The organism is Rhodococcus sp. NPDC078407 (assembly GCF_044542515.1).
In the GTDB taxonomy this organism is placed as follows: Bacteria; Actinomycetota; Actinomycetes; order Mycobacteriales; family Mycobacteriaceae; genus Rhodococcoides.
The window spans coordinates 57,672-287,059 of sequence record NZ_JBITUQ010000002.1 but is presented as its reverse complement, the minus strand read 5'-3'; the positions used below and the strand labels follow the sequence as shown (position 1 = coordinate 287,059).

217 protein-coding genes and 6 pseudogenes (2 of these 223 cut by a window edge) are annotated in these 229,388 nt (G+C 63.0%); 103 read left to right on the top strand and 120 right to left on the bottom strand.

Features of this window, described 5'->3' with window-relative positions; translation table 11 throughout:
• Positions 1–682, bottom strand: the 5' portion of a protein-coding gene (gene ald / locus ACIGGF_RS03785; protein ID WP_397520102.1) for an alanine dehydrogenase. It extends 401 nt beyond the left edge of the window; the window shows 682 of its 1,083 coding nt (coding positions 1–682); it begins with the start codon at positions 680–682; its stop codon lies beyond the left edge, outside the window.
• Between the two features lie 117 nt (positions 683–799).
• On the opposite strand from ald, the gene ACIGGF_RS03780 reads away from it, so the two are divergent.
• The gene (locus ACIGGF_RS03780; RefSeq protein ID WP_397520159.1) at positions 800–1,321 is read left to right on the top strand and encodes an Lrp/AsnC family transcriptional regulator; all 522 of its coding nucleotides are present in this window, start codon (positions 800–802) and stop codon (positions 1,319–1,321) included.
• Between the two features lie 6 nt (positions 1,322–1,327).
• On the opposite strand, the gene ACIGGF_RS03775 is transcribed toward ACIGGF_RS03780, so the two are convergent.
• Together ACIGGF_RS03775 and ACIGGF_RS03770 are read right to left on the bottom strand one after the other, a co-directional pair.
• The gene (locus ACIGGF_RS03775; RefSeq protein ID WP_397520101.1) at positions 1,328–3,544 is read right to left on the bottom strand and encodes an Hsp70 family protein; all 2,217 of its coding nucleotides are present in this window, start codon (positions 3,542–3,544) and stop codon (positions 1,328–1,330) included.
• A gap of 147 nt (positions 3,545–3,691) precedes the next feature.
• Positions 3,692–5,203, bottom strand: a complete 1,512-nt coding sequence (locus ACIGGF_RS03770) for a hypothetical protein (protein ID WP_397520100.1) — start codon at positions 5,201–5,203, stop codon at positions 3,692–3,694.
• Positions 5,204–5,454: 251 nt separating this feature from the next.
• Here ACIGGF_RS03770 and ACIGGF_RS03765 point away from each other — a divergent pair, with 251 nt between their 5' ends.
• From ACIGGF_RS03765 to ACIGGF_RS03710, 12 genes are all read left to right on the top strand, one after another.
• Positions 5,455–5,712, top strand: a complete 258-nt coding sequence (locus ACIGGF_RS03765; protein WP_032376192.1) for an acyl carrier protein — start codon at positions 5,455–5,457, stop codon at positions 5,710–5,712.
• A gap of 4 nt (positions 5,713–5,716) precedes the next feature.
• Positions 5,717–6,871: an acyl-CoA dehydrogenase family protein gene (locus ACIGGF_RS03760; RefSeq protein ID WP_397520099.1), complete on the top strand. Its 1,155-nt coding sequence runs from the start codon at positions 5,717–5,719 to the stop codon at positions 6,869–6,871.
• Positions 6,871–7,818 carry an amino acid--[acyl-carrier-protein] ligase gene (locus tag ACIGGF_RS03755; RefSeq protein WP_397520098.1) on the top strand — a complete coding sequence of 316 codons (948 nt, stop codon included), beginning with the start codon at positions 6,871–6,873 and terminating at the stop codon, positions 7,816–7,818. Before ACIGGF_RS03760 ends, ACIGGF_RS03755 begins: the two co-directional genes overlap by 1 nt.
• A 42-nt stretch (positions 7,819–7,860) precedes the next feature.
• Positions 7,861–9,633, top strand: coding sequence for an alpha/beta fold hydrolase (locus tag ACIGGF_RS03750; protein WP_397520097.1), 1,773 nt, complete (start codon positions 7,861–7,863; stop codon positions 9,631–9,633).
• A gap of 95 nt (positions 9,634–9,728) precedes the next feature.
• Positions 9,729–11,336: a lipopolysaccharide biosynthesis protein gene (locus tag ACIGGF_RS03745; RefSeq protein WP_397520096.1), complete on the top strand. Its 1,608-nt coding sequence runs from the start codon at positions 9,729–9,731 to the stop codon at positions 11,334–11,336.
• Positions 11,333–12,613, top strand: a complete 1,281-nt coding sequence (locus ACIGGF_RS03740) for a hypothetical protein (protein WP_397520095.1) — start codon at positions 11,333–11,335, stop codon at positions 12,611–12,613. Before ACIGGF_RS03745 ends, ACIGGF_RS03740 begins: the two co-directional genes overlap by 4 nt.
• Positions 12,610–13,299, top strand: coding sequence for a DUF998 domain-containing protein (locus ACIGGF_RS03735; RefSeq protein ID WP_397520094.1), 690 nt, complete (start codon positions 12,610–12,612; stop codon positions 13,297–13,299). Before ACIGGF_RS03740 ends, ACIGGF_RS03735 begins: the two co-directional genes overlap by 4 nt.
• A complete protein-coding gene (locus tag ACIGGF_RS03730) occupies positions 13,296–14,276 on the top strand; it encodes a glycoside hydrolase family 16 protein (protein ID WP_397520093.1) in 981 nt (326 codons plus the stop codon). Before ACIGGF_RS03735 ends, ACIGGF_RS03730 begins: the two co-directional genes overlap by 4 nt.
• Before the next feature lie 46 nt (positions 14,277–14,322).
• Entirely contained in the window at positions 14,323–15,609 is a 1,287-nt protein-coding gene (locus tag ACIGGF_RS03725) for a glycosyltransferase family 2 protein (protein ID WP_397520092.1), read from the top strand.
• On the top strand, positions 15,590–17,842 hold the full coding sequence (locus ACIGGF_RS03720; protein WP_397520091.1) for a hypothetical protein: 2,253 nt from the start codon (positions 15,590–15,592) through the stop codon (positions 17,840–17,842). Before ACIGGF_RS03725 ends, ACIGGF_RS03720 begins: the two co-directional genes overlap by 20 nt.
• A 214-nt stretch (positions 17,843–18,056) precedes the next feature.
• The gene (locus ACIGGF_RS03715) at positions 18,057–18,914 is read left to right on the top strand and encodes a glycosyltransferase family 2 protein (RefSeq protein WP_397520090.1); all 858 of its coding nucleotides are present in this window, start codon (positions 18,057–18,059) and stop codon (positions 18,912–18,914) included.
• On the top strand, positions 18,911–19,876 hold the full coding sequence (locus ACIGGF_RS03710) for a glycosyltransferase family 2 protein (protein WP_397520089.1): 966 nt from the start codon (positions 18,911–18,913) through the stop codon (positions 19,874–19,876). The genes ACIGGF_RS03715 and ACIGGF_RS03710 overlap by 4 nt, the downstream gene beginning before the upstream one ends.
• Before the next feature lie 60 nt (positions 19,877–19,936).
• Here the strand turns inward: ACIGGF_RS03710 and ACIGGF_RS03705 are convergent, their stop codons facing one another.
• From ACIGGF_RS03705 to ACIGGF_RS03695, 3 genes are read right to left on the bottom strand one after another with little or no spacing between them, the layout of a single operon-like run.
• Complete coding sequence (locus ACIGGF_RS03705; protein ID WP_397520158.1) at positions 19,937–21,250, bottom strand: lipase family protein; 1,314 nt, start codon at positions 21,248–21,250, stop codon at positions 19,937–19,939.
• A complete protein-coding gene (locus ACIGGF_RS03700; protein ID WP_397520088.1) occupies positions 21,251–23,734 on the bottom strand; it encodes a glycosyl hydrolase 2 galactose-binding domain-containing protein in 2,484 nt (827 codons plus the stop codon).
• The gene (locus ACIGGF_RS03695) at positions 23,731–24,735 is read right to left on the bottom strand and encodes a DUF1839 family protein (protein ID WP_397520087.1); all 1,005 of its coding nucleotides are present in this window, start codon (positions 24,733–24,735) and stop codon (positions 23,731–23,733) included. The genes ACIGGF_RS03700 and ACIGGF_RS03695 overlap by 4 nt, the downstream gene beginning before the upstream one ends.
• A 357-nt stretch (positions 24,736–25,092) precedes the next feature.
• On the opposite strand from ACIGGF_RS03695, the gene ACIGGF_RS03690 reads away from it, so the two are divergent.
• The gene (locus ACIGGF_RS03690; RefSeq protein WP_397520086.1) at positions 25,093–26,031 is read left to right on the top strand and encodes an endonuclease/exonuclease/phosphatase family protein; all 939 of its coding nucleotides are present in this window, start codon (positions 25,093–25,095) and stop codon (positions 26,029–26,031) included.
• A 16-nt stretch (positions 26,032–26,047) separates the two neighbouring features.
• Here the strand turns inward: ACIGGF_RS03690 and ACIGGF_RS03685 are convergent, their stop codons facing one another.
• Positions 26,048–27,433 carry an Hsp70 family protein gene (locus ACIGGF_RS03685; protein ID WP_397520085.1) on the bottom strand — a complete coding sequence of 462 codons (1,386 nt, stop codon included), beginning with the start codon at positions 27,431–27,433 and terminating at the stop codon, positions 26,048–26,050.
• Positions 27,434–27,634: 201 nt separating this feature from the next.
• Here ACIGGF_RS03685 and ACIGGF_RS03680 point away from each other — a divergent pair, with 201 nt between their 5' ends.
• Positions 27,635–28,144, top strand: coding sequence for a low molecular weight phosphatase family protein (locus tag ACIGGF_RS03680; RefSeq protein WP_397520084.1), 510 nt, complete (start codon positions 27,635–27,637; stop codon positions 28,142–28,144).
• Positions 28,145–28,234: 90 nt separating this feature from the next.
• Positions 28,235–28,642, top strand: coding sequence for a hypothetical protein (locus ACIGGF_RS03675; RefSeq protein ID WP_397520083.1), 408 nt, complete (start codon positions 28,235–28,237; stop codon positions 28,640–28,642).
• 4 nt (positions 28,643–28,646) lie between these two features.
• Here the strand turns inward: ACIGGF_RS03675 and ACIGGF_RS03670 are convergent, their stop codons facing one another.
• Genes ACIGGF_RS03670 through ACIGGF_RS03660 form a run of 3 tightly spaced genes read right to left on the bottom strand, consistent with a single transcriptional unit; the run spans position 28,647 to position 31,277 of the window.
• Entirely contained in the window at positions 28,647–30,434 is a 1,788-nt protein-coding gene (locus ACIGGF_RS03670; RefSeq protein WP_397520082.1) for an ABC transporter ATP-binding protein, read from the bottom strand.
• 21 nt (positions 30,435–30,455) lie between these two features.
• Complete coding sequence (locus ACIGGF_RS03665; protein ID WP_397520081.1) at positions 30,456–30,920, bottom strand: ATP-binding protein; 465 nt, start codon at positions 30,918–30,920, stop codon at positions 30,456–30,458.
• 21 nt (positions 30,921–30,941) lie between these two features.
• A complete protein-coding gene (locus tag ACIGGF_RS03660) occupies positions 30,942–31,277 on the bottom strand; it encodes an STAS domain-containing protein (RefSeq protein ID WP_397520157.1) in 336 nt (111 codons plus the stop codon).
• A gap of 221 nt (positions 31,278–31,498) precedes the next feature.
• Between ACIGGF_RS03660 and ACIGGF_RS03655 the strand changes: the two genes are divergently transcribed.
• Both ACIGGF_RS03655 and ACIGGF_RS03650 read left to right on the top strand, forming a co-directional pair.
• Positions 31,499–31,891 carry a fluoride efflux transporter FluC gene (locus ACIGGF_RS03655; RefSeq protein WP_397520080.1) on the top strand — a complete coding sequence of 131 codons (393 nt, stop codon included), beginning with the start codon at positions 31,499–31,501 and terminating at the stop codon, positions 31,889–31,891.
• Positions 31,888–32,253, top strand: coding sequence for a hypothetical protein (locus tag ACIGGF_RS03650; protein WP_397520079.1), 366 nt, complete (start codon positions 31,888–31,890; stop codon positions 32,251–32,253). The genes ACIGGF_RS03655 and ACIGGF_RS03650 overlap by 4 nt, the downstream gene beginning before the upstream one ends.
• A gap of 10 nt (positions 32,254–32,263) precedes the next feature.
• Here the strand turns inward: ACIGGF_RS03650 and ACIGGF_RS03645 are convergent, their stop codons facing one another.
• The 7 genes from ACIGGF_RS03645 to ACIGGF_RS03615 form a co-directional block, all read right to left on the bottom strand.
• Positions 32,264–32,839: a YdcF family protein gene (locus ACIGGF_RS03645; protein ID WP_397520078.1), complete on the bottom strand. Its 576-nt coding sequence runs from the start codon at positions 32,837–32,839 to the stop codon at positions 32,264–32,266.
• Between the two features lie 50 nt (positions 32,840–32,889).
• The gene (locus ACIGGF_RS03640) at positions 32,890–33,096 is read right to left on the bottom strand and encodes a hypothetical protein (RefSeq protein WP_037194008.1); all 207 of its coding nucleotides are present in this window, start codon (positions 33,094–33,096) and stop codon (positions 32,890–32,892) included.
• 79 nt (positions 33,097–33,175) lie between these two features.
• Positions 33,176–34,012, bottom strand: a complete 837-nt coding sequence (locus ACIGGF_RS03635) for a MerR family transcriptional regulator (protein WP_397520077.1) — start codon at positions 34,010–34,012, stop codon at positions 33,176–33,178.
• A 17-nt stretch (positions 34,013–34,029) separates the two neighbouring features.
• Positions 34,030–35,553 carry a flavin-containing monooxygenase gene (locus ACIGGF_RS03630; protein WP_397520076.1) on the bottom strand — a complete coding sequence of 508 codons (1,524 nt, stop codon included), beginning with the start codon at positions 35,551–35,553 and terminating at the stop codon, positions 34,030–34,032.
• Entirely contained in the window at positions 35,550–36,470 is a 921-nt protein-coding gene (locus tag ACIGGF_RS03625; protein ID WP_397520075.1) for a ferritin-like domain-containing protein, read from the bottom strand. The genes ACIGGF_RS03630 and ACIGGF_RS03625 overlap by 4 nt, the downstream gene beginning before the upstream one ends.
• Before the next feature lies 1 nt (position 36,471).
• Entirely contained in the window at positions 36,472–37,350 is an 879-nt protein-coding gene (locus ACIGGF_RS03620) for an SDR family NAD(P)-dependent oxidoreductase (protein ID WP_397520074.1), read from the bottom strand.
• Complete coding sequence (locus tag ACIGGF_RS03615) at positions 37,347–38,354, bottom strand: alpha/beta hydrolase (protein WP_397520073.1); 1,008 nt, start codon at positions 38,352–38,354, stop codon at positions 37,347–37,349. The genes ACIGGF_RS03620 and ACIGGF_RS03615 overlap by 4 nt, the downstream gene beginning before the upstream one ends.
• A gap of 106 nt (positions 38,355–38,460) precedes the next feature.
• Here ACIGGF_RS03615 and ACIGGF_RS03610 point away from each other — a divergent pair, with 106 nt between their 5' ends.
• Complete coding sequence (locus ACIGGF_RS03610) at positions 38,461–39,543, top strand: 2Fe-2S iron-sulfur cluster-binding protein (RefSeq protein ID WP_397520072.1); 1,083 nt, start codon at positions 38,461–38,463, stop codon at positions 39,541–39,543.
• A gap of 16 nt (positions 39,544–39,559) precedes the next feature.
• Here ACIGGF_RS03610 and ACIGGF_RS03605 read toward each other — a convergent pair whose 3' ends face one another.
• The 8 genes from ACIGGF_RS03605 to ACIGGF_RS03570 all read right to left on the bottom strand — a co-directional run bounded on the left by ACIGGF_RS03605 (position 39,560) and on the right by ACIGGF_RS03570 (position 49,522).
• On the bottom strand, positions 39,560–40,237 hold the full coding sequence (locus ACIGGF_RS03605; RefSeq protein ID WP_397520071.1) for a TetR/AcrR family transcriptional regulator: 678 nt from the start codon (positions 40,235–40,237) through the stop codon (positions 39,560–39,562).
• On the bottom strand, positions 40,234–41,055 hold the full coding sequence (locus ACIGGF_RS03600) for an alpha/beta fold hydrolase (RefSeq protein ID WP_397520070.1): 822 nt from the start codon (positions 41,053–41,055) through the stop codon (positions 40,234–40,236). The genes ACIGGF_RS03605 and ACIGGF_RS03600 overlap by 4 nt, the downstream gene beginning before the upstream one ends.
• 21 nt (positions 41,056–41,076) lie before the next feature.
• Complete coding sequence (locus tag ACIGGF_RS03595; RefSeq protein ID WP_397520069.1) at positions 41,077–42,615, bottom strand: flavin-containing monooxygenase; 1,539 nt, start codon at positions 42,613–42,615, stop codon at positions 41,077–41,079.
• Between the two features lie 183 nt (positions 42,616–42,798).
• Positions 42,799–44,778 carry an SDR family oxidoreductase gene (locus tag ACIGGF_RS03590; protein ID WP_397520068.1) on the bottom strand — a complete coding sequence of 660 codons (1,980 nt, stop codon included), beginning with the start codon at positions 44,776–44,778 and terminating at the stop codon, positions 42,799–42,801.
• 2 nt (positions 44,779–44,780) lie between these two features.
• The gene (locus ACIGGF_RS03585) at positions 44,781–46,568 is read right to left on the bottom strand and encodes an amidohydrolase family protein (protein WP_397520067.1); all 1,788 of its coding nucleotides are present in this window, start codon (positions 46,566–46,568) and stop codon (positions 44,781–44,783) included.
• A 43-nt stretch (positions 46,569–46,611) separates the two neighbouring features.
• A complete protein-coding gene (locus ACIGGF_RS03580; protein WP_397520066.1) occupies positions 46,612–47,718 on the bottom strand; it encodes a PDR/VanB family oxidoreductase in 1,107 nt (368 codons plus the stop codon).
• The gene (locus ACIGGF_RS03575; protein WP_397520065.1) at positions 47,715–48,593 is read right to left on the bottom strand and encodes a metal-dependent hydrolase; all 879 of its coding nucleotides are present in this window, start codon (positions 48,591–48,593) and stop codon (positions 47,715–47,717) included. Before ACIGGF_RS03575 ends, ACIGGF_RS03580 begins: the two co-directional genes overlap by 4 nt.
• A gap of 2 nt (positions 48,594–48,595) precedes the next feature.
• Positions 48,596–49,522, bottom strand: coding sequence for an alpha/beta fold hydrolase (locus tag ACIGGF_RS03570; protein WP_397520064.1), 927 nt, complete (start codon positions 49,520–49,522; stop codon positions 48,596–48,598).
• 137 nt (positions 49,523–49,659) lie between these two features.
• Here ACIGGF_RS03570 and ACIGGF_RS03565 point away from each other — a divergent pair, with 137 nt between their 5' ends.
• The gene (locus tag ACIGGF_RS03565) at positions 49,660–50,334 is read left to right on the top strand and encodes a TetR/AcrR family transcriptional regulator (protein ID WP_397520063.1); all 675 of its coding nucleotides are present in this window, start codon (positions 49,660–49,662) and stop codon (positions 50,332–50,334) included.
• A gap of 83 nt (positions 50,335–50,417) precedes the next feature.
• Here ACIGGF_RS03565 and ACIGGF_RS03560 read toward each other — a convergent pair whose 3' ends face one another.
• The 4 genes from ACIGGF_RS03560 to ACIGGF_RS03545 form a co-directional block, all read right to left on the bottom strand.
• The gene (locus ACIGGF_RS03560; protein ID WP_397520062.1) at positions 50,418–51,404 is read right to left on the bottom strand and encodes a diguanylate cyclase domain-containing protein; all 987 of its coding nucleotides are present in this window, start codon (positions 51,402–51,404) and stop codon (positions 50,418–50,420) included.
• A gap of 294 nt (positions 51,405–51,698) precedes the next feature.
• Complete coding sequence (locus ACIGGF_RS03555) at positions 51,699–52,466, bottom strand: SDR family NAD(P)-dependent oxidoreductase (RefSeq protein WP_397520061.1); 768 nt, start codon at positions 52,464–52,466, stop codon at positions 51,699–51,701.
• A gap of 36 nt (positions 52,467–52,502) precedes the next feature.
• Positions 52,503–54,263 (bottom strand): hypothetical protein, encoded by a 1,761-nt coding sequence (locus tag ACIGGF_RS03550; RefSeq protein WP_397520060.1) that lies wholly within the window; start codon positions 54,261–54,263, stop codon positions 52,503–52,505.
• Positions 54,264–54,443: 180 nt separating this feature from the next.
• Positions 54,444–55,592 carry a PucR family transcriptional regulator gene (locus ACIGGF_RS03545; protein ID WP_397520059.1) on the bottom strand — a complete coding sequence of 383 codons (1,149 nt, stop codon included), beginning with the start codon at positions 55,590–55,592 and terminating at the stop codon, positions 54,444–54,446.
• 180 nt (positions 55,593–55,772) lie between these two features.
• On the opposite strand from ACIGGF_RS03545, the gene ACIGGF_RS03540 reads away from it, so the two are divergent.
• The 3 genes from ACIGGF_RS03540 to ACIGGF_RS03530 are packed head-to-tail and all read left to right on the top strand — an operon-like array spanning position 55,773 to position 59,537.
• Positions 55,773–57,347 (top strand): AMP-binding protein, encoded by a 1,575-nt coding sequence (locus ACIGGF_RS03540; RefSeq protein ID WP_397520156.1) that lies wholly within the window; start codon positions 55,773–55,775, stop codon positions 57,345–57,347.
• Positions 57,348–57,370: 23 nt separating this feature from the next.
• Positions 57,371–59,197: a hypothetical protein gene (locus ACIGGF_RS03535; protein ID WP_397520058.1), complete on the top strand. Its 1,827-nt coding sequence runs from the start codon at positions 57,371–57,373 to the stop codon at positions 59,195–59,197.
• 31 nt (positions 59,198–59,228) lie between these two features.
• Positions 59,229–59,537 carry a hypothetical protein gene (locus ACIGGF_RS03530; protein WP_397520057.1) on the top strand — a complete coding sequence of 103 codons (309 nt, stop codon included), beginning with the start codon at positions 59,229–59,231 and terminating at the stop codon, positions 59,535–59,537.
• Between the two features lie 107 nt (positions 59,538–59,644).
• On the opposite strand, the gene ACIGGF_RS03525 is transcribed toward ACIGGF_RS03530, so the two are convergent.
• The gene (locus ACIGGF_RS03525) at positions 59,645–60,844 is read right to left on the bottom strand and encodes a lipid-transfer protein (protein WP_397520155.1); all 1,200 of its coding nucleotides are present in this window, start codon (positions 60,842–60,844) and stop codon (positions 59,645–59,647) included.
• On the opposite strand from ACIGGF_RS03525, the gene ACIGGF_RS03520 reads away from it, so the two are divergent.
• Both ACIGGF_RS03520 and ACIGGF_RS03515 read left to right on the top strand, forming a co-directional pair.
• Positions 60,819–61,016 carry a hypothetical protein gene (locus tag ACIGGF_RS03520; protein ID WP_397520161.1) on the top strand — a complete coding sequence of 66 codons (198 nt, stop codon included), beginning with the start codon at positions 60,819–60,821 and terminating at the stop codon, positions 61,014–61,016. The genes ACIGGF_RS03525 and ACIGGF_RS03520 overlap by 26 nt on opposite strands.
• 125 nt (positions 61,017–61,141) lie before the next feature.
• A complete protein-coding gene (locus tag ACIGGF_RS03515; protein ID WP_397520056.1) occupies positions 61,142–61,732 on the top strand; it encodes a CsbD family protein in 591 nt (196 codons plus the stop codon).
• A 51-nt stretch (positions 61,733–61,783) separates the two neighbouring features.
• Here the strand turns inward: ACIGGF_RS03515 and ACIGGF_RS03510 are convergent, their stop codons facing one another.
• The 3 genes from ACIGGF_RS03510 to ACIGGF_RS03500 form a co-directional block, all read right to left on the bottom strand.
• Complete coding sequence (locus tag ACIGGF_RS03510) at positions 61,784–62,080, bottom strand: hypothetical protein (RefSeq protein WP_397520055.1); 297 nt, start codon at positions 62,078–62,080, stop codon at positions 61,784–61,786.
• Positions 62,081–62,184: 104 nt separating this feature from the next.
• Positions 62,185–63,246 carry an alpha/beta hydrolase gene (locus ACIGGF_RS03505; RefSeq protein WP_397520054.1) on the bottom strand — a complete coding sequence of 354 codons (1,062 nt, stop codon included), beginning with the start codon at positions 63,244–63,246 and terminating at the stop codon, positions 62,185–62,187.
• A gap of 90 nt (positions 63,247–63,336) precedes the next feature.
• Positions 63,337–64,614, bottom strand: a complete 1,278-nt coding sequence (locus ACIGGF_RS03500; RefSeq protein ID WP_397520053.1) for a hypothetical protein — start codon at positions 64,612–64,614, stop codon at positions 63,337–63,339.
• 80 nt (positions 64,615–64,694) lie between these two features.
• Between ACIGGF_RS03500 and ACIGGF_RS03495 the strand changes: the two genes are divergently transcribed.
• Positions 64,695–65,090, top strand: a complete 396-nt coding sequence (locus ACIGGF_RS03495) for a hypothetical protein (protein WP_397520052.1) — start codon at positions 64,695–64,697, stop codon at positions 65,088–65,090.
• Positions 65,091–65,197: 107 nt separating this feature from the next.
• On the opposite strand, the gene ACIGGF_RS03490 is transcribed toward ACIGGF_RS03495, so the two are convergent.
• Positions 65,198–66,505, bottom strand: coding sequence for an NAD(P)/FAD-dependent oxidoreductase (locus tag ACIGGF_RS03490; protein WP_397520051.1), 1,308 nt, complete (start codon positions 66,503–66,505; stop codon positions 65,198–65,200).
• A 23-nt stretch (positions 66,506–66,528) separates the two neighbouring features.
• On the opposite strand from ACIGGF_RS03490, the pseudogene ACIGGF_RS03485 reads away from it, so the two are divergent.
• Positions 66,529–67,452 (top strand): annotated as a pseudogene (locus ACIGGF_RS03485) (universal stress protein); the annotation flags it as partial.
• Between the two features lie 138 nt (positions 67,453–67,590).
• Here ACIGGF_RS03485 and ACIGGF_RS03480 read toward each other — a convergent pair.
• Together ACIGGF_RS03480 and ACIGGF_RS03475 are read right to left on the bottom strand one after the other, a co-directional pair.
• Positions 67,591–69,297 carry a GAF domain-containing protein gene (locus ACIGGF_RS03480; RefSeq protein WP_397520050.1) on the bottom strand — a complete coding sequence of 569 codons (1,707 nt, stop codon included), beginning with the start codon at positions 69,295–69,297 and terminating at the stop codon, positions 67,591–67,593.
• A complete protein-coding gene (locus ACIGGF_RS03475; RefSeq protein ID WP_397520154.1) occupies positions 69,290–69,961 on the bottom strand; it encodes a response regulator in 672 nt (223 codons plus the stop codon). The genes ACIGGF_RS03480 and ACIGGF_RS03475 overlap by 8 nt, the downstream gene beginning before the upstream one ends.
• A 276-nt stretch (positions 69,962–70,237) precedes the next feature.
• Between ACIGGF_RS03475 and ACIGGF_RS03470 the strand changes: the two genes are divergently transcribed.
• Complete coding sequence (locus ACIGGF_RS03470) at positions 70,238–70,546, top strand: WhiB family transcriptional regulator (RefSeq protein WP_032405493.1); 309 nt, start codon at positions 70,238–70,240, stop codon at positions 70,544–70,546.
• A 119-nt stretch (positions 70,547–70,665) separates the two neighbouring features.
• Complete coding sequence (locus ACIGGF_RS03465; protein ID WP_397520049.1) at positions 70,666–70,887, top strand: ANTAR domain-containing protein; 222 nt, start codon at positions 70,666–70,668, stop codon at positions 70,885–70,887.
• A 144-nt stretch (positions 70,888–71,031) separates the two neighbouring features.
• On the opposite strand, the gene ACIGGF_RS03460 is transcribed toward ACIGGF_RS03465, so the two are convergent.
• Positions 71,032–72,246, bottom strand: a complete 1,215-nt coding sequence (locus tag ACIGGF_RS03460) for an EAL domain-containing protein (RefSeq protein WP_397520048.1) — start codon at positions 72,244–72,246, stop codon at positions 71,032–71,034.
• 448 nt (positions 72,247–72,694) lie between these two features.
• Here ACIGGF_RS03460 and praA point away from each other — a divergent pair, with 448 nt between their 5' ends.
• The gene (gene praA, locus ACIGGF_RS03455; RefSeq protein WP_397520047.1) at positions 72,695–73,204 is read left to right on the top strand and encodes an alkane oxidation protein activator PraA; all 510 of its coding nucleotides are present in this window, start codon (positions 72,695–72,697) and stop codon (positions 73,202–73,204) included.
• 46 nt (positions 73,205–73,250) lie between these two features.
• On the top strand, positions 73,251–73,970 hold the full coding sequence (locus ACIGGF_RS03450) for a hypothetical protein (protein WP_397520046.1): 720 nt from the start codon (positions 73,251–73,253) through the stop codon (positions 73,968–73,970).
• 61 nt (positions 73,971–74,031) lie between these two features.
• On the opposite strand, the gene ACIGGF_RS03445 is transcribed toward ACIGGF_RS03450, so the two are convergent.
• From ACIGGF_RS03445 to ACIGGF_RS03430, 4 genes are all read right to left on the bottom strand, one after another.
• A complete protein-coding gene (locus ACIGGF_RS03445; protein ID WP_397520045.1) occupies positions 74,032–75,141 on the bottom strand; it encodes a GGDEF domain-containing protein in 1,110 nt (369 codons plus the stop codon).
• A 98-nt stretch (positions 75,142–75,239) separates the two neighbouring features.
• Entirely contained in the window at positions 75,240–75,458 is a 219-nt protein-coding gene (locus tag ACIGGF_RS03440) for a hypothetical protein (protein WP_397520044.1), read from the bottom strand.
• Between the two features lie 386 nt (positions 75,459–75,844).
• A complete protein-coding gene (locus tag ACIGGF_RS03435; RefSeq protein ID WP_397520043.1) occupies positions 75,845–76,708 on the bottom strand; it encodes a DUF559 domain-containing protein in 864 nt (287 codons plus the stop codon).
• 173 nt (positions 76,709–76,881) lie between these two features.
• Positions 76,882–77,541, bottom strand: coding sequence for an SGNH/GDSL hydrolase family protein (locus tag ACIGGF_RS03430; RefSeq protein WP_397520042.1), 660 nt, complete (start codon positions 77,539–77,541; stop codon positions 76,882–76,884).
• A gap of 140 nt (positions 77,542–77,681) precedes the next feature.
• On the opposite strand from ACIGGF_RS03430, the gene ACIGGF_RS03425 reads away from it, so the two are divergent.
• From ACIGGF_RS03425 to ACIGGF_RS03400, 6 genes are all read left to right on the top strand, one after another.
• Entirely contained in the window at positions 77,682–78,905 is a 1,224-nt protein-coding gene (locus ACIGGF_RS03425; RefSeq protein WP_397520041.1) for an alkane 1-monooxygenase, read from the top strand.
• Positions 78,905–79,069: a rubredoxin gene (locus ACIGGF_RS03420; RefSeq protein ID WP_057478976.1), complete on the top strand. Its 165-nt coding sequence runs from the start codon at positions 78,905–78,907 to the stop codon at positions 79,067–79,069. The genes ACIGGF_RS03425 and ACIGGF_RS03420 overlap by 1 nt, the downstream gene beginning before the upstream one ends.
• Positions 79,066–79,239 carry a rubredoxin gene (locus ACIGGF_RS03415; protein ID WP_008710332.1) on the top strand — a complete coding sequence of 58 codons (174 nt, stop codon included), beginning with the start codon at positions 79,066–79,068 and terminating at the stop codon, positions 79,237–79,239. Before ACIGGF_RS03420 ends, ACIGGF_RS03415 begins: the two co-directional genes overlap by 4 nt.
• Positions 79,236–80,450: an NAD(P)/FAD-dependent oxidoreductase gene (locus ACIGGF_RS03410; protein WP_397520040.1), complete on the top strand. Its 1,215-nt coding sequence runs from the start codon at positions 79,236–79,238 to the stop codon at positions 80,448–80,450. Before ACIGGF_RS03415 ends, ACIGGF_RS03410 begins: the two co-directional genes overlap by 4 nt.
• A gap of 10 nt (positions 80,451–80,460) precedes the next feature.
• Positions 80,461–81,081 carry a TetR family transcriptional regulator gene (locus ACIGGF_RS03405; protein WP_397520039.1) on the top strand — a complete coding sequence of 207 codons (621 nt, stop codon included), beginning with the start codon at positions 80,461–80,463 and terminating at the stop codon, positions 81,079–81,081.
• Between the two features lie 317 nt (positions 81,082–81,398).
• The gene (locus ACIGGF_RS03400) at positions 81,399–82,862 is read left to right on the top strand and encodes a PLP-dependent aminotransferase family protein (RefSeq protein WP_397520038.1); all 1,464 of its coding nucleotides are present in this window, start codon (positions 81,399–81,401) and stop codon (positions 82,860–82,862) included.
• A 78-nt stretch (positions 82,863–82,940) separates the two neighbouring features.
• Here ACIGGF_RS03400 and ACIGGF_RS03395 read toward each other — a convergent pair whose 3' ends face one another.
• Together ACIGGF_RS03395 and ACIGGF_RS03390 are read right to left on the bottom strand one after the other, a co-directional pair.
• A complete protein-coding gene (locus ACIGGF_RS03395) occupies positions 82,941–84,044 on the bottom strand; it encodes a Fic family protein (protein ID WP_397520037.1) in 1,104 nt (367 codons plus the stop codon).
• Between the two features lie 268 nt (positions 84,045–84,312).
• Entirely contained in the window at positions 84,313–84,780 is a 468-nt protein-coding gene (locus ACIGGF_RS03390) for an SRPBCC family protein (protein WP_397520036.1), read from the bottom strand.
• Positions 84,781–84,879: 99 nt separating this feature from the next.
• On the opposite strand from ACIGGF_RS03390, the gene ACIGGF_RS03385 reads away from it, so the two are divergent.
• Positions 84,880–85,488, top strand: a complete 609-nt coding sequence (locus tag ACIGGF_RS03385) for a ClpP family protease (protein WP_397520035.1) — start codon at positions 84,880–84,882, stop codon at positions 85,486–85,488.
• Positions 85,485–86,111 carry a ClpP family protease gene (locus ACIGGF_RS03380; protein ID WP_397520034.1) on the top strand — a complete coding sequence of 209 codons (627 nt, stop codon included), beginning with the start codon at positions 85,485–85,487 and terminating at the stop codon, positions 86,109–86,111. Before ACIGGF_RS03385 ends, ACIGGF_RS03380 begins: the two co-directional genes overlap by 4 nt.
• Here the strand turns inward: ACIGGF_RS03380 and ACIGGF_RS03375 are convergent.
• Together ACIGGF_RS03375 and ACIGGF_RS03370 are read right to left on the bottom strand one after the other, a co-directional pair.
• On the bottom strand, positions 86,069–86,371 hold the full coding sequence (locus tag ACIGGF_RS03375) for a helix-turn-helix transcriptional regulator (RefSeq protein ID WP_032376144.1): 303 nt from the start codon (positions 86,369–86,371) through the stop codon (positions 86,069–86,071). The two genes, ACIGGF_RS03380 and ACIGGF_RS03375, sit on opposite strands and share 43 nt — an antisense overlap.
• A 45-nt stretch (positions 86,372–86,416) precedes the next feature.
• Positions 86,417–86,854, bottom strand: coding sequence for a protein-tyrosine phosphatase family protein (locus ACIGGF_RS03370; RefSeq protein WP_397520033.1), 438 nt, complete (start codon positions 86,852–86,854; stop codon positions 86,417–86,419).
• Between the two features lie 369 nt (positions 86,855–87,223).
• Between ACIGGF_RS03370 and ACIGGF_RS03365 the strand changes: the two genes are divergently transcribed.
• The 4 genes from ACIGGF_RS03365 to ACIGGF_RS03350 all read left to right on the top strand — a co-directional run bounded on the left by ACIGGF_RS03365 (position 87,224) and on the right by ACIGGF_RS03350 (position 89,832).
• Complete coding sequence (locus ACIGGF_RS03365; RefSeq protein WP_397520032.1) at positions 87,224–87,361, top strand: hypothetical protein; 138 nt, start codon at positions 87,224–87,226, stop codon at positions 87,359–87,361.
• Positions 87,362–87,443: 82 nt separating this feature from the next.
• Entirely contained in the window at positions 87,444–88,409 is a 966-nt protein-coding gene (locus ACIGGF_RS03360; protein ID WP_397520031.1) for an ABC transporter ATP-binding protein, read from the top strand.
• On the top strand, positions 88,406–89,203 hold the full coding sequence (locus ACIGGF_RS03355; RefSeq protein ID WP_397520030.1) for a hypothetical protein: 798 nt from the start codon (positions 88,406–88,408) through the stop codon (positions 89,201–89,203). The genes ACIGGF_RS03360 and ACIGGF_RS03355 overlap by 4 nt, the downstream gene beginning before the upstream one ends.
• A 44-nt stretch (positions 89,204–89,247) precedes the next feature.
• A complete protein-coding gene (locus ACIGGF_RS03350; RefSeq protein ID WP_397520029.1) occupies positions 89,248–89,832 on the top strand; it encodes a TetR/AcrR family transcriptional regulator in 585 nt (194 codons plus the stop codon).
• Positions 89,833–89,852: 20 nt separating this feature from the next.
• Here ACIGGF_RS03350 and ACIGGF_RS03345 read toward each other — a convergent pair whose 3' ends face one another.
• Together ACIGGF_RS03345 and ACIGGF_RS03340 are read right to left on the bottom strand one after the other, a co-directional pair.
• Positions 89,853–90,419 (bottom strand): class I SAM-dependent methyltransferase, encoded by a 567-nt coding sequence (locus ACIGGF_RS03345; protein ID WP_397520153.1) that lies wholly within the window; start codon positions 90,417–90,419, stop codon positions 89,853–89,855.
• Positions 90,420–90,577: 158 nt separating this feature from the next.
• Positions 90,578–90,994 (bottom strand): SRPBCC family protein, encoded by a 417-nt coding sequence (locus ACIGGF_RS03340; RefSeq protein ID WP_397520028.1) that lies wholly within the window; start codon positions 90,992–90,994, stop codon positions 90,578–90,580.
• A gap of 113 nt (positions 90,995–91,107) precedes the next feature.
• On the opposite strand from ACIGGF_RS03340, the gene ACIGGF_RS03335 reads away from it, so the two are divergent.
• Together ACIGGF_RS03335 and ACIGGF_RS03330 are read left to right on the top strand one after the other, a co-directional pair.
• On the top strand, positions 91,108–91,779 hold the full coding sequence (locus ACIGGF_RS03335) for a TetR/AcrR family transcriptional regulator (RefSeq protein WP_397520027.1): 672 nt from the start codon (positions 91,108–91,110) through the stop codon (positions 91,777–91,779).
• Positions 91,776–92,708 carry a TIGR01777 family oxidoreductase gene (locus ACIGGF_RS03330; RefSeq protein WP_397520026.1) on the top strand — a complete coding sequence of 311 codons (933 nt, stop codon included), beginning with the start codon at positions 91,776–91,778 and terminating at the stop codon, positions 92,706–92,708. Before ACIGGF_RS03335 ends, ACIGGF_RS03330 begins: the two co-directional genes overlap by 4 nt.
• A gap of 19 nt (positions 92,709–92,727) precedes the next feature.
• Here the strand turns inward: ACIGGF_RS03330 and ACIGGF_RS03325 are convergent, their stop codons facing one another.
• The 3 genes from ACIGGF_RS03325 to ACIGGF_RS03315 are packed head-to-tail and all read right to left on the bottom strand — an operon-like array spanning position 92,728 to position 96,172.
• Positions 92,728–93,483: an SDR family NAD(P)-dependent oxidoreductase gene (locus ACIGGF_RS03325; RefSeq protein ID WP_397520025.1), complete on the bottom strand. Its 756-nt coding sequence runs from the start codon at positions 93,481–93,483 to the stop codon at positions 92,728–92,730.
• Positions 93,480–95,036: a long-chain fatty acid--CoA ligase gene (locus ACIGGF_RS03320; protein WP_397520024.1), complete on the bottom strand. Its 1,557-nt coding sequence runs from the start codon at positions 95,034–95,036 to the stop codon at positions 93,480–93,482. The genes ACIGGF_RS03325 and ACIGGF_RS03320 overlap by 4 nt, the downstream gene beginning before the upstream one ends.
• A gap of 11 nt (positions 95,037–95,047) precedes the next feature.
• Entirely contained in the window at positions 95,048–96,172 is a 1,125-nt protein-coding gene (locus ACIGGF_RS03315) for a DUF5938 domain-containing protein (RefSeq protein WP_397520023.1), read from the bottom strand.
• Between the two features lie 239 nt (positions 96,173–96,411).
• On the opposite strand from ACIGGF_RS03315, the gene ACIGGF_RS03310 reads away from it, so the two are divergent.
• Complete coding sequence (locus tag ACIGGF_RS03310; protein ID WP_397520022.1) at positions 96,412–97,068, top strand: TetR/AcrR family transcriptional regulator; 657 nt, start codon at positions 96,412–96,414, stop codon at positions 97,066–97,068.
• 237 nt (positions 97,069–97,305) lie between these two features.
• Here ACIGGF_RS03310 and ACIGGF_RS03305 read toward each other — a convergent pair.
• Positions 97,306–97,623 (bottom strand): annotated as a pseudogene (locus ACIGGF_RS03305) (divalent metal cation transporter); the annotation flags it as partial.
• Here ACIGGF_RS03305 and ACIGGF_RS03300 point away from each other — a divergent pair.
• A pseudogene (locus tag ACIGGF_RS03300) lies at positions 97,608–97,751 on the top strand (dihydrodipicolinate synthase family protein); the annotation flags it as partial. The pseudogenes ACIGGF_RS03305 and ACIGGF_RS03300 sit on opposite strands and share 16 nt — an antisense overlap.
• A gap of 101 nt (positions 97,752–97,852) precedes the next feature.
• Here ACIGGF_RS03300 and ACIGGF_RS03295 read toward each other — a convergent pair.
• A pseudogene (locus tag ACIGGF_RS03295) lies at positions 97,853–98,161 on the bottom strand (dihydrodipicolinate synthase family protein); the annotation flags it as partial.
• 231 nt (positions 98,162–98,392) lie between these two features.
• Between ACIGGF_RS03295 and ACIGGF_RS03290 the strand changes: the two are divergent.
• The 6 genes from ACIGGF_RS03290 to ACIGGF_RS03265 all read left to right on the top strand — a co-directional run bounded on the left by ACIGGF_RS03290 (position 98,393) and on the right by ACIGGF_RS03265 (position 103,604).
• Positions 98,393–99,424, top strand: a complete 1,032-nt coding sequence (locus ACIGGF_RS03290; RefSeq protein ID WP_397520021.1) for a LacI family DNA-binding transcriptional regulator — start codon at positions 98,393–98,395, stop codon at positions 99,422–99,424.
• A 187-nt stretch (positions 99,425–99,611) separates the two neighbouring features.
• Positions 99,612–100,943, top strand: a complete 1,332-nt coding sequence (locus tag ACIGGF_RS03285; protein WP_397520020.1) for a glycosyltransferase 87 family protein — start codon at positions 99,612–99,614, stop codon at positions 100,941–100,943.
• A gap of 78 nt (positions 100,944–101,021) precedes the next feature.
• Positions 101,022–101,399, top strand: coding sequence for a PLD nuclease N-terminal domain-containing protein (locus ACIGGF_RS03280; protein ID WP_397520019.1), 378 nt, complete (start codon positions 101,022–101,024; stop codon positions 101,397–101,399).
• Between the two features lie 12 nt (positions 101,400–101,411).
• Positions 101,412–101,753 (top strand): hypothetical protein, encoded by a 342-nt coding sequence (locus ACIGGF_RS03275; RefSeq protein WP_397520018.1) that lies wholly within the window; start codon positions 101,412–101,414, stop codon positions 101,751–101,753.
• Positions 101,750–102,607, top strand: a complete 858-nt coding sequence (locus ACIGGF_RS03270; RefSeq protein ID WP_397520017.1) for a hypothetical protein — start codon at positions 101,750–101,752, stop codon at positions 102,605–102,607. Before ACIGGF_RS03275 ends, ACIGGF_RS03270 begins: the two co-directional genes overlap by 4 nt.
• Before the next feature lie 115 nt (positions 102,608–102,722).
• Positions 102,723–103,604: a type IV toxin-antitoxin system AbiEi family antitoxin domain-containing protein gene (locus tag ACIGGF_RS03265; RefSeq protein ID WP_397520016.1), complete on the top strand. Its 882-nt coding sequence runs from the start codon at positions 102,723–102,725 to the stop codon at positions 103,602–103,604.
• A 26-nt stretch (positions 103,605–103,630) separates the two neighbouring features.
• Here ACIGGF_RS03265 and ACIGGF_RS03260 read toward each other — a convergent pair whose 3' ends face one another.
• Positions 103,631–103,831 carry a hypothetical protein gene (locus tag ACIGGF_RS03260; protein ID WP_397520015.1) on the bottom strand — a complete coding sequence of 67 codons (201 nt, stop codon included), beginning with the start codon at positions 103,829–103,831 and terminating at the stop codon, positions 103,631–103,633.
• A 78-nt stretch (positions 103,832–103,909) separates the two neighbouring features.
• Between ACIGGF_RS03260 and ACIGGF_RS03255 the strand changes: the two genes are divergently transcribed.
• Positions 103,910–104,161, top strand: a complete 252-nt coding sequence (locus tag ACIGGF_RS03255) for a hypothetical protein (RefSeq protein ID WP_397520014.1) — start codon at positions 103,910–103,912, stop codon at positions 104,159–104,161.
• Here the strand turns inward: ACIGGF_RS03255 and ACIGGF_RS03250 are convergent.
• Together ACIGGF_RS03250 and ACIGGF_RS03245 are read right to left on the bottom strand one after the other, a co-directional pair.
• Positions 104,158–104,538 carry a hypothetical protein gene (locus tag ACIGGF_RS03250; protein WP_397520013.1) on the bottom strand — a complete coding sequence of 127 codons (381 nt, stop codon included), beginning with the start codon at positions 104,536–104,538 and terminating at the stop codon, positions 104,158–104,160. The two genes, ACIGGF_RS03255 and ACIGGF_RS03250, sit on opposite strands and share 4 nt — an antisense overlap.
• Positions 104,539–104,810: 272 nt before the next feature.
• Positions 104,811–106,037: a PAS domain S-box protein gene (locus ACIGGF_RS03245; RefSeq protein ID WP_397520012.1), complete on the bottom strand. Its 1,227-nt coding sequence runs from the start codon at positions 106,035–106,037 to the stop codon at positions 104,811–104,813.
• A gap of 126 nt (positions 106,038–106,163) precedes the next feature.
• Between ACIGGF_RS03245 and ACIGGF_RS03240 the strand changes: the two genes are divergently transcribed.
• From ACIGGF_RS03240 to ACIGGF_RS03220, 5 genes are all read left to right on the top strand, one after another.
• Entirely contained in the window at positions 106,164–107,369 is a 1,206-nt protein-coding gene (locus ACIGGF_RS03240) for an MFS transporter (protein ID WP_397520011.1), read from the top strand.
• Between the two features lie 14 nt (positions 107,370–107,383).
• Entirely contained in the window at positions 107,384–107,740 is a 357-nt protein-coding gene (locus tag ACIGGF_RS03235; RefSeq protein WP_397520010.1) for an ArsR/SmtB family transcription factor, read from the top strand.
• Between the two features lie 14 nt (positions 107,741–107,754).
• Positions 107,755–108,294 carry a copper resistance protein CopC gene (locus ACIGGF_RS03230; protein WP_397520009.1) on the top strand — a complete coding sequence of 180 codons (540 nt, stop codon included), beginning with the start codon at positions 107,755–107,757 and terminating at the stop codon, positions 108,292–108,294.
• A 34-nt stretch (positions 108,295–108,328) separates the two neighbouring features.
• On the top strand, positions 108,329–109,069 hold the full coding sequence (locus tag ACIGGF_RS03225) for a TetR/AcrR family transcriptional regulator (RefSeq protein ID WP_397520008.1): 741 nt from the start codon (positions 108,329–108,331) through the stop codon (positions 109,067–109,069).
• A gap of 93 nt (positions 109,070–109,162) precedes the next feature.
• Positions 109,163–110,383, top strand: coding sequence for a Fic family protein (locus ACIGGF_RS03220; protein WP_397520007.1), 1,221 nt, complete (start codon positions 109,163–109,165; stop codon positions 110,381–110,383).
• Here ACIGGF_RS03220 and ACIGGF_RS03215 read toward each other — a convergent pair.
• The 3 genes from ACIGGF_RS03215 to ACIGGF_RS03205 all read right to left on the bottom strand — a co-directional run bounded on the left by ACIGGF_RS03215 (position 110,356) and on the right by ACIGGF_RS03205 (position 112,450).
• On the bottom strand, positions 110,356–111,324 hold the full coding sequence (locus ACIGGF_RS03215) for a diiron oxygenase (protein ID WP_397520006.1): 969 nt from the start codon (positions 111,322–111,324) through the stop codon (positions 110,356–110,358). The genes ACIGGF_RS03220 and ACIGGF_RS03215 overlap by 28 nt on opposite strands.
• A 225-nt stretch (positions 111,325–111,549) precedes the next feature.
• The gene (locus ACIGGF_RS03210; RefSeq protein WP_397520005.1) at positions 111,550–111,867 is read right to left on the bottom strand and encodes a hypothetical protein; all 318 of its coding nucleotides are present in this window, start codon (positions 111,865–111,867) and stop codon (positions 111,550–111,552) included.
• A gap of 151 nt (positions 111,868–112,018) precedes the next feature.
• Positions 112,019–112,450: a hypothetical protein gene (locus ACIGGF_RS03205; protein WP_397520004.1), complete on the bottom strand. Its 432-nt coding sequence runs from the start codon at positions 112,448–112,450 to the stop codon at positions 112,019–112,021.
• A gap of 183 nt (positions 112,451–112,633) precedes the next feature.
• Here ACIGGF_RS03205 and ACIGGF_RS03200 point away from each other — a divergent pair, with 183 nt between their 5' ends.
• Positions 112,634–113,482 (top strand): GGDEF domain-containing protein, encoded by an 849-nt coding sequence (locus ACIGGF_RS03200; protein WP_397520003.1) that lies wholly within the window; start codon positions 112,634–112,636, stop codon positions 113,480–113,482.
• A gap of 9 nt (positions 113,483–113,491) precedes the next feature.
• Here ACIGGF_RS03200 and ACIGGF_RS03195 read toward each other — a convergent pair whose 3' ends face one another.
• Positions 113,492–114,508 (bottom strand): ABC transporter substrate-binding protein, encoded by a 1,017-nt coding sequence (locus tag ACIGGF_RS03195; RefSeq protein WP_397520002.1) that lies wholly within the window; start codon positions 114,506–114,508, stop codon positions 113,492–113,494.
• A 177-nt stretch (positions 114,509–114,685) separates the two neighbouring features.
• On the opposite strand from ACIGGF_RS03195, the gene ACIGGF_RS03190 reads away from it, so the two are divergent.
• Genes ACIGGF_RS03190 through ACIGGF_RS03175 form a run of 4 tightly spaced genes read left to right on the top strand, consistent with a single transcriptional unit; the run spans position 114,686 to position 117,122 of the window.
• Positions 114,686–115,654 carry an intradiol ring-cleavage dioxygenase gene (locus ACIGGF_RS03190; protein ID WP_397520001.1) on the top strand — a complete coding sequence of 323 codons (969 nt, stop codon included), beginning with the start codon at positions 114,686–114,688 and terminating at the stop codon, positions 115,652–115,654.
• Between the two features lie 33 nt (positions 115,655–115,687).
• Positions 115,688–115,882, top strand: a complete 195-nt coding sequence (locus tag ACIGGF_RS03185; protein WP_397520000.1) for a twin-arginine translocase TatA/TatE family subunit — start codon at positions 115,688–115,690, stop codon at positions 115,880–115,882.
• Positions 115,879–116,655: a twin-arginine translocase subunit TatC gene (gene tatC, locus ACIGGF_RS03180; protein WP_397519999.1), complete on the top strand. Its 777-nt coding sequence runs from the start codon at positions 115,879–115,881 to the stop codon at positions 116,653–116,655. The genes ACIGGF_RS03185 and tatC overlap by 4 nt, the downstream gene beginning before the upstream one ends.
• The gene (locus ACIGGF_RS03175; protein ID WP_397519998.1) at positions 116,643–117,122 is read left to right on the top strand and encodes a twin-arginine translocase TatA/TatE family subunit; all 480 of its coding nucleotides are present in this window, start codon (positions 116,643–116,645) and stop codon (positions 117,120–117,122) included. The genes tatC and ACIGGF_RS03175 overlap by 13 nt, the downstream gene beginning before the upstream one ends.
• Here the strand turns inward: ACIGGF_RS03175 and ACIGGF_RS03170 are convergent.
• From ACIGGF_RS03170 to ACIGGF_RS03155, 4 genes are all read right to left on the bottom strand, one after another.
• Positions 117,064–117,621 carry an LppA family lipoprotein gene (locus ACIGGF_RS03170; RefSeq protein WP_397519997.1) on the bottom strand — a complete coding sequence of 186 codons (558 nt, stop codon included), beginning with the start codon at positions 117,619–117,621 and terminating at the stop codon, positions 117,064–117,066. The genes ACIGGF_RS03175 and ACIGGF_RS03170 overlap by 59 nt on opposite strands.
• Positions 117,618–119,318: an alpha/beta hydrolase gene (locus ACIGGF_RS03165; RefSeq protein WP_397519996.1), complete on the bottom strand. Its 1,701-nt coding sequence runs from the start codon at positions 119,316–119,318 to the stop codon at positions 117,618–117,620. The genes ACIGGF_RS03170 and ACIGGF_RS03165 overlap by 4 nt, the downstream gene beginning before the upstream one ends.
• 70 nt (positions 119,319–119,388) lie before the next feature.
• Positions 119,389–119,679 carry a WXG100 family type VII secretion target gene (locus ACIGGF_RS03160; RefSeq protein ID WP_397519995.1) on the bottom strand — a complete coding sequence of 97 codons (291 nt, stop codon included), beginning with the start codon at positions 119,677–119,679 and terminating at the stop codon, positions 119,389–119,391.
• Between the two features lie 343 nt (positions 119,680–120,022).
• Positions 120,023–120,544, bottom strand: a complete 522-nt coding sequence (locus ACIGGF_RS03155) for a hypothetical protein (RefSeq protein WP_397519994.1) — start codon at positions 120,542–120,544, stop codon at positions 120,023–120,025.
• Between the two features lie 44 nt (positions 120,545–120,588).
• Here ACIGGF_RS03155 and ACIGGF_RS03150 point away from each other — a divergent pair, with 44 nt between their 5' ends.
• From ACIGGF_RS03150 to ACIGGF_RS03140, 3 genes are all read left to right on the top strand, one after another.
• Positions 120,589–120,810, top strand: coding sequence for a hypothetical protein (locus ACIGGF_RS03150; RefSeq protein ID WP_397519993.1), 222 nt, complete (start codon positions 120,589–120,591; stop codon positions 120,808–120,810).
• 203 nt (positions 120,811–121,013) lie between these two features.
• Positions 121,014–121,919 carry a LuxR C-terminal-related transcriptional regulator gene (locus ACIGGF_RS03145; protein WP_397519992.1) on the top strand — a complete coding sequence of 302 codons (906 nt, stop codon included), beginning with the start codon at positions 121,014–121,016 and terminating at the stop codon, positions 121,917–121,919.
• Positions 121,920–122,599: 680 nt separating this feature from the next.
• Positions 122,600–123,271 carry a hypothetical protein gene (locus ACIGGF_RS03140; protein ID WP_397519991.1) on the top strand — a complete coding sequence of 224 codons (672 nt, stop codon included), beginning with the start codon at positions 122,600–122,602 and terminating at the stop codon, positions 123,269–123,271.
• Positions 123,272–123,277: 6 nt separating this feature from the next.
• Here ACIGGF_RS03140 and ACIGGF_RS03135 read toward each other — a convergent pair whose 3' ends face one another.
• From ACIGGF_RS03135 to ACIGGF_RS03125, 3 genes are all read right to left on the bottom strand, one after another.
• Complete coding sequence (locus tag ACIGGF_RS03135) at positions 123,278–123,823, bottom strand: YveK family protein (RefSeq protein ID WP_397519990.1); 546 nt, start codon at positions 123,821–123,823, stop codon at positions 123,278–123,280.
• 38 nt (positions 123,824–123,861) lie between these two features.
• A complete protein-coding gene (locus tag ACIGGF_RS03130) occupies positions 123,862–124,533 on the bottom strand; it encodes a hypothetical protein (RefSeq protein WP_397519989.1) in 672 nt (223 codons plus the stop codon).
• Between the two features lie 72 nt (positions 124,534–124,605).
• Positions 124,606–124,782 (bottom strand): hypothetical protein, encoded by a 177-nt coding sequence (locus tag ACIGGF_RS03125; RefSeq protein WP_397519988.1) that lies wholly within the window; start codon positions 124,780–124,782, stop codon positions 124,606–124,608.
• Positions 124,783–124,905: 123 nt separating this feature from the next.
• On the opposite strand from ACIGGF_RS03125, the gene ACIGGF_RS03120 reads away from it, so the two are divergent.
• On the top strand, positions 124,906–125,067 hold the full coding sequence (locus ACIGGF_RS03120) for a hypothetical protein (protein ID WP_397519987.1): 162 nt from the start codon (positions 124,906–124,908) through the stop codon (positions 125,065–125,067).
• Positions 125,068–125,127: 60 nt separating this feature from the next.
• Here ACIGGF_RS03120 and ACIGGF_RS03115 read toward each other — a convergent pair whose 3' ends face one another.
• The 4 genes from ACIGGF_RS03115 to ACIGGF_RS03100 all read right to left on the bottom strand — a co-directional run bounded on the left by ACIGGF_RS03115 (position 125,128) and on the right by ACIGGF_RS03100 (position 136,766).
• Positions 125,128–125,316: a hypothetical protein gene (locus tag ACIGGF_RS03115; RefSeq protein WP_397519986.1), complete on the bottom strand. Its 189-nt coding sequence runs from the start codon at positions 125,314–125,316 to the stop codon at positions 125,128–125,130.
• A gap of 13 nt (positions 125,317–125,329) precedes the next feature.
• Entirely contained in the window at positions 125,330–125,884 is a 555-nt protein-coding gene (locus ACIGGF_RS03110; RefSeq protein ID WP_397519985.1) for a hypothetical protein, read from the bottom strand.
• Positions 125,885–126,030: 146 nt separating this feature from the next.
• A complete protein-coding gene (locus ACIGGF_RS03105; RefSeq protein ID WP_397519984.1) occupies positions 126,031–126,909 on the bottom strand; it encodes a cyclopropane mycolic acid synthase family methyltransferase in 879 nt (292 codons plus the stop codon).
• Positions 126,909–136,766 (bottom strand): amino acid adenylation domain-containing protein, encoded by a 9,858-nt coding sequence (locus tag ACIGGF_RS03100; protein ID WP_397519983.1) that lies wholly within the window; start codon positions 136,764–136,766, stop codon positions 126,909–126,911. The genes ACIGGF_RS03105 and ACIGGF_RS03100 overlap by 1 nt, the downstream gene beginning before the upstream one ends.
• Before the next feature lie 204 nt (positions 136,767–136,970).
• Here ACIGGF_RS03100 and ACIGGF_RS03095 point away from each other — a divergent pair, with 204 nt between their 5' ends.
• Complete coding sequence (locus tag ACIGGF_RS03095; protein WP_397519982.1) at positions 136,971–138,746, top strand: DUF4012 domain-containing protein; 1,776 nt, start codon at positions 136,971–136,973, stop codon at positions 138,744–138,746.
• A 417-nt stretch (positions 138,747–139,163) separates the two neighbouring features.
• Here the strand turns inward: ACIGGF_RS03095 and ACIGGF_RS03090 are convergent, their stop codons facing one another.
• The 6 genes from ACIGGF_RS03090 to ACIGGF_RS03065 form a co-directional block, all read right to left on the bottom strand.
• Complete coding sequence (locus ACIGGF_RS03090) at positions 139,164–140,783, bottom strand: polysaccharide biosynthesis tyrosine autokinase (RefSeq protein WP_397519981.1); 1,620 nt, start codon at positions 140,781–140,783, stop codon at positions 139,164–139,166.
• Positions 140,784–141,150: 367 nt separating this feature from the next.
• Complete coding sequence (locus ACIGGF_RS03085) at positions 141,151–141,855, bottom strand: SGNH/GDSL hydrolase family protein (RefSeq protein ID WP_397519980.1); 705 nt, start codon at positions 141,853–141,855, stop codon at positions 141,151–141,153.
• Complete coding sequence (locus tag ACIGGF_RS03080) at positions 141,842–142,945, bottom strand: glycosyltransferase (protein ID WP_397519979.1); 1,104 nt, start codon at positions 142,943–142,945, stop codon at positions 141,842–141,844. The genes ACIGGF_RS03085 and ACIGGF_RS03080 overlap by 14 nt, the downstream gene beginning before the upstream one ends.
• A 3-nt stretch (positions 142,946–142,948) precedes the next feature.
• Positions 142,949–143,488 (bottom strand): DapH/DapD/GlmU-related protein, encoded by a 540-nt coding sequence (locus tag ACIGGF_RS03075; protein WP_397520152.1) that lies wholly within the window; start codon positions 143,486–143,488, stop codon positions 142,949–142,951.
• Positions 143,479–143,625, bottom strand: coding sequence for a hypothetical protein (locus ACIGGF_RS03070; RefSeq protein WP_397520151.1), 147 nt, complete (start codon positions 143,623–143,625; stop codon positions 143,479–143,481). Before ACIGGF_RS03070 ends, ACIGGF_RS03075 begins: the two co-directional genes overlap by 10 nt.
• Positions 143,626–143,653: 28 nt before the next feature.
• The gene (locus ACIGGF_RS03065; protein ID WP_397519978.1) at positions 143,654–143,932 is read right to left on the bottom strand and encodes a hypothetical protein; all 279 of its coding nucleotides are present in this window, start codon (positions 143,930–143,932) and stop codon (positions 143,654–143,656) included.
• Positions 143,933–144,222: 290 nt separating this feature from the next.
• Between ACIGGF_RS03065 and ACIGGF_RS03060 the strand changes: the two genes are divergently transcribed.
• On the top strand, positions 144,223–145,026 hold the full coding sequence (locus ACIGGF_RS03060) for a hypothetical protein (protein WP_397519977.1): 804 nt from the start codon (positions 144,223–144,225) through the stop codon (positions 145,024–145,026).
• Here the strand turns inward: ACIGGF_RS03060 and ACIGGF_RS03055 are convergent.
• From ACIGGF_RS03055 to ACIGGF_RS03025, 7 genes are all read right to left on the bottom strand, one after another.
• Positions 144,978–146,174, bottom strand: a complete 1,197-nt coding sequence (locus tag ACIGGF_RS03055; protein WP_397519976.1) for a glycosyltransferase family 4 protein — start codon at positions 146,172–146,174, stop codon at positions 144,978–144,980. The two genes, ACIGGF_RS03060 and ACIGGF_RS03055, sit on opposite strands and share 49 nt — an antisense overlap.
• Before the next feature lie 70 nt (positions 146,175–146,244).
• Complete coding sequence (locus tag ACIGGF_RS03050; protein WP_397519975.1) at positions 146,245–146,763, bottom strand: acyltransferase; 519 nt, start codon at positions 146,761–146,763, stop codon at positions 146,245–146,247.
• The gene (locus tag ACIGGF_RS03045; RefSeq protein WP_397519974.1) at positions 146,760–148,148 is read right to left on the bottom strand and encodes a lipopolysaccharide biosynthesis protein; all 1,389 of its coding nucleotides are present in this window, start codon (positions 148,146–148,148) and stop codon (positions 146,760–146,762) included. Before ACIGGF_RS03045 ends, ACIGGF_RS03050 begins: the two co-directional genes overlap by 4 nt.
• Positions 148,149–148,180: 32 nt before the next feature.
• A complete protein-coding gene (locus ACIGGF_RS03040) occupies positions 148,181–148,984 on the bottom strand; it encodes a glycosyltransferase (RefSeq protein WP_397519973.1) in 804 nt (267 codons plus the stop codon).
• Positions 148,974–149,882, bottom strand: coding sequence for a glycosyltransferase family 2 protein (locus tag ACIGGF_RS03035; protein WP_397519972.1), 909 nt, complete (start codon positions 149,880–149,882; stop codon positions 148,974–148,976). The genes ACIGGF_RS03040 and ACIGGF_RS03035 overlap by 11 nt, the downstream gene beginning before the upstream one ends.
• Positions 149,879–151,123: a hypothetical protein gene (locus tag ACIGGF_RS03030; RefSeq protein WP_397519971.1), complete on the bottom strand. Its 1,245-nt coding sequence runs from the start codon at positions 151,121–151,123 to the stop codon at positions 149,879–149,881. The genes ACIGGF_RS03035 and ACIGGF_RS03030 overlap by 4 nt, the downstream gene beginning before the upstream one ends.
• Before the next feature lie 431 nt (positions 151,124–151,554).
• Positions 151,555–152,100, bottom strand: a complete 546-nt coding sequence (locus tag ACIGGF_RS03025) for an acyltransferase (RefSeq protein WP_397519970.1) — start codon at positions 152,098–152,100, stop codon at positions 151,555–151,557.
• Positions 152,101–152,346: 246 nt separating this feature from the next.
• Between ACIGGF_RS03025 and ACIGGF_RS03020 the strand changes: the two genes are divergently transcribed.
• On the top strand, positions 152,347–154,494 hold the full coding sequence (locus ACIGGF_RS03020) for an acyltransferase family protein (RefSeq protein ID WP_397519969.1): 2,148 nt from the start codon (positions 152,347–152,349) through the stop codon (positions 154,492–154,494).
• A gap of 34 nt (positions 154,495–154,528) precedes the next feature.
• Here ACIGGF_RS03020 and ACIGGF_RS03015 read toward each other — a convergent pair whose 3' ends face one another.
• From ACIGGF_RS03015 to rfbA, 4 genes are all read right to left on the bottom strand, one after another.
• Positions 154,529–155,506: a GDP-L-fucose synthase family protein gene (locus ACIGGF_RS03015; RefSeq protein ID WP_397519968.1), complete on the bottom strand. Its 978-nt coding sequence runs from the start codon at positions 155,504–155,506 to the stop codon at positions 154,529–154,531.
• Positions 155,503–156,525 carry a GDP-mannose 4,6-dehydratase gene (gmd, locus tag ACIGGF_RS03010; protein WP_397519967.1) on the bottom strand — a complete coding sequence of 341 codons (1,023 nt, stop codon included), beginning with the start codon at positions 156,523–156,525 and terminating at the stop codon, positions 155,503–155,505. Before gmd ends, ACIGGF_RS03015 begins: the two co-directional genes overlap by 4 nt.
• Positions 156,526–156,720: 195 nt before the next feature.
• Positions 156,721–157,320 (bottom strand): dTDP-4-dehydrorhamnose 3,5-epimerase family protein, encoded by a 600-nt coding sequence (locus ACIGGF_RS03005; protein WP_397519966.1) that lies wholly within the window; start codon positions 157,318–157,320, stop codon positions 156,721–156,723.
• The gene (rfbA, locus tag ACIGGF_RS03000; RefSeq protein ID WP_397519965.1) at positions 157,317–158,189 is read right to left on the bottom strand and encodes a glucose-1-phosphate thymidylyltransferase RfbA; all 873 of its coding nucleotides are present in this window, start codon (positions 158,187–158,189) and stop codon (positions 157,317–157,319) included. The genes ACIGGF_RS03005 and rfbA overlap by 4 nt, the downstream gene beginning before the upstream one ends.
• A 773-nt stretch (positions 158,190–158,962) precedes the next feature.
• Here rfbA and ACIGGF_RS02995 point away from each other — a divergent pair.
• A complete protein-coding gene (locus ACIGGF_RS02995; protein ID WP_397519964.1) occupies positions 158,963–159,646 on the top strand; it encodes an SGNH/GDSL hydrolase family protein in 684 nt (227 codons plus the stop codon).
• A 224-nt stretch (positions 159,647–159,870) separates the two neighbouring features.
• Here the strand turns inward: ACIGGF_RS02995 and ACIGGF_RS02990 are convergent, their stop codons facing one another.
• The 18 genes from ACIGGF_RS02990 to ACIGGF_RS02905 all read right to left on the bottom strand — a co-directional run bounded on the left by ACIGGF_RS02990 (position 159,871) and on the right by ACIGGF_RS02905 (position 181,570).
• Positions 159,871–161,307: an oligosaccharide flippase family protein gene (locus ACIGGF_RS02990; RefSeq protein WP_397519963.1), complete on the bottom strand. Its 1,437-nt coding sequence runs from the start codon at positions 161,305–161,307 to the stop codon at positions 159,871–159,873.
• A 2-nt stretch (positions 161,308–161,309) separates the two neighbouring features.
• Positions 161,310–162,491 carry a glycosyltransferase gene (locus ACIGGF_RS02985; protein ID WP_397519962.1) on the bottom strand — a complete coding sequence of 394 codons (1,182 nt, stop codon included), beginning with the start codon at positions 162,489–162,491 and terminating at the stop codon, positions 161,310–161,312.
• The gene (locus ACIGGF_RS02980) at positions 162,442–163,275 is read right to left on the bottom strand and encodes a glycosyltransferase family 4 protein (RefSeq protein ID WP_397519961.1); all 834 of its coding nucleotides are present in this window, start codon (positions 163,273–163,275) and stop codon (positions 162,442–162,444) included. Before ACIGGF_RS02980 ends, ACIGGF_RS02985 begins: the two co-directional genes overlap by 50 nt.
• 296 nt (positions 163,276–163,571) lie before the next feature.
• Positions 163,572–164,270: an acyltransferase gene (locus tag ACIGGF_RS02975; RefSeq protein WP_397519960.1), complete on the bottom strand. Its 699-nt coding sequence runs from the start codon at positions 164,268–164,270 to the stop codon at positions 163,572–163,574.
• Complete coding sequence (locus ACIGGF_RS02970) at positions 164,267–164,839, bottom strand: glycosyltransferase (RefSeq protein WP_397519959.1); 573 nt, start codon at positions 164,837–164,839, stop codon at positions 164,267–164,269. The genes ACIGGF_RS02975 and ACIGGF_RS02970 overlap by 4 nt, the downstream gene beginning before the upstream one ends.
• A gap of 439 nt (positions 164,840–165,278) precedes the next feature.
• Positions 165,279–166,742, bottom strand: a complete 1,464-nt coding sequence (locus ACIGGF_RS02965; protein ID WP_397519958.1) for a hypothetical protein — start codon at positions 166,740–166,742, stop codon at positions 165,279–165,281.
• Positions 166,739–167,887, bottom strand: coding sequence for a glycosyltransferase (locus tag ACIGGF_RS02960; protein ID WP_397519957.1), 1,149 nt, complete (start codon positions 167,885–167,887; stop codon positions 166,739–166,741). Before ACIGGF_RS02960 ends, ACIGGF_RS02965 begins: the two co-directional genes overlap by 4 nt.
• A gap of 58 nt (positions 167,888–167,945) precedes the next feature.
• Positions 167,946–169,397, bottom strand: a complete 1,452-nt coding sequence (locus tag ACIGGF_RS02955) for a sugar transferase (protein ID WP_397520150.1) — start codon at positions 169,395–169,397, stop codon at positions 167,946–167,948.
• 552 nt (positions 169,398–169,949) lie between these two features.
• Positions 169,950–171,269, bottom strand: a complete 1,320-nt coding sequence (locus ACIGGF_RS02950; RefSeq protein WP_397519956.1) for a UDP-glucose dehydrogenase family protein — start codon at positions 171,267–171,269, stop codon at positions 169,950–169,952.
• 188 nt (positions 171,270–171,457) lie between these two features.
• The gene (locus ACIGGF_RS02945; RefSeq protein WP_397519955.1) at positions 171,458–171,721 is read right to left on the bottom strand and encodes a hypothetical protein; all 264 of its coding nucleotides are present in this window, start codon (positions 171,719–171,721) and stop codon (positions 171,458–171,460) included.
• 86 nt (positions 171,722–171,807) lie between these two features.
• Positions 171,808–173,253 carry a sugar transferase gene (locus ACIGGF_RS02940; protein ID WP_397520149.1) on the bottom strand — a complete coding sequence of 482 codons (1,446 nt, stop codon included), beginning with the start codon at positions 173,251–173,253 and terminating at the stop codon, positions 171,808–171,810.
• Positions 173,254–173,593: 340 nt separating this feature from the next.
• Positions 173,594–174,445, bottom strand: a complete 852-nt coding sequence (locus ACIGGF_RS02935; RefSeq protein WP_397519954.1) for a sialate O-acetylesterase — start codon at positions 174,443–174,445, stop codon at positions 173,594–173,596.
• Positions 174,446–174,455: 10 nt separating this feature from the next.
• Positions 174,456–175,676, bottom strand: coding sequence for a lipase family protein (locus ACIGGF_RS02930; protein WP_397519953.1), 1,221 nt, complete (start codon positions 175,674–175,676; stop codon positions 174,456–174,458).
• Between the two features lie 4 nt (positions 175,677–175,680).
• On the bottom strand, positions 175,681–176,952 hold the full coding sequence (locus ACIGGF_RS02925) for an acyltransferase family protein (protein WP_397519952.1): 1,272 nt from the start codon (positions 176,950–176,952) through the stop codon (positions 175,681–175,683).
• A gap of 16 nt (positions 176,953–176,968) precedes the next feature.
• Complete coding sequence (locus ACIGGF_RS02920; protein ID WP_397519951.1) at positions 176,969–178,207, bottom strand: lipase family protein; 1,239 nt, start codon at positions 178,205–178,207, stop codon at positions 176,969–176,971.
• The gene (locus ACIGGF_RS02915; RefSeq protein WP_397519950.1) at positions 178,204–178,881 is read right to left on the bottom strand and encodes a YveK family protein; all 678 of its coding nucleotides are present in this window, start codon (positions 178,879–178,881) and stop codon (positions 178,204–178,206) included. Before ACIGGF_RS02915 ends, ACIGGF_RS02920 begins: the two co-directional genes overlap by 4 nt.
• Entirely contained in the window at positions 178,878–180,122 is a 1,245-nt protein-coding gene (locus ACIGGF_RS02910) for a lipase family protein (protein ID WP_397519949.1), read from the bottom strand. Before ACIGGF_RS02910 ends, ACIGGF_RS02915 begins: the two co-directional genes overlap by 4 nt.
• A 5-nt stretch (positions 180,123–180,127) precedes the next feature.
• Positions 180,128–181,570, bottom strand: a complete 1,443-nt coding sequence (locus ACIGGF_RS02905) for a polysaccharide biosynthesis tyrosine autokinase (RefSeq protein WP_397519948.1) — start codon at positions 181,568–181,570, stop codon at positions 180,128–180,130.
• Between the two features lie 110 nt (positions 181,571–181,680).
• On the opposite strand from ACIGGF_RS02905, the gene ACIGGF_RS02900 reads away from it, so the two are divergent.
• From ACIGGF_RS02900 to ACIGGF_RS02850, 11 genes are all read left to right on the top strand, one after another.
• Complete coding sequence (locus tag ACIGGF_RS02900) at positions 181,681–183,102, top strand: O-antigen ligase domain-containing protein (protein ID WP_397519947.1); 1,422 nt, start codon at positions 181,681–181,683, stop codon at positions 183,100–183,102.
• Between the two features lie 142 nt (positions 183,103–183,244).
• Positions 183,245–184,699 carry a cellulase family glycosylhydrolase gene (locus ACIGGF_RS02895; protein WP_397519946.1) on the top strand — a complete coding sequence of 485 codons (1,455 nt, stop codon included), beginning with the start codon at positions 183,245–183,247 and terminating at the stop codon, positions 184,697–184,699.
• Positions 184,700–185,128: 429 nt separating this feature from the next.
• Positions 185,129–186,265 carry a glycosyltransferase gene (locus ACIGGF_RS02890; RefSeq protein WP_397519945.1) on the top strand — a complete coding sequence of 379 codons (1,137 nt, stop codon included), beginning with the start codon at positions 185,129–185,131 and terminating at the stop codon, positions 186,263–186,265.
• A complete protein-coding gene (locus ACIGGF_RS02885) occupies positions 186,262–187,260 on the top strand; it encodes a GDP-mannose 4,6-dehydratase (RefSeq protein ID WP_397519944.1) in 999 nt (332 codons plus the stop codon). Before ACIGGF_RS02890 ends, ACIGGF_RS02885 begins: the two co-directional genes overlap by 4 nt.
• Positions 187,257–188,231 (top strand): GDP-mannose 4,6-dehydratase, encoded by a 975-nt coding sequence (locus ACIGGF_RS02880; protein WP_397519943.1) that lies wholly within the window; start codon positions 187,257–187,259, stop codon positions 188,229–188,231. Before ACIGGF_RS02885 ends, ACIGGF_RS02880 begins: the two co-directional genes overlap by 4 nt.
• Complete coding sequence (locus ACIGGF_RS02875; protein ID WP_397519942.1) at positions 188,228–188,833, top strand: acyltransferase; 606 nt, start codon at positions 188,228–188,230, stop codon at positions 188,831–188,833. The genes ACIGGF_RS02880 and ACIGGF_RS02875 overlap by 4 nt, the downstream gene beginning before the upstream one ends.
• On the top strand, positions 188,833–189,900 hold the full coding sequence (locus ACIGGF_RS02870) for a glycosyltransferase (protein ID WP_397519941.1): 1,068 nt from the start codon (positions 188,833–188,835) through the stop codon (positions 189,898–189,900). The genes ACIGGF_RS02875 and ACIGGF_RS02870 overlap by 1 nt, the downstream gene beginning before the upstream one ends.
• The gene (locus tag ACIGGF_RS02865) at positions 189,897–191,042 is read left to right on the top strand and encodes a polysaccharide biosynthesis C-terminal domain-containing protein (protein WP_397519940.1); all 1,146 of its coding nucleotides are present in this window, start codon (positions 189,897–189,899) and stop codon (positions 191,040–191,042) included. The genes ACIGGF_RS02870 and ACIGGF_RS02865 overlap by 4 nt, the downstream gene beginning before the upstream one ends.
• Positions 191,039–192,154, top strand: coding sequence for a glycosyltransferase (locus ACIGGF_RS02860; protein WP_397519939.1), 1,116 nt, complete (start codon positions 191,039–191,041; stop codon positions 192,152–192,154). Before ACIGGF_RS02865 ends, ACIGGF_RS02860 begins: the two co-directional genes overlap by 4 nt.
• Before the next feature lie 5 nt (positions 192,155–192,159).
• The gene (locus tag ACIGGF_RS02855; RefSeq protein WP_397519938.1) at positions 192,160–193,185 is read left to right on the top strand and encodes a hypothetical protein; all 1,026 of its coding nucleotides are present in this window, start codon (positions 192,160–192,162) and stop codon (positions 193,183–193,185) included.
• 450 nt (positions 193,186–193,635) lie between these two features.
• Positions 193,636–193,908, top strand: a complete 273-nt coding sequence (locus ACIGGF_RS02850) for a hypothetical protein (RefSeq protein WP_397519937.1) — start codon at positions 193,636–193,638, stop codon at positions 193,906–193,908.
• On the opposite strand, the gene ACIGGF_RS02845 is transcribed toward ACIGGF_RS02850, so the two are convergent.
• Positions 193,905–194,312 carry a hypothetical protein gene (locus tag ACIGGF_RS02845; protein ID WP_397519936.1) on the bottom strand — a complete coding sequence of 136 codons (408 nt, stop codon included), beginning with the start codon at positions 194,310–194,312 and terminating at the stop codon, positions 193,905–193,907. The genes ACIGGF_RS02850 and ACIGGF_RS02845 overlap by 4 nt on opposite strands.
• Positions 194,313–194,557: 245 nt before the next feature.
• Between ACIGGF_RS02845 and ACIGGF_RS02840 the strand changes: the two genes are divergently transcribed.
• Genes ACIGGF_RS02840 through ACIGGF_RS02830 form a run of 3 tightly spaced genes read left to right on the top strand, consistent with a single transcriptional unit; the run spans position 194,558 to position 197,109 of the window.
• Positions 194,558–195,349 (top strand): ANTAR domain-containing response regulator, encoded by a 792-nt coding sequence (locus ACIGGF_RS02840; RefSeq protein WP_397519935.1) that lies wholly within the window; start codon positions 194,558–194,560, stop codon positions 195,347–195,349.
• Positions 195,350–195,385: 36 nt separating this feature from the next.
• Entirely contained in the window at positions 195,386–196,099 is a 714-nt protein-coding gene (locus ACIGGF_RS02835) for a GAF and ANTAR domain-containing protein (protein ID WP_397519934.1), read from the top strand.
• A gap of 44 nt (positions 196,100–196,143) precedes the next feature.
• The gene (locus tag ACIGGF_RS02830; RefSeq protein WP_397519933.1) at positions 196,144–197,109 is read left to right on the top strand and encodes a bile acid:sodium symporter family protein; all 966 of its coding nucleotides are present in this window, start codon (positions 196,144–196,146) and stop codon (positions 197,107–197,109) included.
• A gap of 81 nt (positions 197,110–197,190) precedes the next feature.
• Here ACIGGF_RS02830 and ACIGGF_RS02825 read toward each other — a convergent pair whose 3' ends face one another.
• Positions 197,191–198,261 carry an NAD-dependent epimerase/dehydratase family protein gene (locus ACIGGF_RS02825; protein ID WP_397519932.1) on the bottom strand — a complete coding sequence of 357 codons (1,071 nt, stop codon included), beginning with the start codon at positions 198,259–198,261 and terminating at the stop codon, positions 197,191–197,193.
• Positions 198,262–198,266: 5 nt separating this feature from the next.
• Positions 198,267–200,660 (bottom strand): phosphoketolase, encoded by a 2,394-nt coding sequence (locus tag ACIGGF_RS02820; RefSeq protein ID WP_397519931.1) that lies wholly within the window; start codon positions 200,658–200,660, stop codon positions 198,267–198,269.
• A 77-nt stretch (positions 200,661–200,737) separates the two neighbouring features.
• Between ACIGGF_RS02820 and ACIGGF_RS02815 the strand changes: the two genes are divergently transcribed.
• Positions 200,738–201,790, top strand: a complete 1,053-nt coding sequence (locus ACIGGF_RS02815; RefSeq protein ID WP_397519930.1) for a YihY/virulence factor BrkB family protein — start codon at positions 200,738–200,740, stop codon at positions 201,788–201,790.
• 177 nt (positions 201,791–201,967) lie between these two features.
• Here the strand turns inward: ACIGGF_RS02815 and ACIGGF_RS02810 are convergent, their stop codons facing one another.
• Positions 201,968–202,300, bottom strand: coding sequence for a DUF3140 domain-containing protein (locus ACIGGF_RS02810; RefSeq protein WP_397519929.1), 333 nt, complete (start codon positions 202,298–202,300; stop codon positions 201,968–201,970).
• A 212-nt stretch (positions 202,301–202,512) separates the two neighbouring features.
• Here ACIGGF_RS02810 and ACIGGF_RS02805 point away from each other — a divergent pair, with 212 nt between their 5' ends.
• Together ACIGGF_RS02805 and ACIGGF_RS02800 are read left to right on the top strand one after the other, a co-directional pair.
• Positions 202,513–202,905, top strand: a complete 393-nt coding sequence (locus ACIGGF_RS02805) for a DUF6153 family protein (RefSeq protein ID WP_397519928.1) — start codon at positions 202,513–202,515, stop codon at positions 202,903–202,905.
• 85 nt (positions 202,906–202,990) lie between these two features.
• On the top strand, positions 202,991–203,617 hold the full coding sequence (locus ACIGGF_RS02800) for a DUF305 domain-containing protein (RefSeq protein WP_397519927.1): 627 nt from the start codon (positions 202,991–202,993) through the stop codon (positions 203,615–203,617).
• 91 nt (positions 203,618–203,708) lie between these two features.
• On the opposite strand, the gene ACIGGF_RS02795 is transcribed toward ACIGGF_RS02800, so the two are convergent.
• The 3 genes from ACIGGF_RS02795 to ACIGGF_RS02785 form a co-directional block, all read right to left on the bottom strand.
• Positions 203,709–205,001 (bottom strand): lipase family protein, encoded by a 1,293-nt coding sequence (locus ACIGGF_RS02795; RefSeq protein WP_397519926.1) that lies wholly within the window; start codon positions 204,999–205,001, stop codon positions 203,709–203,711.
• Positions 205,002–205,020: 19 nt separating this feature from the next.
• Positions 205,021–206,607 (bottom strand): GMC oxidoreductase, encoded by a 1,587-nt coding sequence (locus ACIGGF_RS02790; RefSeq protein ID WP_397519925.1) that lies wholly within the window; start codon positions 206,605–206,607, stop codon positions 205,021–205,023.
• Positions 206,608–206,701: 94 nt separating this feature from the next.
• Positions 206,702–207,250 carry a TetR/AcrR family transcriptional regulator gene (locus ACIGGF_RS02785; protein WP_397519924.1) on the bottom strand — a complete coding sequence of 183 codons (549 nt, stop codon included), beginning with the start codon at positions 207,248–207,250 and terminating at the stop codon, positions 206,702–206,704.
• A gap of 468 nt (positions 207,251–207,718) precedes the next feature.
• On the opposite strand from ACIGGF_RS02785, the gene ACIGGF_RS02780 reads away from it, so the two are divergent.
• The 4 genes and pseudogenes from ACIGGF_RS02780 to ACIGGF_RS02765 form a co-directional block, all read left to right on the top strand.
• A complete protein-coding gene (locus ACIGGF_RS02780; protein ID WP_397520148.1) occupies positions 207,719–209,785 on the top strand; it encodes an MMPL family transporter in 2,067 nt (688 codons plus the stop codon).
• Positions 209,786–209,853: 68 nt separating this feature from the next.
• Positions 209,854–210,273, top strand: a complete 420-nt coding sequence (locus ACIGGF_RS02775) for a DUF302 domain-containing protein (RefSeq protein WP_397519923.1) — start codon at positions 209,854–209,856, stop codon at positions 210,271–210,273.
• A gap of 164 nt (positions 210,274–210,437) precedes the next feature.
• Entirely contained in the window at positions 210,438–210,908 is a 471-nt protein-coding gene (locus tag ACIGGF_RS02770) for a DUF2243 domain-containing protein (RefSeq protein ID WP_397519922.1), read from the top strand.
• 3 nt (positions 210,909–210,911) lie between these two features.
• A pseudogene (locus ACIGGF_RS02765) lies at positions 210,912–211,616 on the top strand (cytochrome c oxidase assembly protein); the annotation flags it as partial.
• A gap of 216 nt (positions 211,617–211,832) precedes the next feature.
• On the opposite strand, the gene ACIGGF_RS02760 reads toward ACIGGF_RS02765, so the two are convergent.
• A complete protein-coding gene (locus ACIGGF_RS02760) occupies positions 211,833–213,158 on the bottom strand; it encodes an MCE family protein (RefSeq protein ID WP_397519921.1) in 1,326 nt (441 codons plus the stop codon).
• 132 nt (positions 213,159–213,290) lie between these two features.
• On the opposite strand from ACIGGF_RS02760, the gene ACIGGF_RS02755 reads away from it, so the two are divergent.
• Positions 213,291–214,916, top strand: a complete 1,626-nt coding sequence (locus ACIGGF_RS02755; RefSeq protein WP_397519920.1) for an FAD-dependent monooxygenase — start codon at positions 213,291–213,293, stop codon at positions 214,914–214,916.
• A 43-nt stretch (positions 214,917–214,959) separates the two neighbouring features.
• On the opposite strand, the gene ACIGGF_RS02750 is transcribed toward ACIGGF_RS02755, so the two are convergent.
• From ACIGGF_RS02750 to ACIGGF_RS02730, 5 genes are read right to left on the bottom strand one after another with little or no spacing between them, the layout of a single operon-like run.
• Positions 214,960–215,718, bottom strand: a complete 759-nt coding sequence (locus tag ACIGGF_RS02750) for a lysophospholipid acyltransferase family protein (protein WP_397519919.1) — start codon at positions 215,716–215,718, stop codon at positions 214,960–214,962.
• Positions 215,719–215,723: 5 nt separating this feature from the next.
• A complete protein-coding gene (locus ACIGGF_RS02745) occupies positions 215,724–216,116 on the bottom strand; it encodes a hypothetical protein (protein ID WP_397519918.1) in 393 nt (130 codons plus the stop codon).
• Positions 216,117–216,124: 8 nt separating this feature from the next.
• Entirely contained in the window at positions 216,125–217,261 is a 1,137-nt protein-coding gene (locus ACIGGF_RS02740) for an NAD(P)/FAD-dependent oxidoreductase (RefSeq protein ID WP_397519917.1), read from the bottom strand.
• Positions 217,258–217,455 carry a ferredoxin gene (locus tag ACIGGF_RS02735; RefSeq protein ID WP_397519916.1) on the bottom strand — a complete coding sequence of 66 codons (198 nt, stop codon included), beginning with the start codon at positions 217,453–217,455 and terminating at the stop codon, positions 217,258–217,260. Before ACIGGF_RS02735 ends, ACIGGF_RS02740 begins: the two co-directional genes overlap by 4 nt.
• Positions 217,452–218,654, bottom strand: a complete 1,203-nt coding sequence (locus tag ACIGGF_RS02730) for a cytochrome P450 (RefSeq protein WP_397519915.1) — start codon at positions 218,652–218,654, stop codon at positions 217,452–217,454. Before ACIGGF_RS02730 ends, ACIGGF_RS02735 begins: the two co-directional genes overlap by 4 nt.
• A 162-nt stretch (positions 218,655–218,816) precedes the next feature.
• Between ACIGGF_RS02730 and ACIGGF_RS02725 the strand changes: the two genes are divergently transcribed.
• From ACIGGF_RS02725 to ACIGGF_RS02715, 3 genes are read left to right on the top strand one after another with little or no spacing between them, the layout of a single operon-like run.
• Positions 218,817–219,482: a TetR/AcrR family transcriptional regulator gene (locus ACIGGF_RS02725; protein WP_397519914.1), complete on the top strand. Its 666-nt coding sequence runs from the start codon at positions 218,817–218,819 to the stop codon at positions 219,480–219,482.
• A 46-nt stretch (positions 219,483–219,528) separates the two neighbouring features.
• Complete coding sequence (locus ACIGGF_RS02720; RefSeq protein ID WP_397519913.1) at positions 219,529–220,011, top strand: DUF2975 domain-containing protein; 483 nt, start codon at positions 219,529–219,531, stop codon at positions 220,009–220,011.
• Complete coding sequence (locus ACIGGF_RS02715) at positions 220,011–220,217, top strand: helix-turn-helix transcriptional regulator (RefSeq protein ID WP_283311439.1); 207 nt, start codon at positions 220,011–220,013, stop codon at positions 220,215–220,217. Before ACIGGF_RS02720 ends, ACIGGF_RS02715 begins: the two co-directional genes overlap by 1 nt.
• A 12-nt stretch (positions 220,218–220,229) precedes the next feature.
• Here ACIGGF_RS02715 and ACIGGF_RS02710 read toward each other — a convergent pair whose 3' ends face one another.
• Positions 220,230–222,572 (bottom strand): transketolase-like TK C-terminal-containing protein, encoded by a 2,343-nt coding sequence (locus tag ACIGGF_RS02710; RefSeq protein WP_397519912.1) that lies wholly within the window; start codon positions 222,570–222,572, stop codon positions 220,230–220,232.
• A gap of 239 nt (positions 222,573–222,811) precedes the next feature.
• Complete coding sequence (locus ACIGGF_RS02705) at positions 222,812–223,441, bottom strand: TetR/AcrR family transcriptional regulator (RefSeq protein WP_397519911.1); 630 nt, start codon at positions 223,439–223,441, stop codon at positions 222,812–222,814.
• A 120-nt stretch (positions 223,442–223,561) separates the two neighbouring features.
• Between ACIGGF_RS02705 and ACIGGF_RS02700 the strand changes: the two genes are divergently transcribed.
• The 6 genes and pseudogenes from ACIGGF_RS02700 to ACIGGF_RS02675 all read left to right on the top strand — a co-directional run.
• On the top strand, positions 223,562–224,542 hold the full coding sequence (locus ACIGGF_RS02700; RefSeq protein ID WP_397519910.1) for an SDR family oxidoreductase: 981 nt from the start codon (positions 223,562–223,564) through the stop codon (positions 224,540–224,542).
• Positions 224,539–225,324 carry an SDR family NAD(P)-dependent oxidoreductase gene (locus tag ACIGGF_RS02695; protein ID WP_397519909.1) on the top strand — a complete coding sequence of 262 codons (786 nt, stop codon included), beginning with the start codon at positions 224,539–224,541 and terminating at the stop codon, positions 225,322–225,324. Before ACIGGF_RS02700 ends, ACIGGF_RS02695 begins: the two co-directional genes overlap by 4 nt.
• A gap of 12 nt (positions 225,325–225,336) precedes the next feature.
• Entirely contained in the window at positions 225,337–226,056 is a 720-nt protein-coding gene (locus ACIGGF_RS02690; RefSeq protein WP_397519908.1) for a TetR family transcriptional regulator, read from the top strand.
• Positions 226,057–226,181: 125 nt separating this feature from the next.
• Positions 226,182–226,817 (top strand): VOC family protein, encoded by a 636-nt coding sequence (locus ACIGGF_RS02685; protein WP_397519907.1) that lies wholly within the window; start codon positions 226,182–226,184, stop codon positions 226,815–226,817.
• 16 nt (positions 226,818–226,833) lie between these two features.
• The gene (locus ACIGGF_RS02680; protein ID WP_397519906.1) at positions 226,834–227,760 is read left to right on the top strand and encodes a fumarylacetoacetate hydrolase family protein; all 927 of its coding nucleotides are present in this window, start codon (positions 226,834–226,836) and stop codon (positions 227,758–227,760) included.
• Positions 227,757–229,388, top strand: a pseudogene (locus tag ACIGGF_RS02675) (FAD-dependent monooxygenase) (its annotated part continues 54 nt past the right edge of the window); the annotation flags it as partial. The gene ACIGGF_RS02680 and the pseudogene ACIGGF_RS02675, both read left to right, overlap by 4 nt.

Genomic DNA, 229,388 nt, shown 5'->3' with positions numbered 1-229,388 from the left:
CTTGTTCGAGCTCGTACGCATTCGACACCAGCGTCTTGACGGCACCGCGGTACTGATCGTCGATGGCACGCAGCGCCTTCACATCCAGATCGAGAACGGTGACGTCGGCATGCATACCGAAAGCGATTGCAGTAGCGTTCTTTCCCGATACTCCGGCGCCGATGACGACAACGTTGGCGGGTCGCACTCCGGGCACTCCGCCCATGAGAACTCCGCGCCCTCCTTCGCTCGACATCAGATGGTAGGCACCGGCCTGCGGCGCGAGGCGTCCGGCAACTTCACTCATGGGTGCGAGCAACGGCAGGGAACCGTCTGCCGCAGTGACTGTTTCGTAGGCGATGGCCGTGGTGCCCGATTCCAGCAGCGCATCCGTGCAGGCCTTCGACGCCGCGAGATGCAGGTAGGTGAACAGCACCTGCCCCTTGCGTAGTCGTGCATATTCCTCGGCGATAGGTTCTTTGACTTTGAGCAGCAGCTCGGCTGTGTCCCACACCTCGGCCGCGTCGGTGAGGATCTGCGCACCGGCGGCCTTGTAGTCGGTGTCGGTGAACGACGATCCGGCCCCTGCTTCGGTTTCGATGACCACTTCGTGTCCTCGCGAGACCAATTCGTGCACGCCCGCCGGGGTGATGGCCACCCGGTATTCGTGGTTCTTGATCTCGCGTGGAATTCCGATCTTCATGGCGGCCTCCTCGGTAGTGGGTGAGGTGAAGCGGGGCTCCATCCCGTAGGCCAACTATGAATTATCTACGAATTACCTGCAACGGGAGTGAATATAATTCTATAAACTATCGATATGATGAGTAATAGTTCGTTCGAGACGGGCGACATACGGCCTCAGCCGAACGATGTTCGGTCCACCCCCCTGGACCGAATCGACCACATTCTGCTCGATCAGCTGCGCCGCGACGCCCGAACACCCAACAACGCACTCGCTGCGGCGGCCGGGGTCGCTCCGTCCACCGCGCTGGCCCGGGTTCGTGCCCTCGTCAAACGCGGAGTCATCCGCGGTTTCCATGCCGAGATCGACCCGGAGGCCCTCGGCCAAGGTATCCAGGCCATGATCTCGGTCCGGCTCAGAGCAGATGCTCGACGACGGATCAGCGAATTCGGATCGAAGATCGCCTCACGCGCCGAGACGCTGAACATCTACTTCATTGCCGGTGCCGACGATTTCCTCGTGCACGTGGCGACGGTCGACACCGCAGCGCTCCGCGATTTCGTCGTCGAGAACCTCAGTGCCGATCCTGCCGTCGCCGCAACGGAGACAATTCTGATCTTCGAGCACATCCGGCCGCGAAACGTTCACGGCGACAATTGATTCGACTCAGGGAGCGGGCGGAGCGGGCGGCGGGAAACCAGGCAGCGTGAAATCCGGGAAGCCCGGGATCAGCGGCGGCGGCTGCTGCTCCGTCGTCGGCGGAACGGTGTCGACCGGCGGCGGTGGAGCTGGTGCGGGCTCGACCGTAGTGGTCGTCGGCTCCGGCGTCCACGGCTCCTGGTAGACCTCGGTCTCCGGCGGCACAGTGGTCGGTTCGACAACGGGCGGTTCGCTTATGGGCTCCGGCGCAGGCGGCGGCAACACCGGAGCGGGAATCTCCGACGTGGGCGCACCTGTCGTCGCGGCTGGAGCCTGTGTCTGACTCCGGCTGACCGAAGTGTCGACCACCTGCGGCGTGTTCTGCTGGGTGAGCATGAACCCGGAGACACCGATCACTGCGGCCAGGCCGAGCGCCAGCACACCACCGGTGCGAAGCCGTCGCCGAGCACGGGTTCGATCGTCCTCGCCGTCGTCGTCGTCGTAGTCGGCGTCGAGCCAGTAGATGTTCTTCAGCTGGAACGGAACAGGTTTGCCGCTATCGTCATCCGCAACCTCGGTGGCCGACCACTCGTCAGGAACCGACGTGACAGCAGATTCCGGCGCAATGCTGTGCGCTACAACAGGTTCGGCTACCTCGTAGCTGTCGACTGCCCCTTCGCCGAGCTTCTCACCGAGATTCGTGCTCAACGCGGCGACGCCCCCGTCGACCCGCGCCTCCTGCACATGGTCGTCGAGAACATCATCGGCTACCGCCGTCGATTCCGGCTCGACAGCAACGGAAGGGGAAGAATCGACAACGGAATCGGTGAACTTCGAAGACTCGAAACCACCGGCCGTAGTGGCGCTGTCCATCGGCGACTCGTCGTGCGTGGCGTCCACCGGGGACTCGACCGACGTGGTGTCCACCGGAGACTCGACCGACGTGGTGTCCACCTCGGCCGACTCGGGCGCGGATTCCACCGGAGCCGACGCGACCCACGGACGCGCGGGAACGGGGCGCGTTCCGGTCGGCACGACAACAGGCACCGGCGCGGCGTGCTGAGATTCGGTGCGAGCCGGAACCGGCCGGACGGGAGCTGCCCGCACAGCAGGTTGCGGGGGCACAGGAGGCTGCGAGGGCACAGCAGGCTGCGGAGCCTGACCGGGTTGCGACGGTCGAGCGGGTCGCGGAGGCCGAGGATGAGCCACCCGCGACTGCAGCGAACGCGGCGGCGCGGGCCGATGCTGTGGCGCAGGAGTCGAATCCACTCGCGCCGCGGAGTCGACACCGACCGGAGGTGTCGGCTGCGATGCCGTGTGTCGTCTCGCGTCGGGAGACTGCCGCGGCGCGGTACGAGTGCGCGAGTGCGGCCGAGCGGCCAGAGCTGCTCCACGCGCAGCGACGGTCTCGGGCTCGGTCGGCACTATCGACGGCAGTTCCAGCAACGGTCCGACGCGCTTCTGCACGATCGGCATGCGGGCACCTCCGCCGATCAGCACGACAGCGTCGATGGGCACGTTTGCGCCGATCAACACTTCACGCGCGAATTCGACGGCCTCGTCGAGCAGATCGGTGATCAGCAGCTCGAAATTCTCACGCGAGAGCAGAATCATTCCGCTGGCGTCGGGAAGACACACTGCGTCCTGCGTGGACAGGCGTTCCTTGGCGATTCGGCAGCGCTTCTCGAACAGAGCGATGTCGGGATCGGTCGACTTCTTACCGAGTCGCTCGAGCTGGTTGTTGCGTACGTAGGCGTCGAGCAGGTCGCCGCTGTACGCGCCCGACCGCTGCGAGGCGGTGACGGTCCGCTGGACCAGGTCGACGACGCTGACCGTCAATCCGGAGCTGCCGAGGTCGAACAGTGCCACCGACCTGCAGTCTCTGGCTTCACCGGTTGCTGCGAGGTACTCGATGACAGCTTCCACCTCGGGCACCAGGTGGTAATTCTGCAGATGCGCACCGGCGAGCGCTGCGTGCAGCGCATCCGCCTGCCGAGGGTCGCGGTATGCGACGCCGGTGGAAAGTTCGGGCTCGGTTTCGACGACCGCACCGATCGATTCGGCGGCCAGATGCGGGAGATCTCCGCCCACGCTGTCGATGAGTTCGTTACGGAAGAACAGTGGTCGCTCGATGTCCGTGACCAGGCCGGAGGCGTCGGCGGCGGGGGCCAAGAACTGCTCCGCTCGGGGCTGCGCCGTGCGCACAGCCCGGGTCCCCATGGACACCCCAAGCAGCACAGTCACGGTTGTCGGCCTCACTTCGTTCGGCAATTGCGGGGGACGCGGAACACCTCGTCCAAAGCGTCAGACTACCGCCTAAACCGAAACCGTGGGGCGTGCGCCCCGGAGGAGTAGCGAGACGGGTCTTGCTCCCCGTTCCCGCCGTTCGGTCTATTCGGGTAGTCCCGAATCGGCATTCGGTAGGTAGAGCTCGCCGTCGTACGTGTAGGTGCGCTCGTACAGATCCGCGTCGGACAAACGAACAGGCCCCAGAACCGGTAGGTCGCCCGGCCCCGGAGCGGTCTCCTCCGCCGACGCGGCGGCGTCGGCCAGCGCGGCAGCGAATTCGGCATCGAACGGAATCTGCTCGTCGATCAGCGGAGTGGGCGGCGGCGTATTGCCCCGCGTGAGTACCAGACCTGCGACCGCGACCATCACCAGCGCCACCGCCCCCAGCACGGACGCATCCCGCACGGACCATCTCGTCGCGCGCCGTGCCGGCTGGGTGACGACGCCGGGTTCTCGGACTGCAGGCTTACGAATCGCAGGTTCGAGAGCTGCCGGCTCGACACGCAGGGGCTCGGCAACGGGGGATTCGCCTGCCGCCTCGACCGCCGCATCGTCGACGACGTCGGTGGCGAACACGGTCGAGGTGATTGCCAGTTCTTCGGTGGCGAGCTGATCGACGGTCAGGCCGTCGACCATCCAGGTGTCGATCGAGTCCAAATCCGTGTTCTCGGGCGCATCGACAAGTGCCGACACGTCGTCGGGCACCGTGATGCTTCCCACATCGGTGTCACGAACATCGGTGTCACGAACGTCGGTGCCATCTACGTCCTCGGTAAGAACATCAGCGTCTCGAACATCGGCGTCCGCAAGAGAGGCGACGGCTCCCGAGGGCCGTTCGTCGAGTGCTGCGCCCTTCGCGATGGCCATCGCCGGAGCGTCGGGCACATGGACCGGAACGTCCCACTTGTTCTCGATGATGGTGCGCACGGCGGGGATGCCTGCGCCGCCGCCGATGAGCAACACCGCGTCGGGAGCCTGCTTGGACGCCCAGTCCAGCGCGTCGGACACGAGTGGGGTGATCTCGCGCTCGAATTCCTTGCGGCTGAGCAACATCGGGCCCTTGTTGGGTGCTCGGACACCCGCCGACGAGCTGACCAATTCCTTGAGTTCGCGGAAGAACGATTGATATTCCTCGTCGCCCTGGGGGTCGACCGGCGGCGGCAGAATGCCCTTGGCCATCACGAGGCCGCGGACCACCTCGTCGAAGCGATCCCCGCTGATGTCGACGGTGCGTGCGGTCCACTCCACGAAGTTGCCGACGACGTCCAGCGCGGTGGCCGACAGGCCTTTCTTACCGAGGTCCACCACCAGCACGTAGTCCTTGTCGGCCAGTTCCGGAACGGTGCGCGCGTAGGCCATCAGGGCCTGCGATTCGTCGACCATGCGCGCCTTCGGAACTGTCCGGTCGCCCAGCGTGTCCAGGAGCGCCGTGACGGCCGCGGTGTCCCAGCCGGCGAGCACGATGTCCTCGAACGGTCCGTGGTCGACGAGCTTGCCGGGCAGCAGGTCGTGTGCGCCCGCTGCGTCGATGGAGTCCTCGATACGGCGGCCGTCCGCGATGTACGCGATGCGCACGGCACCGGTACCGACGGACACCCCGCAGACTCCACTCATCGAACAGACAGTCCTTTACACATTTCGATTCGGCACCCGCACCGGCGCACTGACGAGCCCCCGCTCCACTCGAAGTGTACGGCGGTCCGGAAGACCGATACGGGCATCGAACTAACGTTACTAAACAATCTAGGATATTGTTTGGGAGGGTCTGGGGAGACTTCGGGTCGAAAAGGCGCTTTGCCTGCAGACCTCGAGTCGACGACGAGGCCGTCCGGTCTCGTGAACAACGCGATCGGTGGAGGTTTTCGATGCAGACGCTCAATGCTCAGGACGTGGTTCGCGTGCGAACAGTTCTCGAGAAGTTCGGAAAGCTGCCCGTGCCCGTGGAGGGCATCGACGAAGCCGCCGATCTGTACGACAGCGGTCTCACCTCGCACGCCAGCGTCAACGTGATGATCGCTCTCGAGGACGAATTCGACGTCGAATTTCCCGACACCATGCTGCAGAAGTCGACGTTCGGCAGCATCAATGCCATCGCCGCGGCCATCGCTCAGCTGACGGACTGAGGCCATGACCACCGTCTACGAGAACTCGGTCGACCAAACGATGACCGACGTGCTGGCCGTTCTGCGGACCTATGCCGACGAGGTCGATCGCGATGCCCGCTTTCCTACCGAATCGGTGGATGCGCTGCGCGACGCCGGACTTCTCGGCGTCGGAATCCCGCGTGAGTTCGGCGGCGGCGGGGCAACCCTGACCGACATCGCCCGCATCTCGCGCGCCCTCGGCTCCGAGTGCGCCTCGACGGCGATGATCTTCGTGATGCACCAGTCGCAGGTGCTCAGCATCGTTCGCCACGGCAAGTCCGACGCCATAGCAGACCTGCAGCGACGCATCGTGACCGATCGCATACTGGTGGCCTCCGCCACTACCGAGATCAACATCGGCGGCGACGTCCGCTCGAGCAGTTGCGCGGTGGAGTACGACGGCGAGCGGATCACCCTGAGCAAGAACGCGCCCGTCATCTCGTACGGCGAGTACGCACAGATCGTGCTGGCGACGGCGCGACGCAGCGTCGACAGCCCGCCCAGCGACCAGGTCCTCGTGGTGTGCGAAAAGCCCGACGTGACCCTGGAGAAGGTCGGTACCTGGGACACCCTCGGGTTCCGCGGCACCTGCAGTCCTGGCTTCATGCTGGCCGCGCGCACGACGACGTCGAACATTCTGGGCGACAACTACGGTGACATCTCTGCGCAGACCATGCTTCCCGTGGCGCACGTGCTGTGGGGATCGGCGTGGCTCGGTATCGCCGACGCCGCCGTGGCCAAGGCGCGCAGGTCCGTGCAGAAGGCCGCGCGCAAGACCCCGGGAACGCCGCCGCCGAGTGCATTGCGGCTGGCGGAGTTGATGGTGGTCCACGAGCAGTTGGTGGACACGGTGTTCGGTGCGGCCGCGAAGTTCGAGGCCGTCGCGGATAGCCCGGCCGAGCTCGGTGCCATCGGCTTCGCGCTCAAGATCAACAACGTCAAGGTCACCGCGTCGACGCTCGTCATCGACATCGTCGGCAAGGCTCTACAGATCTGCGGCATCTCCGGTTACCGACAGGGCGGCGAGCTCAGCATCGGCCGTCACCTTCGGGATGCACACGGGTCCGCAATCATGGTGAGCAACGAGCGCATCCTCGGCCACAACTCACAGCTCTCCCTCGTCTACAAGGGAAAATGATGACCACAACACATTCCGCACCGGACACGGACGTGAGCGAGCTCGATCTCGCCCGTGAGACTTTTCGGAACGAACTGGTGAACGCAGGACTGTTGGTACCCAGCTCCATCCCCGGATTGTACGGGCGCAGTGGTGAATTCGAGGACATCATCGAATTCGTCGATTCGCGCGTCGTCGCGGCCGGAACGGCCGAGCACGGCTACCAGGCCAAGAGGTTCCGCTTCGCTCCGGTCTTTCCACGGGAAGCCTTCGAGCGCACCGATTACATCGCGTCGTTCCCCAACCTCACCGGCGCCATCAACACCTTCGAGGGCGACAACAAGGATCACGCCGCTTTGTTGGCCGAGCGATCCGACGGCAAGGACTGGGATCACTTTCTGCAGTCCGCCGGAACCATGTTGGTCTCGGCGGCCTGCCACCCGTCGTACTCGATGCTCACCGGGACGCTGCCCGCCGAGGGTGCCCTGATGGACATCTACGGTTTCTGCTTCCGGCACGAGCCCGCCGTGGATCCGGCTCGGATGCAAGCGTTTCGGATGCACGAGTTCGTCCGAGTAGGTACCCCCGACGAGGCGATCGAGCACCGTGAACGCTGGGTGCCGCGCGGCTTGCAGGTGCTGGCCGATCTGGGGCTCGAAGCCGAGGCCGTCATCGCCAACGATCCGTTCTTCGGCCGCGCCGGACGCATGCTCGCAGCCAACCAGCGCAACGAGAATCTCAAGACCGAACTGGTCGTCAAGCTCTACGGAGATCTGGACGACGGCACCGCGGTCGTCTCGTGCAACTGCCACCGCGACCATTTCGGCCACACCTTCGACATCTCGACTGTCGACGGCGAACCGGCTCACAGTGCGTGCGTCGGATTCGGTATGGAACGAATCGCGCTGGCAATGCTCCGAACCCATGGACTCGATCGCTCTGCGTGGCCGGCTGCATTGCGGCCCTGATCGATTCCGTGTCACCCCGCGTACGTAGAAGGACAATCTGAAGTGAACAGTTCCCGCACCGCTCCTCGGCGCATCGGCTCCGTTCCCGCCGAGTCCTCTCCGCGTACCACCGGTGGCAAGTATCCGACGTGGTTCGGCCCGTCCGACGCGCCGTTTTTCGGCACCGTTCACGTCCCGTCCGACGGCCGAGCGCGCGGAGGCGTCGTGCTGTGCCCGCCGCTCGGCAAGGAGCAGGTCGACTCCTACCGAGGAATGACTTTGCTGGCGCAGAAGCTCAGTGCGCAGGGCCTTCTGGTGTTGCGCTTCGACTACAGCGGCACCGGCGATTCCTGGGGAGATCAGGATCGACCCGACGCGATCTCGCACTGGCAACGCAGCATCGTCGAGGCCGTCGAGTTCGTCCGCGGCTGCGGAGTGAGCGAGGTAGCGCTGGTCGGCCTCCGCGTCGGTGCACTCCTGGCCTGTTCTGTCGCAGCCGAATGCGGGCCACTCACCGCGGTGACGCTGTGGGATCCGGTCGTCAAGGGCCGGTCGTACCTGCACGAGCAGCGCGCGCTGTACTCGGTGAGCGTCACCACCGACTCCGACGCCGATCCGCGGGTGTCGATCATCGGTGCTGTGCTGCATCCCGATTCGGCCGCAGGTTTCGCCGCACTCGACGCCACGAAGACCAGAACCGACGCACCGGTGTTGATCGCCACCCGCGCCGAGCGAGGCGACTCGAAGCCGATACGCAAGCTGGTCGACGCATTGTCGGCCGACGAGCACACCCTGTCCGGTCACGACGACTTTCTCGAGCCGAGCGACTTCGAGGTCATCATTCCGGCCGCCGATATCGCCTCTCTCGCCACCTGGACAGCGGCGAAGTTTCCCACTGAACCCACTTCTGACGTCCGGGTGCAGCATCGGTCTCTGGCCACGGTCGACGACATCCACGAGAACATCGAATTCCTCGGTAAGCAACAGCTTTTCGCGATCCGTTCCTCCTCGGATCGGTGCCTGCCCGGCGGGCCGACCGTGGTGTTCTACCCCACCGCCAACGAGCACCGCGTGGGCCCGGTGCGCATGTGGGTCGACCTGGCTCGGCTCCTGCCCCGTTTCGGAATTTCCACGGTGCGCTTCGATCGACGCGGTACCGGCGAGAGCGGAACCGTGTCCGACGGGGAGTTGACCCGCCTGTACAGCGACGAAGGAAACGAAGACGCACTCACCGCCGTCCAACAGTCGGGCACCTCACCCGAGAACGTGCTGGTGGCCGGAATGTGCTCGGGCTCATGGTATTCCAGCTTCGCTGCTCGTGAACTGGGCGTGCGCGCGGCCGTACTGCTGAACACCCTCGATTGGACCACCCGCAGGCTCGAGTTCGTCAAACGCTCCTCCATGCACACCGAGGAGACGGGACTGCGGGCGCGCGCACTCGATCGCCTGCACCACTGGGGTGTGCGGACGAAGAATGCGCTGCAGCCGCGGATTCCCTATGCCCTGTGGATCTGGCTGGGGCGACGCGGACTCATTCAGGTTCCCGAGATCTCGCTGCGCCTGCTCAGCGATCGGGAAGTGCAGACCCGAGTGCTGCTCTCCCCCACGGACACCACCTGGTTCGAGACCAATCGAGGGCCGGAAGGTATGCGTCGGTTGCAGAATCGGACGGCCGCACCCTCTGTCACGTCGTTCGAGTCCGGGGATCACTCGCTCTACGGCCGTGATCTGCGCGAGAACGTCAGAGCGGAACTGATCGCGGCCACCTCCGCCGCGTTCGATGTCGAGATCACCGCACCGTCGCCGCCGGTTCCAGTGGGGCGGGTTCGTCTGTGAAACACCGCGCTCCGAAAATCGCCCCACCCAGACACGAACAGCTCGAACAACTTCGGTGGTATCCGGTCGAACCCGCTCGGTTCGACATGGGATTGATGAACAACCCGACGATGCCGGTTCCGGCATCGCCACGGCACAATCCCGTGCGCTCGGTCGATATTGCTGCCGACGTCGTCGAACAGGCGACACCCGAGTCGGGACCGGGATCCAAGGCGTCCGATCGCAACCTCGCGCTCAATTCGATGGCCCTGATGCTCTCGACGGCCATCACCGGGGCGCTCGGTCTACTGTTCTGGGCTGCGGCCGGTCGGCTCTATCCCGTAGCCGAGGTGGGTAGCGCGTCGGCCGTCATCACCTCCGCGGTGATGCTCTCGACACTGTCCAACCTGAGCCTCGGCTCCATGTACGAACGGTTCCTTCCTCTTTCGGGACGACTGGCGAAGTCGTTCATCGTGCGCGGATACCTCACCGTCACCGCGTTCGCCTTCGTGCTCGGCTGCGGCTTCCTGCTGGTCGCTCCGGTGGACGAGATGTTCACCAACACCGCTGAAATCGTCTCGTTCCCGTTCTTCGTCGCAGTACTCGCAGTGTTCGCCCTGCAGGATCAGACGTCGTCCGGTCTCGGTGTCGCGCGCTGGGCGGCCGGCAAGAACGTCTTCCACGCCGTCGTCAAGTTCGTGTTGTTGTTGGCTCTGTTCGCGACCGCGCGCAGTACCTCGATCATCGCGGCCTGGGCGATCCCCGCCATCGTGGCGTCGGTCTTCGTCCTGCGCGCCATCATGAAGAACGTGCGCACCGAGCAGCGGTACGCAGGCAAACCGGACCTGCCACCCAGGCGCGAGATGTGGGCCTACTTCGGCTCGGCCTACGGCATCACCGCCCTGGGCTCACTCGCGCCGCTGTTGGTGCCGATGATCGTCGTCGCCACCCTCGGTGCCGAGCAGAACGCGTACTTCTCCCTCACCTGGTCGATCGTGAGCGCCCTCTACATTCTGATCAGCGTCTTGATCGGCCCGTACGTCGCCGAGGTCGCCGCGCATCCCGAGCAGTTCCACCGCTTGACCAAGCGGTTCATGACTCTCGTGTGCATCGTTGCGGTCGGCGGGTCGATCTTCCTGGCCTTCATTGCACCGTTCGGCCTCGGTCTGGTCGGTCAGGGCTACCGCGACCAGGGCACCATCATCGTGCAGTTGGCCGCACTCACCATTCCGCTCTCGGTGGTCGGTTCCCTCTACGACGGTTTGGCGCGGGTGCGTCGCCGCATGCGTCTGGCCGTGATCGTGCAGGTCGTGGCCACGTCGATCATCATCGGCGGATCGATCGGCCTGTCGTCGTCGATGGGAATCTCGGCCGTCGGCTGGGCCTACCTCGCTGCCGAGGCTTTCGGTGCGCTCGTGCTGATCGTGCCGCTGATCAGGTGGATTCGCGAATTGTCGGCAGGGGGTGACGGCCGGCCCGGTGACGACGGCGGACCGTTCGACAGTCCCGGCCCCCACGGACCGACCGACGATCACGACACCGGCCGGACGCAATCGCGCGATCGGAACCCTCGGCACCGCGACACCGGGCATCGCGACGCTCGCCACAGCGACACCGGGCATCGTGACGCTCGCTACAGCGATCCACAGGACGATCCCCGGCAACACGACGACCCCTCACCGCGCCGAATTCCGGTTCACGCCCAACACAGGACGGCACCATGACCACCATGTATCGCGCCAGTTCGTTGGACATGCTTCGGTCCGACTCACGGATCGTGACCGTCCTGGGGCCGGCAGACTTCGGCGATCTCGAGCGGGTACGCACGCGTGTGCTCGCACTGGCATCCATCGGTCCGTCGACGCGTCTGGGCCTGCACGCCGACCAGTTTTCGGCAGGATGGCGCTATGAGCCCGAACGGGTCCTCGAGCACATCACGGAAGGACCGGCCGTCGGCCACGAGCAACTATCCGCCGAGCTCACCACCTTCCTACACACGTCCGTGCCCGGAATCAGCGTCCGGATTCGCCTGGCCGGTCGCTATCTGTTTCTCGACCTCAACCACGGACTCGGCGACGCGCTGTTGCCGGTCGACCTGTTCGCGTATCTGGCCGATGCCGCCCCCGACGCACCGCTGCCGGCGTGGGCCGGTAGCGCCATCGATGGCCATCCCCTACGGAAAGCCCTGCTGCACTGGGTGGTCCGCAATCCCCGGAAAGTTCTCGACACGGTCCACGGCCGCGTTCGTCCCGGCGTGAAACCGGAATCCTCAGCAGCACGCGAAGTACCCGACACCGCATCGCCGATCGAAGTTCGGCCCTGGTCCCCGTCGCCGGCGGTGGCCACGGTCGCAACGCCGCTCGGTACCACCGATGCCATTCGCCGTTGGCGAGAATCTCATCTGCCCGGCGCAAGCGTCAGTGCGGTGATGTGCGCAGCTGTGGCGTCAGCATTTTCGCGCACGTCGTTTTCGCTCGATCGCTCCGCAGCGTTCCTGTTCGACTGCCGTCGCTACCTTCCGCCGTCGACCGCCGTGCTCGGTAACTTCGCTGCCGGAATCTCCTTCTCCGACATCGATCCCACCTCGGCGCAGGAGGTGCACGACGCGCTGTCCAATGCCATTGCCAACGGCCGCCCGATCGCCTCCGCGACGATCAGCACCATCAAATACAAGCGCGAACGCAAAGCCGTATCGGGTGTGCACGACGACCGCGTGCCGGTGCAGCCGAAGGTCGAGCTCATGTATTCCGATGTCGGTAGGGTCAGGCAGCTGGAGAACGTTTCCTGGTGTGCCGAACCTGCCGACCGCGCCTTCTTCGTGATCGCCGATCCTGGCCGACCGGAGTCGGTGATGATCACGATGGAGACCATAGGTTCGGTCGTGTTCGTCTCGGCGTCGTTCCACGACAACGTTTTCGACAGTCGGTCCGTGCAATCCGCACTCGATGTCGTCGCGTCCGATCCCCTCGCATTGCTCGCCCCTCAGGAGACCACCGCATGACCACCGACGCAAAGCCCCTCACGAAAACCGAAGCGAAGCGCCCCACGAACAAGCGTTCGGGCTTCGTCGCTCATGTCGCTCGGTGGGCCGGTCTGTCGGTGGTGCAGTTCGTTCTCGTCGAGTACATCGTCTCGGCTACGTGGCGCGGGCTCTACAGCTACCGGAACAACTACATCAGCGAACTCGGAATTCCCTTCTGCGGTCCCACCGGCAACTGGCCGTGCAGCAACCTGTACGTGTTGCTCAACGCCTCGATGGTGCTGTTCGGTGTGGCGATCGCAGCGGTGGGCGGATCCTGGTATCTCGTTCGCCGGATCGACGGCCGAGCCGCCTCGTTCTTCCTCGTCGCCGGTGCGGGTGCCATCACTGCAGGCGTGGTCAACCAGGGCGTGAACTACCCGATCCACTCGTTCGGTGCCACCGTCTTCTTCGTCTTCGGAAACTTCGGCCTCGTCGTCGCCGGTGGGCACCGGAGTCTGCGGCGCAGCATCCGCACCGTCGTCACCGCGCTCGGTGCCGTGGGTCTGGCCGGCTACTTCGCCTACATGGGCGGCCACGAATTCGGGCTCGGCATCGGCACCATGGAGCGCATTGCCACCTACTCCCTGGTGGTGGGCGTAGTGGTGCTCTCGGTCTCGCAGTTCAACGCGACTCGGGTACCGAAGACCCTCGACGAGTCCGCGTGAGTCGTCACTCCGCATCCGGCGGGGAGTCCGGCACGGGGACCGTCGAGGTCTCGCGGCTCCCCGGATCCGGCCTGCTCGTCGAGAGTCCGCGACGCCGCTGGCCGTCGGTGCTGGCCTTCCTCGTCGTCCTGGGATTGGTGGCCGCGGGCACCGTGTACGGATTGCAACATCACTCGAGCGAGTCCGATACCCCGTCCACGGCCGAGGGCACCCTCGACGCCGCGTCCACGACGTCGGCGGCCGATACGGCCGCGGCCAAACCCGGATTCACCGTCTACGACGACTTCTCGGGAACGGCGGGCGACGCGTTGGCGGACGACCGATGGAGCCACGACGTCGGGCGGACCGGCTGGGGCAACAACGAGAAGCAGGACTACACCGATTCCACCGAGAACTCCTCACTCGACGGCCAGGGGAACATGGTCATCAATGCCATGCGCAACGGGGACGGCTACACCTCGGCTCGGGTGACGACCAAGAACAAGTTCGACATCACGTACGGCCGCATCGAAGCGCGAATCGAGATGCCGGCCGGAGCGGGACTGCATCCGGCGTTCTGGATGCTCGGTACCGATCTCGACTCCGTCGGCTGGCCCCTCTCGGGCGAAATCGACATCATGGAGACGCTCAACCAGGCAGATCAGTACCACACCGGAATCCATGCCCCCCAACCGGATTCGCTGACCAGCCAGAAGGTTGACGCAGGCGGAGCTCCGCCGACGCCCCTGTCGGAGGGCTTCCACACGTACTGGGTCGAACGCTCACCGGGCCGCGTGACCACCGGCATCGACAACACCACCTTGGCCACCGTCACTCCGGCCGACCTCGTCGGCGGCGACGACTACTGGGTGTTCGACAAGCCGTTCTTCCTGCTGTTCAACGTCGCCGTTGCCGGCGATTGGCCTGGTCCCACGGACAATTCGACGCCGTTCCCGGCGACCATGGCTGTCGACTGGGTGCGGTATCGCGCCGACTGAGACCTGCTGTAGCTCCCCCTCCGTGTCACCCGAAAGGATCCATCCCGTGTTACCTCCCGCGCTCCCCAGACTCCAGTCTCCCGAATGGGACGGTGCCGTGTGGATCGGTGACATCGACCTCGAGCAGGACCTGCCGACGTCCCTCACGCTCGACGATTCCGACGGTTACCGCCGTGCCCGGTTGCTGATCCGACGCGGACTCGACCCGCTCGGCTTCGTCGAACTGGATGTGGTCGACGGTGCAGTTGCTGCCGCAGACGTGCGCACGGCGGCGATGTCCCTCGCGCAGGTTCCGATGCCCGATGCTCTACCCGAGGCCGAACCGATCCGGCCGCCGATCACGGTGGTCATCTGCACCCGAGATCGGGTCGATCATCTGAAGGGCGCTCTCGCATCGGTATCCGCCCTCGAGTATTCGGACTTCGAGGTGGTGGTCGTCGACAACGCCTCGCCGACCGACGCGACACAGAAGTACGTCGAAAGTTTGGGAGACAGGCGCATTCGTGTGGTGTCCGAACCGACGGCAGGCCTGTCGAGGGCAAGGAACACGGGTTTGCGTGCCGCGCGGCACGCCATCGTCGCGTTCACCGATGACGATGTTGCGGTGGATCCCAAGTGGTTGCAGAGCATTGCGCGTGGTTTCGCCCGGACCGATCGGGTGACGTGTGTGTCCGGGATCGTGCCGAGCGGGGAGATCCGAACTCAGGCGCAGGCGTATTTCGATCGCCGAGTCGGGTGGGCGAGTTCGGTGACGCCACGGGTGTACGACCTGAGCAATCCCCCGGCAGACGTACCGCTGTTTCCGTTCCAGGTCGGGATGTACGGAACCGGCGCCAATTTCGCAGTGGACCGCGGCCGGATGTTCGATCTGGGAGGATTCGACGAGTCATTGGGTGTCGGCTCCCCCACCAACGGCGGGGAGGACCTCGACATGTTCTTCCGGGTACTGATGGCGGGTGACAAGCTGGTGTACGAGCCCGCGGCCATCGTGTGGCACCGTCACCGCGCCGACTCCGACGCACTGGCAGTGCAGGCCCGCGGTTACGGTCTCGGCCTGGGCGCGTGGCTGTACACCGTCGCCACGAACCGCAGGTCGGCCACGCTCGCGGCCTCGGTGGCCGTCCGACGACTCGGTAGTGCACTTCGGTTGTCGGCCAAGATGAGCAAGGTCGCGTCGCCCCCGGACGATCTCGCTGCCGATCTCCCCGACGGCATCGGCCGAATGGAATTGCTGTCCATCGCCAAGGGCCCCGCGGCCATCCGGCGCAGCAGGCGCGAGGGTCGCGAACGCACTCCGTTGGCGGGGGTGAGCCGTGAGCCGCTCTTCGACTGATTCCAGCCACCGGTCCCTCGGGGACCTGCGGCACAAGCTCTTCGTACCGTCCGAGTGGACCCTCGAGTGGCCCGTCGGCTCGTCGGACTCCGGTGCCGGCACTCGCCGCCGCGCCGGCAGTCGGCTGCGCTACGCCGACATCGCCGTACTCGCTGCCGCATCCGGCCTGATCTCGATGATCGCGCTACCCACGCTCGTTCGCGTGGTACTGCTGGCGGTCCTGCTGTTCTTCGGGCCCGGTGCCGCGATTCTGTCGTGGGTTCGCATCCCCCGTACCGCCGTTCCTGCTGCTCTGCCGATCCTGAGCATCTCGGTGGTGACGCTGATGGCATCGACGGCCATGTGGGGATACCGCTGGTCACCCCGGATGTGGACGTTGTGGCTGTGTCTCGCCCTGATCGGGTCGTCGGTGCTCTGGTACCGAAAGCACGGTCGTCCCGACCTGCCCGAGTGGATCGCACGGACGCGTTCCGCCGTCTCGCCGCCGTCTCGCGCCGCCGCCATCGCGTCGACCAGGTTCGTTCTCACCGATCGAGACACGCTGCGCCGCAACGTTGCCGGCCTGATTCTCGCTCTTGCGTTCTTTCTGTGGCTGCCGCTGCTGCCCGGTCTCGAACGAGCGACGTACTCGCAGTTCGGGTTGCTGACCGCCGGCACCGGTCCCGGCCTGGTGCTGTGCATGGTCTTGATCATGGCGGCATTCCTGATCGCACTGCGGCGGCATCAACTGCGCACCATGCTGGTCGCCGTCGGCCTGGCCATCGTCGTACAGCGATTCACCGTCACGCTGGTCACGTCCGCGCCGATCTACGACTGGACGTACAAGCACGTCGCGGTCACCGAATACGTCCTGGACATGAACCGACTCACTCCGAGTGGCGTCGACATCTACAGCGAGTGGCCCAGCTTCTTCCTCGTCTCGGCCTGGTTCCAGCACGTCACCGGATGGGACACCCTGTCGCTGGCGCACGTGTTCGCGCCGATGAGCCACGTGGTGCTCGGCGCGGCCATCTACGGCCTGGCCCGGGTCATGAAGTTCACCAAACGTGCCGCGATCACCGCCGTGATGCTGGCCGAGGTGATCAACTGGGTGGGTCAGGACTACTACTCCCCGCAGGCGTGGGCGATTCTGCTCGCCGTGGGCTTCCTGGCGTTGCTGATGTCCTCACCGCTGACCCGGTCCGCTGCCTTCCTGTCGATCGTTCCGTTCGCGGCCCTGGTACCCACCCATCAGCTGACCCCCTACTGGTTGATGGCCGTCACCGGCGTACTGCTGGTGACTCGACGGGCCAAACCGTGGTGGCTGATGATTCCGCTCGGCGTCATCCTGTTGGGATATCTGTACCCGCGTCTGCCGATCGTGGCACCGTACGGCCTCTTTCAAGGGTTCGACCCGGTTCAGAATGCGTCGAGCAACGTCCAGGCAGAGGGCGTGCTGGGCAAACAGGTCACATCCCTGGTCTGCCGCGCGCTGTCCGGTGGAGTGTTCGGCCTGGCTTTCGTCTCGGCGATCTACGCCTGGCGCACCAAGAAGACGTTCTGGGCACCGATGGTGATGGCATTCGGTTCGATCATGCTGCTCGCCGGGCAGAGCTACGGCGGAGAAGCGATCTTCCGGGTGTACCTCTACGCGATCCCCGGGTGCGTCCTGTTGATCACGCCGATGTTCCTGGCGTTGTTCGACCGACAGCCGTCCCAGAAGCGTCCGTCGCGGGTTCGCAGGGTCGCCGCCCGTACCTCGGTCGCGGTCGCCGTCGCCGGCGCTGTCGGCTCGGCCGTCCTCGGTCTGCAGGCATATTTCGGACTGTGGCCGATCGTGCTCGAGAATCGCGATCAGATCGACGACGCGAGAGCGGTGGCCGCGCAGGCACCGCCCGGTACCGCGGTGACGATGCTGTACGGCTCGGGCTACCCGGCTCGATCGACGTCGGACTACGGCCGTTTGACCGAGTCCAACGACTACTGGGACGTTCCGCTCTACGCCCTGGGGCCCGAGTACATGCAGGGATTCCCGACGCCCGACAAGCTCGGCCAGATCGACTACAACGCGTCGATCAAGGACTCCCCGACATACATGGTGGTGACTCGGCAGTCACTGGAGGCCATGCATTACTACGGGTTCGTTCCCGACGACGATGTGAACCGTTTTCGGCAGTGGCTGAGGACCAACCCGGCGTGGTCGGTCCGGTACGACGACACAGACACCATCGTCTACCAGTACGGATCTTCCTAGCCGAGGCCGAAACTATGACGAGCGTCTCCAAACAATCTCTCAGTTGGTTTGTTTACGGCTTGACAAACTCGTAGCTTCTTTTAAGCTTGCTTACAGTCAAAGGAAACAGGTTCTTACGCTTCATAACAAGCGGCGAGAACACTGTCTGTGGATGCGGCGGGGGTCGATTCACGGAGTTCGGAGACATCTGCCCATCGCACTCGACCCATGTGGAATGGATATGTTGAATCGTCAGAATCCCCGCGTCAGTGTCGTCATCCCGACGCTCAACGAGGCCGCGAACCTTCGCCATGTCCTCCCCCTGCTCTCTCACGACTACGAACTCGTACTCGTCGACGGTGGTTCGGTGGACGGCACCATAGACGCAGCCCGCGAGATCCGCGGCGACATCCGCATCATCAAGCAGACGCGTAAGGGCAAGGGCAATGCGCTTGCCTGCGGCTTCGAAGCAGCCACCGGCGACATCATCGTCATGTTCGACGCCGACGGTTCGGCCGACGCCGCCGAAATTCCGCGGTTCGTCGATGCCCTGATCGCCGGTGCCGACTTCGCCAAGGGCAGCCGGTTCTGCGAGGGCGGCGGCAGCCACGACATCACCCCGCTCCGCCGTGCCGGAAACGGTGGCCTGCACCTCGTCGCCAACACGTTGTTCGGAACTCGCTTCTCCGATCTTTGCTACGGCTACAACGCCTTCTGGCGCGATCTGGTGCCCGTTCTGGATCTGCCCGTCGTCGATCAGCCGGGTGCCGAGGGCATGATGCTCTGGGGCGACGGCTTCGAGATCGAGACCATCATCAATTGCCGCTTCGCCGAGGCCTCCGTCCGTATCGAAGAGGTGCCGAGCGTCGAGCTGGCCCGTATCTACGGTCAGAGCAACCTGCGTACCTTCTCCGACGGCTTCCGAGTGCTGCGCACCCTGATGACCGAGCGCATGCGAGCACGCAGGATCAAGCGCAAGTCCATCGTTCGGCCGTTGCGCGAGTCCGTCGACGCTCGTACCGATATGGACCTCGAGTTCGAGGCCCTGGAGTCGTACAACGAGGTCCTCGAGCTCCGCGAGCGGACGGCGTGAGTCTGCCGACTTCCTCGGTCGTCATCTGCGCTTACACCCTGGCTCGTTGGTCCGAACTTCGGACCGCCGTGCGCGCCGTTCTCGATCAGGTCGTGCCGGCCGACGAGCTGATCGTCGTCATCGATCACAACGCACAGCTGGCCGAGCGGGCGCGCGAGGAGTTCTTGCCGCTGCACGACTCCGTGAACGTGGTGGAGAACAACCACCCGCGCGGCTTGTCCGGAGCGCGTAATACCTCGTTGGATCTCGCGACCGGTGACGTCGTCGTCTTCTTGGACGACGACGCGTCGCCGCGCACCACAGAATGGCTCGGAGCCATCCTGTCCCATTACTCGGACGATGCCGTGTACGCCGTTGGGGGCTCTGCATACCCGGTATGGCCGGACAAACGTCCGGCCTTCTTACCGGCCGAGGTAGTGGGTGAACCCGGCGAACTCGATTGGGTCGTCGGGTGCACCTACCGCGGGCAGCCGACGGAAACCGCCCAGGTCCGCAATCTCATGGGCGCGAACATGTCGTTCCGCCGCGAACCGGTCGTCGCACTCGGCGGATTCGTCTCCGGCATCGGCCGTATCGGCCGAGTTCCGCTCGGTTGCGAGGAAACCGAACTCTGCATCCGACTGCGTCAGACGCATCCCCATGCACAGATCGTGTTCGATCCTTCGATCGTCGTCGATCACACGGTCAGCGCCGACCGCACTCGTCCGCGCTATCTCATCACGCGCAGCTACGCCGAGGGCGTCTCGAAGGCAGCGATCGCCCGCTTGATCGGGGCCGAGGACGCGTTGTCCTCGGAGCGTGCGTACACCGCCAAGATCCTGCCTCGCGCCGTCGGTCGGGAAACCAGTGCGGCCGCCCGCGGCAACCCGGTCCGCGCCTGGGGCGCGATGGCCGTCGTGGCAAGCGTCGGCGCGGCCGGAATCGGTTATGCCCGAGGCAAACTCAGTCGAGTCTCGACGTAGTAGGAGTCTGCTGGGCCGACACGCCCAGCAGTCCCAAGAGCTCAGCGCAGTCCCACGAGCTCAGCGCAGTCCCACGAACGCCCGTCCGGTGGACACCGCCATTCCCAGCAGGCCGCGCAACCCTGCCGGCGATCCCGCCAGCGACCACACGGTTCTCGTCGAGGACCCGTCGATCGGTGTACCTGCGACCCGATCCGAGAGCCATGCCAGCGTCAGGGGTGCCGCGATCGGATGCAACGACAGGTGTTCGCTCAGGCGGTCACGGATGTACGTGACATTCGCCCCCGCGGCACGATATCGCCGTACCTGACCGTCCACGTCGCCCACGTCGATCATCGGATCGTGCACAGCCTGCACCACCAGAATGGGGAAAGCGGGTGCCGATTTGCCGGGCTGAATGTCCTCGAAGATCTGCACCATCTCGGGTGTCGCCAGTAGGTCTGCCAATGGGATGTCGAGATGTCGCTCGAGGTCGTGCATCAACATGGACATCACCGCGAACACCGTCGTCTTGCGGTGGAGGGAGTTCAGGGTCTCGAGCCCGCGAGCAGCGACGTGTTCGCGCACGACACTGTCGAAGACCGGGTAGGTGCGTCGTAGGCCCTCCACCACCATCGCCGGCAGTGCCGTGAAGATCGTGCCGTTGAGGCGGGAGAAGGCCGACCCCGGATCGCCGACGGGAGAGCCGAGCGCTGCACCGACGATGTCGAGCTCGGGTGCGTAATCGCCCGCGACCTCCGCGGCCCACGAGGTCGCCAAGCCGCCGCCGGAGTACCCCCACAACGCGACCGGGGTCGTAGGAGTGAGGTCCAGAGGCTCGAAAGACTGCGCCGCGCGGACGCCGTCGAGCACGCAGTATCCGGGTTCGACGGGCGCTCCCCACTGCCCGTCCATGCCCTCGTGATCAGGAAGGGACACAACCCAACCCTGACGCAGGGCGTACAGGATGATCATGAACTCGAACTGCGGAACGGAACCGACGGCTCGTGCACCCGAGCGGAGGGCGTACGACGGGAAACACCGATCCGAGACGGCGTCGATTGCACACTGATAGGACAGCAGGGCGGTTCGCCGACGGTCTCCGATAGGTAGGACCACCGTCGTCACCGCAACACGCGCCGCACCGTCGAGGCTGGTGGTCCGGTACAGCAACTGCCAGGCCGACACCTTCTGCCGGATGACGCCGAACAACGCGAGATCGACGTCGCGGGAGCGCAACACGGTCCCCGGCTCCACGTCCTCCAGATCGGCCGGGGCGCGATAGAACGGATCGTTGCTCGGAATGGTGATGGGCGATTCCGAATCCGCTTCACCGACCACGGCAGTCGGGGCGCTCGTGTGTTCGGTACGGTTCGCAGTCGTCACGGTGTCAATCTATAGGTCGACTGCAGCCGTGGAGCGCGAACTCTGCTGCGCGGCCTTCGGGGCAACCGACGCGCGATCCACGGAGTTCAGCGCGCGTACGTGACCGCGCGGTACGCCTGCGCCGCGACCGACGAGAGTCACCGTGCGGGCTTCGTTCGGTGCCAGGTGGAACCAGGAGTCCGAGGGCTCGAAATTGTCGATGTCCACGCAGACGTACTGCGCAGCCCACTCGGATCGCATCGTCAACTCCCAGGTGCCGGAGGGCGTCTCGGCCACCTCGGCGGACAGTCCCACCGTGTTCTGACGAACCTGCGGGCCGACGAGCACCGTGGTTCGCGTCACCTCGACGCCGCTGCCGTCCAGAAAGAACGCGGTGACGGCGGAGTAGGTACGACGCCCGAAGCGGTAGGCATGGTTGACGTCGGTGAACCTACCGACGATGGAGTCCACCGACAGAGCCACCGAGGAGTTCGCGCCCACCATCACCGACTGCTCGAATTCCTCACTGCCCCGCGAGGCGTGCAACACCACTCGGACTGTTCCCTCACACGCCGGACCGTCGTTGACGAGTTCGACGGAGTAGCCGTCGAGTCCGTTGTCGGACAGCAGTAGCGCCGTCGGTACGCTTGCCCGCGCCAACGCGTAGAAGGGTGCTTTCGGCACACCCTCGGTATCGACGATGCCCCAGCCGGCACCGGGGACCGTATCCCTCAAGGTGAGAACCAGGGCTCCGGCGCACCCGGAGGACGCCCGACGCCAGTGGCCGAACGCTTCGGTGAACGCTTCGACCGTCGCGGCGCGGCCGTAATCGAGGTACAGCTCGGCGTCGTCCCGGCGAACCAGATGCGGGTCGACACCGAAGATGGTGCGCACGTAGTGATCTCGAACGTCCTCGAAGTCCCAGGACGAGCCGCGATCGCGCGGAACCGCAGCCTTCCATTGCGGGTGGTGGCCGGCCACCGTCGCGGATCCGAAGAACTTCTCCACCGACGCTCGTTCCGGAGGAACGGCAAAGGCCAGGCACTCGGCCGCGAAACGTACACCTGCAGTGCGAATATCGGACAACGGCCGAAGATATCCGCCGACACCGAAATAGTGGGCGATGCCGTCGCCCACGTGAGTGTGTAGTTCGCCCTCCACACCGGACGGGCTCGATGTCACGTAGGCCACCGAAGGCAGGCGATCGGCCAGAAAGTCGGGAACAACGCTGTCCAACATCGTCATTCGCTGATCCTCGGCGGCCAGGCCCAACATCGTCGGTTGCTGCTGCGTCTCGCTTCCACCACTGACGACCATCAGGGCAGGATTCCCCGATAAGGTGTCGGCGAACGCGTCCAGCTCACGCGCGACCAAGGCTGTGTATGCCTCGTCGGTCGGCGGGTCGACGGTGCCGAACATGACGTCCTGCCACACCATGATGCCCAATTCTGCGCAGAGCGACCAGAATTCGGGTTGTTCGTACACCAGGGTGCCGACCACCCGAACCATGTTCATGCCCGCCGACCGGACTTGATGGAGCGCAGTACGAAGCTCCTCTTCCGAGGACCACAAGCGCACCGGGTCGAGCGGCGTCCAGGTTCCACCACGGCAGAACACGTTCTCTCCGTTGACCACCAATTGCGCGCCGCCCGCCGTACGGTCCAGCTCCACCGTGCGAAACCCCACGACCCCCAGGGGATGAACGACGCCGTCGACCTCGAGCGAAACCCGGTACGTTCGCGGTCGGCCGTGCGTGTGCGGCCACCAGAGTTCGACGTCCGGCAGGGTCAGCACGCGGTCGATGTGTGCCGTCGTACCGAGCTCGAAGACAGTCCGAATCGACGAGACAGGGTGATCCGAAGAGACGGTGTCCTCGATCAGTATTCGCGCATCGCGCGCAATATCGAGTTCGGCCCGCAGAACCACGATTCCGTCGGTTCCCGAGAGGGCGGTCGACAGCTGCCCACGCCGAACCACCGGAATCGGCGTCATCGACACCGGACGCCACGGCCCGACGGGAATGGGCAACGGACCGTACACGGGTGCCCGGCCGAGCATCGTCGTGCGCTCGTGCCGGAGTCCCTGCTCGGCGATCAACGACGATCGCCATCGCCCTCGCGGTCGTCGGGTCTTCAGCCGAGCGGCCAGCGATTCGACGTGCAGGGCGATGCGGACCGTCGGCCCGCACTCGGTCAGATCGATCGATTCGGGAACGAACATCGACGTCACCGTCCGGCGGTGATTGCCGTCGATCCAGATGTGGGCACGAGTGGCGATGCCGCCGAACGTCAAACGCACTTGCCGATGGTCGTGGGCGACGACGTCTGCGACGAACCACCAGTCGTGGTCGTCCGGTTTCACCGTAGAAGGGGACGTGCCGATGGCCGATGCCACCGTGCCGGGCACCTCTGCGTCGGTCCAGTCGAGGTCGGCGGGCAGATCACCCGGGTCGAGCACGGAACCGGCGTCGGTTCGGGCCAGCTGCCACCGAACGCCGTCGAGCAGATCGATCACGCGCCCACGGCACCTGCAACGAGATCCATCGCTGCCGCCCAGTTCTGAGCCATGTCCATCAGCGGCTCGTCGAGCATCACATCGCGGCCACGTGCGGCCCGTGCCATGCGGAATTGCACGGCTTTGGCACCGGAGGCGGCGTCGCGGAAGTGTGACGCGGCACCGGAAGCACCCGTCACGCCACGGCCCTCGAGGTACTCGACGTAGTTCGCCGCGAGTTCAGCGGTGGCTCCGAACTGGCGAAGCAATCCGAACGACCACAGGTGGAACGCGTCGGGGCCGGCGGCTTGCACGAGAGGAATGTCGGCCACGATGCGACGGGCCAGTGCATCGACCGGATTTCCCGGTGCCCGCCGGGCCAGGTGTGCGCGAGCTACGTCGAGGTCTCGATCACCGAATCCGGCGTCCAGTACCGCAGAATCCACCCGGATCTGCTCGACGTAGGGAAGCAGCACCTCGGCATGCGGTTCGGGGGCGAGGTTGAATATTCCGTCGAAGTCGGCTCCGGTGAGTTCGAAGTAGCCGCGGTTGTGGAAGTACCCCATCACCTTCTCCTCGCGATTGACGAGGTTCGGCACGATGGTGGTTTTGGTGTGCTGGTTTCGGTAGCTGGTGCCGGCGGTATCGGGCAGCCAGAAGCCGTCGACCTCGACGGTGAGATGGATACCGTCGTCCAGGCCCTCCACGACATGCTCGAGCACCGGCCGCCAGACGTTCATCTCGCCAACGCTGATGCCGTAGAGGGTGCGCAGATCTTCGGGCATGATCTTGACGAAGTCCCACTGACGCCCGTCGCATCCGGCACTGAGCACGAAGGCCAGAGCGGGAGTGGGGTCCGCACCGAGCGAATGCAGCACTTCGATCCACAGATCGACGTAACAGTTGGTTTCGGTCCAGATGCGGTCGTGGTTGTGTATCGGGTGCGGCCGGTAACTGATGGGTTCGAGTTCGAGAACCCGTAAACCGGTTCCGAGCCTGTCCAGCACTGCGTCGTTCGACATAAAGCCTCTCCTACCGGATCTAATGTCGGACGGTCCCCGAGCCGCATTTGTCCGTATTGCCTGTATCCAGGCCCCTAATCCTAACGACTGGACTTGTTCTTCGCACAGGATCGGACGGTAGGATTGTTTTCGCCCGGCGAACTACTTCCTGGGCCACCATCTCGACAGAAGCGGTATCGGACCCCGAAACCGTGGGCAGTCACACAGCGAACAGTCGGTTCCGCGCCGGTAATGACGATGCGCAGCTTGTTCGTGACGGCACTTGCATATCGGCTCTGAGCTGGGCACATGCCGAGTGTAGACAACACCCGACACATCCATGCCCAACTCGGGCACGCAATAGGAGGTAGTACCGCGATGCGCCGTTTTGCATCGAGCGCAGCGCAGGTCCTCGGCTGGTCCCTCGTCGCAATCACCCTCGGAATGCTGATCGTTCGGCAAGTAGGAGTGACGGAGATCACTTTTGTCGCGCTGGTGGTGGGGGCGCCGTATCTGGGAGTCGCCGCGCTCGCCGCAGTGATCTTGTTCGCTGCCGCCCGCGCGCGCATCGGATCTGCAATCGCCGTGCTCCTCACCGTCGCCGTCATCGGAGTGCAGGTGCCAATGTTCCTGGCCGACGGCCCGGACAACGCCGGTCCCGAGCTGTCGGTGTTGACCGTCAACGTCGCGCACGGGGACGCCGACGCGGCAGCGATCGTCGACGCGGTACGGGACAACGACGTCGATGTACTCGCCGTTCAGGAACTGACGCCGGAGGAAGAGACCGATCTGCAGGAGGCGGGTATCGACGACCTTCTACCGTTCTCGTTCACCGCTGCACTGCCGGTGGCCGACGGCACGGGCCTGTGGAGCCGTACCCCACTGACCGAGGGCACCCGTCTGGGCGATTTCGGCTTCGTTCCGGTTCAGGCTCGAACCACCGTCGACGGGCAGGATCTGACCCTCGTCTCGTTCCATGCGATGTCGCCCGCGACGCCCCGGCACACGGCCGAATGGGATGCCGACCTCGCCAGGATGCGGTCGATCATGGAGACCTACCCGGGCACCGCGATCGTTGCCGGCGACTTCAACGCCACCAATGATCATCGGCAGTTCCGCACGTTGGCGTCGTCCCCGTTCTCCGACGCGGCGGACGGTGCGGGCGCGGGCCTGTTTCGCACGTTCCCTTCCGAACGCCCACTGGCGCGTCTGGATCACGTGGTGACGAGTGAGAACGTTCGGGCCCGGTCGGTCACACCGCTGGCGATCCCGGAGAGCGATCACCTGGCGGTTCTCGCCGAGTTGCAGCTGCCCTGAGCCTGGCGAACGCGGGCTAGAAGCGCGGCAGCTGGAACACCGGCGGCGGAGGCAACTGGATCTGCGGTAGCTGAATCTGCGGAAGGCCTGGAATCAGCGGCGGCGGCGCGGGCGCTGGGGCAGGTGGCGGCACGTATTCGGGCTCGGAGTAGGTGCGCGCCGGAGCCTGCGCGGCCTCGGTCGTCGGCGGGACAGTGGTGGTCGGCGGGGCGCTGGTGGGCGGAACCGTCGATCTCGGCGTGGTGGGCACCGCCGTGATCGGCACAGTCGTTTCCGCCGGAGCGCTCGTGGGCTGGGTCGAACCGCCGCCGTACCCGAGAGACAAGCTGAGCGCGGCGACAGCAACGAGACCGCCGGCGACGAGCACCGCGCCGCGGACCTTTCGGGTGGAATCGGCCGGCTTGTCGGCCGCGGGTTCCGGGGTCAACCAATCCGGAGCTCCGGACAACGATGCAGGCCCCGACAGGGATGCAGGCCCGGAAGGCGACGCGGGTCCGGAGGACGACTGCCGGACGCCCGGCGGCGGTGGCTGACGCGGGGCGTCGGCCACCGGCGTCGCCAGCAGTGCCGCGCCGCGGGCAGCGACCGATTCGGGATCGGCCGGAGTGATGATCGGAAGGCCGATCCACGCACCGAGAATCGACTCCACCAGCGGAATGCGTGCTCCGCCGCCGATGAGTACGAGTGCGTCGACGTGTTTGGGTGAGCGCCCGATGACGTCGCGCACCAACCGCGCCGAGTACTCGATCGGAACGGTCACCAGCGACTCGAACGCCTCGCGCGAGATGAGAATGACGCCGCCGTCGCCCGGTAGGCACACTGCGCCACTGGTGGACAGCTGCTCTTTGGCCACGCGGCACCGAGCCGTGAACTGGCTCAGTTCCTGATTGTCGGCGATATCGACGCCTTGCTTGGCGAGCTGGTTGTCCGAGATGAGTCGATCGAAGTCGTCACCACTGATGTCGATGGTGCGCTCGGCGAGCAGTACCTGGCCGGTACCGCGGTCTATGACACTGATCGTCAATCCCGAGCTGCCGAGGTCGTACAGCCCGATCGTGCCGAAGTGCCCCAGCTCGCCCGACGCCTCGAGGTACTGCAGCGCCGCGCGCGCCTCGGGGACCAGTCGGTAGTTGTACAGCCGCTGGCTGGCCATGGCCTGCTGGATCTCGCCGAACTGTTGTTGATCGCGGTATGCGACTCCGGTCGCCTGCACCGATCCGGCGTCGCTCGACTGAGAGAGAACGACACCGATCGACTCGGCAGCCAATTCCTCGGCCCGATCCCAGTAGGCGTCGACCGTGTCGTGGTGAAAGCCCAGACGACCCGAATTCTGCGGGCGTGCGTCGGGCCGGGCCATGCGCACCGCACTGGCCCCCACCGACACACCGAGAACTTCGGTCATTACCCGCCTTTTGTCGATTTCCCCGTGAACACACGCCGAGACTCGATGTCACGAACAAGTCTCGATCCCCACCAAAGGCACACTGTAGCGCGTCCTTCGGCTACGCCCCAGTGAACGCGATGACAATCCCGTGACCGGCCGCTTCGTGGCCTCCCGTTCGCGCACCGACTCATCGGTGGACCGCACCACTACAGTTGCCGCATGCGCGTTCTTTTCGTCTGCACCGGGAACATCTGCCGCTCTCCGACGGCCGAGCGACTCGCTGCCGCGTTCGCCCACGAGGGCGGGTTCGACCTGACCGCGAGCAGCGCCGGAACGCAGGGATTGACCGGTCACGCCATGGACCCGACGGCCGCGATGGTGCTGAGTCAGCTCGGCGGCGACCCCGACGGTTTCGTGGCCCGACGCCTCACGCCGGCGATCGCTGCCGACGCAGATCTGGTGCTGACGATGACGGCGGCCCATCGCGACGCCGTTCTGGCCCTCGCACCGCGGCAGATGCGTCGTACGTTCACCCTTCTCGAAGCATCCGGTCTCATAGCCGCGTCGGGCGCGAGCACGATTGCCTCTCTCGCCGATGCCCGCGCGGTACATCGGGTGGACACTCTCGACATCGGCGACCCGTACCGCCGTGAACCGTCGGAGTACGAGCAGGCCGGGGAACTGATCGCGGAGGCGTTGCCCACCGTGGTGAGGTTGTCACCGCACTGAACGTCCAGGTCTCGCCCGCTCGCGCGCTGAGGTAACGTTCTCGCATCATTGCCGACCATCCGGGTTCGGCCACGGCGTTAGGGTCTGTGCATGCGCGACAAGGTCATCGCGTTGGCAGCAGTGGCGAGCGCAGGAGTGGCCGTCGCCGTCGGCTTGACCATCGGCGCTCTGGGCGGGGCCTTCGACGACACGAGCGCGACGGTGAGGCCGCCCGCACTGCGATCGGACAATCTGAGCTCTGCCGCGACGTCGCCGAGTTCGACCATCGTCATCGTGCCGCCGTCCCCCACATGGCAGGTTGCCGTACCCACCACCCCGCGTCCCACGACAACCACTGCTGATCGTGATTCGGAGACGACGACGACGCGAAACTCGCGCCGCACCACCAGCGCCGAACCCACGACCAGCACGTCCGACGACGAATCGGCCGCCGACGAATCCGACGAGGACGAATCGGAAGAGGAGACCACTACGTCGGAAGACGATCCCGGGCGCTAGAGACTCAGCTCGGTGTCGGTAACGCGGTGGCGTCACCGATTCGCAAGGCAGCCACCAGTTCTCGGTACAGGGAATCTGTGTTCATCAGTTCCGCGTGCGTGCCCCGTGCACGGACCACTCCGTCTTCCATCACGAGAATCGTGTCGGCATCGAGCACGGTGGACAGCCGGTGCGCGATGGTGACAACGGCAGCTTCGGACGCGATGGCTCGAATCACCTCGTGAATTGCCGCCTCGGTACGGCCGTCGACCTGGGCCGTCGCCTCGTCGAGCAGAAGAATTTCGGGTCGACGAACGATGGCCCGCGCCAATGCAATTCGTTGACGCTGACCACCGGAGACGGTGGAGCCGATCAGATCGGTGTCCAATCCGTCGTCCAGAGCTCGAACGACGGAATCCAGATGCACCGACCCGAGGGCAGCCCAGATGTCGGCCTCGCTGGCCTCGGGGTGGCTGAACAGCAGGTTCTCTCGGATCGAACCCGGAATGACCGGCGTCTCCTGTTCCACGTAGGACAACCGAGACCGCACCTCGTCGATGGTCAGGTGGTCGTACGAGGTTCCGCCGAGCCGAATCTCACCGCTCTCGGGCGTCAGGAAGCGCAGGATCAACGAGAACACGCTCGTCTTGCCCGCACCGGACGGCCCGACGATCGCCGTGTGTCCCCGCGCCGGCACCTCGAGGTCGATCCCGTGTACGGCGGGCTCTCGACCCGGCGCGTATCGCGCTGTGACGCTTCTGAATTCGAGCGCAGGCGCAACAGCGTCGGCCGTGGTCGAGCGCACCGAGCCCTCCGCGCCCACCTCGGTGACCAGATCGTCGATCTGGCGGATACGGGCAGCCGCCGCCATCCCGGCCTGCAGCGCAGTGATGTTGGTGGCAAGGCTCTGCACCGGGCCGAGCACTTGAAATGCGTACAGCAGAAACGCGATCAGACTCGATACTGCGAGCGCTCCGGTGCTCACTCGGTATCCGCCGAGGCCGAGTATGCCGATGATGGCCAATTGAACACCGCCGCCGGCGAAGGTCCATGCCAGTGCCGAGATCTTCACCGCTCGCACACTGTGTCGAGCGGACGTGCGTGCCTCGAAGATCACCCGCTCCGATTCGCGGGTCTCGGCCCTACTCGACTTCACGGTCCGAATGGCTCGCAGAGTGCCGTCCAGAATCCCGCCCAACCGACCCACTGCCTCTTGAGACTGCCGCTGCGCCACGGCAATCGGTGGCATCAATCGCGCGAAGAGCAGCGCGATCGCGATGATGGCCGTCGCGATGGCACCGAGCAGCACCAGGTCCAGAACCGCCATCAGAATCAGTGCGCCCACCAGACCCACCGCACTGTTCACTATGCCCACCAACGCATTCGACGCGGCCTCACGCAAGAGAACGGTGTCGGAGGTGACCCTGGTGACCAGCTCGCCGGTGGGCCGCGTGCCGAGACTGCCGACGGTGGCTCCGAAATACTTACGGACGATCGATTTGCGCGCGTCCAGAACGATACGTTCGGCCAGCACACCCAGGACGATCCACTGCAGATACAGCACCGCGGAACCCACGATGAGCAAGCCCACCAACAACAGGACAGGGGGAATCAGGGACGAATCGGTGCCCAGGCCGTCCAGAACTCCTTTGGCAACCATCGGAGTCGCCAGCGCGGCACCCGTTCCGATGAGTCCGAGGCCCATTCCGAGCAGGAGAGTCCGCCTGTGCGGTCGAACGAATTGCCACAGCACCCGAAGATTGGGGAGCGTTATCTTCTTCTTCTCCGCGGTAGCGAGCTGTACATCGACCATGCCACCAGTGTGCCGCAGTGATCAGGCGCTACGTGCTTGCTCCCAGATCATGTGGACCGTCGTACCGTTCTGATCCGAGGTGACGGCGGCAGTGTCGGCCAAGGCGCGCATCAGTGGCACGCCCCGTCCGCGATTGGGATCGGAGTTGTGCGACGCCCAGTCCCCGCGATCGACCACCTTCACGTCGATCCGTCCGTCTGCGACACACAGCACTCGAATGTCGAGAGTCCCGCGATCGGTGTGGTCTCGGTACGCGTGCTCGACACTGTTCGCGATCGCTTCGTACGTCGCCAACACCACGTCGTAAGCCCGATCCGGATCGACGCCCACGCTGTCCAACCACTCACCGAGCTCACGACGAATCTCCGACGCTCGATCGGCGTCGGCAGGCTCACCGGTGAACAGCAGTTCTTCCATTCGCGTGCCTGCCGTCGAGATCGAACTGTCGGTACGTGAGTCGTCACCTCCGGAGAGTGTCGCCATCATGAGTCCCGTCTACCCAAATCTTCAGGATCTACCCGCATGGAGTGCAACGAATGCTTCGTCCACGGTTGCATAGATACCGAACACCTCGTCCAGCCCGACCAAGCTGAGCGGACGACCGGTGGCCGGACCCTCCGCGACCACCGCAAACCCGGCCTTGCCGCCGAGCTGCTGATGCGTGGACGCCAACAGGGACATACCGGCGGACGCAAGGAATTTCACATTGCTCAGATCGATCACAATCGCTGTCGGCGACTTCTCGAGTACGAGAGCAACCGACTCGGACAGATCGGGAGCGGTCACCAGATCCAGTTCACCGGATACGGCCAGAACCACATCCTGATCACGCCATTCCACGATCACATCGAAGTGCTGGGGCCCGAGGCCACCAATGTCGTCCGCAGTCACACGACGACTTTACTACGGCCCAATCTGCCGACCCGCAGCGCCGAAGTCCACCGAATGTGACATCGACGGTCGAAAAGGCCACCAGATGTCACATCGACTCCCGATCGAGCCCGACCGGTGCGCCGGCTTTGCTCGCTCGGCCGACTTGCTCGACTCGCATTAGGCTCACTTCGGTGATCGAGGTACTGCAGGGGGCGGACCGTCGTCGATCGTTCGGCGAGTACGCGGCGGTCACGGTCGGCGGCGCGGTCGGCGCGGCGATGCGGTACGAGATCTGGACGTGGCGTTCCACACCCAGGTGGCTGTTGATGAGCACGTTCGGTGTCAATGTCTTCGGTTGCCTCGTCGTCGGGGCCGCTCTGGGCTATTTGTGGGGACGAGCGGCGCCGGTGGCCCGCGCCGGAGTGTTCGGGCTGGCCTGCGGATTCACGACGTTCAGCTTGTTCGCGCTCCAGGCGGTGACGCACCGCGGTGCCTGGAACTCGGTGGTCTATCTCGTGGCGACGTCCGTACTCGCGCTGATCGCCATGGCCGTCGGCGCAGCGATCACACGCCCACGCCGATGACGCCCATCCTTCTCGTGGCCGTCGGGGGCGGATCGGCAGCGCTGCTCCAGTTCACGTTCTCGTATGCCATCGCATCTCGACGTCGGTTGTCGGCGCTGAACCTGACGGCATGTGCTGCGCTGGGGTTGGTGTTCGCGATCGATCCCCCGGCGGCTCTCCGGTCTGTGGTGGGCGTCGGTTTCCTGGCGTCTGTGGTTCCGATGGCGTCGGTGGTAGCGGTTGCGCTCCGACTCACCGGACGTCACCGGTACCGGCGCGCGGCAACGTTTTTCGTCGCGAACGTCGTCGGAGGTATCGCTGCCGCGATGTTCGGATTCTTGGCCTGGAAGTCGGGAGTGACGCTCTACTACAAGATCGCCTGACGAGCCCGGGTCAGTCGCTCGCCGATTGCGTGCACGGTCCCTGCACTCCGGCTTTGACGAATCCTGCGATTTGGTACAGGTAGGTGAATTCCCACTCGACGAGCGAGAAGTCGTAGGCACGTGGTGTCGGACGCATCGTCACGGTGCCGTCGAAGCATTGATCGAAGATGTATCGGGCGCGAGGGAGGTGGTAGCGCCAGGTCACGACGATGACGTGGTTCCACCCACGCTCACGGGCGAGATCCTGAGTGAACATCGCTTCACCGCGGGTGGTGGACGGCGACGGCGGGATGCACAGCACCTCGATGTTCGACGTGGATGCCGCGCAGTACTTCTTCATGGTGGGGTCTGCGGATCCGTATGGATCGGAGAGCACCACCGTCTGGGCCAGTCCCTGCTGCGCGAGCGAGATGCCGTACGCCTCGCGGCCGTCGTGCTCGCCGCCCAGCACAATTATCGCGTCGGCGGTCGTCAACGAATCGACGCGGGCCTTGGTGAACGCGACGTAACCGCCGATGCCTACCAGCGACACCAGTAGAACCGGGATCGCGAAGGGGAGGAAGAGCAACAGGCGTCCGCGGAGCACCCCACCAGGTTAGGGAAGGTGCCCCGCGAGCGCGCGGTCAGAGACTCGGATCACTCACTCGGCTGCGGGACGTTCACGTTGCAATCGGTGACCTCGGGGTTGACGCCGAAGTAGTTGAGCGGTCCCGCAACGACGGTCAGGGCGATGGTGCCCGCGCCGGCGCAGTTCTCGGGTGCGCTCTCGAAGTCTCCGCGTTGATACGACGCGAATGCGCCGATGATCAGCCAGACCAGAACGATCAACGTGACGAATCTCATGGTGCCCCCTTAGGCGGTCAGCCGCCGTTCGGCTGTTGAGAACTACGTATGTCCGTTTGTCGCAGTACTCAAACCGGCTTCATTCGTTCTGGCGAGCCAGTGTCTGCGATAGATAGTCGTCGAGCGCCTGTTCCTGGACGCGATCGAGGGCGCGTGCCAGTTCTGCCTGCGCCGACTTCATCGCCAGGCTGCGCATCTTCTCGAACATCTCGCTCGTCTCGGCAATCTCACCGGACTTGGGCAGCCAACCCGGACCGTGTTTCGCGGCCAGGTGGTCGGTGACACTGCCCACCATCGATTCGGCGATGTCGTTCATCTTCGACGCGGTCCGCTCGTGCTGGTCGAGCAGTTCTTCGAGCGTGAAGCCGTACTGACTCAGATCGACGAACACCTCGAGCAGAGTCGGGTCGAGGATCGTGCACTGGTCTCCGTCGATGGTGATCAGCTTCGCCTCGGTCAGGCGCGCAACGATGTGGTCGTTGTCCTCGCCGAGAAATTGAGCGATCAGATCGAGGGGAATGACCGTGGTCTCGACCGACGACCACTTCCGGGTCACGATCTCTTGGAGACCCAAAATTTCCCCGAGGTCCTTGCCCTGCTCCCAGCCCGAGAGGAAATCGGCGATGTGCGCCGAGGTGAACCCGCGTTGGAGCAATGAGTCGATCACCTTCAATCGCGTCAGGTGATCGTCGTCGTAGATACCGACTCGACCGCGCAGAGTGGGCGGCGGAAGAAGTCCGCGTTCCTGGTACGCCCGCACGTTGCGAGTGGTCGTCTTGGCCTCTCGGGCCAGGTCGTCGATTCGATACTCCACCGAGCTCCCTACCTCCGCCGCGCGTCGACCCACAGGATATACGTCGACAACGCGGCGGAGGGCAGACCCGAACCCGAACGTGATCTCGGGTAGAAATCCCATGTTCGGTTCTCTCTTTTTCAGGAGTGGGCGACGGCCCGTGCGGGTTCCCGGGGCAGGTCGGCACGGTCCGGAACCAGGGTGAAATCGCCCCTTTCGACGGTTCTGAGCTGGTTGACGTACTGCGTGGCGAACCCGGGGAACATGGTTGCGTTGAAGCCGTCCTCGGTGAGGTACCAACTGCTGCACCCCGAATTCCAGGTCGTCTTGGCCAGCTTTCGCTGCATCTCCTGGTTGTACGCATCCTGAACGTCCTGGCGCACCTCGGCGCTGTGCAGGTTGCCGTCGACAACCATGGAGATCGCCCCGACGATGTAGTCGATCTGAGCCTCCATGTACACCAGGGCAGAGCTGTGGCCGGGCCCGGAGTTCGGGCCGAAGGTGAAGTACATGTTCGGGTAGCCCGATACGGCAATGCTCTTGTACGCCTTGGCTCCTGCGCTCCACTCGTCGGCCAGCACGCGGCCGTCACGCCCGGTGATCGGGATGGGCGTCCCGGTGTTGGAGACGTCGAATCCGGTGGCGAACACGATGGCGTCGAACTGATGCTCGACGCCTTCCACGGTGCGAATGCCCTTGGGAGAGAGCGTTGCGATCGGCCAGGTCACCAACGTGCAGTTCGGTTTCTGCAGCGCAGGGTAGTAGTCGCTGGTCATCAGCAGTCGCTTGCACCCGGCCCGGAAGCGAGGTGTCAGTTGCCGCCGCAGCCACGGATCACGAACCTGACGACGCAGATGTGCGCGTCCCACCAGTTCGACGATCCGCGTCAACGGGGTCTTCCAGACCACACCGAGTGCGACGGACTCGTGGCCCCAGAACCACAGCGACCGCGCCACTGTTTGCGTCTGCGGGTATCGCGCGTATCGACGCTTGGTGCCGGCCTGGGTCTTTCGATTCATTCTGGGCAATGTCCAACCGGGGGTGCGTTGGAACACCTTGACCGAGTCGGCGATCTTCACCAGCTCGGGCACGATCTGCACCGCGCTCGCCCCGGTTCCGACCACGGCGACCTTCTTGCCGGCGAAGTCGTAGTCGTGATCCCATCGGGCACTGTGAATCTTGTGCCCCTCGTAGGTGTCGATGCCCCGAATGTTCGGCAGGCTGGCATTGGCGAGCGGCCCCGACGCCATCACCACTGTGCGCGCACGAACATCGGTGCGCCCGTCGATGCTCAGGTGCCAATGCCCGGCCGCCTCGTTCCAGATTATGTCGACCACGTTGTGTCCGAATCGAATACGCGACTCGATGTCGAATTCGTTCACCATCGTGTGAATGTAGTCGAGAATCTCACCGCTACCGGAGTAGGTGTGCGACCAGTTCGGATTGGGCGCGAAGCTGTAGGAATACAACCTGGACGGGATGTCGCAGGCTGCGCCCGGATACGTGTTGTCACGCCAGGTTCCCCCGACTGCGCTACCGCGTTCGAGTATGACGAAATTCTCGATTCCACTGTTACGCAGTCGAATAGCGGTACCGATTCCAGCAAAGCCGGCACCGACGATCACCGCGTCGAGTACTGCTTCGCGTACATCGAACTCGCTCATGCGACGGGCTCGTAGGTCAGTTCCTTGGACCAGGTCGGCTCGGAATTGAGTGTCTTGCTCGGGTACCGGCGGGTGAGCTTCACCAAGCCGTCTGCGAGGTGGTGGTACGGGTGCTTGCGATTGATCACGATACTGCCGTGCCACTGCACTATTCGATACATCGGCACCCGCAGCGCTTCCGGGCTTCGCTCGCCGACACTCTTGAACCGCTTCATCGCGGTATACAGTCGCTCCTCGTCGACGCCCATCTCGACGATGTTGTCGCGCATCTTGTTCAGCAACGGAATGTACCGCAAAGTTCCGACGATCAGTGCCGGATTCATCCACGCCCCGACGGTGTCGACCAGGATCTTGCGCATACGCGAATGACCGAGTAGCTCGATCACAGCGAAATCGACTGCCAGATGCCGTGATTCGTCGGAGTTGATCTTCTTGAACACGGCCTGACACACCGGGTCGTCGATCTCGTCCATGATGAACTTGACCAAGGCGCCGTCCAACGCGACCTCGAGCATCGGAATGACGGTACCCAGCACCGCCAGCGACAGACCGTCCGAGTGCTTGTCCAGCCAGTCGATGACGAGCTTGACGTTGATGTTGGGTTCGGGCATCTCGTCGCCGTCGAGCATGCCCCATCGACGCATGAGAGCAAGCTCGGCGTTGGCGTGTTTCTGCTCCTCGGCGTGGAAGTAGCGATAGATCTCCGCCAGGGTCTCGTTCGGAGCCTTGAGCGCCATGGCTGCGAAACCTCGAGCGCCGACGTTCTCGATCCACATGAGATCGGACATGAAGGGCTTGAGCTTGGCGTGCAGTTCCGGGCTGATGGTCTCCGCTCCGGGGCCGTCCCAATCGATGTCCGCCAATGCCCATTGACGGTCCTTGATCTTGGTCAGCATGTCTTCGAAATCCATTGCCATGTCAGGCTCCTGTGGTGGTAGAGGTACGGGATTCGTTGTGCGCCGGCTCCTGCTCGGCGGGCATCACACGGTTCAGCACACCGAGGAAGCGCACATATACAGCGGGCAGCAGTCGCTTGAATCGCCAGACGGCCTTGGCGTCGAACTGGGGCACGACGTAAAGCCGGCCCTTGTCGAAGGCATCGAGTGTCCGGGCCGCGATCTTGTCGGGTGATCGTCCGGTCCAGCGCATCGCGAACTCGGCCAGCCGTGACGAACTCGCGGTGATCCGGCCGTCCACGGCCACGTTGGTCTTGACGAAGGTGGGGCACAGCACCGAAACTCGAACACCGGTACCCGACAGTTCCGCCGCCATCGTCTCCGACAAGCTCATCACCGCGGCCTTGCCGACGTTGTACGGACCCATCAGCGGCGCGGCGGCAAAGCCTGCGGCGGATGCGACGTTGATGATTCCGCCCTCACCGGCTGCCCGAAGAGCAGGCGTGAACGCCTCGCAGCCGTGGATCACGCCCCAGAGGTTGATGCCCAGCGCCCAGTTCCAGTCGTCGAAACCGATGTCTCCGACGGGCTTTCCGCCGATACCGACGCCTGCGTTGTTGATGAGCACCGTGGTCGGTCCGTCGAACTCGATGCCGGCGCGCAACGCCAACTCCTCGACGTTCTCACGTATCGACACATCGCACTCGACGGCGTATCCGGTGGCCCCGAGAGCGTTCACCATCGCGACCGTCTCCTGTGCCCTCGGTAGCGAGATATCGGCGCACATGACGACTCCTCCGCGGCGAGCCAGTTCGAGCGCGAACGCCCGGCCGATGCCGCTGCCTGCGCCGGTCACTACCGCTCTCGACCCGTACGAGGGTTTTCCGGTCCTGCTTCTCATCGACTTACCTTTTTCTTCGAATAATGTTGTCGGCGTTCGTTGTCGAGCGCATGGGTGATGAAATCCGCGGCACGCTCCAGCGCGGGGGCGGCCTCGGGAATCAGACGCGGCAGAGCCTGGAACACGTGCATCTGATCGGGCCAGATCTCGAGCTCGCTTCGTCCGCCTGCCGTCTCGATCATGGTGTGCAGATGCCGAGCGTCGCCTCGCAACATCTCTGCTCCACCCACCTGGATCAGGGTGGATGGAAAGTTGCGCACGAGTGCGAGATCGAGTCGTAGTCGCGGGAGGTCCGCGTCCTGGCCGTCGGTGTACAGCGCCACGAGTCGGCGCGCCGCATTCGACGAGATCATCGGGTCCTTGCGTGTGCGCTCCATCCGCGCCGAGAGCTCGAAGTCGAGGTCGATCAGCGGCGAGAACAGCACCATCGCTCCCGGTTGCGGTGTCCCGGTTCGGTCGTTCTCGATGATCAGGTCGGCAGCCAGGTGACCACCTGCCGAGTCCCCGGCGATGACGATGTTCGCTGCGTCGTAGCCCTGCCCGAGCAGCCAGCGATAGGCGGCTTCGAGGTCGTCGGCTGCGGCGGGGAACGGATGTTCGGGAGCAAGCCGGTAGTCGACAGTGAACACCGGCAGGCCGGCCGCAGCGGACAATCGCGCGGTCAGACCACGATGCGTACGCGCCGAGCAGATGACGTAGGCACTGCCGTGGATGTACAGGATGACGCGCGGCCCCGGGTTCAGGCCGGGTGCACGCACCCACTCGCCGCGAACCGAGCCGTCGGCCACGAGGTCCACTGTCGTGCCTTTCGGAACGGGACCGAACAGGTTCATGGAGGTGGCGACGAGGCGTCGGGAGAACTCGATGCCGCTGCGGGACGTGGGAAGCAGGTTCGTCATCGGGCGCAGAGTCAACCGAGTCATCAACGCGGCCAGCCGAGTTCGCCGAGACGCGGCAGTGAAAGCACCGCGAGGCAGGTAGTCGTCGCTAGTGGTCGAAGTCACCTGGTCACCTTCACCCCCTATTCGCCATTTGTCAATGGCCTATTAATTAGTGGCGAAGTGTGCAACAGTGACGACCGGTACAGCCGAAGCAAAGGAGCGAGCACACGTGACGACGTTCGAAGGTGCCGCGGCAGCATACCTCGAAAAGCCCATGACCTGCGCAGAAGACAGGATCGTCGAGTTGACTATCGCCGAGGTGATCCACGAGACCGAAGACGCGATCTCACTCGGTTTCGAGGTCCCCGAGAATTTCCACTACGCGCCGGGGCAATTCCTCACACTGGAGATTCCCTGCACCGACGGCGACTCGGTGGCCCGCTGCTACTCCTTCTCCAGCTCGCCCGTACGCGACCCGTTACCCACCGTGACCGTCAAGCGAATCCCGGACGGTGTGGCATCACACTGGTTGCACGACAACGCTGTTCGCGGTATGCGACTCGACGCGCTGAAACCGTCGGGCATGTTCGGGCCGGAACGGTGGGACGCCCCATTCGTTCTGCTGGCCGCCGGCAGCGGCATCACCCCGATGATGTCGATCATCAAGACCGCTCTACTGCGGCACGAGAACCGGATCACCCTGGTCTATGCCAACCAGAACCGCGGCTCGGTGATCTTCGCAGAACAATTGACCGAACTGCAGTCTCGCTTCCCCGAGAGACTCGACATCCACCACTGGTACACCTCGGAATCGGGATTGCCGACCGCCGCCGGGCTGGCGTCGATGGGCGCGGAAATTCCGGCAGAGTACGAGGCCTTCCTCTGTGGACCGCCGCAGTACATGAACGTCGCCGAGGAGTGGCTCGCCCGCACCGGCACGGCGGCGCGCAGAACACATCGCGAAGTATTCTCGTCCTTCGAGTCGAATCCATTCCGGGCCGGCAGTACGACGACGGCCGCGGAAACGGCTGCGAGCTTCGTCACCGCTGAGGTCGAAATCGACGGCATCGACACCGAGTTCACCTGGAATGCAGACACCAAGCTGCTGGACCGACTGCTCGAGTTGGGTCTCGACCCGCCGTACGTGTGTCGCGCAGGAACCTGCGGCGGTTGCGCGTTCAGCCTCACCGAGGGCACCGTGACCATGCTCGCCAACGAGACGCTCGACGAACACGAACTGCAGCACGGCGTCCGATTGGCCTGCCAGTCCGTGCCCGATTCGACGACGGTACGTGCGGTGTTCGATCGCTGATGCCGGAGGTGAGCGCTCAGCCCTCGGGCATCAACGAGTGCGGCTTTGAGGCGAACTCTGCAGCGGATCCACCAGCGCGCGCTATGCCCGAGATTCCGCCCCACACCATCATGCTCAGGTAGTCGATGAGCTCGTCGGGCGTCATCCTTCGATCGAAGATCCACCAGTGCGACGCCAATCGAACCGCACCGATCATGGCGAACGCGATGGGCATCGTACCGGCGGTCGAGAACTGACGCTCTCGGAATCTGTCGGCGATGACGGTGCCCAGCAGATCGGCGATCAGTTCCTCGGCTGCGGTGGTGATGTCCTGATTGCCGCCGACGCCGTTGTTGGAATGAACGTAGATGTAGATGTCCGGATCGGCGGCGACCGTCGTGACATAAGCCGAGATGACCGCGCGGGTGAGGTGGTATTCGTCGAGGTCGTCGGAGATCGCGTCCTGGATCCCGGGTACCAATGCCGTCTCGACGTATCGAGCCATCGCCGCGTCGGCCAGCCCCTTCTTGTCCGCGAAGTGTTTGTACAGAACGGTTTTCGAGACTCCGTTCGCCGCGGCGATGTCGTCCATACCGATGTCGTGCCCGTGCCGACGGATCGCCGCGAGCGTGCAATCGAGTAGTTCACGCCGACGGGTGATCCTGTGATCGTGCCAGCGGTGACTTCGCCCGTCGACCTTCTCCGACGTGCTCATGCCGTCTGGGCGACGTGTCGTGATCCCTTCAGCAGAATCGACGCCACCAGTTCCGGATCGTCCGACATCGGCACATGCCCGAGCCCGGGGTACGTCGTCACCTCCGCCTGCGGGAACGTTCGACGCACCAACGGTGCCTGATACACCGGCAACACCAGATCCCGGCGTCCCCAGGCGACAGTGACGGGAACAGTCTTGTCGACCGGAACGCTGAAGCGCGGCACAGCATTACCGGCCGCGTCGATCGCCCGGTTGGTGGTGATGCTGAGCGCGTCGATGGTGGCCGTCTCTGCGGGAACCCGCCACGGTTTGGCGTAGAACACGCCGTCGGCGATCGTGCGTCCGACGACCGAACGCATGATTCTGGGTGCGATGGGACTGATGACCCGGGACAACGCGCGCAGCAGACGGAACACGAGCAGCGCGCGGGTCTGATCCCAGTGTCCACGGAAGAAGCCCGCCGGTGACAGCGCGGTGGCCGAGGCGACCGACCCGCGAGCGGCGAGTTCGAGTGCGAAGTACCCACCCAGCGAATTTCCGGCCACGTGTGGCTTCTCCCCGTCGACGGCGACGTGCTCGAGAAAACGCTCGAGTTCGGCCACGATCCACGGACCGAGGTCGAACGCTTCGGTGGGCAGTTCCGGTGACGCACCGTGGCCGGGCAGGTCGACCGTCACCACTCGCCGATGTCGCGCCAATGTTTCGATGACGCTGTCCCAGGCATGTTGCCGGTGCACGATGCCGTGGATCAGCACCAGGGTCGGCCCCTCACCGCGAATGGTGTGCGCCAGGGAAGGGCCGTCGATCTCGAAAGTCATTGGGATCCAATCTTTTCTCGTCTACCCGGTTCGAGCGTCTACCGCGGGTTCGGAGTCGGTAGCCCATGCGGGCACCGTCCGCCCGAACGTCATCGATTCCGTGAGGTCGTCGAACCGCGCATCGATTCTGTCGAGAATATAGTTCTGGCGCACCGACCACGGGCGCTCGGTCCCCGATTTGGGGAGCTCGTTCAAGGACCGCGTGACGTAACCGGAGGCGAGATCGACGACCGGACGAGACTCCACCGGCTTGCCTGCCCGATCCGGAATCGCGTGGGTGAAGCCCTGAGCTCGCATGAACTGCAACAGTTTTGCCACAGCCTGGGCCGTCATGTCCGCCTTGAGCGTCCAGGACGCATTCGTGTATCCGATGCACCACGCGACGTTGGGTACGTCCTCGAGCATGTGGCCCTTGTAGACGAACTTGTCGTGCACCTCGAGCCGCTCGCCGTCCAGGGACAACTCGATGCCGCCGAACGCCTGCAGCTTCAAGCCCGTTGCGGTCACGATGATGTCGGCCGGGAGCTCGTCACCCGATTCCAACCGGATACCGCTTGGGGTCATCTCGGCGATTCGGTCGGTCACCACGGTTGCTCGGCCGGAGCGAATTGCCTTGAAGAGATCGCCGTCCGGCACGACACACAGCCGCTGGTCCCACGGGGCATACGTCGGCTTGAAGTGCTTGTCGACGTCGTAGCCACGCGGGAGCTGCGCCTTCGTCATTGCTCGGAACACCCTGCGCGCCGTCTTCGGCGCACGACGGCACAGCTGATACGAGCCGACCATCAACAGCGCATTGCGCCATCGCAGCGCGCTGTGTGCGAGCGTATCGGGCAGTATGCGCTGAGTGAGCGTGGTGAACGGGTCCGTCATCGGCAGCGACGCGATGTAGGTGGGTGAACGCTGCAGCATGGTGACCGACGCGGCCTCCGCGGCGAGTGACGGCACCAGCGTGATTGCCGTTGCGCCACTGCCGATCACGACGACGTTCTTGCCCGAATGGTCGAGATCCTCCGGCCATTGCTGCGGATGGACCACTCGACCGGTGAACTTCTCCAGTCCGGGAAAGTCGGGGGTGTACCCGGTCGAGTAATCGAAGTAACCGGTGCACAGGAACACGAATCGACTGCGGTACGTGGTGGGTACGCCGTTCGTCAGTGCGTCGACCGTCCACAGATCCGTCGAGGAATCCCAGTTCGCCGCGGTGACCATGGTCGAGAAGCGTGTGTGTTCGTCGATGCCGGCCGCGTACGCCGTATCGACGATGTAGTTGCGGATGTCCTCGCCATGCGCAAGCAGGGTGTCCCCCTGCCACGGCGTGTGCGGAAACGAGAACGTGAAGATGTCACTGTCCGAGCGAATTCCCGGGTACCTGAACAAATCCCACGTACCGCCTGCTCGCTCGCGGCCCTCCAGAATCGCGTAGCTCAGCTCCGGTGCCATCTGCTGCAGGCGATATGCCGCGCCGATGCCCGATATTCCGGCACCGATGATCAGAACGTCCTTGAAGTCGTCCGCCGAACCGTCGACTTCGGGCCATCGACCTTGTTTTGTCGCCACTCCACGCCTCGCTGTTTCGCCGAGCACTTTCGCGATTCCACCGATCGAGCAGGCGACCGCGACCTACATCAAGCAATGTGCCATTGACGAATGGTTATGTCAATGCCGGCCGCTGTCTTGTCCAACGGGACGTGCGTGCACACCGACCTGGCACCCGCCGTTGTGCTGTTGTCGCCATCGCAATCACCATTGGGCACCGGGGACGAGCGCAGCGAGACGACGAAGCGGCTTGCGCACCGGCCGGTCGCGTCGAGTCCTCGCGGGTGCAGTCTCGGCGTGGAGTATCTCGGCGTTGCCGGGTGCAGTACCTCTGGCGGCGGGCGAGTCGCCCATTGCCTGATGCATGGCGCTGGCGATGCGCAGCTTGAGGCGGGGTGTGAATGTGTGCCCCCATTCCCCGATCGTGCCGAGCGGAACGTCGATTCTCCGCGGCCGCTTGACCAGAGCGCGAACCACCATGGCTGCCGCAGTCTCCGGGCTGGTGATGGGCCCGGCGTGATAGCCGTCGGACGGAGAGATCATCGGCGTGTCGACCAGCGGTAGATGAATTGTGGTGAACGTGATCCCGTCGTGCAACAACTCGGCCGCTGCCACCTCGCTGAATCCGTCGAGTGCCGACTTGCTCGCCACGTAGGCAGCGAATCTGGGAACGTGATTCTGTACCGCTGCGCTGGAGATGTTGACCACGTGCCCGAACCTGCGCGCACGCATCTGAGGAAGCAGCCCCATGGTCATTCTGACAGCACCGAAGTAGTTCACCGACATCGTCCGCTCGAAATCGTGGAAGCGATCCGTCGATCTGGAAAGAGAACGACGAATTGATCGGCCGGCATTGTTGACCAGCATGTCGACGTGATCGTGCTCGGCGAGAATACGAGTGATGGTGGCGTCCACTGCCGCTGAGTCCGTGACGTCGCACACGTAGCCGGCGGCGTGCCCACCGCGGCTGCCGATATCGTTCACGGTCGCCATCAGCTGTTCTTCGTTTCGTGCCAACAGCAGGGCAAGCGCACCGGCGTCGGCCACCCTGATTGCGGTCGCGCGACCGATACCGGACGACGCTCCGGTGATCACGATGTGGCGGCCCGCCAGCGGTCCGGCGGCAGACGGACGGCGGGCGCGAGTGGGATCGAGATGGTCGCACCAATACGACCACAGAGCACTTGCATAATCGGCCAGCGGCGGGTACTCGACGCCACTCCCTCCGAGGGCCGACGACGTTATCTCCGAGGAGAACTCGGAAGGAATGGCGAAGTGCTCGAGTACGACACTCGGTATCTCCAGACGACGGAGGGCAGCGGCCCGCAGCAGCCTCAATTGTCGTTGCCGTGGCTTGTGCAACGCGATACGTCCCACGGACCCGGGTAGCGACGCGACCGGGTGTGGAGCTCCCGCTGCTGCGGCCAATGCCCTGTACACCTCACGGACGGGCTGAGGCGTGGGGTTGACGAGGTGGAACACCTGCTCCGCGCCGGTGTCGGTCAGTATCAGATGTACCAGCGCCCGGGTCACCACATCGACCGGAACGAGGTTGGTCGCGCCGATGGCAGGGACTGCCACCGGCATGCCTGCGGGGAGCGCGGAGAGTGATTTCAACGCGCCGAACAAGTAGTACGGACCGTCGATCTTGTCCATCTCACCGGTTCTCGAATCGCCGATCACTACCGCCGGCCGATAGACCTTCCACTCGAGGCCGTCCATGCCGCGCACGAGTTTCTCCGCCTCGAACTTGGTGCGGTGGTATGCGGTGGGAAAGCCCTGGTCCACATCGAAGTCGTGCTCGGTGAATCTGCCTCGGAAGTCACCTGCGACGGCGATGGACGAGACGTGGTGCATGACGGCTCCGCTGCGCAACGCGAGACTCGCCACCTCGCGAGTCCCTTGCACGTTCGTCACCGCTTGCTCCTCCCCTGCGGTGAGGTCGTAGACCGCGCCGAGGTGTACGACGTGATCGAGGCGGTCCGGCAGTACGCCGTCGCCGAGGCCCAGATTCGGTTCGGTGAGATCACCGACAATGGGAAACACTCGGTGGTGGGACGGGACGCGATGCAACGATCCTTCGCGCACCAGCACGTATACCGATGCAGCCGGGTCACGGTCGAGGAGCTCTCGAACTACGCGTCTGCCGAGAAACCCGGTTCCGCCGGTAACGAAAAAATCCACGCTCACAGTGCAGCACTCCTGATCGGTTGTTCGGACGAGTCGGATTCTCTGGAACATGCACCGGCCCTGAGGAATCGACCGGTTCTGCGAAAATTCTCGCCTGCTGTGTCGAATCGTCCGCGGCGAAACACGACTTGTCCGGCGACAACAGTGGCATCGACGGCGTCGTCGTTGCGGTTGACCATTCGAGAAATCCCACCGAATTGCTCCATCTGCGCTTCGTAGACGCCGTCGACGCTCGCGTTCAGTCCTGATGGGTCGATGATCACCAAGTCCGCGCGGTCGCCCAGGCGGAGATGACCGGCGTTGATTCCATACCACTGTGCGAGCTCACCGGTCAGCCGGTGCACAGCGTGTTCGACCGTCATGAAACCGGTGTCGTGGACCCTCTTGAGCAGTCGAATGGGAAAGTTGTAGAACGCCATGTTGCGTAGGTGCGCTCCGGCATCCCCGAAACCCATCTGGACCCCCGAGCTACGGGCGAGCTTGTCCGCAAATTTGGGTCGGTCGTTGGCGATCGTCGTTCGCCACCGGAGCTTCTTGCCGTGCACCACGACCAGATCGAGGTAGGTGTCGACCGGGTGCAACCCACGTTCGTCGGCGAGTTGGCCGAATGTCTTTCCGACGATGGAGGTATCAGGACTGGCCACGATCACTGCGTCGTGAAAATTCCGGTGCCAGATGCGAGGGCTGAGCTTGTCGTCGTAGTTCTTGCGGAACCAGCGGCGGTACTTCTCGTCCTGGAGCAGTTCGTTACGTTCGACTTCGTCCTGCAGATGCAATGCGGCTGCGCCGGCACCGAACTCCTCGAACACCACGAGGTCGATACCGTCGGCGTAGACGGTGAACGGGACCGGCAGATGCTGCCAGCGAAAGTCGGTCTTGGCAAACTTGTTCAACAGTGGAGCTGCGGCCAACATGAAGTAGACGATCGGTGGGTACGCCTTGGAATCTGCGGCCGAGAGCAACGATGTCTTCAGCTTCGGCCGACCACCGAAACCGGAGCTCTCGGCGAAGAACCGAGCAATGTTGGGACGAAAGTCGATGGTCGGAGCGCTCTGCAGGATGCGTCCACGATCGCGCAGGATCCGGTTGAGAAAGCGCATCTCGCGCCACCGGGAGTACGTCGAAGGCAGTGACCGCGAACGGAATTCCGTGCCGTCGATCTTGTCGAGCTTGTTGGTCATCGAGGACAGGCCCAGGAATCCGGCATCGAGACTCTCCGTCAGCATCTCACCCATGGCATCGAGTTCGATCGACGAGGGGCGATAGCTGTTCGAGGTGGCCTTGGCCATTCCCAGGACCGTGGTACGGATATCGGAATGGCCGATGAACGCCGCGACGTTCGGACCGAGCGGCAGTGATTCGAGGACCGATACGTAGGTGGATGGGCTGGTCCAGCTCCGGCCATCGTCGAGAATGTCGAGCATGGACTGGCGCGGGATGGCCTCGACGCGACTGAACAGGTCGGCACATTCCTCCGGGCTGGAGAAGACGGTCGAAAGTGAGCAGTTGCCGATCACAACGGTCGTCACCCCGTGCCGAACGGACTCGGGCAACAATGGGTTGACGAGGACTTCGGCGTCGTAATGGGTGTGTATGTCGACGAATCCGGGCATCACCCACTTTCCGCGGGCATCGAGAATTTCGGTGTCACGACCCACAGGCAGTGTGTCGGCGGATACTTCGGCGATGTGTCCGTTGCGAATGCCGAGGTTGCGCATTCGTCCTTCGGCTCCGGTGCCGTCGAACCACAGCCCGTTCTCTACGACGAGATCGAAGTCGTGCATCGTTGGTGCTCCTTCTTGCTTCGGGTTGTGGTCCTGAAAGGGGTCAGAGGTCGAGTACGAGCCGTTCACCCTGCGAGCGCGATACACAGATCAGCATGTGGTCAGCCCGCTCGACGTCGGTCAGCGCGGCGTCGCGATGATCCGGCGTGCCGCTGAGCACTCCGACGATGCAGGTACGACAGAATCCCTGTCTGCAGGAGTACGTGGTGTCCGGCAATACCGACGTGATCGCTTCGAGCGCAGAGACATCGGCGGGCACATCGAGTACCTGCCCCGACCGAGCGAGTTCGACGGTGAACGGCGTGCCATCGACAATCGGTGGTGCCGAGAATCGTTCGTAGTGGAATTCGGCGTCACCGAGTGTGTCGGCACCGATTTTCAAGGTGCGAATCATGGGCGCTGGTCCGCACGCATATATTGCCGGAGCCGGGCCGATTCCCGTCAGGAGATCGTCGGTGGTCGGTAGTCCGTCGACGTCATCGGTGCGGATGGTGACCTTGTTGCCGAAGGCGAGTACGTCCGGAACGAAGGGCAACGAGTCGGTGCTGCGACCGGTGTAGACCATGGACCAGCTGATACCGAGGCTGTCGGCGAGGCGAAGCATCGGCAGGATGGGGGTGATGCCGATACCGCCCGCCACGAAATGCAGGTGCCGAGCCGGTGATCCGTAGCCGGGCACGGCGAAAGCGAATGCGTTTCGGGGTTCCGACACGACCAGCTCGGTTCCCAGGTGCACGGCGTCATGTATCTCGATCGAGCCGCCGCCGCCATCGGGGATGCGCCGCACCGCGATTCGGTAGCGGTCGGTGTCGGCGGGGTCTCCGCACAGCGAGTACTGACGCCTGATTCCCGAGGGGAGCGTGAGATCGATGTGTGCGCCGGGTCGCCACGGCGGAAGTATGCCGCCGGACGGTCGGGTGAAGGTCAGAGCGACGACATTGTCGTCGTGTGCTTCGACGCTGCGCCCGCTGACGACGACGGCGAGGGATCTTTCTACTCGCTGTCCTGTCGGCGTCGATCTGCGCAGTACTCGAACAGCGGCCATGTGACCGTTCATCAGTGCGGATACGAGACCGAGAAACAGATCGGGGCGTGGACGTCCGTAGAGATCGGACGGCATGGCAACGGGGGCGGGCAGGGCGCGTCTCATCGCGCAGCCGCGCGTGCGGCCGGAGACCACGCCAGGTAGGCCACCGCCTGCGCGGTATTGCCTTCGTGTTCCGGCGAATAGGAAGGTTTGAGGTATCGTGCCACCCCCCATGTGAGGTGGGCGAGCGAGGGTAATGCATCGCGGCGCATCGCTGCCATCCAGGCGATGAATATTCGCACGTATCCCCTGTCCTTCAACGACGGGTCCTGTCGCACGATGTATTTCGTGCCTCGGAGCATCAGTACCAAGAACCCGACGAACGCGATGATCATGGCGATGTTGCGGCGGAAGTAACCGACACCGAAGTATTGGGCGACATCGTGTGCGACATTCCGGTGTTCGACTTCCTCGGCTCCGTGCCACCGGTACAGATCGATCATGGTGGGGTCGCCGCCAAGGTTGTCCCACTGCGAATTCAGTGCGTAGTCACCGAGAAACGCCGTGAGGTGTTCGATGGCCCCGATCATCGCGATACGTTCGACGAGTTGCTGGCGTTGGCCTTGCGGCGAACTGCTGGGGCGCGGACCGAGTACCCGGCGCATCAGGAACTCGGCCTGTGCAGCAAACGGGCGAGGGTCTATTCCGTGCGTGTCGAGAAAATCGTAGAGCACCACATTGTGCGTCTCTGCGTGCATCGTTTCCTGTCCGATGAAGCCGCGAACGTCTTCTCGCAGCCGCTCGTCCTCGATCAGGGGTAAGGCTTCGGCGTATGTGTCACAGAACCACCGCTCCCCCTCTGGGAGCAGAAGATTGAGGGCGCTGACGGTATGAGAGGCCACGGGCTCGCCCGGAAGCCAGTGCAGCGGTGTGTCTGTCCAGTCGAATTCGACATTGCGTGCGGTGAGCGAGACGACACCTGGGTCGAGGGGGTTCATGGCTACTCCTTCGGCGAGTGCTTGTCGATGAACGCTGTTGCGGCCGAGGCCACCAGCGCAGGATCTTTGAAAGGGAGCCAGTGCCCGGACCTGACCCGTTGAATCTCGACGTCGGCGGTCCACCGATCGATGTCCGAGAACGACGCCGGACGCACGGCCGGGTCACGCGTGGGCACGAGCAGCTGGATCGGCACCGACGTGAAGCGGTCGTGCGGAAACAGAACGGTGCGGAAGATGTTGGCTCGGTAGATCCGTAGGCCGGAGACCATGTCGTCGGTCAACGTTTCGGACAGATGTATGTCTTCACGGTCGACCCGTTCGACGATGCGCAGGAACAACGACCACAGATACCGCGTTCCGAACACTCGGAAAAATGTTCGCGACACGATTCCCGACATGAAGAAGAGCGTGTACATTCCTGACAGAACTTGAGTGAGCCACTGCCACAACGCTTTCGGGTTTCGCTTGGTGAGCCGCGAGTTCATCCATCGACCCATGTGATGGAGACTCGGTCCGGAGATCGAAGTGAACGACGCGATGCTCCGATGGGCTCCCGGCCTGCACACGGCATCCCATACCTGCACCGATCCCCAGTCGTGCGCGAGAACATGAACGGGCTGATCGGCTCCGACGCTGTCGACGACAGCGAGGAAGTCGTCCGCCAGTTGCTCGATCCGCATCTCGGCGACAGTTCCCTGCGAGGTGGACCGTCCGTGACCGCGGGTATCGTAGGTCACCACCCGAAAGGACTTCGCCAGATCCGGTACGACCCCGTCCCAGAGGTGGTGCGTGTCCGGCCAGCCGTGCACGAGAATGACCACCTGGCCGCATGAGTTTCCCTGCTCGGTTACCGATAGCTGCGCACCGGCTGTGTCGACGGTCCACTCACCCTGCTGCCACGACTGGCCGTACGAGACTGGAATCGACACGACACTCCTCACGTCTTGGACCCTCGGTACGCTTTTCGTTACCGACGGTTACAGTAAGACTGTTGCGCAGTTCGGGCGCAAATGTCAAGCCTCGCCGGTCGACATCGAAAGCGTCGGAGCGACTTACAATTGCCGCCGTGCCCGATTCGCGAAAGCCTCCGTCAAGTCGACAGGTCCGTGCCCGTGACGAATTCATCGACGCGGCGATACGGGTCATCGATGCCGATGGCCCTAACCCGAGCATGAACTCCATCGCCCACGAGGCAGGCTCGACCAAACCGCGCCTGTATCGCCAATTTTCGGACAAGTCCGACCTGCTGGCCGCCCTCGGCAAGCGCATGTCCGACGAGGTCTACGAGCGCGCAGTGTCGGACTTCAATTTCCTTCTGGACGCGCCGTCGTCGTCACTGCGCCAAGCGATTCACGGCTATGCCGAAGTCGTCGCCACACATCCCAATGTTTTTCGCATCCTGGCTCAGTCACGGTCGATCACGGACGACAATGCGTCCGCAGCCTTCGACATCGGGCGAGACGTCGCCCGCCGCTTCGCTGACGTGGCCACCTCGGTGTTGAATTCGATCGGACTCGATGACCAGGGCGTCGAATTCACCAGTCGTGCCGCCGTGGGAGCAATAGTCGCCACTACCGATATGTGGCTGGAAGAGGAACCGGGCGTCACCGACATCGAACAATTCGTCGGTCAACTCACCGACTTGATCGGCGGACTCCTCCAGGCATTCTTGTTACGCAACGGAGTCGAGATCGATGCCGAAGAACCCGCTTTCATGATTCTGGCGAGGCTGAAGAAGTAGCCGTCGTTTTCGTTCGGCCACCACCTCCGCGTGCACCTACGGTGACGATCGCGAGGTTGGTCGAGCAGGCACCCGAGTCCGAATCAGCCCTCGAGCAACCTGCCCCCGGTCACGAGCTGATCCTCGGAGTCTCGACCTTCCGACGTAGCCACGCACGAAGCGTCGAGAGCACTGTCCATCGAAAGGCCCCTTGTCGCGTACATCTGCTCGTCCGCACGCTTCACCAGGTCGGCGACGGTCTCTCCCGGCCGGTGGATCGCGACCCCGACACTGACCGACACCGTCAACCGCTCCGATCTCCAGCGGACCGGGACCCTGCACACCGTGGTCTGAAGCTGGGCAGCGAACTTGTCCGGGTCACGGCGTTCGGGGACTGCCAGAACGAACTCGTCGCCGGCAAATCTGCCGACGATTGCATCTCTCGTGATCCGGCTCGCGAGACGAGTCGCCACCGCTTCGAGAAGTGCATCCCCGGCGTGATGGCCGTGTGCGTCGTTCACCGTCTTCAAGTCGTCGACGTCGACGAACGCGAGCGTCACCGACATCTCGCTCGAAATCCATCCCTCGAGCACGTCTTGGAATGGCCCGCGACGATAGAGCCCGGTCAAATCGTCCCGTTCGGCGAGACTTCGCCACTTGTGCGCGTCGTGGACAACCGGGTTGATCAAGTCGATACACACGACAACCACCCGACGACCCCTGAGCACACCACACCCCATGTGCATCCAACAGGAGGCGACCGTACCGTCCCGGCGACGTAATTGACGCAGGGCGCGGACAGGTTGCGTTCGACCGGCAGCATCGACCGGTGCCGACAAGATGACCCTCGCCAAATCTTGGGCGGACTTTCGTTCGGTATCAGGGATGAAGTCCACCACCGAGCGCCCCGGCAAATCCTCGATGTCGTATCCGAGCAGATCGCAGCAGTCGAAGTTGGCAGAAATTATCACCGAATCCACACTGTGTACGACTGTCGCAATCGGAAATTGCGCGACTATATTGGCAATTTCCGCGAGTTCCTCCATCTCGAACCCAGGAACAGAAGATTTTCGCGTTGCTTCGCCACGCATGTCGTGGAGGGTGCTGTTTCGGTCCATCCCAGAAAACTCGATTCTGTTCATTGTCCCGTCCGGCCCCGAGGACGACGCTACTGTGTTGAATTCCGACATTGCGAGTCGGACGTTTCCGAGCAATTCAACAGCACTACCTTGCCGTCTTCTATCTGCACATCACTGAATTTTCGGCTGGCCTGTTGTGCAATCTACCAATTTATCTGACTGCAGCCTGTGAGCTCTCAGCGGTCGGCGAGACGGCCGACGCGCGGGCTCCAGTCGCTTTGCCCACGTTCGTGCCGTGCGGGTGCGCTATCGCGGAGCCATCCGCACAGCGCCGTCCATTCGCGTGGTCTCACCGTTGATGTAGTCGTGTTCGACCAACATCTGAACCAATTGCGCAAATTCGTCCGGCCGCCCCAGACGCGCCGGGAACGGCACACTGGAGGCGAGCGCAGCGCGGTATCCCGCGTCCATTGCGGCGAGCATCGGAGTGTCCACAGTCCCTGGAGCGATGGTGTTGACTCGAATTCCGTACTGCGCCAGGTCTCGTGCGGCGGTGATCGTCATCGCGTGAATTCCGCCCTTGGAGGCTGAGTAGGCCGCCTGACCCACTTGACCCTCGAACGCTGCAACCGAGGCGGTGTTGACTATCAGTCCGCGTTGCCCGTTCTCGTCGACCGGGTCGAGCAGTCGCATCCGGTCGGCTGTCAATCGCATGACGTTGAACGTACCGAGCAGATTCACCGTCATGACGGTGCGGAAGATTTCCAGGTCGTGTGGACCGTTCTTGGAGACTATCCGACCGGCCCATCCCACTCCTGCGCAGTTCACGACCACCCGCAGTGGCGGAGCAGAATCGCCGACCGAGTCCAGGGCCGCCAGCACATCCGCTTCACTGGTGACGTCTGCCGCCACCAACGTGACACCGTCGGGGGCGGTGGTACCTGCGCGTTCGATCGAGTGCGGTACGTCGAGTCCGAGGACGCTCGCACCTTGTTCGACCAGCCTGCGGGCCACCGCCGCACCCAGTCCCGAGGCCGCACCCGTCACCACTGCTGACGTTCCTGACATGTCCATATCTTTTTCTCTATTCCCGTTGCAGTGCAGATTGTTTCAGCGCGATTCGATCTGGCGAGAGATGAACTCCGCCAGATAGTGGCCGCTGTAGTCACGCTTACCGTCGTTCTGAATTTCAGCGGCCCCGATGGTGTCCGCGTGCGCGTATCCGGGCAGAAGCCGCTCGACCGCAAGCGACGGGGCAGGAAAGAACGTGCCTGCAGACTTACGGACGGGGCTGTCACCGGCGAACACGACCAGGTTCGGCTTGGTACGGCTCATCCCGGCGGTGGCCAGATGCGACAACTCGCCCATCCGTGAGCCACCGTACGCAGCACCGAGATCCTTGAGGAGCTCGAGCGGAAAGTACGTTTCCCAGTAGCCGTTCGGGCTACCGGTCGAGAGCACCTCGGCCAGCTTCGTGATGTCAGTGACCTCGTGGTCGGGCGTCGTGTAAGGCACGTCCCGAACGTCGCGATAACCCCGCCAGGTATAGAGCGCAGTGGGGTCGGTCGGGGCTATCCGGGTCTGCTTTCCGGCTGCCAGTTCGAGGAACGACCCCAGTATCGGTACTTGCGTGGCCGACCCGGGTACCGGGAAGGTCTTCTCCTCCACCGGGCCGCCGTCGAGGGCACCCAGGCCCATCTGGAACAGCGCGAAGTTGACGGAATTGTTGTCCAGGAGCACACCGAGCAACGCTTCGTTCGTGAATCGATAGTCGCGAATTCCAGCGCGATCGACCAGATCGGCAGCGAACTCCCCAGCGCTCCGGGCAAACAGGAAATTCAGTGACAGCTCCAAACCTGAGTCCTGCGGAATATGTTGCAGTAGTTTGCTTTCCCCACCTGGATCGAGGTGCGCTGCAAGGCCGGCCAGTCTGAGCAAAAGGAAAGTCTTGGTGCCCAGCACCGGGACTTCGCCGAATGTGCGCGGTATGACACCCGTACTGAGACCTGCGTCGAGTACGCCATCGGCTGCGCCGATGACGATGTTCGTCAGCCCGGCGAGAGCAGGAGTATTCTGCAGCGCGGCCGGATCGGAACTGATCATCGAATCCTGCGCGGCGAACGACTGGCACTGGTTGTACCCGGCGTCGGTCGTGGTGTTCGGATTGCCGTCGAAGTCCCAGTCGGAGAACAGCCCGGTCATGAGTCCGCCGAGCGAGATTCCGGTGCAGATCGCTTTCGTCTGTCGAACTTTTTGATCGGGTAGCTCGTGCAGCATCACCTCGTACTGGTCACGCATTACCCGCGGTAGGCCCATGGCATCGAGCACACGCAGATTGTCACCGGTTCGGAGTCCGGGGAACGTGTTGCCGCCTATCGCTTTGTCTCCGAAGTAGTAGTCGACGGCGTCGAGGTAATTACCGGTGCGGAGAGCCTCGTCGAAGCCGACGGTTTCGTCCAGACACGCCGCGCGACGGGCGAGCGACCAGAACTCGATGCGCCTGCCCTGGTCGAGCGCGGACAGCACGGTGTTGCGGGCCACGGGTTCCGAGTGCACCGCCCCTGCTCCGAGTCCTTGCTGCTGGACCACGACGGCGTCGGCGTCCGAGGACTTCTCGGCCCCGTCCGCCGGACGGTATCTCCAGTAGCCGACGCGGTCACAGGCGGCGGGATAAGCAACGCCCGGTGCCGAGAGCGGTAGCGCCAACGACACGTACGACACCTCGACTCCGCCGCTCGAGCGAATGAACGTTTCCTGCCGATCTGATGCCGTCGTGACCGGAGCCGGATCGGCCTGTGCGATCGGAGCGCTGCCCAGCGAGACAGCGACGGCCACCACGAAGGTCGTCGCGGCGCGAGTGAAGTGAGACATCGTTCCCCTGAATGCTGATGAGTGAGTCGGGAACGCGATGCACATCTGGCAGGCTGGGCGATCCGATTGCGGATGTCCCGACGCGCCCCGATGAGATCAGTGCAACACGAGCCGATAGGCGGGTCCAGTGGCAAACCGCCTGCGGCGTGCGCGACACCATTGTGCAGTTCGGCAACGGACTCAGGACAGGTCGCGTGCAATCAAAGCCGCGTGCAGTGATGCTGCCTGGGCGAAGATCAACGGATTGAGTCCGGTCAACGCATGGACCTTCCCCAAGCGGTAGGTCACCGAGTTCCGGTGAACATGCATTCGACGTGCGGTCGCCAGCTGATTGCAGTTCTCTTCCAAGAAGGTGCGCAGCGTGTGCTCGAAGATCGGATCCGCAGCCGATAGCCCCCCGACGAGTTCGGCCACGGCAGGAAGATCGGGACCCGATGCTGCTCCGAGGTACTCAATGGTCATCCCAGCGAGATCGGCGACGAAATCGGGACGATCCAAGTTGTACGCGGTCGCCGCCAATCCGCTTGCGATTCTGTAAGCAGCAGGCACCCCACCTGCAGCCGCCGCAAAAGCGATTCCGGCCCAACAGCGAACTCCCGATGCCGACTGGGCGTCTTCGAGCTTCTGCCGCAACCCGGCTACCGCCTGCTCCCTGCTGCGGCCCGACCAGTGCACCACCACCCAACCCTGCAACTCCAGCCGCAGATGTACATCGACGATGGACTCGATCCGCGACTTCAGTGCCGAAACGGCTGAGCCCTGGTCGGTCGAGCCGGACAAGTGAAAGACCGCGATGACGAAACTGGGCTGATCGATGTCCAACGGACCGGACGCTCGACCGGTTTCGAGTAATGCATCCACCGCGGCTCTGGCTCTGTCCCGTGCCTCCGATCGCGGGTCGGCAGACCGGTGCGCGGCCTCGGTCGCGATGAGGGTGACTATGTTGAAGATGTACTCGGTGACCTTCGGCATCAGCTCCAGCGCACTGTCGAGCTCCGACGGATCGGTGTCGGATACGAATCGCCGCCACAGGTCGGCCGACACTTTCTGATAGGACCCGATCACCTCGGGCAATCCGGCACCGTTGGCGAGCCGCGCCATCGCAAGTTCGGTGATCGGTCGCAGTTCGTGTGCTGTCGGCATCTTGCCGGTCTCGACGAACGCCAGCAATGCTCGAACATTGAGTTCGATGCCGTCGAAGAAATCGTGTTTCACCAGTTCACCGGGCACGTGACGGTAAGAAGGCCCGCCCTCGTTCGCGTACCACCCGACGACGTCTGCAAGACGTTCGGTGATCGCGGCCTGCCCCGGAAGCGAACTGTTGTCCATGTGCGACACAGTCCCATCTGTTGCTCAATTGCACAACAGTACGTAGCCAAAGCCGTCGGATCGCCACTGTCCGAACTGCTCCGCCTGCGATCTGATCAGTGGCACTGCTATTCGCCCTGCTCGTGATCGTGCGTGGGCCACCGAAGGGGACCGAACATCGTGACCAGAGCCCAAGCCGCCATGGCGTCCGGAGTACTCCGCACACGGCAGATCTCCGTGATGCAACGCGCCGGCATCATCGACCTGAAAAGGCCACTGCGCGTGCGCCAGAAGTCCACAGCTGTGCGTAGGTTCGGACCTATCGCCAGTGGAATCACCACCGGCGCGCAGTGGTACGGCGATCGAGTGGCTCTCGTCGATGACTCGGGGCCGATGACGTACCGCGAGGTCGATCGCGCGAGCAACATCCTCGCCCACCTGTGGGCCGATCGCGGCCTGGGTGAACAGTCGACCATTGCCGTACTGTGCCGTGATCACCGTGGCCTCGTGCTGTCGATGGTCGCCGCAGCCAAGCTCGGGTCCCGGCTCGTGCTGATGAACACCGGATTCAGTGCGCGCCAATTCGCCGATGTTGCCGTGCGCGAGAAAGTCACTGCGGTAGCGAGTGATTCCGAGTTTTTCGTCGTTCTCGCGGAGCTACCCGCCCATGTTTCTCGATTGGGCGATCCCGCGGACACCGCCGCTGCCGGCAGTGTCGATACCCCTGTCCCGGCACCTTCTCGTCAGGGTGCATTCGTTCTTCTGACCGGCGGAACGACAGGTACTCCCAAGGGTGCTCCTCGGTCGGTCGATTCGGCATTCGCGTCGGCCCAGTTTCTCGACCGAGTGCCCTTGGAGAACGGGCAGACAGTCCTACTGTGCGCGCCACTGTTTCATGGAACTGCACTCTCCCAATTCATCATCGGACTCAACCTGGGATGCACGATCGTCCTACACGGCCGGTTCGATGCATCTCGTGCCTTGGAGCAGATCGAATCTCACCGCTGCGATGCCGTCGTCCTGGTTCCGACAATGCTCCATCGTATGTTGAGCAGCCCGGACGTCGCCGTGCGCGATACGACCAGTGTGCGCATAATCTTCACTGCAGGAGCAGCCCTCGCTCCGAGCCTGGGCAACCGAGCGATCGAACGATTCGGTCCGGTCATCTACAACTACTACGGCTGTACCGAAACCGGAACAGCCACCATAGCCACCCCCGCGGACTGGCTGGCGGGTCCGGGAACCGTCGGCCGGCCACCACTGGGGATCGTGGTGAAGCTAGTCGATGTCGAGGGGAACATCGTCACCGAACCCAACCGCGAGGGAACGATCCACGTCGGAAACTCCATCTCCTTCCACGGCTACTCGTCCGGCGGCAACAAAACCATCGCACACGGTCTCATGTCGACCGGCGATGTGGGACATTGGGATTCGACCGGACTGTTGTTCGTCGACGGCCGGGACGACGACATGATCGTATCCGGCGGCGAGAACGTCTTCCCCGGCGAGATCGAGGCCACGCTCTACGCCCATCCCGATATCGACGACGCCGCCGTGACCGGGGTCCAGGACGACGAGTTCGGCCAGCGCCTGTCCGCGGTCGTAGTCCGACGCAATCCAACGCTCACCGAAGATGCTGTGCGGCAGTACATCCGATCCGAACTGGCCAGGTTCAAAGTCCCACGCGATGTCTTGTTCGTCAACGAACTACCCCGGACCACGACGGGCAAGATCGACCGCAAGGCCATGACGTCACTGACCTCCGGTATCCAGTGATGCACACACCGAGGAGCCGCACGATGCACACACCGTCCTGGATTCGTTCCACCTTGATCGCCGGCTCGATCCTCGGGTTGGTGATCACGAGTTCGGCTGCAGCGTCGGCACAGCCGGCTCCCCCACAGACACCTACGGCGACCGATGTCACGACCGAACCTGTCGTGGGAGACCCTGCGCTCGGCACAGACATCGAACAGACACACGTGCGCGTCCGGTACGCCAGCCCCTATCTGGCGGGAGTATCGGTACCACCGGAGTGCGAGTGGTTGGATTACTTGCGCTACCGGCACAAAGACGGACCGCAGAACAGTTCCGAAGCCGATGCGGTGATCACTGTTCAGCCCGGCACCTATTCGGGTGCAACCAATTTGGCTCCGCAGGCACCCCAGGTGGTACGAAAAGCAGCCGCACAGGGCAAGTTCGTCGAATACATAGCCCTCGACCGCCGCGCCAACTGCGCCGAGGACAACTCCGGTTGGGATGTTGCCGCACGGGAGAACGACTACCACCGAGCGGCCGAGTACTACTTCCAAGGCAAGGAGGTCGACGGCAAGCACTACGCGCCGCCGACACCGGAATCACTGTCCTACCTGGGCGAGTTCGGGCTGGCACTGGCACTGGACGACTGGCGTGTGGTGATCGAACAGGTACTGCCCGACCCCGCCGATCGCGGTAAGTCGTTTTGCGGCGGGCATTCACTCGGCGCGTTCCTGGTCGGACCGATGCTGGCGTGGGACTTCGACACCGATCCGGCCACCATCGACGACGCCGGCTTCACGCTCTGCGGTGGTGGCGGCATCGCGCTGGACGGTTTGGCCATCACGGACCCCGTCGGAGTTGCCGGCACCGGCCTGGTCGACGAGCTGCTCTCCGACTCGCTCGGTGGTCTGCGTGACGTTGCCGGTGCAGTGACCGATCTGTTGCCGGTTGCGGAGACTCCCATCGTGAGCGCGGGCAACATCATGAACACCTACAACCTCGCCGCGATGGCAGCCCACCAGAACCCGGAAGCCGAGAGCGACCTGTCGCAAGCCGCGCCGCGCGACCTGACCACCGAAGCGTGGATGCGCGCCTTCTACGGGGCAGACTATGTCGATCTCATTGTGCCGCAGAAGCTTCCGGATCAGCAGCGGTTGACCAATCAGGCAGCGCTCGGGATGTACTTCGATCAGAACTCGTCGGAATATGTACTCCAGGCCGGTACCGGATTCTATGACTGCGCGGTGACGGGCAAGACCTACCCCGTTCCCAACGGTTTGACCTCGATCCCGATCATCGGACAGCTGCTGGTCATTCCCCACCGCGTCGGATACGGCCAGAACTACACCCCCGCAGATTCGAACACACTGTGCGGCTGGCGTAATTACGACCAGGTGTGGCCTTCACAGATCGAGCTGCCGGGCTCACCCAACGGCACGCCGACCGACGCCGATCATGAAGTCACCGACATCGATCAGCTGGCCCGGGCGATGACTCCGGGCCTTGCACCTGTCGACTTCTTCGAGCGTTTCACCCCACTGCGGCTGATCACCGACACCGCATTCGCGCTGGGCGGTATTCGCAACGGTGAGCTCGCCGGTCTGCAGAATCGTGAGGGAGGCATTCTGGAGCATCTCCTGCACGGAAAGCGTTGGCAGAGTACGCCGACCACGGTTCCGGTACTGACGCTGTTGTCCGGCGACTCTCCGGTACAGAACGTCAAGTACGGCGCGTTGGTTCCGGCAAACGCGATCTATCTACCGGGGTATCGCCACTACGACGTGGTCACCGCCGCCGAAAAGCAGAACAGCGGACTTCCCGAGCCCGCCAGTGCGGCCATCGCCGCGTTCGTCACCCGCGCCCGCTGACCCCTACACAGGACTCAGAACAGGAATCCCGATGCCAGCCCGAAAGAAGCCCAGCCAGGCCGACAAGAAGACGGCCTTCTCCAGTGACCCGGCAGTGGGTGACAGGGTCCGAATACGGTCCGCGAATGGGCAGGGAGGCATCGGGACCCTGATCGAGGACTATGCAGAGTTCACGGTCGACAGGACAGAACTGAACAGGACGTGGGCGCCGATGCGCCGGTGGGCAATTGCCCTCGACTCCGGAACACTGGCTTTCGCAGACGACGTCGAAATTCACAGCGCCGAGGAATCTGCTGAATCGACGTCGGTGCACGAAGCCTCCGACGGCGCGGGCGACTGAGGTCCGACTCGACAGCGTACGGTTCCCATGCCGGTGCGAACGCGACCAGCAACGCATCCTCGTGTGCCATCATGATCTGCACCTTCTTGCCGGAGGCTTCGAGATAATCAGGACACCGCGCGATAGGCGGTGACCACCGCGGCACCACCGAGTCCGATGTTGTGCTGCAATGCAATTCGCGCATCCGACACCTGGCGATCACCTGCCGTCCCGCGCAGCTGCCACGTAAGTTCGCTGGCCTGCGCCAACCCGGTAACACCGAGTGGATGACCTTTGGAAATGAGGCCGCCGGAGGGGTTGACGACCCAGGTGCCACCGTAGGTGGTCAGATCCTGATCGATCAACGTCCCACCCATGCCCTCGTCGCACAGTTCCAGAGCCTCGTAGGTGAGCAACTCGTTCACCGAGAAGCAATCGTGCAATTCGATGACATCGATGTCCTCGGGTCCGATGTTCGCCTGCTCGTATACCTTTCGTGCCGCGTGACGGGTCATGTCCGCACCGACGATGCTGATGGCACTGTGATCGTCGAACGTGGACGGCAGATCGGTCACCATCGCCTGACCGACGATCTCGACCGCCCGATCCCACAGCTCGCGCTCTTCCACGAATGCTTCACTGGCCAGGATCACAGCACCGGATCCGTCGGAGGTGGGCGAGCACTGCAAGCGCGTCAATCCTGCCGGCTCGTAGATCATCTTCGAGCCCGTGATGTCTTCCAGCGAGTATTCGACGTCGAATTGTGCGTACGGATTGTTCACCGAGTGGAGGTGATTCTTCATCGCGATGCGCGCGAAGTGCTCGGTGCTGGTGCCGTACCTGTCCATGTGTTCCCGGCCGGCTGCACCGAACATCCAGGGAGCGGCGGGGAATTGGAAGTCGAACAGCTCGGCCTCGGCTTGAATGTGTAGGCCGAGCGGCATCACTCGGTCCTCGTAAGCCACCGACAGCGAGCCCGGTTGCATCTTCTCGAACCCGAGCGCCAGGGCACAGTCCGCAAGGCCTCCCCGGATTGCTTGGGTCGCGAGATACAAGGCGGTCGACCCGGTGGAACAGTTGTTGTTGACGTTGGTGATCGGAATGCCGGTCATCCCGAGCTCGTAGACGGCCCGTTGCCCGCATGTCGAGTCGCCGTAGACGTACCCCACGTGCGCCTGTTCCACGTCTGCGTAGGTGATGCCGGCGTCGACAAGAGCAGTGGTACCCGATTCTCGGGCCATATCCGGATAATCCCATCCGGACTTGCTCCCTGGCTTCTCGAATCTCGTCATACCGACACCTATGACGAATACTCTGCTGCCGCTCATGATCGTGGATACTCCCCTCGACATCGAATCGACCGCAGTGACGATCGATGCGTCCATCAGGACACCATCGACTGTGACGCAGAACGAGCTTGTGCGGCAGGTGCAATGCACCGAGATTTCGGCCGCGCGGATGGACAAGATGCACAAGGAAGAATCCTCCCACTCAACGTGACCCATCACACTCTCGTCGGACGTATGTTTCGGAGCAGCCGGTTCGACTCATACTTATCGGCGTCGTCCGCGACGCCCCCAGCTCCGGATGTCCGGAGATGACCTACACGAAAGAGGTACGCACCGATGGCCGACTTCATCGACAAGGCTCAGCACAAGGCAGAAGAACTGGCCGGGACTGCGAAGGAGAAGGTCGGCGAGGCCACCGGTGACGACAGCCTCCGCGCCGAGGGTGCCACCGATCAGGCCAAGGCCAACACTCGTCAGGCTGCGGACTCCGTGTCCGATGCGGCCGAGAACGTTGCCGACACCGCAGCGGATACCGCCAAGGAAGCAAAGCATGCAGCCTCCGACGCGGCTGACAAGGCCGCTGACGTGGCAGAGGACGTCAAGAACACCGTCAAGGACAAGGTTCAGAGCGTCGATACCGACGAGGTGAAGGAAAAGGCCTCTGAGGTCGCCGACAAGGCAACCCAGAAGGCCTCCGCGGTCGCCGACGACGTGAGGAACACCGTTCGCAACATCGACAGCGACGACGTTGCCCAGGCCGCGAAGGTCGGCACGCCGGTCATCGCAGCGCTCGCCGCCGCGGCCGGAGCCGTCGCGTTCGTGCTGATTCGTCGACGCAACCGCCGCCGCAGCGCCGCACACCTGTTCGTTCCGTCGAAGCGCACCACCCGCAAGCTCGCCAAGAAGGCCCGCAAGCACAGCTTCTGAACCTGAACGCCGAATGGCCCCGCCTCGATCGAGGCGGGGCCATTTCCGTGTCTACAGCGGTTTGAGGGCCCGGCTGGGTACCCAATGCGTGACGGTTTCGCTCCGGTCCCGTGACATCAACTCGTACGTCACTCGGCCCAGCCAGTCGCCGTCGACGGTGATGGACCACTCGACCAGATCGCCCGGCACCACGCGTCGCACATCGAAGCCTTCGGGATTGAACTTCGACGCGTGGTGCGGCGGAAGCGGGTACAGGACGTTGAGGTCGATCCAGACCTTCAGCGGTGGTCGGAGCAGCTTGAACGGGCGCACGGCAGACGCCGGTCGAGGTTGTGCGCGCCGTGCCATCGTTCGATCATACGTTCGATCGCGGCCTCGATCCACACGCTCCGGAAACGAACGACGGCCCCTCGCACATGACGTGCGAGAGGCCGTTGTCGTTGTCTACAGGATCAGAGGCCGAGCGAATTCGCCAGGAACGGCCAGGACTTGTGCAGGTCGTCCTCCCAGTAGCCCCACGAGTGGTTGCCGACCGGGCGGAAGTCGACCGTGGCCGGGATTCCCAGCTGGTCGAGGCGCTTGGCCAGGTTCGAGGTGCAGAAGTTGGTGGCCACCTCGATGCCGCCACCGACGATGACCTGGTTGGCGAGCGTCGCCGGGTCGTTGTCGAGGCGCGGGTTGGCGAACGTGTCGTTCGGGATGCCCGGAAGGCCACTGCCGGTGCTCATGTAAATCTGTGTGCCGCGCAGCTTCTCGGCGTTGAGCAGCGGGTCGTTCTCGCGCCACACCGGGCCGTCGAGCGGTCCCCACATGTTCTCGACGTTGCCGCCGCCGTAGGTCTCGACGACCAGCTTGACGAACTGCTGCCCGATCGGGTCCGAGGTCTGCGCGCAACCGCTGTACGCCGCGACGCCGGTGAACTTGCCCGGGTACTCGATCGCGATGTTGAGAACTGAGGTACCCGTCATGGACAGCGCTGCGAGCGACTGACGACCGTTGGTGTCGAACTGCGCATCGATCAGCGGGGGCAGCTCTTCACCGAGGAAGGTGCTCCACTTGTTGCTGCCGAGCTTCGGATCGTCCTGCAGCCAGTCGGTGTAGTACGACCACTTGCCCTTCTGCGGGGTGACGATGTACGCGTTCTTGTCTGCGAAGAAGGCCTCGGCGTCGGTCTGCGACTGCCACGACGCTGCATCCTCGCCGCCGCCTGCACCGTTGAGCAGGTACAGCACCGGACGCGACACGCTGTCGTCTGCGGGGCGCTGCACGGTCACCGGAATGGTGCGGTTCATGGACGCGGAGAAGACCTGGAGCTGAACCTGCTTGTTGTCGAGGGTGTTCACCGACTCGATGCGCGATCCGTTGCTCGACTGAGTCGACGTGGCGGGCAGTTCGTCTGCGGACGCGACGGGCGTCATCAGCGCGGTCGGAAGAATCGCCACTGCGAGAGCGACGGCCGTAGCCGAACCGATTCGCCGGAAGCCGTGTCGTCGAGATCGTCGAGATCGTGGCACGCTGTTTCACCTTTTCGTCGAGTTACACCGGTCGAGTTTCTACATCGGCCGAAGATGAGGTGACGTTACCTCGAGCAAACGTGCCGAGCGTTATGGACCGGACGATTCCGAGACGCGATCGTGATGCGCGCGCTCGCCGTGTCGAATGACGACCAGGGAACCTAAGACGACGAGACTCGCGACCACCACACCGACGGGGAGCGGCGAATACAACCAGACAATGGGCTGTACGTAGTCGTCGGACGTCCCGTCCATCCACCCGAACACCCGCGGCGGCACCGGGGCCGACACCGAGAACAGCGTCAGCGCGAACGGAACCAGGGGACCTATGGTCGACGCCACCGTGCGCGTCGGTTGCATCGACCCGACGGCCAGGCCGATGGCGACGGGATACAGAGTGCAATATGCAATGGCTCCAACGACATTGACGGCACTGTCGCCGGTCGGAAGCAGACCAGTGGCCGTTACCCCGGCCAGCACCACGAGCGCGACCGTGGTGAGGTCGCGCCGCAGGCCTACTCCCACCGCACCGACGAACAACACAGCGGCCCCGACGAATACCCACCACGATGCGTCGGACCATCCCACCGAGTTCACCCCGGACGCCGCGATCGCCAACCCCAGCATCAGGTATCGGCCGTTGCGGCCACCGAGTTCGGACGCGACAGCGCAGGTCAAAAAAACCACGATCACGACGGCGAACAACCACCTGGACACCGTCGACGTCGTATTGCCGAGGTAGGTGTAGACCGCCAGGAAGACGAAGCCCAGCACGAGAGCGGCTGCCGCGTCGGAGGCCTCGAATCGGCCCTCCGGTGCGCGCCGAACGGCCACGAGCAGCACGACAGTGGTTGCGAGGAGAAGCAGGAACGGGACTGTGGATTCGACGAGCTGCGGTGCCAAACCATCCATCCACCGTCCCTCGCGCGGTCCGCGTAGTGGCGAGATCGCGCGGTAGAACAGCAACGAGCCCAGCAGTCCTACTGCAATACCAGCAGACGGAAGCGCGCGTCCACCGGCGACGAGTCCGCACACGCCCACCAGAGCGCCCGCGCCGAGGGCGTTGGTGGTGACCGCTTGATTGGACGCGATCGGTGCGAACGACGGCAGTGCCATCAACAGAACGCTGACAACGGTTGCTCCGGCAGCCGACAACCGGGGGCGTCGCCGATGACACAGCGCGAGCACGAGTATCGCGGCCAGGACGGCCAGCGAGCCTGCCCACTGCGCGGTGACGAATGTCCCGTACCACTTACCCGAGGACTCGATATGAAACAGATCCTGGCCGAGCGACTCGCGAATCGAATATCCGGCAGCGAATCCACCGCATACCGTTGCCACAACTGGCCCGTAGCGATCCACGATCATGAACTCAACATAGAGGGGTTCCCTCGGAACGGGTGTCTGTGGTCTATTGGATACATACCTCAGCGAAGGAGTTGATCGAGATGTTTCGTCGCACAGCTGTCGTCGCGTGCGTCATCGCCGGTGCTGCCGCCCTCGGTATGGGAACGGCCGTCGCCGACGAATGGCCAACTCCGCCCCCGTATCCCAGTCCGACGGCTCCCCAGGACGTCACCGGATTCCTCACCCCACAGGACCCGGACTACTGGAATCCGTTCGTCAGCAAGAACCGATTGACGTCGCCCTACGGCAACAGCACTCGAATCGTGTGCACGGCTTTCCACGGTGTTCTGCTGGACTGCTGGCAGGCCGACTCGAACGGCAACCCGCACAAGCTGATCAAGCTGAACATGAATTACCCGGGTTCGACGGGTCAGCTGTTGCCCGGTGGCGGTCCAGGGCACTTCGTGTACCCCGGGTTCATCCCCGGCATCGGCTGATCCGCACCTGACCGTTCACTATCGTCGACCGATCGCGGATTCCCGCAGATCGGCGACGCTACTGAACGGTGGGGTCCGGCCGGAACCAGCACCAATGCGAACTGAGGTCAGTTGTACGGCTTACGTGCCGTTTCCGGGTCGCCGAAGGTGATGGCGCGTTCGCGTCGGGTGCCGGTGGCGAGGGTGGCGGCCCAGTTGATGAGCGTTCCGATGCGATTGCGGTTGCCGGCCAGGAAGGCGATGTGGATGACGCCCCACGACACCCAGCCCGGGAAGCCCGACATCCTCAATGGCCCGGCTTGTACCAAGGCGTGTCCACGCGCGATGTAGGCCGCGGTGCCGAGGTCTCGGTACTTGAAATCGGAACGGGGCGAGCCGGATACGTCGGCTGCGATCGCCGCGGCAGCTGCTTTTCCGCCCTGCATCGCCACTTCTGCGACTCCGGCGAGATTGTTCAGCGACATGATGTCTCCGACGACGAACACGTTGCGGTGCCCGGGAATCGACAGGTCGGGGCGTACGGCGATGCGGCCCGATCGGTCCTGCTCCACACCCATCGCGTCGGCGAGCTGCTTCACGAACGGAACCGCCTCGACACCCGCGGTCCACAGCACCGTGCGCGTGTCGTAGCGGGTGACCGTCTTCGGCTCGGCCTTGGTCGTCACTTCGACGTCGGTGGCCGTGACGTCGGTGACGTGTACGCCGAGATGCGTTTCCACGCCGACGGTGTCGAGCGTTTTCTGCGCCCTGTCGGTCAGCGAGTCAGGAAACGATTCGAGTACGCGGTCGCCGCCGTGGAACAGCAGGACCCGAGCTTCCGACGGATCGATCGAATCGAACTCCTTCACCAATGCCCGGGTCGCGAGTTCTCTTATCTGACCGGCTAATTCGACGCCGGTCGGACCTCCGCCGGCCACCGCGAACGTGAGCCAGGGCCGACGCTCCTCCGCGGTGGGCAGCGACTCGGCCATCTCGAAGGCGGAGATCAACTTTCGCCTGATCGTGAGGGCGTCGTCGAGGGTCTTCATCCCCGGTGCCCACTGCACGTACTCGTCGTGACCGTGATACGCCTGCTGCATTCCCACCGCGACGACGAGGTAGTCGTAGGGCAACTCGAAGGTCGACCCGTCGAATCGACTGGCCGTCACCACTCCCCCGTCGCCCACGGGAGTCACCGACGTCGCCTCGCCGAGTGCCACGTACACATTCTTCTGTTTACGCAACAGGTGCCGGAGCGGACTCGCGATCGAGCCCTCGGACACCAAGCCGGTGGCGCATTGATAGAGCAACGGCTGGAAGACGTGCGAGGTACCGCGCTCGAGCACTGTCACGTCGACGTCCTCGTTGCGCAGACGCCGCGCGGCATAGAGCCCGCCGAATCCGCCGCCGAGCACCACAACCCGTGGACGTGTCATCTGAACGCTCTCCCTCGACCGATATGCGAAGACTGTTCTCGTCTGGTGCCAGCGTACTCGAGACCACGAATGCCGAGAGCGGGGCCTTTCGCCCGGTGTGTGGAGGGACTTGCGACTCTGTCTGCGACTGGCCCGACCGAGCAATGTTCGAGGTGTATCAGCACACGAAAGCCTGTGGACGGGAGTCGGTCATGAATGCATCGAGCCGGATAGTCGTCGGAGTCGACGGGTCCGCCACCTCGCTCGACGCGGTCCGTTGGGCAACACGCGAGGCTGTTCGACGCCGCGCCCCGCTCGAGTTGGTCACGTCGGTCCTTTTTGCGCCGGGAACCTACGGCGATGCCATCAGTCTTCGAATCGGTTCGTTCTCGGACCCGGATGTCGAAGCCAAGCGGGTGCTGACCGCCGCCGTCGATGTTGCGCACAAGACCGCAGCGGGTAACTCACTGATTCTCGACACTCGTCTCGAACATGGCTCTGCTGCGGGGAATCTGACGCATTTCGATGTCGCACCTGCCCTGCTTGTCGTCGGGTCGAGGGGTCTCGGCGAGTTCACCGGCGGATTGATCGGGTCGGTCAGCAGCGCCGTCGTGTCCCACGCGAAATGCCCTGTTGCCGTGATCAAGTCGAACGTCGACGGGGATGGACCAGTGGTCGTCGGTGTGGATTGCACGTCCAACAGCCAACCAGCCATCGACTTCGCCCTGCGGGAAGCGTCGATGCGGGGTGTCGACCTCGTTGCTGTGCATGCATGGAGCGACCTCGAGCTCGGAAGCGTGTTGACGCGAGACGAACAAGGCCCGTGGGCCGATTCCGAACTGGCAGAGACGACCTCGCTGGCCGAAAGCCTGGCCGGCTGGTCCGAGGACTATCCGGACGTCACCATCCGACGCGTTGTGGTTCAGGACAGGCCGGTTCGAACACTGGTCCACGAGTCCGAGGCGGCTCAGTTGGTAGTAGTGGGTAGCCGAGGGCGCGGCGGATTCGTGTCGATGCTCCTCGGTCGACCTCACGTGCGGTGCTGCATTCCGTCGACGTCCCCGTCGTCGTCGTACCGACGAACCGATGAGCGTGTCGCATGTCGATCAGGGCAATGGCACCGACCACGTCACCTCGGTGCCATTGCCGGAAGGCCCGCGGCCGATGAGCAGCGATCCACCACACTCCGCCGCACGGGCCGCGAGATTGGACAGTCCGCTTCTGGTGATGTTCTCGGGCATACCTATTCCGTTGTCCGACACCACGATCTCGAGCTCGTCTCCGACGGACAGTACGACGGTCACCGTGTCGCACCGCGCATGGTGGACCACGTTGCTGACCGCCTCACGCACAACGGCAACGGCGTGGTCGGCAAGCTTGGTGTCGACAACCGACAGCGGACCGAACATCCGCACGACGGCACGGACGGCGACGTTCTCGGTGAGTTCGAGAACCGCGCCGTTGATTCGTTGACGCAAACGGGTGGCAGAGTGGGACGTGCTCTGCAGGTCGAAGATCGTCGTTCGGATGTCCTGCACCGTGTCCTGCAGATCATCGACGGTCCTGGACAGCCGTTGCCTGATGTCCTCGGATTCGGTGCGCTGCAGCGTACTTTGCAGGGCCAGACCCGCTGCGAAAATCCGCTGAATCACGTGATCGTGTAGATCGCGAGCGATACGGTCGCGGTCGGACAGCACTTCGAGTTCGTGCATCCGACGACTGGCATCGGCCATCTGCATCACCAGCGCGGCTTGATCGGCAAAGTTCGAGACCAGTTCCAGTTGGAACTCGTCGAACGTCCCCCGGTCCTGCGTGCGGAGCACCACCAGAACACCGCTGACGCCCTCGGCCACGCGGAACGGTGCAATCAATGCCGGCCCGAACACGCCGTCCAGTTCTGCGGGCCGGTAGTCCAGGCGCTCTTTCCGCAAAGCCGTTCGACGCCGAAATGCCACTCCCGTGCTCGACCCCTCGACCGGGATGACCGCACCCATCATCCGCTCCTCCCCGATTCCTTCGCAGGCCGTGACGACGAGGCGAGTGACATCCTCGAACGGCTCGTCGGCGTCCTCGGGAACTGCGATGAACGCGGCGTCGGAATCGGTCAGGTGCAATGCCTTACGAGAGACCATCTGCAGCACCTCGGCGATGTCCGTTCCGGCGAGGAGCTCGGTGCCGATGTCGCGAGTTGCCTCCATCCATGCCTGGCGAACACGTGCGTCCTCGTACAACCGCGAGTTCTCGATGGCGATGCCGGCCGCGGACGCCAGCGCCTTCGTGACGACCTCGTCGTCCTCGGTGAACTGCTTGCCGTCTCTCTTCTCGGTGAGATACAGATTGCCGAAGATTTCGTCCCGAACCCGAATAGGCACGCCCAGAAACGTTTTCATGGGTGGGTGGTTCGGCGGAAAACCGACCGAATCCGGATGCGCCGAGAGGTCCTCGAGTCGAAGCGCCGCCGGATGGTCGATCAGCAGTCCGAGTACCCCGCGGCCGGTGGGGAGCGGGCCGATGGCCACGCGCGTGTCCTCGTCGATGCCGTGGTCGATGAACGCACTGAGGCCATGACCCTCACCTCGAACGCCGAGTGCACCGTATCGAGCTCCGACCAGCTCAACGGCCGACTCCACGATCGAGCGCAAGGTCACCTCCAGATCGAGACCGGACGTGACGACGAGCATGGCGTCGAGCAGTCCGTCGGCTTGCACTCTGGCATCGGCGATTCGGCCTATTCGATCCTGAACCTCGGCCAACAACTCACCGAGTCGCAGTTGTGGAAGCGACGATCCGGTGTCCGCGTGTCGGTCATCCATCCCGCGACCCCGGTTTCCCGGTCGACGGGGCGGCCGTATCCGCCAGCTTGGACGCGTACACCGCAGCCTGGGTACGACGCTCCATCCCGAGCTTGCCGAGCAACCGCGACACGTAGTTCTTCACTGTCTTCTCCGCCAGGAACATCCTGGCGGCAATTTGCCTGTTGGTCAGCCCCTCACCCAACAGATCGAGCAGCGTTCGCTCCTGGCTCGTCAAGTGATCGATCGGTCCGGGAGTTGCCGTTCCGGCCCGGAGTTTGTCCATCAGCGCCGCGGCCGCGCGATTGTCTAGTAACGATCGACCGGATCCGACGTCCTTGATCGCGCGCGTGAGTTCCATGCCCGTGATGTCCTTGACGACATAGCCGCTCGCGCCCGCGAGTATCGCGTCGAGCATGGCCTGGTCCTCGGTGAACGAGGTGAGCATCATCGTCTTCAGGTGGGGCAGGCGGGCGAGGAGTTCGCGACACAGTTCGATGCCGTTGCCGTCGGGAAGTCGCACGTCGAGCACCGCGACGTCCGGCTGCAGGGCCGGTATTCGCGCCAGCGCCTGGGCACAGGTGCCGGCCTCTCCGATGACTTCGAGTTCCGAATCGGAGTCGATGAGGTCGATCAGACCACGTCGCACGATCTCGTGATCGTCCACCAAGAACACCGTGACCACGATGACCCCCTCACCTGCGTCCACGCTGGGCGCCCAGACCTCCGAGCCTACGACGCACAGGAGAAGTGAACCGGCCCTTCGGTCATCGAAACAGAGGACCAAAGTCCTTCGTGTCGGTATGTCCTGGCGATTCCGCCGGCCTGTCGTTCAATAAATGTTTGTACCAACTGGTTTCACCCCGGTACGGGCAGCATCGGACTTTCGTGGGTTTCGCTTTCTCGAGATGGGGAATATCGGTCGTGGAACGATCGGCACGACGCGAAACGGATCACGACGATGACGGATGACCAGGTCTGGCGCCTCAAAGGTGCGTGCATCGACGACATGGATGCCTATGACTCGCAGCAGCTTCCCCGCCACGGGCGTAAGCGCGCAGAAAAAGCATGGCGTCTGTGCGCCGATTGCCCGGTGTTGCGCAATTGCGCCGAACAGACGGCTCGCGATATCGAATCGGGTCGCATCCCGGTCGGCGTGGTCGTCGCCGGTGCGGCTTACCACGACAACGCGAGCAACGGCCGTCGCACCGATGCGTACCGCACTCTCGAATTTCTGATCGGACGCCCGCTGTCCAACCCTGCCGCCTGATCACACCGCGGTCACGGAAGGCTACGCATTCGGTAACGCCACCAGCTCTGTTCGATGCACTTTCGGCGCGTCTTCTTGGCGTTGACCTGCGTCGGAGCGGGCTGCGCAACAATCGCTCCATGACCGCACCGCAGACAACCCACGCAGGGCTGCCGGTCGATGTGGAGATGGCTCTTGCACGGCGGGCACCGATCGAACAAGCGAAGGGGATGCTGATGGCGATACATCGCGTCGACGCCGACGCCGCATTTTCGATGCTCGTCAGACAATCACAGAGCACCAACCGCAAACTTCGCGATATTGCGCAGGAATTGGTGGACAGAGCCTCGACCCAGCGGTGAAAATTCAGACAGCCCCGTACGCTGTTTTTTCAACGTACGGGGCCTGAGTGATGCTGCAGTCCGGACTACTCCATCACCTGGTGTGCCGTATGCCCTGCCGCGCCGCACCGAAACATCCCCGCGAACCGGGCCATCGCACGAAGGTCAGAACCGCGCCAATATCGCACGGGCACAACGCACTACGGTCGCTCGGTCGTAGGACATCACGTAGTCGAATTCACGGTCTGCGTCCACCTCACCGCGGTGCAGATCTATGGCCGCCAGCACTCCGCAGAAGTGCGGTCCGAGCACCACGACGTTCCATTCCTCGACGAGCGAGTCCAATGGATCCAGTGGCGCATGCATGATGCCACCTTCCTGCACATACCCCATCCCGACGCCGTAGACGCCGGCATACGAAATCTGCTCCGCCATCGACACCCAGCGAGAGCGGGTGGTGGCAGTGAAGTGCTCGGCCCTCTGGAAAGTACCGAGTACCAACGTTTCCGGCCCCGCAGATGTCGCCTGTATCTCGAGCGACGTGCTCATCGCGACCAGTAGGCGCTTGGTGCTTCGGGTGGCGGTCTTGCCTTCGGCCGCGATGGCGTACGGCGATTCCAGCGATGTCGCCGGGGTGTTCCACGTGGGGAACGGTGGCATCACCTCGGCGGCGTCGGCCGGGAGCTCTTCGGTCGATTGCGTGGCCGGGTACAGCTCGCCCACCCCGTAGGTCGCACCGAGTCCCAGTGCGCGGCTGCGATGCAGCGCTGTGTCGACTCCGCTGGCGACGACCACCGCGCCCGTACGTTCGACCTGAGCGGAGACGGCATGCGCCGTGCGCGCGGTGGCCAGGTCCGGACGGGTGGACACCATCGTTCCCGCGAGAATGATCACGTCAGGTTCGATGAGCGGGAGCAGAGTCATCGATTGCGGCCGACGACCGACGTCGTCGACTGCAACAACTTTGCCCTCGCGTCGGGCCTTGTCGATCGCTGCGAGAGTACGAGCCGGGTTGTCCACCAACGCTGCCTCGGTGACGACGACGATATCGCGGCGCAGTTGCTCTTCGGTGGCGGCGTCGATCGAGGCGAGCGAATCGACATCCATGGAGACGAGCATCGGCAGGCGCACCGACTGTTCGAGTCGAGCGACTCCCCACGCCAATGCATCGAGCTCTCGCTTGGCATCCATTGCCCTGGCCGCTCGCTTGAGTGCGTCGGCAGAGGCAAGGGGGCCGTCCTCCGGCCCGCGCAGCTGCACTTCGATCGCTGCGAGCGCGCCGTTGTCCAGCCGACAGACCGGGGCGAAATACGGTTGCACCGTCAACTCTCCCGTGTCCGTGTCGACTGCGGATCCTGCTTCGGCCAGCGCGAACGTCACACCACAGTTTGACACGAAAAAGCGACCCATGTCCGGCGGGGGTGCATCGGAGTTTCAAACCCGACTTCGTCAGTTGGTTTTCGCTCTTTTGATCCTGAACGACGTAAGTGTCACGGACGGCGTCACAACTATCTCGTTTGGATAACTTTGCATAACGTTTTCGTAACAGGCTCAGCAGCCCCTCGAGGCGCTTCATAGTCGAATAGGCCAACGAGGAAACCGGGCCGAAAACCCATGACGGAGTGGACTTTCGAGCCGGAGGACCATTTTCATTACCGTGGCGTACAACAAACGTACCGCCCGTATTGTGACTTCTCACAGAGTTGAAATGAACCAATTCCGACAAACGGTTCGCCGACCTAACGTCCGTGCTGGCTACCGGATCTCCGGTGCCACCCGCTGCCCCGACGGGGCTCCGGAGCCGCTTTCGGACTTGGAGGATCGACCGATGAAGCTCAACTCACCGTCCCGCTCGCGCACAGTCGCCGCCGTATTCGCCGCCGTCGCCATCACCGGGGCGACAGTCGGTGCCGCCAGCGCCGGTGCCGCCACCATCTCACCCGCCGGAACTGCATTCACTGCGCCCGGAACAATCGTCGTGAGCACCCCTGCCTCGTTCGGAGTGCCGGTCAGCTGCTCCATCACCCTCTCCGGCACCACCAGCGCCGACGGCTCGTCGGCATCCATCACCGACGCCCGGATCAGCGGATCGAACCGGCTGTGCGGCCTGCCCCAGCTGAAGAATCTGCCCTGGACCCTGACCCCCACCAGCGCCACCACCGGTGAGGTCTCGAACGTCGGCTTCTCGCTGGTCGGGTACAACTGCGGACCCGCCACCCTGGCCGGCTCTTTCGACAACATGACCAACACCCTGACGTCGTCCAATCAGCCGATGCCGGGCAACTGCACTGTGAACAGCCTGTCTGTTCAGCCCGATCCGGCCTTCACGCTGTCCTGACGCTCGACCTGGTCCGAAAATCAACCCGATACCCGAAGGAAATCACGTGAAGATCCGCAACAAGACAGTCGTCACCATGGCGGCACTGGCGTCGTCCGTCGCATTGGCAACGGTGGTGGCTGCCCCGGCCAACGCTGCCGACACCCTTCCCATCACCTTCCAGGCAGATACGACGACGATCATCGCCAAGACGGGTCAGCCGGTGGTGTTCCCGACCACCGACCTGGTCACCGACGTCGACCTGGTCGGCGGAACCGTCACCGGTTCGCTGACGCTCCCGCAGGCATCGGCCGACCTGAAACTGGGCCCTGCGACGCTGGCCAACTTCACCATCTCGATCGTCGACGCGACCCCGGTATCGGGCACCCTCGTCCAGGGCGGTCCCGCCGAGGCCCCCACGCTGGATCTCGACGTGGAGCAGAGTTTCAAGATTCGTATCGATTCGGTGAAGCCGCTGGGAATCGACACCGGATCGGCAGGGTCGGCCTCGGTCGATCTCATCCCCTCGGGTGCCAACTGCGTCACCGCCGAAACCACGGCCAACCTCACCGGTTCACTCGATGCAATCGACCTGATCCAAAACAACCAGGCCGACGCACATGTCAAGGGCACCTACACGATTCCGCAGTTCGAGAACTGTGGCGCATTCACCTCGGTGCTCAACGCCATCATCGCCGGCCCGGGCAACACCCTGGACGTGCACCTGACCAACCCGGTCTTCGACGTCGGTACGCAGAACGCGATGGCAGCCGAGGTCGCCCGCTAGAAATACGCAACAGACCCGTCGCGACGCCGATCGGTTCCGAATTCGGAATCGATCGGCGTCGTCACTGTCGTTCGTCGACCGCTCGAATCGACAGTGACTCGTTCACGTGGTGCGCGACGCGATCGCCGCCCAACCTTTTTGCCTGATACATCGCCTTGTCGGCCCGGCTGAGCAGATCGCTGATGTCGTCCTCGATGGTCCGCATCTCGACAACCGCCTCCGCGATACCGAACGAGGCAGTCAATGGAGAGCGATCTGTACTGTTGCACAGTCGAATTCGCAGGAGCTCGGATTTTTCGATCACAGCGTCCAGTCCGTTGACGCAGACGACCGCGAACTCTTCGCCGCCGAGTCGAACCGTGACTGCCGGGGCGGGGAAGATCTCGAGAATGCGCGCCGCTGTCGTTCTGATGACGGAGTCTCCGTGCTCGTGTCCGTACCGATCGTTGACGGCTTTGAAGTTGTCGATATCGATCACCACCGCGGTCACGGAATCGCAGGAACCGGATCGGAATTCGAGGTTTCCGATTGCCGCGTCGAAGCCGCGTCGGTTCTGCATTCCGGTGAGGGGGTCGTAGAACGCTCCTGTTGCGTCGCGACGCAACAGCATGAGAAAGGTATGACAGATCAGCGGGGCCGAGAACATCACCAATATCAACATCACGAGGTAGAGGTTGGCCTGCAGACGCTGCTGCGGGCCGCCGACCAGGGCCGAGGCATAGAGGGCGGCCGTGGTGACGAGCGCAAAAACGTGATGTGCGGTGAACAGTTTCGGGCCGTGAAATCCCACGACGTAGCTGCCCACAACGGTGAAGAGGGCTGCCATGGGCAGCACCGTGGACGGCTCCTCCGTGGTGAGGAGAACGACGGCGAGGACAACGTCGGCATACACGACGAAGGCAATCGACATCTCCCACCGCGGCCAGCCGCCGATCACCCAGGCCAACCCCATCGGCACCGTGGTGACAACCGTGAACCACAGAGGCCAGCTGCCGAGCCTGCCGTCGGCCAGAGCCGGAATGGTCAGGGCGATGGCTGCTGCAACGCCGTACAGCCAGCACCAGATTCCGATCAGAACCCTGGTGACGTGCAGCGCCCGTTGAGAGCGGGCATACGCGACGTTCCACCCGTAGTCGACCGGGAGCAACCACCATTGGCGAAGACTGTTCACTGTGTAGTGCAGCTTTCCTCGTATCCCGACCTGGACCGACAAGTCAACCACAGACGAAACCGCCTGGTCCGTGAACGTGCGAACTTCCCAGCCCAGCGTCAGCCGCGCATCCCGTCGGCCAGTTCGAGTACCCGGCCCGCATAGGTCACCACGAACGCGTCGAGCGCTTGCTGGGACAGTTCGGGGCAACCGGCACGTCGGAAGAAGTGCTCGAGATCCACCAATTTGTCCCCCAGTCCGACGCGCCGGCGATCCAGCGCTTCGAGTTCCACGACCAAGGCTTCGAGTTCCTTGGCTTTGCGCACCACGTCGTCCATCGAAACACCGTCCACTTCACGGGAGCTGGGCCCAGATCGGGCGGCGGAGCCGGGCTTCCCTCCCAGCCCCGCCGAGTGCCACAGTACTCTCTATCGAACACATGTGCGAGTGATGTATCGGACATGGCTTTGTACCACTCATCCTGTGCACAATCCGGGATGGTGGCCTACAGTTTGTGACATGCTCCAGATGAGGGGTCCGAACAGGGTTCGACCGCCAGGCTCGACAAGTCCAATTCAGTTGGCGCTCTTAGCTATCCTCACGATTGCTGTGATCGCAATGGTCGTCCTTGCCATCCATGAAGGCCGCCTCTGATCGCGCACCTGAGCGTCCGCTGTCGACCATGATCGGCGGCATTCCGCGCCCTGCGCACGGTTCCGGACGGTCACGTCCGGGGTAGCGACCGGCCGACTGCGTCGATCGAACGTCGACGTCGCCGGACCACCTCGATGATCTCGTCCACCACGCGTCGCGTATCGCCCATCGCCTGAACGGCCGAATACCGCAACACCAACCAGCCCTCCAGAACCATCCTGTTCTGTCGTCGGCGATCGGTGTCGAACGCCTTACCCGAGATGTGGAAATCGCGGCCGTCGATTTCTACGATCACCCGCGCCCGGAAGTCCACGAGGTCGCCGAAGTACGGCCCGACCCGGGCATTGATCTCCATGAAGAAGTGCCTGGCGGACAGTGCTCGTGCCACCACGCGCTCGGCCTCGGATCGAGTGCCGAGGCAACATAGGCGCAATTGTCTCCGTACGGCTTTCATACCGTGCATGCCGCGAGATCGTTCGCACGCCGTCGCGATTCGACGCCGCAGCGCCGGCCGTGCGATAGCCGTATCGAAGAATCGCTCCAGCTCCTCACCGGTGAGAGTTGCCGCCACGTCCACGAACACCTGAGCCAACGTCACCACCGGAAGGCCTCGGCACCGGTCCGAGCCAGGGAGGCGTCGGCGATGGATCTTGACCCAGTCCGGTGCCTCGTGCCGTGCCGTCGGCGGCACAGTTGCCGTGACGTGCGGCGGCTCTTCCTCCACCAACCCCCACACCCACGCCGCGGTCAGATGGCTCAGTACAGCGTCGGGCTTCCACAGAGTCACCGCAGTGCACAGGTCCAGGTAGTCGGGCTTTGCAGTGGCATAGATCCCGGGCAGGACACGAATCAACTGCCCGGACGCCGCTCGACGCGTGATGGTGCTGCGACTTGCCCCCTGAGCGATCAGATCGACCGCGGCATGAACCCCCATGTGAATACCGTGAACGGTCGAGGACACCTGCACCAGTGGCATTTTCGAAACCTGTGGATAGATTCGAGTTATCCACAGGTTGCCGCACCTGAGCGTCCGCTGTCGACCTCCACCGGCGGAATCCCGCGCCCGAAGCACGGTTCCGAACGCTCAGGTCCGCTCGGGCGCCGTCCTCACGCTCCGACCGCTGCAGCAACCTCGGCCGCCATCTCGGCAGCGGTTCTCGCTGTCGGATGGACGCCGTCGAACGTGGCACCCGGCCGTCCGAGCAGTGGCGCGAACTCGGCGACGGCTATGCCGCGCTCGGCGGCCAGGAGTCGGATGCCACTGTTCAGCTCGTCGGCGCTGACCGTGCGCGCCGACGGCACCGTGGCGATCACAACCGTGTCGACGTCATGCGCCCGGTCCAGAATTTTGCGTAGGTTGTCGACGATCCGGGGCACCGGTACCGATCTGGCGAGGTCGTTGGTGCCACCGTTGACCACGAGTATGTCCGGATTCGCTGCCAGTGCCTCGCCGGAGCGGGCGAGTACCTGCGCCGTCGTAGCGCCGTTGACTCCGAAGTTGCCCCCGTCGGCCATGGGAGCGGCATCGCCGCACACGAGGTACGAATACCACGAGGTGTCGCCGTGAATTCCCCACTCGACGCGTGAATTACCCTGCGCCATCGAATCTCCCAGCGCCACCAATCGTGGCCCGGCGTCGTTGACGCTCCAGCCGAAGCAGTGCGCGTTGCGGACCGTCAGTGCCGGCTTCTTCAGTGGTCCTGACACCAGCGCAGCAGCGAGCGCCAATCCGAGTACCCCGGCAATCCACAGTCGAGTTCTTCGCACGCCGGGATTGTGCCCCATGCCCGACACCGTCACCACCACAGCCCGGCACGATTTTTACAAATACTCGTTTTTGTCCATCAAGACGACAAATTCCGTGTATTGTCCATTGCACAGTGATCGGACTTACACGAGGAGTGACGATGACCGCATCGAATATCGACGACCAGGCACAGGCGCCGGTCGACGGGTGGCACGACCGAAAGCGATATCTCTGGCTCATGGGCCTGGTTCCGCCCACGGCGGTGTTCGTGGCAACCGGTCTGGTGTGGGCCTTCAACCAGCTCGGGTGGAACGCCGTGGCACCGGTCTGGTGGTGGATCGGCGCATTGCTCGTCTACGGACTGCTCCCGATTCTCGACCGGTTCTTCGGACCCGACGGCGACAATCCACCCGACGAGGTGATGAAGGCGCTCGAGGAAGACAAGTACTACCGCTACTGCACCTACGCCTACATTCCGTTCCAGCTCGCCAGCCTGGTGCTCGCCTGCTATCTCTGGTCGGCCGACAACCTGTCGTGGCTCGGCATCGACGGAGGGCTGGGGCTGATCTCCAAGATCGGCCTCGCAATCAGCATCGGCGTGGTCGGCGGCATCGGCATCAACACCGCTCACGAGCTCGGGCACAAGAAGGTCGAGCTGGAGCGTTGGCTGTCGAAAATCACTCTGGCACAGACGTTCTACGGGCACTTCTACATCGAGCACAATCGTGGCCACCATGTTCGCGTCGCCACCCCGGAGGATCCGGCGAGCTCGAAGTTCGGCGAGAGCTTCTGGGCCTTTCTCCCTCGCAGCGTCTGGGGCAGCCTGAAGTCGTCGTGGGAGCTCGAGAAGACGCGCATGGAGCGACTGGGCAAGAGCACGTGGAGTATTCACAACGATGTGCTCAACGCCTGGCTGATGTCCGTCGTCCTCTACGGCGTCCTGGTGGCAGTGTTCGGCCCGATCGTGTTGCCGTTCCTGGTAATTCAGGCAATCTACGGCTTCTCGCTGCTCGAGACCGTCAACTACCTCGAGCACTACGGCTTGCAGCGTCAGAAGAAGGACAACGGCCGCTACGAACGTTGCACCCCCGAGCACAGCTGGAACTCGGATCACATCGTGACCAACATCTTTCTGTATCACCTTCAGCGACACAGTGATCACCATGCCAACCCCACCCGGCGTTACCAGACCCTGCGCAGCATGGATGGAGCACCCAACCTGCCGAGTGGATACGCGAGCATGATCTCGCTGGCCTACTTCCCGCCGGTGTGGCGCAAGGTGATGGACCACCGCGTTCTCGATCACTACGACGGCGATATCACTCGCGTCAACATTCAGCCGTCCAAGCGGGAGAAGATCCTCGCCGCTCACGGAGCGAAGTGATGGCCGCCTACGAATGCCCGGTGTGCGAGTTCGTCTACGACGAGTCCAACGGCGCACCGCGCGAGGGCTTCCCGGCCGGCACCGCATGGTCCGACGTACCGGACGACTGGCCGTGCCCCGACTGTGGTGTCCGCGAAAAAATCGACTTCAGGAGTAAGGCATGAAGCTCTACCGCTGCGTTCAGTGTGGATTCGAATACGACGAGGAACTCGGCTGGCCCGAGGACGGCATCGAACCCGGCACCAAGTGGGACGACATTCCCGACGACTGGTCGTGCCCCGACTGCGGCGCTGCCAAGGCCGATTTCGAGATGGTCGAGGTCGAACGCGGGTGACTACTCGGCCAGCCGGCAACGTCGTGATCGTCGGCACCGGTGCCACCGGGTACACCGCCGCCAAAGTTCTACGCGCCGAGGGCTTCACCGGGTCCATCACGCTGATCGGTAGTGAACCGGGGGCCACCTACCGCCGACCGGCGGTGTCCAAGGAGCTGCTGCTGGGCACGAAATCGGTCGATCAGGTGGTACTCGGTGCAGCCGTCGACGGTGTCGATGTTCGTACCGGCGTCACCGCAACCGCCGTCACCGATTCGGCCGTGCAGCTGGACGAGGGTGACCCGGTTCCGTACGACGCACTGCTGCTGGCAACGGGTTCTCGCGCACGGCAACTGGACGTACCGGGTTCCGCTCACGGGTTCACCCTCCGTAGCGCCGCCGACGTCGTACCGCTGCAGGCCGACATCGTCCGAACAGGGTCGTTGTTGGTCATCGGTGGTGGCCTGATCGGATGCGAGGCAGCAGCAGCGGCCCGGTCACTCGGTGCCGAGGTCACGGTGTTGGAGGCGGCATCGATACCGCTCAGCAGAATCGCACCGGCCGAGATTTCGAAGATGTATCGAGACCTACACGCAGACAACGGCATTACGATGCATACCGACGTCTGCGTGACCGACCTGGAGAAACTGCCCGACGGCACGCTCCTGGCCACCGCTCGAGACGGTCGCTCCTGGTCCGCCGGCACGGTGCTGGTGTCCGTCGGCTCGGTCCCCAACGTCGAGCTGGGTCACGACCTTGGCCTCGAGATCGGCTCCGGAATTGTCGTCGACGCCGGGCTGCGCACGTCGAAGCCCAACATTTATGCCGCAGGTGACGTCGCCGAAGTACCAAACCTGGTCCTCGGCGGAACATATCGAAGTGAGCATTGGAACGGGGCCGTCGACCAGGCCACCCGGGCCGCGCGGTCCATCCTCGGGCTCGACGTCGGCGATCTCGACGTTCCGTGGGGATGGTCCACCCAGCACGGCGTCAACCTGCAGTTCGCGGGGTGGACCAGTGCGGACGACGAGTACGTCGTGGTTCGCGGTTCGATCGAAGACCGCCGGTTCACCGCGTGTGCGCTGCGCGGCGACACCGTTGTCGGAGCCATCGGAGTCGGATACCCCAAGGACATCCGGCAGATCCGCTCCCTCATGGCAGGCGCAGAGCCCATCGCTCGCAATGTCCTCGGAGAAGATTGGCTGGATCAGCCGCATGCGGTCGTTCGATAGAGTCGTGCTCATGCCCGCAGCCGAACAGACGTCGACCCCCGGTCGATACCGTGAAGCGGCGTCCACTCTCGCGCGCGATACGGCGCTCGATGCGCTGCGCGAGTTGTTGCACGAGCGCAACTGGCGCAACGTCACGATGAGTCACATCGCCAAGGCCGCCGGGCTCAGCAGGCAGAGCCTGTACAACGAGTTCGGCTCGCGGCGCGGCGTCGCTCAGGGTTATGCCATCAGATTGACGGATCTGTTCGTCGCGATGTGCGAAACAGCTCTGTACCAACACGAGAACGATGCTGCGGCCGCTCTGCGCCAAGGTTTCTCGTCGTTCTTCGAGTTGAGCGGTCTGGATCCACTAGTACGCTCGCTGCACAGCGGCGACGCGCCGGAGGATCTGTTGCGCCTGATCACCACCGACAGCGAGGTGCTCATCGACCGGGCGGGCGAGCGTCTGGCGGAAACCTTCCAGCGAGGGTGGGTGGGCGCGAGCCCGCGACAAGCCGACGTCATCAGCAAGTCCATCGTGCGCCTGGCCCTGTCCTTCATCCCCGAGCCACCGGAAGACATCGCCGCAGCAGCCGATGATCTGGCGCTGCTGCTCACGCCGTTCATCGATTCCATCACCGACGGCAACTGACCCGGCCCCGATCCCCCCGACTTCGCAAACGCGTGCGCGTTTGCCAGGTGCGCGCAAAGTAGGCCCGGAATCGGTGGCGAACTCGCACGCGTATGACGAGTGCGCACGCGTTTGCCGGGGCACCGGCACATCAGTCGACGTGCACCCGGCTACGCGGAGGGCCTGAGGGGGCGCTCCTCCCACCGTCGCGTAGAGCAGCCACGGTCCATCCTGCTCCGACGATGGACAAGGCCAATAGAGTTCCAATTGCGATCATGAGACAACAATGGACCGTATTCGCACCGAATAGTGCAGGCCATTGTGCGAGAGTGGACTGCATGGAATCACTCGACGCCACCGCGATCTCGGCCCCGGAATTGGCTGCACGCATCGATCCGTCGACGTTGCGGAACAGGTCCGGCGGTCCGCTTTACCTGGTGATCGCCGACGAGTTGCGGCGGTTGATCGAGAACGGTGAGGTGTCTGCCCGGACACGCTTGCCAGCAGAGCGGGCGCTGTCGATCAGCCTGGATGTCAGTCGAGTCACTGTGGCGTCGGCCTATCGTCACCTCCGCGAGGCTGGCTGGATAAGCGCCCAACGAGGCTCGGGCACATACGTTTCCCCAACCGGTTCGTTGCCGGCGTGGGGTTCGCTCGCCGGCGATCGTGACGCTGCGCGATTGGAATTCGTCAATGCGTCACCGTCGGCTTCGCCCCTTCTGGCCGAGGCGTACGGCGTTGCGTCCGAAAGGATTCAGGGCCGATTCGCATCGGGCGGCTACGCTCCGTCCGGTCTGTTCGAGCTCCGTGAATCCATTGCCGCGTACTACCGTGGGCGCGGAGTACCGACCACTGCCGACAACATTCTCGTGACCTCCGGTGCCACCGATGCCATCCACGCGGTGTTGGCGACATTCACCGAGCCCGGTGCCCGGGTACTGGTCGAGCATCCGACGTATCCGGGTGTCGTCGAGCTGGTCCACTCTCTCGGCGGCCGTTGCATACCGGTGCCCATCGACCCGGACGACACCGACGAGTTCGTGGCGTCAGCAGACCGAGCCGCCCGGCAGAGCGCGCCCACGCTGGCGTATTTCATGCCCGACTTCTCCAACCCGTCGGGAGCTCGACTTCCCCTGGGCAGCCGCCGGCAGTTGTCCGCCACCATGCACCGCCACGCTGTACTGACCATCGTCGACGAGGTAGCGGCCGATCTGTCGTTCGACGGAGGGCCCGGTATCGAACCCTTCGGAGCGGCGACCCCTGACATCGCGACGGTGACGATCGGATCCATGAGCAAGACAGTGTGGGGCGGCATGCGAGTCGGCTGGGTTCGCGCCGAAGCAGGTTTGCTGGCGAGAGTCGCCGCAACCTATGCGCGACGCCAACTTTCGGCGTCCATTTTTGATCAACTCGCTGCGGTCGAGTTGATGGGCAAGTATGACGAGGTACGCCGGGTGCGCGCCGACACGTCGAGAGTCGCACGCAATCACACTGTGGCTCTGATGCGAGATCTATTGCCCAATTGGCGCTTTCGCGTTCCTGATGGAGGCCTGGCACTGTGGTGTCCCTTACCCGACGGCCTCCGATCCAGTGCCCTTGTCGCCGAAGCCAACTCTCACGGACTACTGCTGGCACCCGGGCTTCGATTCGGAACGGGATACGCATTCGACGATCATCAGCGTATTCCCTTTACCCGTTCACTGCCCGAAATCAGCTCTGCCGTGGAGATCGTTGCTCGCCTGAGTTCGGCGGGTGTGCCGACGCCGCCACTCGCGTCGAACACAACTGCGCCGGTGGTCTGAGACCCGACAACATGGCCATATGTAAAAAATGGGCTCGAATTTTCACACGTCGCCACGACATGTGAAATTTCTTGCCATTCAGCTCCGGACTGCGGGGTCTTCGGTTCTGACCAGCAGGCGAAGGAACTCTCTGTTGATGAACAAGCGATCCCGTCCGATTTTACTTTCCTGCAGCAGACCGGCTTCTACCAGTGCGTTCAACCAACCAGTTGCCGTCGGCCGCGAGACACCGCATCGAGAGACGACGGTGTTGATTCGGCAGTAGGGTTGCTCGAACAGCACCGACTGAAACTCGGAATCAGCCCCTCCTTTTGTGACTGCACGGGCACGCGTGCTGAAGTCGTCCTGAAGCGCGCGGATCGCTTCGATCTTGCGAAGCGTGTCGTTCGACGTCCGCTCTATGCCGGCAAGGACATACAGCACCCACGCTTCCCACGCCGCTTCTGACGTCACAGCCAGCAGTAAACGGTAGTAGTCGTTCTTGGTGTCGATGATGTATCGCGAGAGATAGAGCACAGGCATTCTGAGGAGACCCGCCTCGATCAGGAGCATCACATTGAGGATTCGCCCGGTTCGGCCGTTTCCGTCGGAGAACGGGTGGATCGCCTCGAACTGGTAGTGCGCGACGGCCATCCTCACCAGGGGGTCCATCCCGTCGTCGGCGTGTACGAAACGTTCCCACTCGCTGAGTTTTGCCTCGATCAGGTCGCGGCCTTCGGGCGGGCTGTACGTCACCTCACCGGTCACCGGGTTGCCGATGCGGGTACCGGGAGTTGCCCGAATACGCATCTCCCGCCCCTTGATGATGCTGCAGACATCGATCGCCGTGGCCGCCGTCAACCCGCGCTCGATTGTTCGATCGAAGCCCACTTTGAGCGCAGTCCGGTATCGAAGCGTCTCGCGAGTCGCTGGGTCGGCTCCCGCGTCGTCGTCGAGGTGCCTGAAGAGCTCATCGGTCGTAGTCACGATGTTTTCGATCTCCGAGCTCGCCTGTGCTTCCAACAACGGAATCGAGTTGATGAGCACCGTAGGGTTCGGTATCGATACAACTGCCTGGTCGAGCTTCGCAAGCGCAGTGTTTGCCGCGATGGCCGCCTTCAGTACCGCGCGCGTCTCCAACACGTCGGTGCCTGGGGGCGGTGGAAGCTGGTTGAACGGAGAGTCGGGTTGCCACGCGATCATGGGTGGACAATGCCACGCTAGGCGGAGATATGTAAAGAAACTGTCCGAATTTTTACACGTTCGGGCTATGTGCAAAGTTTCTTACTCGGAGTCGAACCGCCTCGAACGCTGTGAGCAGGTTCCTGACCCTTGGTCCACGCACCGCGGACATCCAGCCTTCGCAATCGCGTGCGCGTTTGCGAAGTGCGCCCAAAGTGGGCCCGGGATCGGCGGCGAACTTAGACGCGTCTGACGAAGGCGCTCGCGTTTGCGACCCTCCGCTCCGCCGTCAGCCCCGGGATTCCACGATCGTCTTGATTGCCGCCAATGTGCGCGGGATACCGTCGAGTGCGGCTCGGCTACGGGTGTCGATTTCCTGCTGCGCGTCGTCACCGAATTTGCTGTGGAACATTGCGATGCCGTCGGGCAGGAAGTTCCAGTTCTCGGTCAGTCGTGTGCCGCCGTCCACCGCTTCGAGTGTGTAACCCCAGCGGACGAAGTTGTCACCTACCACCCAGGCGAATTCGCGGCCGGGCTCGGCCACAGCCACAGTCGAGACCGTCTCCCACGTGCGGCCCGGCACCACGTTGCGGCCCGTGAACGTCGATCCGACGCCACCGCCGTCGGTTTCGTTCCACCAGCATTCTTGGCAGATCGGGCTCCACTCTCCCGTTCGGGTGATGTCGGAGACGACGGCGTACACGTCGTCGATCAGCGCAGCGATGACGGTGGAATCGGAGAACTCGAGTGCAGTCATCTCACCATTGTCCCTCTCGGTGCCGCGCAGCTGTGAGCAGCGTCGCTGCCCACAGCAGAACAACTGGTGTGCAACAGAATTCGGATTCACACTCGACTCATGAGCGAATCGCCTCGAATGTTCCCAGCCGAACTCCGCAACCAACTCCTCCGTCATCGCGTGCTCGTGCTCGACGGCGTACTCGACGACGACAACGGCACGGTTCTCACCACTCACCTACTTACCTTGGCCGCCGAGAACCCCTCCGCCGACGTCGCCCTATGGATCCATTCCCCGGGCGGATCGGTACCCGCCATGCTCGCCATCCGCGATGTCATGCGACTCATTCCCTGTGATGTATCGACCCTTGCGCTCGGATTGGCCTGCAGCGCCGGCCAATTCCTACTGTCGTCGGGAACCCGAGGCAAGCGATACGCCCTGCCGCATTCGAGAATTCTGATGCATCAGGGCTCCGCCGGCATCGGTGGGTCGGCCGTCGAAGTGGAGGTACAGGCCAACGATCTGCGACATACACGCGATACCGTGCTCGGACTCATCGCCGATGACACCGAGCAATCACGCGAGCAAATCTTCGACGACTCCCTCCACGACCGTTGGTTCACCGCCGACGCCGCTCGTGACTACGGGTTCGTCGACGCGATCGTCGACTCGTTCGACCAGGTCATGCCTGCACGACGGGTGTCCTTCGGAATGGAGATGGCCCGATGAGCACGTACACCATTCCCAATGTCATCACCCGAGATTCGCGCGGAGAACGCGTCGTCGACGTCTATTCGCACTTGCTCAGCGAGCGCATCGTCTATCTCGGCACCGGGATCGATGCAGGGGTCGCCAACGCGATGATCGCGCAACTGCTGCATCTGGAGGCCGACGCCCCCGATCAGGAAATCTCGATGTACATCAACTGCGAGGGCGGTGACACTGCTGCCATGCTCGCCGTCTACGACACAATGCAGTTCATCGGATCACCCGTTGCGACAACGTGTGTGGGGCAGGCAGTGGCAGCCGGGGCAGTACTGCTCGCCGCCGGTGCACCCGGTCGGCGTTCTGCGCTGACCCACAGCAGGGTGGTGTTGCATCAACCTGCAGCGCAGGGCCGAGGCACCATTCCGGATCTCATTCTTGCTGCGGACGAGATCGTCAGGGTGCGAGCCGAGATGGAGATGATCCTCGCGAAACACACAGGACGCGACGCGGCGAAACTACGTCACGACACCGACCGGGATCTGGTGTTGACGGCCTCTGCTGCGCTCGAGTACGGCGTCGTCGACCAGGTTCTCGGGGGACGTCAGGCAGCCATCAACGTCGCATCGCCACGCGACAGGTCGTGATGCGCGAGGCGTGAGATGTCCGCCATCGACGTACCCAATGCGCCGACGACGGCCGCAAGTATTTCGCTCGACGGGTCCTTGCGGCCACGTTCGACCTCCGACAAGTATTGCGGCGCAATGCCTGCGCGGGCAGCAGTCTCGGCCAGAGTGTCGCCGCGGGCGTGCCTGCGCTCGCGGAGCCGTCGACCGACCACCTCACGCCACAGCGGTTCGACTGCGCGCGCTGCTCGACGTTCATCGATTCGTATGACCTCGCCCATGATCGGAGCCTAGGCCTCGATTACCTGGTTGGTCGGCCATTCTGCTCAGAGCAGAGAGCTGGGCTTGACGAATGTCTTCGCGAATCGCCTCTGCCACGGCGTCTCCATCGCCCGAGGTGAGTAATGCCGTCGGACATATTCGACGGCTGCATCGCCCGGCATTCCGTCCAGTGCGACAAGGCAGGCCAGCGCGGTGCCGGTTCTCCCCACACCACCCGTGCACGCGATCTCTACTCTCTCGGTTGCGCAGCGGCGCAGTACCTCTCGAAGTACAACCCGCAGTTCTTCCGAAATGGACGGGAGCCAGAAGTCGGGCCAGCGAACCCACCGGCTGTCCCAGTCGAATACGCCGGGATCCCTGCCCTGCAGGTAGACCCCGAGATCCGGCAGTGGGCCGTCCGGCATCGAATCGCGCATGGCGCGTCCACGAACTACGCTGCCCGACGGCAACTGCAGGACGCCCGCGGTGTGTGTATGCCACATTCGCCCCACTCCTTCACTGCGTCGACTTCCCGAAGTATCGATACTGCGGTAACGTTCGGTCCACCAACCAGAAGCACTCACCGGTCCCGTCTCCGACATGGCGCATTCGATGATAATTCTGCACGAGAGGGCAATGCCCCCGTTCGTCCGGTGAACCCCCACAGGCCGCGCAAGGCGAGGACCGATGGTTGGGCACTCCAGTACATGGCACAGTGGCGTCGACGAGTCGAGTACTTGGAAGATCGCGTGAATCGAAGGCCAAGAGCGCTGTTCGACAATCGAGTGCCGATCTTGGCCGGATTCACAGGCTGTCCCGCATGCGATGGCCACTTCTTCGGCGACGGTCCGCGCGATGCATTGGAACGACTCATGAGACGCGATGGGCGTCGTGCCCACCGACTACGCGTCGCAGTCGCTCGGTTGGATCAGCGGTACCGCGACGTGACCGTCGAAGTCGATCAGTCGAGAACGATGCCGTGGTGGGAGCGCAGGGCACCGTGGGTGTGAAAACGCGATCAAGACGTCGGCATTGCCAAAACGACCCGGGCATGTCAATGTAAGTGGGCGCTCACTTACATTTGGAGGACCGATGATCGTCAGCACGAACGGGCTCACCCGAAAGTTCGGCTCACTACGGGCAGTCGATGACCTCAGCCTCGAGTTGCCGGAGGGCGGAGTGATCGGGCTGGTCGGGCCCAATGGTTCCGGAAAGTCGACGCTGATTCGCATGCTCCTCGGATTGATCGCTCCGACAAGCGGATCGGCTCATGTCCTGGGCAGTAGCATCGACACCCCACGCCTGTACGCAGGGAAGGTCGGCGCACTCATCGAGTCCCCTGCCTTCGTGCCCGCGCTGTCGGCACGCGCAAACCTCGGATCGATCGCAGCACTGCGCGGTATACCGAAGGCCCGGGTCGACGAGGTTCTCGACATCGTCGGACTCACCGGAAGAGGATCAGAGCCGGTTCGCAGGTTCTCCCTCGGCATGAAGCAGCGACTCGGTATCGCCGCGGCCTTGCTACCGGACCCGACGTTGCTCATCCTCGACGAGCCCACCAACGGTCTCGATCCTGCTGGCATCGTCGAGATCCGATCCCTGCTGCAACGGCTGGGAGCCGAAGGGCGCACCGTCGTCGTGTCCTCTCACCTCATGACGGAGATCGAGTCCATCTGCTCGCACGTCGTCGTCATCCGCTTCGGCATCCTGATGTTCTCAGGACCCATCGCCGAGCTCATGGATCGCGCGGACACGCACATCGACATCGAGCCGGAACACCACACCGACCTTGCGCGCCTGCGTGAGGTCCTGACCAGGAGCGGATGGACCGTGCACACCAAAACCTATGATGTGATCAGCATTTCGGCCGACGCGAGCGACTCGGCTTCCGTCAACCGCACCGCGGCAGAGGCCGGGATCACGTTGCAGACGATTACCGTTCACCGGGACAGCCTCGAGGCGGTGTTCCTGGCCATGACCGGATCCGACGACGGCGAGTTGGCCGCCGACCGCAAGGCTGCCCTACGCGGCCACAACGGAATCGGAGCGCAGCGATGACCGGCGTCGTGCTCAGCGACTTGATCCGCATGCGTCGACGCGGAGTCATTCTGAGCTGGCTGGGACTCACAGCCGCGTTCACGGTGCTCGTCAATTTCGTGATGTTCAGCGTCGTACCGCTGGACGGCACCCCGACCACGGACGGACCAGGCGTGGCATTCCCCACCGCGGACACTCTGCTGTCCTCCAACGGAATCGTCGCCGGCCTCGGCACCGCAGCATCGTTCTTCGGCGTAGTGACACTTGCCTTCTGGGCACTCACGGCAGCGAGCGACTACAGCACCGGACTTGTGCGCATCCTCGTCGCAGCAGAGCCTCGCCGATGGCTGCTGGTCCTCGGGAAATGGATGTCGCTCGCCGCCGTCACAGCAGCCATAGCCGCCGCGGCGACCATGCTGAACGTCATCGTCGCGCCAATGGCGGCACAAGCAGGTGGCTACTCCCCCGACGCGTGGACCGACGGTACCGCCGCCGTCGTGGCGAGCGCCTACCTGCACTTGTACCTGTCACTTCTCGTGTGGGGCACCATAGGTCTTGCGCTCGCGACGGTGACGAGATCGGCGGGGATCGCGATCGGCATCGGAGTCGGATACGTTCTGCTGGTCGAGGCGATCATTGCCGCGGTCGCCGGTGATGTCGCAGACTGGCTTCCGGGATCGGTCCTGACCGCACTAGCTCAGGGCGGGAACTCCACCATGTCGCTGCCGGCGGCATCGCTCATCGGTGCAGCCTACGTCGCCGTGGCACTCACCGCGTCGTTCACGGTGTTCCAACGACGCGACATCACCGACTGAGTACCCGCGGCAGACGGGCATTCAGGACACGGGAGGATGACATCATGCAGCAGCGGTCGAAGCGCACTCAGGATGCCCTGATCAAGGCGACCACCGAACTGGTCGCGGAAGTCGGCTATCACCGCGCCACGACGAGGGCCATCGCCGCGCGCGCCGGGGTGTCGGAAGGAACCATTTACCGCCACTACCCGGACAAGGAGGCGCTCTTCGGCGCGGCTGTTCTTGCCGGTCAGAGGGACGTGACCGGATGGATGGAGCAGCTACCCGGCCGCGCGGGAACTGCCCCGCTGGTCGACCTGTTGGAGGAGACCTTCACGCAGCTGTCGCGGCTGCGGGAGGCGGTCCTGCCTATGAACGCGGCGGCCTCCGCTGCTCGCCGCGACCTGGCCCCCGACGAACTCGAAACCCAGTTGCGAGCATTGGGCGGACCTCCCCTCCTGCTGTCGGAATTCATTGCAGCAGAACAAGAACTGGGAAACCTGTCACACGATCTCGACCCGGTACGGACCGCAGTGATGATTCTGGCGTCATTCCTGGGGGTTCAGACAAGCCCGCTCGGAGGTGCCAGCGGTCTGAACGCCCATGATATCCGGAAGTTCGCCGAGTTCGTCGCGAACGGCGTTACGTAGCCCTGCACACCAGCACGACATCATGGCACTGGCTTCGTCCACTCGATCGTGTGTCGAAAACCGATGCGGTGTTGCATCTTCGCGCCCGGTAGCCGCTTTTCGAGCATGTCACCGATCTCGTCGAAGCTCAACACCGGATCCTTGACCGGGAACGGTGGCGGCGGCGCTGTCACCGGACTCGGCCACGGGCGGTGGATGAATCCGATCAATGGATTGGTCACGATGGACACGGAATCCCACAGCAGATCTCGTGCGTTTCGCGGCGGCGCGAGTCCTACGACGAGCAAGCGACCATTGGGAGCGAGAATCCGTTCGATGTTGCGCAGTGCGTCGTCGATGTCGAGGTGATGCAGCACTGCCACCATGGTCACGAGATCTATCGAATCGTCTGCCCAGGAGTCGAGTTGGCGGTCGGTGATGGACGCGTTGTCCACAGCGGCAGAAGCCGCCTTTGCGATTCGACGCATCTCCCGATCGGCGTCGGCTCCGACGACGTGCTCGAAATGAGGAGCCAGGGCTCGCACCAGGCCACCCTGTCCGCAGCCCATGTCGAGTGCACGGCCGCGACTGTCGGGCAGATTCGCCAGAATCCAGCTGCGAAAGTAATCGTTGTGACTCCATGCGTGCCGCTAGTTCCAGCTCGCGAAGCCACTGGGCCCCTCTGCCTCCGATGAGGGACGTGCCCATTCGTCTCAGCACCACGGAACCCAGTATTCATGAGTACCGGCGCAAACGTCTCGACCAATCAAGCGGACCGCGCTTCCAAGACCTCCGCGAGTCTCTTCAGGTCCGCGGCGACCATGTCGAGGTCGCGCTCGAATTCTTCGTCGCTGAGTTCGATCTGGCGGACCGTGAACAGTATCTCCGCGCCCTGCGGATGACCGAGAACACGTACGGGATTGTTGACGATGGTCCCGGACGGCAACGTCACGTCATGATCGAGGACACCGAGGTCGTTGTGCGGCACGAAGCGGACCGTCACCTGCCCCATAGGGGATTCGACGAGAAGTCGATCGCCATCGATGGATACCGGGCTCTTCGCAAGACCGGCCGCCCATCTCGGAAGGTTCGCAGGATTCGCCACGAAGGCATACACCTCGTCGCGTGTGCGCCTGATGACTTGACTGACGTGCCGACTTGCCACGGCGGGTTCGTGGTTCATACAGCGACCCTACGTTCGACTCCCGTCCTGCAGGCATCTTTCGATCATGACTTGAACGTGTTCAAAAATGCAGTACAGTCAATTTTGAACACGTTCAGAAACGAGGGAAATCGATGGCACGCACGTCCGATACTCGCGACAAGGTGGTCGAGACAGCTCTACGCCTCTTTCGCGACGAAGGGTTTCAAGCAACCACCATGCGTCGCATTGCCGACGAAGCAGGCGTCTCGCTCGGGAATGCCTACTACTACTTCGCCGGCAAGGATGAGCTCGTCAACGAGCTGTACATGGTGATTCAGCGCGATCATCGCGAGCGTGCGCTCAGCGTTCTCGTCGACGGCCACTCACTGTCGGAGAACCTCGCCGCCGTCTTGCATTCCGGCCTGGACGTGATGGAGCCCTATCACGCGTTCGGTGGTTCCTTCCTACATTTGGCGTTGCCGACGAGCACGAGTTCCAGTCCGTTCTCGGAAGAATCGTCCGACGCCAGATCCATGGCTATCGACCTCATGCGAGTCACCCTGAACACGTCGAAACAGAAGGTTCCGGCCTCGCTGAAAGACGCTCTGCCAACACTGTTGTGGATGATCTACATGGGCGTCACCCTCCATTGGGTCACCGACTCGTCGGACAATCAGAAACGAACCCGCGCACTGGTCGACGGGCTCGTGCCCGTCGTATCGAAGGCAGTACGTCTCGCCCGCCTCCCGGTGGCGCGCGGATTGGTCACCGACATAACCGGTCTCATGCAACGAATGACTACTCCCGAAGGGCTCGAAAAATGAGTGACTCACCATCGACCGTCGTCTTGTGCGGTGCCTCCGGATATATCGGCCGGTACCTGCATCGTTACTACGAAGATCGCGGCATTCAGGTCAGGACCATCGGCCGCGGAACATCCAGCGACGCAACGTGGTCCGACCATCTCGGCCTCGTCGAGGTTCTCGACGGTGCCGATCTGGTCGTCAATCTCGCAGGCCGCTCGGTGAGCTGTCGCTACAACAAGAAGAATGCGGACGAGATCATGTCGTCGCGCATCCAGACGACGGCCCAACTCGGCCGCGCCATCGCCGACGTGGAGAACCCACCTGCGTTGTGGGTCAACGCCAGCACCGGCACCATCTACCGCGATTCGCGCGACAGGCCGATGGACGAACTGTCGGGCGAGCTGGGGTCGGGTTTCTCCGTCGAGGTGGCACGGGCATGGGAGCGTGAGCTGTTCGACGCAGATGTGGCCGTTCGCAAAGTGGCGCTTCGTATGTCGATCGTGCTGGGCGCAGGCGGCGGGGCCGTAAACCCTCTCATCGACCTGGCCAGAGTGGGGCTCGGCGGAAAGATGGGCGACGGCGGCCAGAAGTTCAGTTGGGTACACGTCGCCGATGTCGCTCGTGCCCTCGACCATCTCTACGACCGACCGGGCATCTCGGGGCCCGTCAACGTCGCCACACCGTTCCCGGTGACCAACGAGGACATGATGCAGCAGGTCAGAAATGCTCTGGGCCGCAGCCACGGTCTCACGACACCGGCATGGCTGCTCCAATTCGGTGCCAGAGTGATTCGCACCGAAGCCGAGCTGGTGTTGAAGAGTCGATGGGTCGATCCACAAGTGTTGGTTACCAGTGGTTTCGAGTTCGACTACCCCATACTGCAGGAAGCGCTGGCCAACATCGCGTCCGAGACGCCCTGCGGGTTACTCCCCGTCGCCCTGGGATGACGACGGGGAGCCCACGAACTCAGACGAGCGACGCCGAGAGTCCACCGTCGAGGATGTAATGGCTACCGGTGATCCACGACGCCCGGTCGGAGGCGAGGAACAACGTCACTTCCGCAATGTCCTGAGGTGTTCCCAATCGACCCTGCTTCGCGGCGACGAGGTCTCCGAACGGGATCTGCGTTGCGGCCTCGAAGTCCGGCACCAATCGGTCGACCATTGCGGTATCGGCAAATCCGGGGCACACGGCGTTCACCCGCACCCCCGACGCTCGCATCTCGATGGCGGCGACGCGGGTGAGCTGGATGACTGCAGCCTTTGTGGCACAGTACGACCCGAGCAATGCGGTACCGCCGACTCCGGCGAGTGATGCGATGTTGACGATGTTTCCCTTCGACTCGACCAGCGCTCCGATCGCGGCCTTCATCACCAGGAAGGTTCCCTTGACGTTGACGGAGTAGATCTTGTCGAAGCTTTCCGTCGACTGTTGAAGTAGCGGCGACGACACTTCGATTCCGGCGTTGTTGACGACGATGTCGAGTCCGCCGAGAATCGCCACCGCCTGCGCCACGGCACTCTGCACCTGACTCTCGTCAGATACATCGCAGTTCGCGATACCGGCTGCACCGATCTCCTCGGCCGTCTTCGCTGCTGCACTCTCGTCGATGTCGCTGACGACGACACGGGCGCCGCGCACGATGAACATCCGGGAGATAGCTTTTCCGATGCCGGCTCCGGATCCGGTCACGAACACTCGCTTGCCCTCGAACTCGGTCATGATGTACTTCCCTTCGATGATGAGTGAGCCATGATGCTGCGTACTTCGGTCTTGAGGATCTTGCCCACTTTCGAGCGGGGAAGGTCGATCCAGATCTGAATCTGTTTGGGTGCCTTGATGCTTCCGATGCGCGCCTTCACGTGGGTGATCAGATCCTCGCCGGACGCGTCGCGGCCGGGTCGCAACAGCACTGCCGCGGTGACGCGTTCGCCCCACTTGTCGTCGGGCATCCCGACGACGGCGCATTCCTTCACCGACGGATGCGACAGCAGGGCCTGTTCCACCTCGGCCGAGTAGACGTTGAATCCGCCCGTGATGATCATGTCCTTGGCACGGTCGACGACGTACAGATAACCATCGTCGTCGAGGTATCCGATGTCACCGGTGTGGTGCCATCCGTGCGCACCCACTTCGGCTGTGGCGTCGGGATTCTCGTGATAGCCCTGCATCACGAGGGGACCGCGTACGACGATCTCACCACGCTCGCCGCGCTCGACCAGCCCGCCGCCGTCGTTCATGATCGCCACCGTGGTCAGGGGTGTCGGCTTGCCGGCCGAGCTCAGCCTTTCTGTCGCAATGGAACCGTCGCTGCGGAAATGGTCGGCCGGAGCGAGCGTAGCGATCATGTTCGGTGCCTCGGTCTGCCCGAAGAGCTGTCCGAGAACAGGTCCGATGCGGGTGAGCGCCTCTTCCAGTCGAGTCGGCGACATCGGAGCCGCCCCGTACCAAAGGCATCGGAGCGACGACAGATCGGTGATGTCGAGATCCGGATGATCGAGCACGCCGTAGATCACCGTCGGCGGCAGAAACGCGTGGGTGATCCCGTGTTGCTCGACGAGGGACAGGAACTTTCCGACGTCGGGAGCACCCATGACCACGACGTGTCCGCCGAGGCTGAGGATGGGAAACGTCAGCACGCCGGCAGAGTGGGTCAGCGGTGCGAGCGCCAGGTACCGAGGCCGGTCCCCGAACGGGTAGCTCATCAATGCCGTTGCGGTGGAGGTCATCATGTTCTCTTCGGTCAGCCTCACCCCCTTGGGTTTACCGGTCGTGCCACCGGTGCCGGCGATCATGCACAACCCGTCCGCAGGTCTTCTCGCGGCAAGAGAATCGGAGGCGTGTTCGACGAGCCAGCTGTCGTACGAGACCGCTCCGGGTACATCGCCGTCCAGACAGACGAGCCATTCCAGCGCAGGCAGCTGGTTGCGAATGCGCCCGACGAGATCGGCGAAGGCTTTCTGGAAGAACAGGAAACGGCAGCCGAACAGCTCGAACAGTTGCCGGTTCTCGTCGGCTTCGTTGCGTGGATTGATGGGGCACCACACCGCCCCTGCCCGCGAGATGGCGAATACGCAGGTCAGCGCTAGTGGGTCGTTGGCGGAGAGCACGGCAACCCGATCACCGGCCTCGATCCCGTTGTGCTGCAATGCAGCGGCGATGGTCACAGTGTCGTCGTACACCTGGCCGTAGTTTCGGGTCGTGTCGCCGATGGTGAGACAGGGTGCGTATCGGCCCAGTGACACACCCTTGTCGAGGTAGTCGGACAGCCTCATCGGCCCTGTCCTCAGCTGTGGACAGTGACGATGGGTTCGAGCACCAGCCCGAACGCGCGGAGCACGCCGAACAGTTCCCGATGCCCGAAAGCCTGGCAGCTCGAGGCGAATCCGACCTTCTTCGGCGGCCCCTGCAGCAGGTGCGCCGCTGCGTAGGCGTTGAGCAGTGCGGTTTGCTTGTAGTTGCAGTTGCCGTGGATCACGGTGTGCACGCGACCGAGTGGTCCCGACGCGTAGACCGAGTCCAGTGAGGTGTTGATGCGCGGGTTCTCCCGAGGCGGCGTTTCGCTGCGCACCGACGACGACACCGTGTCGATGATCTGGTACTTCTCCGCGTCGGACTTGCCCTCCATCTGAGCCATTGCGGCAGAGATGATTTCGGGTACAGCCATCATCAGGGGCTTGTTGATGACGCCGCCGAGGGCGCGGGCGTTCGCTACGCGCGGATCGTTCTTGAACCACACCGGATGGGACGTGCCACCCCACGGAAGAGCCAGGCCCAGGTCATGCTGATCGGGGACCACGACCTGCATGACGCCGTCGTCCGGCCACTCGACGTACTCGTTCTGCTCCAGGTAGTAGGCCTTGGAGAACGCGGCGTTCGTGAGGATCGTATTGGTCGACGCGACCGTCGGGTGCCCCTTCCAGAAGACCTCGATGTCGAGAGTGTCCAGACCCGGCGTCTCGAGGCAGATGTTGGCAGCGATCTCACCGATGCTGTACATCTGCGCCAAACCTGGTGTGAGCACCAGGTTTCGGGATGCGAATTCGGCACCGTACTTCGCGTCGGCGTCGATCATCCAGTCCTGTTCGCCCGTGGTGTCGGTGTAGTGCGCACCGATCTCGATACACGCCTGCGCTACTTCGTGGCCGTACCGGGAAAACGGCCCGACCGTGTTGAGCACAATCTCGGCACCCCGAAATGCTTCGGCGAGGGCCGTTGCGGTGTGTTCGACCTCGACGACGTCGTACTCGACGGTCTCGATTCCGGGAATCACGTCGACGATGCCCTTGACCCGACCTTCGTCGCGTCCGGCAGCCACGAAGGGGATGTTGTACTCGCGCAGATATTCACAGATCAGTCGGCCGGTGTATCCCGATGCTCCGTAGACGACGACGCGCTTGTCGGTTGGCATTGAAAGTCCTCTCGTGATCGGCCCGTCCGCACGGCGGACCGAGATGGGTTGAGACTTCGAGCACCGGAGGAATGCGTATGCATCAACCGTTCCGGTGTGCTGTGAGTCACAGTAGGTTGGAATCTGAACACTCGTCAAGCTTTTTCTTGACGAGTGTTCAGAACTCGCCCATCCCGAGGTCCGTGAATGCGCCGACGGGCATACACTGGAGAAACCCACGCGCGGAAAGGACCCGGACCATGACACAGACGGCCGATCCGCGCGCGCGTATCGAAGAGCGCGCTCGCAACAAGTTCGAGTCCAAACGAACCGAACTCGCCCAGGCCACCCTGAATACGCTGGCCGAATTGGGCTATGCGCGCACCTCGCTTCGAGAGATCGCGCAGAACTCCGAGTACTCGCACGGCGTGCTGCACTACTACTTCACCGACAAGTTGGACCTCATCACGCACGCAGTGCGCCAGTACGAGGCCATCTGCGTCACTCGGTACGACGAGGTGGTCGCCAACGCGGTCGACGCCGCGGGCCTCTACGCGGACTTCGAGGCGAAGTACTTCGCCACTCTGGCCGCGGACGCCGGCATCCATCGGCTCTGGTACGACCTACGAAATCAAGCCCTGTTCGACGGCTCCTTCCGCAGCGACGTGCTCGAGATCGAGGAGCGTCGAGTGGACATGATCTGGCGGGTGGTGGCTCGATACTGCGAGCTTCACGGAACCACGCCGTCTCTCGATCGGGCGTCGGCGTACGTTCTACTCGACGGCATCTTTCAGCGGGCCCTTCTACACCACCTCGCGGGTGACACAGCCGAAATAGACTCGGCACGAACACAATTGCGCTCTGCATTCACCATGGTGGATTTCTCGAGTGAGGCTGCGCACCAAAATTTGCCCTAGCTCGACGGTGACATTCACTGCAGGTGTTCTCAGCCCACCGACCGCCGGCGCGCTTGGACGGATCATACTGGGATAGAGCATGACAGGGCTGCAATGCGCCAGGTTCCGCATAGCAGTATCAGGTTCCGTAGCCGGACAGTTCGCACTTATTATCCAGGCATGGACTGCGTCGCATGCCGAAAATCCCGGGCGATCGCTCATGTGAGCTCACACCCGGGATGTCCTTGATTACAACGGTTACCGAGTCAGAAGTTCGTAGATCAGTAGTCCGGACAGAGACAGGATCGACAGAAAACCGAGTACGCCGAGTGCGTTCTTCCACCACGTGTTTCGGAGGTCACCCATCAGTTGGCGGTTGTTGCTCATCACGTAGAGCAAGAAGCCGAGGAACGGTGCCACCAGCACGGTCAAAGCCTGGGCGACGATGATCAGTTGAATCGGGGACGAGGTGAAAAGGATCGTGATTACAAGACCGAATGCCAGGATGGCCGCGCAGGTGGCCTTGGCCGTGGGGGTGCTGGGCGACGCTCCTCGGCCCAGTGCGTCGGAGTGCATCGGCCGGGCTGGTCTACCCCTCGCACGGCTGGCTGCGCTTCGGCTACCAGGACGGTGCGCCGCAAGATCGCTACAAGGCCCTGTACGAGGGATCGGGCTTGCCGCTGATCCTGTTCCAGTACCCCGACATCAGAACCCATTGCCGGACCGGTCGGTTCGACGATCTTCGCTCTCGGTCTCTCCGGTGCCGCATTCTAGTCGATGGTGGCCAACGCAACCGCCGGCGGCACGATGCTCCGGCGTCGACCGCCCGCTTGGCTTCCTCGACGGATACCGCCGTGCCTTCGCCGGTGATGCCGGCGACGATCGGAAGCTTGCCGTCCACCGAATCGCGGAACGCACCGATGACCTTGGCCTGCTCGGCCTGGGTGAGGAACGTGCCTTCCCCCGCGTGACCGAGTACCACCAGACTCTTGACTCCCTCGACACTTCCGAGCCACGAGCCGAGGCGCTGGATCGCGTCGTAGTCGACCTCACCGTCTCGGGTGAAGGGCGTGATCGGTGCCGGGCTGAGTCCGCGGAGATCGAGTGCATTCATGGTTACGTCCTTTTCGAGAGACTGTTGGGAACGTTGTTGGGAACGTTTGCACGGCGCTAATCCCGGCGACCGCGATGTGTCAACCATCACTATCGAAAGCCCAGGTGACGGGGCTCGCAGCTACCAACGTCGTCCATTGCAAACGTTCCTGGAACGTTTGCATGCGCCTTGGACTGGGGATCTGTAAGTTCGGATGGGTCAGGAGACTCATCGATCAGTCAGGAACCACGCATGCGTCCCACCCGAAACGGGCTCTCGAAGGAGCGTGCGGACGTCGTCACATTGCGCGACGTCGCCAAGGCCGCGGGGGTCAGCATTTCCACGGTCAGCCGTGTGCTCGACGACCGTGTCGCGCCATCTCGATCCGCAACGGCCGTCCGAGTTCGAGAGATTGCCGAGCAACTCGGCTATCGACGCAACACCTTCGCGTCGAATCTGCGACGGGGTGCCACGGCCACGATCGGGGTGTTGGTGCCGCGCCTTTCGGACACCGTGATGGCGCTGATGTTCGAGGCAGTCGACAGGGCCGCCGGTAAGGAGAACTATCACGCCATCGTCGCAACCAGTGGCGACGATCCGACGGACGAGTGGAATGCCGCTCGATCACTCCTCGAACGCAATGTCGACGGAATCGTTCTCGCCACGAGTCGCACCGACGACCCGCTTCCCCACCATCTTCGTGAGAACGGCATTCCTCATGTCCTGGTCCTCCGAACCGACGGCAAGAGCCCGTCCTCGATCGGCGACGACCAAACCGGTGGTTACCTCGCGGTTCGCCATCTCATCGATCTCGGCCACACCGATATCGCGGTTCTGACCGGACCTCTGTTCACGTCCAGTGCCGTCGGCCGTCTGGCCGGTGCCCGGAAGGCGTTCGACGAAGCAGGTTTGACGCCGAATCCCGGATGGACCATCGAGACCGGTTACGGAATCGAGGCCGGTGCGAGCGCAGGACACGACCTGCTCGGTGCCACGGCGCGCCCTACCGCGGTGTTCGCTGCCAACGACAACCTTGCTCTCGGCGTCCTGTCTGCGGCACATCGACACAATGTGGCCGTCGGGCAGGATATTTCGCTGGTCGGGTACAACGACATTCCGCTCGCTCAGCTGCTGCCCGTTCCCCTCACTTCCGTGCGCACAGCATTCGATCAGATCGCCGGCACTGCGATGGAACTACTACTCAGCGGAACTGACGAGTCGAAGCCTCTCAGAATGGCACTCCCCACCTTGATTCCACGACAGTCGTCGAGTCGTATGCAGTGAGTGCCGCGACACCAGCCTGACCGGACCGACCGCGTGTCTGCCGATCAACCTGTATCGCAACATCACTCCTGCTTCGATCTGAAAATCCAGACCTCGAGCCCGGTTCGCCGAGGCGGAGTACAGCGAAAACGACCGATCAGTCCGTGTCGCGTTTCCAGTATCGATACCCGCGACTATCGTGTCGTCCATGACGTCGTCCAGCTTCATGTCACAACGCACCGAATCCGTGCCGCGTGTGCATGTTGCTCGTGAGACGTACACCGGAAACACACGCGCACAGGCTGTCCCGCGTACTCCGGTCGGTTCCGCTCAGAAGTATCGGTTCGGTCGTCGCTGGCTGGCGGGGTCGGTGTTCGCGGCGTGCATCGCGATCACAGCGCATGCGTACTTCCTGGGATGGTCAGGCCCGTTCGGCCTGTTCGGCAATGGAATCGACACCATCGTTTATCGCCACGGTGGCGACGTAGTTCTACACGGTCAGCCGTTGTACGAGTTCGCACTGTTCGATGTCGGCTTGCCCTTTACCTACCCACCGTTCGCGGCTCTGGTGTTCACCCCGCTTGCACTGCTCTCCGTGGCGAGTGCAGTGACGCTGCTCCAGGTGATCAATGCACTGTTGGTCTATGCGACTGTGGTTCTGAGCTGGCGTGCACTCGGATACCGAGGCAGCACAATGTATCTGGTGAGTGCCGGAATGGCCATCGCGTTCACCTGGCTCGAGCCGGTACGAATGACCGTGTGGCTCGGCCAGATCAATCTCGTATTGCTCGTCCTGGTTCTGCTCGATCTCTGCCGCGGCAAAGACAGTCGTATGCGCGGAATCGGCGTGGGTATTGCCGCCGGCCTGAAGCTGACCCCCGCCTTCTTTGCCCTCTATCTCCTGTCCACCAGGCAGTGGCGTGCAGCTTCGACTGCCGCTGCGGCTTTCCTGGTCACCGTTGCAGTTGGATTTCTGATCATTCGCGCAGATTCCTGGAAGTTCTGGACCGCGACGATGGTCGACTCCGAGCGAATCGGAGCACTCGCCTCCCCAGCGAACCAATCCATTCACGGAGCCCTCGCCCGCCTGTGGCCGGGCAACACACCGCCGTTCATGGTCTGGTTCGTCGTTGCCGCCGCCGTTGCCGCCCTCGCCCTGTGGACGGCTGCACGCGCTCACAATGCTGGGAAGACGTTGCTGGCCTTGGTAATCTGCGGACTCGCGACTCCGATGGTCTCGCCTTTCGCATGGGGACATCACTGGGTGTGGTGCGTACCGTTGTCGATCGTCGCTCTCGATCACGCGGTTCGACACCGCACCTGGTGGAGCTGGCTTGCGCCGCTTGCAGTCACGGCACCTTTGATCGCCTGGTACTTCACCGACTATCGCGGCATCAAGGCAATCGGAATCTTCATGTTCGAGGGGTCGCCCGCGTTCGAGGCCACCGTCCAATTCGCCTATCCTGCTGTGTTTCTGGCGACGATGGCCGCCACGCTGATCTCGACGTTCCGGAAATCGACGGCCGCATCGTCGCCGTGACGACTACCGAGAATCCGACGAACCCGCTACGATCCTCGATACAACAGACCGACTGGTCTCGAGCGTGGAGGGTTCCGGATGCCGTACATCGGTTTGCTGGTAATGCTGCTGTGGGTGTTCTGCCTGATCGACGTGATTACTGCCGACGACGGTGGAATTCGATACCTTCCGAAGATCGTGTGGCTTCTGCTGGTGGTGTTTCTGCCGTTGGCCGGCTCCCTCGCGTGGCTGCTTGCGGGACGTCCGATCGGAGGCGGCATCTGGGGCGGTGCGGGCGACGGTTCCGGCTACCGGACGGCCGGCAACTCCGCATATCCGGAGTACGAGGCGCGTCCCGGTCGGCAGGCCGCCCAGAACTCTGCGGCCGACGACGAGTTCCTGCGTCGCTGCCGGGAACGCGCCGAGGAGCAGCGACAACCCGAGCGCGAGCGTCGTAAACGCGATCTCGGCTTCTGATTGGAACCGGGCATGCTGTTTGTCGGGCTTGTCGTCGCTGCACTCGCTGCGGCGGTGATGACGGTCGCGACCAGACAACTCTCGCGCGTGAACGAAGGTCACTATTTGCCGGTGGTCGTCGGACAGTTCGCGGTTCGTCCTCTACTCGCAACCAAAGCGCTCCGTGTGGCAGCACAGACCCTGGCTGTCCTCGCGGCGCTAATCGTCTCGCAGGCGACGTGGGATTACACCGCACCCTGGCCATCGATCGTTATCACGATCACGATCCTCTTTGCGCCAGTTGCCATCCCAGTCGCGGTCATCACGGTGGCGCATAATCGACGCCTTCAAAACACGAGGAGAACACTCGGATGAAGTGGTTCGTATCGGCCCGGAGTGCAGAGACCGTCAGTAGTGCAATTCGCACAGGCGACGCTTCGGATTGGGACGAAGCCGTTACGCAGTCGATACGGGCCGGTCGCGAACTGACGCACGCGGATGACGGAACTCCGCTCACCCCCTCGAGGAACTATCGAATCGGCGACGGGGAGGTTGTATCAACCACCGACGGCAGCAGTAGCGCGGGCGAAGACGATCTGCGACGACGAATCCAACAACAGACCGAGTACGACGCCGGAATCAACCCGGCCGCATCACCGAGTCCGGTTGCCGAACAATGGGGTCGAGTCTCTCGATGGCTCGGCGACAACCTCGAGTCCGTCTCGATCGCCGGTGCCACCGAGGACCAAGTTGCCGACGCAATGCGCGCAACCGGCGGTCTGTGGCCCGAGGAACTGACGACTTTCTTCCGTCTCGTCAATGGTTTTCCCAGGGAGAACTGGGTATCGATCTTTCCCTCGCACGAGCTGTTCGACCTGAACCGCGCTGTGAGCGAGAGGCAGCTCGAGCTCGACATCTGGGGTGAGATCGACGCCGAGATGGGTGCCGAACCGCAGACCGATACATCCGCTGGAGATTACGTCGGGACCTATCTGCCCTACTTTCTTCCGTTCGCGGGAGCCGATGGCTACCTGCTGTTCGTCGACGCTCGGCCGGGCCCTCTGCATAGATGCGTCACAGAATTCGAGAAGGTCGATGCCGACGGCGAAGGCCCCAAGTGGCCATCGCTGAGCGCGATGTTGACCAACTTGGCCGACAGCCTCGAAACCGGCAAGGCCTTCGACGGCCGAACTCCAACCGTCGTCGACGGTGAATTGCGTTGGGAATAAGACCGATGGAATGTGAACCGCATGCACCACTGATGGGGAACTGAATCGTGTGCAGCTGGCCGCGCTGAGCGCGGTCACTTGCACACGATTGAGCCCGTGGAACCGCCTCGACGCAGTGAACGTCCAAGTGGACATGCTCGATCATTGGCCGGCGCAGCACGACGGCGTGATCACCCGTGCCCAGGCGGCGATCTGTGGCCTGAGCGCCGATGCCGTCGACCGTTTGGTACGCAGGGGCACCTGGCAAGCGATTCACCGTGGGGTGTACTTCGTTGCAGACCGCCCGTTCACCGCTGATGCCCGTATTCGTTGTGCGGTGTGGGGTGCGGGAACGAACGCCGTGCTCAGCGGGGAAGCGGCAGCATTCTGGCATCAAGTGATTTCCGAGGCACCGAGCATCATCTTGGTCACCACTCCACGCACGGGGCGAAGCCGCGCTCAGGGGTGCCGGATTCGCCGACGCGACATTCACAGCACGGACATTGTCGAGCGTCGCGGGATTCGAGTGACGTCGCTCGAGCTCACCGTTCTCGAGGCGTCGATCGGCAATGCGCACATCATGGATCGAGCACTGCAGCGACACACCGATCTCGAGGGACTGTGGCGATCACATGTCCGGAACCCGGGCCGCGCCGGAGCCTCCGAAGCGAAGCGGCTGCTGAAGGTCGCGGCCGATGGTGCCCGCTCGGAGGGTGAGCGCCTGCTGACTCGCGAATTTCGGTCGCGCGGTATCCGCGGCTGGGTGGCCAACTTTCGTTGGGGCGGATACCAACTCGACATCGCGTTCGTCGCGGAGATGGTCACGATCGAAATCGACGGTTGGGCGTATCACTCCGATCACGACGCATTTCAACGGGATCGAAGTAGACAGAACGACATCACGCCGAATTGGACGGTTCTCCGCTACACCTGGTTCGACCTCACCGAGCGGATGGATCGCGTAATCGCGGAGATTACCTCGACGGTCGACCGAATCCGGTGCAGCCAGCCGCGCTGAGCGCGGTCAGCTGCACCCGATTCGACTCACATTGAAGATCTGTACGAGCCATCGAGTCGACTTCTGATGCGGCCGATTGCCTTCCAGCCTGCAGGCGTCGCGACCGTGCTCACGATTACCCCGAAGACGATGCCCTGCGACAGCGCCGACCATTCACCGGGACTGTCTCCGAACAACGGCCACTTGTACACAACGCCCAGAACTACGAAGAACACCACTGCACGCATGCTTCACCGCCTCACCTGAACGAAATTCGACCGCTCGGTATATTGTTGCCGTACCGACTGCACCACAGAAGGATCGACGTGTCGAATCAGCGAACGTTTCGCGAGTACGTGATGACCGGCCCGTTGAGCAAGAAAAGCGGCGCTTCTCGTAGCGATTACATCAACGCTCTCGCACTGGTTCCCGCTGTGGCGGTCGGATTCCTCCTGGCTCAACTCGTGGCTAGCTACGGTTCGATCGCCCTCGACATCGCAGTCGGATGCCTGGGCGGCGCGATCACCGGATTGCTGTACCTCTTTATCGCCTATCGAATCGACTGCAGGCGAACCTAGGTAGTGCGCACCGGCGCGAGCAGGTAGGCGAACAAGTAGCTCACAATTCCCAGTACTGCCAGCGCGACCATCGATCCCGGTAGTCCCGATCCCCCGGACGAGGCTGCCACGCCCCAGGCGAACAGCGCTCCGAACAGCAACACCACCGACGCAGCGGAGCACAGCCCGAATCGATGACGCCATCGGTTGCGACTACGCGGTGGCCAGAACACCGAGGTCCGCAGTGCGTAGCGCCCGCCGGCAACCGCGACGAGCCCGACCAGCAATCCACACAATCCACCGATGATGACGGGAAGAGTCAAGTTCCACCAGCGGCCGTCGACGACGATCGGCAGCATCACCACCGCGGCCGTAACCGCACCGCTGACGGCGGCCACACATAATTCCTTCGCGATCCATTCCACAGGAGTAACTCAAACAGAAGACGACGGTTCGTCGACTGGTACTGTCCGCCCGCCCACCCCCGCAAACGCGCGCGCGTTTGCCGAACGCTCGCGAAATAGTGCCCCATTCGACTCGTAAACCAGGCTTTTCCGGCAAATGCGTGCGCGTTTGCGAAACAATCCGACCCACCGACCCCACATCCCACCGGCAACCGCCGCCGAGCCTCCCCTAGCCGACCGACTGGCATCCACATTCATTCGAAAACTCAGGCCCGCTTCGACGAGTACATTCGCTCGTCTGCGATTCGCAGCAACCGGTCCGGGTCGGTGGTCGGTTCCCAGCTCCATCCGACGCTCACCGATACCGGGATGTCGGTTCCGTCGATGGTGTACGGCCCGGCGAGGAGTGTGCGGACTCGGTCGGTGAGGCGCTCGACTCCCTTGGCTGATTGGGCCGTGTGCAACAGCGCAACGAATTCGTCTCCGCCGATGCGGCAGGCCACGTCGTCTGCGCGCAGGTTGTCGAGAATTCGCCGTCCGATGGCTACGAGCACGCGATCGCCCACTACGTGTCCGTAACGGTCGTTGATGGATTTGAACCCATCGACGTCGACGAACAGCATTCCCACTGGTCGGTCGTCGGGTGCCGTCCTCAATGCCTCCAGCTCGGCCATCAGTCGTCGGCGATTCCCCAGGGCGGTGAGGTCGTCCATCAACAGTTGGCGTTCGAGTGTCGCCTCGGCGGCTTTGCGCTCGGTGATGTCCTGGATCTGGGCGATGATGACGTCGCCGGCTTCTGCGTCGCGCACTACGGTCGCGTTGCGCTGCACCCAGATGGTGGCACCATCCTTGCGGATGTACCGCTTCTCGGAAGCCATGGTGGTGACAGTTCCGTCGGCCATTCCCTCGAGGTGCATGTCGGCGAGTGGTAGGTCGTCGGGATGCGTCAGATCACGAAACGTCCTCTGCTGCAATTCTTCTGCGGTGTATCCCAGCAACTCGCACAGCGCCTTGTTCACCTGCAGCCAGCGGCCGTCGACAGTGAGAACTGCTTTGCCGATCGGAGCGTTCTCCAACGCTATCTCGAACAGTCGGATCGCTCGGTCTCGCTGACGCTCGGCTTCGGCTCGCCGGCTGACATCGACGATCATGGCCGTGAATCCGACGATCTCGCCGTCGATGATGTCCGGAACGTAGTTGGCCTGAACCACGTGCTCGGTTCCGTGAATGTCGACTATCGCAGTGTCGAACTGTTGCTGCTCCCCGGCGAGAGCAGCGACGATGTAAGGCCGCGTCCATTCGTACAGTGCCTCGCCGAGTAGTTCTCGAACATGCATACCGGCAATCTGTGCCGGCTCGATGTCGAAGTATTCGGCGTGCGCCCTGTTGGCAAAGACGTTGACGAGCTCGGTATCCCAGTTGGAGATCATCGACGGCAACTGGTTTACAGCTCGCGAAACACTGCCCTCCGGGGGCAGGTATCGATCGGCCATGAACCACCCCTGAATGTTCGATACAACCGACCGATTGCACGGTACCGCAGGTGGAACCGCGTTGTTGCAATTCCATCGACAGCAACAGTGAGTGCGCATGTGCGCACATGTGTGTACCGTCCAAGAATGCTCCTCGCCAACCGCGCATTTCGACGTCTGTTCACCGCACAGGTCGTCGCGCTGGTCGGCACCGGGTTGCTGACGGTGGCTCTGGGCCTCCTCGCGTACGACATCGCCGGCAGCTCCGCCGGAGCCGTCCTCGGTACGGCTCTGGCGATCAAGATGATCGCGTATGTATTTGTCCCGCCGGTTGTTTCGGCTCTGGTGAACGCGCTCCCCCGCACATTCGTACTCGTCACTGCAGATGCCATCAGAGCACTCGCCGCACTCGCGCTGCCGTTCGTCGATCAGGTCTGGCAGATCTATGTCCTGATCTTCGTGCTGCAGGCGGCGTCGGCGACGTTCACGCCCACCTTTCAGGCCGTCATCCCCTCGGTCGTTCCCGACACACGCCAGTACACCCGAGCCCTGGCGTTGTCGCGGCTCGCCTACGATCTCGAATCTCTGGTCAGCCCGCTGATCGCTGCGGCTCTGTTGACAGTCATCAGCTTTCATACGATCTTCGTCGGCACAGCGCTGGGCTTCGTCGTCTCAGCGGTGATGGTGCTCGGCACTCGTCTACCCAAACATGTTGCAGCCGAACGCACGAGCCCAACCGACGGCATCGCCACCTTCGTGAAGAACCATGAACTGCAGGGCTTGCTGGCATTGAACATGGTGGTCGCCGCAGCAACGGCCTTGGTGACCGTCAATTCCGTGGTCTACGTGCGTGATCTGTTCGGAGGTGGCAGCAGCTCGTTGGCCGTTGCGCTGGGCTTCTACGGTGCCGGTTCGATGGTTGCAGCACTGTTGATCCCGCGAGCCCTCGAATTCACCGACGACCACCGTCTGATGCTTTTCGGAGCCGGCGTGGCCGTCGCGGGAACCACCGCGGCAACGGCAGTGTCGACGCTCAGCGGTGGCACTCCGGCCTGGATCGCTCTCGCGACGACGTGGTCGATATTGGGCATCGGAACGTCGATGATCAGCACACCGTCGGCGAGGATCCTGCGTCGTCGATCCGACGAGACCACCCGCACGTCGATTTTCACCGCGCAGTTCTCGCTGTCCCACGCGGCATTTCTCGTCACCTATCCGGTCGCGGGATGGGTGGGGGCGCTGTTCGGCCAGTTCACTGCGGCTGCGACGCTCACCGGCTTGGCTACACTGGCGGCACTGTCCGCAGCACGCCTGTGGAGTCGCTCCCGTGATCCGGTCGCCGTCTCCGCGTAGGGAGAAGACGTTCGATGCCACCGAAGAAGGAACCGCGCATCAGTCTTGACCATGCCGTCCAACCCGATTCCGCCCGCCTGGCGACGGCCAGTGACACCTTCCGGATGCTGTCCGATCCCACTCGGCTCCATATCCTCTGGTACCTCGACCGCGGTCCGGCGGACGTCAGCGCGCTGACCACCGCCACCGGAACGTCGCGTACCGCCGTCAGCCAGCATCTGGCCAAGCTTCGGTTCACCGGACTCGTCGAGACACGACGCGACGGTCGCAACGTCATCTACCGCCTCGCCGACGGGCACCTGTCCCGCCTCGTGCGTGAGGGCCTGAACTTCGCCGACCACAAGGTCACCGGCGAACCTCCACACGACTAGCAAGGAAGCATTCGATGAAACGCCTGGCCACACTTGCAGTCACTCTTCTCGTCGCAACCGCACTGTCCGTAACTCCGGCGTCGGCCCACGCGACTCTGCAATCGAGCAATCCTGCCGAGAACGCTGTGCTCGACGTCGCGCCGGACGAGGTGACGTTGACCTTCAATCAGAACGTGCAGCAGAACTTCGCCGTCGTCACCGTCGTCGGATCCGACCAAAGCCAATGGGGTGCATCGGATCCCGTCGTCGACGGCGATACGGTGAGCCTGGATCTCGACGGCCTCGGCGCGGCAGGCGAGTACACCATCGGCTACCGCGTGGTCTCGGCCGACGGGCATCCGATCACCGGCAGCATCCCGTTTCAGCTCACCCAGGCATCCCCTGCCGCGGCAACGCCGCCGGCCACGAACCTGGACTTCACCAACAGCGCAGAACCCGAAGCCGCAGAAGACCCAGCAGACTCCGGCGGCTTCCCGATCTGGATCATCGCGGTCGTCGTCATCGCTATCGGCGCATCGGGTGTGCTTTTCGCGCTGCGTAAACGAAGCATCTGACGGTTCGACCAGTGCGGGCATGAGAACATGCACCATGAGCGACGGCGGGTCACGCCCCAAGTCCGACGGCCGCAAACGGCGTTGGGAACAGCACAACACCGATCGTCGACGTCATATCATCGCAGCCGCCATGACGGTGCTGACCCGGGATATCGCTCCCGGTGAGCGGCTCACCACCGCTCAGATTTCCGCGGAGGCCGGAGTGCATCGCACCGGGCTCTATCGTCATTTCCGGGATCGCACCGACTTGGACACCGCCATTCAGCGAGCCATCTGCGATCAGTTGACGGCCGCCCTCGTCACCTCGTTCGAGTTGACCGGCACTCCCCGCGATGTGGTGCATCGCGTGGTGAGCACCTACGTGCGGTGGGTGGCCGAACATCCCGCGTGGACGCGTTTCGTCGAGCAGGACGTGAGCGCCGAATCGCCCACTCCCCTCGAAGAAACCAACGCGATGTTGGCCGAGCAGTTGGAAGTGAGCGTCGCAGCGTTTCTTGCGCTCGTGAACGCGGATCTCTCGCCCGAGGATTGGTCGTTGGTGCGGCCGTGGGTGGCCGGGCTGGTCTCGGGATGTATGGGCGCAGTACGCAGTTGGAACGGGCAAACCGAATTACGCACCGGCCTGGACCATTTCGCCACATTCCTGGCCGACACCATCTGGCTACAGGTCAAGGGACTCGGTGCATCGCGCGGCATCGCGATTCCACAAGTCCCTCTAGAATCAGTCCCGCTCGAAGGTGCCCGAGAAACTCAACCGAACGACGTACCGCGATAGCGCGACGCTCTGGATGAATTTGTAGTCTACTTTTAAGCCTACAAAGTACAATAAGGATCCAGTTGGTCACGTTTGTCGACGATCGGAGCACCGATGATCTGGTCTCCACATCGCGTCGAAACGCGGAACTGGCAGCCGAGTCGACGCCAAGGTTCGCGCGCCGATCGCACACTGGACCACATCGACGTGTCCATACCACCCATGATCAGCAGAACGCAGTGCGATCTGTCCGGCTCGGTTGCCCTTGCGCACGAAGAGGCGATCATTGCTGTCGTACGTCTCGAGTCAGGTTTCGGAAAGCACCTGGCACCTCTGTCCGATTTCCTGCTCCGGAGCGAGTCCGTGGCGTCGTCGAAGATCGAACACATAGACGCCGGTTGGCGAGCTTTCGGGAAGGCGTTCGCCGGGGGTAAGTCCAACGCCGAGGCCCAGTCTCAGCTCGCCGCCGTGCATGCGTTGGCGGCAATGGTCGACGCCGCGAGCGTAGGTCCGATCACCGGTGACAACATAACGACCGCACACAGGTTGCTGATGGCACCGGACTTTTACACCGCACGCAATTCGGGCACTGTGCGCGACGTCCAGAATTGGATCGGGGGTAGCGATTACACGCCGATCGATGCCTTGTACGTCCCACCGCCACCCGAGATCGTCCCCGAACTGATGGCGGATCTGCTCGCCTTCGCCAATCGAACAGATGTGCCGATACTCGTTCAGGCTGCCATCGCGCACGCCCAATTCGAGTCGATCCATCCGTTCACCGACGGCAACGGCAGAATCGGCCGCGCCCTGATCAGCGCGATTCTGCGTCGACGCGGATTGACCGAACGGGTGACGGTGCCTCTGGCGTCGGTGATGCTCGCGAACACCGACCGCTACTTCGACAGACTGACCGCCTACCGCGCCGGAGACGCGGATGAATTCGTGGAGTACGTTGCGCACGCGGCCACCGTGTCGAGTTATGCCGCCCAGGACTCCGCACAGGCCTTGGCCGAACTGCCCGAATATTGGCGCGCCATCGCACGACCCCGCGCCAATTCTGCGGACGCAGCAATCATCGACGCCTTACTCGATACCCCGATCTTGAACGCGGACACCGCGAGCCGGATTACCGGCACCACCGATGCGAGCACCTATCGCGCCCTCGCTCGACTGACGGAGGCAGGGTTGCTCGAGGTACTGACAGCCAGCAAGCGCAACCAGATCTGGGCTGCCACGGCGGTGCTGGCCGAACTCGATGCGCTCAGCCTCACCATCGGGAAACGCTCGCTCCCCCAACAATCAGTTCAGCCGAAAGACGGCTCACTGCGGTAGCGCGAGGGCCGTCCGTCGATGCCGAGGGCGCGCCACACTCGCTTCGAGACGCGGTTCATCAGTCCCAGTTCTCCAGCGAGCATTCGGACGTCACCGAAGGTGTCGCGCAATGCCTTTCGTGACGGCTCGCTGTTCCACCAGACGGCGTCGACCACCTCGTCGGGGATGTCGAGTTCGCGTCGCATCTGCTTGCTGGGCTTCATGATGACGTCGCACAGCAGTCGCATGATGACGGGCGTCAGGATGGAGATCGACGCCTTCTCGAAGCGGCCGAGGCGAGGGGCCTTGTACCGCAGGTATTGATGCGCGAAGCCGATGTGGCGCGCTTCCTCGGCGATGTGAATCTGCATCACGCGCTGAACCAACGGGTGGCCGACAGCGCCGCCGCGCAGAACGCCCTTCTGCATGTGGTCGATCGGCTCTTCACCCGCGAGTACGCCGACGAAGAATCCGAAGGGCGCGGATCGGCTGGCGAACACCGTGAGCGTCGGAACGATCTTGCGGAACCATGCGGGTCCGCCCGGCACGTCGATGCCGATGCGGTTGACCAGCTCCTGGAACATCTGGGTGTGGTGGCACTCTTCGGTGGCCTCGTGCGTCGAGTACCGAAATTCGGGTGAGTTGTTGGGCAGCGTCAGGGCGTACTGCATGAGGCCGCTGATGAGAATCTGCTCGAACTGCAACCCCACCTTGACCATGCTGGCCTGGCGATACATGCCGATGTGAATCTGCCGGTCCAGGGGAAGCGACTTGTACCAGTCGGTGTGACCGAGCGGGTCCTCATCCGGGAGCACCCAGCGCGGGTCGTTGGGAACGATCGCGTACTCGGGCTCGTCCCACGGGATGTCGAGAAAAGCGTCGAAGTGCTGGTGCACCGATGCCGTCGACAGCGCGTGCAAGGTCTCTCGGTAGAGCGTTCGTGAGTCGTCGACTGCAGTCATGGTGGTCCTTCCGCCTGCGTCCGAGCTGAACGAAGAATGTGTACGCAACACAGCGTCACACATAAATCTTGTTAGTGCAACGGACCGTCGCAGATACTTGCGAAAAGTGTCTCGAAACGACGAAACCGGCCGACCATCCTGCGGTCGACCGGCCTTCGCGACCCACGTCGTGCATAGAACTTCGTAGCAGGCTACGAGTTACCGCGCACGTGCGACGAAGCCGCTCTACGACACCATCGCCAGAAATCCGACGCCCACGATGATGCCGATGATCCCGGTGCCGACGGCCAGCGCCAGATCCCAGTGATCGGCACGCTCCCCTTCGAGATCGGGACTGCGATCGGCCCACAATGCGGATACGACGGCAATCAGGCCAGCGGCGATTCCGAGCCCGGCGGCCCAGAACGAGACGATCGACAGCGCGCCGAGCATGACGGCGATTTCGGTCACCTGAGCGCGGGTACGAATGCGCCGCTTCCACCAGGTCGGCGGCATATTTTCGTCCAACTCGTGTGTATCGACGTTGGATGAGGTGACGGTCACTGTCTACTCCTTTCAGACAAAGAATGTGCCTCCATTTTGGCACTCGGCGTGAGAGAGTGCCAAACCGCAGAGGGCTACCCACGGAGATAAGCGACCGAGTCGTCATCGATGGTTCGTTGACGCCGACACTCGACACCCGCGGGTGACCGCTTCAACCCCACAGAAGCTGCCGTCCCACAGACGCTTTCATCGGTCCGAGATCGAAGGTTCTCTTATCGGAGATCACGTACGGGACGTGAATGTGCATCGCATACTCGCGGTGTTCGAGCAGAACCTCGAGATGTGTGTTCGACGCCCCTTCAGCGGTCGCGTCGAACACGATGGCGTACGACCGCACCTCGTCTGCGACGGCACGCAACCGTCCGACGAGTTGTTCCTGGGCCGTAATGGTCGACGCCGTATCGGCCTCGTCCTCCGGTCGAAAGACACTCTGCCCGAGCGACATGTGATTGACGACCGCCACCGGGCCGAGTCCCCAGTTCTCGATGATGCGTTCGGCAGCTATCTCGACACACACCTCGAGTAGGTCGTCGAAATCATCCTGGCACTCAGCGCTCGTCACTTCTCGCCACTTCGTTTCCATCGAAACTCCCCATTGCCGTCGACTACTTCCGACTACTACAACGGCAGCCGACGTCCATCGGTTCCCAAAAGTCGTACATCCGTACCATTTTGTTACCGACCGCGGTCCTGACAGCTCTCGAGGCTCGACCCGACCTGGACTAGACTCTCGATACGGGAAGGGGAGAAAGCGGGTCGTTGCGTCGTGGAGGAACATCGGTACAGGCGCATCTTCGCCTCGAGCCCCGTGGCCCAAGCGCTCTCCGACGAAGACGGATTGTTCGTCGACGTCAATGCCGCCTACTGCGACCTCGTGGGCTTGTCCCCGTCCGAACTGATAGGTCGATCCGCGATGGTGCACACGCACCCGGACGACCTTGCACTCCACGGCAGTGTCGAGGATCTGATGGCCGCCGGGACGGCCGCCGACGAACCGGTGAAGGTCGAGGTGCGGTTCGTTCGACCTGACGGCGACATGCGCTGGGTGCTATTGACTCTGGTTCCGTTCACCGGCCCGGCCGACGCCGAGTGGACGCTCGCCGCCGTCCTCGACATCACCGAAAGAAAAGAGGTCGAGGACGGAATTCTGCTGGCGTCGCGCACAGATCAACTGACCGGAGCCCTCAACCGTCGCGGCTGGTCGGACTACGCGGTGTCGGTGGTCGACGAGGATTCGGTCGCCACCGTCGTCGCGGTTCTCGACCTCGACCACTTCAAACAGTTCAACGACAACCACGGCCACGCTGCGGGCGATGCGTTGCTTCGCGACTTCGTCTCGACTGCGCGCGAGTGCATCGGCGAGGACGGACTCCTGGCACGATGGGGCGGAGAGGAATTCGTGATCACTCTGCGCAACTGCGATCGTCGCGATGCCCTCCGATCACTGGAGGCTCTCGCCGCCGCCACCGCGCCGTCGGGTGTGACCTTCTCCGCCGGCTACACGTTGCAGCGGCCCAACGAGGGACTCCGCCACACCCTCGACCGAGCCGACGCGCTGATGTTCCGCGCGAAGCGCGACGGCCGCAACCGAATGGTGACCGACGCACCTCACTGAGCCGGCCGTTCAGCCTTCGTTGTTCACAGCGCCCGCGAGTCCATCGACCAAGGTCGGCAGGAAGTACGGAATCGACAGTGCCGTCGGACCCACTGCAGCTCCGGCTTCCTGTCCGACGAATCCTGCCACCGCTCCGGCGTCCACAGCCGGGATCTGGCGCGAGACAGGTGAACCGACGAACTCCTGTAGCGCACTGTCGGTATCGACCTGAGTGAAGACCACATCGGCGTCGATCTTCGAGACGTTCTCCGCCGAGACTGTCGTCGAGAAAGTGGCGTCGTCGGTCGCGAGGTCGGTCACCGATGCAGGCGAGACGAAGCCGAGGTTCTCCAGCAACTCCACCCGAGGATCAGAGGGCAACAGCAGGTAGTACACGTCCGCGGCCTCGGACACGTACGCGATCGAACGGCCGTCGAATTCAGGATGCTGCGAGCCTGCGTCCTGAACCTGGCGATCCAAGTCGGCAACCAGCTCACGCGCACGGTCCGGGACACCCAGAACGTCACCGGTGGTGGTGATGACGTCGCGCCACGGCGTCGACCACAGCTCCTCGGGAGGGGCGATGACGGGCACTCCTGCGTCGGTCACCGCGTCGTACTCGGCCTGGGTCAAGCCGGAGTGCGGTGCCAACAACACATCCGGATCTGCGGCGAGGACTTTCTCGACCGTCAGCGCACTCGTGATGTTGTCGAGCAGAACAGGTGCCGGCTCACCGCTCGCGTCGATGGCATCGGAGATCCACGGGTAGATCAGATCGTCTCCGCCGCCGTACTCGGCGGACGGCATGGCCACGGGTACGACGCCGAGTGCGAGCACCGCATCGGTGGTGCCGAATCCCCATGTCACCACCCGTTCCGGTATGGCGTCGAGGGTCGTCTCGCCGTACATGTGTTGCACGGTCAGCGGAAACGAACCGGTCGTCGACGCGTCGGCCGGGGCCTCGGATGCCTCGGGTGAGCTACAGCCGGCGAGCGCGATAGACGCGGCCACTGCGGCGGTGAGCAGAACGGCAAAGCGAGAAATCATGAAATGTCCTGTATGTCGGTGATCGGACTTGTAGGTTAGCCTTAGCTTCCTCGTACGCAAAACCGACCGCCCCGGGCTCACAGGAACCTGGCAGCGGGAGTTCAGCGTCCTCACCGGATGGTCCCGGAGTATTGGCATTACCGAAACGAACCGATGCCACTCCAGAGGAGCTCACAGATGACCCGAATTCCCCAGCCTGACAATACTTCTGCCGGACCCACCTACGAGGGACGGCTGCTCGATCGCCCCACCGAGGAGGTGGTCGATCAGGGTGCCGGGTTCGACATCACCACCCTGGTCACCCGTCGCCGCGTACTCGCGTTGGTCGGCGCGGGAGCCGGAGCGGTTGCGCTGGCCGCGTGCTCCACCAGATCGAATACCCAAACCGACGCCACGACAACGACTTCCGTGAGCGCGACGAGCGAAATCCCACAGGAGACCAACGGCCCCTACCCAGCCGACGGCAGCAACGGCGTCAATGTTCTCGAAGAGTCGGGAATCGTCCGCAGCGACATCACCTCCAGCCTCGACGGCGGCACCACGGTCGAGGGAACACCACTCTCGTTCACCTTCACGCTCACCGACATGGCCAACGACGATCGCCCGTTCGAGGGTGCCGCCGTCTACCTCTGGCAGTGCGATGCGCAAGGCCAATATTCGATGTACTCCGAGGGGGTCGAGGACGAGACATACCTGCGCGGCATCCAGATCGCAAACGCAGATGGCGCAGTCACTTTCGAGACCATCGTTCCCGGCTGCTACTCCGGCCGCTGGACCCACATGCACTTCGAGGTCTACCCCGACGCCGCGTCGGCGACCACCGTGGACAATGCCATCGCCACCTCGCAGGTCGCATTTCCTCAGGACATGCTCGACGCGATCTACCAGCTCGACACGTACCCGAACTCGGCCGAGAGCTTGGCCCAGATCGCCAGCCTCGACAACGACAACGTCTTCGGGGACGGCTACGACCTCGAGATGGGTACGTTCTCCGGCGACCCCACCTCCGGCTACGTCGGATCGCTCGCCGTAGCCATCGACACCACCACAGAACCAGCCGTCAGCGAAGGCGGCCCCGGTGGCGGCGGCCAGCCCCCGATGGGCGGCGGTACTCCCCCGGCCGGCGGCTTCACACCCACCAACTGATCACCCCGAACCCTCATAACCGAAGGAATCACCATGTTGCACAACCTCACCGGATGGCACGCTCTCATCGTTCTCGCCATCCTTCTGCTCGTGTTCGGCTCGACCAAACTGCCGTCCCTCGCCAAAGGCGTCGGACAGTCGATGCGCATCCTCAAACACGAAGTGCGCGAGGACAAGACAACATCGACGCCGGACGACGCCCCGGTTCCGTACCGACACGCGTCATGACCACGGCCACCGCCGCGCGGGGTGCCATGCCGCTGGCTGGGCACATGCGCGAGGCACGCCGCCGCGCAGTCCGCGCGGCGGTGTCCCTCCTCGTGGGAATAGCAATCGGCTTCGCACTCTCCGACCAGATTCTCGACATCCTGCGCGCACCCGTCGAACAACTTGCCCTCACTCGCCAAGCCAGTCTCAACTTCGAAACTGTCACCGGCGCTTTCGATCTCGAACTGAGGATCGCGCTGTTCACAGGCGTGATCGTGTCGTCTCCGGTGTGGCTGCGTGAGCTCTTCGCCTACCTCACCCCCGGCATGACGCGTCGGGAAAAGAAGTACGTGTACGGTTTCTCCGCTGCCGCCGTCCCACTGTTCGTCGCCGGGTGCGCGTTCGGGTTCAGCATCTTTCCGCGCATGGTCAGCGTCCTCGCCGGCTTCTCCTCCGACGAGGACAGCACCATCCTCAACGCCTCGTACTACGTCGACTTCGTCATGAAGATCGTGCTGGCGACCGGCATCGCCTTCGTTCTCCCGGCAGTGCTGGTGATGCTGAACTGCCTCGGCATCCTCTCCGCGCACCGGCTACGCAGCAGCTGGCGCATCAGCGTCGTCGCCATCGCGTTGTTCAGTGCACTGGTCACACCCGCCGCCGACGTCCTGTCCATGTTCCTGGTCGCGTTGCCGATGGCAACACTGTTCGGAGCAGCCATCGCGATCACCGCGGTACACGATCGACGCGCCCTCACACCCCCGAAACCGGAGCCACCATCATGTTCGGCTTGACCTTCGAGAAACTGTTCCTGGTCGCGGTCATCGCCGGGTTCGTTCTCGGCCCCCAACGCCTGCCCGGATACGCACACCAACTCACCCGCGCCGTGCGCGGCGTGCGCCACTTCGTCGATACCACCCGCAGCGCAGCCGAAGCCGAGATGGGTGTTCCGCTCCGACGCTCCGAATGGGAGTCGATGGACCTGCGGCAGTACGACCCCCGCCGAATAGTCAGCGAGGCTTTACGAGAGACCGAGCCCCTCGAAAAAACTTATCCACCAGTCCTCGCCGACGCAGCCCGCGTGCAACCGGGTCAGAAATACCTCATCACCGGGCCGGCGTCGCATCCCCGACGCATCCTCATCGAGTCACTACCCCAGGACGATCCCCGTCGCATCGCCGCACAACGGCAGCCGGACGCCGTCACTTCGCATACCGGTCCTGATCCGACAATGTCAGGTGACAACCGGTTCGAGCGGTGATGACGCCGGCCTCCAACGTCCCCAGGCCGAACTGCACCTTGCCCTCGCCGAGCAGCAGCACATCGTGGTTACCCGGGGCATCGGCCCGCACCTGCACCTCCGTTGCCCCGACCCGGGCGGCAATCTCCTGCACTCGCGAGAATGCTTGCGGCCAGGCGTCGTCGGGAATCGGGCCGTCGAAGACGACGTTGCGGAGCGTCAGGGCCGAGGCGCTGCTGGGGTCGCCAGGAACGGCCTCGCAGGACACTCTTCGCTCGTCGCGATTTCGAGACCAGGTCACGTTCGGCACCACGCCGACCACGGCATCCGCCATCTCGATCACCAACGGTTCCAGGCGCTCGAGTTCCTCCTCTGCAGTGCCTTTCGCGTACAAGGCATCCTTGATCGCTGCTACGTCCTGATCGTTCACGGTCGGTTCCTCTGCATCGGTACTGCATCCCGCCACCACACCCCCAGCCACGAGCGCTGTCGCGATGGCACTGATCAGTCGGCGGGTCATTGCATCACCAAGTCGGGTCTGCCGATTCCGATGACTGCCAGGTTGTATCCCGGGGCTCTGAGCATGCCGTTGTCTCCTGCTCTGGTGTATTCGGAGTGGCCCGACGCACCGTCGCGGAACACCCCGTCTGCGCTCACGCCCGCGTCGGCCGAGAGTTGTTGGTAGTTCTGGTTGTACGGCCCGGCCTCGAAGGGTGAGAACGGGCCGAGGTGGCCGGCCCACGTCACCGGATCGGACTCCGCGTCCATCGCCCACACATGCTGATACGGCATTCCCATCGACGATGTTCCGACGGAGTTCAACCCGGGCGAGCCGTAGAACACGGCGTCGTCCACCACCTGGGAGCCGCCCTGCTGCAACGCTTCCGACGTGGTCAGTGATCCGTAGGAGTGACCGAACGCGCTGATATGCGGGTCGGCGACCGTGGAGGCAGCGTCGATGCCCTGGTAGTACGACGCGAGTGTTGCACCGGCGTCGTGCGCGATGTCGTCGGACATCACGTCGGTGTAGCCGTCGACGGCGTCGAGCATGCCCGGGCGATTCTGCCCCTGGGGCGCTTCGTATCCGATCCAAGCGATGGTCGCGACGGTCTCGTTCGATCGACCGGCGCGATCGAGCTGCGTCGTCATCTCGGTGTTGAGTTGGTCCGCCTCGCTCACCATGGACTCCAAGGATCCGTTCACCGTCGTGTTCAAACCCGGGGTGCTGACGGTGACATGATCGGCGGTGTCGGGGTTGCCGACAGCCACTGCAGCAAGCGCCTTTTCGTGATTGTTCACCTCGTACACCGTCAGCAACGCATCGGGGTGGTCTCGAAGTGCCCGGTCGATCGCGTCCAGGCTTGAGAGCTTGTCCTGCACCAGTTTCAGGCCGGCGTCGTCGTTGGAGAACATGCCGCCGGCAAAGCTGTCGTCCACCTTCGCTTGCAGTTGCGCTTCGAGTGTCTGCAGTCGCTCGCGGTCACCGGGAATCTGGGCGATGTTAGCTTCGCTGCGCGCGACCGACGGGATGCCGTCGAGGTTGCCGATGACGCCGGGATGGTCGGCGATCATCTGCATACGCTGCGCCACCGGCAATGCGTCCCAATATGCGTCGACCTGCTGCGGACTCGCACCCTGCGGTGGGAAGGGCGCGGACAGCACGCCCAACTGTGAACCGGTGGCGAGGCTCGAGGTCACATCGTTGGCTGGTCCAATGTTCGGCATCGTACCCATGAGATTCGAAAGCGTTTGTGCGCCATCGGAGTCGATGTCGATCGCCTGCATGACGAGAGCATGTGCGCCGTCGTGCAACTCGCGCTTCACTTGCTCACGCGCGGCGATGGCCACCGGGTCGGTCGGCAACACCGCGAACCCTACGTCGGTGGCAGATCCGTCCGCGGCGATGAACATCAGATGCGCAGTCGCCGTGGCCCGCAACTCTGCGAGCTGCATTTTGAGGTGGACGACGGCGTCGGCCGTCTGCTGCGCAAGTGTTCGGCACGCGCCGAGTTCGACGGCTTCGCGGTTCAACTCGTCCTGAGTCATCTCGTACGCGCTACTGGCCGCGGCGGCGGCCTCACCGTGCCAGCCGGGAAGCGTCGACAGTGCGGTCAGATCGGCCTGAACGGCGACGAGGGTATTCACTCGCGCGGTCAGAGTCGATTCGGTTGCCTCGAGGGCTCCGATATCCCAGTTGTCGATCGCAGTCAGATCCATGGCTCCCCCCCGGTACCTCGCCCGCCCCCGCAGGCCACGTCATTAGATCATTCGCGGCGACCGCGTGAATTCACAGCCGAAGACCCGAATCCGGTGCGGCCTCGAGAACGGCGTTCTGCGTTCCGTCGTCGACCTGCTCGTAGCCGTGCGCCGCGGTCGCCAGCCCCGATGCGAGGTCCTCACAGGCCGCTGCGAGGGCTCGCCGACGCACCGCGAGGCGATCGACGAACTCGTCGAACGCCGGCCGCGATCGCGGCCCCCAGCCCTGTCCGCATCCCGCAAGCACATCCTCGGCGGACTTCAGCTGCTGCTCGGCGTCGTCGGCCACAGAGCGTGTGTTCGACGCGGCCGCCCACAGCACCGCAGGCAGTGACGTCCTCGGTCATGACTCCCCCATCATTTCCCGGTCGCCTCGCCACTCGCGGCGGGCGACTGCTCACTGTACAGCGGCGGGTACTCGCAGGTGAGAACCGCGAAAGAGGGACGATAGATAACACCGTTAGGTGATGTCCGACGCGCTGCTGGCTCAGAGATGGATTGAACGGCAGCAGCCTGTGCCTCGTCGACCCGACACACAAGAAGCGAATGGATCAGGTGTAGCAGAAGCGGGCCGCGAAGGTCACGCTTGCTCCGCCGTGAGACCAGGCGAACGAATGGATATGAATTGTATCCGTTCGCCCGGTATCCCTCAGCAGCAACATTTGTCAGAGTGCATCCCATGCGGCCGCAGCGCAGTAACCAGCCGTGCCACCTCCAACACCTGCCGCCGTCAGGCAGGCAATGTATCCGGGAAGGCTGCCGAACGAGCACACTGCAGTAGCAGCCGCAACGACCCATGCTGGAATACCAGCAGCAGATAGGCAGTCGTTCAGAGCAGAGATGGCATCGCCGACACCCCTGGTCTGAAGTGGAGCGTCTTCGTCCGAGAAATCACCGTCTACGGTAAGTTCTCCGTCCTGCCAAATTTTTGCATGCCCAGACTTTTCGTCATACGAAGTGAAGTGCGACTCCGTATAGTTCAAAATCTGACCGCTCTCGTCCAGCGCAACCAGGACATTGCTGTACTCGGATCCAATGTTCCTCAGCGGCAACATGACAAGAGTCTCACCGGCTTCGTTCACTGTGCTGGCGCTCGCCGCGAGATCGACTTCATCGCTATCAACCTGCAGCGCAATTGCACCGGAGGAGATTGCAACGGAAATGGCTTCTGTGTGGTTCGAGAACAAGTCAGGGGAGTTGGCGAGTTCCTCTGATACCGATAAGTCCCCCTATGATCAAGGCCGCCACGATGGAAACCGAAAATCCAAAACCGGCCAGACCCAGCCACCCGGAAAGCGAATCCGGTAAACCCTCATCCGAAAGAGCCGTGGCCGAGATGAACACCGCCAAGGAGACGACGAAGGTGACGGCCACCAATCTGCCGATAAGACGTCGCCGGACGGTCTTGGTTTCATTTTTTTCGTTCATCGGTCAATTCACCAACCTTTCATGAAAGGACGCTGCAGCTATCCCCAACTGCACACTTTCACGGCTCAGCTTTTTTGTGAAGGATATGTCCGGTTGTGGCCACGGCACACGCGGGTCGGCCGGTCGAACGCTTTTCGGAGGACGGGATGCGGCCGGACTCGGCCAACCCGAGGAGCTACCGCCGACCCGGCGAGCAGACTCACTGCATCCCGTTTACGCTCGGAGACAATGGTCGACATCCCTCCGGTTCTGACGGTCTACGCGGCCTTGACCCGTGCCCGACATTTGACCACCCCCGCCCTGAGTGCAGCCACCGGCCTCGATGCAGCAGGCCTCGACCGACAGATCGACACCCTGTCGGAGCTGGGCTGGGTTCAGCCTTCCCGTGATATTCCCGACGCGCACCGGGCGGTTAATCCCGTCCTGGCCTTGGGAGCAGTCATTCTCGATGTCCTCGACGGCAGGCGTGACCCCGACACCCTCGATCTTCTCGGCGGATATTCCTGTGCTGCCCAGATGGTTCCAGTGTGGCGGGCCGGCTTTCCCGCGACCTACCTGCCCACGAGCCTCGATAGCTTCTCCGGGCTCATCGAGGATGCCATGACCCACGCCCGCACCGATGTCGTCTCTCTGCACACGACGGTCTTCCCCACCTTGACCCCGCTCCTCGACACGATTGTCAGTTACCTACACAGGCGGGGTATTCGATACGGGGCTGTCATGGACACCGATCACCACACCGACCCGCGCTGGCAACCGTTTCGTGCCGCCCTTGGCACCCGGGGCATATCCATCACGTTGGCTGCTGACCTGCCTGGTCGGGGCCTGGTCATCGACGAGGGACTGCTGACGGTCCTGCACACCGACACCGCGGGTATCACCTTGGCCCCGTGTTCCGTCTCGGCCCGTTACATTTCCCACTCTGCCGGTGGTGCGGTCCCGACCGTCGGGCGTCTCCGTTCCCTGACCGTTCTCACTCACTTGTGCGAGGGGTCCACCACCGAGAAGATCGCGGCGGCCCTCGGTGTCTCCGAACGCACCGTCCGGCGCGACATCACTGTGCTTCGGCAGATCTTCGATACCCACCACCGTGCGACCCTCACCCATCGCGCCGCGACGACGGGACTGGTCTGAGCTCGGCCGGTCAGGCGTCGAGTGGCCGGTTTGTTGACACCCGTCCAGGCGAGTCGAACGGCTGCATGACCGTCTTCGACAAAGTGAACTCCGACGATGCTGGGCCACAATGGCTTTCCATCAGCGCTCTGCTCGATGATCTTGCAACCAGCCTCGAAACAGGAATGCCGTTCGACGGGGGTGGCGTCACGCAGTCGTCGACGGCCGTTTGGAGTGGGACATCTGAGCTCGAGTCGCGACGGATCCTCGGCCCGTACAGTGTGGGGTTGCCTGCGGTTAGTACGGCGAAAGAGGGACGACAGGTGACACAGTCCTGCATGATGTAGCGATGACTACCAGCGTCGTTGCCGCTTCGGAGTCGGGTGTGTCCGCAATTGCGTTGTGGACCTTGATCGTCGTGGTGATCGCCGCGCTCGGTGCCGCGTGGGCGGCGTTGAGTGTGCGCAGGCTCGGTGCGAACGAGGACGTCATCTCTCGCGAAGTGGCGGCCCTGCACACTGCCGTCGATCGTCAGGTCCGTCAGTCGGGCGAGAGCGACTCGTGGAACCGCGACCAGGTGACCGCGCGATACCAGGAGCTGCTGTTCGCGCTGTCGAACGTCGATCGTGTTGTGGCCGAGGAAATCTCGGCAGCAGTGATTTCGACACCTGTAGGCGATCTCTCCGCTGCGACGCGGGCATTTGAACAAGGCCTACGACCAATTGGCGCTGGCGCTCACTGCGGCATTGGTGGTCGCTCGCAGACGCGCTCATCCACTGGCGCTGGAGTTGTCGACGGGTATCGATCGCCGAGTGCTGACTCCACTGGCACCCGAAACCGGCATAGCGGCTCCCGCTTACGAACGCCTGCAGAGCGAGCGGGCGTACATCGTCAGGATGCATTCGCTGCTGCTCAGCGCGATGCGCGCCGATCTGGGTCTCCTCGATCCCGGCGCCGAGGCAACGCTGATCTTCACCACGAAAGAAGTGGAATCGGGTGTGCTGTCGGATCGATCGACGGCAGCCGGACGCAGCGGGGTGCAGCTGATCGAGTTGTTGGAGGATTTCGGTGTCACACCGCTACTCGGCGCGGAGGAGGACTACGTGATGTCCGACGCGCTGATGGCTCAGTGCGAGGTGCTCTACAACTCGGTGAGCCCGAACTTCCAGGCAGTGTTGCGACACATCGGCGACGAGATCCATCTCGCGATCAGACCCGACGTCACCGACGAACGCCTCGACGAGATCTACGACATCGCCGTACGTTTGGTCGAAGCCGGATTGCGCGGAAACATCCACCGCAGAGACGGATTGGACGGCAGCAGCCTGTTCCTCATCGACGCGACACATAAAGCGGGAATGGAACGGGTGTAGTTCCGCCTACGGTGCAGGCCTGTTCGAACGGTGCCGTACGAGTACCAAAGCAATTCCGATGAGCAGGCCCGCTGCCGCACCCCATAAGAGATAGCCGACCGTGTTCGGGCTGATCGGTGCGTTCGACGCGTCGGCTTCGCTGACTGTCCTCAGAACCACCACAGGAGCCTCACCATCTTGGGGCGCTTCCAACTCGGAGACAACCGCACTCAGTTCCCTAGCGGTGGTGTTCGCGATCTCGCGTGCGATCTCGGCAGAAGTATCGGTGGCGACGATATCGAACACAACGGTCTCCGGCGAGTAGGTCATCGTCACCTTGTCTGCCAACTCCGCCGGGGTCAGATCGAGTGCGAGGTCGGCAACAACTCTCGAAGTGAGGAAATCGCCTTTCACCAATTGCGCGTACGACGGAATTGCCTGCTGCGAATAGAGATTGCCCACATACGTATCCGAGCTGTATGTCGGCCCTGAGATGGAGAGGAACATCTGCGCCCGCGACTCGTATACCGGTGTCATCAGCACGGTGATTCCGAACGCCGTCGCCATCGCCATCGCGATCGATACGGCGACAATGCGCCACCCCGCGCTGATCAGCTTCCGATCGGCCGGAAGCCCGCACCCGCAGCACCCGATGCGCCCAGCAAGCGCACCGATTCCGACGCCGATGCGTAGGCGGTGGGACTGACCAACGGTGTGCCCGAAGCATGGCTGGCGATTCCGACGAGCGTGGTGCCGGCCACCAGCGGAGCGCCGGAGTCGGCCCAGACGGTAATAGCATCGGACATCAGGTCACTGCCTCGGTTGTCGACGATGCTGCCGCATGTCAGTCCGCTGCCGAGCCCGCTCTTGCAGACCGGCTGCCCCACCGATCCGACACCGATGTCGGTCACGGTGATTCCGTTCAGACTCGAAACCGGGGTGACCTTGGTGGGGTCGAGGACGATGACGCCGTAGTCGGGCCCCCAATGCCCGACGGCCGTAGTGCCGACCGGGGCTGCGGGTGATCCGACGAGCGTGACGGGCAGCCCCGTCCGCAGGATGCAGTGGCCTGCGGTGAGCGCGACCAGGCGGCCTGCGTCGTCGTAGCCGACAGCCGCGATGGAACAGGCGGTGAGGTCATCGAGGCCGCCGGTGGTGACGAACCCACTGCCGGGTCCGACGACCGGAAGAGGGGCTGCTGCAGCAGTTCCGGTGAACGTCGCCGCAAATGCGAGGACCACTGCACTGACAACGCCGAGCCGGGCATACTTCATGATGGTCATTCCTCATCGACGAGCGTCGGGGCGCACATGCGGACCACGATCCTGGCTCGATGAACGTACTTCAGGAACGCATCACGAGCGAACCGGGCGATTCCGAATGAGGACAGCAACGCCCAGTCCGATCAAGATCAGAATCAGCGGTGCCACTATCGCCAGGTTCGCGCCGATGGCGGTGAACAGTACAGCAGCAGCGAGCGCCGCGAGGAAAAACACTGCTGCGAATCGTGGTGTCCAGAAAACCGTATGCATGGATCCTCCTACATAGGCAGCTATCCGACTTTCGTTAGCTAGCGTACTTAGTTGAGCTCTCGGGGCAAGCGATACGGCCGAATTCACACCCATCCACCTCGTGCCCGGCTACGAATACAGCCCATGTGGTGGATTTTCGGCATCGTTGCCGTCTGGGTGCTGATCGGCGCTGTGGTCGCCGTGTGGATCGGCCGAGGTGTTCGCAGGGCCGACGACGAGGAATCCACCACCGAGTCGCCCCTCGGCATCTCCCACGAACCACCACCCGAAAAGGATGCCGCGTAGACGACCGATGTCACTTCCGACTGTGCGCCTCGATGACCGGCGCGGCGGAGGTTTGGCAGACTAGGCCGGTAGTAATTGGTCCTCGGGGTACATGCTTCCGACGGGTTCGTCGGCACCTTCGATCAGCAAATCGACGTGCACCCTGCCATCTCGGACCTGAGTGACGACCCCCTCGACCTCACGATTACCGAAAAGTACTTTGATGCGGTCACCAGGAGTCGGCGAGCGACGGAGCTTACGAGAAGCCATAGCCATTCCTCCTTCAGATCCATGGATTTCGACCGGTCAACTGCGTCAAGTATGCCTCCACGACGGTATCGATGCCAGACGTCGCCACGTTTACCGTTGACTTCCATCTCTTGAAGGTTGCCAGCGTCAGTGGATTGGCACGACGAGCCTCCTCCAGTTTCGCGGCATCACTATGGGCGACACCGTTCCGCACGGTGTTCAAAGATTGCAGCACGACATTCCACTTCGATCCGGATGCGGGGTAACGAGCGTAGATGTCGCTCCACAACGTCATTCCGAGAATTGCAAAGTCGTTTCCAAGATTCCCGGGGCCAGCGTTGCCAGTATCCAGCTTGCGAGCACGTACCAGGGCATTCAGAACCACCGGGATTTGCGGTCCGTTGAAAGGAGCCAGGCTATAGGCGATTTCGCTCGCCGCGTCGTCGTGAAGATCTCGGCAGAAGCCTTGAAACTCGGCAGCCAGGCTCACAAAACACGCGAGGTTCAAGTGCTCTGTTGCGCGTTGACGCCCACGCCTGTTGCCAGTGACTTTCCCGTGGACATCGACCAGGCTACCGAGCGCGTCCATACGTTCCGATTGCCACCGTACGAGTGCGGGTGAGGGCATAGAACACGAAGATACTGCCTCGTGTCACCGAACACGACCTTCTGACACAGGAGCCCCGTACAAGTGCATCCAGGTCGGTTGAACGACTTACGCGTAGCCGCACATTGTCACTCGGCAGGAAGGTCAGCAGCTTCCAGCGTGAATTGCACGACGTCGATGCGCGAACTCTTGAATCGATCCGACGACCCGGTGAGGTACTGCACGTACTTGTCGTACGTCGCCTCCGAGGACACGGCGATGGCCTCGTCGCGGGACGCGATCAGCTTCTCGGCCCACGTGTCGAGTGTTCTCGCGTAGTGCAGCCGCAGAGGATGCTCGCGGAGCAGCTCGAAACCTGCCTCGGCAGCCTTGGACTTCACCACCTTTACGAGTGTCAACTGCCCGCCGGGAAAGATGTCGCGCAGGATGAAGCGGGAGAAGTGCGCATCTTCGCGGGTCAGCCCGCCCCCACCCGATGCCGGATCGGGCGGCGTGATGACGATGGTGTGCAACAACATTCGACCGCCGGGCCGCAACACCGAGCGGCACTTCGCAAAGAACGCCGAGTAGCGGTTGCGCCTGAAGTGCTCGAACGCGCCGATACTGACGATCCGGTCGACGGGCTCGTCGAACTCCTCCCACCCCTGCAACCGGATGTCGACAGTGCGGTCGGTCGACAGGTCGGCAACCACGGTGCGGCCGTGCTCGTACTGATTGCGGCTCAACGTCAGACCGATGACGTTGACGTCGTACTTCTCCACCGCTCTCTTGGCGAGAGCACCCCAGCCGCAACCGATGTCGAGCAGTGTCATGCCCGGCTTCAGGTCGAGCTTGCCGAGGGCGAGGTCGATTTTGGCGATCTGCGCCTCTTCCAGCGTCATGTCGTCACGCTCGAAGTAGGCGCAGCTGTATGTCATGGTCGGATCGAGGAACAGCGCGAAGAACTCGTCCGACAGGTCGTAGTGAGCCCGCACGTCATCGACGTACGGCTCCAACTGTTCGCTCATCACGCCACACCTTTCCCCACAGCTTCGGTGCCGATCACTCGGCCTAGCGCACGGGCTCCCTGCTCGCCCAGCATGTCTTCGTGTTCCACATCGACTCGGTGCACCGACATCCTGCCGTCCACGAGGTCCGCCCACTGGTCCGCCCCGTGCGAACCGCGCGCGGCGAAGTAGTGCACCGGCCCCGCCAACACCGTCGGCCTGTACGACGCCACCCAGGCGGGAGCCTCCGCGACGGGGCGATACATACGCTGCAGATGATCCTCGGTGAGGAACGACAGTTCGCTTCTGTTCTCGCGCAACCGATCCACGATGGACTCGAACGAATCACCCTCTACCCCGAGCTGACGAGCAAGATCGTCGACGCCGAACTCCGCGACGCCGGCCGGGGCCGAGAGCTGCGCATCGACGAGAACGAGCAGCGCCACGTCCTCACCTTCCGACTGCAGTTGCGCCGCAACAGCATGCGCGATCACGCCGCCCAGCGACCACCCGAGCAGGCGATACGGACCGTGCGCCTGAACACCTCGGATCTCACGCACATATCGATCGGCGAACTCCTCGATCGAGTTCGGCGGCGTCTCACCGTCGGCGATGCCCGGCACCTGCAGCCCGTACAGCGGCCGCTCCGTCTCCGCGAGCAGGGAGAAGTAGCTCCACGCGATGCCGATGGCCGGGTGCACGCAGAACAGCGGTTCCCCCACGCCCTCGGTCCGCAGCGGGAGCACCACGTCGAAGGCACTGTCCGCACCGTACTCACCCGCGTCGAGTTGCACTGCCAGGGCCGAGATCGTCGGATGCATCAGCAGCAGGCTGATAGGCAGCCGACGGTCGAGCCGATCCCCCAGCGCATCCATCACCTGCACCGCCGAAAGGGAGTGCCCGCCGAGATCGAAGAAGTTGTCGTCCACCCCGATGTCCTCGGCGGCCAACTGCAGTACGTTGGTGAACACCGCGTGTACCAAGACCTCGCTCGCGGAGACCGGCGCACGTCGCTGCGTCGACATCACCGACGGCTCGGGCAGCTTGCTCGCATCCACCTTGCCGGACAACGTCATCGGAAGAGCATCGACGACGGTCACGGTACTGGGCACCATGTACGACGGGAGTGCCCTGGCCAGGAATTGCCGAGCCGCCCGCGGGTCGACGCCGCCCACCACGTAGGCAGCCAGCGAATCCGCGTGGCCGATGACACTGGCCTGGCGCACAGCCGGGTGACGCAGCAACGCCGCCTCCACCTCCGACAGTTCGACGCGGTGGCCGCGAATCTTGACCTGCGAATCCACTCGGCCCAAGAATTCGAGTTCCCGGTCACTACCTCGATCAACCCAGCGGACCAGATCACCGGTTCGGTAGAGCCGGCCGTCACCGAACGGATTGGCGACGAAGTTGGACCCCGTCGTACCGCTCTGTCCCACATACCCTTCGGCGAGACCGGCCCCGCCCAGATACAACTCCCCGACGACGTTGTCTCCCACCGGGCGTAACCGGGCATCGAGGACTACAGCGTCGAATCCGCGGGTCGGTCCGCCGATGGTCACCGGCGCGGCCTGGCCCCATTCACGCTGGCCCCCCTCACGCACATCACCAGTGCAGGTGCTCATGACGGTCGCCTCGGTCGGACCGTAGGCGTTGAACACCGACCTACCACTCGACCATCGCTGCAGCAGAGCGGAATTGGCGGCCTCACCGGCCATGACGACCACGCGCAAGGATGGCACCGCGTCGGCGTCGGTCACCTGCAGGACGGTCGGTGTGAGACAGGCGTGGGTCACCTGGTGGCGATTGATGAGCGCTTCGAGTTCGCGCCCGCCGTGCACCTCGGACGGAACGATCACCACCGACGCTCCCGCCCCGACGGCCATCAGGGTCTCGAAGATCGACGCGTCGAAACTCGGGGAGGCGAACTGCAGCACCCGGGAGTCCGATGCGACGCCGAACAGATCTCGTTGGCTCTGCACCAGATTCGCGATGCCGCGGTGTGTTACCCGTACGCCCTTGGGTGCTCCGGTCGAACCGGAGGTGTAGACGACGTAGGCCACACTGTCCAGCGGTGCTTCATGACCATCGACACTGTCGAGCTCGTCGCCGGTGACGCTCACCCACTCGGTCCCGACCGAATGGAAATCCGCAGCGGAGATTCCAGTGACCGGGGCTGCGGACAAGAGAATCTCCTGCACCCGGGCCGCGGGTTGGGACGGGTCGATGGACAGGAAGCCTGCACCGGTCTTGGCCACGGCCCAGATCGCGATCGCGTACTCGACGGATCGCGGATAGGCAATCGCCACCAGAGCGCCGGGCCGCGCACCTGCGCGTATCAGTTTCTGTGCCAACGCATTCGACTGTAGATCCAGCTCGCGATAGGTCAATGATCGTGAACCGTCGATCACCGCGATATTGTTCGGCCCGGCCGTCACAGCCTGCTCGAACAGCGCAGCCAGTGTGCAGCGTTCCGGTGCGCTGTCCCGGTGGGAGTGCATGCCGGAAGCGACATGCCCGAACGAAGCGCTACCGAGCCGAACCTCAGGCTGCGTCCCGACCATCGTCAACACCTCGGCCATGCGCTCGGCCAGTCCGAGAATCACCGACCGCGAGAACCGTGCGGGCGAGTATCCGAGGTGGCCGCTCAGACCCAACTCCGATTCGTCGACCAACACCTCGAGGTCGAACTGAGTGTCCGTGATGTCCACGCGCCGCGGGGTGACCGGCGACGATCCCAGTTCGATTGTCGGAGTTGTCGTATCACCGAAGGCCAGCAAAACCTGGAACAGCGGATGACTGTCGACGGTGCGGGTGGGTTGCACCGCGTCGACCACCCACTCGAACGGCACATCCGAGTTCGCGAAGGCATCGAGATCTCGGTTGCGCACCGCCGTCACGAACTCCTCGAACGTCATGGCCGGGTCGACCTGAGTCCGAAGGACGACGGTACCGACGAACATACCGACGAGGTGGTCCAGCGCAGGGTCGGATCGGCCCGCCACCGGGGTTCCGATGGGGATGTCCTCGGTACCACTGGCTTCGGCGAGTACGGCGGCCAAGGCTGCGTGGACCACGACGAACACGGTCGCGCCCAACCGATGCGCGAGCGCACGCAGACGACTGAGGCTCTCCGGGTCGACGGAGAACTCGACCGGAGTCGCCTCCACCGACAGATCGGGAGTTCCGGTCGGCAGCTCGAGGAACTCTGGCACCCCGGCCAGGGTGGAGCGCCAGAATTCGAGCTGATCGGCCGCCACCGCGTCGAGAACGTGACGCTGCCACACTCGATAGTCCGAATAGTCGACGGTGAGTGCGCCGAAATCCGGTGCAGAACCGGCTATCCGGGCCAGCAGAGCGATCTCGACGTCGCGGGCCAGCGGACGGAGCGAGAGTCCGTCGACCGCGATGTGGTGTGCGACAACGGAGAGCACTCGTTCGCCGCCTCGATCCAGCAAGCCCAGTCGTACCGGCGCTTCGAGAGTCAGATCGAAACCGAGAAGGGCCGAATCGTAGAGCCCGGCATGAGCGTCATCCAGTGTCGAGAGCACGATCTGCGGATCGAGAACAACGGTGACGGGACCGTCGGCGGTCGCCGGGTACATCGTGCGCAGCGGCGTATGCCGTTCGAGCACATCGCCTATCGCAGCGCGCAGAACATCGAGATCCAGGCTCGCCGGAAGCGGCACCTCGAAAGCGATGTTGTATGCGGCCGATGTGGGGTCGTATCGATTCTGCAGCCAGATGCGTCGCTCGGCCGGCGCGAGACCGGGGTGCGACCGGGCTTCGGGATCGTGGACCAGCGCAGGTAGTGGGGTGTAGTTGTCGGAGAGCAATTCGATCGCGGACGCGAGCTGAGCCGCGGTGGGCGACTCGAAAATCGTGCGGACCGGGACCTGGGTGCCGAGCGCCGCACCGATCCGAGTGGCTGCCCGCGTCGCGACGAGGGAATCCCCGCCGAGGACGAAGAAATTGTCGTCGACGGCCGGAGCGTCGACTGCCAGCAGGTCGGCGAAGATTCCGAGAATGACCTCCTGCGCCAGTGTGCGCGCCGCAGCCGGGTCGCCGTCCGGCAGCGTCTCCGACTGCAGGGTTGCGAGATCCACCTTGCCGTTCGGAGTCAGCGGAATACCGTCGAGCTGCGTGATGGCCGCCGGCTGCATCGACAACGGCAGTCTGTCCAGCAGCCATCCGGCAGCATCCCGCTCGCCGAGCCCCACCACCCAGGCATGGATCTTGTTCTCGCGCAACGCTGCCACCGCGGCGCTGACATCGGGGTGCGCCGTCAGTGCACTCTCGATCTCCCCCAGTTCGATACGCACACCGTTGATCTGGATCTGATCGTCCCGGCGTCCACGGAAGTCCAGCAGACCCGACAGTTGTTGCCGAACGAGGTCGCCGGTCCGGTACATCCGAGTGCCGCCAGCTGCCGCAACGAAACGCGCGGCGGTCGACGCCGGGTCCGCGTGATAGCCGCGAGCAACGCCCGCGCCGGCGACATACAGCTCCCCGACGCCCCCGAGCGGCACCGAGTGCAACCGGTCGTCGAGCACGAACGCTCCCACATGCGGCAACGGCCGACCGATGGTGACCGGCTTGCCAGCGCTCAGCGACTCGGCCAGCGTGGCCACCACTGTCGCCTCACTGGGACCGTAGGCGTTGAGCATCGACCGCCCTGCCGACCAGTCGTCGACGACGCTGGCACTCAGCACATCTCCGCCGACGGCCACGGTCTCGATGCCGGGGGTCGGCGGCACGGTCGCGAGCACCGCGGGCGTGGACAGATAGTGGGTGACGCGATGCGCGGTGAGGAAGGCCGACATCTCGTCCCCGCCGAGGAGGTCCGGAGGCGCGATCACCATGGTCGCTCCAGCACCGAACGCGAGAACGAGTTCGAGAACAGCGGCATCGAAGTTGACCGAGTATCCATGGAGCACGCGCGAACTCGCTGATACGCCGTACCGCGGAACGACCTGCTGCGCAAGCGAATACACGCCCTGATGCGTGACCACCACGGGCTTGGGCGTTCCCGTCGAGCCCGACGTATGGATCACGTAGGCGGGGTGGGCGGGTTCCAGCGCCGAGAGACGATCCGCGTCCATCACGGGCAGGTCGCTGAAGCTGTCGGCCTGATGCTCGTCGATCCACGTCACCGTCGGCTCGGTGCCGCCGAAGCCGATCTCGATGTGACGCAGCATCTGTTCGCGGCGCAGGGCGGGGTAGCGCGGGTCCACGGGTACGAACGCCCCGCCTGCCTTCACCACGGCCCACAGCGCGACGATGTACTCGGCCGAACGATCGAGGGACAGCGCCACCAGCACTTCCGGTCCCACACCATGGGCGATGAGGAGCCGTGCAATCCGGTTCGAACGAGAATCGAGCTCGGCGTAGGTCACCGTCTCCAGTCCGTCGATCGCGACGGAATCAGCCGACTGCGGGCTCAACACGTCCAGCAGCGTTCCGCGCTGCGTCGAGGACGGTAAAGCCGGCGCGGCGGACAGGGCGAGGTCACCGACGACGAACGCAGGGTCGGCCACCGCCGCGTCCAGAACCGCCAGGACTACCGAGGCGAACTGTTCGACGGTGGCCTGCTTATAGAGGTCAAGCGCGTACTCGATCTGCCCCGCCAAGGCCGCCGAATGATCCTCCGCAAGTACGAGCGTCAGGTCGAATTCCGAGGTGCGGGTCGGAATCTCGAGCACCGAAACAGGCAGGTCGTCGATCGATCGGTGCGGCGCATTGTCGAATGCCAGCATCACCTGGAACAGCGGATGCCGGTCGAGGGATCGATCGGTCGCCAGGGCGTCGACGATGCGCTCGAACGGCACGTCGGAGTGCGAGAACGCATCGAGGTCGGCGGTGCGGACAGCATCGAGCAACGACGCGAAACTCGCCGACGGTTCCACAGTGACTGCGAGGGGCAGGGTTCCGACGAACATTCCCACCATCTCGTCGAGCGCTTCGTGGCCTCGCCCTGCCGTCGGAGATCCGACCACCACACGGTTCGAGGTGCCGAATCGACTCAGAGCGGCGGCCACCGCGGCATGGATCACCATGAACGTGGTCGAGTTCGTCGATCGGGCCAGTTCACGAATGCCCGAGTGCAGATTCGACGAGATCTCGAAGGGGACCGCGTCCGTCACCATCGATTGCACCGCAGGCCTGGGGAAGTCCGTAGGAAGCGCTGCCGCTGCGGTGTCGGCGTCGCCCAGCACCGATGACCAATGCGAGAGCTGTTCGTCGGCAACCGAATCCACGACTGCTCGGTTCCACACCGCGTACTGGCCGTACTGTGCGCGCAGGCGTGGCCAGGTGGGCGCGTGACCTGCGCTGCGAGAGGCGTATGCGAACGCGAAGTCGCGGACGAGTGGGTCGACGGACCATCCGTCCATCGAGATGTGGTGTATTACCACCACGATCACGGTGTCTCCCGATTCCGCGACGCTCAGAAGTGTTGCGCGGATGGGTACTTCCGCCGATACATCGAAGCCCCCGGCAGCGGCCGCGGCGACTGCCGATTCCAGATAGCGCTCGGAGACGGCGCGTTCGAATACCTCGTCGAGGACGGTATCGGTGGGCCGGACCACCTGCCGTGGACCGTCGTCGTCGGCCGGGTAGTACGTGCGCAGGGCTTCGTGTCGCTCGATGACGTCGCGCAGAGCTGTCAGAACCAGCGCGGTATCTGCGCCGGCCTTCACTCGCACTGCCACCGGCATGTTGTATGCGGGCGATGCGGGATCGAACTGGTTGAGGAACCACATCCGTTGCTGCGCATATGAGAGCGGGAGACGTTCGGGCACAGCGGTATCGAGCAGTTCGAGCGATGCCTCGGCGGAGGAGGACGCGTCGATTGCCGCGGCCACTGCGCGGACCGTGGGGTCGGCGAACAACGCGGTCAGCGAAACACCGGAACCGACACGTGAGAGAACGCGGGTAGCGCTCAGCGAATCACCGCCGAGCTCGAAGAACGAGTGCTCACGGCCGACCTTCTCGACACCGAGGACGTCGGCGAAGGCACCCGCCACGGCACGTTCGGTATCGGTCTGCGGCGCAACGTATTCGGTGGTGACGAATGCCGTGGGGGCCGGCAACGCACGACGGTCGACCTTGCCGCTCGTCGTCATGGGTAGTGCGTCCAGAACGACGACGGTGCTGGGAACCATCCAGGCGGGCAGCCGCTTTCGGAGATGATCGTCCAGCCCGGTCGAGGTTCCGGTGGCATACAGGACGAGTCGATTGTCGCGGACGACGGCCACGGCGGCCGTCACCCCTGCACACGTCGTTGCCGCGGACTCCACCTCGCCGAGTTCCAGGCGACGCCCGTGCAGTTGCACCTGCTGATCATTGCGGCCGAGGTATTCCATCGTGGAACCGTCGAACGAGCGGCGGACGGTGTCTCCCGTGCGATACAACCGCGCTCCGGGTACCCCAGGGTCTGCGACGAATCGCGTCGAGGTGAGGCCCGGCTGCCCGCTGTAGCCGCGGGCGAGTCCGTCGCCCCCGAGATAGAGCTCACCGACGCCTCCGCACGGCGTGGGCCGCAGGTGCGCGTCGAGCACCAGCCCGCGGACCCCCGGCAGGGGTGCGCCGATGGTCATCCGTTCACCGGACTGCATCGGCTCCGACAGCGTGGCCAACACCGTCGCCTCCGTCGGCCCGTAGGCGTTCAGCATTGCCGCATCGGCGGAGACGAACCGATCGCGCAATGCCGGAGGGCACTCCTCACCGCCCACGTCGAAGACCTCGATGGACCCCAGGTCGTCGGGGTGGAGTGTGGCCAGCACGGTGGGCGAGGTGATCAGATGCGTGATCTTCTCGCGATCCAACACCTGGGCAAGGGCCAGTCCGGCGTAGACGTCGGCCGGCGCGATCACCAGGGTGGCACCCGCAGCGAACGCGGCGAGAATCTCCTGGATGGACGCGTCGAACACCGGCGATGCCACGTGCAGCACGCGTGAGTCGGGGGTGACGGCATACCGTTCGACGACGTTGGCCGCGAGTTGCGCCAAGCCGCGGTGCGTAACGCTGACGGCCTTGGGCGTTCCGGTCGATCCCGAGGTGTGGATGACGTAGGCCTCGTTGTCGACGTGCAGGGTCGGCGGCGTGAACGAGCGCTCGTCCGCGTCGAGCAGATCCTCGATATCGAACCACTCGATCGCATCCGGAAGGTGCTGCATCGCAGCGCTTGTGGTGATACCGAACTCGACGTGCGCATCGGAGAGCACGGCGGCCAACCGCTCGGCGGGCTCGGCGGGGTCGAGGGGTACGAACGATGCGCCGGCGATCGATACCGACCAGGATGCCAGCAACGATTCGTAGGAGCGTTCGATGGCCACGGCAATGCGCTTCTCAGGTCTTGCACCGATCGAACTCAGTTGCGCAGCAATGTGTTCGGCCACCCTGGTGAAGTCTTCGCTCGATTGATCGACTCCGGTGGCACGCACCACGGTGCCGGGCGTCAGCAGGGAGGGCAGCAGCGCGGGGGCTTCGGTAGCCGTTGCCGGCGCACCCAGCAGCGCAGACTTCTCTTCAGCGTCGAGCACCTCGAGCTCGGACACAGCGAGTCCCTCGGGTGCGTGGACCACCTCACGCAGGAGCGCCAGGAAGCGCCGGTGGTGGGCCGCGAGCTCGTCGGTGCTGTAGAGCGCCGGGTTGCCCAGGAAGTCGACGCGGGTACTGGTGCCGGCGACTCCGGGGTAGACATTGACCATCATGTCGTCGATGGGTCCGCTGGAGAGCACGCGGTATTCGCCGATGACGTCGCCGAGCCGAATTGTGCTGTTGTACATCATGATGTTGACCGTGGGACCGAACACCCCGCGTCCCGCGGCGGCGCTGCCGGTGCCGTCGCCGGTTGCACGTTGCATGTCCTCGACGCGGAACCGCTGATGGCGCAATGCGCCGGTGAGTTCCACCTGGATGCGTCGTAGAAGTTCTGCGACGGTGACCCCTGGTTCCACACCGATGCGCAGCGGCACGACGTTGGACATCATGCCCGAGGATTCGCGCAGTTTGGTGGTCGCTCGGCCCGAGACCGGCAGGCTGAGCATGACGTCCTCGGTGTCGGTCATCCGCGCGAGATACAGGGCGAACGTGGCGAGCACCACGGGAACGTCGGAGGAGTTGTACCGATGTGCCACTGCAGCAACTGCTTCGGTGAGATCTGCGTCCAACACGGCACCGACACTCACCGTCACTCCACTGGGCGCGGCAGGTGCGCTCGGGCTACCGGCGAGACGGGGGGCTTCGAGGTGGCCGTCGAGACGGCCGAGCCAGTACTGGCGGTCGGTCTCGTAGCGCGAGGAGCTAGGGTACGCGGCCTCGTAGTCGTAGATCTCCCGCACGCCGATGGCGCGGGTCTTCGGGATCTCGGTGCCGTCGATCAATGCGGTGTACACCGCAGCGGTGCGCTCCTGCACCGAGATTGCGCCGAGTCCGTCCATCACGATGTGGTGCGCCCGGCTGTACCAGTAGTAGTGGCACGCGCCCACCTGGATGATCTCGGAGGCGATCAGTTGGTCGCGAACCAGATCGACGGGTTGCCGGTACTGCTCGTCCATGTAGCGCTGAGCATCCTCGATGGGGTGCTCACGGTCGGTGAAGTCGCGGTAGATCATGGCGTACGGCACCCGCAGGTCAGACCACTGGTACGGCTGACCGTCCTCGACGCCGATGCGCACTGCCGGCGATTCGAGCCGTCGGCAGGCGATGTCCGTCGCACGAATCAACACGGACGGGTCGATATCGCCGCGGATCTCCACGTATTGAGCGATGGTGAACGGGACGTCCGGTGCCAGCTGCTGAGCGAGGTAGATGTTCAGCTGAGCAGCCGACAGAGGGAAGCGGCCATCCTCGAACCGCTGATCCGCCTCTCGCGACACTCCCCGACCTCCTCAACGCACGCGCCCCGATGGCTTCGATTCGGCCGGCGCGCCGTCCCACAACGTCGATCTTTCGTCGCCCATTACAAACTAGTCGACCCGATGTGAATGCTCTACTCGGATCGCACGACTGGTACGCCAGATCGGCCACTCCCCCTTAGGCTGTGCACTCGAACTCATTCCTTTATCGAGAGGCCACCGACGATGGCAACCAGTTCCACCGATACCCGCGGTCGGAAATCGGGCAGAAAGCGGCCGATTCTCGTCACCATCGGGGTATTTCTGGTCATTGTCATTGCTTTTGTGGTGTGGCTTGGTTACGAGTCCTATTCCGCGCAGTCGAGTCTCACCGCCACTCGCGATTCGGCCACACAGGCCAAGGACGCCTTGCTCGACGGCGATTCGGCCGGAGCCGAGGCAGCAGCGGCTCGCGCCTCCGAATCTGCGGACGACGCAGTCTCGGCGACCTCGTCCATCCCCTTCTCCATCGCCAAAGCCGTTCCGTATCTCGGCGGCCCCCTGAAATCGGTGGCACAGATCAGCGATGTGGTGCAGGGATTGGCCGACGACGTGCTGGCCCCAGCGTCGGCTGCGGGTGCCAGCCTGAATCCCAGCAGCCTCGTCGAGGGCGGTGGCCGGGTGGATACCGCGGCTCTGAGGGACGCGCAGCCGGTGCTGCAGCAGACCTCCGTAGCCGCCGACGAGCTGCACACCCGCGCCGAGCAAGTGGACGAACCCGCCTTTCTCGGCGTGGTGGACGAGGCTCGGACGTCGTTGATCGATCAGACCCACGAACTCGCGAATCTGCTCACCAACACCCGTATTGCCAGCGAACTGCTGCCGTCGATGCTCGGCGACAACGGCCCGCGCAGCTACTTCCTCGCGTTCCAGACCAATGCGGAGGCTCGTGGCACCGGCGGATTGCTCGGCGGCTACGGCATCATTCGGGCCGAGAACGGCACTGCCCGGGTCGACACCCTCGGTGCCAACAACGAACTCGAGTTCGCGGAGCAGCCGATCGATCTGGGGCCTGAATACAACGCACTGTGGGCCCCGCGAAACACCACCACCGACTTCCGTAACTCCAATGCGAGCCCGCACTTTCCGTATGCCGGCCAGATCTGGTCGTCCATGTGGACGGAGCAGACCGGTGAGGTGCTCAACGGCGCCATTGCCACCGATCCGATTGCGTTGAGCTACATTCTCGGTGCTACCGGCCCGGTCACGTTGGCCGACGGCGAGCAAATCACGGCAGACAACGTCGTCGAGATCACGCTGAGCACGGCGTATGCCAGATTCGGCGACGACCAGTTGGCCCGTAAGGCGTATCTGCAGGAGATTGCTGCGGCCGTGGTGCAGAAGATGACCACGGGCGCGGCACCCACCAGGCCTCTGCTCGACGCGGTGGGCCGCGCCGGCAGCGAGGGTCGCATCTCGATATGGAGCGCCGACCCGGCCGAGCAGGCAATTCTGGCCGGCACCAAGGTGGGTCACGTGTTGCCGGACAGCCCGTCCCCGTACGCCAACGTGGTGGTCAACAACGCCGGGGGCAACAAGCTCGATTACTACCTCACCCGAGACATCAAATACTCGGCGGAATCCTGCACAGCGGGTACCCGCAAATCGACGGTGACGGCAACTCTGACCAACAATGTGAATCCGAACGGCCTGACGCCCTACGTGGCGAGCACTTTCCAGCCGACGGCGGAGTACGGCACCAACGAGTCGATCGTCTATCTGTACGGCACTCAGGGCGCGAAGATCACGTCCATGAAGGTCAACGGCATCACCGGATTCTCGATCCAGGCCGGCACCGAGCTGGGCCGACCGGTGCAGGCCGCGTACCTCACCATTCCGCCCGGACAGTCACAGACGGTGTCGTGGGAACTCGAAGAGCCTTCCGCTCCGGGCGAGGCAACGGTTCCGGTGCAGCCTCTGGTGGATGAGCCGACAGTGAGCATCGACGTTCCGCAATGCTGATCGCGCAAAAACTCGCTCACAGACTCTTGCCTGCCGACAAATCAGCCGGCGAGAGTTCTTTATGTCATTCAGTCGAATGAAGTATTTGGCTGCGACGGGCCCGAGACGACTCGCCAAAAGGGCCACAATTGCTGATGTTATGCACCCGTTCCCAGGTGTGAACATCTGAACGTCTCACAGCTCTCGACGGATTGGTGCCAATCCGTCTACCGGCCCATAAAGGGCCAGCATCTACCGAATACGGGCCGCATCAGTCACCGAAATCTAGGGAAGAACACGCGGCAGTACCGCGGGGATTCCATACGTCTCGACGGGACTACTCCTACCGGTGACGACCCTCGCCAGAATTGTCATCCGCACAGGCGGACGCCCAAAGCCAAACTCCTCCCAATCGGAGTGAGTCCGGCCCTCTAGCAACTACTTTCGCAGTCTGGGATTGTCCCTACCGTTTCGATGCGGAGTTTCCGCCCGACGGGCCCGGGCGTAGGACTCCGGTTCCCGAGCCGCCTCTGCAGTGCGAGGACCGGCAGCAGGCGACGCGGAAGCAGACCGTTGAGAGGCCGGCTGTGTCGGCGGAGCATGCACCGGTGCGGGAGTAGGTGGGGTGACGGGTGACAACGAGGCCACGGGTGCCTGAGGTGCCGGCGCGGGGATCGGCGGAGTTATCTGCTTGGGCAGGTTGGTGTCGGCGGAGTAGTTGTACGAGTAGCTGTACATGTCGCCCTTCTTCGAAGGCGTCAATGCCAGCACCACACCGAGAACGTGCGCCCCGATCGTGTCCAAGTTTCCGATGGACCTGACAAGCTCGTTGCTCTTGGTATGCCCGTAGCGGGTGACCAGTAGGGCACCGTCGGTGTGGGTGGTCAGAACGGCCGAGTCGGTCACCGGCAACAGAGGCGCGCCGTCGACGATGACGTAATCGAACTTCGAGCGCAGTTCCACCAGCATGGCGCGGGACGCCTCCGAGCCCAGCAGCTCGGACGGGTTCGGCGGAATCGGGCCCGACGCCATGGCTTGCAGACCCTCGTACTGGGTCGGCTGCAGTACCTCGTCCACCTTCGCCTGTCCGGCAAGGACGGTGCTCACACCGACAGAACCGATGAGGCCCATGTACTTCGAGACGCGAGGACGACGCAGATCGCCTTCGACGAGAACGACATGGTGGCCCGCTTCGGCGAGTGAGATCGCCAGATTCAGAGCGGTGGTCGTCTTTCCTTCGCTCGGGATTGCACTGGTGACGACGATGACACGCGGCGGGTGATCGACTTCGAGGAACTGCAGGTTGGTGCGAAGCTCGCGGAAGGCCTCGGCGCTGGCCGACTGGCCGAGATCCTGGAAGTCGATGGCGGGATGCGTCTTTCGTTCTTTGTCGAACGGAATGGTGCCGACGAGGGCCTTGCCGGAGATCGACTCGATCTCTCGGCGGTCCTTGATGGTGTTGTCCAGACGGTCACGCAGCACCGCCAGCGCAATGCCGAGCAGGAGACCCACGGCGGCACCGAGGGCGAGGTTGCGCTTGGTGTTCGGGCTGACAGGCGTCGACGATGCGTCGGCCTGCTGGAAGGTCTTCACCCCAGCCGACGGGGTTCCGCCGTCCTCCGGTGTCTCCAAGTCACGAACCTGCGTGGTCAACTCCGACGCCATCGCGTTGGCTATGTCGCGAGCCCGTGCCGGCGACGAGTCGCTGACGGTGATGTCGAACAGAACCGTGTCGGGGGTCGAAGAAGCAGTCACCTTGGCCGCCAGCTGTGACGGCGTAAGACCGAGCGGGAGTACATCGAGAACTCGGGCGGCCAGCGCTTCACTGGTGACCAACTCGGAGTAGGACGCCACACGTTGCTGCGAGAACAAGTTGCCCTGGTAGGTCTCGCTGACCGATGTTCCACCGGACGTGGAGACGAACATCCGTGCACTGGACTCGTAGAGCGGAGTCGTCAGCAGAGATGCGCCCAAGGCCCCGAGGATAGCTACGACCACGGTGACGGCGATGATGATCCACCGCGCCTTCAGGATTCTCAGATAATCCTGTATCTCCATGCTTCGAGCCCCTCGTTCGTTCCTACAACTCGCACCGTGTCACTGCGTGGCTTAATCGTTACATAAGTATTTGATTCCTGTGCACCGGATGGGATGCTGCGATGCTGACGACAATTCATTCGTTCGATTTGCGAGCACTAACAAGTAAATGTCCCGTTGTGAGGTTTCACTGCCTCGGGACGACCTGATTTCTGCGTTCGTAAGAACCGGTCGCCCCGCACTGTCGGCACTCTCCACCTTGGGATGTAGCGACGATAGCTAGGAAACGGTCGACACCGACAGCCAGGGTGATTCTCGACACTCAGCAGCCCACTCGAGACCAACGATGAGACAACCAGCGTCAGCCCATTCATTCGATTCGTCAACGCTATTTCAAAGCCTGCACGACCGCTCGCGCGATGGCGGCGTGGCCGTCGTCGTCGACGTGAACACCGTCGGTGATGAGCACGTCCTCGTCGACGACATCCGGTTCGGTCAGTGAGACGAATTCGCCCTGAACCGCGTTGACAGCATCGCGTACGACCCCCTCGTACGCCGCGGCGAACGGCGGCACATCGCCTGCCGAAGACGGGCCGACCGCGACGATGCGGGCAGTGGGAAGTCCCGTACGCAGCGTGACCATGGTGTTGTAAATGGAGTTGACGACGCCTGTGGGGTCGCGAACGAACTCCGCGAAGTCGTTGGAACCCCCGCCGACCACGACGATCGGCGGGTCCAGTCTGACGGCTGATCCAGCCATTTCCTCGAAGCTCCCGCACAGCTCGGCTCCACATCCCGGCGCGGCGAGTGCGTATCCGGTCGATCCGATTCCGATGTTCTCCTCGGTCCAAATTTTGTCGGTCGCCACCAATGACGTCCACCGTTTGCCGGGGTCGCTCGCACCGGCACCGGACACATAGGAGTCTCCGAGGAATACCGCGACGGGCCCGCCGTTGGCGGTCGGAACCAATGGCTCCGGCACCGGGGCTGCATGCTCGACGCGATCCGCGTCGTACTGCAGGCCCACACCGACGGCACTGACGACTACGACGATCGACACCGCAAACAGCAGCAGTCGCCTACCTCGAGACATGATGCGCCGCCTTCCGGTATCGCTCGTCGAGTGTGCGCGCGACGGAATCGGTGCCGAACTCTTCGCGCGCCGATATTCGTCCGCGCCTGCCCATTTCGACTCGCGTCTCCGCGTCGACCAGAAGCGATCGCACCGCGTCGACCAGAGGCTCCAATTCACCACCCGGGACCACGATCCCGCACCCGATACGCAGAATGTCCGGGGCGAGTCCGCAACTGTCGGTCACGATAACCGGCAGCCCCACCGCCATGGCCTCGAGTACCGACATCGGATACGGCTCGTCCACTGCGGGCAGCACGTAGATCGCGGCCGCCCGCATGCGCTCGGCGGTCTTCTCTGGCGGGCACGGTCCTTCCCAACGAATGCGAGCCTGCGTCCGCTGCGCTATATCGGCTGCGGCTCCTCCATCCGGCCCAACCAGCGCGAAGGCCACCGACGGGTCTTCCGAAATCAAGATCTCTGCCATGTCGACGAACAGATCTGCACGCTTGCGTTGATGCAGCCGGGCGAGGAAAAGCACCTCGAGACTTGAGTTCGACGCCTTCTCCGGTAACTCGGGCACTCCGTTGATCAACTTCGACAAGCTCACCCCAGGACCCGCGACGTCGATCAGGTCCGACCGCTCGCGCTCGGTGAGAAAGAAGACGGCCGCCGCCGTGCGCAGTACCTTGCGCGTCACCAGGGAGTCGAGCGGAGCCGCCAGCACGTTGTCACTTGCATCGATCATTCCGTGCGTCTGCAGCACCAGCTCGATTCCCAGGAGTCGGCATAGCCGGGCGGCGGGAAGCGTCACCAGATCACGCGCGAGATGGATGTGGGCTACATCGAATCGTTTACGTTGTCGGAAGATCCACCACAGCATGCCTGGAGCAGCCAACCCGGCGAACCCACTACGCGGAATCAGCGTCCGCGGGCGGAACAACTCGATCTCTACGCCGTGGGCTACCGGCACGGGCCCGGCTCCCGCCGCAACAACCGTCACGTCGTGCCCGAGTTCGGCAAGTGCCTCGGCTTGATTCAGCGCCACTCGTGCGGGGCCACCGTAGGCACGGTCCGCAGAAATCAAGGTCACCACGTGCAGGATGCGCATCGCTCACTCCGCTGGACGTGCCACGGGACCGAGTACCGTCGCACCGTCGCAGACGTCCGTGGTGACGAGTGCTGTCGCTCCGATGGTGACATCGTCCCCAATGGTCACTCCCCGCAGAATCGTTGCGCGTGCTGCGATCCAGGTCCGGTCACCCACGACGATGGGGGCGTTGTCGAACTCGAACGTCGGGGAGCGCCGATCATGGCTTCCGGTGCACAGCAGCACTGCTTGAGAGATGCAGGTGTTCGTCCCGATCGTCACGGGTTCCAGGTTGAGAATCCAGACGTCCTCACCGATCCAGGCATCGTCGCCCACTGTGAGCTTCCAGGGCCAGTGAATGCGCACTCGATGCCGAATCGACACTCCGACACCGATGTCAGCGCCGAACGCTCGGAGGACGAGCAGACGAATCGAATTGGGGCACCACCACTGCGAGACCAGCATGCTCGACGCGAGCATCCACAGCACCTGGATCGGGAAGGCTCTGCCCTTGTTGTATCCCGCCCCGGTGAAGCCTGCGAGCGACCGGCCGGTCACGTGGATTTCGTGAGTGGTTGGGCGAGCGGCGCAGCCATGACCGTGCCCGGCGGAACATCCTTCACCACAACTGCATTGGCACCGATCGTAACTCCGTCTCCGAGTACGATGGGCCCAGCGACGACGGCCCCCGCTGCCACCATCACGTCGTCTCCGATGGTGGGCCGCCCCTTAGGCGAATAGCCGACGGACGCGTGCTGGTTGACCCAGAAATTTCGACCGATCGATGTGCACCACGTTACGGAATTCACGAAGAGCACCTGCGAGGTAGGCGAATCGTGAGTATTCGTCCAACGGCACGAGAGCGTCGTTGCCGATGCATTCGATCCACCGATCGACGTCGGCCCGCATCACGTCCTGGTTGCCCGACACACGAACGCCCCACCACAATGGCTTCGCCCAGATGCGGGCCAGCCGAATCAGGATGGACTTGTTCGCGGTGTACGGCATGGGTGCAAATGTATTGTCGCGCAGCCGTGGTGTCCACCCGTCATTCTGCATCCTGTGACGGTTCGACTCCGGGTTGTTCTTTTGGCACTCGCGCTGATCGTCGTTGCGTCGTGCTCGACAAGCGTTGAGCCCGAACGAAGTCCGGTACCGAGCGATGCACCTGTTTCGGCATGGGATTCGATACGGGTCGCCAGCAACGTCGCCAGTACGAACATGCCCGGTTCCGACGTGAAGCGAGACATCGATTCCGTCGCCGATGCCGGATTCGAGGGCATCCGGTTGGTCGTGAAGTGGTCCGATATCGGATCGATGCGGAAGTCGATTGGGCGACCGCACGTAATCTTGCGGTGCTCGGGGTACTGACGTGGGCACCGACGTGGGCGGTTCCGCCGGAATATGCGTTCGTGCCACATCCCGCGCCGGCATCTGCTGATCGGTTCGCCCAATTCGCCTCTGCCGCAGCGGCTCGCTTTCGAGACCGGGTGACGGCATGGGAGGTGTGGAACGAGCCGAATATCGCCGCGAGCTACGGCCCGAGCGCAAACCCGGTCCAGTACTGCGATGTCCTGTCAAGCAGCGCACGGGCAATTCGGGCCGCCGCACCGCACGCACTCGTCGTCACCGGGCCCACCTCGCCCGCTGTCGATTCCGCCAACGACCTCTCCCCCGTGACGTTCGTCGAAGCCCTCTACCGATGCGCAGGCGCGGAGACATTCGATGCCGTCGGAATGCATCCGTACAGCACTCCCCAGCTCCTCACGGAGCCCACCGAGCCATACTCCTCGGCCAACGAGATCGCTGCGGTACACGCCGTCATGGCCCGCTACGGAGACGCCGACAAGCGGATTTGGTTCACCGAATTCGGAGCGCCGACAGGTGAATTCGGTACGAGCGTCGACGAACAACGGCAGGCGGAAATACTGGTCGACGGGATCACCGCCCTGACGCAGATGCCCTTCGCAGGTCCGGTGTTCGTCTTCGATTTCCGGGACTCCATGACCGGCAGTCCAATACCGGATTACAACTATGGTCTGGTTCGATCGGACTACACCCCCAAACTCGCGCTGGACGCGGTTCGAGACCTGATCGGGTGAGCGTCCGCCAGCGTGTGTACCCAGTTCTCGAACCTGTCCAGTGCGACCTCACGAGACATGTTGAGTTGCAGGTAGCGGTGGGCCGACTCCACGAATTGCGCCGACTTCTCGGGACTTGACGCCAGGTCGACGATCGCATCGACCAACGCGGACGGATTCGCGGGATCCACCCGAACCCCGGCGGCGGCGGACTGCACTTCCTGATGGGTCACGCTGCCGGCGGTGGTGGCGGCAACAACAGGGCTACCGCTGCCGAAATACGCAGTCAGCTTGCTGGGTACGGCCATTTCGGCAACTTCCGGCCGCTCGTTGACCAACAGGACGTTCGCCGCATCCAGTGCTGCACGAAACTCTCTTTCCGGCAACGAGCGTACGAACGACAGGCAGGAGATTTCTGCACCCAGCTCCTCTAGGATCTGGCGCTGATTGCCGTCGCCCATCAGCACGAATTGCACCGGACCGCCGCGCCGGTCCGACTCCCGCGCTGCCTCCACCACATTCTCGAGCCCCTGCTTGAGGCCCATGTTTCCCGAATGCAGAGCGATCACCGAGTCTCTGGACCAGCCCAACAGATCACGCGCGTGATCACGACTCATCGGTGCCTGATGTGGCATGTGTGTCCAATTGGGGATGACGGTCAACTTGCTCGCCGCTACTCGCAGACCAGCCATCGTATGGTCCGCGAAACGTTGATGGATCACCGCAACACCGTCCGCCGCGTGAAGGATCCCGGATTCGAGATTGGTTGTGGCACCGGCACTGGGCCCGTGCATCGTGCCGGTCTCGATGACGCCTCGACTGTAGAGATCCTGCACCCATACCCCCAGCGCCGGCCGATGCAACTGCGCTTTGAGTCGAGCGATCACCAGACCTGTGGAGACCAGCGCAGGCGATACGCACACCACGACGTCCGACGCCGGGATTCGGCTGCGCGCCACCCGGCTCCAGAAAGACAGCTCGAGGTGTGCCCGTTGTGTGACGGTCATGCTTCCCGGGACGTAGTGGCGATGCCGGGTGACGTGCACACCGTCGACCATCTCGTCGATGGTCGCGCCGGCATAGCGTGGATCGGGGGCCCACTGCGGATAGTGTGGAAAGCCGGTCACGACGTGCATGTCGTAGCCGCGCGCCGAAAGACCCTCTGCCACATCGGCTGTGTAGGGGGGGCGATCCCGGTCACTTCAGGTTTGTAGTTGAGGCCGATCAGGGTGATGCGCATCATCGTCTCCGCTTCCGTACTTCGAATTCCGACCGCCTCTTGTCCCACAACTCGTCGGTCGTACAGATCCGGCGAGCAGGATTGCCTGCCACCACATCTCCCGGTGCGATCGACTGCGTCACCACGGACCCGGCTCCGATGACGGCGTCGTCGCCGACCACGACACCGGGCATGATGACCGTTCCCAATCCGACGAATGCCCGAGCGCCGATGGAGACGGGCGCGCGGCGGTACAACTCTTCGTCGGGAGGTAGTTCTCCGCGCGCTTCTGCCACTCGGTCGAGAGAGAAGTCGTGCGTGAGTATTTTGACGGCATCCGACACCACGCAACGGTCTCCGAACGTGATGGAGCCGGGGCCGGAGTTGTCGAGAAATACCGAGGACGAGATCCACAGCGGCCGCCCCTCGACGGTCACCCCCGCGCGTTCGAGCAGTTTCACCACCACGGTCATGTAGGCGTTCTGATCGACCCGGTTCAGGGTGCGCAGTAGCGGCAGGAACTTCGACACGTCGATCATGAGACCCTCGATGGGTTGCTGAGAACGGGCAGTACCGGAGCGCCGCCCGCATCCGTAGCGCGTCGGCGTACCAGGCGTGGGACCCAGACGATGTCCGGGACGAATTGACACAGCACCACGGCCCCGGCGGTCACGAGAACGACGCCTGCCGCACCGGTCGTCGGAGCCACCGCAACGGCCGCAGCCGTGGTGACCACCGCCATGGCGACCAGGCACCCTGCTTGCCACCGCGCCTCGGTCGGTGTGGTCAGCAACATCCCCGAGGGCAAGTGCACGCACTGGGCAACGAGCAGCACAGCGAATGCACCGGCGAGTGCCGACGAGATCTGAATCGTATTGCCCGAAAGCACATCTGCGAGCCAGGGACTCAACAGCACCAGGGGAATCGCCGCGACAATTGCGACCATTCCGAACCCAGCGGTCGACATCAACCACAGTCTGACCGTCTGCTCCGGTGCGGCTCGGCGCTTGACGAATATCGGCCAGAATGCGAGTGCCGCCGTGGAGAACACCGACCAACACAGCCCGTACAACTGGGCCATGAGCGCGTACCGGCTGAGTTCGAGTGGAGTGGACAAATGCGAGAGCACAATTCGTTGCGCTTGCAGGCCGAAGGGGATCCCGACACTGACGACGAACAGCCACAGCGAACCCGCCAGGAGTCCTTTCGTGGGCAGTGTCAGGGCAGCGCGCTTGAACGCAGAAGCACCGAGCCCGGAAACACGAAGCGCCAGCACGGTTCCCATCAGATTGCCGAGCAGAGCTCCGATGAGCGGCGGCAGCACGTACCAGATGCCGCGGACACCACCGATATACATTCCTGCGGTGACGAGCAAGGCGAACAGCGAATTGCTCACCATGACAACGACGATCAGTTGCGCGCGATCGACTCCGATGAGAATTCGCAATCCGAGCCCCGCTGGGATCGTCAGCCCGAACAATGCGACTGCAACAGTGATGACCAGCCTGTCTTCTGGGCCGGTGGTCGTACCGATCAATGCGCCCCACCAGTCGAACACCATGACCACCAGCGCGAGCCCCGCGACGACGCAGGACACGCGCGCCAGAATTCTGTAGGCGCGGCGGATCACGGCAAGCGCATAGGCGTCGTTGAGAGGATCGCGCGACCTCGAGGTTGCACTCGTGACCACGGCTCCGATACCGAGGTCGGCGAAAGGCAGCAACAGTCCGACGGTGGCGACCAGGGCGACCACGCCGTAAGACGAGGGACCGGTCGCTCGAATGACGAGCCCGGCGCTGACAAGGCCTGCAACGGCAACGATGGGTGTGCCGACGATACGAAACAGAGTGCTGAGAACGACGGCCTTGCGTTCGACCTTGTCCAATCCTGCGCCCGAGACGAACTCGTCATCGGAGCCATCCATACCGTCGCTCGGCACGCGGTGGCGCCCGGACATCATCGATCACCCACCCGAGCTCGATGCGACAGCACCGAGCGTGCGAGCTGTTTGGATCGCGCCGAGTACTCGACCATGCGCGATGCCACTGCGGTGATGTCCTTACGCCCCCAGGGGTAGTAGCCGGCTGTGTCCCAGGCCCGTCGAATGTCCGCGAAATGTTCGCGTTGTGGGCGGACGCTGCCGGCTCCTCCGGCGTCGAAGTTGCACAGCACGGCGTCGATGACGACCGGGCGTTCCAGTTGCGCTGCCTTCAACATGTACAGGTGATCCGCAGCCAGCCCGAATTCCACATCGTACTGGCCGACGCGTCGGGCCAGGTCCATTCCGAACAGCGCCGCCTGGTGCGGGATCGGCCGAATGCCGAGAGCGAAACCGCGCATGTCGAAGGGGCTGTACCCCCATTCCAGACCCTCGCGTGCCGGGTCTCCGACGATGCGGGCTCGTCCGTGACCCCATCGATCGCGCACCGATCCGGCCGCGGTCAGTGCCGACATCGCCACCGCTGCAGAGTCGGATCCGGCGAAGCAATCACCGGAGTGCATCAGCCACACGACATCTCCGGTTGCCCGGTCGATGCCCTGGTTCATGGCGTCGTAGCGTCCACCGTCGGGTTGCGACTGCCAGTACGACGGCTGGGCCTGTTCGAGCAGCATCTCGACATCAGGTCCCGATCCGCCGTCGATGACGATGTGTTCGACGGGATAGTAGGTCTGTTCGGCCACGCTGCGCAGCGTGCGCAGAAGCCCCTCAGGATCCTGGAAGCTGATGGTGACGATGCTCAGCCTGACGTCACTGGGCATGGGAGGTCACCTGCTTCAGTGCCGTTCTGCCGAACTTGGCCGCGGCATACAGCATCGCGGGTACACCGGGCCTGCCTTGGGAGAAGCCACTGACAACCGACCGGCGGATGCCGCGAAGCGACTGTGCGGACGCGGCCGCGGTCACCGCGCTGAACAAGAAGTAGTCGCCGCGTGCGCGGGCCGTCGCATCACCGAGGTGTTCGCGCCCCCATTGGATGTACCTTTCCGACACGTCGACGGACCGGCGCGAGACCGAATTCTCACTGACGTTGTAGATCGAATAGCATTGCGCGACTTGCCGGATGACCAAATCAGGAACTGTGCGCTGTAGTTCGATGAGCCAACCGGGTTCGTCGTGAATGGAATCGGGCGCATAGTCGAGCGGCACCTCGAAAGCCATCGACCGTGGGAAGCACAACGTGCTGCTCTGCAACATCGCGTCACCGAGGGTGAATCGGTGGAGGGTGAACAAGTAGTCGGCGACGGACTGATCCTCAGTGATCAGCGTTCTGGGCCAGATCTTTTCACGGCGTCCGGGCTGTCGGACGGCGCACTTGCATGTCACGACCCAGGCGCTGCCCTTCACATCTGCCACTTCCGCGAGCTGGCGTTCGAGTTTGTACGGATGCCACAGGTCGTCATCATCGAGCAGTGCGATGACGTCACCGGTCGACTGCACGATGCCGAGTTGCCGCGCGCTGGCTCCGCCTGACCCCGGCCCGGTGCGGACGACGCGGACCCTCGGGTCCTCGGGAAGACTCAACGGCTCGGTGGTATCGGCGACCACGATGATCTCGGAAACGGCAATCGATTGGGTCAAAGCACTGTGAACGGCACCGGCGAGGCTCGCCCTGCCGATGGTGGGAATCACCACGCTGATACTTGGATGACAGGTCATCGTGTCACCGCCGATGCGTGGCGACCTCGAGCTGCGCGGTTGTCTCGCAGCAGACGCGTCAGCAGGTGCGCGTCTTCGGTGTCGTTGTGATGGCGACCGTCCGAATTCAACGCGACACAACAACATGCGACGCATGCAAAAACTGCCGGGAGGTTGTACGACCACGGCGAATACAGGATGTCCCAGACGGCCTGCATTCCGATGTACATCATCAACGGTGTCCACGGACCCGCGGAATCGGCAACGAAGATCAGGCGGTAGCAGGCCCACAGCAGCCACGCCGGCAGCAGAACCGCCAGTACCCCGGCTTCGGCCCACGACCCGAGCAGGATCGAATGCAGCGAGATCGACCCATCGCTGAGCTTCCATGCGTACTCGAAGGGGAATGATCTGTCGAAACCGAGCGCCATAGCGAAGTGTTGGGCTTGGGCATACGCATCGTGAGAGATGTTGTTCGCTTCGCCCCACCCCAATAGCGGTTGGTGCGCAATAGCAGTGAGCGAAAGCGGGGGCTCGGTACGGCCGGCAAGGAGCATGGGTATCGAACCATCCGATTGCATCAGCACCTTCTCGCGCAGCGATCCGCCGAGCAGCCCCACCCGCGCCGAGTATTCGAGCGCCCAGCTGAAACCCACCGCAAAGACGCCGAGGGTCGCGACGCGAGTGCCCAGCGACAGGGCACCGCGCTGGTACTTGGACAACACGAGCAACACAACTACTGCGCAGCAGATCACCGAATGCGACCTGAAATTCAGGACGAGGCTCAGCGCCCCGAGGGCCATGAGCGCCGCAACAACCGCGGGTGTGCGAACTCTGCGGGCCGCCAAGACGTAGAGCACCGCGATCGTCGCCGACGGCGCAACCCCGTATTTCCACAGGTCGACGGCATTGCCGGCAGACGTGAGAAAGGTGCCGATCATCGCGTAGAAGAACACCGAGCCGAAGGCGATACCCAGCAGCACCGTTGCGATCCGTTCGGCATCGCCGGCCAGCACGGTAATTCCGCAGAAGTACAGCGCGAACGACGCGAAGGCGAAGACGTCGGGCGAAAGGTAGCTTGTGCCGTTGACCCACGCCGATGCCAGGTACGCCCCGGTGCCGACTGCCGCAAACACCAGTGGAGTGGCACTTCGGCGCCGCGGGCCTGGAAGCAGGTAGGCCAATGCGATGGCAATGCAGACGAGGGAAAATCCCGTGACCGTGAAGTTCATCAGCGGCAACGCGGAAGTGCAGCCCAGCACGAACAGCCAGACTCGTTCCGGAAACCGGAGATGAGCAGGTTTCTGATCAACTACCCGACTAGCTCGCGGCTTGTCGCGAACGCGAGCGGACGCAACGCGCACTGCGCTTTTCGGCCTTGACCCGCTCCTGAACACCTCGGCCTCGGGAAGAAATGTGAAATGTGAACGACTGGAATGACTTCCGTGGTAGATCACACTCATCGGCACGTACCCCGTTCATTCCCTGAAGTGCACTATGAGTAGTATTTCCGGCAGCCTAGCGCGAGATTTAATTCCGTGCAGCGCATTGCGTAGAGCAACAAAAGCAACCTTTACACTTTCGCGATCAAGCCCCCTTTTCAGGAACCAGTATCGCTTTCGTACTCCTAAAGTAGGGCGGAAACCGGTCGCCCCCCAATACAACCCAGCCGAGAAGATACCTGGATACCGTTTCAGGGACCGGGGGTTAATCCGGTTGGCAAACCACGTTTGCGCTCGGCTGGGATGCCCGCATAAAAACCGTTCGGTACGCAGTTCTTGGTCACCACACTTCCTGATGCGATGACACATCCATCGCCGATGACGACGCCGGGAAGTACGGTCACACGGGCCCCGATCCAGCATCCCGCGCCGACGACGATCGGCGAATTTTCCACGGTTCCTGCACGATCCAGTTCGCCACCGATGTGGTGCCCACATGTCACGAACATCGATTCGTATCCGACCCGGGTGTCCGCGCCGATGGTGACATCCGCCCCCAGGTCGAAGAAGCAACCGTAGTTGACGAACGCTCTCTCCCGCAGCGTCAGCCCTCGCCAGGCACCGAGGAATACGCCAGGGTTGACCAATGCTGTCGGGTGCACATCGTGTCCGAACCTGCGGAGCAACGGGTTTCGCAATTTTCGTGGCACTGCCACACTCGCCACCACGCGATTCATGACGACGTCTCGGAGGACTTGATCCAACTCACCGAGGAGAATCTTCCACTGCAGCTTCATCGCGACAGAATAGCCGCGAACTGCCCGGTGCCGTCGGTACGATGAGCCGAAATGTGAAGCCGTGTAGGTCGTTCAATTACGAAAATTCCGGTATGACAGACCGCATTCGCCTCCCGATTCAGCATCAGGTTTGTTTCCAGTATGGGCAAATGAGACATTGCAGCGAAATGGACATCGGCGCGTTACGATTCGCCGAATAACCGACCTCTACGTTCGTTTCCGACAAACTCCCGTGAGGACCCGTGGATGACCACGACCCAGCCGCCGACTACCCCACGCCGACGCCGGCGACGGACCGCTACGTCCACCACGCGCGCGGATATCCAGGGCCTTCGCATGGTGGCAGTTCTACTGGTGATCGTTGATCATCTCTTCGGTTGGCCGAGAGGAGGTTTCATCGGCGTCGATGTGTTCTTCGTCGTCTCCGGCTTCTTGATCACCGGCCTGCTGCTGCGGGAGTACGACAAGACGGGCACCATCTCGTTCGCCGGGTTCTACCGCCGCCGAGTCCGACGCATCGTCCCTATCGCGACGTTGGTGTTGGTGTTGACCACAGTCACAGGGGCATTGGTGTATGCCTCGTCTCGTGCTGCATCGATAGGTCTGGATGCGGTGTGGGCGTTCTTCTTCGCGTCGAATTGGCGGTTCGCGATCCAGGGGACCGACTACTTCAACGCGGACGCGGCCATCTCCCCGTTGCAGCACTATTGGTCATTGTCTGTCGAAGAGCAGTTCTACTTCGTGTGGCCCGCCTTGATGCTCGCCATCGGCGTGGTGGTGACGCGCCGATCGTGGCCCATCGACGTCAAGCGCATCCTGTCGGCCGCGGTAATGGGCCTGATCGTCGTGACGTCGTTCGTCTGGGCGATGTACGAGACCGCCACCGATCAGTCCTGGGCATACTTCTCCACGTTCACGCGAGTGTGGGAACTCGGAGTGGGCGCGCTGCTGGCCATCGGAGCGGGTTGGGTTTCACGCTTACCGCGGGTTGCTCGTGCACCCCTGGCGTGGCTGGGGCTCGGTTTCATCGCGGTGGGTGCCGTCGTCATCAGCGAGTCCGGCTCGTTCCCTGCTCCTTCCGCGGCACTTCCGGTACTGGGTGCGGCACTGGTGATCGCGGCCGGAATCGGAGGCACCACTCCCTTCATCGCTCCCCTGACCCACAAGGTGAGCGTCTACCTCGGGGACATCTCCTACTCGTTGTATCTGTGGCACTGGCCGTTGATCGTGATCTTGGGATCGCTCATGGACGCGAACGGGTACTACTACGTCACGGTGGTGTTCGCGACGTTCGGCTTGTCTGTCGCGTCGTACCATTTCGTGGAGGATCCGATTCGCAGATCGAACTTCTTGGAGCCAAGAGCCGTCCGCGCCGAGGCGAAGAGGGGTCGGAAAAACCGACTGAGCAGAGGGTCCAATCCCCCTGCAATGCGATATGCCGGGGTCGGAGCATTGACACTGGTGACCGTCGCCGTGGCGGCCTTCTCGCTCGGGCCTCTCGACCCGCCCACAACTCCGCCGGCCAGGATCGCCACCGCTACGGCAATCGACTCCAACGCGACCGCGGTGCCCCTCGGACCGGCACAAACCGCCCTGGCCGCCGAGATCGACGCCGCAGTAAATGCCACCGAGTGGCCGGTTCTCACTCCCACGATGGACGAAGCCATCACCGGCGCTCAAGCTCCGGGTGGAATCGCTGAATGTGGACTGGTCGACCGGCCAGACGCGGCCCAGTGCACATGGGGTGCTTCCGACGCACCGAAGACAATGATGATTCTCGGCGATTCGATGGCGATGAGCTTCGTGCAACCCATCAAGAATTTCGCGGAGGCGAGCGGCGGGCAGTGGAGGGTGCGCTCGGAGGCCATGTTCGGTTGCACCTTCGTCGACATGGACGTGACGACGCAAGACGCCGGCACCTCTGCGGCCTGCCCATCGCGAAAAGCTGCTGCGATCGCCGCCGTGAACGAGGTGAGACCCGACGTCGTCATCATCACCAACCTGCACTCCGACATCGCAGCGGAATTGTGGATCCCCGGCGTGAAGCGGCTGACGGATCAATTCGCATCGAACGTGGGAAAGATCCTGATCCTGGCCGCACCGCCGAATGACAAGAAGCCCGCGGACTGCTACACCCGCGCAAGCAAGCCCGCCGACTGTCTGAGCAGAGTGACGGACACCTGGAAGGTACGATCGCGCGCTGATCGCAACCTGGCTTACCGAGTGGGCGGAACGTACGTCGATACCCGCAGCCTGTTCTGCACGCCCGACAACTACTGCCCCAGCTTTGCTGGAACGACTCCCATGAAATCCGACTCTGCGCACATGACAATCGAATACGGTGCAAAGGCATCGCTCGCGTTCGCGGAAATGCTACTCACGAACGGGCTCTGAACGAGCTGAGACCGCTGACCTGTCCATCGCGTGGCTACTGACGAATGCGGTCGATGTTCTTGCGGTACCAGCGAACCGTCGAACGAATACCCTCACGCAGCGAGATTGCTGGTTCCCATCCGGAGTTTTTCAGCGTCGAGACGTCGAGCAGTTTGCGCGGCGTACCGTCGGGCTTCGATGTATCCCAGTCGATTCGCCCCGAGTAGCCAACTTCTTCCGCGACCATCTCCGCGACTTCTTTGATGGTCTGATCCTCGCCTGTTCCGACGTTGACCTGACGGGGACCGTCGTAGCGGTCCAACAGATGTAGGCACGCGGACGCCATGTCGTCCACATGAAGAAACTCCCGCTTGGGAGAGCCACTACCCCAGTTGGTGACTGCCGCCGTTCCGTCGCGGGTGGCGTCGTCGTATCGGCGTATGAGAGCGGGCAATACATGCGAACTTTGGGGCGAGAAATTGTCTCCGGGGCCGTACAGGTTGGTCGGCATCGCGGATATCCAGGGCAATCCGTACTGCTTGCGGACCGACTGGATCTGAAGAATCCCGGCAATCTTGGCGATTGCGTATGCATCGTTGGTCGGCTCGAGTGGACCGGTGAGGAGGTATTCCTCTTTGATCGGTTGCGCCGCGTGCTTGGGGTAGATGCAGGACGACCCAAGGAACAAGACCCGTTCGACACCGAACTGTAGCGCCGCGTCGAGTACGTTGACCTGCACTTGCAGATTCGAGGAAATGAAGTCGACGGGGTAGGTGCTGTTCGCCAGGATTCCGCCCACTTTGGCTGCGGCAAGTACAAGGTTGGTCGGGCTGTATTGCTCGATGTAGTCGAAAACCGCTGCGCGGTCGCGAAGGTCGAGATCGGCCGAGGTTTCGCCGATCAGGTTGGTGAAACCACGGCCTTCGAGGTGGCGCCACACTGCCGATCCGACCAGCCCCTTGTGCCCGGCAACGTAGAACGTTGCGTCGCGATCGAGCGTTCTGGCTCTCTCTGTGCACTCGAGTGTGCTCATGGCCAGTCCGCTAACGCTGGTGTGTCGATCCAGGGCTGTCCTTCGTGGGCAAGAGCCTCACAATCGGCATCAACCATGATTCGCGCGAGTTCAGGAGCATGGACCGACGCTTTCCAGCCCAGCTCTCTCTCAGCTTTGCTTGCGTCACCGACCAATGCGTCCACTTCGGTGGGACGGAGATAGCGATCGTCGAATTCGACGTACTGCCTCCAATCGAGGCCGGCGTGCTCGAATGCGACTGTCAGAAAATCTCTCACCGTGTAGCTACCTCCGGTGGCGAGCACGTAATCCTGTGGCCGATCTGCTTGCAACATCCGCCACATCCCCTCGACGTACTCAGGTGCGTAACCCCAGTCCCGTATCGCATCGAGGTTGCCCATATAGAGACGACTCTCGACACCTGCTCGGATACGCGATACTGCTCGAGTGATCTTGCGCGTCACGAATGTCTCACCTCGACGGGGTGATTCGTGATTGAACAGGATCCCGTTGACTGCGAAGAGCCCATAGGCTTCGCGATAGTTCCGAGTGACCCAGTAGGAGTAGACCTTCGCTGCTCCGTACGGCGAGCGCGGATAGAACAGAGTGTCTTCGTTTTGCGGCGGCGGGCTCGCACCGAACATCTCGGAACTCGATGCTTGGTAGAACCGGCATTTGACACCTGCCAGTCTCACTGCTTCGAGCAGCCGAATAGATCCCATTCCTGTTGTGTCACCCGTATGTTCGGGCTCATCGAAGCTGACGCGTACGTGTGATTGTGCAGCAAGGTTGTACACCTCGTCGGGGCGAATATCGGCCATGAGCATCAACATTCGCGTGCCATCGCTGAGATCCCCGTAGTGGAGGAACAACTTCGCTGCGGACACGTGGGGGTCCACGTACAGATGCTCGATTCGCAACGTATTGAAGGTCGATGCACGACGGATCAGTCCGTGCACTTCGTAGCCCTTGGAAAGCAATAATTCCGCGAGGTAAGAACCATCCTGACCGGTGATTCCCGTTATGAACGCCTTTTTCATACCTGCTCCGTTCGGGCACGCCGAGCATGCTGGGGCAAGCGTACAAGGGGACCGAGATTAATGCAGAGGATCAGGCCAGCGCGAAACACACTGTGTAGCTGTATTTTTCAATGCACCGCGGGCTTTATGCCCGACGCCGACCCGCAATCCAGTATCAGGACTCTTAAGCATCAGCCAATTCGGAGACCGTTCGGTTTACGGATGTCCATCCGCATAAAAGGTGGGCAAGTTCCCTGCTTCGAGGGCTTCGGCGAGTGTGGGGGCGGCTTTGTCCTTGTCGGAGAGTTCGTAGGTCAGGGGCGATCCGTCGCGCGCGGTGGTGGGCCAGTCGATGCCCAGGGCGGGGTCGAGGGGGTTGATGTCTCGGTCCAGTGCCGGGGTGTACTCCAGGGAGCACAGGTACATGACGGTGGAGTTGTCCTCCAACGACAGGATGGCGTGGCCGAGTCCTTCGGAGAGAAAGACCGCTTTGCGGTCGATGTCGTCGATGAGCACGCTGTCCCACTGCCCGAACGTCGGTGACCCGACTCGCAGATCGACGATGACGTCGAGGAACGCCCCGCGGGCGCAGGTGACGTATTTCGCCTGCCCGGGCGGGTTGGTGGTGAAGTGAATCCCGCGTAGGACACCGGCGGCGGAGACCGAGCAGTTCGCCTGCTGCAGATCCAATGCTCTTCCGGTGGTCTCGGCGAAGAGGCCGGCTTTGAACCATTCGAAAAACACGCCGCGGTCGTCGCCGAACTGGCGGGGGGTGTATTCGTAAGCGCCGGATATTGTCAGTTCGCGGAAGGTCATCGGTTCCCTCGGTCGATCAGCTCGAGCAGGTAGCGGCCGTAGCCGGATTTGACGAGCGTGTCCGCGCGGGCACGGAGTTCGTCGTCGGTGATGAATCCTCGACGCCACGCAACTTCCTCCGGGGATCCAATCTTGAGACCCTGGCGTTGTTCGATGGTGCGCACGTAATTCGAGGCGTCGAGCAGGGAGTCGAAGGTGCCGGTGTCGAGCCAGGCGGTGCCGCGCGGGAGGACTTCGACCTGGAGGCGTCCGGCGTCGAGGTAGTGGCGGTTGACGTCGGTGATCTCGTACTCCCCGCGGGCGGAGGGTTGCAGGTCGCGGGCGATGGCGATGACGTCGTTGTCGTAGAAGTACAGGCCGGGGACGGCGTAGTTCGATTTCGGGGCGGCGGGCTTCTCTTCCAACGAGATGGCTTTGCGGTTGTCGTCGAATTCGATGACGCCGTAGGCGGTGGGGTCGGAGACCTCGTAGGCGAAGACGGCTCCGCCGTCGATGCGCTCGAAGCGGGAGAGTTGGGTGCCCAGGCCGGGGCCGTAGAAGATGTTGTCGCCCAACACCAATGCTGCGGAGTCGGTGCCGATGTGGTCCGCTCCCAGGACGAAGGCTTGGGCGAGGCCGTTCGGTTCGTGTTGGACCTTGTAGGTCAGGTTGATGCCGAATTGGGAACCGTCGCCGAGCAGGCGGGTGAACTGGTCGGCGTCCTGAGGGGTGGTGATGATGAGGATCTCGCGGATCCCGGCGAGGATCAGCGTCGAGAGTGGGTAGTAAATCATCGGTTTGTCGTAGACCGGGACCAGCTGCTTGCTGACGCCCATCGTGATCGGATGAAGCCGCGAGCCCGTGCCGCCCGCCAGAATGATTCCCCGCATGAACCCGCAGTCTTCCAGACCCCACGATCACCCGCTCGGTTCAATAATCACGCCGTTACCGACCCATCAGCGTCCATGAAAACGCCAAACCGGTGTACCAGTAGGCGCGCCGACGCTCAACTCCTGTAAGTCCCAGACAGACACCTGTCAGCACGCCTTCGTGGGCGACAAGTAATTCGCTGGTACGGCTTTTGCGTGCTGACCGGCCACTCCGTCGCGGATGACGACCGTTGCTTCTAGCGCATGGAATGACTATCCGAACGCATGAGCGACGGGATGACAGCCTCAACTACAACCACCCAGTAGCACCAGGTCATTGTCAGCGGACCGGCGAACCAGCAGTAAAAGAGCGGACACACGCCCCCGCGACTGCACACTTACAAGGTCCCCGGGTATGCGCCTATGTTCGCTTCACTGCCCGGCTTTGTCTTTCCACAGACAAGCCATGCATTATTTTGTGTTTCGGCGTACGAACAATAGCGTACTCGGTACGATTTACCAACGAGCCGGGACGACCTCATCGTCCATAGCATGGATACCACCCACGGCAGAGTCAACGCCCTACGTCCATGCGCGGCAGATTACAGGACAAATTGAAATGAGACGCATTACATCATTAGCAACTCGATCCGAACCATTGGCTTGCGTAGTTGGTAGATCCCAGCTCTGAAGCGAACCCCAGGCCGCCATGGTGCACAATAGTACGTATGCTAAATCGATGGCGGGCTGAGCATCAGAGATATGGGAGTCGACTTCCCAAAGTAGCCGTCGCCATGGTCATAATGACCGCGATAGCAATCGTAGCCACATTCTGGGTGCAGGAAGCCAGGATGGAGCGCCAAATGGCCGCCAGCGGAGACCGTGCTTTCATCCCCCAACAGAGGCTCCCAGTATCGATCATAGGCGACTCGTACACCGTTGGGGTTGGTGCCAGCTCGAACAGAGGCTACATCGCGCAAGTGTGCCGTGAACTGGACTGGCAGTGCCAGACGGACGCACAGCGCGGCACTGGCTACACGACCTCTGGATTCGTGGACGATAATGCCCAGCCGTACGCCGCGCGACTAGGCCAAGTCATCGACCGACAGCCCTCCGTCGTGGTCGTTCAAGGTGGAACATTCGATTCCGATGCCTCATTTGAGGCAATTGCCGCGGCAGCACAAGACGTCTTCTCGACTCTAACAAGTCAAATCCCAGCCGCGAAGATAATTGCAGTAGGCACCACAAACCCCCCGGGAATCCGTTTCGGGCGCGAAATCATCGTTCGCGATGCGATTGCTTACGCAGCGGCCAATACAGGAGTAGCATTCGTTGATCCAATCGCAGAAGGATGGCTCGATCCCACGATCGACTACATCACCGCCGACAACCTCCACCCGAATGACATTGCATACGAAAAATATGCCCAAAGGTGGATTGCTGACATGCGGACACTGGGCGCAGCCGGGCCAGCATGATTCACCATTTGCCAATCACTGCAACCATCCGAATCTAAATCATTTGCCTTCGTCTTGAGGTCCTGAACCGCAGCAGGACCAAGTCACCTAGTTCGAACAAATTTAACAATTAGGTAAGGCTTAGAGATTAAAAACACCGGTTCGATACAGTACGGCATTCACGGAGTACCCGCCGCCGAACAGTAATCGCAGCCTAAAGTCTGTCTGACGTCAGTTTAGATCTATCAACCGCACGCTTTCCGGCCGAGAAACGCCATCCAAAACTGGACGCCGAACCAGTATCGATGCGGCAGCACAACGATTCCGCCAACGCCGCCGATTACAAACACGGACCCTAAAAATCCAGCGATCAACCAATCCGCAGGAGCTCCGACCAACCTGCCCATAAGGACACTGAACGCAAAAGACATAGACGCGTAACCCAGCGGAAGATACATTGAACTGATCCGAATTTTTAAACTCCGCCGACATACTTCGAGGTACTGAGCCGTCACAAACACGCATCCCAAAGCAATCCCAGCAGAAACCCATACGATTCCGAAAGTCGACAAAGCGTAAACCGAAGCTACGACCCAAATGCACAGAAATGCGTTCGACATCACGACCAAGCTAGAACGGCCAAGGACATGCAGCGCTGGAGCACATATCACCAGCAATAGTTGGAACGGGGCACTCAGACTAAGGACCTGCAGTATCGGCACCGCCGCCGACCATTCGGAACCGAAGATGCCAAGCACCAAAAAGTCAGCCCACGCAAACATTAGCCCGCATGCCGGCGCACCGATCAAGACAACGCCGCAAGCGATTCGAAGAAACTCTTCGCCAGCAAACGCGACTGACCTGTCGAGGGCATGCCGCATCGCTGGCAGGCTCACCCTGCCTATTACACTGCCAAAAGCGGTCACAGTTACTGTAATCAGCCGGTAAGAGATCGAGTAATTACCCAATGTCACGGCACCTAAGATAACTCCAATCATTACATTGTCGAGATTACGCCACGACTGCGTTAAGAGCTGCGCAGCGGTCATTCTTAGCGAGTAGTAGTGCCCATAAATAACGTCACCATCAAATGCCCGGTTGAAGTCATGACGATAAACAACTGCAAAACAGCAAGATATTAGCCCAATCAGCAATTCAGTTACCGCAAATTGCCAAGCGATGGAAACGGCTCCGAAACCCGAAACCGCTAACCAAATACCGAGCCCCACACCCACTAATGGTCCGATTAGCTCCGCTATTCCCACTTCCCGAAACCGTAGAGCGCGCGACAGACATCCGACTGAGAATCCCGACAACGCCTGACCCAGGATAGCTAACGTCAGGATAAAAAACATCTCGCCCAGGACGTCATTTCCGGAGCCAACCATGTAGAAGCCCAACCCAAGTGTTCCTGCGGTAACTAGACCAAAGACAGCTGCATCGCCCGCTATTACTTGCCGAAACCACAATCTATCCAAAACGTTTCGAGTCTGGAGACTGCCATTGAAGGCAAAACCACAAATTACAAACAATACGGCACTTATCGATGTAACTTGCGAAGCAAGACCAAATCCCTCTGGGCCGAGAATTCGGGCGATTACCACGCTGCCAACTACTTGAATCACGAGACGCGAAACTAGGGCAAGGGCACTCCACCGGTATGCCGACGAGCTGTTGGGCATGCCTAGGCCTCTTCACTCTTGACAGAATCCGCAGTCGATAATGCGTCTGACGCGCATGCCAACATCCTCTTCCCATAACCAATGTTCGTGAGTTCACGGTCATAAATCAAACCCGAAGAGCTTTCCAACAAATCCGCCCGGCCGTCCGATGAGATCGCGTAGTCGATTGCTCGAGACCAGTCTTCGACGCAATCACCCGAAATGAACCCGCGGTAAGAATTACTAAAATACTCTTCCAAACCCCCGCCCGATGTGGCAACAAACGGCACACCCGCCGCTGTCGATTCCAGAGCAACCGTCAAACCAGAAGCATGTTTGTTTTCTTTCAAAGGTATAACAGAACAATGGCTTACAGCATAAATATTGATGATATCGGAAAATCGGGCATTGCTAATTACTGAAATGTTTACTTGGTCGTTCAATGTAATTGGCGCTGTACGAGAGCAGACTAAGAAACTGAGATCTCGCCGGTGGACGGCAATTTCTCTCAATAGATCCCAATCTCGCTGAGGATCATTACCCGCACAGATGACAACTGGTGCGCTGTTGACTTCAGCATTAAGATGCGATCGCTTCGAATCAGCAGCGAACTTTCTGTTACGCAGAAATGGGCTCGGGTCTATTCCGTACTGGGCAACCTGCACGGGGCGCCCCAGCCATTGCGACAGCGCCGCCGCATTCAGAGTGCTGTGTGTTACGACGACCTCAGCACTTCGGAGACTGAATCTTGCTAGTCGACTTTGAAGACTTACATTCAGGTTTTGTGTTTCACCAGCCCACACTACCTGCGCAACAATTGGTGGCAGGTTACGAAAAAATCTCCCAATCAGAAGATATGCAACACATGTGTCCTCTGTATGCGAGATTACAACATCAGATTTGTAGATCGACCGGATATTAAAGAGCACATGTATGACATCAGTCCGAACAGTTTTTCTCAGAGCACGCCTTAGAAGACTCCAAATGCCTGATGTGAAGTAGTCCCGTGCAAACGATATGGACCAATCATCAAAGCTTTTCGGGTCCAACCCGTAAGGATACTCGTCCGCAACCTCACCGTTCAAAAACCTTTTCTTCCAGGTTGATTCACTGCGCCCACTTTCGAACAGGAACAGAACCCTACTTCGACCATCGCTAGGCTGCACCGAATACCCCCATTTTTTTAAGCGCGGATAAATACTCACCCGCGATCAAATCAGACGCGTATTTCTGAGCGGATTGGGTCGCTTCCACTGACATTTCGGACTTTGTCAGTTCGGGTAAAATAAAGTACCTTCGTATCGCCTCCGACAAAGACCCTCCGGCGTCTGAAACCACCCAGCCCACACCTGCGCGTACGACAATCTCCTCGGTACCTGTACCGGAAGATACGATAGGGAAACAACCTGCAGCGAGTCCCTCAATAACAGTCCGTCCGAAGGCCTCGTGCTCCGACACGTTGACTACTACATAAGCGTTTTTCAAGTGCTCGGCCACATTATCCGTCTTGTCCACCAAAACAATTTGGTGGCGGGACTTTTCTGCGTGACGCGAAACCACCTGCTCGTATGAAGAGCGGAATCCTAGTGGACTAATTCCGACAATAGAGACTGAAAGTGTGAAATCTTCGACTGCGTCGACAGCTTCCAATAATTTAAGCACCCGTTTATGCGGGACCACTTGCCCAACGATTGCCAATGAGTTTTGCGCTCGAACCTGATGCGGCTCTGGCAAAAATCTCGTCAGTGAGACCGGTCTTGGAACTACGCATCGCTTAACCGTTGAATGAATTGGGTTTGCCGCTCCTGCGGATGTGGCGATGACCCCGCTCAGAAACCGAGAAAGGAGATTCAGTATTTTGTTGCCGCCGGTGCCGGAGAACGTTTCATGGAGATCTAAGACGCATGGCTTGCGCGCCAAACGTGCGGCAGTTAAGACCTCGAGCAGCTCCCATGTGCCAAAGCACACCACTATATCGTAAGACTTCAATGCTCGTGATAAGCGGAAACCCCCATTCAGGCTCCCTAAAGCGTCTAAAACTAGGTCAGCCTTACTAGAAGCAGAAGTTCCGCCGGCGTCACGTACGCGTCGCCGTGTCTTGATCTCAAAGTCGGAGACGCCCACCTGAGCTGGTAGCTTATCGCGTATTGGAGAACCATTTGCAGCTATTACTGTGACATCAGCTGCGCTTGATAGATGTTCCACTATCTCGATTAGACTGGTCTCGGCTCCCCATATATTCGGAGCGTCCGTAACAAAGCACACTTTCACCGGGTCGACGTAGCTCATCTGGTGCCGATCAGACGCGCGGGCACGCCACCGACGATGGTCCCGGCAATTACGTTTTCGCGCACGACAGCCCCTGCGGCAATTACAGAACCGCGCCCGATATGGGTCCCTGCTAGGACAACAACCCCCGCACCTATCCAGACGTCATCTTCAATCACGGTACGTTGTCGGCTCTCCCCCTGCAGTCGAATGGGTACATCAGACGCCTCAAAGTTGTGATTCTCGGACAGTATGGTCACGTTCGGGCCGAGTAATACGTCGTCCCCGATTTGCACACCTCCCTGGCCCATTATGCAGTTGTAGGCTCCGATCGCGGAACGGGAGCCTATTATTATGCCAGTTCCCGAATTCCGTATGACCCCCGAAACCCGCAGCTGGCTATGTGAGTCGACGGTCGCATTTTCAGAAAGTGTTATACCGCTTCCGCCCAACGCATCAAGCAACACGTCCGAACCAATGCTTACTGCAGATCCCAGCCTCAGATTTTCTGAGGCTTTCACAACGACACGTCGGCCAAAATAACAGTCGCGATGCCCCCGTGCAGTGGCACGAATACGACTCGCCGACTTGTTTGCCAGAAATTCCAACAATTGGCGATCGCTAATATTCGGGTCTATTCCTGTATCTTGGCTACGTTCGGCTTTATATAATGCATCGATCTTGCTCCGGAAGGAACTGGAGATATAATTTATCATTCTATTAGCTCCCGTATCTTTCGGACTGTGCGTGTCCACGAGTAACTGGAATGGTTGTCAACTTCACGATCGCCCACTTCAGGAAGCTGGTCAAGAGCGTCAATGAGAGACTCTGCACTGCGTGGGTTGAAGAATCTAGTTCGTGGGTTGCGGGATACTTCCCGGAACGCCTTGATGTCACTTAGCACTGACGGAGACCCGGACAGTTCAGCCTCAAGAATGGGTAGTCCAAATCCTTCATCTAAAGACGCAAATATGAACGCCTGACAATTCTGGTAAAGCCATTTCAGCTCGGAGTCTGGAATGAACCCGGCAAATATGAGATCCTTATGGACATCGTCTATCATGTCTGTCACGCCTTGACCTGTGAGACCCTCCGGTTGGCCAACTATAACCAAGGGGAAGTTTGCCGAAATCTTTTTGGCTGACCGCAGCGCTGATATTACAAACTCAAGGTTCTTTCGGACGTTCAGCCGTCCTACGCAGAGATAAAACTGGTCTAACTGCACACCAAGATTTGCTCGCTCTGGTGAGGTATTCAAGTAGCCCTCTGGCACAGCAAGGCCCACGCTAACCGCTTTCCGGCGAAGCGGGAGGCTAGTAGAAATCTGCTGAGCCTCCGAGTGTGTCGAAGATATAACTTGTGGTGAGTACCGAGCAGAAAAAGTAATCAGAGATAAGTACATGCGTTCTTGCATCGAGAACCAGTTCGGTTGCCTTCTATATATGACATCGTGAATGAATGTAACAGCGGTCTTACTGGAGCGTAAGCTCGAAAAGTTATGCAGAACCGCGGCGTCGCAATCTGCGGTTCGCGCGTCAAATTCGACCAAGTTAGAAAGCGCATGCTGGCTGATTCTAGGTCGGCGAATTTGGCATCCTTCTGGTGCATTCTGTAATGGCCCAAATAGTACCAATTGATCGTCTGGGTATACCTCACGCCACCGACAGACGATTGAGCGTAAGACGTTACGTCCAGATGGCGGTCCATCGTCCCACCAATGAGCATCAAATGCTATGCGCATAATCCACCTGCCTCTTGGGCTTAGCAACCTCCACGATGCCCCGAGTCGTTTGGTTTGACCTCCACTTAACGAGCACGCCTAGGGCGGCCCAATAGAATCCGTACCAAATCGGGTTTGTCGTCACTGCAATGAGTGAGAAACTGAGTAGTAGCGGTAGGCTTCTAATGCCGATGCCGAACGCTGTCGCTGCAAACGCCGTACAGAAGAAGATAAATCCAATCAATCCGACGTCATAGATTAAGGCTATCCACCAAAATCCGAAGTAGACCTGTCCAGTAGAGGACTGGTTGGATGAGTGAGTCTGCGGGTAAGCATTCGTACCTCGTCCAATAAAGGGGTTAGCGGATGCGATTTCCGACAACGCTTGGTCGGTCGTTTCGGCCCGCAGTCGCCCAGTACCAGTGTCTGTGCTGCCAAATTCGTTGAGTCGATTGGCCGCCGTTACAACCAGCTCGCTGCTGTCGTTCGTGACTGTTATTGTCAGTGATGCCGCTCCTATTTGCAGAGCAACGACAGTGGCCACAATTGCAGCCACTACAATTCCTTTAAATAGGGGCTTCGCAGTCAGCAAAAAGTAGATCAATGTGAATGCGATTACAATCGGAATTACTGTGCGTGTCACACTTAATGCGACAAGAACTATACTCAGCAGCGCTTGTGCGTAAAACAGCCTCTTGCTTAGGTCCCGATAGAATGCCAGACTGAGCGCCAAGAACGCGCAGACATACGATGCGGCGAGGTTGGGTTCCAGCATCAGGCCTTGAGCTCGTTGATATGAACTCGCGTAATCCTGCTCGACAAAGATTGATTCGGAGCCCGCCGGCGATAGCGCCCATCCCGCAATCGAGAAGATACTGTATGCCACAATTGTATAGGCCGCATCTATGGCCATTCTCGCTGCGTCAAGCCTGGTCCGATGGATAAGAACTACGGTAGCCAATCCGATTGTTAACCAAAGCGTCAGACGTATACTTTGCAACGGTTGCACTGCGTAGATTGCACTTGTTACAAAGGCTGTGAGTATCCACAGAGCTGCCGACCACGCGGCAAGCTTAATCCAAGACGAAAAGCGCACTCCTGCAGCAATGTTGCTGGAGTTGAAAATGATGTGGCTAGCAAGTATAACGAGAGCAACATGTTCGGGCAGAATGGTTATGAATCCCGCCTTGAGCGTCTGGCCGGAGCACCCAAGAAGCGCTACTAGGACTATCCACGTGAATCTTTCGCTCCGAGCCGCGGCGTTTAAAGCTAATCCAGCGAAGATCGCTAGCGCAGTGTACATCATCGCGACAGGCCACGTTACAAAGATGAGCGTGGCTGAGAGTGATATGAAAGCTGCCAAGAAGTAGAACTGCGTGCCGGATATTTTGATCGTTAGGCCTGGACTCCGACCCATGCGGTTGTTTGGACCAGTGCGCGATTTAGTTCCGTTGCCGATGTAACTCACTGCTTCGCTTCTGCCGTACGATCTGGCCGGGTCTGACTAGCTGGAATTCCTTCAAGTGCGTTCGTGATCAGACTCGAATATTTATTGCAGACAGTCTGCCATGTGTAGTGGTCTTGCGCCCTTTGAATGGAAAGGGCTGCTGATTCAGTTTTCCATTTTGAATCAACCATGGCGCGACTGAGGCCCGCCGCGATAGCACCTGGCTCGGGGAGAACAAATGTACCTAAGTCTGACAAAACTTCCCTGTTGTAAATTGTGTCACGAGCGATGACAGGTGCTCCACATGCCATTGCCTGGACTAACGCTGGATTCGTTCCCCCGACGCTGTGACCGTGAAAGTAGGCACCCGCGTGCTGCCAGAGGGAGAACAGCTTCTGGTCGTCACTCACGTGCCCCAGCCACTGGACGCGGGGCGATTCGTCGGCCAACGTCTGCGCGGCGAGGTCAAGCTCCCCGCCGTAGCCCGAGGAGCCGACAATCACCACGTTCCATTTCTTACTGAGTTCTTTAGCGGCTTCGAGGAACTCGGGAACGGTGTTCTCCGGGACGAATCGAGCCACGATCAGTACGTATTCTCTGGACTTCAAGCCCTCGACGACTGGGAGTCGGTCAGGAGCGTCGCCACCGTAGGGAATGAACACCCCATCGCGCCCGAAACCGTGCTGCCATCGCCGCCGAATCTCATGCGAGTCGCATACCAGTTCCGATGCATACCTCGCTGTCAGTCGAGCTCCGCCACGGAACACCCGCTTGGCGTTGGTGCCCCACTTCGCTCGCTCCCACTCGATACCGTCGACGTTGACCACCGTCGGAATGCCTCGAGAACGAAGCAGTGGAAGCCAGTATCCGTTCGCTACGTTCATTATCAAAGCCACATCGGGCTTGCGACGGGCTGCACTGAGCGACGACGTTAAACCGTAGCTGAGCGTGCTGAGTGACTTGGTTTCGAGGCCCTTAGTCATCACCGATGACACCCGGGGGTCCAGCAGAGGGTCGTCCGTCTTGACTGCGCCTGGACGCCCGTAAACAGTCACGTCCCAGCCCGTTTCGACGAGGTATGGCGCCAGACGCCGGATCAGCGTCTCGAATCCGCCGTAGTAGCTGGGATATCCCCGCGTACCGATGATTGCAACTGACTTGCTCATTGAATTCCTAACCCTCCCGACATGAGAACAGCGCTACGAACACCCGACTTGGGCAAACTCAATACGCCCCGTCGCTCCCAGCTACTGCCTTCATGGTCTTGGCAATGATCAGAAGATCCCCCACCATCGACCAATTCTCGACATATGAAAGATCCAATCGCACAGTCTCTTCCCACGACAAGTCGGATCTGCCGCTGACCTGCCACAGCCCGGTGACTCCTGGCTTCACCAGCAGCCGCCGACGAACCTCGCCGTTGTAGGTCTCGACCTCGCGGCGCAGCGGAGGCCTCGGCCCCACCACACTCATCTCGCGCTTGAGCACGTTGATGAACTGCGGAAGCTCGTCCAGACTGAAGCGCCGCAACACCTTGCCTACCGGTGTCACCCGCGGATCGTCACGCATCTTGAACAACACCCCGCCGGCACCCTCGTTCTTGTCCAGAAGATGCGCCACCTGCTTGTCCGCATCGACGGTCATGCTGCGGAACTTGATCATCGAGAACGGTGTGCCATCGATGCCCATGCGCTCGGACTTGTAGAACACCGGCCCGCGACTGGTTGCCTTCACTGCGACGGCGACTGCCAGCAGGATCGGCGAGATCAATACGAGCACCAAGGCAGCGAATGTCAGATCGAAGGCTGTTTTGCTGAACCGCGTCGCGCCGTTGTACTGAGGCTTCTCTACGTGGATCAGCGGGAAGCCGGCCACCGGCCGCATCACCAGGCGCGGGCCGGCCACATCAACCACACCCGGCGCGACGACCAAGTCGACGTCCTTCTTCTCCAGATCCCAGATCATCTTGCGGATGCCCTTGTGCCCGAGGTGCTCGGTGGCTGTCACCGCAACGGTGTCGGCACCGCACTCTTCGATCGCAGCGAGGACGTCGTGCTCATCGCCCAGAACCGGGATCTCGGAGCCTTCGACACTCAGAACTCCGTCACGCGGAGCCTGGTAGCCGGGCATGCAGATGCCCACCACGGCGTAGCCCGCGGAGGGGGACTTCTCGAAGGATTGCGCCATGGCGACGGCAGCGGATCGGCTCCCCACGATCAACACTGAGGTCTTGTATTCACCGCGGTCTCGCGAGTGCGCGACTACCTTGCGCCAGACCCAACGGCTCAATAGCAGCGCGATCAGCCCCACCGGCAAGGCAATAGCGAGGTAAAGGCGAGCGATGTCGATGCGGAACAAGAGCGAGACTATGGCGATGACGCCGAACAGGCGGAACGTGGCCGACACGATGCGTCGGTACTCTTCGGCACCGTTGCCGATTACTCGTGTTGATCGCGTGCGGAAGATGGCAAGGAAGGCGACCCAGACGGCAGCAATGATGACGGACACTCCCGTGTACGTCATCATCGAGAGCAGGCCGGTGGATTCGACTCCGCCGAAGCGCACGATCTGAGCCAGACCTACCGACAGAACGACAACGACGACGTCGGTCACCCGAAGCCGGCGGACGTATTGGTCTTCCCACACGTGTCGTGACGTGAGCCTGCGGGCCACCATCGCGCCCGAGCGACGCGGATGTCCCCACAGAGAGCGCTGTGCAGCCCCGACAGATGCCACGTGCTCCCCTCCTTCGTACTACTGCGCGCACCGGAGGTGAACGCGAGTTCGGTTCGAACCAATCCGGATTGCAACTGGTATCGAATTCAAATAGTCCCACGCTGTTACCCGATGCACCACGCGAGCGGCGCGAATCACAAACGAATAACAGTAAGCACTCGGTTTACCACACTGTCGTTGACTAGGCGATTCGCGTGACTGGGACTCTGGAGGTGTAACCGCCACCGGACCCAAAAACGTTACATGCCAGCACAATCAACGCGTCAATGTGACGGTTCACAGTTTGCGGCGCTGTTTATGGTGCGATTGAAACGTCGCCCCGGTTCTATAGTCCGCCGAACAAACCGCACAAGGCGCAAGTCGAACCGAAACAGGGATTTCGCTTGCACCACGGTTCGTGTTATTGCGAATTGTAGATAACACTGACTAGACACGGTGACGCGACGAGTTCATTCCATCGAATGAACTCGGTTGCCCGGTTTTGCATCTCGATCAGGGACGACCGAGTCCGCGGTAGTTCCATCCCGCCGCCCGCCACTGCTCCGGATCCAGGCAGTTGCGTCCGTCGATCAGCGTCTTGCTGCGCACTGCGCCCTCCAGGTCCTGCGGAGCGAGCGCCTTGAACTCTTTCCACTCCGTGAGGACCAGCACCACGTCGGCACCTTCACAGGCCTCGAGCGCAGAATTGCTGTAGGTGAGAGTGGGGAACAGTGCCCGCGAGTTCTCCATGGCCTTGGGGTCGTACACGTTGACCGCGGCACCCTGCAGCTGGATCTGACCGGCCACGTTCAGGGCGGGCGAATCACGCACGTCATCGGAGTCCGGCTTGAACGCGGCACCGAGTACGGCGACCCGAGCACCGAGCAGCGACCCGCAGGCTTCGCGGGCCAGCTCGACCATGCGAGTACGGCGTCGCATGTTGATGTTGTCGACCTCGCGCAAGAACGTCAGGGCCTGGTCAGCACCCAGCTCTCCCGCCCTGGCCATGAAAGCACGGATGTCCTTGGGCAGGCAGCCTCCACCGAATCCGATGCCGGCATTGAGGAACTTGCGACCGATCCGCTCGTCATGCCCGATGGCATCGGCGAGCACGGTCACGTCTGCACCCGCGGCCTCACAGACCTCGGCAATGGCGTTGATGAACGAGATCTTGGTGGCCAAGAATGCGTTGGCCGACGCTTTGACCAGCTCGGCGGTAGCGAGGTCGGTGACCAGGAACGGGATCTTTTCGTCGAGCAGCTGAGCATAGACCTCGCGGGCAAGCTGCTCTGCACGACCCTGCCGGGCGCGGTCCACACCGAGAACCAGGCGATCAGGATGGAGGGTGTCTTTGACGGCGTAGCCCTCACGGAGAAACTCAGGGTTCCAGGCAACCTCGACGTCGTCGCCGGCGGGGGCGAGTTCACGGGCGATGCGTCCGAGACGTTCCGCTGTTCCGACGGGGACGGTCGACTTACCGAAAATCACGGCCGGCTTGGTCAGCAGCGGGGCCAGCGTCTCGATGACCGAGTCGACGAACTTCATGTCGGCCGCGAACTCCCCCTTCTTCTGGGGAGTGCCGACACCGAGAAAGTGCACCTCCGCAAAGTCGGCGGCTTCTTGATACGACGCGGTGAAGCGCAGACGTCCTGCCGCGATGTTGCGCTGCAGCACTTCTTCGAGACCGGGCTCCCAGAAGGGGACCTCACCGGCTTCGAGCTTGGCGAGCTTCGCCGGGTCCACATCCACGCCGAGTACCTCGTGGCCCAGTTCGGCCATACAGGCTGCATGGGTGGCACCGAGATAACCGGTACCGAAGACTGTGATTCGCATGCTGTTCGTTCCCCGTCGGTTGTGCTGCTGAGCTGTCTGTTCGGTCGAAACATTGCCCCGACCGATGCTGGGCTCTCGTGTCGACTACGCCCGCGTCTGCGAATAGTAAACGCAGTCCCGGTATCTCCGATACTCGAAGCCATGGGGCTCACGACACGGTGGACAGCCGGCAACTCAGGCGCGAATTTTCAGCGACGAACGGGAAACTGCGGGTTCTCGGGTTCTTCGACGGCCTCGGCGCAGCGGTGGATGAAATCGCTCAACTCGGTGCGCACCTCGGCAGCCAGTAGATCCAACGGGGCCTCGGTGCCGTGGTACTCGGCGAATGCCGATGTGTAGGCGTCGACGCTGTCGGAGATCACCGCATGCAGCGACGTCGACCGGTTCAGATGCACATGAGCAATCTGATCCACGCGCTCGGACAAGAAATCATGAAAAGAGTTCTGTGCCATGGTAGTACCGATTCCATTCTCCGAAAGACTCGTCATCTCAGCATGATACGAACAAAACCGACCACCTGCACGGTGAGTGCGGGTGGTCAGTAGGCGCCGTCGCTCTTGACGACGGCAACAGCCGTCTTGGCGATGATGAGCAGATCGCCCGTCATCGACCAGTTCTCGACGTACGAGAGATCGAGGCGAACGCTTTCCTCCCACGACAGATCGGATCGGCCGCTCACCTGCCACAACCCGGTGATACCGGGCTTGACGAGCAGTCGCCGTCGCACCTCGCCGTCGTAGGTCTCCACTTCGCTGCGCAACGGTGGCCGCGGACCGACCACGCTCATCTCACGCTTGAGCACGTTGACGAACTGCGGTAGCTCGTCGAGGCTGAACTTGCGCATCACCTTGCCGATGCGGGTGACCCGTGGGTCGTCGCGCATCTTGAACAACACTCCGCCTGCGCCCTCGTTCAGAGCAGACAACTCCTGCACGCGTTTGTCTGCGTCCTGCACCATGCTGCGGAACTTGATCATCTGGAAAGGCTTGCCGTCGATGCCCATTCGCTCGGAGTTGTAGAAGATCGAACCCTTGCTCGTGAGTTTGATGATCACGGCGAGGGCAATGAGGATGGGTGAGATGAGCAGCAGGATCGACGCGGCGAACACGAAGTCGAAGGCCGTCTTGCTGAAGCGCTTCGCACCGTTGTACTGAGGCTTCTCCACGTGAATGAGCGGGAAGTTGGCCACCGGCCGCATCACCAGTCGGGGACCTGCCACGTCCATCACGCCGGGCGATACGACGAGGTCCACCTTCTTCTTTTCGAGGTCCCACACCATCTTTCGCAGTCCGCGATGGCCGATGTGCTCGGTGGCCGTCACTGCGACGGTGTCGGCTCCGGAGATCTCGATGGCCTCGACCACACTGTGCTCGTCGCCCAGCACGGGAATTTCGACGCCGTCGACGGTGAGTGAGGTGTTGTGGCCGGGCTCGTAGTTGGGCAGGCAGATTCCGACCACGCTGTAGCCGGCTTCGGGGGAACGCTCGAAGGACGCGGCCATCGACAACGCCGAACTGCGGCTGCCGACGATCAGCACCGATGTCTGGTAGCCGCCGCGGGCGCGTCGGCGAGCGACCACCTTGCGCCAACCCCACCGGCTCAACAGCAGGCCGATCATGCCGACGGGTAGCGCGATGGCGAGATACAGCCGAGCGATGTCGAACCGGAACAGCAGCGAGAATATGGCGATGGTGCCGAACAAGCGGAACGTGGCCGAGACGATGCGTCGGTACTCCTCCGACCCGTTGCCCAGCACCCGCGGGGAACGAGTACGGAAAATAGCGAGGAACGCCAACCACAGGACGGCGAGTACACCCGAGACTCCGAAGTAACTCACGATGGCCATCGGCTCGCCGAAGTCGATATCACCGAACCGGATGATCTGAGCCACTGTCACGGCACCGAGAACAACAAGAGTGTCGGTTACCCGCAAACCCTCGGTGTAGTGCGCTTCCCATTCGCGACGCGACGTCACCCGTCGCATCCGCCTCGCGTCACGCCGAGACACTACCGAATTCTGCGTATTCAGATCACTCACTGACACTGCTTCCCCCTCGGTACGTGTGCCCTGCCGAAATTCCGTGATCGACCTTCCGTGATCGACCTATCGTGATCGACACAGCACCGTGCCACCCCGTCTTATTATCTGCATTCATCGCGCTGAACGTGACTCGTGATAACGATATGTTGATCGACGCTGAGCCGCATGTCGTTACATGTTTCGAGTGCATTAACCAGGGGCGACCACTATGTTTCCGGCAGCGCCGAATTCCCCATTTCACCCCACTCCCGGGAACCACTAAGCAACACATCGACACTCGATGTCAAGCGGTGTCGGTCGATTGCACGACTCGCGGCGTCATGCCCGCGAAGGCGTTCCACATGCGGTGCCCCAATTCCCGTTGTCCCTCGCCGCTGTAGTGAATCTTCTCCGTCTCGCTGTTGTAGAGACCCCGCGGGCCCGGCACGTACACAACGTTCGGTCGTCGATGCGGCGTCTCGGCATGCACCGCGTCGATGACGGCGTAGTTGGGCTCCCCCGATTCGATTTCGTCCGGCACCATCTGACCCAGAACGAACGGCACATCACCGAACTCCGCACGCAGCGCGTCGATGAGCGAGTCGAGTTTCTCGGCATACACCGGCCCGGTCAGCAACGGCACATCACTCTCGCCCTGATGCCACAACACCGCGGCGAGCTCGTTGCCGGCCTTGGTGGCGAGGCCGGTTCGGATGCGCTGCATGGCATTCCAGAACAGATTGACGCGGGCACCGGTATCGGCTGGATCCCACGAGATGCCGTGGATGCGCGCAAATCCTGAGTCGCCGCGAGCGTAGGGGACGAGCAACACAGGCTTCCCCGTCGTATCGGCGAGGTGCGCTGCTAACGTCGGGCCGAATCCCACTGCCTTGGAGGGAACCTCGTGAAAGAGTGGATTGCTGCCCGCCACGATCGAATTCTTCGACCGCCCCGACGCCGCCCACTGATGCACGCGCGGATGCGGGGCGTCGAGACCGGACCGATCCAACCCTCGGCCTGCCCCGTGCGCATTCGATTGCCCCAGCACGGCGACCACCAGATACGGCTCGTCGAACTGCTCCACCGCAATGCCGCGTCCCAGACGCTTCTTGACCACGTCCTTCGCTCGTACCGTCAGATCTTGACGTAACCCCATGACGCCCCCTTCATCGACTGCAATCGTTCTGCGCCGGTACCCCGGCAAAACGATCTGCTATCCACGCATTGACGGCGTCTCCGTTGACGTCCCCGTGCCCCCGCCCAGCCTGCCGATCGATGGTGATGACGTCTCCGAACGCGCAGGCCCGCTCGAGTGCCGCGTCGGTCCACGCCGCGTCGATGAAGGTGTCGGCATCGCCGTAGGCCACCAGCATCGGAGCCGACGCCGGCCTCGTGGGCACGGCCATCGCCCTCAGTGTCTCTCGTAACACCGCCGCGGCCTCGTCGGTCTCGGGCACAAAGTCTTTGTCGCCGAGCTGCTTCACCGCGTCCTCGCGGGCAGCGGCCTTGTCTGGGGTACACCCGGTGAGCGCAGCCCAGTCCTGCGCGGCGTTGCCGCTGCGATAGTCGTCGAGATTCAGGGCAGGGTCGCGGCGCGACAATGATTCGAGTACCCACTGCAGCAGCGGGCCCTGGTCGTCGGTCAACGTTCCCGCGATGGCCTTGTCCACCAACCCGACCATGTTCGCCGCGGGTGCCAGCGCTACCGCACCGACCAGATCCAGCTCGGGCGCATAGGAATCGGCGAGCTCGTTCGCGGCCCACGCAGCACCGCCGCCCTGCGAGCCACCGAACGCTGCCCACCGGGTACCCGCATCGGGGAAGACGGTGCGCAAGGCGCGAACGGCATCGATGACGTCGTAACCGGCTGTGATGTTGTCCAGGTAGGCATGATCGCCGGGGTACCCCAACCCCTCGTAGTCGGTGATGGCTACGGCGAAACCAGCTGTGGTGTAACCCTGTACGAGTGCCGACGCGCCCAGCAACGAGCTGGACTCCGACGGCGCGCAGTCCTGCTCGATGCCCGTCGTGCCATGGGCGTAGGAGATGATCGGCCAACCACCCTCGGGTGCGTCTCCTTGCGGGGTGAACACCGTGCCCGATACTTCCCGCTCCCCAACATCCGGCTGCACCGAGCGATACGCCACCTTTGCTGCGTTCACACCCGAAAGCCGCACCTGGATCGGCAGATTGGGCATGGTCTCGGCACTGACGATCGAGCCGCTGCCCGTGCCCGGGTCTGCGATAACCATCGGCTGTGGATCCGAACCGGTCACCGCCGCAGCAAGGGCTCGCTGCACGTCTGCACCCACCGGCACGACGACGGCACATCCCGCCAACGCTGGGAGCAGCAGCACTGCTGTGAGCGCTCGATGTGTGCGACGCATGAAACTATTTGCTGGCCTTGAATCTACGGGCGTAGGTCAACGCGGGCTTCTCGATGAACCGGTAGGTCAGCGTGCCGAACGCGATGCTGATCGCACTGACCACCACGAAGTTGCGAAGCATGCCCAGCGGGCTGTCGCCGGCCATCCAGCCGAAGCGGCCCACCATGATCAGAACGGGGAAGTGCCACAGGTACACGCTGAGCGAGATCATGCCCACGTAGCTCAGCGGTGCCCAATCGGCGCGCTCCGCCAGCACGGATCTCTCGCCCCTCGCCAGTGGCGCGATGATGAACAGGATGAGCAAGGCCGAACCCAAGGCCACAGTGGAACTCTGCCAACGCGAGTTGTCGTCGATCAGCTTCAGCGAGATCGCCGCCGTGGGGATCATGGCAAGGCCCGTCCACCACCGCATCTTGGTTGCGATGGCACCCTTCATGATTCCGTTGTCGACGGCGACGAAAACTACGGCTGCGAGCATCCCGTACGTGAAATTGTCTGCCAGCGACCAGAAGCTACGGCTGAGCACCGCGATCTGGTTGGGTCCCCAATCCAGCAACTTCGGATCGGTGATGCCCGACGGCCCCACGAGTGAGGCGGTGTACAGCTTTCCGGTCACGCCGATGACGAACATGATCACCACCGGGATCATTGCCAGCACCGGGGCCGAGATGGAGGTGCGCTTGCGCAGATAGAACGAGATACCCGTCAGCAGCGGCAGCGCGATGTAGAACGCGAACTCCAGCGACAGCGACCACGACGGGTTGATTCCGGTCTGCAACATGCCGGGGATGTAGGAGTGCAGCAGCGTGAGATTGGCCAGCAGTGTCCACGGATCGGTGAGGACCCCCAGGCCGTTGTCGGTGAAGTGCTGCTCGGCGACGGCGGCGTTCTCCACGAACACCGCACGCATCACGAAGTTCGCGAACAGGAAGATGAACAGGTACGCGGGGAACACTCGCAGCAGGCGGTGCATGGCGTAGCTGACGTTGTTGGGCATCGGTTTGCCGGCGAACAACTTTCGGACCATCGGCAGGAAGATCAGAAACCCCGAGAGGGCGAAGAAGAAGATCAATCCTTGGCCGAGTAGACCGAGCTTGTACGTGAGCACGGTCTGGGGCGAGTAGTGGCCGCCGACGTGCACGGCGAGCACGCACAGGCACGCGAAGCCGCGCGGCCCGTCGAGGCCGAGGATGCGAGCGGGCCGTTTGGACTCGCCGTTCACTGCAGATGCGGGCGCAGTGGCTGCGGCCGCGGTGCTGTCCGGAGTTGCTGTCATGGCTGCCTTCGACGAGTTACGGTGCCGGAGCCGGAGCTGGGCAGAAGTTGACGGCCTCGGTGCCGGAGAACCGGTCCTGTAGCCATCCGAACGCAGCAGCACCGTCGATGTCTGCGTGACCGGAATTCGGTTGAAGCACATACTGAATACTGTCGCCGCTGCCACAGCCGGCGGCGATGGCCGCATCCGTCCACGGCTGCGAGATCAACGTGTCCTGGCCGCCGTAGATCACCAGCATCGGAGCCGACGCGGGCGACATGGGCAGACTCATCTCCCGCAGGTAGCCCTCCAGCGTCGCGGTTGCCTCCGGTGTTGCCGGGCGCAGATCGTCGTCGCTGATCTGTGCCGCCAGAGACGTGCGGTCGGCAGCGAGAACGCCGCCGCAGGCCGACAGCTCGTCCCACCGCTCCTCGACGATGCCCCTGCGGTAGTCGTCGAGATCCATCTCGGGGTGCGACTGCGACAACCCCACCAGAACCCACTGCAGCAGCGGCTTCTGGTCGTCGGTGAGCGTGCCGTTGGCTGCCGCTTGCGCCAAACCGGTGATGTCTGCAGCAGGAACCAGGCTGACCGACCCCACCATGTCCAGACCCGCGCCGTAACTGCTCGCCAATTCGTTTGCTGCCCAGGAGGCTTGGCCACCCTGAGAGCCACCGAAGGACGCCCATCGGGTCGAGGTGTTCGGCACCAACTTTCGCGCGGCACGGACCGAATCGATGAGGTTGTTCCCGACGGTACGCGCGTCGAGGTACGGGTGATAGGTGCCGTCGAGGCCGAGCCCCTGGTAATCCGAGACCGCCACCACGTGCCCGGACCGCACCAACGCTGCGACGATCTGCGAGCTACCCAGCAGTTCCGGGTCGGTCGACGGGCCGCAGTCCTCGAGCACCCCGGTGGTGCCGTGTCCGTAGGCGATGATCGGCCAACCACCCTCCGGCGCTGGGCCTTCCGGGGCGAAGATGGTGCCCGATACCCGTTGCTCCGATCCGTCTACTCCCGACGTCGAGGTGTAGACCACCCGCGCCGCGATGGAGGAAATTCCGCTCAACCGGCGATCGATGGTGAGCAGCTCCTCCGCACTCTCCAGAGAACCAGGGCCGTTGCTGCCGTAATCGGCCGGCAGCGTGGCCCCGACCGCGACGGATTGCGGATCGACCACCGCCTCGTCCGACGAGCACCCCGCCGCTGTCAATGCCAGCGCCAGCGCGCCGACTGTCACCGCTCTGCGCAGCAGCCTCGTTCCTGCATCGTTCATCGTTTCTCCCCCATGCGTTCCCCCAGTAATTGTTCGACCTGATCGCGATGGTCGATCGAATCTCGCGAAATCCCCCTCGCGAGCACCAGCACACTGCCCAGAACGACCCCCATGACGCCGCCCAGCATCGCGTTGCTCGTGCGCGTGGGGCCGGTTGCCGCACCCGGGGTGGTGGCCGCATCCACGACGGTCAGCTGCGACACCGGTCCGTCGACTCCCAGGTCGATCTCCCCGACCAGCCTGACCAGTTGCACTGCAACCGCATTGGCGATATCACGCGCCAGCTCGGCATCGTCGTTGACCACGGACATCTCGATGAGAGCCGAGCCGGGACTGGGCACCACCGTGATGTCGTTCTTCAGCTCGGCAGGTTCCATCGGCACATCCAGGGATGCGATGACCCGACGCAAGACCTGCTCGCCGGTCGCGAGCTGAACAGACGACTCGACGCGAACCAGCGACCCACGGTTGCCGTCCACCGAATTCTTGGGTGACGGTGGACCGGGCGCAGTGACGAACACCCGGGAGGCCGCGGTGTACGACGGCTCCACGAATGATGTCGCCAGCCACGCCACGGCCGCCGACAGGACGGCGGCAGCCGCGATCAAGGCCCAGCCGGACAACAGGATCCGGCCGTAGTCCTTGAGGGTCGGCACACCCGCCGGTGCGATCATCGTCTCTGCTCACAGGTGTCGACGGGCCGTTGGCCGGCGAACATACTCTTGACCCACGGCAGCGACCGACTGCTGTCCAGGTTGCCGTGCCCCTCCCCTTGATGCAGTTCGTACTCGACGACGCCCCCGAAATCGCACGCGCGCTGCAACGCCTTCTCGGTCCACGGCTCGAGGATCAGATCGTCTTCGCTGCCGTACATCACCAGCAGCGGTGTGGTCGACCCTTGTTGCGGCAGCGCCATATCCGCGAGGTAGCCACGCAGACGATTTGTCGCCTCCTGGCTGACCGGCTTGAGATCGTCAGGCTGGAGCCGCGTCTGCAACTCGGGTACCTCCAACGATCCCGGAGGGACGCATTCGAGTAGGTCGTCCCACCGTTCGCGGGCGAAGCCGGACCGGTAGTCGTCCAGATTCATCTCGGGGTAGGAGATCGCCAGCGAGTGCAGCGCGTACATCAGCAAGGGGTACTGCGCACGGGTCAGCGTCTCGTTTGCGGCGGCGTCGGCCAAGCCCGCCATATCGGAGACCGGCACCATCGCGGCCGTGCCGACCAGCTCGAGTCCACCGCCGTACTCGGCGTTGCGGTCGCTCGCCGCCCACGCCGCCATCCCCCCGAGTGAGACCCCGTACGCCGACCACCGAGAACTCAAGGTGGGCATGAAGTTCCTGGCTGCGCGCACGGCGTCGATCATGTTGTAGCCGAACGTCTTCGAGTCGAGATAGGGATGATAAGACCCTTCGAGTCCGAGACCCTGATAGTCGGTCATCGTCACCGCGAAACCGTTCAGCGCGAGAGCGGCCACGATAGGAGCGTTACCGAGCAGGTTCGCGTACAACGAGGGCCCGCACGCGTTGAGCACTCCCGTGGTTCCGTGCCCGAACGAGACGATGGGCCAACCGCCCTCGGGAGCGGTACCGGCGGGAACGACGACGGTTCCCGAGACCTCCGTCGGTTGACCGGTGACCCCGGACGTCGACCGGTACACCACCCGGGTTGCGGACGCACCGAGCTCGGTGATGTCGACAGCGATGTCCTCTATCGGTTCCGCCGAGATCAACGACCCGGGAGCGGACCCACCGATGTTCGACGGCGGCGGCGGTTTCGACGCCGTCGCCGATGCCGTGACCGGGGCCGTCGGCACGCCGGGTGGAATGACCACGGGTGCCTCCTGCGAACAGGAGACCACCATCGCCGCGGCGGTCAGCACCACACCGACCTTCGCCGCGAACCTCCCTGCCATCGAAGCTATCCTCTGCTCGCCGAGGAGGTCGCGGTATCGCTCGTCGCCGGTGTGGGCCGGGTTGCTGCGGAGTAAGCCTCCGTGGACGGTGCTGCGGCAGAAGGCTTTACGGGGGTGTCGTTGGACGAGGGGTTGCCACCGAGGAGCCGTCGCGCCGACGGCTCGAACGTGGTCACCACGCCCAGCACGGTGCCGCTGACACCGTCGAGCACCTTGATCGCCCGTCGCAGCTTCTCCCGCGTCGTTCTACCGGTGCGCGCGAGAACCAGGGTGCCGTCGGACAAGGCAGTGAGAATGGCACCGTCGGTGACCTCGAGCAAGGGTGGGGTGTCGACGATGACGTAGCGGTAATCGCCGCGCAGCTGCTCGAGCACCTCGTGGGCGCGGTCCGATCCGAGCAGCTCGCTCGGATTGGGCGGCACCGGACCCGACGGCAGTACCGACACACCGTCGAACACGTCACGCTGGATGGCCTCATCGATGCGGTGTTCGCCGGAGAGCACCGTCGACAATCCGATGGACTGGTCGATGCCCAGGCGAGTCCCCAGCGCTGCGTTGCGCAGATCGCCGCCGACGAGCAGAACTGCGTGCCCCGCTTCGGCGAGAATTGCGGCAAGATCGATGGCGGTGCTGGTGCGTCCCTCGGCCGCCGACGGGCTCGTGATGGTGATGACGCGCGGTGGTACGCCACCGCCGAGGAAACGAATGTTGGTGCGCAGGGCGCGCAGTGGCTCGCCCATCTTGATCATCGACGCCACTGCCGACGTGGATCGCGTCGCGTCGACCGGGAGTCCGCCCAATACGCTGCGGCCCGAGATCTCCTCTGCACGAGTGCGATCCCGAACGGAACGATCCAACAGGCCGCGCAACAATGCGAGCGCGAGACCGACGACGAGGCCGATGGCGGCACCGAGCCCCAGGACGGTGGTCAGTCCCATGCCGATCGGTGCGGCCGGAACATCACCCTGATCGACGATGGTGGCACCGGCGGCCGGGCTACCGCCACGCTGCGAGGTTTCGAGTTCTTGGACCAGCTGGGTCAACTGACCGGCGACCGCGTTGGTCAACACCTGCGCAACCGCAGGATCGGCGTCGGTGGCGCAGAGATCGAGCAACACCGTCTTGTCGATGGGCGTGGCGGTGACACGCGAACGCAGTTCGTCCGGAGAAATGTCCAACTGCAACTGATCGATCGCGCGCTGGGCAACCTGTGTGCTGGTCGCCAATCCGGCGTAGGACGTCACGCGTTCCTGCGAGAAGAGGTTGTTCTGGTACGCCTCGCCGACCGAGCTACCGCCTTCGGTGGTGACGAACAAGCGGGCGCACGCCTGGTATTGCGGCGTCGTGATGAGCGTGTAGGCCCAGCCGCCGACCATGCCGACGACCATCGTGAGCGCGACGATCCACCAACCCGCGCGAAGAATCCGCCCGTATTCTCGAATCTCCACGAGTGCTCCTATCGAATGACGTCGGTCAAGGGGAAACAATAAAGCGCAGCGAAGGATTCGGCAGGGCGTACATGTTGCGAGCGGGTGAAAGCGTGACAACATCAGTGCCTATGAGCATCACGCAGCGCGTCGGTGCGGCCGCCATCGTGGTCGTTCCCGTGTTCGTTACATTCGCCATGATCGTCGGCGGAACACCGGCGAAATTGGCCGCGTTCGCCCTCGTCGCGCTGACTGTGGGAGCGTACATCGGCCTACGTCACCCGCTGTATCTGACTCGTGTGCTTGCTTTTTCACTCGGCGCACTGCCATTCGGATACGTTCCCGGAATTCACGCGCCGTTAATATTCGCATTGGGAATCGCGGTCATTTTCGCCACCGTGATCCACCGCACAGCGGTGAGCCGCATCACATGGCCGGAAATGCCGATGATCGCATTGCTCGTCCTGTCCGCACTGTCACTGTTCGCGACGAGTGGCGCACTCGTCGACTACGTCGAATTCGGGCAATGGGTCGTGTCCACGTTGGTCGTCGTCTGCCTGCTGCGGATGCAGCGTGACGAACTTGCCTTGTTCGGCAGGATCTACGTCTATGCCGCCTCGGCCGCAGCCGCTTTCGCCGTGCTGATCTTCGTCGCAGACCCAGCCGGGAAGTTGATCCGCTACCTGTCGATTTTCGGCTACGGCAGCGAAGAGGAAAGCACGCGATTCGTCTACAGCCCCACCGGAGCCACCACCGTTCGCCTGGCTGGAACCTACATCGACCCCAACGCGGCAGGTATCGGCTTCGTCCTGGCCTTGATGCTGTGTGTACTACTTCTGCGCGGCTACCTGCGCACAGTGCTTGCCGCACTGCTGTTCCTGTCGATCGTCATGACGCTCTCGCGCGCCGCACTGTTCTCGGTGGTGTTCGGAGTGCTGCTGATGTTGGCGTTCCAACAACTGCGCACACGCGAGCGGCTCGCCATCGTCGGTGCGTTCGCGGCAGCATTCGTCGGAGCCCTCGCGGTGCCGAGCGTGCGCAATCGCGTCTTCTCGTCGTTCGGCAGTGGAGACGCCGGGTCGAGTGCCCGCGGCGACGCCCTGGTGGAGTTCCCCGGGCATATGCAAGGCCACTGGATGTTCGGACTGGGCTGGGGCCGTGCAGAATTCAAAGACCCCACGGTCGCTTTCGAGGTCAACTACGTGGCCAACACCCCGCTGTTGACCATTTACCGCGGCGGGCTGGTGGCCGGCATCGCCTTCGTCGCGATACTCGTCGTCATCGCAGTGGTCGGATACACACTCCTGCGGTCCCGACACTGGGAGTACGGGTTCTACGGCGGCGGAATGATCGGCTTCGCCGTCGTCGCGCTGCAGCTCGACTTCCCCGTGGTCACGATCCCGGCGACCACCATGGCCTTTTCGGTGATGTACGCATTTCTCGTCTACGCATGGGAAAAGTCGTCGAAAACCGATCCACTTACCGACAATCTCGGCACCGAAGAAACGAAAAGCTTGGTTTCGGTCAAGGAAGCGCGACCAGCAGTTTCATAACAATCGGAATGAATGTTTATATTTGTACAAAGCCTTGTTTCCGGTGCAATGATTCACCGCACCGGCCTGTCGAACGTTGGCACAGGCCCCCTGGTGGAGAGAATTCCAAATGGTTCACTTTCGCAGTGGCTTTCGTACAGTGGTGTCGGCGACAACAGCTCTGATCGTCGCGGCCGGCGTTGCATTCGGAACTCAAGCACCTGCCGGAGCGGCCCCGACACCCCCCGGTGTCGGCATCTCCGACGGCGGCGGCCTGCTGTGGTCGACGGACGCCGAATTGGACACCACCGTCCAATTCGTGACCGCCATGGGCGTGAAGTCGATGCGCGTCGCCATCCCCTGGTCGACCGTCGAACCTGTGCAGGGTCAGCTGAACTGGGCACCCGTCGACCGCGTGGTGAACAAGCTGCGAGCAGCCAACATCTCGATGCTGGGCATCATCGCCTACACCCCGGGGTGGGCGACGTCCCCGGTGAATCAACCCATCAACACTCGTCCGGCCTCGCCGGCCGCGTTCGGTGCATTCGCCGGAAAGGCCGCCGCGAGATACAAGGGCACAGTGGCCGATTACGAGATCTGGAACGAGCCCAACGGGTCGATGTTCTACGGCCCGCAACCGGACGCCTCGGGGTACACCGACCTGCTCGAGGCCGCATATCCCAAGATCAAGGCAGCCGATTCGGCCGCGACGGTCGTCGGCGGCGTGCTGGGCGCAGCCGAGCAGGCCCCGGGAATCGTCAACCCCGTCGATTTCACCAACCAGATGTACGCAGCCGGAGCGAAAGGGTATTTCGACGCCCTGTCCTATCACCCGTACCAGTACTCCATGAAGTTCTCCGAGGGCCCGTACGTCGATCACTCCCCTGCCCGCCAGCTCATGGACATGCGCGCCGCGATGGTGGCCAACGGTGACGGCAACAAGAAGATCTGGGGCACCGAGTACGGAGTGCCGACCTCGGTGGCCTCCGAGGACCAACAGAGCGCAATGATCACCGACTTCGTCACCAAGTGGCGGGAGCTGCCGTACACCGGCCCGATCTTCCTGTATCAGCTGCGTGACAAGCAGACCGGCAGCAACGACCCGGAGATGACATTCGGACTGCTCCACACGGACTGGTCGGCCAAGCCCGCGCTGTGGGCCCTGATGAGTCTGCTGCAGAACAACATTCCGAGGACCGCCGAGTACACCCGTTTCGCCGCCGCACCGAACAACTTCGGAGCCGTGCTGGGCCCGGTGTTTCCCGTTCGCGATACCTGGGCTCAATACCGACAGGACGCTGTGGTGTACGAGATGCCCAATGGCTTCGTCGGGGTGCCCAGGGCGGTCGCAGAGGCCGTTCGCTACACCGGATTCTTGCCGACCACACCCTTCAACGGCACCTACCAGGACTTCGACAGTCCCTACGGCCTGCGAGTGTTCTCCACCGCCATCGGCGGTACGCACAACATCGGTGGCGGCATCTTCAGCGCCTGGGATCCGACTCTGGGACCGGCCACAAGTGGCGAGGTACCTCAGTACGGCGGAGGTGTGCGCGTGACGTTCCAGTACGGTGCCATCACGTGGGCTCCGTTTGCGGGAACCACTGTCACTCGGTGATTTCGGTCGTATCTGATTCATAATTCACAAACCGCAGGACCCTTTTCTTTGCATGCTCGGACGCGGTTTCTCGGCGTCTTCATTGCGGATACGTTAACTCTGAGCAAAGGCGCGGTTTCCGCTGTCTCGACGAATTAATTTGCGTTGTGAAGAACCTCACTTCGCGCTATCTATTTGTCGAAAAAACGGATACTCATATACAGCGAACGAATGACTCTTCGTGGCAGAATGACGTCCATTGTTCGCATGTCTCGTCGGGGGACACCGGTTTGTCCACGGTTCCGTCGTGCAGTGTCGCACGCCCGAACCCGATCGGTGCTCGAAAAATCTCGTGCTCCATTCGAGTTCGGTTAGACACGATGGGTAGAAGATGCGTACCAATATCGCTGTGCCACAATTTGATTCGATCCGATACTGCCAGGTGGACGCATGACCGATCGACCTGGACTTCACGTTGCCATTGCCCACGACTACCTGACTCAACGCGGTGGAGCCGAGAAGGTCGTGCTGGCCATGGCTCGAGCTTTCCCCGACGCACCGATCTACACCACGCTGTTCGAGCCTTCGACGACGTTTCCCGAATTCGCCGACCTCGATGTACGTCCGTCGACGTTGAACCGAATCGGGTTTCTGCGTAAGAATCACCGAGCGGCACTTCCACTGCTGCCGTTCGCATCCTCGTCCATCGAGATCGACGCGGACGTGGTGCTCACGAGCACCAGCGGCTGGGCGCACGGCTTCCACACTTCCGGCCGCAAACTCGTCTACTGCTATTCGCCGGCGCGTTGGCTGTACGAATCGCAGATGTATCTGGGCGAGTCACGTAGCCCTCTCAAACGTGCTGCTTTGAAGGCACTTTCGGCACCGCTGCGCATGTGGGACCAGCGAGCGGCTCTATCGGCCGACCGGTATCTCGCCATCTCGACGGTAGTGCAGCAACGCATCACCGACGCCTACGGGATCGGGTCGACGGTGGTACCCGCCCCGTTCACCGTCGAGACGGCACAGCCCGAGCCAATCCCCGAGGCGGCCGGATGGCAGACCGGATCAGGCTACTACCTGTGCATCTCCCGCCTGCTGCCGTACAAGAACGTCGACCAGGTCATCGCCGCTTTCGCCGGCACCGACCGCAAGCTGATCGTCGTCGGCCGCGGTCCCGAGGCAGACCGGTTGCGAAAGATCAAGTCCGACAACGTACTCATGCTCAGCGATCTGACGTCGGGCCAGATGACCTGGCTCTACCAGGGCTGTAACGGTTTGATCGCCGCCAGCTATGAAGATTACGGACTGACCCCCATCGAAGCGGGCTTCCACGGTAAGCCCAGCGCGGTGCTGCGCTGGGGCGGCTTCCTCGACACCGTCGACGAGGGCGTGTCCGGTGTGTACTTCGATCAGCCGCAACCGGATTCGATTCGGAAGGCGATCACGGAACTCGAACGAATCCCCTGGCAACCGTTGAAGATCCAAGCGCACGTCGAACAATTCAACGAAGAACGCTTCTCCGCAGAGATGCACGCTGCTGTATCCGAGATGTACACCGAAACCATGGAGAGGGCGTCAGCATGACGACGAAACGCGCACTGATCACCGGCATCACCGGCCAGGACGGCCTCTACCTCGCCGAGCTGCTACTGAGCAAGGGATACAAAGTCTTCGGACTCCTCCGTGGACAGAACAATCCGAAGGCCGCGATGCTCGAGCAGGTACTGCCTCAGGTCGAGGTACTGCACGGTGACCTGCTCGATCTGTCGGCCTTGATGCGCGCTTTCGCCGTCGCCGATCCCGACGAGGTCTACAACCTGGGAGCCGTCTCCTTCGTTGCGTACTCGTGGGAGAACGCACGCCTGACCACCGACGTCACCGGCGGCGGCGTGCTCAACATGCTCGAGTCCACCCGGCTCTACGAGCAGGTATCGGGCAAGCAGGTGCGGTTCTACCAGGCGTCGAGCTCCGAGATGTTCGGCAAGGTTCAGCAGGTACCGCAGCGCGAAGAGACTTTGCTGTGGCCCCGCTCGCCGTACGGCGTTGCCAAGGTCTACGGGCACTACATGACCATCAACTACCGCGAGTCCTACGGCATGCACGCGAGCTCGGGAATTCTGTTCAACCACGAATCCCCCCGTCGCGGGCCTGAATTCGTCACCCGCAAGGTATCCCAGGCCGTCGCCCGCATCGCCCTCGGATTGCAGAGCGAGCTGTCCCTGGGCAACCTCGACGCCAAACGCGACTGGGGCTTCGCCGGAGACTACGTCGAGGCCATGTACCTGATGCTGCAGCAGGACGAGGCCGACGACTACGTGATCTCCACGGGGGAGACTCATTCCATTCGAGAACTGCTGGACCATGCATTCGCTGCCGTCGACATCGACGACTGGGAGCGCTACGTCAAGATCGACCCGCGCTTCTTCCGCCCGGCCGAGGTCGACCTCCTCGTCGGTGACTCCGCCAAGGCCCACGCAGCACTGGGTTGGAAGCCGAAAGTTGCTTTCCCCGAACTGGTTGCGATGATGGTCCAGAACGACCTCGCGGAACAGTCGCCCGACACGGTCAAAATCGCGTGAATACCGGGCGGCGCCCCACCGCGCTGATCACCGGGGTGGCAGGCCAGGATGGTAGCTATCTCGCCGAACTGTTGCTCGAACGCGGTTGGGCCGTCCACGGTGTGGCCAAGCCCGGTGGCAACGACGGCACGGTGAACCCTTTTGTGGAACAACACGACATCGAACTCAGCGAACACGGGGCTACGCGGGTTCTGATTCAGGACATCGAGCCCGACTACGTCTTTCACCTGGCAGGCATCTCGTCGGTGTGGCGGTCGTGGAACGATCCGGTGCTCACCACTCGGGTCAACGGAGTGTCGGCGGCCGCACTGCTGGACGCGTGCTTCACCCAGCAGGAGGCGTCGGGCAGACGCATCATGGTGGTCAATGCTTCCAGTGCCGAGATCTTCGCGGGCTCCGGAGTATCGATGCAGAACGAGGACACTCGAGTAGCACCCACATCTCCGTACGGGGCTTCGAAAGCGCTGAGCCACAACATGGTCGAGGTCTATCGGTCCCGCGGTCTCGAAGCGACCAACGCCATCCTGTTCAATCACGAATCTCCGCGTCGACCCGACAGCTTCGTGACCCGCAAGATCACCAAGGCCGCCGCCGCTATCTCCCGCGGCACCCTCGACACCCTCGAACTGGGCAACCTTTCCTCGGTACGCGACTGGGGTTGGGCACCGGACTACGTGGACGCTATGGCGGCGATGGCCGACTACGGCAAAGGCGACGATTTCGTCGTCGCCACCGGCGAGGCACACAGCGTGGCGGACTTCGTCGCCGCCGCGTTCGAGGCAGTGGGGATCGACAACTGGCGCGACCATGTGCGGAGCGATTCCGAGATGCTCAGACCCGCCGACTCGGCCAGGATGGTGGGCGACGCCGCCAAAGCCCGAAATCTGTTGGGCTGGGCACCGACCAAGGACTTCGATCAAATCGTCAGGGCGATGGTCGAATTCGACATGACCGAGGAGATGGCAGCATGACAGCGGTGGAACGGCCTGTGGGCGAGATCTACGACGTGTCCAACTACAAGATGCAGGACATCACGTTCAAGCGGAAGCTGCGCAATCGCGTCGGCACGCTCGGGTTCAACATGATCGTGACGTTCATTCCGTCACACTGGATTCGGCAGAACTTCCTGCGCGCGTTCGGAGCGACCATCGGCAAGGACGTCTCGATCTTCCGCGGCACCACCATCCTCGATCCCGAGGGCCTCACCATCGGCGACGCGTGCTCTATCGGGTTTCGCTGCATGCTCGACGCCCGCGGTGGCATCACCATCGGCAGCAACGTCGTCATCGCCAGCGACACCCACATCATCGGCGGGTACCACGATCACAACTCGCCGGAATTCACCCCCATCCTCGAACCCTGTGTCATCGGCGACTACGTGTGGATCGCCAGTCGCAGCACCCTTCTGAGCGGCGTGACCCTGGGCCGCGGTGCGGTGGTCGGCGGTTGCTCGATGGTGCGCGGAGATGTCGGCGAACTCGAAGTGGTCGCCGGAGTGCCCGCCAAGGTCCGCGCCATGCGGGATCCCGAGGCGCTCGCCTACCGCCCGAAGTACCGGCCGCTGTTCTACTGATGATCTTGCGCGACTGCCGACTCGTCTACCTCGCCCCTCGATCCGGAGTGGGCGGGGTGGGCGACTATGCCGACGATTTCGCCGACGCCGTGCGTCCTCACTTCGGTGAGGTCATCGAATACCGACACGACGGGCCGGGTTCGCATTCCGTGCGCGATATCTTGAGGCACCGCAGAGCACTTCAAGAGCTCGTCGATGCCGACCCTGGACGGGTCATCGTGCACAGCGAACTCAGCGGCGGATCGGTGATGCCGTTCTGGGCAACCGCTCGTCTGACCGGCGACCCGATGGTGACCGCGACCGTGCACGACCCGCCCGGCATCGTCTGGTGGCCTGCCCGCACCAAGTTTTTGGCCGACAAGAAAATACTCAATCACGGCCTGCACTACCCACTGCGGGCGGCGTGGCGTCGACTCGAGCGCAGCGTGGTGGGAAGCCGAACCCTGTTCGCACTCACCCGCTCCGGTGCCCACTCCCTCGAACGCAGCTACCCCGCCGTGACGGCCGAAGCAGTGATGCACTTCGTCCCCGAACGCCCCGACATCACTCCGGCCGAAGACCGCCCGCTGGCCGTCGGCATGTTCGGATTCGTCTATCGCGGCAAGGGATTCGATCAGCTCCAGCAGTTGCGCGATCGCCTGCCCAGCGGGATCGCCATTCGCATCGCCGGCCGCGGAACCGAACAGCTCGATCCCATCGACGGAGTGGAGATCCTCGGCGAGGTGAACGGGCCGGACGAGGACGCATTCTTCGCCTCCATTCGCGCACTCGTCGTGCCCTACGGGAAGCGATCGATCTACGGCGATGCGTTCCCCGCCTCCGGATCGGTGAGCCGCGCCATCGCCTACCAAACTCCCGTGGTTTGCCTCGAAGAAGGTGCGCTGTCCGAAACCGACGGCGGTGCACTGGTCGTCGCCGGCGGAACCGACGAGATCGCCGACGCCACCGCCCGCCTCGTCACCGATCGGGCAGCGCTGACCCGACTCCGCCGAGAAGTGGAGGCGCTGCGCCGCGCCAACGCTCCGCACTCGGTGGCCGAGAGCTTCGTGGCTGTGTGGTCCAAGTGAACGGGAATCTTCTGAAAGCAGGGGTTGCAGCGCTGTGGACCTATGGCGGCCGCGGCATCGGGCTGCTGTGGACCGTCGCGCTGATCGCCAAGCTGGGGATCTCCGATTACGGCCAGTACGCGATGGCCTTCGCGCTCGCCGCTATTGTCGCAGCGCCACTGGATCATCCGTTCACCGTGCGCTCGATTCGCGTTTCCGAACGAGAGTTTCTGGGCGAGCGCACTACTCGGGTGCTGACCGGTGCAGTACTGATCGCCGTTGGACTGTGTCTAATGCAAGTGAACTACATCGCCTGGTTCGCTCTCGTCATCGGCGGCGGCGAGCTGGTGTTCAATGCCTACAAGAGCAGGGCCTTGCGCGACGGCCGTCCCGATCTGACCCAGCGTCTGGACACGACGCGGCAAGCGACCTCCATCGCACTCGCAACGGCGTACCTGTTCGCCGCTCCCGACCCGTCGCTGACGGTGGCCAGCCTGCTCTATGCCGCGCCGTATTTCGTCATCGCAGTGCTGGCCGCACTGCAGACTCGGGTAGCACGCCCGCGCGTCCCCGGATCGTGGCGAGAGATGTCGATGTTGTTCTCGGAGAACCTCGCCAACGCGGTCTACATCCAGGGCGACGTGCTGCTACTCGGCTTCCTCACCGACTCCACGATTGCCGGCTACTACTCCGTCGCCGCAGTGACCGCCTGGGCCGTGGCCTTCATCGGCCAGGCCTTCGGCAACACCTTCCACGAAAAGCTCCGCGCAGCAGACGGATTGGTCAGTGCCGGCCCGGCCTTGAAGCACACTGCGATTCTCGGCTCTGCTGCCGGATCTCTGCTGCTGGCCGCCGGACTCGTTCTGTTCTTCACGCCGGCATCCCCGCAGGTTGCGGGAGCGTTGGTGGTGATGTCGCTGTTCGTGGTGATGCGGGTGATGAACCACGTGTTCACCACCGTGCTCTACCTCCAGCATCGGGACCGCACGCGGGTCATGGCGGCCGCGACGCTCGCGCCGCTGAAGATGGTTCTGGTGTTGTGCCTCTTCCCCTTCGGTGCCGTCGGTGCCGCCGCGGCGTCGGTGATCACCGACGCCGTGCTCCTCGTGTGGTTCATGCGCGCCTTGTATCGCGATCCGGTGAAAGAAGAAGTGACGCAATGAGAAGAGCGACATTCCTGCTGTCCAAGGACCCCGTCACCGAACACGGCGGTGACATCGCCCTGTCTCGCCTGATGATGCAGCTGGCCCGCGGGGCCTTCGAGGTGCGCTTGATCTGCCTGTCCAAGGAGACCGACGTGGCTCCGGACGTCGTTCGCGTTCCCAAGCCCAAGGTGGATCTGGGATTGCTGATGAAGTCCCTGCGGCCGACCCGCTCGGTTGTGCACGGCCGCTACGACGTCGATGCCTTGCGCGACGCCATCGACGCATCCACCTCGGATGTGTATGTGGCCGAACACAGTTACATGGCCGAGTCGTTCCTGCGGTCGGCCAAGTTCGGATCACCCTTCGCGATCAACACCGTCAACACCGAATCCCAGGTGTGGAAGGTGACTCGTGGGTCGATCGGCCGCGTCGAGGCCCCCCGCATCCTGCGCGACGAGATTCGCGTCGCCCGCGCAGCAGATGCCGTCGGAACCTACGATGCCGACGAGGCGCAGATGTACCGCGACAAGGGCGTGCGTGACGCCCGCTGGATAGACCTGACCCTCGAACCTGCGCCGCAACTCGATCTGTCTGCCACCGCGAAACGTTTGGTGTTCATGGGCACTCGCGACTGGCCGCCGAACCAGGAAGCCTTCAAGATCGCGTTGGAGTACTGGCCGGCCATCTCCGCGGGCATCGACGGTGCCGAACTCTGCATCATCGGCGCGAAGGCCCCGGGTGCCAAGGATCCCGTATACCCGGCCGGCGTTCGCGACCTCGGCTTCGTCGACGACCTGCAGGAATTCCTCGGCACCTGCCGAGCTCTGATCGCACCGGTCGCCACCGGCGGCGGCGTCAGAGTGAAGATTCTCGACGCAGCGAGCAAGGGCCTACCCGTCGTCGGAACCTCGGCGGCCGTCGGATCACTCGACTCGATTTTCGAGCTGCCCACCTTCGACGACAAAGAGCAGTTCGTCGCGGAATGCCGTCGCTACCTGCTCGACCGCACCGCCGCCGTCAAAGCGGGCGAGCGCATCTACGAACTCAATACCGCACGTTGGCACGATCGCATCCCCCACTCCACCGTGGAGTCACTGATCAGCGCTCCGCTGACCCGCACCTTAGGATGACCGCCATGACCCTGCGCGCACGTCTGCTCACCGTCGCGGCGGCTGCTGCGATCACTGTCGGCCTCAGCTCACCCGTCGCGCATGCAGCACCTGCCGACCTGGGGTTCACGGGCGGCGCGCCGTTCCTGACCCTCGACGACGCGACTCTCGACAACGAACTCGGGGCCGGACGCGAAATCGGTGCATCGTGGGTTCGAGTGGTCGTGAACTGGGCGGCCATCGAAACAGCGCCGGGAGTGTTCGACTGGGGCAACACCGATCGCGTGATCAATGCCGCGACGGCACAGGGGTATTCGGTTCTGGCCGTGTTGGGCGGAACCCCCGGCTGGGCCCAGGGTGGTATTGCATCACCCCTGCCTGGTGCAGTTCCGTTGGATCCCAATGCTTTCGGAGCATTCGCCGGTGCAGCCGCGGCGCACCTCGGGAATCGCGTCGACAGCTACGAGGTGTGGAACGAGCCCAACATCCCCACCTTCTTCGCACCCGTCGACGCCGTCCGATACACGAACATGCTGCGCGCCGCCTACCCCGCGATACATAACGCCGACCCCGGAGCCACCGTACTCAGTGCCGGGTTGGCCACCACCATGAACGTCGGAGCGTGGACCGTCGCACCGGTGACCTTCCTGCAGCAGATGTACGCAGCAGGAGCAGGCGGATTCATGGACGCCGTCGCCCTGCATCCGTACACGTTCCCCTTCACCGTCGAGAACGACCCCAATGGCCAATGGGCACAGGTGGATCAGGCCTACGGCACGATGGCAGCCAACGGCGACGGCGGCAAGAAGATCTGGATCACCGAACTCGGCGCGCCCACCGGCAACGGTCCGATGGCCGTCACCGAGGATGCACAGGCCGCGATCATCGGCTCGAGCCTGGCCAAGGCGTCATCGCTACCGTACGTGGGCCCGGTGTTCGTGCACTCGCTGCGTGACTCCGGCACCAACCCCGCCGACTCGGAGCAGAACTACGGACTGCTGCGCTCGGACTTCACCGCGAAGCCGGCATACGACGTGGTGCGGGGTTCGTAGGTTCTGCTGAAGGGTTCGGGACCTCACACCCTTTTTCCCGACCGCGCTCCCGAGTTCAACTCATAGAGAGGGCGCACCCTGCAGCAGGGGTGTGAGGTTGCTCAGCCCCGGGGGCGGTTAGGCCAGCGCACCTCACGGTTCACTATCGCTCTCCATACGCGGCATCCCGCACATTCGACGCGGTTCTGAACCCTCAGGTCCGGGCCCACATATGCCAGAGCCGACACACTTGCAGACTGGACCGCATCGCGATTCTCCAGCCTGCAAGCGTCCGCACCGATCAGTCCCCGAACCGTCGCTACTGACTCCTGGCTGTGGTCTCAACCGCAGAGCTGTGCACCGTCTACCCTTCTCCTCGCCAAAGCAACCCTTCAGGTCGGGTAATGAATAGGTAAGGAGGTGCACCTCACCTATTCACGGTTGCTCTCTGCGGTCGACCATGATGGGTCGGTGCCCACAACCGATCCGTTTCACGCACTCGTTCTGATGAACGCAGTGTTCGCCTCCGCAGCATGGTGCTTGGCCAAGCCGTCATGGCCCGCAGCCGCATCGCTGTCCGTTGCCTCGGTTCTGTGGCTGTTCTTCAACGCCCCCATCGAGGGTGCAGTGTTGTACGTGGTCGACGCAGACAGAGGGTTGACCGAGTCCGACTTCATCACGCTCGCCGGGTTGATCCTGGCCGCGGTGACGGTCGTCAGGGTGCGGCGATCGGACGTCGACTAAAGCCGGTCGCGATCACGAGCGCGGCTGAAAAATTCGCCAGCGGCGAGGATGACCAACGCGCCACCCAACAGGGCGAGGGGGATTTGGCCGAGTGGGGCGTGGATGTCGAGGACGAGAATCTGCCACACCACCCACCCGATGGTCACCAGCCCCACGCACGCGACGTACACCGCAGCGTCCGAGGCGTCGACGAGCACAGCAGCCACGCAGATCAACGGTGCCAGTCCGAGGAAGATCAGCACGAACAACCCCGAGATGCGGTAGTCCCAGGTGTGCCACGCGGGAAGCATGTCGACATTCAAGCCAAGGGATCGGCCGGTCGGGTCGGTGGTCAACGACAGTCCGTTGAACGTCCCGGCCGCCCCCAGCAGGAGCAGTAGAGCCACCGTCGAGAACTTCTTCACGGTGACGTCATGTGTTCGTCGTCCTTCGATCGGCCGGGAGCGGCTCGCACACCGCGCATTGCCGTCGAGTCTGCCAGAACAAGGCTGATCGGTCTTGTTCTATCACTTGCAGGGAATGTTCCCAACCCTGACACTGCGCCGACGCTGCCGTGTGGGGTAAATTCGACGGGTCGGTGAAGCCCGCGCCGCTCCTTGCTTGTGTCACCACCTGAGTGGCATCGGCCTCTGGAAGTGAGTGATGCCCTATGAATACCGAACCGTTGGACCGGGGCAGCGGCAGTGCGTCCGCCTCGGCCTCCGATGCCGACAATGTCTCGGCCGACGTGTCGAATTACGCACAGTCACTCGAGAACTTGAGATCGAAATTGCTTGCGCGGTTGGATCTGTCCGTCATCCTGCAGGCCATGACCATCGAAGTAGTCGAGGCTCTGACCAATGCGGACCTGGCCGGAATCACCCTCGTCGACGAGGATGGGGACCTGCCGCAGACGGTGGCCTCGACCGATCCCCGTGTCAACGACGTCGACGCAGACCAATATCGAAGCAACGAGGGCCCCTGCCTGGAGTCTGCGCGAACCCAACAGATGGTCCGTGTGCTGGTCAGCGGGGTCGAACATCGCTGGCCGCGGTTCGCCAAGAACGTGTCCGATATCGGCGTCCAGAGCTACCTCTCGGCCCCGCTGATCGTCGACGACAAGCATCTCGGGGCTCTGAACATTTATAGTTTCGACCCGCATGGCTTCAACAACATCGACGAAGCTCTGTTGGGGCTGTTCATCAGGTCGATCGAAACTGCAGTGTTCGTCTCCCGCAGGGCCCAATCCGCGGAAGAGGAAGTCGACGGACTACTGACCGCGATGAAAACGCGTGCCCAGATCGAACAGGCCAAGGGCATCATCATGGCAATGCGCGGCGTCGACCCCGACGAAGCCTTCGCGTTTCTCTCCGAACAATCCCAGAGCCGCAACATCAAGGTCGCCGACATAGCAACCACGTTGATCCAATCCATCAGCAACAAGCCAGGAGAGAAGCGTTGACGAGGTGTGCTGCCCCTCGAACCCGAGGAGCCGTCCGTGGCCGATGACATCGATCCGCTCAGGGTTTCGACCGATCCCGAGGAATTTCCCGCCACTGCAGCGCTGACCCGTGCCGCTGTGGATGTGGCCGGAGTCGACGGTGGGGCCGTGAGCCTGCTCGTCGACGGCGCAGTCGCCCGAGATCTGCTGTACGCCACCGACTCCGACGCGGTGCGCATCGACGAACTGCAGTTCACGGTGGGCGAGGGCCCGTGCTTGGACGCATTCAACACCGATACGACCATCGCGATACCCGACCTCACCGACCCCGCCGGCACACACCGTTGGCCGACGTTCGCTTCCGACGTGGTCGCCGAGCTCGGCGCACACTCCTTGATGGCAGTGCCGATCACCGCGCACGGAGCAGCGGTCGGCGTGCTCGAACTGCACCGCCGGACCCCCGGCCCGTACAGCCTGACTCAGGTCGAAGCCGCGCGCGCCATCGCGACAGCGCTCGGACCCGTGATCCTGAGCGAGCTCGTTCCCCTGGGACCGAGCCGAACACCGTCGCCGGGACCGCCTGCAGGGAACTATCGCATGGCCCGCGGCGACATCAACGTCGCCATCGGAATGCTCTCGACGCGACTGTCGGTGCCGATCAACGACGCCGCCGCGTCTCTGCGCGCACACGCATACGCACGGTCCACATCGATCTCGTCGATCGCCCACGACATCGTCAACCGAACCACGGATTTCGACTTCGACGACTGATTAGACTCGTCGGGCTGCTCGTACTATCCCTCAGGAGATCCGTAATGCCCACGCTGAAGGCCGTCAGCGAGTTCACCGGCAAGTGGTTCGCCGTGATCGTCGTAGCTGCCGGAGCTCTGGCCCTGATCACGCCCGACACGTTCAGCGGCGGCACCGCGGCCGTGCCGTGGCTCTTGTCGATCATCATGCTCGGCATGGGAATGACGTTGCGGCTCTCCGACTTCGCGGTGGTGGCCCGACGACCATGGGCACTGTTGCTCGGCGTTGCCGCACAGTTCATCGCGATGCCACTACTCGGACTCGGCATTGCCAACCTGCTCGGCCAGTCCGCTGCGCTCACCGCCGGCATGGTCCTGGTCGGCTCCGCACCGGGAGGCACGGCGTCGAATGTCATGGTGTACCTCGCCAAAGGTGACACCGCATTGTCGGTCGCGATGACGTCGGTGTCCACTTTGCTCGCCCCGATCTTCACCCCACTGTTGGTGCTGTGGCTCGCCGGGAAATACCTGCCGGTCGATGCAGGTGGGCTGTTCGTCTCGATTCTGCAGATCGTGCTGGTACCCGTGGTCTTGGGAGTTGTTCTGCGACTGCTGTTTCCGAAGATCATCGACCGCATGCTCGACGCCCTGCCGCTCGTCTCCGTCGCCGGCATCACCGCTGTCGTCGTCCTCGTGGTGGCCGCCAGCGCGCCGACGTTGCTGTCCATCGGCATTCTCATCGTCGTTGCCGTCGTGCTGCACAACGCGCTCGGACTCGCCGTCGGATACGGCATCGGCCGGGCATGCGGGCTCGACGTCGCCAGCCGCCGCGCCATCAGCATCGAAGTGGGAATGCAAAATTCCGGCTTGGCAGCGGCACTGGCATCGGTCCACTTCTCCCCTGCCGCAGCCCTTCCCGCGGCAATCTTCTCCGTGTGGCACAACGTGTCCGGGTCACTGCTGGCCGGCTACTGGTCCAGACGATCGACCGGGGCAGAGCAGAACGAGGCCGCGGACGTCACACGGGGCTGAGTCGCGCACGCAGTAAGCCGAATCGGGTGCAGCTGACCGCGCTCACCGCGGTCAGCTGCACCCGATGTCGAACTGAAAGGTTCACGGCCGCTTGGCATTGGAAATGAATCCCCGACGGCCGAATGCCTGGAGCCGATCTTTCGCGGTGCGCGATCGAAGGACACCGCTGTCAGCTCCCGCGTCGTCGCGCATACCGCCGATGACCTCCCGGGCGACATCGGGACCGTCCATTCGCGGGCTCCAGTCCAGCTCTCGTCGTGCTCTGCCGGTGTCGAGCATCGGAGTGGCGAACGCGAGATCGACCCAACCTTGATGCACGGCCGACAGTCGGGTGTCGAAACCCACGCGAGCCGCTATGGACAGCAACCGGTGCGGGACCGGAAGAATACGAGACTCGAACGCTTCGGCCACGTCCTCGGCCCGCACGGGTGTCGGACCACCCAGATTGAACGGCCCGGTTGCACGTCGATCGATAACGCGCACAAGCGCATCGGCGACGTCGTCACTGTGCACCGCCGGGACGGCGAACGACTTGTCGATGGGCAGGATCGGCAGATGATCGACCATCCCTGAGGGCACGATATCGGGCAACGCGTATCGCAACAGGGCGCTCCCGAACTCGTACTGCCCGATCAGCCCAGGCCGGATGCGAGCCACCGCCACGTCGGGGTGCGCGTTCTCGAACTCGTCGAGCACATTCTCGGCAGCGGCCTTGTCCATGCTGTACGTCGACGACGACACTCCCGTCCGTGGCCAGGATTCGTCGACCTCGACACCGTAGGAACCGGGCGCATAGACACCACCGGAAGACATGTGCACCAGATGCGGCACCTTCGCCTCGGCGCAAACCCGGGCGACCGTTCTCACGGCGTCGACGTTCACCGCCCGCAGATACTCTCGATCTCGCATCGGTTGAAACGCGATGGCGAGGTGGACCACGGCGTCCGCTCCGCGAAACAGCGCGCGCAACTCGTACGACGCACTGTCCGATGTCACGTCCAAGGGCACCCAATCGACCTGCTCTGCATGCGGATTCAGATCCGGAGGCCGCCGGGCGATGGCCAGGATCGAATCCCCCGGGCGGTCACGCGCGAGCGTCCGCAGGAATGCTGTTCCCACGTTTCCGGTTGCGCCGACAACGACGATGCGCATAGCTCTCACCCTTCCCTCGAGTACGTCCAGTCGGCCACCTCGGGCATGTCCTCGAAATGCTCGACAACGTACTCGGCATGTTTGCTCAGTTGGGAGTTGCAGTACTCGGTCAGCTCGTCGCCCTTCTCCGGTACCCGACGCGACCGCCTCAGTGCTTCGAGCATCAGGTGATAGCGACTCATCTTGTTCAGCACCACCATGTCGAACGGCGTTGTGGTAGTGCCCTGTTCGTTGAAGCCGCGAACGTGGAAGCGATCCGCGTGCGTCCGGCCGTGTAGCAGTTCGTGGACGGCCCGGGGATAGCCGTGGAAGGCGAACACGACATGTGTTTCGGCAGTGAACAACTCGACGAACTTGTTCTCGGTGAATCCGTGCGGATGCTGATCTGGAGTCAGCAGCGCCATCAGGTCCACCACGTTGACCAACCGCACGCGCAGGAACGGAACCCACTCACGCAACAGCTGGGCGGCAGCGAGAATCTCCTGCGTCGGAACATCACCGGCGGACGCCAGAACGATGTCCGGCTCGTCCGGCGCACCTGCCGAATCGTTCTCGGTGCCGGCCCAATCCCAGATCGACGCCCCGGCGGCGCAATGCTCGTTCGCCTGCTCGAGCGTGAGGTACTGCAGATGCGGTTGCTTGTCCACGACGATGAGGTTGACGTGGTCGGTGCTGCGCAGGCAATGGTCGGCAATGGACAACAGCGTGTTGGCATCCGGCGGCAGCCACACCCGTACGACATCGGGTGCGAGTGGGGTGACGGCGTCGATCATGCCCGGGCCCTGATGACTGAATCCGTTGTGGTCGTTGCGCCAACACGTGCTGGTGAGCAGGACGTTCAGGGAAGACACCGACTCCCGCCACGGCAACTCCGCGGCGTGCTGCAACCACTTGACGTGCTGAATCATCATCGACACGCTCACCATCGCGAACGCCTCGTAACTGGCGAACACCCCGTGCCCGCCGGCCAGAACGTAACCCTCGAGCCATCCTTCGCACAGATGCTCGCTGAGCACCTCCATGACTCGGCCGTCCGGCGAGAGGTGATCGTCGAACTCGGACGTCGGCAATTGCCAACAACGGTCCGTCTCCTCGAACACCGCATCGAGCTTGTTGCTGGCCGTCTCGTCCGGGCAGAACAGGCGGAAGTCACCGCCGCCGTCGGCGCGTTTGTTGTCGCGGTAGATATCGCGCATCAGCTCGCCGAACACCCGGGTGGTCGGGTAGAAGTCCCCGCCGGGCGATTCGATGGGTACCTCGTAGGTCTGCAACGCCGGAATGCGCAGCGGCACGCGCACTCTGCCGCCGTTCGCGTACGGCGTCGAACCCATCCGCTTGTCGCCATCGGGGGAAAGCCCTGCGATATCGGCTGCCAGCGCACCCGATTCGTCGAACAGAGTGGCGGGATCGTACGACCGAAGCCACTGTTCGAGCTGAGCACGATGATCGGCATTGCTGCGAACCCCGGACAACGGCACCTGGTGTGCACGAAACGTACCCTCGACGCGCTGGCCGTCGACCGTGTGCGGTCCGGTCCAGCCCTTCGGAGTTCGCACGACGATGGCCGGCCAGCGCGCGACGTGCCGATCGTCGCCGGACCGTGCCGACCGTTGTATGTCTCGAATAGTGTTGTGCGACTCACTGATAGCTCGGTTCATCGCGGGAAACACGGCCTCGGGATCGTCACCGGACACGACCACCGGTTCCCACCCCTGACTACGAAGGAAATCGACCAGATCGTCATCGCTGGTGCGGCCCATCACCGTCGGGCCCGAGATCTTGGCCTCGTTCAGGTTGAGGATCGGAAGGACGGCACCGTCTCTGCGTGCGTCGAGAAAGGCAGGTAACTTCCACGAACCCGCGAGCGGGCCGGTCTCGGCTTCGCCGTCGCCGATCACGCAGGCGACCGTCAGATCGGGCCGGTCGAATGCAGCACCGCCGGCGTGCACCAAGGCGTAGCCCAGCTCTCCGCCCTCGTGGATGCTGCCGGGTGTCTGCACGCTGACGTGACTGGGGATGCCGCCGGGCGTCGAGAACTGCCGGCAGAGGCGTCGAACACCCTCGGCGTCCCTCGACACGTGTGGATAGATCTCGGAGTACGTGCCTTCGAGATACGTCGACGCCACGAGCGCCGGGCCACCGTGGCCGGGGCCGGTGACATAGAGCCAGTCCGAGTCGGTACGTCGAATGTGACGGTTGAGCAGTGTGTAGATCATCGATAGGCACGGGCTCGTGCCCCAGTGGCCCAGAAGCCGAGGCTTGATGTCGTCGACGGTCAGCGGCCGCCGCAGCAGCGTGTTCTCCTGCAGGTAGATCTGCGCGACGGTCAAATAGTTGGCCGCCGCCCACCACCGGAGATCCAGTGCGACGTCGTCATTCGAGTACTCGATTTCGCTCATCACCCATGACGGGTACCCGGTGCGCGAGTGGTGATTCCTGTTGTTTTCACCCTCCATGCCCGGGTATGCGGATCTTCATGTCAGATCACGCGACCGATCCCGCACCCACCGAAGCCGATCCCGACGATCCGAGGAAAGCCGACTCACCTGCAGATTTGACCAAGCCGTCGTGGATTTACGTGCTGAAGAAGACCGCACGCGAATTCTCTCGTGATCAGTGCACCGACCTGGCCGCCGCGTTGACCTACTACGCAGTGCTGTCGCTGTTTCCGGCGATCCTGGCCATCGTGTCGCTGCTCGGGGTGTTCGGACAAGGACAGTCGACGGTCGACGGCGTGCTGCAGGTTGTCGGCGACCTCGGCCCGCAGTCCGCGGTCGACACGTTGCGTCCGACCATCGAGCAACTGGTTCAGGCCCCCACCGCCGGCTTTGCGTTGATCATCGGTATCGCAGGCGCACTGTGGTCTGCCTCCGGATACGTCGGTGCCTTCGGCCGTGCGATGAACCGCATGTACGAGGTGGACGAGGGACGTCCGATCTGGAAGCTGCGTCCAGTGATGCTTCTGGTCACGCTCGTTGCTCTCGTGCTGATTGCTCTCGCCGCCGTGATGCTCGCCATCAGCGGCCCGGTGGCTCAGGCTGTGGGCGACGCCGTCGGACTGGGGGATACCGCGCTGACGATCTGGAACATCGCGCGCTGGCCGTTCGTCCTTATCGTGGTGATTCTCGCCGTCGCGATCCTGTACTACGCGACTCCCAATGTGCAGCAGCCCAAGTTCAAGTGGATCAGCTCCGGTGCCGCGGTCGGCATCATCGTCTGGATTCTGGCCACCGTTGCCTTCGGGTTCTACGTCGCGAACTTCTCGAGCTACAACAAGACCTACGGCTCACTCGCCGGAGCCATCGTGTTCCTGCTCTGGCTCTGGATCACCAACCTGGCCTTGCTGTTCGGGGCCGAGCTGGACTCCGAACTCGAACGTGGTCGTCAACTGCAAGCCGGAATCGTCGCCGAGAAACGACTGCAACTGCCGCCGCGGGACACCCGGGTCTCGGACAAGAACGACGAGAAGGACGCACAGGCCGTCGAGCAGGGTCGAAAGCTGCGGGAGGAACACAACCCGCAATCGTGAGAGACGCGGTCTCACGCAAGTATTGCTCCACTCGCGGGTCCATGACGCTGGTCCCTCGCGGCGTACCCGTCGAGTGGAGCAATACTTGCGGGGCCTACTCGATACCAGCCCCGACGAAACGAACTCGATGCCGACTCTTCATCACGCCCCACTTGTAGCCGAAGCCCACGCGTGCGCCTATTTCTTCTTCGGGTCGTGGCCCCAGTTCATCAGCGAGTAGCGCCATTTCGTGTCGGTGACGTCCCCGTCGGGCTGCTGCGCGAGGTGTCGTTTGCAGTAGCCGACGACCTTGTGCATGTGCTCGTAGTCGTCGTCGGACAGATCCGCCTTCTTGGTCTTCAAGATCTCGACGATGCGGCGGCCGCTCTCGTGGCCCGTCGACTCCTTGCCATCCTTCTTCTGCCCCACGTCCTTCGAGGCGTCGGTGTCGAGAAATTCTTCGAGTTCTTTCGCCGTCATGTTGACGAGGTCATCGAACTCTGCCTTGATGTCACTCTTGTCGTCGGCCATCGGTCCGTCTCCCTTTCTCGGTGGTGCCGTGTGTTTTATGCCCCATACCCACGGTTGAGCGGCACTTAACGTCCTGGGCGATGCACGCCGTGCTCCACTCCGGACCCCGAGTTGCGGAATCCCCGCAGCCGGGGCGTCGAGTGGAGTAATACGTGCAGCCGCGCCGACATTCGTTGTACCCCCTAGGGGTATCTCTTGCTATCGTCGATGGCATGCACTCAGCACAGTGGCGTGGTCGACGGGGCACAGCTCCGGCGACAGGTCTGCTGATCGCACTGACGTTGTTCGGTGTGCTGTTGATGCATTCGGTGACACCGATGTCGACGTCCGTGAGCGGCGGCCATGCCTCGATGGCATCTCACATGGACGACGCTGTTCCGTTGATGGCAGGGGAACACGACTGCCCCTCGGGCCATCAGATGATGCATCCCTGTGTGGGCACCACGGTGTCGTGGCCGGCGCTGTCGGTCCCCGCGACGAGCGCAGCCATCGACCTGGCGGCACCCCCGGTGGACCGCACCGTCGGAAGCGCCGACTCCACGCTCGAGCGCGCGCCGCCGTGGACGTTGTGGGAGTTGGACAGATCGGTGACCTTGCGAGTGTGACAGGGAGCCCGACCGGCGCATGCCTGTCGGCGGATCGAAGACATCCACTCCACTGTTATTCAGCACTCTTGCAAGGAGTTTCCACATGCGTACCCACGTTGTTGCTTCACTTGCCGCTGCTGCCGCGAGCGCGATTCTCGTCGTCGGCTGCAGCGACAACTCGACCGATTCGTCGATGGACGGCCACTCGATGGGCTCGATGTCCTCGACGTCGGCTGCGTCGGATCAGACGAGCTCGTCGGAACAGTTCAACGATGCCGATGTGATGTTCGCGCAGATGATGTATCCGCATCACGCCCAAGCAGTCGAGATGGCCGATATGGCGAACGGCCGCACCGAGAATCCGGATGTGCTCGCGCTGGCATCCGCGATCGCAGCCGCACAACAGCCCGAAATGGACCGGATGACGGCATGGCTGGCCGACTGGGGTCAGCCTGCACCCTCGGCCGATATGGGACAGATGGGCGGAATGGACCACAGCTCGGGCAGCGGCATGATGACCGAGCAGGACATGGACGCGCTGATGGCGTCGTCGGGACCGGAGTTCGATCGACAGTGGTTGACGATGATGATCGACCACCACACCGGCGCGATCGAGATGGCCGAGACCGAAATTGCGGAGGGAACCGATCCCGACGCCGTGGAGATGGCTCGCACCATCGTCGACACTCAGCAACAGGAGATCGACACCATGCAGCGACTGCTCGGCTGACCTGATTCACGCCGCTGCAGGGCAACCGACTCGGTAGCCCTGCAGCGGGGTGGCACTACAGCGGGGTGGAATTACGCCCTCGCGTTGCGCTTCAGTCGAGCGAACACGGTGCAATGGGCACGTCGGCGAACCGGTCCATCAGGAACGCCGCAGCTGAGCCGCCGTAACCGTCGACCAGTTGCGGACCGAAGTGGTTGGGCAACACCGCACCCTGCAGAATCGGTGGCAACGGATTGGTTCGGAACTCGACCGTGGCACCTCGACCACACCAATCCTGAGCCAACTGCCGGGCCTGGCCGTACGGGACGGTGTCATCGTTCAACCCGCTGGTGATCATCACCGGCGCGTTCGGGGTGCTGCGCCCGATCCGCTGGGCATCGAGGATGGGGCCGGCCTGCGGGATGGTTCCCAGATTCTCGAGCATCGACTTACCGTCCGCGGTCAACGATTCGGTGCGTAGGAACGGGTACTTCAGGATGGTGTCGGCGATGCACTGCGTCGAGAGATCGTTCAGCACCGCCTTGCCGTGATCGGTGAGTCGCTCTTCGACAAGCGCCAGCAAACTCGGGTCGCGCTCCACGAAACCGTTGAGGGCGTATCCGATCACTCCCCCGATCAGCGTCCCATCGACGGTCTTCAGTACCTCGAGCAGATCCGCCGTGGGCGCTCCGGCCCACGTGCCCTTCACATTCAGACCCGGCGCGTACTCCGAGGCGAGTTCGGCTGCCGCGGCCGCCGCTCCGCCGCCCTGGGAATAGCCCCAGATACCGATCGGCGCATCCGCATCACCGAGTAGTTCGTTCGCGGCGCGAGCACCGTCGAGAACGGCATGAGCCTGCTCGACCCTGTTGACGTAGGTGTGCACGCCGGGCGTGCCCAATCCGATGTAGTCGGTGACGAAGACGTTCGCACCCATCGATCCCCACAATGTGGAGGACAACGCCTCCTGATTCGCGGAAATCGACAACGGCTGCGTCACCGCATTGACCGACGTCGGGAACGCACGAGAGGGCGCGCACTGATCGGCCTGACCCACGGTTCCGGGTGCGACGACGATGGTCGGCCGTGGGCCGGCCCCGCGCCATGGATTCGAGGTTTCGATGAACGTGCCCGACACACCTACCGGCGTATCATCCTGCGTCCTTGAGGTATACAGCACCCGCTGCGACTCAACGGGGTAGATACCGTCCGTCCCTGGCAGCGCCGTGAACAAGGACATCGGCTGCGTCCGCAACACGGTGCCGGGGTCGTCGACGATCTGCGCCGGTGGGACGTAGAAGTCGTCCACGGGGTCGGCCTGCGCTACCGAGGCTCCGACTACGGCCGCCGAGGACGTCAGCACGGCGGTCACAGCAACGCCGATCATGGTGCGATACAAGCTCATTGGTCTCCTTCTCGAGGGATCAGATGACGGTGCCGACATCGCCGGCGACGATGTTGTCCAATGCACGCTCGGCCAGTGCGGCGATGGTCATGGATGGGTTGCACGCCGCTGTGGTGCCGGGCATGAGTGCCCCGTCGAGGACGTACAGGCCGCGCTGGCCGTGAACGCGGCCGTCGAGATCGCACACCGCACCCATGTTGGCCCCACCCAATGCGTGCCACGTGGACGGGAATACCTCGTTGGTGTCGGTGAGAAGGCTGCCCGTACCGGCAATGCGCCGCACCGTCGGATCGATGGAACCGTTCTGAATGACGCTGTCTCCGTTGGCAGGCCAGTGCAACCGGGCCTGATCGGACGCGGAGTCGTAGGCGAAGTGACCGCGTCCACGACTGACCCCGTAACCGACCAGCATGGTGCTGTGGGCGTCGAACGACAACGGTGGTATCGATGCCTGAATGACGGTGTGCGCGGTGTTCGGGTCATCCCAGTTCAGACTGCCGAACACCACCGGACCCCCTTGGGGTGCACCGAATTGCTGTTCGATGCTCGACCACACATAGATCCGGTCGGCATTGGTACCCCAGCCCTGCCCCAACGCGTTCGGGAGATCGGGAATGCCACCGGTCGCTCCGGCGCGGACGAGCAGTTTGGTGGTGTTCAGACTTCCGGCCGCCATGATCAGCGCACCGGTCGTGAGGATCTTGTTCTCCAGAACCGTTCCGTCGTAATCGATTCGGTCGACGTACACCGTCCACCGGCCGTCGCCGGCCCGCTCGATACCCGTGACGTCGTGCTGCGTCGCTACCGTGGCCATACCCGTCGCCTCCGCGGCGGCGATGTAGGTGACATCCACGGAATGTTTGCCGCCGTTGTTGACTCCGAACGCCCCGGAGCCGTCGGTGTACGAGGGTGCCATCACCCCGCGCGTCTCGTCGAGGGCGAAGTTCCAGTCGATCGGCATCGGGATCTTCGACACCGGCAAACCCGCTCGACGCGCATTGGCCGCAAACACCCGTGCCGCTTGATAATTGGGCGTAGCGATCAGCTCGTCGGGAGCTTGCTCGAGCTGCAACATCTTCGCCACGCGTGGGTAGTGCACGCGATTCAGGGTGGGCCAGTCGAGTCCTATCGGGAAATGCTCCTCGAACACCGACTGCGACGGCTGCAGTGTCATTCCCTGGTAGATCAGCGATCCGCCGCCGACCCCGGCCGCGCACAATGCAGTCATGTTGTCTCCGGCTACCGCCTCGAGCAAGCCGACGTAGGGATCGAACGGAACCGGCCTGCCGAACAGGTTGGGACTCGAACCGTGCCAGAGCATACGTTTGTCCGGCGACGTGGCGTCAGGGAACGTGTTCGCATTCGGCCCAGTGTTCCAACGCCTTCCGCGTTCGAGCACCAGGACGGGAACCCCGGCTTCGGCCAGGCGCAAGGCCGCGACACCGCCGCCGAACCCCGATCCGATGATCACGACGCGATGGTCCTCGCGGGTCAGCGGGACCTGGGTGCGCCGGCCGCCCGCTCGCGCCACCCCCGCGCCCGATACTGCGGCCAACCCCGCGAGCGCGGTTGCGCCCAGAAACGAGCGACGATTCAAGTTCGACACATACCCCCCAATGGTGTGCAGCAGCGCGCAGAGATCTGCGTCACGTGTGCGTGCGGTGCAAAACTAGACAGAGGGTGACCGAAGTGTCAAGTTTTCACAGTGGTAGCAGCGGAACCAACCAACGGCGCAGGTATACCCGTAGGCCGTCGTCCTCACGGATCCGGGCGTCGTCGAACAGAATGACCGAGAGCCCGTTGCGCGCCAGCACGGATTCGATGCCGTCGAACCGCGTGGCATCGAACCTGGGGTTCCGTTCGATGTATCCGTCGAGGAACTGACGCACCACCGGCTCGGCTCGATCCATCATGTCCGCGTCGAACAACGGGTTGGCGTTGCCCGAACGCAGCAGCGAATTCAGTACCGGCTCTCGTCGAATGTGGTTGCGCGCAACCACAATTGTCTCGACGATGAACTCCGACGGCGTTTCGGCCCGATCGGCCTCGGCCCGTATTCCGCCGATGACATCGACGACCAGGCCGACCATCGCCTCGGAAATCATGTCCTCACGCGTGGTGAAAATCGAATACACCGTCTGCCTGGTCACGCCCGCAGCGCGCGCGGCCGCCGCGATGGTGACGTCCTCGAAGCCACCCTGGGCGATGAGCCCGAGCGTGGCGTCGAGAATCTTCTGCTTCGAGCGCATGGTCCGAGTATGACTGCTCCGCGCAATGTTGCCGCGGATCAAGGGATAGATACCCCTGGGGGTACTTGCATACCCCCGCAGGTATGTGCCACAGTGGGAACACGCCTCGCCGGAAAGGATCTCTGTGTGCCACCCCGTCGCATGCCCGACATGCAGTAAGACCACCTGGGCCGGTTGCGGTCGGCACATCGACAGCGTCATGCAGAACGTTCCGAAACCGCAGCAGTGCTCGTGCTCTACCGCGGCGGCCGACCCGGAGACGCGTCACGGCCTCTTCCGCTCCCTGTTTCGTCGCTGACTTCCCGTACACACATTCTCGAACTTCGTGGGCATCCGTGGCCTTGCTGGATACCCCCACCCGTATTAGGAGAAGGAATCTTGACCAAGCCTGCTACCGCGACGGCTCCCGGCCGTCGCGACCGCCCTCAGCCGCCGGCACCCGGCATTCTCGGCCGTCTCGGAAGCACAATGGTCGAGCGCCATCGATGGGTGTTCGGCATCTGGCTGATCGCCCTCATCGCTCTGGGTTCGGCTGCACCCTCGGTGTTCTCATCCTTGGCCGGTGCCGGCTGGCAGGCCAACGGATCCGAATCCGTCCAGGTCCGCGAACTGGCCCAGCAGCATTTCGGCGGCAACTCCTCCGCAGCGGTGCAGGTGGTCGTGCACTCCGACACCGGATCGATCGAGGACCCCGCAGTGCAACGGACGCTGACCGACGTTGCGGCCGTATTCGACGGCGACGCCCGCTTCGGCGAGATCATCGCCCCCCAGGCGGGCATGACGATCAGTCCCGACGGCCGCACAGGCATCCTGATCGCCGGTGCGAACGCGAGTACCGACGATATGGTCAAAGCGGTCGACGAGGTCAAAGGCGAGCTGACCGCATTGTCCGGCGACGGCGTCGAGGTCTACCCCACCGGATCGTCCGCACTGTGGTCGGACTTCAACAAAGCCAATCACGACGCGATGATCCAGGCCGAATTGTTCTCCTGGCCGGTCACTTTGGCGATCATGGTGCTCGCGTTCGGCTCCCTCGTCGCCGCGGGATTGCCGCTGCTACTCACCGTTGCCGGCCTGGTCGCCTCCGCAGGTGGTCTCGTTCTGCTCAACGGCGTCACGCCGATCTCGGTGTGGGCGATGAACTTCGCCATGATGTTCGCCCTCGCCCTCGGAATCGACTACGCCCTGTTCATCGTCGCCAGGTTCCGTGACGCACTACGCAACGCCGACCCACGGGCTGCTGTCGCCGAAACCATGGACACCGCAGGTAAAGCCGTGGTCCTGTCCGGCCTCACGGTCCTGGTGAGCCTCTCGGCCGTCCTGCTCGTTCCCGCACCGGCGGTGCGAACCATGGCCGTGGGCATCATGCTCGCTGTCACGTTCGTGCTGATCGCCACCATGACCCTGCTCCCCGCCACGTTGGGTGCACTGGGCTCCAAGGTCAACGCCGCATCCCTGCCCTACGCCAAGCGTCAGCAGCACCGCTCACCGAAGTTCGCAGCCTGGGGTGAGCTCCTCCACAAGCATCCGTGGCCGTTCGCGCTGGTGTCCGTCGGCATCCTCGTCGCGCTGGCTCTCCCTGTCCTCGGACTGAAAGTGGCGATGCCCTCGATCACCGTCGTGCCGGAGGACGCACCAGTCCGTCAGGGCTACGAGCTCGTTCAGGCTCAGTTCGGTGACGGCGCACCCGGCGCACTGCAGATCGTCGTCCCCTCCTCGGATGCCGCCGCCACCGCTACCGCGGCAAGCACCGTCGACGGGATCTCCATGGTCACCCCGCCCCAGCCTGCAGCCGATGGGTCGAACTACTCACTGCTACAAGCACTTCTCACCGTGGACCCCTCGGACGAGCGAATGGGCACGATCCTCGGTGACCTGCGCGCCGAACTTCCGCAATCGGCGTTGGTCGGCGGTGCCCCGGCAGAGAATCTCGATCTGCAGCAGGCCTTGAACGACTACCTTCCGCTGGTGATCGGCATCATTTTGGCACTCGGTTTCGTTCTGTTGCTCGTGGCTCTGCAGGCACCGCTGATCGCGGTCCTCGGCACCGCAGTCAGTCTGCTGTCGACCGCCGCCGCATTCGGTGTCGCGAAGCTGATCTTCCAAGACGGGCACGGTGCATCGCTGCTCGGCTTCACCCCACAAGGCTTCCTCGACGGCTGGGGGCCGGTGTTCTTCTTCGCAATGATCTTCGCGATCGCTATGGACTACACAGTGTTCCTGCTCGCCACCGCCAAGGAGCACTACGAGAAGACGGGCGACCCGCAAGCCGCCCAGGTCGACGGACTCGCGCACTCCGGCCGGGTCATCTTCGCTGCCGCCGCGGTGATGGTCGCCGTGTTCTTCACCTTCGCACTCTCGGATCCGCTCCCACCGAAAGAAATGGGCATCATCCTCGGTGTCGCAGTGCTGCTCGACGCCTTCCTGATCAGGCTGATCCTGCTACCGGTCCTGCTGCGTCTGACCGGACGCGCCGCATGGTGGTCGCCGGCTTGGCTGCGCAAAGTGCTGCCGTCGATCAGTTTCTCGCACTGACACATCTTCGTCGGCCCCTGAACGGGTACACCTACATCATCACAGTTCGACAATCGAAAGGATCTTTCATGAACATCGCACTCTCGACCACCCTGACGGACACCGACTTCGACACCGCAGTCGACGCCGTCAAAGCAGCGCTCTCCGATCAAGGATTCGGCGTTCTGACCGAAATCGACATGCAGGCCACGATGAAGGCCAAACTCGACGAGGACATGGAGCAGTACCTGATCCTCGGGGCTTGTAATCCCACCCTCGCGCACCGCGCCGTCGGAGTCATGCGCCAGATCGGCTTGCTGTTGCCGTGCAACGTCGTCGTCCGCGCCGACACCACGACACCCGGGTCGATCATCGTCGACGCCATGAACCCCGACATCATGGTTCAGGCGACCGGCGAACCCGGACTCTCCGATGTTGCGGCCGAGGCCACCACCAAGCTCCAGGCCGCCATCGACGCACTCGGCGGCCAGGGCACAGCACGCAGCTGATGACCCCGGCACTGGCGCTGTTAAGAGATATCGATGCTCGGCGACGGACGGGCCGAACAGCCAGAGCTCGACGCATAGGTCGCGGCCGCAGATTCGTTTGTCCAGTTCGCGTCGGGGTAGGCGAACAGTCAGAGACATTCGCTGTCGACCATTCGGGAATGTGTATGACTACGCCTAAATCTGCCACCCACCGCCGCAATCTCGTCGCCGGACTGCTGCTCGGGCTGGGCACGGTTGCCTTCATCGACGAAGTGATTTTTCACCAGCTCCTGCACTGGCATCACTTCTACGACAAGTCGACGTCCGACGTCGGGCTCGTGTCGGACGGCCTCTTTCACGCTTTCAGCTGGTTCGCCACCGTGGCTTCGCTGCTCCTCGTCGTTCGCCTGATACGCGATTCGGCATTCCAGGGACTGGCGTTCATCGGCGGGTGGCTGACCGGGGCAGGGTTCTTCCAGCTATACGACGGCTTGGTTCAACACAAAGCGCTCGGCCTCCATCAGATCCGCTATGACGTGGACCTGGCTCCGTACGACATCACCTGGAACATCATCGCGGCGGCGCTGCTTGCGGGTGGCGTAGTCCTGTGGATCATCACCGCCCGTCGCGCCGAGCGCCTGACTACGGGCACCTGACCGATGAACCAGGATCACGGGAACCACAGCGGTGCCGACGCCACCGTTTTCGCTCCGGGCACCTGGTCGTCGATCGCGATGTTCGTTGCGGCGGTAGCCATTTACTTGTTCGCGACTACGAAGCTGAAGGCCCGCGAAATCTCTTGGCCGACGCGGCGCACGACGGCATGGACCCTCGGTGTGCTGTCGGTGGGCGTGGCGTTGATCGGTCCATTGGCCGAGCGCGCCCACCACGACTTCGCCGCCCACATGATCGGCCATGTTCTCCTGGGCATGCTCGGACCCCTCCTGCTCGTCCTCGCAGCTCCCGTCACGTTGATCCTGCGCGTGCTCCCCGTGTGGACCGCCCGTCGACTCGCCAGGTTGCTGGCATCCCCGCCGGCCGCAATACTGACCAACCCGTTCGTCGCAGGGGCACTGAACGTGGGCGGCCTCTGGGTGCTCTACCGCAGCGGTCTGTACGGCACCATGCACACCGATTCGGTTGTGCACGTTGCCGTTCACATTCACATCCTGGCTGCCGGATACCTGTTCACGTTCGCCGTGTTGGGAGGACCCGACCCAGCGCCACATCGCGCGTCGGCCCCGTGGCGTGTCACGGCGCTGATTGTGACCATCGCAGCACACAACGTTCTCGCCAAAACTCTATACGCCGACCCTCCGGCGGGTGTACCGGTTGAACAAGCGCGAGTGGGTGCCGAAATCATGTACTACGGCGGTGCGCCAATCGAAATAGCCTTGATAATCCTGGTCTGCCGTCCCTGGCTCCTGCCGACGAAACGCAGTCGCTCACAACAACAGACGGCCCGCGGGAACGCGTCATGCATCGGTCCTTCGTCAGCTTCTCGAGTTCGGCTTGCATTGCCGAGTGCACTCGCGCCGCGAACTCCTCGACGCTCTCGTCGGCATCGGGGTGCAGGGGCGCTAGCGAAGTTCGATCTGACTGCCTCGCATGGCAGGCGCACCCAACATCGTTGTCCACGAAGCCATGTCCGACGGCTTCAGTCCCGAACGGTTGGCATAGACCACCGCCAGGGTCTCGCGTTCTACGGTGGAGCCGGCATACGACGCGGGCACAGCTGGAAACGGTCGATTCTGGGCACTGGGTTCGCCGTCACCCTGCGGCCCGGGGTTTCGTGAAGGCACTTGGTAGGCACCGTCGTTGAGGGAGCCGCCGGGATATTGCGGCGCGTTCTCGCCTACCGGAGCGCTCGGTAGGCACCTCGGCGGCCTGTCGTCGAGGAATCGCGGCTCGTCCTGGTTGGGTAGGTACCGCCCCTTGGGGTTCACGAACTCGGCCGTCCCCTGAATCCCGGGAAATTCACTGTCCGTGTCGAGGACTTCGGGAATCTGCGGAATGATCGCAACGATCTGGTCGAGGAAGCACTCGACGGTGGGGATGTACTCCTCGATGGTTTCGAGCCCCTCCCGGGAATCCGCTGCCAGGCTGATGATGTCGTCGGAATTGGCGGCCAGGAAGTCCGCCGTGGTCGAACTGCCCGAGTTCAGAGACGCGATCAGCGTGTCGACGGCCGGCCGTCGTTCGACGACCGTGTTGCCGGTGCTCCGGAAGTTGTCCAACGCGCTCACCAACGACGGAAGCGCGTCGGAGTACGTTTCGGCGAGGTCGGCGACGCCGCGAATATCGTCCTGCAGAGCCGGCATCTCGGCGTTCACCTGCTCGAAGATGTTCTCGAGGCGGTCGATCGTGCTACCGATCTGCTCGCCTTTCCCGGACAGACCTTGGGCGAGGGCACCGAGGGTGCTGGCCAGGTCTTGCGGAGGGATCGCTTCGAGCAAGGGCTGTAGGCCGTCGAGGAGTACTCCTACCTCGATGGCGTTGCCGCTGACGTCCTGCTGGAGCACGGATCCATCCACGACCGGATTCACGGGGCCCACAGGAACATTCAAGGCGACATAACGCTCACCGAACAAGGTCTTCGGCAGCAGACGCGCGGTGGTGTTCGTGGAGATCATCGGAGCGAACGACGGTGTGATGGCCAGATGCGCGACGACAGCTCCATCGCGAACAGAGGTCGAATCGACATGCCCCACCAGAACCCCACGCACCTTGACGTCTGCGCGGAGCGGCAACGAATTGCCTGCGGAGTTCAACACCACCTCGACGTCCACAGCATCGTCGAATGTTCCGTCGTACCTGGTGACGGACCATCCGACGAACACTGCCAGCAGGACGAAGAACGCTGCCCCGAGCGGAACGGTCGTCGTGCGTCGGCGTGCCTCAATCATGACGAGGTGGTGCGGTCTGAGTGATTCATGCCATACTCCTTTGGGATTGACGGTATCGTCACGCATGGCGGTACCGTCAGTCAAGTACTGCAGCCCCCGAGCTTCGGGCTCACCCCTACTTCGAGGAACCACATGACCAGCAACAACGGTGGCACCAGCCCTGCACTCGACGTGGATGTCGTCATCATCGGGTTCGGTCCCACCGGTGCCACCGCAGCGAACCTCCTGGGCCAGCGCGGCATCCGGGCGGCCATCGTGGAGCGCGATATCTCCATCTACCCGCGCCAACGCGCGATCGCGTCGGACGAGGATGCGCACCGGGTGTGGCAGGGGCTCGGATTGTTCGACGAGATGCTGGCCACGATGTCGTCGGATGTGCGGGTGCATTTCAAGAACGGAGATCGAACGTTCCTGTCGATGACGTCGTCGCAGAGTCACGGGCAGGGTGTGCCCGGAATGTGCTACTACCATCAGCCCGAGCTCGAACGTGTTCTGCGACAGGGGATCGAGCGCTTTCCCACCGTCACCGTCATGCCGGGATACGACGCTATCGATCTGACGCAGGACGAGGAATCCGCGACCGTCACCCTTCGCCCTGCCGACGGCGGACCGTATCGGCAGATCACCGGTCGCTACGTGATCGCCTGCGACGGCGGTTCCAGCTCCATCCGCAAACTGCTCGAAATCTCGTTGCCCGGCAAACACATCGAGGAACCATGGTTCGATATCCAGCTTCGCGCCTGGTACGACCTACCGGTCGACGCCCCGCTGGACTTCACTTTCATTTCCAACCCACATCGCCCCGGCGTCGACTGCCCGTGCCCCATGGGATACCACCGCGTCGAATTCAGAGTGAACAAGGGCGAAACCGTCGAGCAGCTGCAAACCGAGGAGGGCCTACGCGGCCTGCTCGCAGAACGCGGCATCGACTACGACCAGGTCGAGATCTACCGAAGCTGGGGGTACACCTTCCACATCCGGCAGGCCGAGCAGTGGAGCAAGGGACGAGTGTTTCTCGCGGGGGACGCCGCGCACATCATGCCGCCCTTCGCCGGGCAAGGAGTCTCGTCCGGGGTGCGTGACGTCGCCAATCTGTGCTGGAAGCTCGACGCCGTACTCAATGCGCAGGCCGACCCGGGCCTGTTGGATACCTACGAGCCAGAACGCCGCCCGAACGTCATCAAGCTGACCGCATTCTCGCTGCGCATCGGCAAGCTGGTCATGCTCGGCAACCCTGCTGCGGTGCGTCTGCGCGACAACGTCATTCGAGCAGCCATGAAGGCGCCCGCCCTTGGGCGGTTGATCACGACGAACGGACTCAAGCCCCGCTACGAATTGGGTACGAAGGGCGGCTTCTTCGCCCCCACCGCCCGTCTACGCAGTCCTCGCGGCACCTTCGTTCGGCAGCCCTGGGTGGTGGGTTCCGATCTTGCCCCGGTCAGACTGGATACGATCCTGGACAACAGCTGGACCTGGATCGGATTTCCTTCCGCGCCTATTCCGCGCCAGCTCGCCGAGGCCGGCGTGCGCGAGGTGAAACTCGAATACGCCTCTGCCGTAGCGACTCACAACGTCCAGCCAGGGCACTACGTGGACAGCGAAGGCGTAGTGGCGCGCCAGATGCGCAAGTCTCGCGCGAACGGACTTCTGGTTCGCCCCGACAGGTTCATCTACGGCAGTGATCGCGACATCACGGCAGACGACTACCAGCGCGTGGCGTCGGCAGTCGGACGTGCGCGACTACTGAAGTCCGTCTAGTCCGGTCAGGGAGGCCGTTATCGGATGATGTCGCATTCGAGCGTCATCCGATGACCGGCCGTCGGCCCTTCGTCAGCTTCTCGAGTTCGGCTTGCATTGCCGAGTGCACTCGCGCTGCGAACTCCTCGGCGCTCTCGTCGGCATCGGGGTGCAGGGGCGCGAGCACCGAGGTCTCGAGTTTGGTGGGAAGTGGCAGGTACGGAAGAAGTCCGACCATACCGAGATTGATGCCCCACGGAATGGACACGGACAGCGGAAACGTTTTGAGCCGCAGCACTTTGTCCAACCTCAGCGCCTTCGCCAATCGCTTTCCGCTGCCGAGGACCAGCAGCGACTCGCCCGCCCCTGCCGTGACGACGGGGACCACCGGCACCCCCGCCTCGATCGCCAAGCGGGCGAACCCGGTACGCCCCGAGAAGAGTATTTCGTTGCGATGACGCCACGACTTGAGTGCATCGACGTCGCCGCCCGGAAACACCAGAACATTGCTGCCGTCCGCAAAGGCGTCCAAGGCTGTTTGCCGACCGGCCGGCCTGGCACCGAAGGGCTCGATCAACTTCTCCGCATGCAGCGTCCACGCGATTTGGTGCGTGAGTGTAATCAGTTCGCGGTCGATACCGAGCTCGTCGTACGCTGCCGCGAAGGCGAACACGTTGAGGTCGACGATTCCGCCGAACCCGTGGTTGGCGACGAACAACACCGGCGTGTCCGGAACCGGTTGCGCCACCGTGACGTTAAGCCTGTTGTAGAAGCGAACGGCATTGATGCTTGCCGCGCGAAGAACACGCGCGATGTTGTCCACCCGTATTACCGGTCCAGTTGGAGGTCGGCCAGCGCGCCGGCGATCACGAAGCCTCCGGCGATGGCGCAGCCGGCTGTTCTCGTTCGTTGCGGCAGGTGAGCGGTGAGAGCGAACGCCGCGGTGTCCCAGACGTCGACGGCCACGCCTGCGCGCAGCAGTGTGCGCACCGCCTTCGGGGCATATCGAGTTGCTGCGTACAGGCCGCCGCCGATGTAGATCTCACGAATACCGAAGGTGCGAGCCGCAGCTCGTGTGGTCGCCACCGCGGCATCGGGACCGGCGAGGAGCTCGTTGGCGCGAGTGGGTGCCACCATGTGGGCGATGCCGATCGCGGCGCGAGCGAGCCCGACCGCCTCGGGGAGACGTCGAGCCAGGCCGGACGCAGAGCCGAAAGCCATGAGATTCCTTACGTAGTGGGAACAGCGTTGTTGCGAGCGAGTTTTCGAAGAAGACCGACGGCCTTCTTGATGCCGAAGGCAACGATGGTCGTACGACCGTCGTCGTGGTCCCATTGCAGCAGAGCCGATCCGTCGTCGACGGACCCTTCGAGAACGGTGGGCTCCCCCTGTAGTGGAAGCGGACCGACGACCTTGATGGACAGGCCCAGAATTTCGGTCCAGAAGTAGTCGTCGGTGGGCGCACACTTGGGCTCGAGGCCGAGTGCAGATGCCGCCGCAACCTTGCCCTGCGCGACGGCATTGGACCAGAACGGGGCTCGACCGGAACCCGAATAAGCAACGTCACCCGCGGCGAATACATCGGGAAGTGCTGTGGTGCAGCGCTCGTCGATGGCCACGCCACGATCGTCGGCGATCCCGGTGCCACGCAACCACTCGGTTTCGGGGACATCACCGGCGCAGGTGACCACCAGATCGGCGTCGAGGGAACGGCCCCCGAACTCGATCCCGGTGACGGGGTCACCCCTCAACGTGACCGGGCTGTCCGCGCGGAGAAACTCGACCGACGCAGCCTCGGCCCGGGCGGTGATGGCGTCGGACAGGAAGGGGCCCAGTAGCCGTTGTAACGGAGGGTCGACGTCCACGACGGTGACCGCGATTCCGCGAGAGACGCACGCACTCGCAACCTCCATGCCGAGGAAGCCGGCACCGACGACGATAGCCCTCTGCGCCGCATCGAGTTTCGGGCGCAGAGTACGGACATCGTCGAAGGTTCGCAGTACCGTCTCACCCGTTTGCCCCGGCGCGGCAATGCGACGTGCGGCCGCTCCGGTGGCGACGATCAAACGATCGTACGGGACTTCGTTACCGGCACCAGTAGTGACGATGTGCCTCTCGGTATCCACCGATACGGCACGATCATCGATCGTCTCGATGCCGAGGTCCGACAGATCCCACGTTTCCGCCTCGACGGCTTCGCCTTTGAGCACATGCTTCGACAGCGGCGGCCGCGCATAGCAACCATCGGCATCGGCTCCGATCATCGTCAGTGGGCCGTCGTGTCCGCGTGCCCGTAGTTCGCGGACCGCGGTGCACGCGGCTATGGAGTCTCCGACGACGACGATCCTGGTGTCGAGAGAGCTCACGCCTGTTCTCTCAGCGCCGCAACCGGACACACACCGACCGCAGACCGGGCCGAGGCCGCAAGGTCGTCGGGAATGTCGTTGCCGTCGTAGGCATAGTGCAGTTCGCCCTCGTCATCGAGGCTGAACACCTTGGGTGCCTGCTCGGCGCAGATGCCGTGGCCCTCGCACCGATCCCAATCGACGTCGATCCTCATGCCTGTGTCCCTTCTGCTGCCACCAATGTCAGGGGCAACTTTTCGTATCGATGAATGACGTTGTTGACAGCTCGCACGGGAGTTCCTGCGGGCACAAACTTCTCGACCCGCTGCGCCAGCACCCGGAGCATCGTCTGAGCCTCCAGTCGGGCAAGCCCCTGACCTGCACAGCCGTGCACGCCGGAACCGAAGCCGAGCTGACGCGACGCGTCACGACTGATGTCGAACTCGTCGGGCCGATCCCATTCACGCTGATCGCGATTCGCCGACGCGTAGACCACCAGTACGCGAGCGCCTCGCGGAATTCGTGATCCGTCGATCTCCACGTCACGGACAGCTCGACGCGAGAACGCCCTGATCGGCGACTCGTATCGAACTACCTCGTTGATCGCATTGGGGATGAGGTCCGGGTCGCGACGAATTGCCTGCCACTGCTCGGGGTGCCGCGCGAACAGATCGAGGGCACCGGAAATCGCTCCGATGGTGGTGTCGAGCGAGGGACCGAGATAGTCGATCATCAGAGCTGGGCATGCCGACTTCTGAATCTTGTTGTCGTCGGCGGCCTTCAGAACGTCGTCGCCCATGCTCCCGGGCAGCACCGATCGTTCTCGGACCACGCGCCGGGAGAACGACAGCATCTCGGCAGCACCCTTCATCGCGGTGACAGAATGCTTGTTGACCGGACCGAGCGAGTCGAATGTCGCTCCTGCCCATCGAAGTAAGTCCTCGCGGCCGTCCTCCGGCCACCCGACGAGGTCGGGCACGATCGACATCGGAAGCGCCGTCGCGAGATCGTCCACGCCGTCGACGAATCGTTTGCTCAGCGCCGCGTCGACCACGCTCTCGGCCTTCTCCTCCACAGCCGCTTTCATCTTGCGCACGGCCTTCGGGGTGAGGCGGTGAGCCAAGACCCCACGCTTGGTCGAGTGGTCCTCGCCATCACTGTGGATGGTCGTTCCGCGGCCGAGTCGGTTGGCCACCGGATTGAGTGCGACGCCGTCGCCCGAGATGAACGTCTCGTCGTCGAGCAACACTGCCTTGCAGTCCGCGTAGCGGGAGACGGCGAACACCTGCTGACGCGGCAGCCACACCACCGGGCCGAGGGCACGCAGCCGGGCGTAGTGGGGATACGGATCGAGAATCGCATCGGTCGAGTACAGGTCGGTGCGGTACTGCGGGATCGTCGCGTTCGTTGTCATGAGGTCCTTCGGTGCCGCTGGGGGTGTCGAGTCATCCCGCTTTCACAGGAGAATGACGATATCGTCACCCATCGGCGGGCCGTTCGTCAAGTTTTTTGACGAATTCGTCATCATTGATTCGCGATAGGCTGCCCTCACTGACCCACAGAGCAGGAGCAGATCGTGACCGAAGGCAACCGCGTCGAGCGCCGAAAGGCACGCACCAGAGCTGCGCTGATCCGGGCCGCTCAAGGGTTGCTCGCCAGTGGTAACACGAACGCACCGGTCCTCGAGATCACCCAGGCCGCCGATGTCAGCAACGGATCGTTCTACAACTACTTCGAGAGCAAGGAAGAGCTGTGGCAGGCGGCCATCGATTCGGCTCTCGAATCCGTCGGCGACTACCTCGATTCGCTCACTGTCGGCTTCGACGATCCGGTCGAGAAGTTCACACAGTCCTTCAGATTGTCTGGCCGCCTCTTCCGCCTCGAACCGCAACTGAGCCGCGTATTGCTGAACTCCGAGGCTGCCGCGTTCGCTGCGGCCGGAGGCCTGGCACCGAGGTCGCGTCGTGACATCGAATCGGCCGTTGCGCAAGGCAGATTCGACGTCGACGACCCGGATCTCGCCCTCGCGATAGTGGCAGGTTCACTGCTGTCGATGGGGCGACTGCTGCTCGCACAACCCGATCGCGACGAAGAAGCAACGGTCGACGGCACCACGGAGCGAGTGCTGCGCGCACTCGGCATTTCGGCCGCCGAAGCTCGAACACTGTGCAGCAGCGCCCTACCCGCGTCCTACGGCGTCGACGTCCATGCGGTCGTCGACCCGGGCAATTCGGCCCGCTGACTTTCAATCTATTGACTTTCGATAGATAGCTGTCGATACTCGTTACATGTTGAGTGGATATCGAGCGGTCGTTCTGCTGTTGCGTCTGTTTCTCGCGGCCCTGTTCGCGGTACTGGTGCTGATGCAAGTCATGTCGTTACCCGGGCAGTTCGCGCACATGGCTCAGGAGTCTCCCGAATCCGCGTACTTGCGATGGCCATTGACCGTCGTGTCGATCTTCTGGGTGCTGTGCATCCAGGTGGTGGTGGTCGCGACGTGGAAGTTGCTGACGATGGTGAACCGAAATGCCATCTTCACCCGCGCCTCCCTGGTGTGGGTCGACACGATCACGTGGTCGATCGTCGCGGCCTGGGTGGTGCTGGTCGGCGTGTTCCTCTTCGTCGGATTCGGTGCGGACGACCCAGGCCTGCCGCTGTTGCTGTTCCTGCTCGTCGTCATCGTGGCCGTCGCAGCGCTGTTGATGGTCGTCATGCGGACCTTGCTCCGGCAGGCCACCGAACTGCGAACCGACATGGATGCAGTCATCTGATGGCGATCGTCGTGCGCATCGATGTCCAGTTGGCCAAGCAGAAGATGAGCGTCGGCGAGTTCGCCGAACGCGTTGGGTTGACGCCGGCCAACATCGCAGTCCTCAAGAACGGACGAGCAAAAGCGGTGCGGCTGAGCACACTCGACGCGATGTGCCGAGTGCTGCAGTGCCAACCCGGCGACCTACTCGAATGGGTGGACGAATGAACACCCGCGGCTTTACTGACCGGTGACGTCCAGTGCGGCACCGACGATCGAATCGGTGTCGATGTGGTGGTGCTTGTACACCTCGTCCAACGATCCCACCTGACCGAAGTTGCTCACGCCCAACGACGTCGACGCCACCCGGTTCACGTTCGCCAGGAACGCCAACGTGTGCGGATGGCCGTCGAGCACGGTCACCATCGGTGTCGCGCGATCGGCCGGCAGCAGCTGATCGAGAATCCACGACTCAGCGTCGCCGTGCCCCTGCCGCGCCTGAACGGCGCGGTAGAGCTGGCCCGGGCTGGTGATGCACAGGACGTCCGCGACAATTCCGATCTGCTCCAAACGCGCTGCGGCATCGAGTGCTTCGGACATCAGCGCGCCCATCGCCGCGATCGTGACGGTCGCGCCGTCGCGCCGGACGAGCGGGTAACCACCGGCCACCACCTGCTTTCGCCTACGTTCGCGGGCCGCTGGATCGCTGGGCACGTCGGCCAACGTCTGATCCACCGGACGAGTCGACAGGCGCAGGTATGCCGAGGTGCCATCGGGACGACCCAGCTTGGCGATGCTGGCGAGCAGCGTCCACTCGACGTCGATCGCGAATGCCGGCTCGTACGAGATGCACCCGGGCTGCTCCAGGCCTATCGACGGTGTCTTGATCGATTGGTGCGCACCACCTTCCGCGGCCAGCGTCACACCTGAGGGGGTACCGACCAGAATCGACTGGCCGCCGGCGTAGATGCCGTACGACCAGGGCTCGAGGGCTCGTTCGACGAACGGGTCGTACATCACCCCGATCGGGAACAATGGCTCGCCCCACCGACTCCACGTGGCACCCAATTCGCCCATCAGACCCACCAGATTGGTCTCTGCGATACCGAGTTCGATGTGCTGACCGGTAGGGCCCTCACGCCAGTGCATGATGGTTTCGGCGTCGTCGTTGAACCAGTCGTGCCGCTCGGACGAAGACCACACGCCCACCTTGTTGACCCAACCACCGAGATTGGTGGTCGAACTGACGTCGGGGCTGACCGTGACGACCCGTCGCGCCGCATCGGGTGCCTCGCGAGTGAGGTCGATCAGGGTGCGGCCGAGGGCCGCCTGCGTCGTGGCCGTGCCCTTGGGCGTGCGGCCGATGTCGGTGGGAACCGCCGGTGGTGCCGCGACCGGCACCGACTCGCGCCGCAGCCGATCGGCGACGTCGCGGCACAGCTGCCCGGCCGCGGAGGCGTCGTCGAACCGGCCCCAGGGCGAGCTGACATCGGTGCCGAGAGTGTCTGCCAGAGTTGAGTATTCCTCGATGGTCAACAGTGAAGAGTGATTCTGCGGATGGCCTTGGGTGGGCAGCCCGAAGCCCTTGACCGTGTAGGCGATGATCACCGTGGGGCGAGTGTCGTCGATCTGCGCGTAGGCCTCGCGCAGCGCATCGAGATCGTGTCCACCGAGGTTGCGTATCGATTCGGTGAGCATCACGTCGTCGAGGTCGCCGATAAGTTCGGTGATCGCAGCAGCATCGGAACCGTTGCCGGGCAGTCTTTTACGCAATTCGGAGGCCGAGCAGCGCAGGAGCCGCTGATACTCGGGATTGGGCATGTCGAGGATGCGTCGCCGCAAGGCGTCACCGCCGGTGCGCGCGAACAGGTCTTCGAGCAAACGACCGAAGCGGACCGTGATGACCTGCCAGCCTGCGGCGTCGAACATCTTCTCGAGGCGACGCGCAGCGATGTTCGGTACCACCCGGTCGAGCGACTGGCGGTTCAGGTCGACGATCCAGACGATCTCGCCCAACTCACCGATGCCGGGATCGATGACGGCCTCCCACACGGCACCCTCGTCGAGCTCGGCATCTCCGACGAGCGAATACTGCCGTCCACGAAAGGTGTCGGAGGCGTCTGCGGAGAATGCCGAGTCCACGAAGCGTCGCGACATCGCGCCCCAAATGGGTGCCGTCGCACCGATACCCACCGATCCCGTCGAGTAGTCGACGGTGTCGGGATCCTTGGCGCGCGACGGGTAGGACTGCAGGCCGCCGTACGAGCGCAGCGTCGTCAAGTATTTTTCGTCCAGCTCACCGAGAAGGTAGTTGATGGCGTGCAGCACCGGCGACGCGTGCGGTTTGACCGACACCCTGTCGCCTGCCTGGAGCTGCTCGAACCACAACGACGTCATGATGGTGACCATCGATGCGCACGACGCCTGGTGCCCGCCCACCTTCAGTCCGGTCGGATTGGGTCGAATTCGGTTGGCGTGGTGGATCATCGACGTCGACAGCCACAGCACCCGCTCCGAGATGTCGTGCAGAGTTTCGCGCCCACCGGTGGCCGAATCGTCTGTGGTCGAGCTGAGGCTGGTCATGGCCGGAGACTCCTGAAGTTGGCGACGAAAGAGTGCATCGAGTGGAAGTGGCGGGACCGGATAGGGCCCCGTCACTCCATGAGGCAAGCGTTCGGATTGCGAAGCGCCGAGTCAGTCGCGTCTGTGATGCAACCGGCGTCAGTCGACCAGAACTTCTACCGACTGCGCAATAGAAGCCGCGCACATTGAACAATGTGCGCAATTTCTGGGCATGGGAGTGCATATTCTGGTCTACCTGATCACTCGGACCCGGAACCTCGACGGGTTGCCGAATCGATGACGGCCTCGAACGCGTCGACGATCAACGCGACCGACTCGTCCAGATCGAGGTCCGCTGTCTCGAAGAACGCATCGGCCGTTCGGTCCAGGAAGCCCGTCCACCCCGAAATCGCGACACCGACCAGCGGCGGCAACGGATCCGGAAGTTCGGCCAAGACCGCAACCTGGCGCTCCCCCTCGGCGCGTGCCTGTCGAAGGGCACTCTCGACGCCGGCCTGGCCGAACTCCTCCTCGCGCACCACCCGCAGGTAGAGCGCACGGTGATCTCGCAGAAACTCGATGTGCCGTCGGACGAAACCCTCCAGCCTCATTCTGACCGTTTGCTCCTCGGGCTGCGGACCCTGCGCATCGGCCAACTTGCCCAGAACGTCGGCCAAAGCGGCCTCCACCAAGCCCTGTTTGTCGGTGAAGTAGTAGAAGAGCAAGCCATGAGCCACACCGGCTCTGCGCGAAATGGCCGCCGCACTGATATCCGCACTGGCACCTTCGGAGATCAACTCGATTGCCGCGTCGATCAGCGCCTGACGACGATCGCGGCGGGGGCGAGCGCGCCGAGACTGGTCTGCATCGTCGAGTTCTTTCGATGGCACCGTCCGAGACTAATGCAGATCGAGTGCACCTTTCACGCTCACCTCTTGCGTTATCTGCATTCACTATGCATTAATTGCAAATGAGCCGGAACTCGCCGCGCTCACCCCAGAGGAGGTCCGATGATCACAGTGACCAGCGCCGCGGGCGGAGTGGGACGGTTGCTCGTCCGGCAACTGGCCGCACAGAACGCACCTGTCCGCGCCGTCGTGAAGAACGAGAGCCAGGCTGCGACCACTCGGCGAGACGGTGCCACCGAGGTGGTCGTGGGTGATCTGCGGTCGACCGAAACCTTGGACACCGCGATGTCGGGTGCCGACGTCATCTACCACGCCGCACCGACGCAGGTGATCGACGAGCGGCCCATCATCGAACACCTGATCGCGTCGGCCCCGTCGAAGGGGCTGAAGCACATCGTGTTTCATTCCGTCATCCATCCGAATCTGCATCAGCTGACGCACCATCACCAGAAGGACATTGCCGAAGGGCTGCTCCGGGAGAGCGGGTTTCCCACCACGATTCTCAGGCCGTCGCACTACATGCAGAACTACCTCGAGGTGTGGGAGTTCCTGCAGGCAGGCGTCATGCCGTACCCGGTCTCACCGGACAGCGTCATGGGCGTCGTCGACCTCGCCGACGTTGCCGAGGCCGCGGCGAAGGTGCTGATCGACCCGTCGCCCCACACCGGTAAGACCTACGATCTGTCCACGGTGGAACTCACCCGGCACCAGATGGCCGAGATTTGGGCGCGGGTGTTGGGGCATCCTGTGACGGCCATCCGGATTCCGCCCTCGGCGCTGACGAACTCGCTCGATGCACTGCCGGCAATCCCCGCCGTCATCGGTCACGCCGTGCGATCGACGAAGCTGAATTCGCTCGCGCATATCGTTCGCGGCGCGCAGGCCGCGTCGAACCCCCGAGACATGAAGAACTGGCCAGATGATGCACGTCAGGCATACCGAACGATGATGACCCACTACGACGGCCATGGCCTCCCGGCGGGTGACCTGTCGGTTCTTCCGTCACTGCTCGGCCGAACGCCTACTTCGTACGAGGATTTCGCGCGTCGCTCCAGTGCCGAGTTCGGGTACTCGAACCGATGAGCCGCACAGCTTCTCGTTACAGCCCGTCCCGCGCGCTGATCACCGGCGCCAGCTCCGGAATCGGCGCCGAGTTCGCACGAGCACTCGCCGCCCGCGGCACCGATCTGGTGCTCGTCGCCCGCCGGGAAGATCGCCTGACGGCGCTGGCGAACGAGCTCGAATCGGCCCACGGTGTGCGCTGTCGAACCGTGCCCTGGGACCTGTCCGAGTCGGCCAGTGGTCGCCGACTGCGTGAGATCGTCCCCGAGCACATCGACCTCGTCGTCAACAACGCCGGCTTCGCCGTGCAGGGACCGTTCGCCGACGGTGACGCAGACGACTTCGAGCGTCTCGTCGCCGTCGACATCCGGGCCGTCGTGGACATCTGCTCGGCTTTTCTACCCGACATGATCGCCCGCAGGGCCGGCACCATCGTCAATGTCGCCAGCACGACGGCGTTTCAGCCGGTCCCGACACTGGCGGTGTACGCGGCTGCGAAGGCATTCGTGCTGAGTTTCAGCCAGTCACTGTGGTACGAATCGGCTCGCCACGGAGTCAGAGTGTTCGCACTCAACCCCGGCCCGACCCACACCGAATTCTTCGACGTGATCGGCGACTCCGCCACGGCCACCGGCACCTACCAGACGCCCGCCGAGGTCGTTGCCACTGCGATGCGCACGCTCGACGCCAAACGGTCCCGGCCACATGTGATTTCGGGTCGTCGCAACTCACTGCAGGCAGCGATGGTGGGCATCGTCCCCGCACGAGTGCTCCTGCCCGCCCTCGCGCGCATGCTCCACTAGACTGTCACGATCATGGCCAGGGTCTCGAGATTCACACTCGCCGATCGCCGACAAGCGGTGGCACGCGCATTCGGGGGATCGGAGAGCCCAGCAGCCGTGGCCACGGACTTGGGCATCCACACCACAACGCTGTACCGGTGGGCCGGGTCGTCGACCACGGACGAACCCGGACCCGCACGGGTGCGACTCGTCGAAGCCACCCAGGAACTGCTTCGACACGCAGACTACGCAGACATCACGATCGAAAGTGTCGCTGCCCGATGCGGTCTCGCCCCCCGAACTGCCTTCCATCATTTCCCCAACAAACGCCAACTGTTTCAGGCCGCCGTCGACGACGCGGCCGCCGTTCTGATCGAGCGCATCCGTGAACGGTCACAGGACGCCGACTGGCCGGACACCCCGCTCGAGCAGCTACGGACATTTCTCCGAATAGCCGCCGAGAGCATCTATGCCACGCCGCGGACACATGTCCTGTTCCGCAACCTCGGAGTCCCGAAATCCGAAGGCACGGCAGAGCGGTGGCACGACAGTTTCGTCGATGCCATCACCGAATTGCTCCGCGCCGCCCACAACCAAGGCCAGATCGACAACACGACCGACCTGCCCGCCGCAGCCAAGCTGGTCACCGGTGCCATGCGCGGCATCCACACCGCAGTGTTCGACGGAGCAGATACCGGCACCGCGCTCGAGCTCGTCGCGAGGGTCCACCTCCTCGTTCCACCGCGTCACTGACGTCTGTGCCCACCGATCACGGCCCTCGACACCCAAATTTCGTTGACCGTCAGTCAAATTCTTGACTGACAGTCAAACGGCATTTAACCTGGGTCACACCTCCGATCGCGACGAAAGGTCGATTCATGAGCGCAGCGGACGATGCAACCACGATCCAGACGCAACGGGTCGCGCCCGACTACATCGCGCATTGGGTCGTCAAATCTGCGCGTACCGAGGAGATGGTCCGCTGGTACGGCACGGTCTTCGGTGCCGAGATTGCCTACCAAGATGACGAGATCACGTTCCTGACCTGGGACGACGAATCGCATCGATTGGCGATCATCGCCGTACCGAAGCCGGTGAAGTTCCTGTTCCCCTTCGCCAAGCTGCGCCGCAAGGCATACGGCATCGACCACATCGCGCTGACGTTCCGTTCCTTGGAACGCCTGTTGGAGAATTACGTGCGGCTCAAGCGACAGGGCATCCTTCCGGTGTGGGCCATCAATCACGGGCCCACGATCTCGCTGTACTACGAGGACCCCGACGGTGTTCGGCTCGAGTTCCAGGTGGAGAACTTCGACCCCGACCACACCGCGGCCTTCTTCTTCACCGACGAATTCGCACGCAATCCCATCGGCGTCAACATCGACCCCGACTACCTCCTCAGCCGACTCCGCAACGGAGCGACCCACGAGGAACTACGGCAGCGTGAGGCTGGAACCAGGCCCGGCAGGCCGGTGATCGCGAACAAGAAGACCATCACACCGAAAACTCTGTAGGGGGAGACCGAACAGCATGCCCATCAACATCATTCGAACCACGGACGGTTGGTGGCGTCTCAACGGCGACCAGGCCGTCAGGATCGACACCGACGCTGCGACAACCCGCGAGCTACTGGGCGACCGCACGGCCATCGACGCCGCCTCGGGACCCGGGACGAACGTCGCCGAGCTCGAGCTCGTCTCACCCATCACCGCACCGTGCCGCATGGTAGCGCAGTTGCTCAATTACCGCTCGCACGCGATCGACGCCGGCTCGGACCCGAAGACCCTGCAACCGACCTTCTTTCGTAAGTCGTCCGCCTCGATCAGTGGCCCGAACGATCCCATCAGGCAGCCGCCGGAGGTGGCGCTGCTCGACTACGAGATCGAGCTGGGTGTGGTGGTCGGTGCCGACATCCCCATCGGAACCACGGTCACCGACGACAATCTCGCGTCGTACGTTGCGGGCTTCGTCGTCGCCAACGACGTCTCGGCCCGGGAGATCCAGCTGACGAAAGTGCAAGTGTACGAGAGTAAGTCGTATCCCACCTTCACTCCCCTCGGCCCTCGCTTGGTGTTGCTCGACAACGACGAACTGCGTCGACTTCCGGAGCTGCGAATGACACTGGCGGTCAACGGCGAGACTCGTCAGGATCAGACCATCGGCGACGACCTCATCACCCCTCCCGCCGAGGCCTTCACCAGGCTGGCCCGTTTTCAGAACATGACTGCGGGCGACGTCTTGCTGACCGGAACGCCGATCGGCACCGCAATCTCGGCCCCGCCCAAAGCGATTCAGAAGATCGGCGAGCTCATTCCACCGGCGTTGAAGTGGAAATTCTTCTTCGCGCGTCAGGCCAAGAACCCGAAGTACCTCTCGGTCGACGACGTGGTCACTGCCACCATCCGCACCGCGGACGGGTCGATCGATCTGGGAACTCAGGAGACCATCGTCCGATGAGCGCACCGATCGTCATCATCGGTGCCGGCCCGGCAGGCACCACCGCAGCGCTTCTGCTGGCACGCAGGGGTATTCGCACCGTATTGCTCGAGCGTCGACGGAGCCCGCTGTTCCATCCGGCAGCTCACGTCATCAATGCTCGAACGCTGGAGATCTGGAACGAGTACAGCCCCGAATTGGCCAAGTCGATTGCGGCGATGTCGCCTCCGCACGAACAGGTCAATCTGATCAGCTGGTACGGCGACCTGGCCGGCGACGCGATCGGGTCGATCGATCTGCTGTCCGATCCCGGCCGCAAGGCGATTGTCGAAAGCCAGAGCCCGTACATGGTCTCGCACATCGGCCAGCACATTCTGATGCCCGCCCTGTGGGATGCAGTCGACGCGGAACCCCTGATCGATTTCCGACGCGGCGTCAGCGTGGAATCGGTCGAGTCGAACTCCGACGAGGCTCATGTCATGTTCAAGTCCGTCACGGGCGACGTCTGCGACCTGAATGCGTCGTACGTACTGGCATGCGACGGAGCCAACAGCGCCACTCGCGACGCAGCCGGGATCTCGCTGACCGGCCCGGTGCTCGCCAACATGGGTAGCGCGTTCTTCACCTCGACAACACTGTTTCCCGACGACGCGCGCCCGCTACTCAGTTGGATCTACACCCCGGACCTGTGCGGAGTGCTCATCTCCCATGCGGATAACCGCTACATCCTGATGACGGCCTATCTGCACCCTGCGCAGGAGATCGCCAAGAACGGCCGTCGGTTCTGGGAGAAGACACTGCCGAAGGTGCTGGGCATCAACGATTTCGAGCTCGAATCGACGGGCACGTGGGTGATGACCTCGCAGACTGCCGATTGCTTCCGCCGCGGCCGATTGTTGTTGCTGGGCGATGCCGCGCACCGCTTTCCGCACACCGGTGGCTTCGGGCTCAACTCCGGCGTCCAAGATGCCCACAACCTGGCGTGGAAACTCGAGGCCGTGCTCTCGGGCGCAGCCGGCCCTGCGCTACTGGACACGTACGACACGGAGCGCCGACCCGTGGTCGAGAAGTTCGCCGAACAGAGCGTCGCCAACCACTTCCGCATGGACGACATCGGCAAGCGAGTGGGCATCACCAATGCCATGCTGGCCAAGGCAACTCAGGCCATGGGGCGTGCACCATTGAACAAGATCCCGGGCCGACTGATCGCGCCCATCGCGGCCGCGGCGACCCGCAAGCAGATGAGCCGATCCCGCAGCCTGCGTCCGGACGCCCCCGGGTCGACGGAACTACGTGCCGAAATCGCGGCGGCAATCCCACTGCAGTTGGAGCATTTCGTCTCCACCGGTCTGCAATTCGGCTACCTGTACGACAGTCCGCTCATTGCCCAGGACGCGTCGACGAAGCCGGCCGAGGACGTCGTCGACTACGTGCCCACCACCTACCCCGGTGCTCGAATGCCGCACGCTCTGCTCTCCGTCGACGGCCAACTGATGTCACCACACGACGCCTTGGACCCGAACATGCTGACGCTCTTCACCTTCGACGGTTCCGCCTGGGCGTCAGCCGTAAAGAGTGCGCGTGATGCGCACCCGGGTGTGGCGCTGGTCGTGATGAACGCACCCGTCGGCGTCGATCGGGCCGAGTTG

Excerpts from the sequence above, each read along its gene's own strand:
- ACIGGF_RS02860 (WP_397519939.1), top strand. The coding sequence starts at position 191,039 with ATGAGAAGAGCGACATTCCTGCTGTCCAAGGACCCCGTCACCGAACAC.
- ACIGGF_RS03335 (WP_397520027.1), top strand. The coding sequence starts at position 91,108 with ATGGCACGCACGTCCGATACTCGCGACAAGGTGGTCGAGACAGCTCTA.
- ACIGGF_RS02700 (WP_397519910.1), top strand. The coding sequence starts at position 223,562 with ATGATCACAGTGACCAGCGCCGCGGGCGGAGTGGGACGGTTGCTCGTC.
- ACIGGF_RS02975 (WP_397519960.1), bottom strand. The coding sequence starts at position 164,270 with ATGATAAATTATATCTCCAGTTCCTTCCGGAGCAAGATCGATGCATTA.
- ACIGGF_RS02780 (WP_397520148.1), top strand. The coding sequence starts at position 207,719 with ATGGTCGAGCGCCATCGATGGGTGTTCGGCATCTGGCTGATCGCCCTC.
- ACIGGF_RS03770 (WP_397520100.1), bottom strand. The coding sequence starts at position 5,203 with ATGAGTGGAGTCTGCGGGGTGTCCGTCGGTACCGGTGCCGTGCGCATC.
- ACIGGF_RS02755 (WP_397519920.1), top strand. The coding sequence starts at position 213,291 with ATGACCAGCAACAACGGTGGCACCAGCCCTGCACTCGACGTGGATGTC.
- ACIGGF_RS03635 (WP_397520077.1), bottom strand. The coding sequence starts at position 34,012 with ATGGGATTTCTACCCGAGATCACGTTCGGGTTCGGGTCTGCCCTCCGC.
- ACIGGF_RS02710 (WP_397519912.1), bottom strand. The coding sequence starts at position 222,572 with ATGACCAGCCTCAGCTCGACCACAGACGATTCGGCCACCGGTGGGCGC.
- ACIGGF_RS03240 (WP_397520011.1), top strand. The coding sequence starts at position 106,164 with ATGCTCCTCGCCAACCGCGCATTTCGACGTCTGTTCACCGCACAGGTC.
- ACIGGF_RS03185 (WP_397520000.1), top strand. The coding sequence starts at position 115,688 with ATGTTGCACAACCTCACCGGATGGCACGCTCTCATCGTTCTCGCCATC.
- ACIGGF_RS03260 (WP_397520015.1), bottom strand. The coding sequence starts at position 103,831 with ATGCGTGCAGTGGTGTTCTTCGTAGTTCTGGGCGTTGTGTACAAGTGG.
- ACIGGF_RS03215 (WP_397520006.1), bottom strand. The coding sequence starts at position 111,324 with ATGACTGCAGTCGACGACTCACGAACGCTCTACCGAGAGACCTTGCAC.
- ACIGGF_RS03070 (WP_397520151.1), bottom strand. The coding sequence starts at position 143,625 with ATGGTGGCAGCGGGGGCCGTCGTCGCTGGGCCCATCGTACTCGGAGAC.
- ACIGGF_RS03760 (WP_397520099.1), top strand. The coding sequence starts at position 5,717 with ATGACCACCGTCTACGAGAACTCGGTCGACCAAACGATGACCGACGTG.
- ACIGGF_RS02685 (WP_397519907.1), top strand. The coding sequence starts at position 226,182 with ATGAGCGCAGCGGACGATGCAACCACGATCCAGACGCAACGGGTCGCG.
- ACIGGF_RS03065 (WP_397519978.1), bottom strand. The coding sequence starts at position 143,932 with ATGCCGTACACCGCGAACAAGTCCATCCTGATTCGGCTGGCCCGCATC.
- ACIGGF_RS02680 (WP_397519906.1), top strand. The coding sequence starts at position 226,834 with ATGCCCATCAACATCATTCGAACCACGGACGGTTGGTGGCGTCTCAAC.
- ACIGGF_RS02940 (WP_397520149.1), bottom strand. The coding sequence starts at position 173,253 with ATGCGACGGGTGACGTCGCGTCGCGAATGGGAAGCGCACTACACCGAG.
- ACIGGF_RS03545 (WP_397520059.1), bottom strand. The coding sequence starts at position 55,592 with ATGGACAACAGTTCGCTTCCGGGGCAGGCCGCGATCACCGAACGTCTT.
- ACIGGF_RS03365 (WP_397520032.1), top strand. The coding sequence starts at position 87,224 with ATGAGACGCGATGGGCGTCGTGCCCACCGACTACGCGTCGCAGTCGCT.
- ACIGGF_RS03585 (WP_397520067.1), bottom strand. The coding sequence starts at position 46,568 with ATGCACGACTTCGATCTCGTCGTAGAGAACGGGCTGTGGTTCGACGGC.
- ACIGGF_RS03395 (WP_397520037.1), bottom strand. The coding sequence starts at position 84,044 with ATGATCGCGTGGCAACCCGACTCTCCGTTCAACCAGCTTCCACCGCCC.
- ACIGGF_RS03315 (WP_397520023.1), bottom strand. The coding sequence starts at position 96,172 with ATGCCAACCGACAAGCGCGTCGTCGTCTACGGAGCATCGGGATACACC.
- ACIGGF_RS02925 (WP_397519952.1), bottom strand. The coding sequence starts at position 176,952 with ATGACAGCAACTCCGGACAGCACCGCGGCCGCAGCCACTGCGCCCGCA.
- ACIGGF_RS03525 (WP_397520155.1), bottom strand. The coding sequence starts at position 60,844 with ATGAGCGGCAGCAGAGTATTCGTCATAGGTGTCGGTATGACGAGATTC.
- ACIGGF_RS02885 (WP_397519944.1), top strand. The coding sequence starts at position 186,262 with ATGACGACGAAACGCGCACTGATCACCGGCATCACCGGCCAGGACGGC.
- ACIGGF_RS02840 (WP_397519935.1), top strand. The coding sequence starts at position 194,558 with ATGAATACCGAACCGTTGGACCGGGGCAGCGGCAGTGCGTCCGCCTCG.
- ACIGGF_RS02730 (WP_397519915.1), bottom strand. The coding sequence starts at position 218,654 with ATGACAACGAACGCGACGATCCCGCAGTACCGCACCGACCTGTACTCG.
- ACIGGF_RS02920 (WP_397519951.1), bottom strand. The coding sequence starts at position 178,207 with ATGAACGATGCAGGAACGAGGCTGCTGCGCAGAGCGGTGACAGTCGGC.
- ACIGGF_RS02855 (WP_397519938.1), top strand. The coding sequence starts at position 192,160 with ATGACCCTGCGCGCACGTCTGCTCACCGTCGCGGCGGCTGCTGCGATC.
- ACIGGF_RS02930 (WP_397519953.1), bottom strand. The coding sequence starts at position 175,676 with ATGCGTCGCACACATCGAGCGCTCACAGCAGTGCTGCTGCTCCCAGCG.
- ACIGGF_RS02875 (WP_397519942.1), top strand. The coding sequence starts at position 188,228 with ATGACAGCGGTGGAACGGCCTGTGGGCGAGATCTACGACGTGTCCAAC.
- ACIGGF_RS03600 (WP_397520070.1), bottom strand. The coding sequence starts at position 41,055 with ATGACTTTCGAGATCGACGGCCCTTCCCTGGCGCACACCATTCGCGGT.
- ACIGGF_RS03285 (WP_397520020.1), top strand. The coding sequence starts at position 99,612 with ATGACGTCGTCCAGCTTCATGTCACAACGCACCGAATCCGTGCCGCGT.
- gmd (WP_397519967.1), bottom strand. The coding sequence starts at position 156,525 with ATGAAAAAGGCGTTCATAACGGGAATCACCGGTCAGGATGGTTCTTAC.
- ACIGGF_RS03095 (WP_397519982.1), top strand. The coding sequence starts at position 136,971 with ATGGCAACCAGTTCCACCGATACCCGCGGTCGGAAATCGGGCAGAAAG.
- ACIGGF_RS02935 (WP_397519954.1), bottom strand. The coding sequence starts at position 174,445 with ATGGGGTTACGTCAAGATCTGACGGTACGAGCGAAGGACGTGGTCAAG.
- ACIGGF_RS02770 (WP_397519922.1), top strand. The coding sequence starts at position 210,438 with ATGACTACGCCTAAATCTGCCACCCACCGCCGCAATCTCGTCGCCGGA.
- ACIGGF_RS02810 (WP_397519929.1), bottom strand. The coding sequence starts at position 202,300 with ATGGCCGACGACAAGAGTGACATCAAGGCAGAGTTCGATGACCTCGTC.
- ACIGGF_RS03145 (WP_397519992.1), top strand. The coding sequence starts at position 121,014 with ATGGTCGACATCCCTCCGGTTCTGACGGTCTACGCGGCCTTGACCCGT.
- ACIGGF_RS03280 (WP_397520019.1), top strand. The coding sequence starts at position 101,022 with ATGCCGTACATCGGTTTGCTGGTAATGCTGCTGTGGGTGTTCTGCCTG.
- ACIGGF_RS02735 (WP_397519916.1), bottom strand. The coding sequence starts at position 217,455 with ATGAGGATCGACGTCGATTGGGATCGGTGCGAGGGCCACGGCATCTGC.
- ACIGGF_RS03415 (WP_008710332.1), top strand. The coding sequence starts at position 79,066 with ATGAAGCTCTACCGCTGCGTTCAGTGTGGATTCGAATACGACGAGGAA.
- ACIGGF_RS03745 (WP_397520096.1), top strand. The coding sequence starts at position 9,729 with ATGAACAACCCGACGATGCCGGTTCCGGCATCGCCACGGCACAATCCC.
- ACIGGF_RS02825 (WP_397519932.1), bottom strand. The coding sequence starts at position 198,261 with ATGCGCATCGTCGTTGTCGGCGCAACCGGAAACGTGGGAACAGCATTC.
- ACIGGF_RS03690 (WP_397520086.1), top strand. The coding sequence starts at position 25,093 with ATGCGCCGTTTTGCATCGAGCGCAGCGCAGGTCCTCGGCTGGTCCCTC.
- ACIGGF_RS03290 (WP_397520021.1), top strand. The coding sequence starts at position 98,393 with ATGCGTCCCACCCGAAACGGGCTCTCGAAGGAGCGTGCGGACGTCGTC.
- ACIGGF_RS03330 (WP_397520026.1), top strand. The coding sequence starts at position 91,776 with ATGAGTGACTCACCATCGACCGTCGTCTTGTGCGGTGCCTCCGGATAT.
- ACIGGF_RS02900 (WP_397519947.1), top strand. The coding sequence starts at position 181,681 with ATGAGCATCACGCAGCGCGTCGGTGCGGCCGCCATCGTGGTCGTTCCC.
- ACIGGF_RS03325 (WP_397520025.1), bottom strand. The coding sequence starts at position 93,483 with ATGACCGAGTTCGAGGGCAAGCGAGTGTTCGTGACCGGATCCGGAGCC.
- ACIGGF_RS03105 (WP_397519984.1), bottom strand. The coding sequence starts at position 126,909 with ATGAGCGAACAGTTGGAGCCGTACGTCGATGACGTGCGGGCTCACTAC.
- ACIGGF_RS02760 (WP_397519921.1), bottom strand. The coding sequence starts at position 213,158 with ATGATTGAGGCACGCCGACGCACGACGACCGTTCCGCTCGGGGCAGCG.
- ACIGGF_RS03020 (WP_397519969.1), top strand. The coding sequence starts at position 152,347 with ATGACCACGACCCAGCCGCCGACTACCCCACGCCGACGCCGGCGACGG.
- ACIGGF_RS03520 (WP_397520161.1), top strand. The coding sequence starts at position 60,819 with ATGACGAATACTCTGCTGCCGCTCATGATCGTGGATACTCCCCTCGAC.
- ACIGGF_RS03355 (WP_397520030.1), top strand. The coding sequence starts at position 88,406 with ATGACCGGCGTCGTGCTCAGCGACTTGATCCGCATGCGTCGACGCGGA.
- ACIGGF_RS03540 (WP_397520156.1), top strand. The coding sequence starts at position 55,773 with ATGGCGTCCGGAGTACTCCGCACACGGCAGATCTCCGTGATGCAACGC.
- ACIGGF_RS03650 (WP_397520079.1), top strand. The coding sequence starts at position 31,888 with ATGACGCCCATCCTTCTCGTGGCCGTCGGGGGCGGATCGGCAGCGCTG.
- ACIGGF_RS03245 (WP_397520012.1), bottom strand. The coding sequence starts at position 106,037 with ATGGCCGATCGATACCTGCCCCCGGAGGGCAGTGTTTCGCGAGCTGTA.
- ACIGGF_RS03165 (WP_397519996.1), bottom strand. The coding sequence starts at position 119,318 with ATGGATCTGACTGCGATCGACAACTGGGATATCGGAGCCCTCGAGGCA.
- ACIGGF_RS02955 (WP_397520150.1), bottom strand. The coding sequence starts at position 169,397 with ATGGTGGCCCGCAGGCTCACGTCACGACACGTGTGGGAAGACCAATAC.
- ACIGGF_RS03500 (WP_397520053.1), bottom strand. The coding sequence starts at position 64,614 with ATGATCGTGGATCGCTACGGGCCAGTTGTGGCAACGGTATGCGGTGGA.
- ACIGGF_RS03230 (WP_397520009.1), top strand. The coding sequence starts at position 107,755 with ATGAAACGCCTGGCCACACTTGCAGTCACTCTTCTCGTCGCAACCGCA.
- ACIGGF_RS03015 (WP_397519968.1), bottom strand. The coding sequence starts at position 155,506 with ATGAGCACACTCGAGTGCACAGAGAGAGCCAGAACGCTCGATCGCGAC.
- ACIGGF_RS03340 (WP_397520028.1), bottom strand. The coding sequence starts at position 90,994 with ATGAACCACGAACCCGCCGTGGCAAGTCGGCACGTCAGTCAAGTCATC.
- ACIGGF_RS03580 (WP_397520066.1), bottom strand. The coding sequence starts at position 47,718 with ATGAGACGCGCCCTGCCCGCCCCCGTTGCCATGCCGTCCGATCTCTAC.
- ACIGGF_RS03390 (WP_397520036.1), bottom strand. The coding sequence starts at position 84,780 with ATGACTGCACTCGAGTTCTCCGATTCCACCGTCATCGCTGCGCTGATC.
- ACIGGF_RS03440 (WP_397520044.1), bottom strand. The coding sequence starts at position 75,458 with ATGGACGACGTGGTGCGCAAAGCCAAGGAACTCGAAGCCTTGGTCGTG.
- ACIGGF_RS03605 (WP_397520071.1), bottom strand. The coding sequence starts at position 40,237 with ATGAGCACGTCGGAGAAGGTCGACGGGCGAAGTCACCGCTGGCACGAT.
- ACIGGF_RS02805 (WP_397519928.1), top strand. The coding sequence starts at position 202,513 with ATGCACTCAGCACAGTGGCGTGGTCGACGGGGCACAGCTCCGGCGACA.
- ACIGGF_RS03270 (WP_397520017.1), top strand. The coding sequence starts at position 101,750 with ATGAAGTGGTTCGTATCGGCCCGGAGTGCAGAGACCGTCAGTAGTGCA.
- ACIGGF_RS03530 (WP_397520057.1), top strand. The coding sequence starts at position 59,229 with ATGCCAGCCCGAAAGAAGCCCAGCCAGGCCGACAAGAAGACGGCCTTC.
- ACIGGF_RS03515 (WP_397520056.1), top strand. The coding sequence starts at position 61,142 with ATGGCCGACTTCATCGACAAGGCTCAGCACAAGGCAGAAGAACTGGCC.
- ACIGGF_RS03765 (WP_032376192.1), top strand. The coding sequence starts at position 5,455 with ATGCAGACGCTCAATGCTCAGGACGTGGTTCGCGTGCGAACAGTTCTC.
- ACIGGF_RS03195 (WP_397520002.1), bottom strand. The coding sequence starts at position 114,508 with ATGATTTCTCGCTTTGCCGTTCTGCTCACCGCCGCAGTGGCCGCGTCT.
- ACIGGF_RS03385 (WP_397520035.1), top strand. The coding sequence starts at position 84,880 with ATGAGCGAATCGCCTCGAATGTTCCCAGCCGAACTCCGCAACCAACTC.
- ACIGGF_RS03150 (WP_397519993.1), top strand. The coding sequence starts at position 120,589 with ATGATCAAGGCCGCCACGATGGAAACCGAAAATCCAAAACCGGCCAGA.
- ACIGGF_RS03550 (WP_397520060.1), bottom strand. The coding sequence starts at position 54,263 with ATGTCTCACTTCACTCGCGCCGCGACGACCTTCGTGGTGGCCGTCGCT.
- ACIGGF_RS02695 (WP_397519909.1), top strand. The coding sequence starts at position 224,539 with ATGAGCCGCACAGCTTCTCGTTACAGCCCGTCCCGCGCGCTGATCACC.
- ACIGGF_RS03630 (WP_397520076.1), bottom strand. The coding sequence starts at position 35,553 with ATGAGCGAGTTCGATGTACGCGAAGCAGTACTCGACGCGGTGATCGTC.
- ACIGGF_RS03740 (WP_397520095.1), top strand. The coding sequence starts at position 11,333 with ATGACCACCATGTATCGCGCCAGTTCGTTGGACATGCTTCGGTCCGAC.
- ACIGGF_RS03220 (WP_397520007.1), top strand. The coding sequence starts at position 109,163 with ATGATCTGGTCTCCACATCGCGTCGAAACGCGGAACTGGCAGCCGAGT.
- ACIGGF_RS03480 (WP_397520050.1), bottom strand. The coding sequence starts at position 69,297 with ATGGATGACCGACACGCGGACACCGGATCGTCGCTTCCACAACTGCGA.
- ACIGGF_RS02945 (WP_397519955.1), bottom strand. The coding sequence starts at position 171,721 with ATGGCACAGAACTCTTTTCATGATTTCTTGTCCGAGCGCGTGGATCAG.
- ACIGGF_RS03560 (WP_397520062.1), bottom strand. The coding sequence starts at position 51,404 with ATGCGTGGCGAAGCAACGCGAAAATCTTCTGTTCCTGGGTTCGAGATG.
- ACIGGF_RS03135 (WP_397519990.1), bottom strand. The coding sequence starts at position 123,823 with ATGGCGATGGCGACGGCGTTCGGAATCACCGTGCTGATGACACCGGTA.
- ACIGGF_RS03080 (WP_397519979.1), bottom strand. The coding sequence starts at position 142,945 with ATGCGCATCCTGCACGTGGTGACCTTGATTTCTGCGGACCGTGCCTAC.
- ACIGGF_RS02690 (WP_397519908.1), top strand. The coding sequence starts at position 225,337 with ATGGCCAGGGTCTCGAGATTCACACTCGCCGATCGCCGACAAGCGGTG.
- ACIGGF_RS03310 (WP_397520022.1), top strand. The coding sequence starts at position 96,412 with ATGACACAGACGGCCGATCCGCGCGCGCGTATCGAAGAGCGCGCTCGC.
- ACIGGF_RS03680 (WP_397520084.1), top strand. The coding sequence starts at position 27,635 with ATGCGCGTTCTTTTCGTCTGCACCGGGAACATCTGCCGCTCTCCGACG.
- ACIGGF_RS02950 (WP_397519956.1), bottom strand. The coding sequence starts at position 171,269 with ATGCGAATCACAGTCTTCGGTACCGGTTATCTCGGTGCCACCCATGCA.
- ACIGGF_RS02960 (WP_397519957.1), bottom strand. The coding sequence starts at position 167,887 with ATGAGCAAGTCAGTTGCAATCATCGGTACGCGGGGATATCCCAGCTAC.
- ACIGGF_RS02715 (WP_283311439.1), top strand. The coding sequence starts at position 220,011 with ATGGCGATCGTCGTGCGCATCGATGTCCAGTTGGCCAAGCAGAAGATG.
- ACIGGF_RS03470 (WP_032405493.1), top strand. The coding sequence starts at position 70,238 with ATGACGGATGACCAGGTCTGGCGCCTCAAAGGTGCGTGCATCGACGAC.
- ACIGGF_RS03625 (WP_397520075.1), bottom strand. The coding sequence starts at position 36,470 with ATGGCAATGGATTTCGAAGACATGCTGACCAAGATCAAGGACCGTCAA.
- ACIGGF_RS02995 (WP_397519964.1), top strand. The coding sequence starts at position 158,963 with ATGGTCATAATGACCGCGATAGCAATCGTAGCCACATTCTGGGTGCAG.
- ACIGGF_RS03190 (WP_397520001.1), top strand. The coding sequence starts at position 114,686 with ATGACCCGAATTCCCCAGCCTGACAATACTTCTGCCGGACCCACCTAC.
- ACIGGF_RS03715 (WP_397520090.1), top strand. The coding sequence starts at position 18,057 with ATGGATATGTTGAATCGTCAGAATCCCCGCGTCAGTGTCGTCATCCCG.
- ACIGGF_RS03535 (WP_397520058.1), top strand. The coding sequence starts at position 57,371 with ATGCACACACCGTCCTGGATTCGTTCCACCTTGATCGCCGGCTCGATC.
- ACIGGF_RS03360 (WP_397520031.1), top strand. The coding sequence starts at position 87,444 with ATGATCGTCAGCACGAACGGGCTCACCCGAAAGTTCGGCTCACTACGG.
- ACIGGF_RS03115 (WP_397519986.1), bottom strand. The coding sequence starts at position 125,316 with ATGGCTTCTCGTAAGCTCCGTCGCTCGCCGACTCCTGGTGACCGCATC.
- ACIGGF_RS02800 (WP_397519927.1), top strand. The coding sequence starts at position 202,991 with ATGCGTACCCACGTTGTTGCTTCACTTGCCGCTGCTGCCGCGAGCGCG.
- ACIGGF_RS03420 (WP_057478976.1), top strand. The coding sequence starts at position 78,905 with ATGGCCGCCTACGAATGCCCGGTGTGCGAGTTCGTCTACGACGAGTCC.
- ACIGGF_RS03780 (WP_397520159.1), top strand. The coding sequence starts at position 800 with ATGAGTAATAGTTCGTTCGAGACGGGCGACATACGGCCTCAGCCGAAC.
- ACIGGF_RS03375 (WP_032376144.1), bottom strand. The coding sequence starts at position 86,371 with ATGGGCGAGGTCATACGAATCGATGAACGTCGAGCAGCGCGCGCAGTC.
- ACIGGF_RS02815 (WP_397519930.1), top strand. The coding sequence starts at position 200,738 with ATGTCAGATCACGCGACCGATCCCGCACCCACCGAAGCCGATCCCGAC.
- ACIGGF_RS03170 (WP_397519997.1), bottom strand. The coding sequence starts at position 117,621 with ATGACCCGCCGACTGATCAGTGCCATCGCGACAGCGCTCGTGGCTGGG.
- ACIGGF_RS03465 (WP_397520049.1), top strand. The coding sequence starts at position 70,666 with ATGACCGCACCGCAGACAACCCACGCAGGGCTGCCGGTCGATGTGGAG.
- ACIGGF_RS03735 (WP_397520094.1), top strand. The coding sequence starts at position 12,610 with ATGACCACCGACGCAAAGCCCCTCACGAAAACCGAAGCGAAGCGCCCC.
- ACIGGF_RS03090 (WP_397519981.1), bottom strand. The coding sequence starts at position 140,783 with ATGGAGATACAGGATTATCTGAGAATCCTGAAGGCGCGGTGGATCATC.
- ACIGGF_RS03675 (WP_397520083.1), top strand. The coding sequence starts at position 28,235 with ATGCGCGACAAGGTCATCGCGTTGGCAGCAGTGGCGAGCGCAGGAGTG.
- ACIGGF_RS03085 (WP_397519980.1), bottom strand. The coding sequence starts at position 141,855 with ATGTCTCGAGGTAGGCGACTGCTGCTGTTTGCGGTGTCGATCGTCGTA.
- ACIGGF_RS03005 (WP_397519966.1), bottom strand. The coding sequence starts at position 157,320 with ATGACCTTCCGCGAACTGACAATATCCGGCGCTTACGAATACACCCCC.
- ACIGGF_RS03050 (WP_397519975.1), bottom strand. The coding sequence starts at position 146,763 with ATGATCGACGTGTCGAAGTTCCTGCCGCTACTGCGCACCCTGAACCGG.
- ACIGGF_RS03665 (WP_397520081.1), bottom strand. The coding sequence starts at position 30,920 with ATGATGGCGACACTCTCCGGAGGTGACGACTCACGTACCGACAGTTCG.
- ACIGGF_RS03110 (WP_397519985.1), bottom strand. The coding sequence starts at position 125,884 with ATGGACGCGCTCGGTAGCCTGGTCGATGTCCACGGGAAAGTCACTGGC.
- ACIGGF_RS02830 (WP_397519933.1), top strand. The coding sequence starts at position 196,144 with ATGCCCACGCTGAAGGCCGTCAGCGAGTTCACCGGCAAGTGGTTCGCC.
- ACIGGF_RS03555 (WP_397520061.1), bottom strand. The coding sequence starts at position 52,466 with ATGGACATGTCAGGAACGTCAGCAGTGGTGACGGGTGCGGCCTCGGGA.
- ACIGGF_RS03755 (WP_397520098.1), top strand. The coding sequence starts at position 6,871 with ATGACCACAACACATTCCGCACCGGACACGGACGTGAGCGAGCTCGAT.
- praA (WP_397520047.1), top strand. The coding sequence starts at position 72,695 with ATGAAGCTCAACTCACCGTCCCGCTCGCGCACAGTCGCCGCCGTATTC.
- ACIGGF_RS03435 (WP_397520043.1), bottom strand. The coding sequence starts at position 76,708 with ATGGGGGTTCATGCCGCGGTCGATCTGATCGCTCAGGGGGCAAGTCGC.
- ACIGGF_RS02795 (WP_397519926.1), bottom strand. The coding sequence starts at position 205,001 with ATGAGCTTGTATCGCACCATGATCGGCGTTGCTGTGACCGCCGTGCTG.
- ACIGGF_RS02745 (WP_397519918.1), bottom strand. The coding sequence starts at position 216,116 with ATGGCTTTCGGCTCTGCGTCCGGCCTGGCTCGACGTCTCCCCGAGGCG.
- ACIGGF_RS03510 (WP_397520055.1), bottom strand. The coding sequence starts at position 62,080 with ATGGCACGGCGCGCACAACCTCGACCGGCGTCTGCCGTGCGCCCGTTC.
- ACIGGF_RS03045 (WP_397519974.1), bottom strand. The coding sequence starts at position 148,148 with ATGGATGGCTCCGATGACGAGTTCGTCTCGGGCGCAGGATTGGACAAG.
- ACIGGF_RS03685 (WP_397520085.1), bottom strand. The coding sequence starts at position 27,433 with ATGACCGAAGTTCTCGGTGTGTCGGTGGGGGCCAGTGCGGTGCGCATG.
- ACIGGF_RS02910 (WP_397519949.1), bottom strand. The coding sequence starts at position 180,122 with ATGGCAGGGAGGTTCGCGGCGAAGGTCGGTGTGGTGCTGACCGCCGCG.
- ACIGGF_RS03275 (WP_397520018.1), top strand. The coding sequence starts at position 101,412 with ATGCTGTTTGTCGGGCTTGTCGTCGCTGCACTCGCTGCGGCGGTGATG.
- ACIGGF_RS03120 (WP_397519987.1), top strand. The coding sequence starts at position 124,906 with ATGTGGTGGATTTTCGGCATCGTTGCCGTCTGGGTGCTGATCGGCGCT.
- ACIGGF_RS03425 (WP_397520041.1), top strand. The coding sequence starts at position 77,682 with ATGACCGCATCGAATATCGACGACCAGGCACAGGCGCCGGTCGACGGG.
- ACIGGF_RS03380 (WP_397520034.1), top strand. The coding sequence starts at position 85,485 with ATGAGCACGTACACCATTCCCAATGTCATCACCCGAGATTCGCGCGGA.
- ACIGGF_RS02890 (WP_397519945.1), top strand. The coding sequence starts at position 185,129 with ATGACCGATCGACCTGGACTTCACGTTGCCATTGCCCACGACTACCTG.
- ACIGGF_RS03490 (WP_397520051.1), bottom strand. The coding sequence starts at position 66,505 with ATGACACGTCCACGGGTTGTGGTGCTCGGCGGCGGATTCGGCGGGCTC.
- rfbA (WP_397519965.1), bottom strand. The coding sequence starts at position 158,189 with ATGCGGGGAATCATTCTGGCGGGCGGCACGGGCTCGCGGCTTCATCCG.
- ACIGGF_RS02915 (WP_397519950.1), bottom strand. The coding sequence starts at position 178,881 with ATGATCGCACCGGCGGGTGTGCCGACCCTCAAGGACTACGGCCGGATC.
- ACIGGF_RS03235 (WP_397520010.1), top strand. The coding sequence starts at position 107,384 with ATGCCACCGAAGAAGGAACCGCGCATCAGTCTTGACCATGCCGTCCAA.
- ACIGGF_RS03320 (WP_397520024.1), bottom strand. The coding sequence starts at position 95,036 with ATGAGGCTGTCCGACTACCTCGACAAGGGTGTGTCACTGGGCCGATAC.
- ACIGGF_RS03405 (WP_397520039.1), top strand. The coding sequence starts at position 80,461 with ATGCCCGCAGCCGAACAGACGTCGACCCCCGGTCGATACCGTGAAGCG.
- ACIGGF_RS03125 (WP_397519988.1), bottom strand. The coding sequence starts at position 124,782 with ATGCATACGGTTTTCTGGACACCACGATTCGCAGCAGTGTTTTTCCTC.
- ACIGGF_RS03350 (WP_397520029.1), top strand. The coding sequence starts at position 89,248 with ATGCAGCAGCGGTCGAAGCGCACTCAGGATGCCCTGATCAAGGCGACC.
- ACIGGF_RS02720 (WP_397519913.1), top strand. The coding sequence starts at position 219,529 with ATGTTGAGTGGATATCGAGCGGTCGTTCTGCTGTTGCGTCTGTTTCTC.
- ACIGGF_RS03040 (WP_397519973.1), bottom strand. The coding sequence starts at position 148,984 with ATGCCCAGTGACGTCAGGCTGAGCATCGTCACCATCAGCTTCCAGGAT.
- ACIGGF_RS03575 (WP_397520065.1), bottom strand. The coding sequence starts at position 48,593 with ATGAACCCCCTCGACCCAGGTGTCGTCTCGCTCACCGCACGCAATGTC.
- ACIGGF_RS02820 (WP_397519931.1), bottom strand. The coding sequence starts at position 200,660 with ATGAGCGAAATCGAGTACTCGAATGACGACGTCGCACTGGATCTCCGG.
- ACIGGF_RS02990 (WP_397519963.1), bottom strand. The coding sequence starts at position 161,307 with ATGCCCAACAGCTCGTCGGCATACCGGTGGAGTGCCCTTGCCCTAGTT.
- ACIGGF_RS03225 (WP_397520008.1), top strand. The coding sequence starts at position 108,329 with ATGAGCGACGGCGGGTCACGCCCCAAGTCCGACGGCCGCAAACGGCGT.
- ACIGGF_RS03695 (WP_397520087.1), bottom strand. The coding sequence starts at position 24,735 with ATGTCGAACGACGCAGTGCTGGACAGGCTCGGAACCGGTTTACGGGTT.
- ACIGGF_RS03130 (WP_397519989.1), bottom strand. The coding sequence starts at position 124,533 with ATGACCATCATGAAGTATGCCCGGCTCGGCGTTGTCAGTGCAGTGGTC.
- ACIGGF_RS02870 (WP_397519941.1), top strand. The coding sequence starts at position 188,833 with ATGATCTTGCGCGACTGCCGACTCGTCTACCTCGCCCCTCGATCCGGA.
- ACIGGF_RS02785 (WP_397519924.1), bottom strand. The coding sequence starts at position 207,250 with ATGCGCTCGAAGCAGAAGATTCTCGACGCCACGCTCGGGCTCATCGCC.
- ACIGGF_RS03670 (WP_397520082.1), bottom strand. The coding sequence starts at position 30,434 with ATGGTCGATGTACAGCTCGCTACCGCGGAGAAGAAGAAGATAACGCTC.
- ACIGGF_RS03640 (WP_037194008.1), bottom strand. The coding sequence starts at position 33,096 with ATGAGATTCGTCACGTTGATCGTTCTGGTCTGGCTGATCATCGGCGCA.
- ACIGGF_RS03495 (WP_397520052.1), top strand. The coding sequence starts at position 64,695 with ATGTTTCGTCGCACAGCTGTCGTCGCGTGCGTCATCGCCGGTGCTGCC.
- ACIGGF_RS03025 (WP_397519970.1), bottom strand. The coding sequence starts at position 152,100 with ATGAAGCTGCAGTGGAAGATTCTCCTCGGTGAGTTGGATCAAGTCCTC.
- ACIGGF_RS02775 (WP_397519923.1), top strand. The coding sequence starts at position 209,854 with ATGAACATCGCACTCTCGACCACCCTGACGGACACCGACTTCGACACC.
- ACIGGF_RS03205 (WP_397520004.1), bottom strand. The coding sequence starts at position 112,450 with ATGGAAACGAAGTGGCGAGAAGTGACGAGCGCTGAGTGCCAGGATGAT.
- ACIGGF_RS03175 (WP_397519998.1), top strand. The coding sequence starts at position 116,643 with ATGTTCGGCTTGACCTTCGAGAAACTGTTCCTGGTCGCGGTCATCGCC.
- ACIGGF_RS03370 (WP_397520033.1), bottom strand. The coding sequence starts at position 86,854 with ATGTGGCATACACACACCGCGGGCGTCCTGCAGTTGCCGTCGGGCAGC.
- ACIGGF_RS03400 (WP_397520038.1), top strand. The coding sequence starts at position 81,399 with ATGGAATCACTCGACGCCACCGCGATCTCGGCCCCGGAATTGGCTGCA.
- ACIGGF_RS03035 (WP_397519972.1), bottom strand. The coding sequence starts at position 149,882 with ATGACCTGTCATCCAAGTATCAGCGTGGTGATTCCCACCATCGGCAGG.
- tatC (WP_397519999.1), top strand. The coding sequence starts at position 115,879 with ATGACCACGGCCACCGCCGCGCGGGGTGCCATGCCGCTGGCTGGGCAC.
- ACIGGF_RS03620 (WP_397520074.1), bottom strand. The coding sequence starts at position 37,350 with ATGAGAAGCAGGACCGGAAAACCCTCGTACGGGTCGAGAGCGGTAGTG.